The sequence below is a fragment of the Microbacterium sp. BH-3-3-3 genome (assembly GCF_001792815.1).
In the GTDB taxonomy this organism is placed as follows: domain Bacteria; phylum Actinomycetota; class Actinomycetes; order Actinomycetales; family Microbacteriaceae; genus Microbacterium.
Genome location: NZ_CP017674.1, coordinates 457,069 through 685,785, shown reverse-complemented (window position 1 = coordinate 685,785; position 228,717 = coordinate 457,069). Strand labels below are relative to the sequence as shown.

Below are 228,717 nucleotides of genomic sequence, written 5' to 3'. Positions count from 1 at the left end.
CTGGTGCCGGCGCTCGAGACGGCCCTGGAATCGTGGGACACCCGCATTCCGACCGGCAAGTTCAACGCGTTCCTGTCGGAGCTCGTGGCCGAGCACCCGCACCCGCTGCGCGGCGGCAAGCAGCCCCGCATCCTGTTCGGCACCCAGGCGGCGACGCGTCCGCCGACATTCGTGCTGTTCACGACCGGATTCCTCGACCCGGGCTACCGCCGCTTCATCCAGCGTCGCCTGCGCGAGATCTACGGCTTCGACGGCACCCCGATCGTGCTGAACATGCGCATCCGCGAGAAGCGCCAGCGCTGACGCGCGTGTCGAATGCCCCGGTCCCCGCGAGGGGATCGGGGCATTCGGCGTCTGCGGGCGTGGTCCTGGCGAAGGGGACCGGCATACAGCACACATGTGTCGTGTGCACAGCCAACACTCAGGTTCGATAAGGTTCATTCGCGGCGGTGCAATACCCGCCCGCACCGTCGTGATCGAAACTTCAGCCTGGGGGAACCATGAGCAATTCCACGATCGAGCCGCCTCTGGCTCAGCCGTACTACGGCGCGCCGATCGGCGCCGCCGTCAAGCGCTTCTTCAAGAAGTACGCCACCTTCTCGGGTCGCGCCAGCCGCAGCGAGTTCTGGTGGTGGGTGCTGGTCATGTTCATCGTCGGCGGCGTCCTGAACGTGCTCGCCGCAGCCACCGGCGGCGCCGGCACGGTCGACGAGTACGGAATGATGGCCACTCCCTCGGGCATCGGCCTCGTCTTCTACATCGTCTACATCATCTGGTCGCTCGCGACGATCGTGCCGTACCTGGCCCTGGTCGTGCGTCGCCTGCACGACTCCGACAAGAGCGGCTTCTGGATCTTCATCGGTCTGGTCCCGCTGGTTGGTGGCATCGTGCTCTTCGTGTTCATGCTCATGGGCCCGAAGCCCGAGGGTGCGCGCTTCGACCGCTGATCCTCGCTCTCATCGCGCCCCGGTTCCCTCGTGGAGCCGGGGCGCGTGGCGTTTGCGGAGGAACGCCGGCCGATGACGGCGCCGTATGACGACCGAGGGTCCACGCGCGGCCGGGGTGTGTCAGGCTGGGGAGGATGACGATCCAGCCTCCCGCCCCGGGCGAACCGCGGCGCCCGCATGGGCCCCGCGACCCCGGCGATGCCTGGGTGGTCGCCCCGACAGGCGAGAAGTACTGGGGTCGTTTCGGTGCGGCGGGTCTGCTCGCGCTCGATCCGCGGCGGGGCGTGCTGCTGCAGCACCGCGTTTCGTGGAGTCACTTCGGCGACACCTGGGCTCTGCCCGGGGGTGCGCGCCACGAGAACGAATCGGCCCTCGACGGCGCCCTGCGCGAGTCGGGCGAAGAGGCCGGAGTGCCGGCGGATGCCGTGCGGGCACGTTTCGAGAGCGTCCTCGAACTCGGGATCTGGTCGTACTCGACCCTCGTCGCCGACGTCACGGTGCCGTTCGAGCCCGTGATCAGCGACCCTGAGAGCGTGGCCCTCGAGTGGGTCGCCGTCGACCGGGTCGACTCTCTGCCCCTGCATCCGGGCTTCGCCTCGGCGTGGCCCGCGCTGCGCACAGCGCTGTCGACGCGCCCCGCGGTGGTCGTCGACGTCGCCAACGTCGTCGGGTCGGTGCCCGACGGCTGGTGGAAGGATCGCGCGGGAGCCGCGTCGCGACTGCTCGCGCGTGTCTCGGCGAGGGCTGTGGCGGGAATGGATGCCGACACCCTGGGCCTGTCAGCGACGCGTTGGTTCCCGCCGGTCACCGCGGTGCTGGAGGGCCAGGCGCGCTCCGCCACCGTCGACGAGGCGGGGGTCTCGGTGCGCATCGCGGAGGGTTCCGGAGACGATGAGATCGTCGCCGTCACGCGCGAGCTGGTCGCGCTGCACAGCCCGGTGATCGTCGTGACGAGCGATCGGGGCCTCGCCGCGCGGGTGCAGGAGCTCGGCGCTGTCGTGCAGGGCACGCGGTGGTTGCTGGAGCAGTTGGACTGAGCTCACGCGCGTGCGTCGGGCTCGTTCGCCGGCGCTGCGGGGTTGTCGCGGCTCGGCGCACGGTCATGATGCGCGCAACCTCCGTGCGATTCAGGCGTGGGTGGCGGAAGTTGTGCGCATCGCGGAGGTTGTGCGCGGGGTGCGACCGCCGGGTCGTGTGTGTGGCTGGTTCGGTGCGGCGCGGCGGTGGGGTCGTGGCGCGGCGCACGCTCAGCGATGCGCGCAACCTCTGTGCGATTCAGGCGTGGGTGGCTGAGGTTGTGCGCACCGCGGAGGTTGTGCGCGGGGTTGCGGCCGCCGGGTCGTGGCGGCTGATGCCTCACTCGCCGTCTCGGCCGCGCAGCTTCTCGATGTCGCGGCGATCACGCTTGGTCGGCCGACCGGCTCCCCGGTCGCGGACGGGAACGAACGGCACGCTCTCGCGCGGGGGCGGTGGGGGAGTGCGGTCATCGACCGACTCAGCGACGAGGGCTGCTCCTACGCGCTTGGCGATGGTCTTCTTCACCACCAGGATTCGGTCGAAGCCCTGAACGCGCACCCGCAACTCGTCGCCCGGACGCACCGGCTGAGCCGCCTTGGCCCGGTCGCCGTTGACGCGCACGTGACCCGCGCGGCATGCGGTCGTTGCGGCCGACCGGGTCTTGTAGACGCGCACCGCCCACAGCCACGCGTCGACGCGGGCGCTGGTGGGGGCGTCGGTCATGTCAGGTCTCTCGTCGGGGGAACTCCCATCGTAAGTGGGGTGCTGCGGGTGGGCGTCTCGGGCGCCGTTACCGACACGGGTCGGTGCTGCTGGCGTACGGCGCGGGGGCTCACGCGGGCACGGTCACGGGCGCTGGCGCTGGCGTGACCGCGGGCGCGCGCGGGTCAGTCCCGCAGGGTGAGCGAGACGAGCGCGCGGTCGGGCTTCGGCCGGTCGACGATGGTGAACCCCGCGTCTTCGAACACCGACACCGTGCCGCGGAAGAGCTGGTTCGACGAGCGCTTCGCCGCTTTCGGGTCGAGGGGATACCCCTCGACCACCCGGGCGCCGGCTTCTCGGGCGGTGAAGATCGCGGCATCCAGCAGCTTCGCCGCGAGGCCCCGCCCGCGGTGCTGCGTGCGCACGACGAAGCACGAGACCGCCCAGACATCATCGGCGTCGAGGCTCTCGGCGGGCGACGAGGTCACGTCGCGTGTGCGCAGCAGACGGGGCTGCGCGACACGGGGGCCGACGCGCACCCATCCCGCGGGCTCGCCGTCGACGTAGGCGATGAGGCCCGGCGGGCGCGGCCCGTCGAGCTCGGCGCGAAACAGCTCGGTGCGCTGATCGACGGACGCCTCTTTCCAGGGGCCGTTCGGCAGCAGCCACCACTGGCATTGGCACTCGGGGCCGTCACCGCTGTCGAGCGCCGTCTCGGCGTCGTCGAAGCGGTCGCCGGTCGCGGGGAGGATCTCGATGGTCATGACGCGACGGTAGCGAGGGGCTCCGACATCGACAATCCTCCGCGCGCAAGAACGGGCCGCCGAGCCCCACACGCCCGGGGCGTGCGCTGGTTCGCGGCGGGGTCGGGGAGGGGCTAATATAGGGGAGTTGCCCGCTCGCGGGTAACGGGATGTGGCGCAGCTTGGTAGCGCACTTGACTGGGGGTTAGGGGGTTTACCCCTCCCGGACGGCTCGAATAACTGAAAATTGAATGCCACGGGCTGTGGCGCAGCTTGGTAGCGCACCTGACTGGGGGTCAGGGGGTCGCAGGTTCAAATCCTGTCAGCCCGACAGAAAAACCCTGATGAGAAGTTATTTTCATCAGGGTTTTGTTGTTTTCGAAGAGCCGGATTTTTGGTCCCCTTCTGGTCCCCCTCGACCTTCGGGCGGGATGGGGCTGTGGATAACCGAACCTGCCGCGAGGCCCTCCCTGTGGATAAGGGGACCAAAAGGGGACCAGAACCGCCCCGGTCCCGATTGGCCGCGCTGGATGTCTCGTCACCTGGGTCACGGCACCTCGGACAGAATGAGGTCATGACCGGTGAACGCCTCGCGTACCTGAGCCTTCGTTTCGATGCCGTCTACTGCATCGCTTTGGGTCTGGTGGTGGCTATCATCGCTGACGGGGGACGCCGCTAGTTGGCCTTTGGGCTTTTCTACTTGGCCAACAGTCGATCGAGTTGGCCGGAGTTGGACAATGACCGCGTTCGGGGAGCTGCGGGTAGCACCAGGCGTACCCTGCATCTCCTCGATCGTGAATGTCGGTAGTCGAACATACGATGACTCGCAGAGATCAACTCCCGTCTGGGGCGGGACTCACTGAGAGGGGACTCAGATGGAGCACGTTTCGCACTTCAACACCTTCCTGATCGACGTCGTCAACTTGCCGGACTATAAGTTGACGCATCTCGACGAGCGAACTGGAAGACTTTTCGACGCGCTCAGGCGTGCCGATCTCGGGGTCCGGGTCAAGTTGATGAAGAAGCAGGGGTCGTGGGCGCAACGAACCATCATCCAGCCGGCCGAAGATGCAGAGTTCGACGCAGACTTCATGCTCGAACTCGAAGAGCGCGACGGGTGGACACCACTCGACTACCACACTGCGGTCTTTGACACGCTCAGCGCATACTGTGATGCACAGGGAATGAGCGTTCCCGCGGAGTCGAAGAACGGGCGTGAGGAACGAATCGGTGACAACTGATCGTTAGTGCCGGGAGGCGCTGACGGGAAGGATGTCATCATGCCCGGTCCCTATCCCAGAGAGTTCCGCGAGGACGTTGTCGCGGTCGCTCGTCGCCGTGAGAGCGGCGTCACCATCAAACAGATCGCCACCGATTTCGGTATCAGCGAAGCAACGCTGCAGAACTGGCTCCGCCAGGCCGATGTCGAGGAGGGAAACCGTCCCGGTCAGACCGCCGCCGACGCTTCTGAGGCGCGGGAGTTGAAGAAGCGGATCCGGTTGCTCGAGCAGGAGAACGAGGTGCTCCGGAAGGCCGCGGCGTATCTGTCGCAGGCGAATCTGCGCCTCGGTGGCTCCCCAAAATGACGTACCCGCTCGTTGCTGAGCTCGCCGACGCGGGGATCCCCGTGACGGTGTCGTGCCGGGTTCTCAAGCTCGCCCGCCAGCCCTACTACCGGTGGCGAAACGACCCGATCCGCGATGCGGACGTGCTTCGGGCGTATCGGATCAACGCGCTGCACGATGCGCACCACGAGGACCCAACGTTCGGATACCGATACCTCGCCGACGAGGCGCGTCGAGCCGGGTGGCGGATGAGCCGGCGGACGGCGTGGAAGCTGTGCTCGCAATCCGGAATCCTGTCGTCCGCGCAACGCCGGCGCCGCGGGAAGGGCAAGAAGGCCGGCCCGCCCGTGTTCGACGACCACGTGCAACGCGTGTTCCGCGCTGACGCCCCGAACCGGCTCTGGCTCACGGACATCACGGAGCACTGGACGAGCGAAGGCAAGCTCTACTGCTGCGCGATCAAGGACGTGTTCTCCAACCGCATCGTCGGCTACTCGATCTCGGATCGGATGACCGCGAAGCTCGCCGTCAACGCCGTCCGAAACGCCATCGCGCGCCGCGGTGAGGTCGCCGGGTGCATCCTGCACGCCGATAGGGGGAGCCAGTTTCGAAGCAGGGCGATGGCCCGCGAGCTGCGGCGCCACGACATGGTCGGATCGATGGGCCGCGTCGGCGCAGCCGGCGACAACGCGGCTATGGAGAGCTTCTGGTCACTGCTGCAAACGAACGTCCTCAACCAGCAACGGTGGGCCACCAGGCAGGAGCTGCGCCTCGCGATCGTCGTCTGGATCGAGCGAAAGTACCACCGACAGCGAGCCCAGGACACCCTCGGCGGCTTGACGCCCATCGAGTTCGAGGCCAAGCTAACCGAGCCGCTGACGCTCGCGGCCTAAACCCAACCTGTCACCAGTTCGTTCCTCACGCCCTCTTCTGCTAGATCGACGCTATCGATGCGCTCACTGTTCGGAGACTCGATGACGCTCCCTCGTCGGGTGGGAGCGGGGGAGGAGCAAGCATTCGAAACAACGTCGACGTTATCTAGGACCGGGAAAAGGTGGTCCGCAGCCGCTCCAGAAGGCGGCCACGAGAGCGACGAGCACACTCGAGGGTCAGGATGAGATGACCGAGATACTGGTTGACTTTTTGCAGGCGGGATCACCTACTGCTGGTCCCTCCTGCGGCCGCGGCAGCAGTGGCGTCCCTAGTGTCGAGCAACCCCTCCCACAGCCGCTGCAATGCCGCTCGCAATAGCTCTGCGTCCACCCCAGCCATGAACTGGAGGACGATTCCATCCAGAGCTGCGAAAGCGGATCTGGCGAGTGCGCCTGAAGGATCATCGACGCCGTGATGTTTCAGGCTCGCGGCGACGACCTCGTGATACCGGGTATAGAGGCGGCTGACGTAGGGCTGGTACCGAGGATTTCTTCGCGATTCGAGAATCATCTCGTATTGGAAGGCCTGTAGCTCTGGCCGTTTGGCGACGGAGTCGAGCAAGCCGTCAGCGAAGGCGCTGCTTGTGGCGAGATCGAGCAGGCCGGTGGTGTCGATCGAGCTCTCGACGCTCCACTCCAGTGCGGCTGCGAGCAACGATTCTCTGTTTCCGAAGTGGTGAGCGATCAGCGAGTTGTTGACGCCAGCCCGGTCGGCGACAGCGCGAAACGTCATCCCGCGGAGGCCTTTCTCCGCGACGATGCCCACTGTTGTCGCCACCAGAAGATCGCGGCCGCTGCCGTAGGGAACCTGTCGAGCCATACCTCCACTAAACCCTACAAATGCCCTCTTGCGTTGAACTAAGCAATTGCTTAGTCTGGGCCAGTGCGCAGAGAAGCGCGAGGCTCGTCGAGGAGGACACGAATGCCTGATCAGTTCATCACCGCCAGCACGCAGGACCACACGAAAAGAGAGCCCTTCGAAGTCGGCGAGGTGCAGTGGGTGCGTCGTCCAGGGGAGGGCGGACGCGAGGAGCTCGCCGCCGGTTACTGGTTCATCACACCGGCCCAGACGCCTGGACCGATGGTGGTGGAGGCGCACGCCGATGAGACCATCTACATCATCGAAGGCCGAGTGCGGATCGAGCCCGAGGGCTCGGAGGCGTTCGAGGTCGCGGCCGGTGGATCCGCTTCGATGAACAAGGGTGTATCGGCGACGTGGACCGTGCTCGAGCCGACCGTCGAGTTCTTCGTGTACTCGTGAGCGACACCGATATGGCACGGTCATACGACACCATCGTGGTGGGGGCGGGTTTTGCAGGGCTCACGGCGGCCCGCGAGTTGTCCCGCGCCGGACAATCGGTGCTGGTCCTGGAAGCGCGGGATCGCATCGGAGGTCGCACGTGGCTCGATCGCCGGCTCGGGATGGAGTTGGAACTTGGCGGAACGTGGGTGCACTGGACACAGCCTCACGTCTGGGCCGAACTGAGCCGCTACGGCATCGGCCTCGCCCCCAGCCCCGTGCCAGAGAACGCCTACTGGTGGGACGGCTCCAGTCTTGTCGCGGGCTCGGCAGACGAGCTGCTCGAGTTGCTCGATGAGCCCAACCGGGTCCTCACCGCCAGTTCACGAGAAGTCTTCCCCCAGCCCTTTCGCCCCTTGAGCACACAGGTCCGGGAAGTCGACTCCCGGTCCCTAGCCGACGAGATCGCTGCACTACCGATCAGCGCGGAGCGACGCGCGCTCATCGAGTCCTTTTGGACGCTCAACTTCAATGGGAATATCGCCGATGCCGCATTCACACAGGCGCTGCGATGGGTGTCACTGACCAACGGCGACTGGAAGGTCAACTTCGAAGCGTGCGCGACATACAAGATCGCGGGAGGCACGCGCGCTCTCGCTGAGGCGATCCTCCAGGACACTCCTGCGGACTTCGTTTTCGGCGCCGACGTTCGTGACATCACCCAGGAACAGTCATCCGCTGTCGTGACAACGGTCGACGGGACGGAGTACTCGGCGCGAGATGTGATCCTCACGGTGCCGCTGCAGACGCTGACGCGTATCCACTTCGAGCCGGCTCTCCCCCAACCGGTGAGCATGGCAGCCGACCACGGCCAGCTCGGCCTCGGAGTCAAGGCGTGGTTCACCGTCGAGGGTGAGCATCGTCCGTTCGTCGCACTCGGCGGCTCGGACTGGCCGCTGAACTTCTTCCAGTCCGAGTACGTGCGAGACGGGCTCACCTATGTCATCGGGTTCGGCCCCGATGCCTCGGCCCTCGACCCCAATGACCCAGAGGCCGTTCAGCGGGTGCTGAACCGCCTCGTACCGGACCTGCGCGTCACCGCCAGTGTCGGCCACGACTGGGTCGGAGACAAATTCTCCAAAGAAACGTGGCCGATGCACCGAACCGGTTACCTCTCGGATTCTCTGCCGGCGCTGCAACAGCCGCTCGGGCGGATTCGGCTCTCCGGATCAGACATCGCCGATGGATGGGGCGGGTTCATCGACGGAGCGATCGAGAGCGGCTTGAAGGTGGCTCACGCGGTTCTCACGGCATCCCGCCTGGTGTCCGCCTGATCGGCAACACCCAACCACAAGAGATCAAAGGTGATCATCATGTCCTCAAAAAACGAAACCACTACCATGACCTCCGCTGAGCGAGGTGATTCTGACGACCGCACATCACTTCGCAAGGGGGCCGTCGGGGTACTCGGGATTCTCTTCTTCGTCCTCTCTGCTCAAGCCCCGCTCACTGGCATCGCCGGTGCCTTGCCGCTGACGATCCTGCTCGGCAACGGGGCGGGCGCGCCCGGTGCGTACCTGCTCATCGGCATCATCATCGTCATCTTCGCCGTCGGCTTCATCGCCATGTCACGTCGGATCGACGGGAAGGGTGCCTTTTACGCATATGTGTCCGCCGGGCTGGGGCGCAGGACGGGCACAGGTTCCGCATGGCTGGCGATCGTCGCCTACGCGACCGTCCAGGCGGCAATGTACGGTCTGTACGGCGCGAGTTTCAGCGGGCTTCTCGCCACCTTCGGTGTCGTCGTGCCTTGGTGGGTTCCGGTGATCGTCACCATCGTTCTCGTGCAGGGCCTGGGCTCGCTCAACATCGAGCTGGGTGCGCGGGTCCTCGCTGTGCTGGTCGGCCTGGAGGTCGCGATACTGCTCGCCTTCGCGGTGGGCACGTTCGTCCTGGGCGGCGGCCCCGAGGGGGCGATCGATGTGGCCTCGAGCTTCTCGCCGGCGGCGGTGATGTCCGGAGCGCCGGGCGTGGCGCTCATGTTCGCCGTCGCCTCCATGTTCGGGTTCGAATCCACGGCCATCTACTCCGGCGAAGCCAAGGATCCTCGCCGCACCGTGGCGCGCGCGACCTACCTCTCCGTCGGCGTCATCGCGCTGTTCTTCTCTTTCGTATCGTGGATGTTCATCTCGTTCTATGGTGCGGACGCCGCGGTGGTCGCTGCAGAAGAAGCCGTCGTCTCCGGTGACTCGACTGTCTTCGTATTCAACGCACTCGTCGGCATACTCGGCGCCTGGTCCGGACCCGTGGCCGGTGTCCTCCTCGTCACTTCCCTCTTCGCAGGCATCCTGGCCTTCCATAACGGCATCAACCGATACATCCACGCGCTGGCGACGCAGCGTTCCCTGCCGCACGCCCTCGCTCGCACCAATCGCCAGAGCGCACCCCACGCGGCCGCATGGGTTCAGTCGATTCTCGCGGTGCTGATGATCCTGCCGTTCGTCGTGCTCGGTCTCGACCCCGTGCTCACCCTGTTCTCGTGGTTCAGCGGACTCGCCGTCGCTGCCCTGATCACGCTGTACGTTCTGTGCTCCATCGCCGTGATCACCTACTCGGTGAGCAACCCGGGAGGTGGAGCGTGGCAGACGCGAGTCGCACCTGCCGTTGCGGCAGTGCTGCTACTCGGGGTGCTCACCCTCGTGGTGACCAACTTCACCTCTCTCATCGGCGGTGAAGTGACGACCGCCGCCGTCCTTCTCGCTGTCGTGCCGGTCGCATTCGCGATCGGATTCGCCACCGAGCGAGGCCGCTCAGCCGACGCGACCTCATCCGCATTCGACAAGGAGACAACATGACCACCGCGACTGCTCTTCTCGACGCCATCACAGTCCGCGAGAGCCACGGGCGGGCGATCCCGGACGCAGCGACCCGGGAGACGATCGGCTACGCGCCCGTACACGGGCTGGCCGATCTCGATTCGGCCGTGACGGCGGCCCGGAGCGCTCAACCGGCGTGGGCTGCTCTCGGCCACGCTGAGCGCAGTCGAATCCTCCATCGAATCGCTGACGACATCGAAGCGCGCGCCGAGGAACTCGCGGTGATCCTCTCCCGCGAACAGGGCAAACCGCTCGACGGCCCCAACGCCCGTTTCGAGGTCGGCGCCGCAGCCGCCTGGACGAGGGGCGCCGCAGATACCGTTCTCGAACCCGAGGTCGTCTTCGAGAACGGCACCTCCCGTGCCGAGGTGCACTACGACCCGCTCGGGGTGGTCGGAGCGATCGGTCCGTGGAACTGGCCGATCATGATCTCGGTCTGGCAGGTCGCACCCTCGCTGCGGATGGGCAACACTGTGGTCGTGAAGCCGAGCGAGTACACGCCCCTGTCGGTTCTCGCTCTCTGCGAAGTGTTCAACGCGCATCTTCCCGAAGGGGTCCTGTCGGTGGTGGTCGGGGACCGCGAAGTCGGCGCGGCGATCGCGAAGCACCCCGGGCTCGACAAGATCATGTTCACGGGTTCCACCGCGACGGGCAGGAAGATCATCGAATCGTCGGCCCAGAACCTCGCCCGACTCACCTTGGAGCTCGGAGGCAACGATGCCGGCATCGTGCTACCGGGAACGGACGTGTCGAAGATCGCCCAGGACCTCTTCTGGGGCATCTTCATCAACACCGGGCAGACGTGCGCTGCGCTCAAGCGACTGTACGTGCACGATTCCGTCTACGACTCCGTCGTGGATGCCCTTTCTCGGCTCGCCTCGACGATGCCGATGGGGCCAGGACTCGAGGAGGGGAACGTCCTCGGACCTCTTCAGAATCAGAGGCAGTTCGACATCGTTAGCCGCCTCATCGAAGAGGCGCGGTCCGGAGGGGCCAAAGTCGTCACAGGCGGTGCACCCGCCGAAGAACTCGGTCCGCTCTTCTACCAGCCCACAGTCGTCGTCGACATCGCAGACGACGCTTCTCTCGTCGTCGAGGAGCAGTTCGGCCCGGTCATTCCCGTGCTGCGGTACTTCGACATCGACGACGCGGTCGCACGGGCGAACAGCTCGTCGCAGGGGCTCGGGGCGTCCGTCTGGTCGGCTGACATCGATGCAGCTCTCGACGTAGCCGCTCGTCTGCAGGCTGGGACTGTGTGGATCAATCAGCATGGCGCGCTCAATCCACAGGTTCCGTTCGGCGGCACCAAACAGTCCGGATACGGCCAGGAGTTCGGCGTAGCGGGGCTCAAAGCCGTCGCGGCTCCGAAAGTTATCTCGCGATGAGAAAAATCAGCTACGGCCACTCCTTTCCTTCTTGGGGAGGGTGTCGCGCGTCGGAGCCGACGACGATCCGGCGCGCGTGACGCCATCGAAAGCCACTAGGGTGCCCGTCCGACGCCCGCGTGTCCACCCTCGACCCGGCACTACCAATGATCGCCGTGATGTCGTCGCGACTCCACGCCGAGGGCCCTGGGGGGAGGCACCCGGCCTGCGACCCCATCGAGTTCGGTCTTCCCGCAGCGGACGAGCGAGGCGTGTCGGGAAGTGCTCGTGCGGTGTGCGGACTTACGGATCATGAACGACTGAATTGCATGTGAGATTCGGCACCGGAAATATGGGAGAAGCTGCGGAAAAGTAATTCAGTAGTTGACGAACTACGCCGCGTTCCGTAGTCTGACATTGACGCTGGTCAAGGCAGGGCGGCGGGTTGGTTGGTCGTCTCGAGTGACCAACAAGTCGGCAACGAAGGAGTGGCAGACGGTGAATCACGAGGATCTGGCGCGGCATCTGATCGCACTGGAGCGAAGGGTCGAGGATCTCGAGTCGATTCAGGCCATAGCCGCGCTTCATCACAAGTACATTCGCGACCTGGCGGCGCGCGATTGGCGAGCGGTGTCTTCCGCCTACACCGAGGACGCGCTTTGCGACATCCGTCATCATGGAGTGCACCGAGGTCGTGAGGCCATCGATGCCATGTTCACGAGGGACTTGGTTCCTGTCGTGCAGAGCAACGATGGGTACATTCTGTCGTCGCCGGACATCGTGGTCGATGGAGATGCAGCGCGCGGCACATGGACCTGGCATCGACTGCAGGCGGACTTCAAGACTTCGCTCGGCATGCTTCGCGTTTGGGGGCCGTGGTCGGAAGGCCGTTACGAGACTGAGTACGTCCGCGCGAACGGCGAATGGAAGATCTCCAAACTCTGGTTCCGCGTTCACGCGCCCGATCATGACGAAGAGATGGTCGAGGTCGGTGCTGCTGGTGGCGTCATCGGGGGCGGTCTGCGACGGCGTTGATGCTCAGTATTTGCCCCTCAGCGGGCGCGAACCGCGACGACTTCTGTCACTTTTCCGGTGTTCTCCCGCCCTTCCATAAAGATCGGATTGAAGACATGACACGCATGATGGTTCTCACGACGTTCGTGATGCCGCTTGGCTACCACCGCAACAGCTGGTGTCGTCAAGGGAGCCGCGCAGAGGAGGTGCCGGGACTCGACCTGCTCACCGATATCGCGCGAACGGCCGAGAACGCCAAGCTCGACGCGCTGTTCTTCGGTGACGTAGTTCACGCGACACCTACGTTGCGTGGCGACACGATGATGAACGGCTTCTATGAGCCGATGACGACGCTTTCAGCATTGGCCGCGCGAACTCGCCATATCGGTCTCATCGGGACCCTGTCTACGTCCCTCATGGATCCGTACAACGTTGCGAGGATGCTTGCGTCGCTGGACCACCTCTCGGCGGGGCGCGCAGGTTGGAACATCGTGACTTCGGGCGATGGCTATCAGAACTTCGGCTTCGCAGAGACCCCTGACCCAGCGCAGAGGTATCATCGGGCACAGGAGTTCGTCGAGGTCGTCAAGCAACTATGGGACAGTTGGTCCGATGACGCAGTGGTCGTGGATCGCTCCGAGCGTCGGTGGCTCGATACCGCAAAACTGCGCAGGATCGACTTCGCGGGCGACTACTTCACGGTGGAGGGGCCGCTGAATATGCCCCGGCCGCCGCAGGGTCACCCGGTGCTTGTGCAAGCCGGTTCCTCCGGTCCCGGCATGGCATTGGGGACGTCGGTGGCAGATGCCATCTACACCGCCCAGCCGGACTTCGACCAAGCGGTCTCGTTCTATGCCTCGAGCAAGTCCATGATCGCTGCGAATGGGCGCGACCCCGACGCCGTGAAGATCATCCCGGGGATCGTGCCCGTGGTCGCATCTACACAGCGTGAGGCTGACGAGATTGCGGCCGAGTTGAGCTCCTTCCTCGATGTCGAGCAGGGGCGACTGCAGATTGCAGGCGACCTCAAGGTGGATCTATCTGACCTCGACCTCGATGAACCCGTCCCTGCTGAGCGGTTTGATCAGGTTCCGCAGCGATCCAGCCGCCAGGAGATCTATCGTCGCAAGTCGGTCGAGCAGGAACTGTCTTTGCGCGATCTCATTCACGATCGAGCGCGGTCGACAGGGCATCAGTGGATTGCCGGCACGCCGGCAACGATCGCGGACCGGATGCAGAAGTGGTTCGAAACTCCCGCGTGTGACGGGTTCAATCTCAATTCTCCCTTTAACCCCGAGGGGTTTGAGCGGATCTGTTCCATGCTCGTCCCTGAACTGCAGAACCGGGGTCTGTTTCGGACGGAGTACGAGGGCACACAGCTGAGAGACCATCTCGGACTTGCGCGACCCGGTCTCCAGTTTTGATGTGGGAGCACTCATGATGTCATCGCCGTTGGACCCTCATGCGATTATCGATCGCCCGGGTGCGGATCCCGCCAGCGTGGTCGGAAAGCCGGCGCCCCCGCCCTTGCTTCACGAGACCGTCGATCTCGGTGGGCTTATCGTCGACAAGGATGCCGCAGTCCGACTTCGCGATGGAACTACGATCTACCTCGATATCTATCGGCCCACTTCTGAGGCGACAGACCTTCCGGTCCTGCTCGCGTGGGGCCCCTACGGGAAGCACTGGGTCACGAAGGCCACGTTCCCCGGGTCGGGAGTCGATCCGGAGTGGATCTCGCCACATACCGGCTTCGAGGCGCCGGATCCGGTCTACTGGACGCGACATGGTTATGCCGTCGCCTATGCCGACCCCCGGGGACTCTGGCATTCGGAAGGCGACTTCTCCCATAACGGCCCACAAGAGCGCGACGACCTCTACGACACGATCGAGTGGCTGGGAGCCAGTACGTGGTCGAACGGCCGGGTCGGGATGCTGGGAGTTTCGTACTTGGCGGGGAGTCAGTACCAGGCGGCGTCGGTGAAGCCTCCGTCGCTCAAGGCCATCAGCCCTTGGGAGTGCTTCGCCGACTGGTATCGGGAGTTCGCAACGCATGGGGGGATCCCTGAAACCGGCTTCCGGCCCCGAGTCTCGACGAACGTGTCATACGGCCTTTCCCGCACCGAAGACACTGCGGCGAATCTCGAGGCGCATCCCCTCGATGACTGGTACTACGCCGACAAGTACGGAGATCTCGCCACTATAGATGTGCCGGCATACGTCGTCGCATCGTGGAGCGACCATGGGCTGCACACCCGCGGCACGCTCAATGCGTTCGCAGCGATGGTTTCGCCGAACAAGTGGCTGGAGGTGCATGGGCAGAAGAAGTGGCAGTACTTCTATGAGCCGGCGAGCATCGAACGGCAGCGCGTGTTCTTCGACACCTTTCTCAAACAACGAGAATCCGGGATCCACGACTGGCCTCGTGTCCGAGCCGAGCTGCGTGACACGGGCGACTCCGCCGAATCCCGATGGGTGGAATTGCCTGACTGGCCCGTCGCGGAACGTTTCGAGACGCTCCATCTGGACGCCGCGACCAGGTCGTTGTCGGGTGCCCCGCCCGAGACCGGAGCCCATGCGACTTTCGATCCGCAGACCGAGTCGTTTGATGCTGCGTACCTGTTCACACAAGACCGGGACGTCATCGGACCTGTCTCGCTGTCGATCTGGTTGAGCGCGGACGAGAGCACGGACGCAGACGTGTTCGTCGTGGTACGAAAACTGCGCGCCGACGGAACCGAGGTGCTCTTTCCCATCAATTCGCTTTTCGCGGACGGGCCCGTCGCACTCGGATGGTTGCGAGCCAGCCACAGAGCGCTTGACCTCACGCGCTCCACCGCTTTGGTCCCTTATCATCCGCATGATGCGGAGCAGCCCCTCACACCAGGAGTGCCCGTCTGCCTGAATATCGAGGTCTGGGCATCCGGCACAACTTTTCATGCCGGCGAAAGCCTCGTGCTGACCATTCAAGGGCGAGATTGGATGAAGCGACCGTTGTCGGGCGGCGTGCCACCGCTTCAGATCCTCCACGAGGAGTCGCGAACCGTCGGCAGGTGGAGTATCTGCACGGGGAGCACCCATGAAAGCGTTCTTCGTCTGCCGGTCGTCGAATCGGATTGAACGCATACACACACAGCTTGGGAGTGCGCTCTGCCCGTTGCGAGCGGGTCTCGTTGAGAAGCGCATCCACGCACTGGAACCCGATCATTCTTGAATGAGGAGTAGTCATGTCGCAGTCAACAGATCCCGCCGCCGCCGGCGCGCTCGATCAAGGAGTCTTTCGGAACGTCGCGGGGCACTTCGCGTCGGGGGTGACCATCATCACGACCGAGTCCGATAGCCGCCTCTTCGGGACGACAGCTTCCGCGGTGGCATCGTTGTCGATGGATCCGCCGATGATGCTGGTGTGCTTGAACAAATCGAGTTCCACTCATGATGCCATTCGTGAGCGGGGACGATTCGCGGTCAACATCTTGGCGCTCGAACAGCGCGACTTCGCAACTCGGTTCGCTACGAAAGGCGCCGACAAGTTCCGCGATGTCCCATACGCTCAAAGCGAGCGAGGACTGCCGCTCATCGAGGGTGCGCTCGCAAGCATCGAATGTCGCGTGGCAGACACAGCTCCCGGCGGAACTCATACCGTCTTCATCGGAGAGGTTCTCGACGCGCGGTCTCGGCCTGGGGAGCCTCTCGCATACTTTCGAGGAAAATTCGGATCGCTTGAGCGGATACTCGAAGCCAGCAGCTACGAATCGGTTCGCGAGCTCGTCTTGCGGCGACGCACAGCCGTCGGCGAGGAAATTCATATCGACGATTTCGCCGGGGAACTCCAGATGGAGTCTGCACTGGTGTACAACTCACTGGTACGGCTTCTCGCTGAGGGACTCGTGTTGCGTTCGGAGGAAGGCGTGTTCACGCCGACGCCGATTACTGAGGAGTTCGTCGATGACTTCTATGGAGCGCGCCAGACGATCGAGGTCGGTGTGCTCGACGCGTACCTGCACGACGCCCCAGATCACCGAGTGCTCGACATCGTCCGGCGTGGGCATGCCCTGGCCAAGAGCGAAACCGGCACTCCCGATGCACTCGACGCGTTCCTGCGTGACAATCTCGACTTCCATGCTGCGATTGTCAGCCTTGCCGGATCTCGGCAGCTCGAGCTCCAGTTTCGGCAATTGAGTCTCGCCACTGTCTGGCGCGAGACGTATCAGTCTCCTCTATGGCGCGACCAGTCCGGTCACCCGTTGATCCACAGACTGGCCCTGGCCATCGAGAGTCGCGATGCCGAAACCGCGAGTGAACTCGTGCGCACTCAGGTTTCGTTCGTCACGGACGCCGCGAAGGAACTCATCAGGCTGGGCGGCGGCGCGTTGTGAATCACCTCCCGGCCGGTGCAGATTCTCGACATGTCCCGAGCCGTCGTGTGAGTGATGCGTATGACTGGCGAGGGCCTCGCGGATCCCGACGCCGCCATGTCGAGCGCCCTCAACGGCAGGATCTCGGTATTCACTGTGACGGCGACATTGACGAGGTCAAGATTCAGTGAAAGTGACAGGTCGATCTTCGTCTTCGCGGCCAGCGGCATCAGCGGTTCTCTCCCGGTGACCACAGTCAGACGCTCTTGGTCCGACAGGCCGAGAAGTTAACTTCTGAATCTGCCAACGGTCTACATTTGCCCTGATTGCGCCTCGATGCCTGTGAATACGGCCGACCTTGCATTTTCTGGAAGCCCAAGCTAATTCACTAGTTGACGATATGGCTATGGCTGGGTAGCCTGTACCCAACGCGGGAACTCTGGTCGTGAAGGCCAGCGAAAGCACTTCGAGTCGAACAGAAAAGGCGCGAGTTCCCTAGCCATGACACAGAGCGAGACCCACCCGTCGCACTACGGAGGAGTAGAGATGGTCAAGATTCGGAAGTCCAGAAGCACCGTCTTATGGGGGGCGTCGATTCTCGCAACCGCGTCGCTGGCCCTCACCGCATGTTCCGGAGAAGGGACCGGTGCTAGCCCGGCGCCGGCTGACCTGACAGAAGTCCACGTCGATCTGACCACGGCTGTGACGTCGATCGATCCGGCCACGGGCCCCTACCTGTCCGACTCGGTGATCGTCGGGCTGACCAGCGGTCGACTCGTACAGTTCGTTCGGGGCAGCGCGACCGAAACGGAGCCCGTACTCGCCGAGAGCGTGACCGCCTCCAGCGATGCCACGACCTACACCGTGGTCCTGAAGCCTGATCTGACGTTCTCCGACGGCTCGCCGTTGACGAGTGAAGACGTGGTGGCTTCGCTCACCAGATTGCGGGACATCCCCGGACCGAACCAGAGCTACGCGGAGATGATCGTCGATCTGGCAGCGCCCGATACGACGACGGTGACCATCGGGCTGAGCATGCCGTTCGCGGGTTTCGATCAGATGCTTGCCGTCCCGGCCATGGGCATCGTTCCCGCCGCCGCTGCGACGAACGAGGACTACTTCCAAGGCGAGCCCGTCTTCTCCGGTCCTTACGTCCCCGAAGGCAACGTCAAGGGGAGCTCGTTCTCACTCGTGCGGAATGAGACGTTCGCAGGGGCCGTCCCCTCCATCGACAAGCTCGATTTCAGTGTGGTGGCCGACACTCCCACCAGCGTCAAGCGCCTTCAGAGCGGCGATGTGGACTTCATTCCCGCGCTGCCGCACGAAGTGTCGGCACAGCTCTCGGGAGACGTGACGGCTCAGCAGGTCGACGGTCTCGCGAGTCTGTTCATCGTGCCGAACAATCGGCCGGGTGGACTGTTCGAAGACGTGCGCATCCGCCAGGCGATCGCGTGGGCCATCGACCGCGAGGCCCTGGCGACGTCCGCGTTCGGGCCGGACGTCATACTTCAGAGCGGGCCGTACCCTGCCGTGGCGGACTATCCGGTACCGGTGAAGGTCTATGCGAAGCAGGACATCGCCCAGGCAGAGAAGCTGCTCCAAGGCACCGCCTGCGAGAACGGTTGCTCGTTCACCGTCAGCTACTTCGCGAGCGCCTCAGACGAGGCGGGTCGAGTGGCCGCTGTGCTTCAGCAGCAGCTCGAGCCGCTGGGGCTGAACATGAACATCCAGCCCGTCGAGGACCAGCAGTTCATTCAGAACTCGGTGGACGGCGCGTTCGACCTCAACATCGTCACGTTCAGCAAGTTCAATGCTCCGAGTTCTGCGAAGGGCAACTTCGACCCGGCTGCCACGATGTGCATCTTCGCCGGTTGCGAGAACGAACAGATCGCGCCCGCGTTCAATGATCTGTTCGGAGCTCAGACGCCGCAGGACCAGGAAGCGGCATCTGCCCAGGTGTTGCAGGTGTTCGAAGAGTGGACGCCGATCATTCCCGTCTCCGGCGTGACGGGCAGTTACGGCGTTCGATCCAACCTCGTCGACGTGATCGGTCTGCAGCCGAACTCGGAGTTGTGGATTGCCGGCCAGTAGGCCGCGCGCCCTCGCCCGTCGCCCGAGCCTCTCGATTCACGCGCAAGGAAAAGACATGGACGGGTTCGTAGTCGCCTCTATCTCATCTCAGGGTGAGAGATCATGAGTGCCACTACGGAGGCCATCGCGGCAGGCTCCTCCCCTGCCCGGGGACGACGCCGATGGTCACGGTTGGTGCGGAGAGTCGGGCAGAGCATCCTGCAGCTCGTCATTGTGGTGGCGCTGATCGTGGTCGGGACGGCGGTGCTCGTCCGGCTCGTACCCGGCGATCCGGCGCAGGCCATTCTGGGTATGCAGGCGACGCCCGAGACGCTCGAGGCGTTGCGTGATCAGCTCGGTCTGGACCAACCGCTCTTCTCTCAGGTCCTGAATCAGCTCGCTGGGCTCCTGATCGGCGACTTCGGAACGTCGATGACTTCGGACCAGCCGGTCTTCTTCATCGTCGGTGAAGCCCTCCCCGTCACGCTTTCCTTGGTTGTCACGGGGATCCTCTTCACACTCGTCATCGCTGTTCCGCTTGGTCTCCTCCCCGCCTTCGGGGTACGCTCTCGAGGCGTTCGCGTCCTCCGGATGTCGATGGTCGTCCTCATCGCCATCCCGTCCTTCCTAATCGGTATCTACCTGCTCATCCTGTTCAGCGTTCAGCTTCACTGGGCGCCTGCGGGGGGTTGGTCGAGGGAATGGCCGAGCACGCTGCGATACGTCTGGCTTCCCAGCTTGGCCCTGGCGCTATTCATGACGCCGATCTTCGTCCGATCAATCGAGCGTGAGTCGACGAGATTGATGGGCGAGGAGTTCGTGGAGGCCGCGATCAGCCGTGGCGTCTCGCGGCTCTCGCTCGTCGTCCGCCACGTCCTGCCCAACGTGCTTCTCCCGATCATCACCCTTGTGGGATTCAGCATGGCGGTGCTCATCGGCGGCGCGGTGGTGATCGAGGCGCTCTACGGGATTCCGGGAATCGGCTCGGTGGTCGTGACGGCCGTCGGACAACGCGACTATCCCGTGATCGTCGGGGTGACCGTGTTCACAGGCATCTTCACGGTCGTGATCAGCCTCATCACCGACATGATCTACACGATCGCCGACCCAAGGGTGCGTGTTCAGTGACTACCATTCCGCGGACAACCGCTATTCCTCTCGCGGCGAAACGACGCCGTGCCGAACGTGGTCTCACCGAGATCATCGCCGGCGCGGTAGTGCTCCTGCTCTTCGTAATCATGAGCTTTCTCGCTCCCGTCCTCATCGGCTACGGCCCTAACGAGCTGGGCGGGCCGCCTCTGGCGCCACCGTCCCCCGAGCACCCATTCGGGACCGATGTGCTCGGGCGCGACGTTTTCGTCCGGACTTTCGTCGCCGTCCACGTCGACTACCTCGTTGCACTGGTAGGGGCGTTCGTGTCTCTGGCGATCGGGACACTCCTCGGCACTCTGGCCGGCATGGCGAGGCGGCGCACCTGGGGTACGGTCCTGATGAGGGTGACAGACGCACTCATCGCCGTCCCCTTTCCGCTGCTGATCCTTCTGATTCTGCTCACCGTCGGCAATCAGGTCAGTGTGCTGGGCACGCCGCCGGGAGTGTTTCAGATCCTCGTCGGGATCGTGGTCGTCGGCTGGTCGATCTATGCGCGTCTCGCGCGTGCCGAGGCCGCTGGCCTCCGATCACGCGACTACATCGTCGCCGCCGAGTTGATGGGATATGGGAAAGGTCGGATCACGTTCCGCCACATCATGCCTGCTGTGATTGCCGTGACCGGGACCTATGCGGTCGCCGACGCCGTGATCATCGTCGGATTCGTCGCCAGCCTCCCGTTCCTGGGAGCTGGTGTACCGCCGCCCACTCCGGAATGGGGATCGATGATGTACGAGGGGCGCTCCTCAATCGTCTTCGCCTGGTGGCAGGTCATCTTCCCTGCGCTCGCGTTGACCATCTCGGCGGTCGCAGCGTCGGTCATCGCCGACGGACTGCTCGATCGCACTTCGCGCAAACTGAGGAGACAGGAATGACTCTGGACACGGCGCCGGAAGCGCAGCTCAGCCTGCGAGTCCGAGACCTCGAGTTCTCAGTGGGAGACAGCGTCAGGCTTGGTCCGATCACGCTGGAAGCTGCTCCCGGAACGACCCTCGGCGTGGTCGGGGAGACAGGTTCTGGAAAGTCCCTGCTCTGCCGTGCCCTGGTGGGAATGTTGAGCCTCTCCGGTGGAACCATCGACGCGGGCTCGATCGAGTTCCAGGGCGAAGAGTTCGCGCGAGCCGATACCCGCCGCTGGGCTCAACTGCGGCGTCGACGCGTCGGGTATATGCCGCAAGCCTCCATGGCCGGCCTCAATCCCGTGCGCAGGGTGGGCAGTCAGCTCAACGACATCCTCGTCGGCACCCGGATAGTGAAGCGCGACAAATCACGCGTGCTGATGCAACAAGTGCAGATGCGCGACCCTGACCGGGTGCTTCGCAGTTATCCCCACGAGCTTTCCGGCGGGATGCGGCAGCGCGTGATGCTGGCCTTCGCGCTCGCGGGCGACCCCGACATCCTCGTTGCTGACGAACCGACGACAGCCCTGGACGCGACAGTCCAGAACGAGGTGCTCGGTTTGATTCAGCAGGTGCAGAAGGAACGAAACATGGCAATGGTCATCGTGTCGCATGACATGCGTGTGATCCGCCGAGTCTGCGATCAAGTTGCCGTGATGTACGGAGGTCGAATCGTCGAACTCGGCCCGACATCGACTGTCTTGTCCGCACCGTCCCACCCGTACACGAGAGCTCTACTCCAGGCAGATCCTACGCTCGCAGCGCGTAAGACGGTTCTGGGTGCGATACCGGGCGCCCCGCGACCACCTGTCGATTGGCGGGACGGTGGTTGTGTCTACCGCGAACGGTGCCCGTTCTCGACCGAAGTGTGCGCCCAGTCGGTGCCTGAACTCAGGAACGTGCGCGCGGGCGACGCGGCCGCGTGCCACCATGCAGAGAAGGTCGTGGCGGCATGAGCGACACCCCAGCGATCGAGCTACGTGACGTGCGTTATCGGTACACCGGAAACGGTCCAGAGGTCTTGAAAGGCATCAGCCTCGCGGTTCCGGCGGGTACGATCACAGGGCTCGTCGGGGAGAGCGGATCGGGGAAGTCCACCCTGGGCAGACTCGTCGTCGACGAGCGCCGACCGACGGACGGCGATATTCTCATCGAAGGCAGGCGCTGGGATCGCAGTTCGCGCAGGAACGGTATGCGCCGATCCGTGCAGATGGTGTTTCAGGATCCGTTCGCGGCGCTGAACCCGTACTTGTCACCGCTCGCCGCTGTGACCGAGGCGGTTGCTGTCGCAGATCGGCAGGGGCGCGTCAGGGCGCGCGACCGGGCGATCGAACTGCTCGCGCAGGTCGGTCTCAGCGGTGCCCTTGTAGAGAGGGCTCCCAGTTCCCTCAGCGGTGGCCAACGACAGCGCGTCGTGATCGCCCGCGCGTTGGCATGTCGACCTCGGGTGCTGGTAGCGGATGAAGCAACTTCCGCACTCGATGTATCCGTGCAGGCACAGATTCTGAATCTCTTGATGGGGCTGCAGCGGGAGCTGGGGTTGACGATCCTGTTTATCAGCCACGACATCTCGGTGATCAATCATTTGACGGACGATATGGCGGTCCTCAAGGGCGGTGTGATCGTCGAAAGCGGCGCGACCGACCAGATCATGAACGCGCCGCAACATGCCTACACGCGCACTCTGCTCTCAGCGTTCGGCCACACGCCGATCCCTCCCCGCGTTCTTCCCAGTTGAACCGTGTCCGACGGGCGCTGCACTCGCCACTCCGTTGCCGCTGCGGAACACCCACTGGCGACGATGGGGATGAGTGATCGTCCACTACTCAACCAATGACCAGGCAGTTAGAGAAAGGCATCCGGCATGATCAACGAGATTCCCGGTGCGACAGAATCTCCGTCGTACCTCCCCGAGCAGATCTCGCAGAACCTCGCGACCATTCGTGACGCAGGCTACGACGTCCGGGAATACACGATCTCGGCTCCGGCGCGCGTTTTCGCCGATGGCAACGGCGCTCTTCCCCATTCGGTGACCGCCACTTCCGAGTTCACGAGTCGTGTCGTCAGCGTCTTCCCTCTCAGTCCGGAGAAGTTTAGCGGGAACGTGCACTTCGAGCTCCTGAACCCTTCGGGCGGGATGGAGTCATCGATGTTCTGGCCTGATGCGGCGGGATACATCCTCCAGCGTGGTGATGCTTACGTGGGACTCACGTGCAAGAACGTGATCGTTGAGGCGCTGAAGGCAGGCTCCTCTACGAGGTACGCGCACTTGTCGATAGGGCACGACGGGCTGCTCTGGGACATGATCGCTGCTGTCGGACGCGCTCTCCGCGCATCCGAGGGCGGCGGTCTGCTCCCCGGGCTCAAGCCGGCGGAGCGGATCATTGCGAACGGATGGTCGCAGTCGGGTAGCTTCCTCCGTACTTACCTTTCGGAGCATCTCCACGAACTGCACAGTCTCGAGGCTGGTCACGACATCATCGACGGCTATGTGATCGGAGTCTCAAGCGGCGGGTTCGGGCCGATGGGGTATGTGAACATCAACCGGGATGGCGAACTGGACTTCGACGAAGACTTGAGGCCGATCGGCGAATTCGATCAGCTTGAGCTCGACGACCCGCGGCGCGTCGTCCGCGGGGCATCGGTTCCCGTCATGGAGTTCATGACTGAAGATGAGGTCATGCAGCACCAATGGCACAGTCGGGGCGACAGCGACACGCCAGGTGACCTCTACAGGTGCTATCAGATCCCCGGTCGCGGTCACATCAGTGGGGTTCGCAGAGTTCATTACGAGAAGCCCGTCGATGCGCGTCCGGTGCCAGAGGGTGATCTGGCTGATGAGCCGGAACATGTATCGACGATCTTCCTTCTCGCAGCGGCCCTCGACAACATCGTCCTCTGGACCAGGGGTGTGACACCGCCCCGCGCCGATCCGATCGTCGTGGATATTCCGGCGTCGTACGTCCGGGACATGGCGGGTGTGGACTACGCAGCGCTGCGCTCGGTGAAAGACCCCTCAGGGCACGCTCGAGGCGGGGTCCGTTATCTCGACGTCGACCTGCCTCGCACATTCATGGCTGCCGATGTCGATGGTCCCTTGACGATGAAGCACTGGGAGCATCGGGTCCTTTCCCCAGGTGAGATGCGAGGCCTCTACGGCTCAATCGAGGTCTACAGAGAACGCGTCGAAAGGCGGCTGGCGGAGCTCGTCGAGGCGCGTTGGTATCTGCCTGAGCACGTGCCGGCCGCGTTGCACCATGCCCTCGACGGCATCGACTTCTGAGTGTCCGAGCACGAGTCCTGAGAGGAACAAGAAATGGCTTCCAAGATCTTTGTAAACGGTTCGATCTACGTGACTGGGGTCGGCTCGCGGCCGGCTGCGGTCGGCGTCGTAGACGGTGTCATCGCTGCGATCGGGACCAGAGGCGAGGTGGGCGATCGAATCGGGCGGGCTGACGAGATCGACCTCGCCGGCGGCCTTCTCAGCCCGGGTTTCATCGACGCCCACCTGCATCCGATCATGGGAGGGGCGGAACGTGGTCAGTGCGATCTCAACCAAGCGGCGACCCGCGAGGAGGTTCTTCGAATCGTCGCTGAATTCGCAGCGGTGTTGCCGGAGGACGCGTGGGTGACCGGTGGGGGGTGGAGGCAGGACGTTTTTCCGAATGGTCTTCCCACGCGGCAGGAGCTCGACGCGGCGACAGGCGGTCGTCCGGCCATCTTGCGCAGCGGGGAGCGGCACAGTGCGTGGGCGAACACCGCGGCGTTCCGCGCAGCGGGCATCGGAGCGACCTCGCCTGATCCATCCGATGGGCGCATCGAGAGAGAAGCAGACGGATATCCATCCGGCACCCTGCATGAGGGAGCCATAATGCTCGTGCAATCCGTCGCACCCGAACCCGATTTCGATGCCATGTACCGCGGGTTGCTCGTCGCCCAGGATCACTGCTTCTCACACGGAATCACCGGGTGGCAGGACGCCATTCTGCGTGTGCACGACAACGGTATCGATGCGCTCGACGTATACCTTCAGGCACTGGAACGCGGCGACCTGCAGGCGAAAGTCCGGGGCGCCCTGTGGTGGGACAGGAACCGCGGACTGGACCAGGTCGGCGAATTGATCGAGCGCAGGAATCGTGCGCGCGAGTGGGCGCCGCGTTTTCGCGCCGACTCAATCAAGATCATGCTGGACGGGACTTGCGCGAACTTCACCGCGCTCCTCACCCAGCCCTACCACGACGGTCACGGTCATGTCACCGAGAACCATGGGATGAGACTCGTGCCTTTCGAGCAACTCGGGTCTGCCGCCAAGGAACTCGACGCAGCCGGCTTCCAGATGCACTTCCACGCGCTGGGCGATCAAGCGGTTCGGGACGCGCTCGACGCGATCTCGTCACTGCCGCGCCCTTCCTTGCAGCGACATCACCTTGCGCACCTGCAGATCGTGCAGCCGGACGACGCGGATCGTTTCTCGCTGCTCGGTGCGATCGCGAACCTCCAGCCGTTGTGGGCGCAGAGCGATGCGTACATGCATGACCTGACCATTCCGTTCCTCGATCCTCAGCTACGCGAGTTGCAGTACCCTTTTGCGACGCTGGAGCGGGCTGGCGCCCGAATCGCAGCAGGGAGTGACTGGCCCGTCTCTGACATCAGTCCGGTCGCGGGGATGCACGTCGCCGTGAATCGCAACGCGACGGGAGCGCCGAACCCGGGCCCGTTCCTGCCGGAAGAGGCCATGCAGTTGAGGTCGATCTGGGATGCGTACACGGCGGGTTCTGCCTATGTGAACGGCCTCGAGGACCGAGTCGGCAGAATCTCCGTGGGCTATGACGCCGACTTCGCCATCTTCGACACTGACCCGTTCACCGCACCTCCCGAGCAGATCGGGGAGGCCCGCGTGGTATCGACCTGGGTGGACGGACGAGAAGTCTACTCACACGATGCTCGCGTCTGAGCGCCGCAGGCAAGCGCTCCATCGTGTCAGATCCGGAGCGGGCAGTTGCGTCGCGACTTCCACAACCGCAGACCCAATAGGAATGAGGAACCCGCATGCGTGATCCAGGCCTGGAACTTCTCTTCGAAGCGACTGGTGATCTCTCAGCTGCTGTGACCATCGGGAGCACCCCGAATGGCCTGGAACGGGTGATTCCCATCCCCCCTGGTGGGCCTTTCGAGGGCCCGCACATCCGGGGCAAGATGGTCGGTGGATATGATTGGCAGCTGACGCGCCCGGATGGGGTCACTGTCATCGATGCGCTCTACCTTCTGGAAACGGACGACGGTGTGCACTTGCGGTGTCGCAACCGCGGTCTTCGTCATGGCGACCCCGCGGTGATGCAACGTCTTGCGGCAGGCGAGGAGGTCGACGCTGACGAGTATTACTTCCGATGCGTTCCCGAGTTCTCGGCCCCCGCAGGACGATACGGATGGATGAACGACAACATATTCGTGAGCACGGGCGCTCGTTTCTCTCAGTCGATCAAGGTCCGCTTCTACCGTTTGACGTAGTGGACGACATGAACGGTGATACCCGAATCACCTCGGGTATCACCAAGGGGGTAAGGCAATGACACAGTCAAGAGCGAGTCTTCCTGAAGACCGGTTTCTGGACTTCGTGAAGCTGGCTGGTGATCGCACCGCAGCCGAACTCGGGCATCTAGGAAGCGGACCCACCGTGCTATTGACGCTGCTCACGCGCCGCGTCACGCGACAGTTGGCGGACAGCGATAGCGTGGTGTTACCCGACGGCCTCACCTGGGCAGGCTTCCGAGTCTGTTTCGCGTTGTGGGTTGCCGGGCCACTTGAGCCCCACCGCCTTGCGTCTCTCACGTCCATGAGCCGGGCGGCCGTGTCCGCTGCCCGTAAGCCACTCGAATCCCACCAGCTGGTGACGTCGGTCGGCTCGTCCACCGATCAGCGATCCATTCTCTTGTCGCTGACACCGCAAGGCGCCGACCTCGTCCTGGAGATCCACGAACGTGCGATGCGGAACGCTACCGAAGCCCTAAATGCGCTGACGCTGCCCGAGCAACACATGCTCGTGGGGCTTCTCGGAAAGGTTGTAGGCGACGAGGAAGATGCTTCGCCCGCCGCCGACGGGTGAAGCCCGGGTTCCGCTCGCCGCAACGGACTAGGTGGGCCCGTGTCGCTAGGAGCTTGTCGTGGACGCGCACACCGCGCGCGTTCTTTGGGCGACTGGATCGCAAAGATGCGTGAGTTCCTCACCGGTGACGGGCCGGACGAGGTCCAAATGCGAGCCCGGTACGAGATCGCGGTCGCGACGCTCCGCGGAACCGGGGAGCTTCATGCAGCTGACCCTCTTGTTCGCGAGTTCTTCCAGGCGATCACCGACATCGAGGATGATCTGCCGCTTATTGAGGACGCGAGCGTCTTGCTCCAGTACGGATACGGTTCCCGACTCCGCGGAAACACCAGCATCACCATGACTGAGCTCGACAATTTCTACGAGACGTTGCGCGCGCACATTCGGACAGCGCTCGCCGCCGGCCCGTATCCAAACGCCAAGGCATTGCTGCTCGCCATCGATGTGCGCCTCGCTTTCTTCCAGGCATACCCGAACGATCTCCCTGAGCGGATCGAGGGGTTGCGTGACCCTCGTGACACTCTTCGGCTTGTCCTTGATGCCTATGACGCCGACGAGACCGTGCCCGCGCAGACATCCGCTTTTCCGCTTCGGGACCGCGACGGAGGCATGGCCACGCTTGCCTCACTCCTTGATGGGTTGTCATCCGCCTCGCTGTTCCCGATCGAGCACACAGCAGAATTGTTCGAGATGCTCACCCTCTCCCTCGCCGACCACCCGGAGTACGCGGAGCTCCGCGATGGTCTCGATGAAGCAGTCGCACGAGTCGGAGGTGATGCGACCAAGGCCGAACGCGCCCATGCACGAGCCATCACCTTCGCAGGCGCCGGCCAATTGCTCCGTGCCCTTGCCGACGTACACGAGGCAAAGATCGCGTGGCGCCACGGCGAGACCATCGAAGACAGCATCCCCATGATGCTGCTCGCCGCCTCGATCTACGAGCATCTCGGTCTATTCTTCGCGGCGAAACTGCACGCGTTCGCCGCCGCAGTTGCCGCCAACGGTGCTCAACAAACCGACATTCGTCGCTTCGTGCCACAGTCCGTTGCCGTCGCGGCGATCAACGACTTCAAGGCGGGCAACTGGTGCTCAGCATCACGGCTCGTGCGCGTCACGCTACTTGCCCAGAACATGTACGCCGAAGACCCCACGAACCTCGACCGCCACGCATACCTCTCAGAGGTGCTTCAGCGGGAAGCACTCGCCCTTCACGTCGCGCACAGTCTGGCGCCTGACTACGAACCCCTGATCCGAGCCACCGCCCACGATATGGGCACCGAGACGCTACTCGACGATATGGCCTCCCAGCTCGTCAACGACGATCACTGGACCATCGAGACCCTCGCTCGGGGACTCGATCGACAGGGATTCGGGCGCCCCTTCGCCGACGCTGGTGAGACGCGGGACATACGCTGGACCGCCTTCGGCGCAGCCTGGACTGTGCGGAGCCGAAACACACGACGCGACACGCTCGCCGCAGAGCGGCTCATTTCCGGCATACAAATCATCCAGGCCGAACTCGCGCTCACAGACGCTGTCTGGCTTCCCGCCGAAATTCACATCGAAGTGAAGACCGACCGAGACGATCGACCGATTGGTGCAGAGAATCTCGAGCGCATCCCAGACAACGACCTCAGCCGTTGGATCGTCCACCTCCAGCCAGGCAACAGCGTCCAGGAAGATCGTGCGCTCGTTGACATGGTCACTGATGCTTCACTGCTACTACTCGACAACTCTCTACTTGACCGAGAGAAATTCCTCGCCCTCATCAACGACGCGTTCGCACGAGGCCTCGGACACAAGCTCTCAGGAGGGCGACCCTACGATGAAGCAGCCGACTTCCTCCGGGATGAGGACTATGGACGCATGGCAGCTCTTCCGAACGGGCCACTCGGTGAAGGAATCGTCCGTGATGCGTCCCCCGAGCACGCGGAGCTTGCGCTCCGAACCGATCTTTCGGAGTGGTACGACCACGATGAGACAGTCGCGAACATCGAGCGACGCTATCAGCGCATGATGCCGATCGGACGCGTGACCATACCGCGGCTCGCCCGTACCGAGCGCACGGCCATCGTCCTCCACCAGCTCCGGGACGAGGGGTGGCGCGATTGGCAGCTGATGATGGCGATCACCAACATCATCGGCAACGCACGCCCGGGCTGGGAGGGATTGAAGGTTGCCGTCGACAGTCCGCCCGAAGTTCGTGAACGCGCCTCCGCGCTCCTACTGCGAGAGGAACTCGACACCGACCCCCAACTCGGTAGCGACGCATTCACACGCGACAAGCTCCTCGCCGCGTTGGAATTCACTGCCTTGCTTACACTGCCGTCCTACGGGCTGCATCGAAACACACCCACCCCGAACGCCGCCGCCGTCCTGACCGTCCTCCGGGATCGGTTCAACTTCGGGACGGACGACGCGAAGCACGATAATCTCCTTGCTGCAACGCCTGGTTAGGGGACCAAAAGGGGACCAGAATCATGCAAATCATGCATCGCGTGACGTGTCCTGCATCATGTGATCCGCGGAACGACGCGGGTTCTATCTCGATTCGAGCCGTTTGGGCGCCTGGGGGTCAAGGGGTCGCAGGTTCAAATCCTGTCATCCCGACAGAAAAGCCCCGGTGGATCGCAAGATTCGCCGGGGCTTTCGTCGTGCCTCCTGTCTACGGGCTCTGAAAGGGCTCCCGCGCCCATTCTCGAATTCACGCGTCCGGCCGAGCTTTCCACAGCGTGCTGAAGCCCGACGTCGTGGGCAGCATCCTTCGCAACGACGCCAACGCTGCTCTCCCGTCTGATGACACTGCCGAGAACGTCCTTCAAGAGCGGGGCGTACTACCGCGGTGATCATGCCCCGCTGCCTGCGTGTGGACACGGACCGAATCTTCATGGGGACGAAACGCGCTTTTCAATACCCCCGGGGGGTATGCTCGGCCACGCACCCCCGCTACAGGTATGGAGGACGAGAAGTGCAACACGACCATGAGCACCACGACCACACGTCCGACGCGGCATCGACGGCACTCGAGGGTGATCTCGCGGTGTGTCCGGTGATGCCGGGGAACGTGGTGGTGAAACGCGAGGCCGAAGCTGCGGGCTTCTTCCGAGATGTCGACGGTCACCGCTATTGGCTGTGCTGTGCTCGCTGCGGACCTCTTTTCGATGCCGATCCCTCGAGGTTCGTTGCTGCGGCGAAGACACTCCCCTCTCCGCGCGAAGTGCTCGCGGCGAACGCGCCCCCTCACGATCACGGCGGCCATGAGCATTCGCTGCACCAGCACCCTGTCCGCGGCGCGGACGCAAGCGCGGGTCATCCCGCCGGGGGACACGGAGGAATGGGGCACGGAGGAATGGGGCACGGAGGTCACGGCGATCACGTCGGGCAGTTCCGTCGACTTTTTTGGGTCATGCTCGCGTTCGCCGTGCCGGTGGTCGCCTTCTCGGGCATGTTCGCGATGCTCGTGGGATACGGGCTCCCGGATGCCGCGTGGGTGAGTGGAATCTCGCCGGTGTTCGGTACGGTCATGTTCGTCTGGGGCGGGTGGCCGTTTCTGACGGGTGCTGTCACGGAGATTCGGTCGCGCAAGCCCGGGATGATGCTTCTGATCGGGCTTGCCATCACGGTCGCGTTCGTCGCCTCTCTCGGCGCGAGCCTGGGACTGCTTGATCATCAGCTCGATTTCTGGTGGGAGCTCGCGCTGCTGATCGTGATCATGTTGCTCGGGCACTGGATCGAGATGCGTTCACTCGCGCAGACCACCTCGGCGCTCGACTCGCTCGCCGCGCTTCTGCCCGATGAGGCAGAGGTGGTCGACGGCGATACGACACGTACGGTTGCTCCGGGCGATCTGCGCGTCGCCGATGTCGTCGTGGTGCGTCCCGGCGGGCGGGTTCCTGCCGACGGTGTGATCGTCTCGGGTTCCGCGAGCATGGACGAGTCGATGATCACGGGTGAGTCCCGGACCGTTATGCGGGGTGAGGGAGCGACGGTGGTCGCGGGCACGATCGCGAGCGATTCGTCGATGCGTGTCCGAGTTGCGGCGGTCGGTGAGAATACCGCGCTCGCCGGCATTCAGCGCTTGGTGAGTGAGGCACAGAACTCGTCTTCTCGTGCGCAGCGCCTCGCCGACAGGGCCGCGGCGTGGCTGTTCTGGTTCGCCCTCGGCGCTGCTGCGCTCACGGCCATCGTGTGGAGCCTGGTCGGCCTTCCTGACGTGGCGGTCGTCCGCACGATCACCGTGCTCGTCATCGCCTGCCCGCACGCGCTCGGCCTCGCCATCCCGTTGGTCGTGTCGATCGCGACGGAGCGAGCGGCGCAGGGCGGTGTCCTGGTCAAGGATCGCCTCGCGCTGGAGAGCATGCGCACGGTGGACACCATCCTGTTCGACAAGACGGGCACGCTCACGAAGGGTGAGCCGACCGTAACCGCGGTCCAGGTCGCAGACGGCTACACCGAGGATCGTGTCGCGGCGCTGGCCGCTTCGGCCGAGTCGGATTCCGAACACCCCTTGGCCCGCGCGATCGTCGGGTTCGCCCGGGATCGTGGGCTGGCCGTGCCGAAAGCGAATGATTCCTCGTCTTCCCCGGCCGTCGGTGTCACCGCGCTCGTCGAGGGAGCAACGGTCCGCGTCGGTGGCCCGGGGCTGCTCGCTGAAGAGCGCGCGACGGAGATGCCGATCGCGGATGAGTGGCGCAAGGAAGGCGCGATCATCCTCCACGTCGTCTCTGACGGCGCGGTGATCGGTGCGATACGTCTCGCCGACGCGGTACGGGAAGAGTCCCGCCAGGCGGTGGATGCATTGCACGCGTGGGGACGGCAGGTCGTCATGATCACCGGTGACGCCGAGGCCGTCGCGTCGAGGGTCGCGGCGGAACTCGGCATCGACCGGGTCTTCGCGGGTGTCCGTCCCGAAGACAAGTCCGCGAAGGTCCACGAGCTCCAGGCCGAAGGCCGGACGGTGGCGATGGTCGGCGACGGTGTCAATGATGCTCCGGCGCTCGCGCAGGCGGACGTGGGAATCGCGATCGGCGCCGGAACGGACGTCGCGATCGCCTCCGCGGGGGTGATCTTGGCCAGCTCGGATCCGCGATCAGTGCTCTCGGTCATCCAGCTGTCGAAGGCCTCGTACCGGAAGATGAAGCAGAACCTGTGGTGGGCCGCTGGCTACAACCTGCTGTCGGTGCCGCTCGCCGCCGGGGTGCTCGCGCCCATCGGATTCGTCCTGCCGATGTCGGTGGGCGCAGTTCTGATGTCGCTCTCCACCGTCGTCGTCGCCCTCAATGCGCAGTGGCTCCGCCGACTGGACCTGCACCCCGAGGTCAGTACGAGATCGATTCTCGGTTCGACGGCCGAGCGCGAGCGGAGGGTGCGGTGATGTCGGGGACGAACGGACCGTTCCGAGCGACGCTGAGTCGGCGCGGCTTTCTCGGAGTGAGCATGGGGGCCGTTTCGGCCGTCGGTTTGGCTTCGTGCGCGCCACGTCCCGATTGGGTTCAGCCCGATGGTCGCGAGGTCATGGATGCCGAACATCGCCGTGGTGGTTCTGGCAGGGTGACGGACGTCGCCGTGACCGCGGCCCCGGCGGTGCTGGATCTTGCCGGGGTCAGTGCGCCCACGTGGGCCTTCGGATCGGTGCCGGCGCCGATCATTCGTCTCCGCGCGGGAGACACGTTGCGAGCGAACGTCCGCAATCAGCTGGACGCCGATCTCTCCGTTCACTGGCACGGTCTGGCACTGCGGAATGACATGGACGGCGTCCCTCCGCTCACCCAGCGGCCCATCGCCCCCGGCGGGGAATTCGAGTATCGGTTCATCGCGCCCGATCCCGGGACGTACTGGTTTCACTCTCACGTCGGTACCCAGCTGGATCGTGGCCTCTACGGAGCACTCATCATCGACGATCCGGCCGAACCCGGGAACTACGACGACGAGTGGGTCATCGTCTTGGACGACTGGCTCGACGGTGTCACGGCGACGCCGGACGACGTCTTCACCGATCTCTCGGCGGGGATGGGTGGCATGAGTGGCATGGGGGACATGTTCATGCGGATCGGAAACACCCTGATGGGCGCCACATCAGCTCTGCTGGCCGGGGACGCCGGCGACGTGTACTACCCGCTCTATCTCGTCAACGGAAAGCCCCCGGCCGACCCCACCCAGTTTGCGGCGCGACCGGGAAGCAGGGTTCGGCTGCGCATCATCAACGCCGGCGGAGACACCGCCTTCCGCTTCGCGATCGGTGGACACTCTCTCACGATCACCCACACCGACGGATTCCCCGTCGATCCGACCGCGGTCGACAGCATCCTGCTGGGAATGGGAGAACGATATGACGCGACGATCGTCCTGGGCGATGGCGTGTTCCCTCTCGTCGCTCAGGCCGAGGGAAAACGCGATCGCGCCTTTGCTGTGATCCGAACCGCTGACGGGGCACCTCCCGCTCCGGATGCCACCGTTGCTGAACTCAGCGGGGATCGCCTCGGAGTCGCCGACCGCCTCACGGCAGCTTCGGGTGTGGGTCTGATGACGCGCGCACCGGATCGCGCGATCGATATCGCTCTCACGGGAGGAATGGAGGCGTACGACTGGGGCATCGACGGCAATCGATTCGATATGAGTCAACCACTCGCTCGTGTTCGTGAGGTGCGGGAAGGGGAGCGCGTGCGGATGACGATCACCAATGACACCGACATGTGGCATCCATTCCATCTGCACGGTCACACCTACCAGCACGCGCAGGGCGGACCCCGAAAGGATACGTCGATCGTCCTGCCGCGACAGACGCTCACGGTCGACTTCGACGCCGACAATCCGGGCGTGTGGTTGGCCCACTGTCACAACGTGTACCATGCAGAATCGGGCATGGCGACGGTGATCGGCTACCGCCGGGCATAGGTCCGGCGCGGTGACCACGAAGATGCGACGACATTCACCGGACGACGACAGAACTCGGGGCGGCCATCCTGGCCACCCCGAGTTCTTCCCGCTCGCCGAGTGCGACTACATGCCGTCGGTCAGCATGGCCTGAACGAGCTTGACGTGGCGATCGAAAGCCTGCCCGCCGTACTCGCTGTTGTAGTTCAATCCGTAGGGCCACATGTGTCCGCCCCCGCAGTTGATGGTCGCGCCCGGGCCGTCCCAGGTCTGAAGCAGCGGCTGTGCGGAGGACCAGCCGCCGTACTGGCAGTTGTTCCAGAACGCGTTCGAGGTGCCCACACCGAAGGTGTGCGCCATCTCGTGGAGAGCGGTGCCCTCCTCCATGTAGGCGCGGTTCACGCCGAACCGGATGGAGCCGGACAGCGTGGCATCCGCCGTCTGCACGCCGGTGTTGTAGGAGACGGTGAGGTGGCGGTGAATGTTGTCCAGTCGGTTGTACCGAGCGACGGCGCGGTCCATCGCGTCAGTGATTCGGGCGTAGGCGTCCACTTCATCGGCAGAGGGGTTCGACGAACGCTCGAGGGTATATGTGATCTTCTGCCAGGTCGGGTCCGAGAACACCCACCGCTGGTTCTTCCCACCGTTGCAGGTCCACTGACTGACGGGGGATCCGTCTGTCTGAGCCCAGGCCGGGTTCTCGAGGCAGAGTTGGCTGTGACGGTTGATGACCGTGGCGCCCCCGCCGACATCGGAGATCTGCCACTGCTGGTTCGCATCGCCGGAGCACGTCCACAGTCCCACCGGTGATCCGGTGGCGGTGGCCGAGTCGAGGTTGTCGAGGCACAGACCACTGAGAACGTTCTTGATCTCGGCGTAGCCGTTGCCGAGGTCGCGAACCGCCCATCTCTGGACGTCGCCCTCACCGCAGCTGTACTGCCGTACCTCCGTGCCCGGAAGCGTGCCGGAGTCCCAATTGTCGAGACACATACTGCTGTGCTGGTTGCGGATCTCCTGAGCGGTTCCGGTCCCGATGGGCGCCGTGACGGCCTGCGCCGGCAGGCTCACGCCGAGCGCCGTCAGCGCGACGAGAAACGCCGCCACCATGATGCTGAGAAGTCGAGTTCGCCTGGGGGACGTCGTTGTCCTGGACATGACGGGCCTTTCATACACACCGGGCGCCCGTGTGGCGCTCGGAGTCGATGAACCGGCGGTTGCGTCCGCCAATCGGATCGGGGGCAGCGATGACGGCGCGGATTCACTCACGCGCTCCTTCTTCGACGAGGAGGGAAGCGGGTCCGAGACGTTCCTCGCCTCGCCCGCGGCAAGGGGAACGTGCGGCGAGCAGGCCCGCGGGGCGAGATCACCCCGCCGCGCCTCGTCGTCGAGGACCATGTGCTCCCTCACTCGTCATTCGCATCGTTGCTGCAGATCGGGTACAGACATCCTATGAATTTCACATCACCATTGCTACCCGGACGGGTGACATGCGGTCAGAGCGGACAGCGGCAATGATTCCCTGAAAGAGCCGCGGCCCGGGACGACCTCGGCGAGGGGGCTCGAGCATCGTCCACTCGTCGCTCTGTGAACAGCACGCTCATCCCATCTTTCCTCCCGGGCAGCGCCTCGCACGTCACAGTGCGTGATGCACATTCGCGGAAGCCCTGGTGGTGCCCCGTGTGCCGAGCGCCGCACGGGCACCCCGTCCGCCACGGTGGCGGTGGGTGCCCGCGCGTCTCAATCGTTGAGTGCTGCCTCGATGACCTCGTCGATCGTCACTCGACGCGAGAGCTCCGCCGACCGGGTGGCCGCCTCGACCATCGCGAGACTGAGGATGTTGGAGTGGACCTCGCCCGACGGCCACGCGCCGGTGCGCAGGGCCGAGACGAACTCCGCCAGAGCACCCGCGATCTCTTCGGGGCCGTCGTCGACCTGTACGGGCTCGAGCGCCACGCCGTCCGCGAACTCGACGGTCGGGTCGCCCTCACCCGACCACAGGGCAGTGCCCTGCGCGCCGCTGATGCGCCAGGCTCCGTTCCACGAGGTCTCGAATCCGTCGCTGCACCAGCTGCCGGTGTAGGTGTAAGTGGCGCCGCCCGACATCTCGAAGATGGCGGTCGCTGCCGCCCCGTCCGCAAACCAACTCCAGCCGGGATTGCTCTCGCGGCAGTAGACGGCCACGGGGTCCTGGTCGAGGACGAAACGGGCGGCATCGAAGGCGTGAATGGCCATGTCGACGAGGAGCACATGGTCCATCTCCTCGCGGAACCCTCCGAAGTGGGGGGCACGGAAGAACTGCGTGCTGGCAAAACCGATCTCGCCGAGCTGGTTCACGTGTTCGCGCAGTCGGCTGAGCCCGCCGAGATAGCGCCGAGATTGGCTCACCATCAGCAACTGTCCACTCTCGCGGGCGACCTCGGCGAGTTTCAGTGCATCGCGCACCGTCGGCGCGACGGGCTTCTCGGACAGGACCGCAAGACCCGCGTTCAGCGCCTCGGTTCCCACCGACAGGTGAGCGCCGGGCACGGTGACGTTGATCACAGCCTGGGCTTGCGTGCGAGCAGCGACCTCGGTGACGTTCGTTCCGATGACATACGCTGTGGCATCCAGACCAGCCAGGGTGAGGGATGTCGCGGCGAAATCGGTGTCGAGATCGACGACGCCCACGAGCTCCGCGTCGGGCGACGCGTCGATCGTCTGCATCCACATGCGTCCCATTGCGCCGGCGCCCACGAGCACGACGCGGAGGGGGCCCGTCTGGGCGGGCAGGGTGGCGAACGAGGTGGGTGCCGGAATCATCGCTCGAGCGCCCCTTCGTAACCGTGCCCGTTGTAGAAGTCCTCTTCGTCGTAGCGCAGCAGGATGGGGATCTCGCGAGCGGGTCGCACGGTGTGCGCCCAGCTCACGCCGTTCGCGATGACACGGCGCACGTGCTCATGGAAGTAGACCGGGTAGTCCTGGTCGCCGGGTGAGAAGTAAAAGATCTTGCCGAATCCGCGGCGGTAGGTCATGCCGGAGCGGAAGACCTCGCCGCCCGAGAAGGTGGAGAGGAAGATCAGCTCGTCGGGTGCGGGCACGTCGAAGTACTCGCCGTACATCTCTTGCTCGGGGATGATGAACGGGTGAGGCACGCCCTGAGCGATCGGGTGGGTCGGGTCGATAGTCCAGACGAGCTCGCGATCGTTCTTCGAACGCCAGCGCAGGGTGCAGGTCGTGCCCATGAGCTTCTGAAAGATCTTCGACCAGTGCCCGGAGTGCAGGACGACGAGTCCCATCCCTTCGAGCACGTGCCGGTGCACGCGCTCGACGATCTCGTCATCGACCTCGTCGTGAGCGGCGTGGCCCCACCACACGAGCACATCGGTCGCAGAGAGCACGGCCTCGCTCAGTCCGTGCTCCGCCTCGTCGAGGGTCGTGGTGCTGACCACCGCGCGGTCCCCGAGGTTTTCGGTGATGCCCTCGGCGATCGCACCGTGCATGCCGCGGGGGTAGCGGGCGGCGACGGTCGGTTCGATCTGTTCGTGACGGTTCTCGCCCCAGACGAGAACGCGCAGGGGGCTGGACGGGGGGTACGTCGGTAGAGACATGCGTGGTGGCCTTTCCTGAGCCGGTGAGATGGGGGAGTGGGGGAGGGGCTACTTGACCGCGCCACCCGTTGCGCCGGCCGCGATGTACTTCTGGGCGAGGACGAGCAGCAGGATGGCGGGAATCGACGAGAGGACGGCAGTGGCCATGACCGCGCTCCAGTTCGCGACCTGGGTGCCCAGGTAGGTGTAGATGCCGAGCGTGACCGGGCGGACGGCATCCGTCGTTGTCAGCGTCAGAGCGAAGAGGAAATCGCTCCACGAGAACAGGAAGGCGAAGACGGCTGCGGTGATGAGCGAGTTACGCGCGACCGGCAACGCGATCGACCAGAATGCGCGCCACTGACCCGCACCATCGACGCGCGCTGCTTCGATGATCGACGGCGGGATGCTGATCATGAAGGCTCGGAGGATCAGGATCGCGAACGGGATGGCGGCCGTGGAATCGGCGAGGACGAGACCGGGGATCGTGTTGAGCATTCCGAGGTCGTTGTACGCGGAATACAGCGCATTCGCGATCACGATGTTCGGAATCATCTGCGAGACGAGGACGATCAGCAGGGCGACGGTGATCCATCGATACCGGAATTGCGCCAGCGCGTACGCGGCGGGAGCGGCGATCGCCAGGCTGGTGACGACCGTGCTGAGCGAGACGATCAGGCTGGTCACCAGATTGGCGCCCTGCTCGGAGAGCGCTTTCTCGTAACCGGCGAAACTCGGGTTCCACGGGAAGAAGTCGGCCGTGAGGGTATTGCCAGACGGTTGGAGTGACGAGTTCACCATCCAGTACACGGGGAAGAGCATGATGGCGAGCAGGCCGATGCCGATGACCGTGTAGACCCACGAGTGCGTCTTGCGGGCGACACGGTTGGCCTTGTGGGACGGCAGGATCACGCTCACGGTCGCCTGATTCGACGACAGGGTGGACGGCAGCGCGGATGACGTGGACACGGAGGGCTCCTACTCGTCGACGGCGCGGCGGTTGGCGCGCAGATAGATGATGGCGAACAGCAGCGAGATGACGATCAGGATGTTGCTGAACGCCGCCCCCACCCCGAAGTCGAAGTTCACGAACGATTCCTGGTAGGAGCGCACGGCGATCGTCTGGGTGGCGTTGGCGGGGCCGCCGTTGGTCAACCCCAGGATGATGTCGAGCACCTTGACCGTGTAGACGACGCCCAGCACGAGCACCACACTCACGACGGGTCGGAGGTTCGGCCAGGTGATGTGACGGAACGCTTTCCAGCCCACGGCGCCGTCGAGAGCACCGGCTTCATAAAGCTCGGCGGGGATCTCCTTGATACCGCCGTAGAGGATCGTGACGTTGAACGGGATGCCGATCCAGACGTTCACCATGATCACCGCGATCAACGCGAACTGCGTGCTGGTGAGCCACGGGACCGCTCCGAGACCCAGCGAGACGAGCAGCCCGTTGAGGACGCCGCTGTCGTTGTCGAGGATCGAACGCCAGGTGGCGCTGGACACGATGAGTGGCAACAGCCACGGCAGCAGCAGCAGCGAACGCAGCAGGCCCGACAGGGCGAAGCGTCGTGCGAAGAACAGGGCGAGTGCCAAGCCGATCACGAATTGGCCGGCGATCGAGCCGACCGTGAACAGCATCGTGTTGAGCATGGCCGGCCCGAAGAGCTGGCTGGTGAAGACGGTGACGTAGTTCTCCAGTCCGACCCAGGGGGCCTGACCGGTGAAGAAGGTCTTCGAGGTGTAAGCCTGCAGGCTCATCATCACGTTCTTCACCACGGGGTAACCGAAGAAGAGGACGACGTAGAGCGCGGCGGGAACGATGAAGGACGCCTTCATCAAGCTTTCTCGGGTGATGCGGGTCCGGCGACGTGGGCGCCCGGTGCCGGGCCCGACGTGCGTCGGACCCGGCACCTCTGCGATGACGGCAGTCATGAACTGATCAACCCTGCGCGGCCTTCGCGAACGCGTCGCTCGCCGACGCCTGACCGGTCAACGCGAGTTGGATCGCGGTGTAGATCTGCGTGGCGGCCGTCGGCCACCCCGTGCCCAGCTCGCCCGTGCGCGACCGGGCGTTCTGCACCTGCTCGGTGAACGCGGCCATGTCCGGCACCTTGCTGGCGTACTCGGTGGCAAGGGCTTCCTTCGTCGGCACGGTGAAGCGCTCCGTCGCGAGCGTGAGCTGGTTGTCATCGCTGGACATGCACTCGACGAAGCGGGCGGCAGTGGCCTGCTTCGCGTCGTCTCCGGTCACCGGCACGGTCCAGACCTCGCCGCCAAGGGGAGCGACGGGGGTCTGCCCCGCTTCGTTCACCGGCACCTGGACCGACTTCCAGTTGATGCCCGAGGCGTTCAACGACGGGATCTGCCAGGGACCGTTGATCATCATCGCCGCCTTGCCGGCCTCGAACTGGTCCTCGACGTCTTGCTGTCCCCAGTTGACGACGCTCGACGATGCGGATCCACTCTGGACGAGATCGACCCACAGCTGCAGCGCTTGCGCCACTTTGGGGTTCGTGAGGTCGGCTTCGTCTCCGCCGTTCGTCCACATGAACGGCAGGAACTGCCAGCTGCCCTCGAACGTGGCGATCGCGGAGAAGGCGAGGCCGTAGGTGTCGCCGGTGGTGAGCTTCGCGGCGGCATCCTTCAGCTCCGCCCAGGTCGTGGGCGGAGCGATGCCCTGTGCGGCGAGCAGATCGGCGTTGTAGAACAGCCCGAGAGTGTTGGCCGTCGGGGCCAGCCCGTACACCTCGCCCTCGTAGGTGGCGGCATCCAGCATGCCCTTGGCGAAGCCCGACGTGTCGACGTCGTACGTGGAGAGCGGGGAGAGGCCTCCGGTGGCCGCGATCTCCTGCACGTCGGGGTTGTCGAGCATCAGCACGTCCGGGAGGGTGCGGCTGGATGCCTTCTGCAGCACCTTCTGCACGAGGTCCTTGCCGGGGACGGCCTCGCGCGTGACCGTCACATTCAGCTCCGCCGCGCATTTGTCGACGGCCGCCTGGATGAACCCGTTGTCGGGTTCGTTGCTGTAGTAGTCCAGCAGCGTGAGAGAGGAGGCGTCGCCGCTGGGCGACCCGCCACTCGATCCGCTGCATCCGGTGAGCAGGAGTGCGGTGCTCGAGGCGATCGCGATCGCGGCGAGCACTGTCGTGTGGGTTCTCATTGTGGCTCCCTTGCCGTGTGTCTTCGTGGTGAGGAGGGTCCTCGGTGGGTTAGATCTGGGTCCAAGCGGCGGAATCGGCGGCACTGTTCTGGACGGCGTCCAGCACTCGCTGCACCTCGAAGCCATCGGTGAAGGAGGGTTCGGGGTCGATCCCTTCGGCGATGGCTCGCGCGAAGTCGGCGGCTTGATGCACGAACAGGTGGTCATAGCCGAGGCCGTGACCGGCCGGCCACCATGCCCCCGCATAGGGGTGGTCGGGTTCGGTCACGAGAATCCGACGGAAGCCGTTCTCGGCCGCCGGCAGCGTGTGGTCGTGGAAGAGCAGTTCGTTGAGCGATTCGAAGTCGAAGGACAGGGACCCGAGTGATCCGTCGATCTCGAGCCGCATCGCGTTCTTCGATCCCGGAGCGAGTCGGGTGGCCTCGAAGCTCGCCAGCGCACCGCCGTCGGTGCGACCGATGAAGACGGTCGAGTCGTCGACGGTGACGGGGCCCCGCGCTGCGTTCTTCTCCGACCGATCGGCCGTCAAACCCGCGGACTCCGCGGCGAGCGGCCTGGTGCGGACGAAGGTTTCGGTCAGCGCGCTCACGCCCACCAGTCGATGACCGGTCACGAAGGTCGCGAGGTCGATGATGTGCGCACCGATGTCGCCGAGCGCGCCCGAGCCGGCAGCGTCCGCCTGAAGTCGCCAGACCAGAGGAAACTCCGGATCGACGATCCAGTCCTGCAGGTACCGGGCGCGAATGTGGCGGATCTGTCCGAGCCGACCGTTCCGCACGAGCTCGCGGGCGTATGCCAGGGCGGGAGTGCGTCGATAGCTGAAGCCCACCATCGATCGGATGCCGTCGAGTGCGGCGGAGGCTGCGGCATCCCTCATCTGTGCGGCGTCCTGGAGGGTGTTGGCCAGGGGCTTCTCGCAGAGAACGTGTTTGCCCGCCGCGAGTGCCGCGAGCGCGATCTCGGCGTGGGACGAACCGGGGGTGCAGATGTCGATGACCGTGATGTCGGGGTCGGCGACCGCCTCGCGCCAGTCGCCGAAGGTGCGGGGGATGCCGAAACGCCGAGCGAAAGTGCCCGTCGCTTCGGCGTCGCGACCGCAGACGGCCTCGAGGGAGACCGGCGCGCCGATGTCAAAGAAACGAGGGGCACTGGACCATGCCTGGGCATGGACGCGGCCCATGAACGAGTAGCCGATCAGGGCCACTCGGATCGCCGGCGGCGTGGGGTTCTGGGTCGTCACGCTCGGTCCTCCTCGTTGAGAGCGATGCAAGCCGGTAAAGCGCTTTACCGATGCGCATCATCATGCGCTCACGGACTGAATGTTGTCAAGTCCTCCGTCCACGGACTCTGCGCGAGTGGTCCTGTGCACCGTGAGACACTCGGACGCAGTGCGTTCGGAATCCGCGCGAGGAGGCGATGTCGACCATGGCGACGATGAGCGAAGTCGCCCGGCTTGCCGGGGTGTCTCTGGCGACGGTGTCCTTCGTGGTCAACGGCACCAAACCGGTCACCGCCGAGACGCGAGCGCGCGTCGAACAGGCGATGGTCGACGTGGGGTACCGGCCCAATGTGCTGGCGCGGGCTCTGGCATCGCGGCGGACGCGAGTGATCGCCCTGCTCTATCCGGTGCACGATCAGGCCGTCGCCGGTGCGATGTTCGGGTTCTTCTCCGGAGCGGGGGAGCGCGCTCACGAACTCGGCTACACGCTGGTGGTCTCGCCCGCCGGAAACGATCGAGAGGCACTGGCCGACCTCGTCGGCTCCGGGCTGGTCGAAGGCGTCATCGTGATGGAGGTCAGGCTCGACGACTATCGGGTCGACTATCTCGAGTCTGCCCGTGTGCCGTACGCGCTCATCGGCCGCACCGCCCGCCTCGAGGGCGTGCCCTATGTCGACGTCGACTTCGAGACGACGATCGGCGAAGCGGTCGACGCGCTGTACGAGCGAGGGCACCGCCGGATGCTCCTGCTGGAAGCGTCGCCGTGGCCCCCGACACCGAGCGGGTACGCACCCCCGCTGCGCATCATGCGCGCCCTCGAGGAACAGGCGGAGCGCCGTGGCTTCACGTTCGACTCGCTCGGCTGCGAACCCACGGCGGTCGGAGGCGCGCGCGCGGCGGCCCGACTGCTCGCTGAGTACCCGGACGTCACCGCGGTGATCACCCATAACGACGGGGCGACCGCGGGGTTCGTGACACACCTCAGGCGCCAGGGCATCACGGTGCCGGACGACATCTCGATCGTGATGATCGCGTCCAGCGCCGAGATGGCCGCAATGATCGATCCTCCCCTCGAGGTGTGGGAAGCACCCGCGGCGCAACTGGGCAGGATGGGGGTCGAGGTACTGGTGGGTGCCCTCGACGGAGCAGGTGCTCCCGTGCAGCAGAGCCTGGCGAGTTGTCGTCGCATCGCCGGCGCGTCGCTGGCCGACGCGCGAACCTGACGCCTGTCGCGCGACATCCAGCTGGAGCCGCTCTCGAACGCCGTGCAGGTCGCGTCACCGAGGTCGCGCCGCAGACCTGGACGGGCGCCCCCACCACAACGGTCGCGATGTCAAGTGCCCCGCGCCGCGGCGGGTGCCGACGCCCCGCCGGGTACCGTGAGGTGTACACGCGCAGAAGAGCCGCGAAACGAACTGAATCGATATGACGAACGAATCCTCCCCTGTCGTTGCCGCGCTGAACCGGTATCTCGTGGAACGAGCGCGCTGTCTCGCCGAGGCCCGCCGCATTCTGGGCTTGAACGAGGTCGACGTCGTCACCGTGCTGCACATCACCCGGAATCCCGGCATCCGCCCCTCGGAACTGCGACAGCACCTCGGGGTCACGTCGGCGGGAGTGACCACCATCGTCGACCGCCTCGTGCGCCGAGACATCCTGCGCCGCGAGGTCGACCTCGACGACCGGCGCGCGAACCACATCTTCGCCCAGGTCGATCTGAGCGTCGAACCGTGGGACTGCCTCACCCGCTTCGACGACGCCTTCTCGGCCGCCCTCTCGGGGATCGACGTGAAACAGCAAGAAGCGGTGGCATCGCTGCTGGACACCGCGACGGCGGCTGCGGCGCTCGACTAGAACGGGTGCCGCGGCGCCTTCGGCCTCACTGAGGTGCGCGGCCGCACCGCATCGCCCCCGGTCCCGGGGTTCAGGCGTGGAAGACGGCGCCCTTGACGATGCGGTCCACGGCGTTGCGTGGGCCGCGCACGGCGATGCCCACCAGATCGAGGTCGGCGGCGGCGACGGCGGCGACGGCGGCCCGATTGGCGGCGTCGTGCGAGGTCGTGAACAGCTCGCGCGTGTAGATCGCCAGGGCGATGTCGTCGCGCGCGGCTGCCTTCGCCCGCGCGCGGCCCAGGAGAGCCGCGTCGGAGGTGAGCACCATCACGGGCTGGCGGAGCATCGGCAGGTAGTCGGTGCCGTCGGCGTCGCGGTAGGGCTCGCCGACGAGGTCGGGTGCGCTGGTGGCGATGCCCGAGGCGAGGAACGCGGTGACGTTGAGCTCCTGCCAGGCCGAGAGGTCGTCGGCGAGCACCACGACCACCTTCGTGTCGAACAGCGGGGCGGGGGAGGCGGTGTCGTCGGTCATCCCTCCAGCATCGCTACGGGGCGCTGCGGCGTCTTGTACGTTTCTTGCATGGAGAACCGGGTGCGCGCGTGGCACCCGGACGTGCCGATGCTGCGCGAGGTCTACCACGCGAGCTTCGCGCACAGCTATCCGATGCACACGCACGAGGACTGGGCCGTCATGCTCGTCGACCGCGGCGCGGTGACGTACGCCCTCGACCGCGCGGAGCACCGGGCATCGCCCGCCGCGGTGACCCTGCTGCCCCCGGGCGTCGCCCACGACGGGCGCCCGGCCGTCACCGGGTCGGGGTACCGCAAGCAGGTGCTCTACCTTCGGCGCGACTGGCTCCCCGACGAGCTGACGGGCCGGATCGCGCACCGGCCCACCGTCACGGCGCCGCCCGCGCACGCGGCCGCGCGGAGGGTGCACGCGGCCCTGGCGCACCCGGGTGACGAGATGGCGGCCGAGCACTGGCTGCTGGCCGTGCGCGATGCCGTGTACCGCCACGCCGGAACGGCCCGCCCGGCGACGCGCGACGTGCCCCTCGCACGCCGGCTTCGCGCGCTGCTCGACTCCCGCTACACGGAGTCGTTCACGATCGCGGCGGCGGCCGCCGAACTGGGCGCCCACCCGAGCCACGCGGTGCGGGTGTTCTCCGACACGTACGGCATCGCCCCGCACCGGTACCTCGTGGGGCGACGGGTCGACGCCGCGCGGCGGCTGCTGGGGAACGGATGCCGTCCGGCCGACGCCGCCGCGCAGACGGGCTTCTACGATCAGGCGCACCTGACCCGGCACTTCCGCCGAGTGTGGGGTGTGACGCCCGGCGCGTTCGCGGCGCCGTCGTGAGGTCCGAGCCCGCTCAGCGGGTGGACAGCAGCGACGCGACGAAGTCGAGCTTGTCGAGCACGGGGTCGGGGAGGGCGAACGGGTAGAGGTCGTTCTTGCCCATGGAGCGGTTGACCATGTTGAGGGCCACGGCCAGCGGCATCCACACCTCGGTGACGAACTCGCGGAAGCGCGGCACCTCACTGGGGCTCGACACGCTCGTCAGCCCGAAGGTGGAGGCCGTCTCGATCGTGTCGGTGATGTGCAGCACGTGCGCCCACGTCTCGGCGAAGTCCTCATAGGGGTGCATGCTCGCGTAGGTCGAGATGTACCGCTCCGGCCAGTCGCTCGGCGGGCCCTCGGAGTAGTGGCGGTCGATCTCGGCCTGGTAGTCGGCGGTCTCGTCGCCGAACAAAGCGCGCGCCTCGGCGATGCGGTCGGTGCCCTCGACGAAGACCCACTCGACGTAGTGCCCGACCTCGTGGCGGAAGTGGCCGAGCATCGTGCGATAGGGCTCACCGAGCTGCCCCTGCACGCGCACGCGGTGGGCGTCGTCGCTCTCGGCCAGATCGATCGTGATCACGCCGTCGGCGTGACCGATGGTGACGTTCTCGGCCACGCTCGACAGCAGGTCGAAGCAGAGGCCGCGATCGGGGTCTTCGGCCTTGCTCGCGATCGGGATGCCGAGGCGGTCGAGGTCGACGAGCAGCCACCGCTTGGCACGTTCGGCGACCGGGTACTGCGACAGACCCCGGGCGTCGGCGTCGTTCGGCCGCACGCGGGTCAGCTCGCAGGCCGAGCACTGGCCGCCCTCGAAGCGGGAGAGCCACGTGCAGCCCGACAGGTTGAGGTTGCGGCAGACGTGCCAGACGAGTCCGGCGGCGTCGATGTACCGGCCCCGGGCATCGACCGGCACGATCTCGGCCTCTTCGCGCGAGTAACCGAGGCCGGTGCCGCACGAGAGGCAGACCGAGTTCTCGAAGAACAGGGGATTTCCGCAGACGCGGCAACGGAACGACTTCACTGCCCGAGCATGACAGACGATCAGTCCACCGCCGTCGGGGTTGCGCGCGGCGGCGCGGTGGTCGTAGCGAGATAGCCGCGCGCGAGCGGCGGGCCGGGGCATCGGCATGATCCGCCGCCGCCCCGGCCCGCCGCTCGGCGCACCGCCGTCACTCGTATCGCAGCGACTCCACGGGGTCGGCCCGCGCGGCGCGCGCCGCCGGGAGCGTCCCCGCGAGGAACGCGATCCCCATCACCGCGAGCACGGTCAGCAGAATCGACACCGGGTCGAAGGCGATCAGCTGCAGCCCGGGCAGATCGCTGAACAGGCTCGCCGCGAGTTGCGCGCTGACGGCGGTGCCGACACCGATCGCGATGACTGCGCCGAGAGCGCTGCCCAGCAGACCGATGAAGATCGCCTCGAGGCTGAACAGGGTGAAGACGCGACCGCTGCCCATTCCCATGGCCTTCATCAGACCGATCTCGCGGGTGCGCTCCTGCACCGACATCAGCAGGGTGTTGACGATTCCGAAGCTCGCCGCCAGGAGGGCGATGACCGCGAACGCGTTGAGCACCAGCACGATGCCGTCGATCACCGACTCGAACGTGCCGAGCTGATCGGCGACGGTGGTTCCCGTGTACCCCGCGTCGGTCAGCGCGGCCTTGACCTCGTCGATCTGCGCGGTCGTCGCCGACGACGACACCGTCGCGCTCGCCGAGGCGTAGCGGTCGAGCTGGTCGGCGGGCACGCCGGTGTTCTGCAGGGTGAACAGCGTCTTCTCGAGCGCCGAGTTGGTCGTGAGCGAGGTCGTCCCGCCGAAGGCCGCTTCGGTCACTCCGCTCACGGTCGCCTCGACGAGGTGCTGCGCGCGCACCGGGTCGGTGACGGCGATCGTCACGGTCGCGCCCACCGCGTCGCTCGCGTCGGCGAACCCCAGGGGTGCGACCAGCGCGTCGGGGAGCGCGACCTGCAGCGCGTCGGAGGCATCGTCGGGCGCCGCCCCGTCGGCGATCTGCGGCGTCTGCCCGGCCACGAGACTGCCCACCTGCGCCGTGTAGGGGTCCCCGCCGGGGGCCTCGACGTAGTCGATCGACACTGAGGTCACGGGAACGACCTTCTCCACGCCGGGGAGCTGCGAGACGGTCGCGATGTCCTGATCGGTGAGCGCCGTCACCTCACCCGTGGCGCCGGGGCGGCCGCCGGTCTGCTGCGCCGAGGCGACGGCATCCGGATCGTACTTCTGCGGCCCGGTCGAGGTCGCCGACGTCGTCTTGGTCACCGTGAGCACGTCGGAGGCCCCCATCGAGGCGACCGTCTTGTCGATGAACGCGTTGATGCCCGTACCGAGGCCGTTCGTGATGGTCAGGGTGAAGGCACCCACGAAGATCGCCAGCACGGTGAGGATCGTGCGCGTCTTGGAGCGGAAGGTGTTCGCGACGGCGGTCGAGACGAGATCGACGGTTCTCATGCGGCGTTCCGTTCGTCGGCGACGATGAGACCGTCGCGGATCTGCACGCGCCGGTCGCAGCGCGCGGCGAGGTCTTCGTCGTGGGTGACGACGATCAGGGTGATCCCGTGCTCGCGGTTGAGCCGGAACAGGATGTCTTCGACGACGGCCCCGGTGGCCGTGTCGAGGTTGCCGGTGGGCTCGTCGGCGAAGATCACCTGCGGGTCGTTCACCAGGGCCCGCGCGATCACCGCGCGCTGCTTCTGTCCCCCCGAGAGCGCGGTGGCCTTGTTGCGCGCCTTGTCGTCCATGTCGAGCTCCGCGAGCGCGGCCCGCCCCCGCCGGGTCCGCTCGGCGCGGCCGACGCCCGCGATCTTCAGCGGCAGCACGACGTTGTCGAACACCGAGGCGCTGGGCGTGAGGAAGAACTGCTGGAACACGAAGCCGAACGTCTGATTGCGGGTGCGGTTGAGCTGACGTCCGCGGAGGGTCGTGGCATCCACCCCGTCGAGGCGCACCGTGCCCCGGGTCGGGGCGTCCATCAGGGCGAGCAGGTGCATGAGCGTCGACTTGCCCGAGCCGCTCTTGCCGATGATCGCGACGCTCTCGCCGCGATGGATGTCGAGGTTCACCCCGCGCAGGGCGTCGAAGCGGGCGGAGCCGCGACCGTACGACTTGTGCAGATCGGTGATCGAGAACAGTGGGGGAGGAGGGTCGGATGCCATGACCTCAGCCTCGTTCGCGGCGGAGCCACGCGCGTCCCACCGTCGGGTCGGTCGTCTACCCCCGGTGGGGGATTCGCGAATGCCCCCGCCAGGCGATGGCCGGGGGCCGCAGGACGCGGGAGACTGGAGCCGTGAGGCCCGACGAGACGAACGAGCCGGCGCCGCGCTCGCCGTGGGCCGGTCGGCCCTGGCTGATCGACGTCGTGCTGGTCGTGCTCGTCGCGGTCCCGGCCCTCGCGCCCGTGCCCTTCGCCGAGATGCGGCCGTCGCACCCGTTCGTGCTCGTGCTCGTGCTGCTGCCCGCCCTGGCGCTGCCGTTCCGTCGCCGGGCGCCGCGGGTCGTGCTGGCCGTGAGCGTCGCCGTCTGGATCGCCGCCCTCGCCCTCGGCACGCTCTCGCCGGGCGGGGCGATCGCGATGGTCGTGGCCACCTACGGCATCGCCCACCGCGCGCAGCGGCGCACGTCGGTGCCGGCGACCCTGGCCGCCGTGGGGGCCGTGGTGTCGGCGGGGGTGATCGTCGCCCTCGTCACCGGCATGGACACGCGTGTGCTGCAGGTGGCCCTCTCGCTCGCGCTCGCGGGAGCCGTCGGCGACGCCGCCCGCTCGCGTCGCGCCTACCTCGAGGCGGTGGTCGAGCGCGCCCGTCGCGCCGAGCAGACGCGCGAGGCCGAGGCGAGCCGCCGCGTCACCGAGGAACGCCTGCGCATCGCGCGCGACCTGCACGATGCCGTCGCCCACCGCATCTCGGTCATCAGTTTGAACGCCGGGGTCGCGTCGTCGACGCTCGAGAACCGCCCCGACCGCGCGCGCGAGGCCCTCGCCACCATCCGCACCGCCTCGCGCGACGTGCTCGGCGAGATCGGCACCATGATGAGCCTGCTCCGCGCGCCCGACGACGCCGCCGTGCGTGTGCAGCCCGGGCTCGCGCGCGTGCCCGAGGTGGTCGAGTCGGTGCGGGTCGCCGGGTGGGACGTCGTGGTGCGCGACGAGATCGGAACGGATGCCGAAGCCGCCGGCATCCCGTGGGGGATCGACATCGTGGCCTATCGCGTCGTGCAGGAGGGGCTCACGAACGCCCTCAAGCACGGCACCACCCGCCGCGCCCACGTGCTGCTGCGTCGCGACGGCGATGACCTGGAGGTGGTCGTGACCAATCCGATCGAGCGCGTGCCCGAGGCCGCCGAGTCGGCATTGCCGTCGTCGGGCTTCGGTCTGGTGGGGCTGCGGGAGCGCGTCGACGCGGTGCGCGGCGACCTCGCGGCGGGTCTCGCCCCCGGCGGTTACCGCCTGGCCGCTCGCCTGCCCCTGCCCGCGCGTGCGGGGGAGTCGGGCTCATGACCACCGCGATCGTCGTCGACGACCAGTCGCTGATCCGCTCGGCCGTGCGCGACCTCCTCGACGCCGCCGACGGGATCTCGGTGGTGGGCGAGGCTGCCGACGGTGAGGCGGGTGTCGCGCTCGCGCGCAGGCTCCGCCCCGATGTCGTGGTGTCGGACATCCGCATGCCGCGCATGGACGGCATCGAGGCGACCGCGGCGATCTGCGCCGACCCCGCGCTGGCCGACACGCGCGTGCTGATCCTGACGACCTTCGAGGAAGACGATTACGTCGTCGCGGCCCTGCGCGCCGGGGCGAGCGGTTTCATCGGAAAGGGCGCCGAACCCGACGACATCGTGCGGGCCGTGCTGTCGGTGCACGAGGGCGGCGCGCTGCTCTCTCCCGCCGCGACCCGCGCGCTCATCGAGCGGTACGTGCGGGCCACGGGCGCCGCCGACGTGCCGGCGCCCGCCTCGCTCGACGCGCTCACCGATCGCGAGCGCGAGGTGCTGCTGCACGTGGCCCGTGGTCGCTCGAACGACGAGATCGCGGCGCTGTTGTACATCTCGCCGCACACGGCGAAGACGCACGTGAAGAACACGATGATCAAGCTCGGCGCGCACGATCGGGCGCAGCTGGTGATCGCGGCGTACGAGAGCGGCTTGCTGGCACCCGGGCGGTGAGGCGCGCCGTCGTCCGGTCAGGCCGGCGTGGGCGGCCGGGTCGATGCGCGGGGCGGATACTCGCGGAGCGAGAGCTCGCGGCTGTCGAACATCCCGCGTCGCGCTCGCACCATCGTCACCCCCTGGTGGCGCAGGTCGTCGGCGTGGTCGACGGTCAGCGGTTCGTGGTGGGCTCTGCGCCATCCGCCGTCGAGCGTGTAGGTGTGGGTCACGGTGCGTGGTCGAGTCATGCTCACCCCCTTGCGGGGAACGGTAGTCCTCTTTCTTCGGTACTACCGAGATGTTCCCTCTCCGTAACGTAAGGGTTCGCAATGAGGTCTTTTCGGGCGCTGTTCGTTCGGAAAACGAGCCTTGGAGGAGAAACTGGGACGCATGACCACCGCGCGTATCGTCGTTCTCTTCGCCCTCGCCGCGGTCGCCGAGATCGGCGGGGCCTGGCTCATCTGGCAGGCGGTGCGCGAGAATCGCGGGTGGTGGCTCGCGCTTCTCGGCATCCTGGCCCTCGGCGCCTACGGCTTCGTCGCGGCTCTGCAGCCCGACGCGCACTTCGGACGGGTGCTGGCCGCCTATGGCGGGGTGTTCGTGGCCGGCTCGCTCGCGTGGGGGATCGTCGTCGACGGGTTCCGCCCCACCTCGTGGGACTACATCGGTTCGGCGGTGGCGCTCGTGGGGGCGGGCATCATCATGCTCGGGCCGACGGCGACGGCGACGGCGGCGGACTGAGGCTGAATACTTGTTAGGCGAGTAGTTAGCTAGATGAAGTAAAGCTGAATGTCAACCGACGTCGATCTCGGGGTCCGGTCGGTCACACTCGGGGAATGCACAACGTGAACACGCCCCACGAGGGCCTTGCCGACGACTTCGCCACCACCGACGCCTCGCGCCCCTTCGGTGCCTACCTGTCGGTCATCAACGGCGGCAACTGAGGTCGTCCACGTGCGGGCCTCGGGCTCGTCGCGAGAGGGTCGGATGCCGTCAGGCTCCGGCCCTTCGTCGTGAGAATCGAGAAGAGGAAGACGCCATGAGCCCGCTCACCTTGCGCCTCGAGGGATCGCGCGTCGACGGCATCGCCTCGCTCTACCGCGAACTGGGTCGCGTGCTCATGCCCGACGAGCCGTGGACGCTGGGGGAGAGCCTCGACGCGCTCGACGACCTGCTGTACGGCGGGTTCGGTGTGCTCGACGGGGCGGCCCCGGCCTGCGTGACCTGGGTCGACCACGCCGCGTCACGCGCGGCGCTGGGGGTCGAGGCGACTCGGGCGTACTACCGCGCGAAGCTCGAGAGGCCCGAGGTGTACGCCGCGGGACCGGCGCAGAGAGCGCTCGACGCCCTCGACGCGGGAGCGGGCGAGACGTACTTCGACCTCGTGCTGCGCGTGTTCGCTGATCACGAGAACATCGAGCTCGTGCTGGCCTGACGCGGAGTCGTCGCCCCGGTGCCGGAGGCGTCATCGTGCTGCCGCACGCCCGAGAATCCGTGCGTGACCACCGGCTCCGCGTCGCCGCGTGGCGGTGAGCCCGGTCGAGCCGTCGGGTGCCGCCCGCTCAGTCGTTCGACTTCTCGATCCCGCGCGCGCGGATCTCGTCGAGATCGAGCCCGGCGAGGATCTTGCGCGCGACGAGGTCGTCGATCGTCCCCTCGCGGCGCAGCCGCAGCAGCACCTCGCGCTTGCGGTCGAGCACCGCCAGACGCAGTCGCACGGCCTCTTTGTGGCGCAGCAGCGGGGAACGCTGCGTCACGTCGATGTCGTCGCTGACGGCGATCATCTCGAGCGGGCCGGCGGCGAGCCGTGCGGCGGCGTCGCCGGTGTCCATTCCGGCGGCGTCGGCTCCGCCCGTGCCGCCGTGGGTGCCGTCGGGGGGCGCGGGAAGCCGGCGTCGCGGGCGGCCCTCGTCCGTAGCCTCGGGCGGGACGGGGCCCATCGTCGAGGACTCGCCGGCGTCGTCGTCGAGCGAAGCGTCGAGCTCGGCCAGGTCGCGTTCCTCGATCGCGCGTTGGCGGGCCACGGCGCGTGCGTTGGCGAGTTCGAGGCGCTCGTAGCCCTCGCGTCGGGCACGGTCGCGCACCCGGTCGCTGATGCCGTGTTCGACGGCGAGGTCGTCGAGTGCCGCCAGCGCGGCGCCCGAGATCGCGCGTTCGGCGAGTTCGTACTCTTCGATCGCGGCGTCGTCGTTGGGGAGCTTCGCCCAGCGGATGACGGCCGGCAGCAGCGGCCCCTGCACGAGCAGCGTGAGCACGATGACGCCCGCGGTGACGAAGACCACGGCGTCGCGGCCGGCGACGGGCTCGCCGCTCGCGGTCGTGATCGGCACCGACAGGGCGATGGCGAGCGAGACGGCGCCGCGGAACCCGGCGACCGTGCTCACCACCCGGGAGCGATGCCGGAGCGACCGCGACGACCCCGCGGGCGGCCGCGAGAACGGCGAGAAGAGCCACTGGAACAGGTAGCGCACGACGAACAGCACCACCCACGCGGCCACCGTGATCAGCAGCAGCATCCCGATCTCGGACGGCGAGATCTCGTGCAGTACGAGCTGCACCTCGAGACCGATGAGCACGAACAACGCCCCGTTGAGCAGGTACACGCCGAAGGGCCAGGTGGCGTCGGCTGCTCTTCGCGACATCGCGGTGGTGATGCGCGGCGAGACCCAGGCCACGATCAACCCCGCGAACACGACGGCGAGCACGCCCGACGCCTCGATCAGTTCGGCGATGAGGAAGGCGAGGAACGGCACGAGCAGCAGGGTGAGGTTGATCGTGAGCGTCGACTGCATGCGACGCAGGGCGACGTACGCGAGCGCGGCCACCGCGATGCCCGCGGCCGCACCTCCCACGTACGACAGCAGCACCATGCCCGTGATCGACCACGGCGTGACCTGCCCGCCGAGCAGCAGCGACACCGCGATGGCGTAGAGCACGAGCGCCGTGCCGTCGTTGGTGAGACTCTCGGCCTTGAGCTTCATGAAGGTCTTGGCGGGCAGCAGTCGACCGAGGGCGGCGACCGCGGTGGCGTCGGGCGGGGCGACGGCGGCTCCGATGACGAGGGCGGCCTCCCACGGCACGCCCATCCAGGTCGCGACGCCGGCGACGGCGAAGGCCGAGGCGGCGACGAGAAGCGTGCTCATGGGGATGATGTAGCGCAGCGACCGGCGGACCGAGCGCAGCGACGTGGTCCACGCCTCGCGGAAGAGCATGACCGGAAGGAACAGCAGCAGCACCGTCTCGGGCGGCAGCTCGATCGCGCGGAGCTCGGGGATGAAGCCCAGCGCCAGGCCGATCACCAGCAGCACGAGCGGCGTCGCCACCCGTAGCCGCGGCGCGAGCACCGTGCCCACCAGCATCGCGAGTCCGAGCAGAACCGTGACTTCGAGTCCCTGCATGCCAACCGCCTTCCCTGCGCCCTCACCACACAGCGTAGAGAGGGGTCCGGACATTCCCGAGGGTCACGCGGATCCGCGTCGCCCCAACGTCAGCGCGACGAGGCCGGCCACGAGATACAGCGCCCCCTGCACCTGCAGCGAGACGGTGAACGCCGGTCCCGTGCCGATGAACCCGCCGACCAGGGTGCCCACCGCCTGCAGGGCGGTCAGTGCGGCGAACAGCAGGCTGGTGACCCGCCCGCGGTGACCGGCGGGCGTCTCGCGGTCGACGATCGTCAGCATCGCGGTCATGGCGAGCAGGCCCGGGGCCCCGACCAGCGCGAACAGGGCGACGTACAGCGGGAACCACGTCGTCAGCGCCGGCAGGTTCCAGATCAGGAGCGACAGCACGCCGAATCCGAGTATCGAGGCGGCGGCCAGACGCGCGGGTGCGACGCGTCCGACGACGCTGAGCAGTCCGACGCCCGCCACGAGAGCCCCGATCGCCTGGATGCCGCGCAGCACGCCGATCTCGACGTCACCGCCGCCCAGCACCTGGGGGACGAACAGCACGAAGAGGATCGAGAACAGACCCTGCGCGAGCGACATGAGCACCGCCACGAGCATGAGACGTCGGAGCACGCGGTCGCCGGCCACGATCGCGAGTCCCGACCCGAGCTCGCCGAAGAACGTGGCGCGCGCGGGGGCGCCCGCGGCGTCGACCTCGAGGGTGCGCAGCGCCGCGGTGTCGTCGTTCGCCGGGGTGGCGGCATCCGGTCGCCGTTTCGCCCGCGCGAAGAGCACGACGGATGCCACGGCGTAGGCACCCGCGGTGGCGACGACGAGGGCGTCGACTCCGCCGAGCCCCAGCGCCAGACCGCCGAGCGGTGCCCCGACCAGGCGGGCGAGACCGGAGCCGATGCCGAGCAGCTGGTTCACGGGTGCGACGTGGTCCGAGGGCACGAGAGCGGCGGCCACGCTCGGCCGCGCGGGTTCGATGATCGCCCCCAGTACCGATTGCACGACCGCGACGAGGGACACGATCCACAGGTCGGCGGCCGAGTCGACGAACAGCAGGGGGAGCACGGCGATCACCTGCAGCGCCGCGGTGCCGCCCATCAGGTGCCAAGGGTCTGTGCGGTCGATGAGCAGGCCCGCGAGCGGGGCGGCCGCCACCGTGAGCACGGCCTGCAGGACGAAGACGATCGAGGTGATCAGCGGCGACCCGGTGACGCCGAGCACGAAGAGGGGCAGGGCGACCAGCAGCATCCAGTCGGCGGTCTCGGCGATCGCGCCGCCCGACATCAGGCGCACGACACCGGGGAACCGCCAGGTGCCGCCGCTCACGTCGCGCCGTCGGGGGAGGGGAGGTCGGGTGTGCGCGGGGGTCCTGTCTGCGGGTCGGCGGCGTCGGTGTCCCGGGCGCGCGGGCGCATCGCGTCCGCGTTCCGGGCGCGCCGGCCGCTCGAGCCCGCGTCGACGAAGCCCGGGTCGACGAAGCGCGGGTCGACGACACCGCGCACCGAGATCGAGGCGACGGCGCTGCCCGCGGGGGCGTCGGCCCGGGTCGCACGCACGTAGGGGCGCACGATCGCGTCGATGCGTGCGCCGACGTCGGCGAGTTCGTCGGCGGTGAGCAGCACGGCGTAGTCGCTGATCACCGCCGCTTCGCGCCAGGGTGCGGGGAGGTCGCTCTCGTGCCGCAGGTAGTCGTCGAACCGCGCGTCGGTGTCGGCGAACCAGGCCGAGCGCACCGCGGCGCGCGTGAGTTCGTCGGCGGGCCCGCCGCCGGCATCCAGGTCGATGCCCGTGATCGTCGCGCGCCAGGGTCGCTTGCGTGCGTCGCCGGAGTCGTCGTCGGATCGCTCGACGAGGCCGAGCCGGGCGAGTTCGCGCAGGTGCCACGAGCAGTTGGATGCCGTCGCCCCCACCACCTCGGCGCACTCGGTCGCCGTCCGGGGTCCGACCGACAGCAGCAGCGACAGGATCGCGAGGCGCGACGGCACCGCGAGGGCGGCGAGCATGGCCGAGGTGGGGACGACGCGGCGCTCCGGACGATGTGAAGGCACGACTTCATACTATGGGGCGCGACGACACCGCGCCGGCACCGCCCAGGGACCGCGCCGTGCCGCGTCGCGCTGAGCGGCTCCGGATCCGTGCCCGTTCAGCCCCTCCCGACGTATCCCCTCCACGCTTCGCCGAGACGCTGAATCCCGGCCTCGAGCACCGCGGGCGTCGAGGTGACGGGGATGCGGATGTGGTCGTCGGCATCCACGTCCGACATGAACTGCGCCGACCCGGCCACCGACACGCCCAGCCCCGCGGCGTAGCGCGCGAAGCCGGCCGCTGAGCCCGACGGCAGCTGCGCCCAGAGCCACAGCCCTCCGCGCGGCGGACGGAACCGCCAGTCGGGCAGGTGGACGGCGAGCAGCTTCGCCGCGGCGTCGGCCGCTTCGCGGTGCACGGTGGCCACGGTGCGGCGCAGAACCGGAGCCTGCGCGATCAGGTCGATCGCCAGCAGCTGCGAGGGGACGCTGGTCGACAGGTCGGTGGTCTGACGCAGTCCGCGCAGTCGCCGCACGAGCACCGGGTCCGCCCGCAACCACCCGACCCGCAGGCCTTCCCACGCCCACTTGGACAGCGACTCGACCACGACGATGGGCGCGTCGGGGCGCAGGCTCGCCAGTGAGGGAGGGGTCACGCCGTCGAACGACACGTGCGCGAGCACGCGATCCTCGATCACCGTCACGCCGTGCTCGGCGGCGAGATCCGCGATGCGCCGACGCACGGCGAGACTCGTCTGGACGCCGGTGGGGTTGTGATTGTGCGGGTTCAGCGCGATGAGAACGGGTCGGCGCACCACGATCGCCATCTCGAGGGCGTCGATGTCGACGCCGTCGGGGGTGAGCCGGATGCCGTGCACCTGGCCTCCGCGACGACGCACGGCATCGGTGAAGCCGGGCCAGGCCACCTCTTCGGTGAGCACGGTGTCGCCGGGGGAGACCAGTTCGTCGACGAGCAGGCTGAGTGCCTGCTGCGCACCGTGCGTGACCAGGATCTGCGCCGCCGTCGTGGCCGTGCCGTCGTCGGTCATCAGCTGCGCGATGAGGGAGCGCAAGGCCGGGAGGCCCGCGGGATCGCCCTCGACGGTGCTCGCGTCGAGCACGGGCCGGTGGCGTTGCACGATGTCGACGGCGAGCGGCGAGATCGGGGGGACCGCGCGCAGCAGATCGATGCTCGACGGCAGGGTGGCGTACAGCGCCTCCGCGCGACCGGCGCTCTGACGCGCGGCCGTCGGGGGCGTCCCCGCGACGCGCGTGCCACTGCCCTGACGGCGATCGAGGATGCCGTCGTCGTACAGCCGCGCGTAAGCGCTGACGACCGTGCCCCGCGACACCGAGACCGTCGCCGCAAGCGTGCGTTCCGAGGGCAGCCGGTCACCGCCGCGCAGTTCCCCCTCGCGCACGAGCCGGGCGATGCCGTCGGCGAGGCTCGCTGAGAGGGTGGCGTCGGTCGTCGCCCAGCGTCCCAGGCGCAACGCCAGCTGTTCCGCCGAGACGACAGCCGTGCGCTGGTCCACCAGGGCGGAAGTGGCTCTGTCGAGAAGGGTCATACCTGGTGATTCTGGTCCAATGACCCTCTCGACCGCTTCCTCAGATCGCATCCCCAGTCCATTCACTCCCCAGTGGACCATTGCCGCGGTGCTCGAGTGGATCGGTGTCGACGATGAGCGCTGCCACGACGAACGGCTGTTCAAGATCCTGGATGCCGTGGACCAGGCGCTCGTGGGCGGTTCGGTCGCCGGAGCCCGCACCGCTCCCGGGAGCCACGCGGTCGTCCCCTCGGCGCGGGTGGTCGCTCTCGTGCGCTCGGTCGCGTCGCGGGTCGTCGCCGACCCGGCGCAGGGTGTTCGGCGCCTGGGCGAGGTGTTGGGTGTCGTGGAGCAGACGGCGGTGTCGCGGGGTGTGCTCGTTACGGTGTGACGGGTTCGTGGGGAGTGGTGCAGCGGGTAGGGGTGGGCTTGTGGCTTGTGGCTTGTGGCTTGTGGCGACTGGCGGGTGTGGGTCGGTTCGCGGTGCGGGTCGGCTTGTGTGGGAGTAGTGCAGCGCGCGTCGGCTCGTGAGGAGTGTTGCACCGCGCGCGGGTCGGCTCGCGGGCGGCGAGGCGCGTGTGCGCAGCTCCCCGGAGCTCCGCTCTGCGCGAGCAGGCTCCGCCGGTGCCGCTCGCGGCAATGTCGTACCCCCTCGCTAGGTTGGGGGTATGGACACCATGGCACCTTCGAAAGGCCGGTCACAGCCGGTTTCTTCGGGGTGGGGCGTGCCGTGGCCCAGCGATGAAGACCTGTCCGCCGACGCCGCCACGGCGTGGGCGATCGACGTGGGTTTGGTCGACCCCCACCCGTTCGGTGACGGTTCGACCGACGCCGCCGACGAGGACGGCGCGTGGCTCCTCACCCCCACTCCCGCGCACCTTCTCGGCGAGCTCGAGCACCACGTGCGCGAACGCCACCGGGCCACGGCCGCGGAGTACCGCCTCCTGAGACTGCTGCTCCACGAGGCGGTGGCCGATCCCGAGCCGTGGGTGGGTCCCGACCCGACCCTCGACATCGCGTGGACCGACCCTAGGCGGCGCACCGTGGCGGCGGTGCGCCGCGACCGGCGTGACATGGCCGAACGGGCGGTGATCGCCGAGATCGCGACGCGCCTGCGGCTGTCGGAGCAGACGGTGCGCACGCGAGCCGCCCATGCCGAGACGTTGCGGAGCCGTTGCCCCGAGGTCTGGAACGCCTTCGTCGACGGCACGATCTCGGAGCGTCACGCCGTCGAGTCGGCGCGGCTGGCGACGTCTCTTCCCGACGAGCCCGAGTCGCCGCCGACCGACGAGCCCGAGTCACTGCCGACCGGACCGACCGGGGCCGATGGCCCGGCGTCTGGTTCTGGCGGGTCGACGCCGCTCCCCGACGTGCGGCTGGACGGCACTGAAACGCTGTCCGACGAACCGGCCCCGGCTTCGGGCGAGCAGGCCCCGGCCTCCAGCGAGCATGAATCCTGGCGGGCGTTCGACGAGGGTGCCCTCGACCGCGCTCTCCGTCTTCCACCCGCGCGGTTCTCCGTCTCGGCGCGCGCTCTTCGCGAGCGCGTGCACCGCGAGTCCCTTCAGACGCGGCACCGTCGGGCTGCTCGCGACCGCGGCATGTGGCTGGCGGCCGAACTCGACGGCATGGCCACGCTGACCGCCCTGCTCCCCGCGGATCGTGCCCACGACGCGCTCGCTCGCGTCGATCGCGCGGCCCGTCACCTGCGGGTGGCCCCCGATGAGGACCGAACGCTCGCGCAGCTGCGGGCCGATGCTTTCGCGGATTTGCTCACGCGGTCCACGGGCGGGGCCGGGTCCCGCGCGGGGACGGGTTCGATCCATCGCGCCGAGGAACGCCCGGCGAGTGCGGGTGATCGTACCGGCGACGGCGCTTCCTTCGCTGTGCCGAATACCGCCGTGCCGACTGCCGCCGTGCCGAATACCTCCGTGCCGACTGCCGCCGTGCCGGCTGCCGTGGTACCGGCTGCCGTGGTACAGGCCGCCGCCCCGCCAGCCGCTGCCCCGCCGACTGCCGCCGTGTCTACTGCCGCCACGCCGACTGCCACAACGCCGACCGCAGCCTCTCCGCCGACGCCCTCCGCGCCCCCGGATCGTCGCGCGTCGATCGTCATCACGGTCCCCGCACTCACGCTTCTCGGAGCAGGCGACGAGCCCGCTCGTCTTGACGGGTACGGCCCGATCGACCTCGACACGGCTCGGCGTCTCGCCGGCGAGGCCACCTCCTGGGTGCGGATTCTCACGCATCCCGTGACGGGCGTGCCCCTCGCGCTCGATCGGTCGACCTACCGTGTGCCGACCGCGTTGCGTCGATGGTTGGGCGTGACCTCGCCGACGTGCGTCTTCCCGGGATGCGGGCGACCCGCACGCGAGTGCGACCTCGATCACCTGGCCGCGTGGAGCGCCGGCGGTGTCACCGATGACGACAACCTCGCACCCGAGTGCCGACATCATCACCGCATCCGTCACGAGACTCGGTGGAATCCCTCGCGCGACCCCGACACCGGCGACCTGCGCTGGACGTCGCCGCTCGGTGCCGAGATCGCCGAGGATCCACCGCCGTTCTAGGCCGCATCTCTCACATCGCCACGACGGGTTGAGAGACTGTCGCGCGTGGCAGGATTTCATCATGTCGAGGTCTGGATCGCGGATCTTGCAGAGGCTCGGGCCGAATGGGGCTGGCTGCTTCGCGAACTCGGCTTTGAGCGCGAGGGCGAGTGGCCCGAGGGAGAGTCCTGGGCCGCGGGTGACGCGTATCTGACGCTCACGACCTCCCCGAATCTGTCCGCGGTGGCGCACGACCGGAGGGCGCCGGGTGTGAACCATCTCGCATTCAAAGCGGGTGCGCCCGGCCGGGTCGACGCGATCATGGTTCAGGCGCAGCAACACGGGTGGCGGCCGCTCTATCAGGAGCGATATCCGCACGCGGGAGGCCCGGATCACTACGCCGGTTGGCTGGAGAACTCCGCGGGCTTAAAAGCGGAGGTCGTTGCCGACGAGTCGTGATCATCCCTCCGTGGTGACCCTGAGCCAGAGCATGATCGCGCGGAGGACGACACCGCCCGATAGGTGAGCGCGAGCTTGTCGCATCGGGTGGCGAGCCCGCACCACCGCGTGGTCTCGTCACACCCTCGCTCGACCACGTTGCGGCCGTTGTCGTTGTCGTGGTCGTAGCCGAGAGGGCGGTCGCCTCGGGGATCGCAACGTGTGCGATGACCCTGCTGGCCGGCGGGTTCGGGAATCCCCGCCCCGCCGTCGGGCCGCGCGGCTACGACGCCCCGCAGCGCCCGCTCACCCGGACTACGACGCCCGCAGCGACGGCCCACCCGGCCCACCCAGCCCGCAGCGCCGCCTCACCCCTCCGCCGCGACCCCCACCTTCGCCTTCGCCCACGACCGTCCGCGCGTGTCCTTCAAGATGTCGTACTCGACGTCGACGTGCGGTTCGATCGCGCTGTACTTGTCGTTCGGGGCGCCGATCACGAGCTGGAAGCCGAGGCCGCGCCAGGCGCCGATCGCGCGCTTGGTGAAGTGCGCGTCGGCCTTGATCAGCGCCTCGTCGAGGAACACCGGGGCGTAGCGGGGGCGCTCGGCTCCGGCATCCCCGAGCTGGTACCGCAACGCCGCGCCGACGATGAACGCGATGAGCTCCTGCGACTCTCCGCCGGACTTCTCACCGATGTGGTCGTACAGGGCGACGTGCTCGCCGGTGTCGGCGCGGAAGCGCTCGGCGCTCACCCGCACGTGGTTGCGCACGTCGACGAGGTCGGCGAAGTCGGGGGCGGTCGAACGGATGCGGTTGATGAGGCGCGCCATGCGGGTGTACACCGCTTCGCGTTCCTCGTCGGACGAGGCCGCGTCGATCGCCGCACGCACGTCGCGCAGCTCGCGACGGAAACGGCGACGCACCTCGGACTGCCCCTCGCGCGGCACGATCTGCAGGCGGTGCTCGTCGTCGTAGAACGGCAGGTCCTGCATGATGTCGTTGATCGGCGCGATCCGCTCCCGGATGTCGCGCAGCGCCCGTGTCAGCGCCGAGTCGAGGCTCGTCAGGTCGTTGCCCGACAGGCGCAGCAGACTGTCGCGCCACTCCGCTTCGAGCTCGTGCAGGCCGCTCGCTTCGAGATCGGCGAGGATCCGCTCGAAGTCGCCGAGCGACTCGTCGGGGTCGGCGAGCAGGTTCGGACTCGGCCACCGGTCGGTGAACGCGATGAGCGTGCGCCGCAGGCTCTCGCGCTGGTCGCCCCAGGTCTCCTGCGCCGACCGCTGCTCTTCGAGCAACCGTCGGGAGGCGGATTCGAGGGCGGCATCGAAGCTCGCCAGGAGCTGCGACGGCGTCGCGTCCGACGCTCCCGGTGCCACGAACAGCGCGTCGAGGTAGTCGACCTCGTCGGGCGAGAGGGCGGTCTCGGAATCCTCCGCGCGTTCGATGAGCATCTGCGCCGCGTCGACGTCGTCGGTGATCTCGGCCCAGCGCGCGGCCATCGCCTGCTGTTCGGTCTTGGCCCCGCCGATCTCTTCGCGCAGGCGGCCGGCCCGGGCACGGGTGCCCGAGATCTGCTCCTGCAGTTCGGCGATGCGGGGATTGCCGGCGGTGATCTCGGCGATCGTCTCGTTCCAGCGGTCCAGATCGCGCTGGACGGATGCCACGTCCACCTGGTCCCATGACAGGTCGGCGATCTTCTCGAGGGCGCTGCGCCGCTCGTCGAACGCGTCGAGGGCGGTGGAGGCCTCGTCGACCGTGGCTTTGGCGGCCGTGAGGGCGCGGCGCGCGGTGACGATCTGCTCGCCGAGCTCGGTCAACCGCACGCGCGACGAGAACCCGAGCACGCTCTGACGGATCGACCCCCCGTGCGCGCCGCGTGCACCCTGGCTCGTCTGCCCCGAGATGGTGAGCGCCAGGCGGTGCCGAGACAACTCCGACGCGGCATCCACGCAGACGAACGCGAACTGCTGCTCGAGCCGGTCCTGCAGCCACCCGGTGAAGAGCGAGGCGCGGAATTCCAGACGCCCGGGAAGGGTCGCCGGATCCATCCCGCCGCGTTCGGGGAGCCCGGTCGACACGCCCTCGAACCGCAGGCGCTCCGACAGCCGGACGCCGTCGATCGCCGCGCGGAACGATGCCAGGTGCGCGGCATCCACGAGAAGGGTCGTCGCGAACCCCCCGAGGGCGAGGGTGAAGGCCCCGCGCCACGGCTCGTACTCGGTGCGCACGTCCACGAGCTCGGCGACGAAGGGCAGCTCGGCGGCGGTCAGACCGGCGGCCTCGGCCAGGGCCTCGCGGGCCTCGTGCAGGCGGGGCGGGATGTTGTCGTCGCGGGTCTGCGTGCGGCGGTGCTCGGCCTCGAGGGCGGCGAGCTGCTGGCGAAGGTCGGTGTGGGTGCTGCTGGCGGCGACGAACGCGTCGCGGACGGCCGTCTTGGCCTCCGCGTCACCGAGGGTGCGGCGCGCGTCGTCCACGAGGGCGGCGAACTGCTTCTCGGTCGACACCTCGGTCTGCAGCACCGCGAGCGCCGCCTCGAAGCGCTCCCGGTCGCGCTGCATGCCGGCCAGGCGCCGCTCGAGCGTGCGGAGCTCGCGCTGGGCGGCGTCGAGCCGATCACCGCCGGCCGCGCGCAGCACGTCGCCGAGGCCCTCGCGCTCGGCTTCGGCGGCGTCGGCGAGGGCCTGGCGTTCGCGCACGAGCGCGTCGGTGGCGTGCGTGCGGTCGCGCAGCTCGGCCTCGACCGCGCCGAGCAGATCGACCCGGCGCTGCGCCCGCCAGAGCGAGGCGCGCGAGTCGGGGTCGGTGAAGCGTCCGAGCGCGTCGATCAGCCGCAGACGTTCGGCGGCCTCGTCGATGCGCGTCTTAATCGCGCGGATGGGCTGCAGCGCCCGCACCTGTTGGCGCGCCTCGAGCATGCGCGTGCGCGTCGACTCGAGCCCGTCGAAGTGCGACACGACGGCGTCGGCGACGGTGAGGGTCTCGGGCTCTTCGAGCACCATGCGCTTGTAGAGGTCGTCGACGGTGGTGATCTGCTGCCCGGCTTGGATGCGCGCGAGCAGGCTCATCGCCTTCGTGCCCGCCCCCGCCGCGCCGATGCCGAGCACGCCGTGCAGCCGGGCCGAGAACTCGCGGTCGGTGGCGAGGGTGTCGAGTCCCGTCGCCCGCACCGCCGCGTCGGACAGGTGCTGCTGCGCCGCCCGCTCCAGGTCGCGCAGGTCGAACGCGCCGTGCACGGTGGCGCGCACCTTGACGGCGTCGTCGAGCGTGCGGGCGGCGGCGGGGATGTACCAGGCGCGCACCGCGGTGAAGCGGGCGCCGTCGTGGTCGGCCCAGGTCATCGCGATCGCGGTCCACGTGTCGACACCGTCGCCGCGCAGCACCCGGATCTTCGTGCCCTCGTCGGTGCGCGACTCATCGAGCTTGCCGCGGCCGTACGAGAGGATGTTGCGCTGCTCCTGCCCGCGCGGGCGCCCCACCACCGCACCGTTGGAGGCGCCGTTGAACGGGGTGGTGTGCGGCATCATGAGCGCGACGTACGCGTCCATCAGCGTCGACTTGCCCGAACCCGACCCGCCGCAGAGCAGCGTCGCGGTGGGGGCGAAGCGCACGCGATGCGTCCCGTCGTAGCCGCCCCAGTTGACGAGCTGCAGGTCTTCGGCCACCCACTGCTGTCCGCGCGAGGCGGCAGGAATGAGGCCGAACAGGGTCTCGAGCATGGTCATCGGGGGTCTCCCTCGAACGTTCCGGATGCCGCGACCTCGCGGTCACCGGCAGCCTCGGCATCCTGTGTCTGCTCGTCGAGAGCGGGTGCCACGACGCCGCCCTCGCGTGGGCTCCCGGCATCCTGGGTCTGCTCGTCCAACCAGAGCTGCAGTTCGCGAAGCGTCTCGGCGCTGAGCACGACCTCGATGAGCGGTCCGATGCGGTACCGCCCCTCGGACTCCTCCTCGATGATGCCCTCGCGGTCCAGTCGCGCGATCGCGGTGCGCACGGCCCGCTGCTGACTGGCGCGCGTGCCGTCGGTCTCGGCGAAATACGTCAGCACGGTCTGCTCGACCTCTTCGACGTCGACGCGCGCCGACGCGGTGCCGGCGGTCGTCTCGCGCTGGAACACCGTCCGCAGGTACACGAGCACGAGCGTCTCGGCGCGCGAGTACGCCTCGTCCTTCAGCAGGATGGGCACGTCGATCTCGTCGCTGCGCACCTGCTCCTTGTACGCGACGCCCCGCGCGTGGTCGACGACGAGCCGCACGAATAGATCGTTCAGACGCGACTCGATCATCTGCTGGTGCTCGAGCAGCAGCTTCCACTCGGCGGGGGAGTTCTCGGCGCTCAGGAACCGGCGCTGCAGGATGCGCACGAGCACGCGCCGCACCTCGGAGTCCAGGATGCCGCGATCTCCCGGGAACAGCGCGTCGGGGTCGTTCTCCATCGCGACCGGGGCGATGAAGGCGGAGGACTCCGTGCCGCCGGGGGAGACCTCGGCATCCGGCGATGGTGCCGTCGTCGAGGAAGCGGGGGCGTCGGCGCCGTGGCGCGCGCGGGAGGGTGCGAACACGTCCTCGTCAGTCATCGGCATCCCTTTCTCGCAAGCTGTTCGCTCTGACCGCCCCGAAGGCGAAGCGCCGGGTGGTGCCGTCGGGGCGTACGGCCTCGACGATCGAGACGTCGTCGGTCTCGGTGAGCCCCCCGCGATGCACGATCTCGAGCAGGCCGACCAGATCGACCGGGCGGCGGGTGTCGGCGGAGCCGCCCGAGAAGGCGGTCGCCAGATCGAAGCCGTCGCCGAGCGTGGCGACGTACGCCTCGAGCTCGGCGTAGTGCGGGCCGCCCCAGGCGCGGGTGTCGGCGTCGACGAACTCGGCCTCGACGTCTGCCGATGCCAACGGCGCCGGCGCCCCGGCCGGACGCACGTCGCTGAGCGACTGGCGCAGGTGCCCGATGTCGGCGAGCGGGAGCGTGCGCACGGGCTCGACGCGACCGGGCGTCTTGGTCTGGCTCCAGCGGTGGAGCCCCGCCATCACGCCGCGCAGCAGGTCGTCGACCTGGCGATCGCGGATGGGATCGTGCGTGCGCACCTGCGCGGTGATGACGTGCGAGGCCCGCCGCTGGGCGGTGAGCACCTCTTGCACGCCCGCTTCGACGCGCCGGGCGATGGCGTCGAGCTCGGCCCGCTGGTCGGGGGTCATCAGCCGCGAGAAGGGCTGGGCGAGCACGGCGTGCAGCTGGTCGGTGAGGTCGTCGATGTTCTCGGGGTCGCCGATCAGACGCAGCGCGCCCTGGAAGGCTCGACCCTCGGGGGTGGCCTGCATCACCTGACGCCCGCGCTCGAGATACTCGCGCAGCACCTCGCCGGTGGGACGCACGTCGCGGCGGAGCTCGGCGACGACGTCGCGCTGCATCGCGGCGATCGACTCCGCCACGCGCGAGAAGTCCGCGGGCAACTCGCGCGCGAGGTGGATGACGTTCTCGGCCTCTTCGAGCAGGTGGTCGTCGTCGAGGGGCTCGACGACGCCCTCCTCCAGCGCGGCGATCTCGGCATCGAGGGCCGCCCGCTCCTCGAGAAGTGCCTCGCGGCGTCGGGCGGGGTCGCTCTCGGCGTCGCGGGCGAGGCGCTCGACCGCGTCGAGAAGCGTGCGCACGCGCGAGCGGGAGACACGGGCGCGGCCGCCGCCGGCGCGACCGGCGATCTCGAGAGCGCCCACGGCGTGCGCCGAGAGGCGGTACACCTCGACGTCGTCCTCGATCTGCAGACCGAGCCAGCCCACGCGCACCCAGCCGCGACAGATCTCGCGCGCCGACCCCGCGGGGATGCGGCGGTCGTCGTCGGTGTCGTAGCCCGCCGCGCGCAGCTCGTCGATGGCCTCGGCGACCTCGACGTGCGCGTCGGCGACGGTGACCGCCGCGCGGTCGGGGGTGAAGACCACCGAGAGCACGGCCACGACGAAGGGGGCGAAGCGCCCGTGCAGCAGGTCGAGCGTGGGGTTCTTGAACGCCGTCACCGAGCGCAGGTACGCGGCTTCGGTTCGGGTGCTGCTCACTGGCTCGAGTCTACCGGCGCCCCGCCCGCGCCGCCTTAACGGCGAGGTCGCGCGCCACGACGGGTGATGTTCCGGGTGAGCCCTGCCGTCTCGGGCGCGCACCGTGCGTCGGGAACGGCAGCCGGATGCCGCGTCCGCGGGGCCGCTCACCCGCTCCGGCCCTCCCGGCCGCCCGCGGGAGCCGCCCGTCGCCCCGGGCATCGTCGCGAGAACGCCGTGTGCCACGGCGCCGGTCGCCCCGCGGCCGACGACGGGAAGGATGACCGGTGCGTCACAACCTCGACGGCCCCCGGGCTCGGATCGATCTGTCCGGTGCCGTCCCGAGTCGGCGCGCCGTGGTGGTGGCGGGCACGTGGGCGGTTCCCGCGATCGCGCTCGTGGTCACGAGCCCGGCCTTCGCGGTGTCGGGGGTGACGTTGTCGTTCTCGTCCGGCGCATACGCGGGAGTGCCGTGCGAGGACATCACCGACGCCGTCGTCCACGCGGCCACGGGCGGCGTCCCCCAGGCGGGGGTGAGCGTGGTGCTCCAGCTCTCCGACGGTTACACCTTCGATGCGGCCGCCGTCACGGCCACCGTCGTCACCGACGCCGACGGCACCGCCCCGTGCGGCACCATCCACGTTCCGGGCAGCGGCGCGACCGGCACCCTCGCCGCCTCGGCGAGTGGCGCGACGAGTGCTTCGGCCACCCTCACCGCGTTCAGCGGCCGGCTGCTGACGACGCCGGGGACGCTGTCGGCGGTCTCGCTCGTGCCCGCGGGGGCGGTACCCCTCGCCCACGACCTCTTCCTGCACGACGCCGCGCTCTACCGCGCCGGTGTCGGCGTCGTGCACGCCGAGGTGGCAGCCGCAGGCGCCCTCGCCGAGGCGCCCGCGAAGAACGGGGCCTTCCTGCTGCCCCTGCGCCTCGAAGACGGCTCCGCCGCGGTCTACGACACGCAGGCCGGAACGGTCGTCCCCGTCGTCGGCGTCCCCTCCGGGGCGACGCCCGTGGCGGCCGATCTGTTCCTGGCGGGCACGACCGTGTACCGCGCCGGTGTCGCGATCGCCACCGATGTCTCCGCCTACGGCCAGCTGCTCGAGCACGAGCAGGGCGCGGGCGGCACCGGACAGTTCGAGCTGCCCTACCGCGCCCTGGACGGGACGCCGCGACTGCTGCGCACCCCGCTCGACGAGACGCGCGCCGCCTTCGAGTTCGGCGGTCCCGCGGGACCACCGCCGGGCGCGACGCCGGTCGCCGGCGACCTGTTCGCCGCCGACGGCTCGATCTACCGGGTGAGTTGGGACGGCGACTGCCCCTACGGCGCCGGTGTCGTGGCCACGGGAATCGCGTCGTGGGGGACCCTCACCCCGAACCCGTCGTACATCGGCGAGCGCCTGCTGCCCGTCGTCACCGCGGCGGGGGCGCCGGCGCTGTTCATGGTGTCGGGCAACACCGTGCGCGAAGCCACGGCCGTCCCGAACGGTGCGACCCCGATCGGTGCCGACCTGTTCCTGCTCGGCGAGAGCATCCACCGCGACGGCGACGGCGTGGTCGCCACCGGCGTGGCCGCGGTCGGGTACCCCGCGCCTGCGGCGTCGGGGTCGTCCCAGATCGTCATCCCCCTCGCATCCGTGGCGCCCTCATGTTGAGCCGTCCGCACGAAGGAGAACCCGTGACCCCCACTCCTCGCCCGCCCGGGCGTCGCCCGTCCGGTGCTCGTCGCTGGTGGGCGGTCGGCATCGTCGGGGCCCTGCTGACCACCGCCGGCGTGGTCGGTGTGTGGCCCTCCGTCCCCCCGACACCGGAGGCCGCGGCCTCGCCGCCGCCGGCGCCCGCGGTCGCGGCGGCGACCCCGTCGTGGTCGGAGGCGATCGGCATCCCCGCGGACGCCACCGAAGAGGAGCGGCTGCGGATCGAGCTGTCGTACGACCTCGTCGCCGTGCCGACCGCGCGCTACGACCAGCTTCGCGCCCTGCCGGACGTCTCGGAGGTGAGCCCCGTCACGCGCGGCGACACGGTCTACGTCGCCGTGCCCGCCACCGAGGTGCCGGCGATCCTCGCGGTGATCCCCGAGGCCCGCTTCCTGCCCAACGAGATCGTCACGGCATCCGCGGATCAAACCCCCACCCCCTCGTGGGGTCTGGACGCCGTCGACAACACCGCCGCGCTCACCGACGACCACTACCTGTACGACTCCACGGGAGCCGGCGTCACGGCGTTCATCGTCGACAGCGGCGTGCAGTCCTCGCATCCCGACTTCGGGGGACGCGTCGACGCCGCCAACGGTCACAGCGAGGTCGACGACGGTCGGGGCACCGAGGACTGCAACGGTCACGGAACCCACGTGGCGGGCACGGTCGGCAGCACCACATACGGCGTCGCCAAAGACGTGCGAATCGTGCCCGTTCGCGTGCTCGGCTGTGGTCGAGAGGGCTCGGGCCTCGCCCTGCTGTACGCCATGTTCTGGATCTACGACAACCACGACGGGGCGAACGCGGTCATCAACATGAGCCTCGGTCTGCCGCGCAACGCCTTCGTCGACGACATCATCGACGACGGGATCGAGCTCGGCTTCGTGATCGTCGTCGCCGCCGGCAACGAGACGCAGGACGCGTGCAACGTCTCGCCCGCCGGCGCTCCCGATCTGCTGACCGTCGGGGCGATCGACTCGAGCCGCACCCTCGCGTGGTACAGCAACTACGGTCCGTGCGTCGACATCCTCGCCCCCGGCTCGGGGATCACCTCGACCTACCTCGACTCCTCGACTGCGGTGTTCGACGGGACGTCGATGGCCACGCCGCACGTCGCCGGCCTCGCGGCCCGTCTGCGTCAGCTGCACCCCGCGTGGGGCCCGGCCGAGGTGCAGGCCGCGCTGACGACGGCGGCGGCGACCGGCCACGTGGCCGATCTCCCGGCCGGGACGCCGAACCTGCTGGCCGCCCTCCCCGCTGTTCCCCGCATCACCGCGCTGACGGCCACCGCCGACCCCGCGGGTGTCGCCTTGGCCTGGACCACCAACGACATCGGCACGCCCACCGCCTTCTCGGTGACGGTGACCGACACCTCGACCGGTCGCGCCTATCCCGTGGTCGTCGCGGGTCTTCACGGATCGACCGTCTTCACCGAGGTGGCATCCGGTCGCACCTACAGCGTGAGCGTCACGGGCACGGTGCGGATGCCGGCGGGGACGGCGTCGACGACCGAGACGGTCACCACCGAGTACACCGCGCCGTAGCGCCCCTCACCACCGGGCGCGGGCGGGTGCCTCGGCATCCTGCCCCGCGAGGCGGCGGAGGCGCGCCAGCTCCGGAACAGGGTCGGTGTGGTCGTCGACGCGCAGATCGAGCAGGGTGTCTGTGCGGGAGGCCACCAGCAGTGCGGCGCTCTGGCGGCCCCGCGCATCGCCCCCGGCCCCGTCGCCCGCGGCGAGCGTCTCCAGCAGCCGGTCCGCCAGATCGATTCCGGCCGTCGCCGTCCAGGTCTCGGCCATCGCCTCGAGCACCTCGCCGCCGACGAGCAGGTTGCCGACGAAGACGGCATCCGGCCCCACCCGGTGGCCCGCCCAGGCGGTGATGTCGGCGCCGGAGCGCGCCGCACCGTCGCCGGCCCAGCCGAGCACGGCGACCTGCCGCAGGCGCGACCCGTCGTCCCAGTCGGGGACGCGCGCGACCGCCGCGGCCGCGTCGGATCCCGCCCGCATCTCGTCGAGCAGCAGCGCACGCAACGAGCGGTTGGTCCACGCCTGACTCGCCACGACGCCCACCGCCGGGGCGACCGCGAGCACCGAGGCGCCGACGGCGAGCGATCTGCTCGCGGTGGCGGCGCCGATCCGCCCGCGCAGAGGGTCGCGGCCGAGGACGGTGAAGGTCATGGATGCTCCCGAGGGGTCGGCGAGGGGCGCCCGGGGGGACGACGGCGGTTTGTGAAGATCGTGTTTCGGTGCCGGCCGGGGCTTGTGTCCGTCCCCATGCTTGCACATACTGATCGAAACATCATCTAAATGATGATTCGCTCACCCGATTGGCATCCACATGAACACGCGCATCACACTCGGCATCGCCGGCGCGCTCGCCGCGACCCTCGCCCTCGCCGGCTGCTCGGCCGGTCAGGGCGTGGACCTCGGCGACTCCGGCACCGCCTCCGGCCAGACCCTCGTCGCCGCGATCGGCGGTGAGCCCGACCAGCTCGACCCGCAGAAGACGACGTCGTACTTCGCGTTCGAGGTGCTCGAGAACGTCTACGACACCCTCGTCGCGCCCGACGCGGCGCTCGAGATGCAGCCCGCGCTCGCCGAGAGCTGGGAGACCAGCGACGACCAGCTCACGTGGACCTTCCACCTGCGGGACGGCGTCACGTTCCACGACGGTTCCGCCTTCACCAGCGAAGACGTCGTCTACTCCTACCGCCGCATCATCGACGAAGAGCTCTCCAACGCGTGGAAGTTCGCCACCGTCGCCGACGTCGCCGCCCCCGACGACGCCACCGTCGTCATCACCGTCACCCAGCCCACCCCGAACCTGCTGTCGAACCTCGGCGGCTTCAAGGGCATGGCGATCGTCGAGAAGGCCAACGTCGAATCGGGCGACATCACCACCGCGCCCGTCGGCACCGGCCCCTTCTCGCTCAGCGACTACACCGCCGGCGATCACATCACCCTCACCGCCAACCCCGACTACTGGGGTGGCGCACCGTCGCTGGGCGGCGTGGAGTACCGCTTCATCTCGGAACCGGCGACCGCCCTCGCCTCGCTCAAGGCCGGCGACATAGACTGGACCGACGTGGTGCCCGCCCAGCAGGTCGAGCAGCTCGGGAGCGACAGTGCGGTGACCCTCGGCCTCACCCCCTCCAGCGACTACTGGTACCTCGCGCTCAACGAGGCCAAGCAGCCGTGGAGCGACGTGCGCGTCCGCCAGGCGATCGCGTACGCCATCGATCGGGATGCCATCGTGCAGGCCGTCAGCTACGGCACCGCCGAGAAGAACCAGCTCGCCATCCCGACGCAGAGCGTCTGGTACACGGAGTACGACCAGTACTCCACCGATGTCGATAAGGCGAAGCAGCTGCTCGCCGAGGCCGGGTACACCGGCGGGACGCTCGACCTGCTCGCCACGAGCGACTACCCCGAGACCGTGACCGCGGCCCAGATCATCGCCGCCAACCTCGAACCCCTCGGCATCCAGGTGCAGATCCGTCAGCCCGACTTCTCCACCTGGCTCGACGAGCAGAACTCCGGCAACTTCGACATGTTGATGATGGGGTGGCTCGGCAACATCGACCCCGACGACTTCTACTACTCCCAGCACCACACCGACGGTGCGAGCAACGCGCAGAAGTTCTCGGACCCCGACGTCGACCGCCTGCTCGACGCCGGTCGGGTCGAGACCGACGCCGACGCCCGCAAGAAGCTGTACGCGGACGCTGCGACGATCATCGCCGACAAGGCCAGCTACATCTACCTCTACAACCCCTCGGTGACCCAGGTGTGGTCGCCGGCCGTGACGGGGTACGAGACCCGGGCCGACCGCGCGATCCGCTTCGCCGGCACCAGCCTCGACAAGTGATCCCCGCCGTGGGGGCGCCGGGTCGGCGCCCCCACGGCTCGAACAGAGGAGGGACCCATGAGGATCGCCCCCGCACAGGTGCTCCGATTCATCGGCACGCGCGTGCTGTCGTCGGCCGTGGTGCTGCTCGGTGTGCTGATCGTCGTGTTCGCCCTGGTGCACCTCGTCCCCGGTGACCCGGTGCGGCTGGCCCTGGGCACCCGGTACACCCCCGAGGCGTACGAGGCGCTGCGTACGGCGTCCGGTCTCGACCGCCCCCTGCCCGAGCAGTTCGTCTCGTACGTCCTGCACGCCGTCACCGGCGACTTCGGCGTCAGCTTCCGAAACGGTCAGCCGATCACCACGACCCTCCTCCAGCGCCTGCCCGCCACGGTGTCCCTCGCCGTCGTCGGGCTCGTCGTCGCCCTGCTCATCTCGCTCCCCGCCGGGGTGTACTCCGCCCTCCGCGAGGGACGCGTGAGTGACGTCATCGTGCGGGTGAGCAGCCAGTTCGGCGTCTCGATCCCCGACTTCTGGCTCGGGATGCTGCTGATCTCCCTCTTCTCCGTGACCCTCGGATGGCTCCCCGCCAGCGGGTACGTCGCCCTGACCGACGACCCGGCGGGGTGGCTGCGACAGGTCGCGCTGCCCGGACTCACCGTGGGCCTCGTCGCGGGCGCCATCATGACGCGCTACATCCGCGCGGCCGTCATCGACGTGGCGTCGGCCGGATACGTGCGCACCGCGGTGTCGAAGGGGCTGCCCCGCCGCATCGTCGTCTCGCGGCACATCGTGCGCGGAGCACTGGTGCCGGTGCTGACGATCGCCGGCATCCAGCTCGCCACCATCCTCGGCGGGGTGATCGTCGTCGAGGTGGTCTTCGCCTGGCCGGGCCTCGGCCGCCTGGTCTACGACGCGGTCGCGGCGCGCGACTACCCCCTCATCCAGGGGGCCGTGCTGCTGGTGGCCGTCATGTTCATCGTCGTCAACCTGATCGTCGACGTGCTGTACGCCGTCGTCGACCCGAGGATCCGAGCCGCATGAGCGCCACCGACCCCGCCCTCGTCCCCGCCGCGGCTGCGCCCGCGACCCCCGCCCGCGTGGCGTCGTGGCGCCTGCTCGCCGCGAACCCCCTCACCGTGGCCGCCGCCGTCGTGCTCGCGGTCATCGTGGTCGCCGCGCTGCTCGCCCCCTGGATCGCCCCGTACGGCGTGAACGAGATCGACGTCTCCCGAGCGCTCGCCGCGCCGAGCCCGGCCCACTGGTTCGGCACCGACGAGCTCGGCCGCGACGTGTTCTCGCGCGTGCTGCGGGCGGCATCCACGTCGCTCACGATCGCCGTGATCGCCGTCGCCCTCGCGCTGGTGCTGGGCCTGCTGCTGGGCGTGGTCGCCGGCTACGCGGGCGGCGCGGTCGATGCGACCCTCATGCGCGTGGTCGACGTGATGTTCGCCTTCCCCGTGCTGCTGCTGGCGCTCGCCATCATCGCGATCTTCGAGCCGGGCATGCTCACCACGACCATCGCCATCGGCGTCGTCTACACGCCGATCTTCGCCCGCGTCGCCCGGGCCAGCACGTTGTCGCTGCGGACGTCGCCGTTCGTGCAGGTCTCGCGCAGCATGGGCACGCCCGCCCCGATGATCCTCGTGCGCCACGTGCTGCCGAACATCGGCGGTCCGGTGGTGGTGCAGACCTCGCTCTCGCTCGCGTTCGCGATCCTCTCCGAGGCGGCGCTGTCGTTCCTCGGCCTCGGCATCCAGCCGCCCGCGCCGTCGTGGGGCGGGATGCTGTTCACCGCGCAGGGCTTCCTCGCCCAGGCGTGGTGGATGAGCGTGTTCCCGGGAGCGGCGATCTTCGTCACCGCCCTCGCATTCAACCTGCTGGGCGACGGTCTGCGCGACGGCCTCGACCCCCGCCAGCGCACCATCATCGAAGCGCGCCAGGGCCAGCGCCGGCGAGAACGCGTCGCCGCCGCCCTCTCGCGCCGATCGACTCCGACGCACCGTGACGGAAAGAGCACACGATGAACGTTCTCGAAGTGCGCGATCTGCGCGTCGCGATCGGCGAGACCGCGATCGTGCGGGGCCTGGACTTCTCGGTGGAGCGGGGCCAGACCCTCGGCATCGTGGGGGAGTCGGGTTCCGGTAAGTCGCTCACGGTGCTCGCCGCCACCGGGCTCATCGACGCGCCGGGGCGACGGGTGAGCGGCTCCAGCGTGCTGCGGACGAGCCCGGATGCCGCGGGCCTCGAACTCGTCGGAGCGTCGGAAGCCGCGCTCCGCTCGGTGCACGGCGGTTCGGTGGGCTTCGTCTTCCAGGACCCCTCCACCTCTCTCAACCCGTTCCTCACCGTGGGGCGGCAGATCGCGGAGTCCCTCGAGGTGCACCGGGGACTCTCCCGCCGGGCAGCGCACACCCGAGCCATCGAGTTGCTCGAGGCCGTCGGCATCCCGGACCCCCAGGAGCGCGTCGAGGCCTACCCGCACCAGTTCTCGGGCGGGCAGAAGCAGCGCGTGATGATCGCGATCGCCCTGGCGTGCGATCCGGCCCTGCTCGTGGCCGATGAGCCGACCACCGCCCTCGACGTGACGACCCAGGCGCAGATCCTCGACCTCGTGCGCGAGCTGCAGCGCGACCGCGGGACCGCGGTGGTGTGGATCAGCCATGACCTCGGCGTCATCGGGCAGGTCGCCGACGACGTGCTCGTGCTCCGCGGCGGCGAGGCCGTCGAGCAGCGCGCGCTCGCCGAGGTGTACGCCGACCCGCACCACGCCTACACGAAGGAGCTCCTCGCGGCGCGTCCCCGGGTCGTGGCCGGAGCCGGTCCCGCCCCCGCGCCCGCGGCGGCCCCGCTGCTGCGCGTGGCGGGGCTGGACGTGCGCTTCGCCGTGCAGACGCCCGCGGGGCGCCGCACGGTGCACGCCGTCGACGACGTCTCGTTCACGGTGCGCCGCGGAACGACCCTGGCCCTGGTGGGGGAGTCGGGGTCGGGCAAGTCGACCATCGCGAACGCCCTCACGGGGCTGATCGCCCCGCACGCGGGCACCGCGACCCTCGCCGATGCGCAGGGACCGGAGGTGCGCGACGTGCTGCGCGCGCGGCGGCGCGAGCGTCGACGCGTGGCGATGGTGTTCCAGGACCCCTTCGCCTCGATCGACCCCCGCCGCACCGTCGCGGATGCGATCGCCGAACCGCTCCGCGTGCACCGGCTCGGCGGGGCGACGGCCACCGCGCGCTCGGCCCGCGTCGCGGAGCTGCTCACCCTCGTCGACCTCGACCCGGCGTTCGCGCGCCGCTACCCGCACGAGCTGTCGGGCGGCCAGCGTCAGCGGGTCTCGATCGCCCGCGCCCTGGCCCTCGAGCCCGAACTGATGATCCTCGACGAGGCCACGGCCTCGCTCGACGTCTCGGTGCAGGCGCGGGTCCTGCAGTTGCTCCGGCGCCTGCAGCTCGAGCAGGGGCTGACGTACCTGTTCATCGCCCACGATCTCGCGATCGTGCAGCAGATGAGCCACGACGTCGTCGTGCTCCGGGGCGGCAGGGTGGTCGAGGCAGCGCCCGCGGCCGAGCTGTTCGCCCATCCCCGCGAGGACTACACGCGCGCCCTGCTGGCCGCGGTGCCGCCCGACGGTCCGCGCGTACGGGCATGACGGCGATACGCTGACACGGTCATGACTCGAGCCACGGATGCCGACGAGCAGCGCGCCGTCGAGACCCTCGGGGCCGCGGTGCGCGATGCCCGCAAGCGCCTCGGCCTCAGCGTGCACGCCCTGTCCGAGAAGGCCGGGGTGAGCTTCGGGCTGGTCAGCCAGCTCGAGCGCGGCCTCGGCAACCCCTCGCTGCAGTCCCTGCAGCGTCTGGCCGGGGCGCTCGGCATCCCGGTCGGACAGCTCTTGGACGAACCCGCCGTGCCGCTGGCCGTGGTGACCCGCGCCAAGCGTCACGTCATGCCCACCGCCGCCGACGCCCCGGCCCACCAGCGCGCCGTCCGCGAGCTGCTCACGCCGCGGGGCGAATCGATGCTGCAGCTCATCCGCTCGACCCTGCCGGCGGGGTTCACGAACGAGGCCAGCCCGTTCCGCCACATCGGCACCGAGACGGTGACGGTCGAGGCGGGCGTCCTCGTCGTCTGCCAGGCCGACCGGCGCGTCGAGCTGCACGCCGGCGACACCGTGACCTACGGCTGCTCGGCCCCGCACTGGTGGGCGAACGGCCACGACGGCGAGACCGTCGTGCTCGGGGCGGTCACCCCGTTCGAGCGCTGACACCGTTCGAGCGCTGACGCCGTTCGAGCGCTGACGCCGTCGGCGAAGCGTGCCGGACTCCGGATGAACCGGCCGTTCGAGCCGCTTTCCCGCTCATGGCCCGCGTGTGGCCGCGATGACTCAGGAGTTCGGCACGCTCCCCGGTCGGCGGCGGCACCGTCACGGCCGCGGCATCCCGGTACGGAGGGAGGCCGCGGCCGTGATGTCGGGACTCAGATCTCGGAGCGCGGACCGGAGACGGTCTTGTTCACGCCCGTCACCGGCTGGTTCTCGTCGAACGAGGCGATGGGACGCCGGAAGCCGCGGGTCAGGATCACGAGGTAGACCACCCCGAGCGCCGTCCAGATGAGACCGCCGATCAGGGCGTGCCCGTCGAGATTGACCCACAGCAGAGCGGTCAGCAGCAGGCCGATGGTGGGCATCACGATGTAGCGCACGATGTCGCCGGGGGTCTTGCGCAGTCCCCGGCGGATCGCGAACCAGGCGATGACCGAGATGTTGACGAACGAGAACGCCACGAGTGCGCCGTAGTTGATGTACGCGGCGATCTGCTCGAGGGTGAACTGGATCGCGAGCAGGCTCACGACGCCGACGATCACGATCGAGAACGTGGGGGTGTGCGTCTTCGGGTTGATGAAACCGAAGATGCGGCGCGGCAGCACGTTGTTGCGTCCCATCACCATGAGCATGCGCGACACCGAGGCGTGCGAGGCGAGCCACGACGCGAGGGTCGCGGCGAAGCCCGCCGCCGTCAGCACGGCCTGCAGCACCGGGCCGCCGACCTGCACACCGATCTCGGGAAGCGTGCTGTCCTCGATGGCCTCGGGAGGGAACGCGGTCGAGTCGGGGAAGCGCAGCTGCGTCACGTACGAGGCGACAAGGAAGATCAGGCCTCCGACGACGAGGGTGAGCAGGATCGCCCGCGGCATGACCTTGGGGGTCTTCGCCTCTTCGGAGTACATCGACACCGCGTCGAAGCCGATGAACGAGAAGCACACGACGGTGGCTCCGGCCAAGACGGCGCCGAACTGCACCTCGCTGTGGGCGAAGGGGGCGAGCGACACGGCGGTTCCCGCGCCCGCACCACCCACGAGCTGCACGACGACCATCACGACGAAGACGGTCATGACGAGGATCGAGAACACCAGCAGGATCATGTTGACGTTCGAGGTGCCCCGCATGGTCAGGTAGATCACGAGGGTCACGCCCGCGGTGAAGACGACGACCCAGATCCAGCCGGGGATGTCGGGGAAGAGCGCCTCCATGTAGCTGCGCAGGATGAGGGCGTTCACCATCGGCAGCAGCATGTAGTCGATCAGCGCGGTCCAGCCGACGACGAAGCCGACGCCCGGGTGGATGGCCTCGCGGGCGTACGTGTACGCGGAGCCCGCGCTCGGGATGACGCGGACCATCTTTCCGTAGCTGATGGCGGTGAACACGAGCACGACGAGGGCGACCGCGTAGGCGGCGGGCACGACGTTGTCGGTCTTCTCGGCGACGAGACCGAAGGTGTCGAAGACGACGGTGGGGGTCATGTACCCCAGGCCCAGGCCGACGATCGACCAGAGTCCCAGGGTGCGGGCCAGTTTCGCGCCCGAGTTCGTGTGCGCGGCCGTGGCGGCGCGGGTGTTGTCGTTCATGGCTCCTCCAAGAGGGTGCGGCCGCGCGCGCTCGGCGCGAAGCGGGATGGTGTCGGGTACAGCATCAGGAGCACCGCTCAGGGGTGGGAGCGGGAGAGGGATGCCGGCATCGGTCGGGCCGGCATCCCGGGGGTCAGAGGCGGGTCCAGGCCTCGGTGAGGACGGAACGCAGGATCTGCTCGATCTCGTCGAACTCGGCGGGACCGATGGTGAGGGGCGGCGCGAGTTGGATCACGGGGTCGCCCCGGTCGTCGGCACGGCAGTACAGGCCGGCGTCGAAGAGGGCCTTCGACAGGAAGCCGCGCAGCAGGCGCTCGGACTCGTCGTCGTCGAAGGTCTCTTTGGTCGCCTTGTCCTTGACGAGCTCGATGCCGAAGAAGTACCCGTCGCCGCGCACGTCGCCGACGATCGGCAGGTCGTTCAGCCGCTCGAGGGTCGAGCGGAAGATCGGCGAGTTCGTGCGCACGTTCTCGAGCAGGCCCTCCTCTTCGAACACGTCGAGGTTCTCGAGTGCGACCGCCGCCGAGACGGGGTGTCCGCCGAAGGTGTAGCCGTGCGGGAAGGTCGCGTCGCCGTGGGCGAACGGCTCGTAGATGCGGTCGCTGATGATCGTGCCGCCGAGGGGGGAGTAGCCGCTCGTGACCGCCTTGGCGAACGTGATCATGTCGGGCTGGTAGTCGTAGGCGGTCGCGCCGAAGTAGTGGCCGAGTCGGCCGAAGGCGCAGATCACCTCGTCGGAGACGAGGAGCACGTCGTACTTGTCGCAGATCTCCCGCACGCGCTGGAAGTACCCGGCCGGGGCGGGGAAGCAGCCGCCCGCGTTCTGAACCGGCTCCAGGAACACCGCGGCCACCGTCTCGGGGCCCTCGAACTGGATCATCTGCTCGATGCGGTCGGCGGCCCACAGGCCGAACTCCTCGGGCGTCCCGCCCCCGAAGCCCGACTCCTCGGCGCGGTAGTAGTTGGTGTTCGGCACCCGGAAGCCGCCGGGGGTGACGGGTTCGAACATGTGCTTCATGACCGGCAGGCCGGTGATCGCCAGGGCGCCCTGCGTCGTGCCGTGGTAGGCGATCGCGCGCGAGATGACCTTGTGCTTGGTGGACTTGCCCTGCGTCTTCCAGTACTGCTTGGCGAGCTTGAAGGCGGTTTCGACCGCCTCACCGCCGCCGGTGGAGAAGAAGACGTGGTTCAGGTCGCCGGGGGCGAGGTGCGCGAGGCGTTCGGCGAGCTGGATCGCGGCGGGGTGGGCGTAGGACCACAGGGGGAAGAACGCCAGTTCCTCGGCCTGCTTCGCCGCTGCCTGGGCGATGCGCCGACGGCCGTGACCGGCGTTGACGACGAAGAGACCGGCGAGGCCGTCGATGTACTTCTTGCCGGTGGCGTCGAAGATGTGGTGGCCTTCGCCCTTGACGATGATGGGAACACCCGGGCCGTCGGTCATCGTCGACTGGCGGGAGAAGTGCATCCACAGGTGGTCGCGGGCCTTGGCCTGGAGGTCGGTGTGCAGATCGGTGTCGAGAAGGGTCATCGCGTTCCCCAGTTGTAGAGCTGTCGGTGGAGCTTCAGATAGACGAACGTCTCGGTCGAGACGATGTCGGGCAGCGACCGGATGCGGTCGTTGAGCAGGTCGATCAGGTCGTCGTCGCTCTCGCAGACGACCTCGACGAGCAGGTCGAACGACCCGGCCGTGGAGACCACGTAGGTCACGCCGGGCAGCTCGGTCATCGCGGCGGCGGCGACCCGGGTGTCGCCCGAGACGCGCACGCCGATCATGGCCTGGCGCGCGAAGCCGAGCTGCAGCGGGTCGGTGACCGCCACGATCTGCAGGATGCCGGCATCCTGGAGCTTCTGCACGCGCTGGCGGGTGGCGGTCTCACTGAGACCGACGGCTTTGCCGATCTCGGAGTAGGAGCGCCGCCCGTCCTCCTGCAGCTGCTCGACGATCGCCTTCGACACTCGGTCGAGGGCGGCGGTGCGATCAGTGAGGGGAGCCATGATCGGCGACGGTATCAGCGCTGAGCGACCTTAATCAATGATGTTTTCGGCATTTACCAGGGCGTAACAGCGCGGAAACCGCCGAACGCGGAGCGCGGAACCCCGCGGTGGGCGTCTTCGGGAGGGGCCCGCGTATCCCGGGCGCGTCGCGCCCCGTTACGATGACCGCGGGGGTGCGCATGTCCGGGTGGCGAGAACGATGGCGGTCGACGCGTCGAGCGGTCGTGCGCGGGGCCGCGATCGCCGCGGCGGCGACGCTGCTGGCATCCGGTGTCGTGGCTGCTCCGGCGGCGTCTGCGGCGCCCTCGCTGCCGGGCTGGCTGTCGACCCGCGGCTCGACGATCATCACGGCGTCGGGGACTCCCTTCACCATCAAGGCGGTCGCCTGGTTCGGCATGGAGACCTCGAACTGCGCCCCGCACGGCCTGTGGTCGATCTCGCTCGATGCGGGACTCGACGCCATCGCCGGCATGGGGTTCAACGCCATCCGCCTCCCGTTCTCGAACGAGTGCCTCGCGGCCAAGACCTCCAACTCGATCAACGGTTCGGTCAACGCCGACCTCGTCGCCCTCTCGCCGCTGAGGCTGATGGACACCGTCATCGCCCGCGCGAAGGCCCGCGGCATCTCGGTGATCCTCGACCGGCACCGGCCCGACTCGGGCGCGCAGAGCGAGCTGTGGTACACCGCGCAGTACAGCGAGAAGCGCTGGATCGATGACTGGAAGATGCTCGCCGCCCGATACAAGAACGAGCCGGCGGTCATCGGCGTCGACCTGCACAACGAGCCCCACGGCCCCGCCTGCTGGAACTGCGGCGACCCCGCGCGCGACTGGCGCGCGGCGGCCACCCGCGCCGGCAACGCCGTGCTGTCGGTCAACCCGAAGCTGCTGATCGTGGTCGAGGGCGTCGAGCGTCAGAACGACGGCACGAACACGTGGTGGGGCGGCGGCTTGAAGGACGTGCGGTCGGCGCCCGTCACCCTCTCGGTGAAGAACCGCGTCGTGTACTCCCCGCACGAGTACCCCGCGACCGTCCACGCCCAGGAGTGGTTCTCGGCACCGAACTATCCGGCGAACCTCGAGGGGATCTGGGATGCCAACTGGGGCTACCTGGTGCGCCAGAACATCGCCCCCGTGCTGCTCGGCGAGTTCGGCACCAAGCTCGAGACCGACAGCGACCGGGCCTGGCTGAAGACGCTCGTCGCCTATCTCGCCAAGACGAAGACGAGCTACGCCTACTGGTCGTTCAACCCCAACAGCGGTGACACCGGCGGCCTCGTCGCCGACGACTGGAAGACCCTGCAGAAGGCGAAGCTCGCGGCCCTCGCGCCCATCCTCACGCCGGTGGCGACGCCCAAGCCCACGACGAGCCCGAAGCCGTCCTCGTCGCCGAAGCCCTCGGTGAGCGTCAAGCCGACGACGGTTCCGTTGCCGTCGTCGAGCCCCAAGCCCACGTCGAGCCCGAAGCCGACGTCGAGCCCGAAGCCCACGTCGAGCCCGAAGCCCACGTCGAGTCCGAAACCCACGTCGAGCCCGAAGCCCACGTCGAGCCCGTCGTCGTCGCCGAAGCCCTCCTCGTCGGCGGCGCTCCGCGCGGAGTGGATTCCGCAGAGCGCGTGGGGCGAGGGCTACGTCGCCGAGCTGGCGCTGACCGCCACCGGGTCGGTGAAAGCCTGGACCGTGACCTTCGACGCCCCCGGAACCACCGCCATCACCAGCGCCTGGGGCATGACGTGCAGCGTGACGGGCTCGAGAGTCACGTGTACCGGCGACGGGTACGGCGCGGTGCTCAGCGCCGGCCAGACCGTACGCGTGGGGCTGCAAGCGGCGGCCACGCGCGCGCCGACATCTCCGAAACTCACCGTCGCGGCATCCTGAGCCGACTGCGGCTCGACTTCGGCTCGACCGCGGCCCGACGGTGACTGCGGGGGCGTCAGACGTCGCGCGAGAGGAACTCCAGGCCCGCCTCGCGGAACGTCCGCGCGCCGGGGGCGTTCACGTGGTGGCGCCCGGGGATGTCGGCGAACTCGCCGCGGGGGAGGAGCCCCGCCAGGTGCTGCGACTGATCGTGGATGGGATCCTCGGTGCCCGTCGCGATGAGCACGGGTTGCTGCGGCGGCGACGCCGGGTCGGGGTCGGTCTCGCCCAGGCGCATCCCTTCGGCGATCGCGACCAGGGCCCGCAGATCGTTTCCGGGCACGCGCTCGGCGAGCGAGACGTAGCGCTGGGTGGTGGCGTCTTCGACCGGGGTGCCGTGATCGAGGAAAGCCCGCGCCTGATCCACCTGCAGTCGCGCGAGGGGGCGCCCGTCGGGGATGCCGCCGAGCACGGCGCGCTCGACGTGCTCGGGGGCGTCGACGGCGAGCTGCCATCCCACGCGTCCGCCGAGGGAGTACCCGAGGTAGCGCACCTGGTCGAGCAGGTAGGTGTCGAGCACGGCGACGAGGTCGCCCACGAGCGTCGGCATCGTGTACGCCGAGGCCTCGTGCGGCTTGTCGCTCGCCCCGTGGCCGCGCTGGTCGACGGCCACGACGCGGAAGCCCGCCCGCAGCAGGTCGCGCACCCACCCGGTGTTCACCCAGTTGTCGCGCGTGCTCGACCCGAACCCGTGCACGCACAGCACCGGATCGGCGTCGGGGTCGCCCCACGTGTAGGTCGCCAGGCGCACGTTGTCGCCGACGATGACGAACTGCGGCGTGGGTATCTCGGTGAGCGCGGGTACGGCATCCATTCCTCCGATCCTGGCAGACGCGCGGGGTGCGTCCGGGTAGTGGTCATAGTGGTCTCATGGGATACACGCGCGCCGAGCTCGAGTCGTACCGGGATGCCACGCGGCCCGACCTCGTCGAGACCGGTGTGCGATTGCTCTTCGTCGGCATCAACCCGGGGCTGTGGACGGCGGCGACCGGCACTCCCTTCGCCCGCCCCGGCAACCGCTTCTGGCCCGCGCTCGTGCAGGCGGGGATCCTCCCGCGGCTGCCCGCCCATGCGGCGCCCCTCGGCGACGAGGATCGCCGCATGATCTTCGACGCGGGGATCGGGGTCACCAACCTCGTCGCGCGGGCGACGGCGCGGGCCGACGAGCTCTCGCGCGACGAGCTGCGCGCCGGTGCGGCGGCGCTCGTCGAGCGCGTCGACGCGCTGCGGCCCCGCGCGATCGCGGTGGTGGGGCTCACCGCCTACCGCCAGGGCTTCGCGCGTCCGAGAGCCGCCGCGGGGCGGCAGGACGAGGCGATCGCCGGTGTTCCCACGTGGGTGCTCCCCAACCCCAGCGGTCTGAACGCCCACGACACCGTCGCGACTCTCGCCCGCGCCTACGCGGACCCCGCGCGGGCGGCGGGAGTGCTCGCGTGACCGCCGGTCGTCGTCGCGTGGCCGCACTGGGGGCGCTGATCGTCGTCGTGGGGGCCGGTCTCGTCGTCGCCCGCGGGCTGCCCGGCTCGGAGGCCACCGACGTCGCGGGCGACGCGCTGTACGCCGTCGCCGCGTACACCGGTCTCGTGATGCTCTTCCCGCGCGCGTCGCGCGCGCTGCTCGCGCTCGGCGCCGCGCTGTGGTGCGTGGGTGTCGAACTGCTGCAGCTCACGGGGATCCCGCTGGTGCTGGCCGAGGGGTTCCCCACGCTCGCGCTCGTGCTCGGCACCGGCTTCGACGCCCGTGACCTCGTCGTGTACGCGTCGGCGGTGGCGGTCGCCCTCGGCGTCGACGCCGTCGTGTCGGCACGGTTCCTCCCCAGGCGACGGGCGCGCACCGACGTCGGAGCCTCCGAGTAGGGTGACCGCGATGACAGGAGGACCCATGTTCGTACGGTTCGAGGGCGAGGTCTTCCGGTGGGAGGCCCGCAGCGACAGCGACTGGTATTTCGTGGCGGTCCCGGTCGAGCTCAGCACCGAGATCCGCGAGGTGCAGACGTATCGTCGCGGGTTCGGCGGCGTGCGCGTCGAGGCGACCATCGGCGGGTCGACCTGGCGCACGTCGATCTTCCCGCAGACCGGTGGCGTGTACGTGCTGCCGCTGAAGCGCGCGGTGCGCGACGCCGAGGGCATCGCCCCCGATGCGGTGGTGCTGGTCGACCTCGCCGTTCTCGACGCCTGAGGTTCCGGATGCCGTGGGCTCTCGCCCCCGCTCTGGCGGTGTTCGCGGTGCTCGGCCTCGTGCTGGTGGTCATCGACGTGCGAACGCACCGCCTCCCCGATGCGCTCGTGCTGCCGGGCGGGGCGATGATCCTGGTGCTGTTGGTCGGTTCGGCGCTGAACACCGGCGAGCCTGGACGCGTGGGCAGCGTCGTCGGGGGAGCGGCGTTGGCGTTCGTCGGCTGCCTCGCGGTGCATCTCGCCCGCCCCGCCGCGTTCGGCGGGGGCGATGTCAAGCTCGCCGCGGTCTGCGGTGCGGTCCTCGGATGGTGCGGCGTCGAGGCCGTGGCGTCGGGTCTGGCGGCCGGCTTCGTCGCCGGAGGGGTCGCGGCGGTGGGAACGATCGCGGCGGGGGAGCGCGGCGCCGCGCTCGCCTTCGGACCCTTCCTTCTCGCCGGAACCTGGTGGCGGGTGCTCTCCGGCCCGTGGTGAGATCAGCGGCCGGCGCCCCCGGAACGTCACGCCTCGGGTGCGAGAGCGTCGAGAGGCGCGCGGCCCGTTCGGCTGTCGCGCGCGGTCCGATCGGTCAACCCCGCTGGCCGGTCGTCTCGGCGTGGATACGCTGACCCCATGGCCGCCCTCATTCGTCGTGTCACCGCGTGGGCCCTGTCGCTCCGTGTCGTGCGCGCCTTCCTCGTCTACTCGGGGGCGCGTGGCCCCATGCTGGCCGACAGCGTGACCTACCGCACCCTGTTCAGCCTGTTCGCCGCGGTGCTGCTGGGCTTCTCGTTCGCCGCGCTCTGGCTCGCGGGGAACCCCGCCGGGTTGAGCGCCCTCACGAGCTCGGTGAACAGCGTGGTCCCCGGTCTCGTCGGCCCCAAGGGGCTGCTCGACGTGAGCAGCATCGATGCCCCGGCGGGCTTCACGCTGGGCGGCATCCTCGGAACCCTCGGTCTTCTGGGCGCCGCGATCGGCGCCATCGGCTCGCTGCGCTCCGCGCTCCGTCAGATCGCCGGGGTGACCACCGACGACACGCTGATCGTGTGGGTGCTGCTGCGCAACCTCGGCGTGGCCCTCGGCATCGGCGTCGCGCTCGTCGCCGCCGCGCTCGTGACGTTCGTCGCCACCGCCGGACTGACCTTCGTGCGCGAGCTCATCGGCGTGTCCGCTGACTCGTGGGTGACCGCGTTCTTCACGTGGCTCGTGTCGACCATCATCGTGCTGGCGCTCGACTCGGCCGCCATCGCGGTGGCGTTCGCGGCGTTGTCCGGGGTGCGCACCCGCCGCAGCACTCTCCTGCGCGGGGCCCTCCTCGGCGGCTTCGGCCTGGTGGTGCTCCAGCAGCTGTCGGGACTGTTCATCGGCGGCGCGAGCAACAACCCGCTGCTGGCGACGTTCGCCTCGCTGATCGCCCTTCTGCTCTGGCTCAACCTGTCGAGCCAGGTGATCCTGATCGCCGGGGCGTACATCACCGTGGCGACCGAAGAAGACCACGACCGCGTCCGCGCCAAGTTCGGCGCGTCGACGATGATCCAGTTCCGCGTCCGCCGCGCCGAGAAGGCCGTCCAGGCGGCGACCGGAGAATTGACTGCCGCGCGCGAGGCCGAAACGAAGGAACGCGAGACGCTCGCCACCGCCGATCCCACCGCCGCTGCACGCGAGAGCGATGCCGAGTCGAACGCCGGGGCGAAGGCCGGCTCCCGGACCGATGTCTGACCCGCGATCGGCCGTGCTGGCCACCGGTGAACGCGTCGCCGCCTACACGGCCGACGCGGTGCGGGCCGCCGAAGCCCCGCGGCTGGCCGAGGGCCACCCGCTCATGCGCTGGGCGGCGTTGGCCCTCGCCGAGATCGCCGCGGCCGAGTCGGCGCGGGCGCCCGGCCCCGTGCTCGTGCTCGTCGGCGCCGGCGACAACGGCGGCGATGCGCTCTACGCTGCGGCCGAGCTCGCCCGGGGATCCGAGCGCGTCGACGTCGTGCTGGTGCGCGACCGCGTGCATCGTGCCGCCCTCGACGCGGCCGTCGCCGCGGGCGCACGCGTGCTGCCGGCGTCGGAGGTCTGCGCGCGGGTCGGCGACTACGCGCTGGTGCTCGACGGCATCCTGGGGATCGGGCGCCTGACCGACCGGCGGTTGCGCGGGGGTTCCCGGGCGATCGTCGAGTGCATCCTCGCGCTCACCTCGCGTCGACCGCGGGTGATCGCCGTCGATGTACCGAGCGGGCTCGACCCCGACGAGGGCACCGCGGATGCCGCCGTCCTCCCCGCCGACCTCACTGTGACCTTCGGCGCGCTCAAGGCGGGACTCGTCCGCGGGCGCGGACCCGAGCTGGCCGGACGCGTGCACCTCGTCGATCTCGGCCTCGACCCGTTCCTGCGCCGCGCGCACCCGGCCGTCACCGCGGCGCTCGACGTCGTGCGGGTCACGCCGCCGCAGCACGCCTGAGCGGTCGCGGCGCCACGGTCTCGCTCCGGAGCGACAGTCGCGTACCCGGGCACGCCGAGCCCCTCGCGATTCGCACGAGGGCTCCGCAGCGACGCCGCGGGGGAGCGCTCGCGACGCGCACCGCCCCGAAAGGCGCGTGCGGCGTCAGCGCGCGTAGCGCTCGACGAACGTCCGCAGCAGGAGCGAGGGTGCCTCGACGGGCGCGCGTCGCACCGCGGCGAGCGTGAGGTCGAGCTCGTCGGCGGCGAAGTAGCCGAAGGCCGCATAGGCGTGGATCCGCGTGACGATCCCGTCGAGGTCGAGCTCCGGGTGGAACTGCGTCGCGTAGACGTTCTGCCCCAGCCGGAACATCTGCACCGGGCACGTGGAAGACGAGGCCAGCAGCACGGCGCTCGAGGGCAGCTCGCTGATCGCTTCTTTGTGGCCGACGAAGGCGGGGAAGGTTTGGGGAAGCCCCGCGGCGAGCGGGTCGTCGCGTCCCTCGGCGGTGAGGGTCACGTCGACGACGCTGATCGGCTCGGCGTACGTGCCGTCGATGGGTGCCCCCAGGTGCGTCCCCAGGGTGCCCACGCCGTAACAGGCGCCGAGGAACGGGGTGTCGCGCGCGACGACCGCCTCGACGAGTGCGGCGATCTCGGCCTCGACCCGCTGCTGCACCGCGGATTTGCGCTCGACCGGGTCGGAGGCGTTGAACGGACTTCCCCCGACCAGGATGCCGGAGATCTCGTCGAGGTCGAGATCGGGCATCGACTCGCGTTCCAGGCGCACACGTCGCAGGCGCTCGGGACGCAGACCCGTGAAACGGAGGAAGAGCGCGTACTCCTCGTCGGCCGGGCCGTCCTGCGCGCGCGTGGCGAGAAGGACGAACGGGCGATCACCGGGCAGGTCCGTCCATGTCACCCGAGCGATTCTAAGCCCGCCCTGTCAAGGCGCGGGGCGCGGTCGGCCCCGCGGTCTACGCTGGCGGCATGGCTATTGCACGACTGACCGGAGGCCCGCTCGACGGGCAGGTGCTCCCCCTCGAGAACGAGACCGACGACACGCTGATCATGCCCTACAGCGAGGGACAGCTCGTCTACCGTCGCGACGGCGGTCTCGAGAACACCGGAGACGCCGACGGCCCCACGCAGGCGGTCTTCGTCTTCTCGGAGGAGACCGAGGACATCAACCCGAACGCCGACGGACGCGACGATTGAGCGCAGACTCGCACGGCGCTTCCAGCGTTGAGATCGAGTCGAAATACGACGTCGACGACACCACACCCCTGCCCGACTGGTCGGCGCTGCCGGGTGTGGTGTCGGTCGGCGCGGCCGAACCGCGTGACCTCGACGCGCGCTACATCGACACGCCCGCGGCCGACCTCGCCCGCGCCGGCATCGCCGTGCGTCGACGCACCGGCGGCCCCGACGCGGGGTGGCACGTGAAGGGCCCGCTCGACGGCGCGGGTCGCACCGAGACCCACTGGCCGCTGGACGACGACCCGTCCACCGCCCCCGGTGCGAACCCGGTGGTGCCTCCGGCGGTTCAGGATGCCGTCGCCGCTCACGCGGCGCCACCGTTCATCCCGCTCGCGCGGCTGCGGAACGACCGCACCGCGTACGCCCTGCTCGACGCCGACGGTGAGCAGGTCGCCGAGTTCGTCGACGATCACGTGCGCGCGCACGATGAGCGCCGCGGCGTGGAATCGGCGTGGCGCGAGTGGGAGGTCGAGCTGGGCCCCGCCGGTCCCGCCGACGAGCAGGGGCGCGCGTCCTTCTTCGCCGCCGTCGACGCGGCGGTGTTCGCCGCGGGCGGTCGCCCCGCGGCATCCGGATCGAAGCTCGCTCGGGCGCTCGGCCACTGACGCGCCTCGACTCCACAGGCCTCACACCAACGACGAAGGCCCGCCCGGAACACCGGGCGGGCCTTCGTTCTCTGACGGGTCAGAGGTTGATCATGTGCCCCGCGAGGCCGTGGAAGGCCTCCTGCAGGCCCTCCGACAGCGTCGGGTGGGTGTGCACGTTGCGGGCTGCTTCGAGAGCGGTGAGGTCCCACTTCTGCGCCAGCGTGAGCTCGGGCAGAAGCTCCGAGACGTCGGGGCCGATGAGGTGGCCGCCGATGAGCTCGAGGGTCTCGGCGTCGGCGACGAGCTTGACGAAACCGACGGGCTCGCCGAGGCCGTTCGCCTTGCCGTTGGCCGAGAACGGGAACTTCGACACCTTGATGTCGTGGCCCGCGTCGCGTGCCTGCTGCTCGGTCAGGCCGAACGAGGCGACCTGCGGGTTGCAGAACGTCGCGCGCGGCATGTTGCGGTAGTCGCCGAGGGTCTGCGTCTCGGCATTGCCGATGGTCTCGGCCGCGACGACGCCCTGGGCCTCGGCCACGTGCGCGAGCTGCAGCTTCGCGGTGACGTCGCCGATGGAGTAGATGTGCGGCACGTTGGTGCGCATGTGGTCGTCGATCTCGATGGCACCGCGCTCGGTGAGCTTCACGCCCGTGTTCTCGAGACCGAAGCCGTCGACCTTCGGCGCGAAGCCGATCGACATGAGCACGCGGCCGGCGTCGATCGACCCCTGCGAGCCGTCCTTCGCCGTGTAGGCGACGGTGACCTTGTCGCCGTGGTCGGTGACCGAGTCGACCTTGGTCGAGGTGAGGATGTCGACGCCGTAGCCCTTGTACTGCTTCTGGATCTCTTTCGAGACCTCGGCGTCTTCGTTGGGCAGGGCGCGATCGAGGAACTCGATGATGGTGACCTTCACGCCGTAGTTCGTCATGACGTAGGCGAACTCCATGCCGATGGCACCGGCGCCGACGATGACGATCGACTCGGGGAGCTCGCGGGTGAGGATCTGCTCCTCATAGGTCACGACGTTCTCGCTCAGCGTGACGCCCGGGAGCAGACGCACGGTGGAGCCCGTGGCGATGATGACGTTGTCGAAGGTGACCTGCTCCTTCGAGCCGTCGGTCTTGGTCACGTCGAGCGTGTGGTCGTCGGCGAAGTACCCGCGACCCTCGTACTCGGTGACCTTGTTCTTCTTCATCAGGTAGTGGATGCCCTTGACGTGGCCGGCGGCCACCGACCGCGAACGGTCGAACGCCTTGCCGAAGTCGAAGTGCACGTCACCCGAGATGCCGAACATGTCGGCCTTCGCGTGGAAGGTGTGAGCGAGGTCGGCGTTGCGCAGAAGGGCCTTGGAGGGGATGCACCCGACGTTGAGGCACACACCGCCCCAGTACTTCTCTTCGACGATCGCGACCGAGAGTCCGAGCTGTGCGCCGCGGACGGCGGCCACATACCCGCCGGGACCCGCACCGAGAATGACCAGATCGTAATGAGGCATGCGCAAATCCTATCGCGCGGGTGTGCCGGTCGACCCGCCACCGGACGCACGACGACGGCCGCGCGACACGACGACGACGATGATCACCGCGGCGACCAGCACGAGCGCGACCACCAGCAGGATCCACGGCAGGGGAGAGGCCTCTGACGCGGTGTCCGCCGGGACGGCGGTGGCATCCGGAGTCGACGTGGGAGCGGCGCTCTCGGCCGTGGTCTGGCTCGCCGAGGGCGCGGGTGAGGAGGTGGGCGTGGCCGTCGCGGTCGGGGTGGGGGCGGCCGCGGGCACGGTGAACGAGAACGACCCGTCGATGGGGTGACCGTCGCTCGACACCACGCGCCAGAGCACCGAGACGGCGCCCGATGCGGGTCCGGCCAGCGGCTGCACGACGGTGCTGCCGTCGACGACCGGCGCGCCGGAGGTCAGCGACGCACCCGACGCGTCGGTGACCTGCACGACGGTGGCGCCGGGGTCGGTCAGCACATCGGCGCTGTAGGTGAAGGTGATCTCGGCGGGCAACGCCTCAAGCACGGCATCGGCCGACGGGTCGGTCGAGACCAGGTCGTCGTGCGCTGCGGCGGGAAGCGCCGGCACGAGCAGAGCGGCGGCGGCCAGCAGGGCGGTCGCGAGAAGGGCGGGGAGGGTGCGCCGACGCGGCGCCACGGGGGAAGTCACTCTCCGACCCTAACGAGGCCTCCCGACACGGGCCTGGGAGCGTCCGTGACGCGTCCGCGTCGGGTGAGAGAAGGAGTGCGCGCGGGTGACCCGGAGCGGGGCGGTGTCCGTCCCTCAGACCCGTCGCGGGCGGGGCGCGGCATGACAACGATGACGCCGCGCGGGCGCGGACTCGACAGGGCCGTCTCCGGGTCGGTAGGTTCGAGTGTCCCCGCCTGGCCTTCCGCGACCCGAAACGCGTTGCCCGGCGTCGACGAACGAAGACACATCACGCATCATCACGGCCCGCGCGAGGCCGGTTCCCCCTCCCCAGGCGAACCGGTCGGGTTATGGTGAACGAGAAGGAGAAGCCGTGGACGAGACCCGCCGATTCGATCGCGACGACATTCGGCGCGCGGCTGACGCCGTCGCGTCCGAGCGTTCGCACGACACGACCGAGACCTTCGGCCACGACGCCGACCTGTCGTTCGTCCCCTTCGGCGCCGACCTCACCGAGGCCGAGCTCGAAGCCATCGACGCGCTTCCCGGAGGAGCCGCCCTTCTGATCGTGCGCTCCGGCCCGACCACCGGCGCCCGGTATCTGCTCGACACCGACGTCACCACGGTCGGACGCCACCCCGAGGCCGACCTCTTCTTCGACGACGTGACCGTCTCGCGTCGCCACGCCGAGATCATCCGCACGGGCACGGCGTTCGAGATCGTCGACCAGCGCTCGCTCAACGGGAGCTACGTCAACGGCGAACGCGTCGACCGCTCCGCCCTCGTCAACGGCGCCGAGGTGCGCATCGGCAAGTTCCGGCTGAACTTCTTCGGGTCGCCGGTCGACCTGCCCGCGGCAGAGCACTGATGGCGGCAGCCCCCTCCCGTGGTCGTCAGACGGCTGCGGGGCTGCTCAGCATCGGTCAGGTGCTCGCGCGTCTGACCCCCGATTTCCCGGCCCTCACCTCCAGCAAGCTGCGCTTCCTCGAGGTGCAGGGAATCGTCTCGCCCACGCGCACCGAGTCGGGCTACCGAAAGTTCTCACCGGCCGACCTCGAGCGTCTGCGCATGGCGCTCACGCTCCAGCGCGACCACTACCTGCCGCTCGTCGTCATCCGCGACTACCTCGCCGAGCTCGACGCGGGCCGTAACCCCGCCCCGCCGACGTCGATCCCGTCGATGACCGCCGCCCCGCGCCGCTACCGGCGCGACGAGCTGCTGAGCACCGCGGGTGCCGGCCCCCAGCTGCTGAACGACGCCGTGAGCACCGGCGTGATCACGGCGGCCGAGACCTACCCGGAGCAGACCGTCGCGCTGCTGCGCGCCCTGGTCGCCCTCGACCGTCACGGGATCGAGCCCCGCCACGTGCGGGCGCTGCGACAGAGCGCGGAGCGCGAGGTTGCTCTCGTCGAGTCGGCGATGTCGGCCCTGCTGCGGCGTCCCGACGCGGCATCCCGAGCCCGTGCGAGCGAGCTCGCGCCCGAGCTCGCCACCCGTCTCGACGAGGTGCGGGGGATGTTCGTGCGCGAAGCGCTCGAGCGAATCCTGTCCTGATTGCGACACGCCGCAGCCCCCGACGCGGATGTCATTGCCGGGGGACCCTCGCTGATCTAGCGTGGAAGGAACGAACCGATGAGGAGGAACGCGAGCATGAACGCTGGCGACGCACTCGGTGAACCCCGGTTCGCTTCCGATCTCCTCTTCACCGACGGTCTGCCCGAGATGGACGACGACACCGGTTATCGCGGCGCTGTCGCCGCCCGTGCCGCCGGCATCACGTACCGACAGCTCGACTACTGGGCCCGCACCGAACTCGTCGTTCCGACCGTGCGCGGGGCGAGCGGCTCGGGTTCGCAGCGTCTGTACGGCTTCCGCGACATCCTCGTGCTCAAGCTCGTCAAGCGCCTGCTCGACACCGGCATCTCGCTGCAGCAGATCCGCACCGCCGTCGATCAGCTCCGCGCCGCGGGGATTCGCGACCTCGCAGGCACCACGCTGATGAGCGACGGGGCCTCGGTCTACCTGTGCACCTCGAACGACGAGGTCATCGACCTGGTCAGCCGGGGTCAGGGCGTCTTCGGCATCGCGGTCGGCAAGGTGCTGCGCGAGGTCGAGTCGACGCTGGTCGACTTCGAGTCGGCCACGTCCGACTCCGTCGACGAGCTGGCGGCCCGTCGTGCCGCCCGTACCGCCTGACCGCACCCCGCACCTCTCCGCCCCCCCGGATGCCACGGCATCCGGGTTTCGCTTTGTCCCGCGCGCGAGGGCCACGTTCTGTCGCTTCGCCCCGACCCGAGGCGACAATGCTCGGCGACTCACGCGGGGGTGACCAGGGGGAGCGAGACGAGAGACGCCGCCCGGCTGCGGGGCAGCGGGACGGCGTCTCGTCGGAAAAGCGGCGTCGGTCAGGCCTGCGGGGCCTCGTTCTCGACGGGGATGCGGCCGGTGCGCACGATCCGGTCGAGCAGGGCGTCGAAGTCGGCGGCGAGTTCCTGCGCGCTGTCGCCGGGCCAGACGTGCAGCGGCTTGGCCGCACCCTGCGCCTGCTGCAGCGACGTGCGCTCGGGCAGCTGCGGGTTGAGCACGAGGGGGCCGAACATGTCGCGGAGCTCCTTGATGCGGAACTGGTGCTCGATCGACTGCGGGCGCACGCGGTTCACCACGACGCCGAGGGGCTGCAGCCGCGGCGAGAGACCGCGGCGGATCTCCTCGATCGCGCGGAGCGCGCGGTCGGCGGCGGCCACCGAGAACAGACCCGGCTCGGTCACCACGACGACGCGGTCGCTCGCCGCCCACGCGGTGCGCGTGAGGGCGTTCAGCGACGGGGCGCAGTCGATGAGCACGAGGTCGTAGTCGGCCTCGATCGTCGCGAGCGCCTCTTCGAGCTTCCACACATCGCGGACGCTCGGGTGTGGACCGTCGAAGTTGATGGCCGAGGGGCTGCCGATGAGCACATCGATCGTGCCGGGGTGGACCTTCGCCCAGCCGCTCGAGGTGATCGCCTGACGGACGACCTTCTCTTTCGGGTTCGCGAGGACATCGGCGATGTTGAGACGGCCGGCGACCTGGATGTCCATACCGGTCGACACATCGGACTGGGGGTCGAGGTCGACGACGAGAGTGCGAACGCCACGTGCGAAGGCAGCGGATGCCAGCCCGAGCGTCACGGTCGTCTTGCCGACCCCGCCTTTCAAAGAGCTGACGGAGAGTACGTGCACGAGAGTCCACGTTACCGTCCCCTAGGCTGTGAGCACATTCAGCTCCGCCAGCTTGACGTGAGGTGCGCATGTTCTCGAAGATTCTGGTCGCCAATCGGGGAGAGATCGCCATCCGCGCGTTCCGAGCCGCCTACGAGGTCGGCGCGCGCACGGTCGCGGTCTACCCCTACGAGGACCGTGCGTCGCTGCACCGCCTGAAGGCCGACGAGGCCTACCAGATCGGCGAGCGCGGCCACCCGGTGCGCGCCTACCTCGACGTCGACGAGATCATCCGCGTCGCACGCAAATGCGGGGCGGATGCCATCTACCCGGGCTACGGGTTCCTCTCCGAGAACCCGGAGCTCGCCGAGAAGGCCGCCGCCCACGGCATCACCTTCATCGGCCCGCCCGCCGAGGTGCTGTCGATGGCGGGCAACAAGGTCACCGCCAAAGAGCACGCGGTCGCCGCCGGCGTTCCGGTGCTGCGCTCCACCCCGGCCTCCGACGACATCGACGCCCTGGTCGCGCAGGCCGACGACATCGGCTTCCCGCTCTTCGCCAAGGCCGTGGCCGGCGGCGGCGGGCGCGGCATGCGTCGCGTCGAGGCACTCGGCGAACTCGCCCCGGCGCTGGCCGAGGCGATGCGCGAAGCGCAGAGCGCCTTCGGCGACGCGCGCATGTTCCTCGAACAGGCCGTGCAGCGTCCCCGCCATATCGAGGTGCAGATCCTCGCGGATGCCACGGGCGAGACCATCCACCTGTTCGAGCGCGACTGCTCGGTGCAGCGCCGGCACCAGAAGGTCATCGAGATCGCCCCCGCGCCCAACCTCGACGAGACGGTGCGACAGGACCTGCACCGCTACGGGGTCGCGTTCGCCCGGTCGATCGGCTACCAGAACGCCGGAACCGTCGAGTTCCTGCTCGAGACCGCGGGGCCGCGCACCGGCGAGGTCGTCTTCATCGAGATGAACCCCCGCATCCAGGTCGAGCACACCGTGACCGAGGAGGTCACCGACGTCGACCTCGTGCAGTCGCAGATGCGCATCGCCGCCGGCGAGACCCTCGCCGACCTGCACCTCACGCAGGACGAGGTGCACCTGCGCGGTGCCGCCCTGCAGTGCCGCATCACCACCGAGGACCCCACGCAGGGCTTCCGCCCCGACACCGGCAAGATCACCACGTACCGTTCGCCGGGCGGCGCCGGCATCCGTCTCGACGGCGGCACGACCGCCGCGGGCTCGCAGGTGAGCCCGCACTTCGACTCGATGCTGTCGAAGCTCAGCTGCCGCGGCCGCGACTTCCCGGCGGCCGTCGCCCGCGCCCGCCGTGCCCTGGCGGAGTTCCGCATCCGCGGGGTGTCGACGAACATCTCGTTCCTGCGGGCGGTGCTCGACGATCCCGCCTTCGTGGCGGGCGACCTCAGCACCTCGTTCATCGATGAGCGCCCCGAGCTGCTGGCGGGCCGCGAGTCGAAGGACCGCGGCACCAAGGTGCTGTCGTGGCTCGTCGACACCACGGTGAACCGACCGAACGGCGAGAACCCGCTGTCGATCGACCCGGGTGCCAAGCTCCCCGCGCTCGACCTCGTGGAGCCCGCGCCCGCGGGCTCGCGCCAGCGCCTGCAGGAGCTCGGGCCCGCCGGCTTCGCCCGAGCACTGCGGGAGCAGACGGCTCTCGCGGTCACCGAGACGACGTTCCGCGACGCCCACCAGTCTCTGCTCGCCACCCGCGTGCGCACCCGCGACCTCGCCCGCGTCGCGCCGTACGTCGCGCGCATGACGCCCGGCCTGCTGTCCGTCGAGGCCTGGGGCGGGGCGACGTACGACGTCGCCCTGCGCTTCCTCGGCGAAGACCCGTGGGAGCGCCTCGACGCCCTCCGCGCCGCGCTCCCGAACGTCGCGATCCAGATGCTTCTGCGCGGGCGGAACACCGTGGGGTACACCCCGTACCCCACCGAGGTCACGCACGCATTCGTCGCCGAGGCAGCGGCATCCGGTGTCGACATCTTCCGCATCTTCGACGCCCTCAACGACGTCTCGCAGATGCGCCCGGCGATCGACGCGGTGCTGGCGACCGGAACCGCGGTGGCCGAGGTGGCCATCTGCTACACCGGCGACCTTCTCGACCCGGCCGAGACCCTGTACACGCTCGACTACTACCTGGGGCTCGCCGAACAGATCGTCGACGCGGGCGCGCACATCCTCGCCATCAAGGACATGGCGGGTCTGCTGCGCCCGGCCGCGGCATCGCGCCTGGTCACGGCGCTGCGCGAGAGGTTCGACCTGCCCGTGCACGTGCACACCCACGACACCGCCGGGGGACAGCTCGCCACCCTCCTGGCCGCGTCGGCGGCGGGGGCGGATGCCGTGGACGCGGCCGCCGCTCCCATGGCGGGCACCACGAGCCAGCCGTCGTTGTCGGCCCTCGTCGCCGCCCTCGCGCACACCGAGCGCGACACCGGGCTGGATCTCGAGGCCGTGAGCGACCTGGAGCCGTACTGGGAGGCCGTGCGCCACCTGTACCGTCCGTTCGAGTCGGGCCTCTCGGGCCCCACCGGACGCGTGTACCGTCACGAGATCCCGGGTGGCCAGCTGTCGAACCTGCGTCAGCAGGCCATCGCGCTGGGACTGTCCGACGACTTCGAACTCATCGAGGACATGTACGCCGCCGCCGATCGCATCCTGGGGCGCGTTCCCAAGGTGACGCCGTCGTCGAAGGTGGTGGGCGACCTCGCCCTGCACCTCGCCGCGGTCAAGGCGGACCCCGCCGACTTCGAGCAGAACCCCGACAAGTACGACGTCCCCGACTCGGTCGTGTCGTTCATGGCGGGCGAGCTCGGCGATCTGCCCGGTGGGTGGCCGGAGCCGTTCCGGTCGAAGGTGCTCGCCGGCCGCGACGTGAAGATCGGCGTCACGCCCCTCTCCGACGACGACACGGCCGCCCTCGCGGGAACCTCGGCCGAGCGCCGTGCGCGCCTGAACCATCTGCTGTTCCCCGGGCCGACGCGCATCTTCGAGGAGATGCGCGCGTCGTACGGCGATCTCAGCGTGCTCGACACGGCCGACTACCTGTACGGACTCCGCGCGGGCGGGGAGCACACCGTCGAGATCGAGCGCGGCGTGCAGCTGTTCGTGGGTCTCGAGGCCGTGGGCGACGCCGACGACAAGGGCATGCGCACCGTCATGACCACGCTCAACGGGCAGCTGCGCCCGGTGTTCGTGCGGGACCGCTCCGTCAATGTCGAGGCGCGTCAGGCCGAGAAGGCCGACACGTCCACGCCGGGGCAGGTCGCGGCTCCCTTCTCGGGTGTGGTCACCATCAAGGCCGCGGTCGGCGACCACGTCAGCGCGGGTCAGGCCGTCGCGTCGATCGAGGCGATGAAGATGGAGGCCGCGATCGCGGCATCCGTCGACGGCGTCGTCGAACGTGTCGCCATCGCTACCACACAGCAGGTGGAAGCGGGAGACCTTTTGCTGGTAATCCGCCACGCGCAGTAGCCTGGGAGGGGGCGCTTTCGCGCCCTCTTCCCGTTTGGAGACTGCAGTGACCCCCGACCGCACCGACGCGAACCCCGACGAGAACGCAGAACACGGCGTCCTCGACGAGAGCGGGAACCTCGACACCGCCAGCATCACGATCCTCGGAGGACACATCGCCCAGGTCAACGTCGACCTGCCGACCGTGTCCGACGACGACGACCTCGACGACGACGTCATCGAGGACGAGGTCGTGATCGACGACGCCGACCTGCGCCCCCTCGAGGCGCCCGAGTTCCGCGATTCCCCCCTCGAGCCTTCCACCGAGATCGTGCACGAGCCGCACGTCGAGCAGCTGCCGACCGGCGACATCATCCTCGAACCGCACCATGACGAGGCCTCTGTCGGCGACGCCGAAGACGGCGATCACGACATCCACGACGCCGAGATCGTGCACGACGACGACCAGGCCGGTCATGCGTCGGCGGGCGATGCGTGGGTCGACGTGGCCGTCGCTCACGCGACGGCGGACGACGAGGGGGATGCCGGAGACATCGACGCGCGGGAGGATTCCGCGCCGTCGCACGCGCACGAGTCTCCTGCCGCCGAGTCGGAGGTCGACGAGACCTCGGAGCCCGAGAGCACGGACGTGGACCGCGGCGAGGCGGAGCCCGGCCACGACGTGGGCGGCCAGGACTCGGAGGGCGACGTCGTCAAGAGCGACGGCGCCGGCGCGCACAGCGGCGATGCGCCCGCCGTCGACCCGCAGGACGACGCTGCGGACCACGACGACGACGCTCACGCCCCGGACACGCACGACGCGGAAGCTCGCGCGTTCGACGGAGTGACGTCGCCGGCCGACGACGAGGAGAGCGGCGTGAACGAGAGCTCCGCCGCCCTCGAAGACCTCCACGACGTCGAGATCGTCGACGACCCCGAACTGTTCGCCGCGGATGCCGCGGACGGAGACGTCGAGCAGACCGAGCTGGCCGCCGATCCGGCGCTGGCCGAGCCCGCCGATCCCCAGGGCGGTGCGCAGCGGGAGGCCGAGTCGACCGACGTCGCGCGCACCGAGATCGATGACGACGTCGCCGAGCCCGCAGGTTCCGACACCGCGGCCGAGACCGCCGGACTGCGCGCCGACGACGAGAGCGCGCGTGAGGCCGCCGTCGTTTCCGACGTCGACGCCTCGACGTCGCTCACGCGTGCTCCGTGGGTTCCCGCCCCCGCGGCGGGCGGACCCCGTGCCGAGGCCGAGGCGCCCGGCGAAGACGACGCGCACACCGACACCGACGCCGACACCGACGCGCACGCGGACATCGCCGCGGCCGTCGACACCGACGTTCCCGTCGAGGCAGGCGACACCGCCGCAGAGGCTTCCGCCAGCACGCCCGCGGAAGAGGCCGATGTGCCCGGCGCCGAGCAGCTCGACGCGCGCCCGGTCGTCCGCGAGTTCGAAACGTCCTCGACGTCGATCGTGATGGCGACCCCCACCGATGACGTCGCGGCGGCCGCGGCATCCACCGGTGCCCCGTCCGCCACCGGCGCCACCCCGATCGAGCCGAAGGCTCCGACCACCGCGTCGACCACAGTGACCCCCGAGCCCGCGTCCCCCGCGGACGAGGTCGCACAGGCCGAGGTCGCACCCCGGAAGGCCACCGCCCCGGCCACCGGGACGGTCCCGACCACCCGCGCCGAGCGCGCGGCGACCGGCGTGATCGGAACGGTGCCGCTCACCCGCCGCAGCGCCCAGCAGGCCGACGAGGCCGCGCGCGTCGGGCGCGCCCACGCGCTCGAACGCGTCAAGACGCCCGAGCCCGAGGTGTCGCTCACGAGCAAGCGTCTCGGTCAGGTGGGGGACACGCGTGAGAGCGCCGACCTACTCACCGCCGACCGGCTGCTCGATCCGCGGCAGATCGCCCGCCCCGAGCCCGAGGGCCTGTGGCGTCAGCTGGTGTACTCGGTGTCGGGTCACCGCATCAACCTCGGCGACGGCCGTCGTGCGCGCCAGCGCAAAGAGCTCGACCGCCGCATCTCGGCCCCGCTCGTCGGCGGTGCGCGATTCGTGCCGGTGCTCTCGCGCAAGGGCGGCGTCGGCAAGACGACCGTGACGTCGCTGCTGGGTATGGCCCTGGCCGACGCCCGCGAAGACCGCATCATCGCGGTCGACGCCAACCCCGACCGCGGAACCCTCGCCGATCGTGTCGGGAGCGCCAACGGCCGAACCGTGCGCGACCTCGTCCGCGCGCACGACGAGATGTCGGGATACAACGACGTCTCCTCGATCGTGGCCCGGGATGCCACGCGCCTGGACGTGCTGGCATCCGATACCGACCCGCGGGTGTCGGAGGCCTTCAGTGACGACGACTACCGTCAGGTCGCCGACGTCGCCGCGCACTACTACTCGATCGTGCTGACCGACACCGGCACGGGCATCGTCCACTCGGTGATGGGGGCCACCCTCGAGCTCGCCGACACGCTCGTCATCGTCGCCGGCCTCTCGGTCGACGAGGCCCGCCTGGCGTCGGAGACGCTGACGTGGCTCGAGACGAACGGGTACACGACGCAGGTGCGCGATGCCGTCGTCGTGCTCAACAACTCGCGGCCCGGTGCACCGCTCGTGCGCGAGAGCGAGCTCGAGGCGCACTTCCGTTCGCGCGTGCGCACCGTCATCCGTATGCCGTACGACGCGCGCATCGCCGCGGGCAGCGCGATCACGTTCCGCGAGCTGCAGCCTGCCACCCGCCAGGCGGCCCGTGAGCTGGCGGCGGCCGTGGTCGAAGGGCTTCGTGCTCCGGTGGCCGCGGCATGACCGTCCGTGCGATCCGGCTGTTCGGCGACCCCGTGCTCCGCGCCGTCAGCGCGCCCATCGAGACGATCGACGACGGCATCCGCTCGCTCGTGCGGGATCTGCTCGACACGGTCGCGCTCCCCGGCCGGGCTGGAGTCGCGGCCCCCCAGATCGGGGTGAACCTGCGCGCCTTCAGCTACAACATCGACGGTGACATCGGCTACGTGCTGAACCCCGTGCTGGTCGAGACCCGTGGCGAGCCGCAGCCGGTGGGAGAGGGCTGTCTCTCGGTTCCGGGCCTCTGGCACGACGCGCAGCGCTTCCCCTGGGCGCGGGTCGAGGGCATCGACCTCGACGGCGACCCGGTGGTGCTCGAGGGGGAGGGCTTGCTCGCCCAGGCGCTGCAGCACGAGACCGACCACCTCGACGGCATGCTGTACCTGTCGCGTCTTCCCGCCGACACGCGCCGCGAGGCCATGCGCCAGGTGCGCGAGAGCGACTGGTTCTGACCCGCACGCCGTCGCATCCGGTCGGGCGCATCGTCTGCGCTGCGCGCGGGGTGAGTCCGATCCGCTGCGGAGGGACCGAGGTCGCGCGCATCGCGGAGCTCATGCTCCGTCGCCGCGAAAGAGAACGGCCCGGCCCCCACGCGGGGGACCGGGCCGTTCGCGTCGCGCCCGTCAGGGCAGCGAGACGTTGGTGGTGTTGACCGGCACCGCGTAGATGTCCTCGATGTCGTCGGCGAAGTCGGCCACGATGACGTTGCGCTTGATGCTCATCTTCGGCGTGAGGTGCCCGCTGGCCTCGGTCCACTCCGTGGGCAGGATGGTGAACTTGCGGATCGACTCCGCGCGGGACACCCGCGCGTTGGCCCGGTCGATGGCGCCCTGCACCTCGGCGCGCACCTTCTCGTTCGCCGCGGCGGCGGTGAGCGTCATGTCGGAGGGCAGGCCGTTGTTGGCGAGCCACGTGGGGAGCATCTCGGAGTCCAGGGTCACGAGGGCCGAGATGAACGGCTTGTGGTCGCCGACGACGACGACCTGGCCGACGATCGGGTTCGCGCGGATGGGGTCTTCGAGAGCGGCGGGGGCGACGTTCTTGCCGCCGGCGGTGACGATGATCTCTTTCTTGCGACCGGTGATCGAGAGGAAGCCGTCGCTGTCGAAGGCGCCGATGTCACCCGTCTTGAACCACTCGCCGTCGAACGCCTCGGCGGTGGCCTCGGGGTTCTGCCAGTACTCGCGGAAGACGTTGATGCCCCGCACCTGGATCTCACCGTCCTCGGCCAGACGCACGCCCACGCCGGGCAGCACCGGACCGACCGAGCCGATCTTCGACTTCGTGGCGAGGTTGACCGTCGCCGGCGCCGTGGTCTCGGTGAGGCCGTAGCCCTCGAGGATGACCACGCCGAGGCTGCGGAAGAAGTGACCGAGCCGGGGGCCGAGCGGAGCCGACCCCGACACCGCGTACACGATCCGCCCGCCCATGGCATCCCGCAGCTTCGCGTACACGAGCTTGTCGAACAGTGCGAACTTGATTCTGAGGCCCAGCGGGATGGACCGGCCGTCCTGCAGACGCTCGGAGTGCTCGATGGCCGCGGCGGCGGCCGCGCGGAAGATCTTGCCCTTACCGCCGGCCTCGGCCTTCTGCTCGGCCGAGTTGTAGACCTTCTCGAACACGCGCGGCACGGCCAGCAGGAACGAGGGCCGGAACGAGCCGAGCGCGGGCAGCAGCTGCTTCGTGTCGGGCTGGTGGCCGGTCTTGACACCGGCGTGCACGTTCAGCAGCGAGATGAAGCGGGCGAAGACGTGCGCCGTCGTGATGAACAGCAGCGTCGAGGCGCCGGGCGTCTCGACGACCTCGTGCAGCGCCTTGGCGGAGTTGCGGGCGAGCTCGACGAAGTTGCTGTGCACGAGCACGCAGCCCTTCGGGCGCCCCGTCGACCCCGAGGTGTAGATGAGGGTCGCGACATCCGACGCCTTGGCCAGGTGGCGGCGGCGCTCGATCTCTTCGTCGGTGATGTGACCGCCCCCGGCCAAGAGCGTGTCGAGCGCGCCCGTGTGCATCTGCCACACGTCGCGGACGAGCGGTACGTCGCTGCGCACCTCGTCGAGGCGTCCGGCGTGCTCCGCCGACTCCAGGACGACGGCGATGGCGCCGGAATCCGAGAGGATCCACGAGATCTGCGCGGGGGAGCTCGTCTCGTACACCGGCACCATCACCGCGCCGGCGTAGAACAGTGCGAAATCGACGAGCGTCCAGTCGTAGGTCGTGCGCGCGATGAACGCCACCTTCTCGCCGGGCTGGATGCCCGCGGCGACGAATCCCTTCGCGAGCGCGATCACCTGCCGTTCGAACTCGGCGGCGGTGACGTCGCGCCATCCGTCGGCATCGGGCACCGCGAACAACGCGCGGTCGGGGGTCGCCCGCACACGGTCGGCCAGCAGGTCGGACGTGTTGGCGTCCGGGTCGGCGGCGACGAGGGGGGAGAGGTCGAACTGGATCACGGTAACTCCTTTGGCACCGGAAGAACGTCGAGCGGTTCGTCGAGTCTATCCGCACGTCTTTCCCTGCCCCGGGTGAAGTGCGTTCCTCGCGCGGGTGTCCCGGGTGGCTAGACTGCTCCGGGCCGGCCGAGCGGTGGGCCCGGAAGGGAACGCGGTGCAGAACGTCGGCATCGACATCGGGGGCACGAAGATCGCGGGCGGCGTCGTCGACGCCGACGGGACGATCATCGAGAAGCTCCGCGTCGACACCCCCATCGACCCGTCGGCCCTCGTGGATGCCGTGGTCGACATGGCCGACCACCTGCGTCGCGCCCACGAGGTGCACGCCATCGGCGTCGCGGCGGCGGGCTTCATCAGCCGCGACCGCAGCACCGTGATCTACGCGCCCAACATCGACTGGCGCGACGAGCCGCTGCGCGCGCGCCTCGAGCAGCGCCTCGATGCCCCCGTCACCATCGAGAACGACGCCAACGCCGCCGGCTGGGGCGAGTACCGCTTCGGCGCGGGCCAGGGCGTGCGCGACATGGTCATGCTCACGATGGGCACGGGAGTGGGCGGCGCCGTCGTCACCGACGGCGAGCTCTTCCGCGGCGGACACGGCATCGGAGCCGAGCTCGGGCACCTGCGTTTCGTGCGCGGGGGACACCCCTGCGGCTGCGGGCAGAACGGATGCCTCGAGCAGTACGCCTCGGGCCGCGCACTGCAGCGCGAGGCGAACGCCATCGCCGACGAGGGCGGGATCGGCGCGGCTCTCGCGGCGGTCCGCGACGAGAAGGGGGCCATCCCCGGTCCCGCCGTCTCGCGACTCGTGCTCGCGGGCGACCCGGGTGCGGTCGAGGCGCTGCGTCGGGTGGCCACGGCCCTCGGCGAGGCCTGCGGAGGCTTCCAGGCGGTGCTCGACCCCGAGGTGTTCGTCATCGGCGGGGGAGTCGCGCAGCTCGGTGCCGACCTGCTGGAACCGGTGAAACTCGCGTACGAGACGTCGCTGCCGGGATACGGTGAACGTCCGGTCGCGGAGTTCGCGATCGCACGCTTGGGCAACGACGCCGGTCTCATCGGGGTCGCCGACCTCGCCGGGAAGGAACGCTGACGATGTTCTACTGGCTCATGAAGTACGTGGTGATCGGACCGATCATCAAGGCGATCTTCCGCCCGTGGATGGTGGGCCGGCGAAACATCCCCGTCGAGGGCGCGGCGATCCTCGCCAGCAACCACCTGTCGTTCTCGGACTCGATCTTCCTGCCCCTGATGATCGACCGGCGCATGGCCTTCCTCGCCAAGAGCGACTACTTCACCGGGCGCGGTCTGAAGGGCTGGGCCACCCGTCTGTTCTTCACCGCCACGGGCCAGCTGCCCATCGACCGCTCCGGCGGCAAGGCGTCGGAGGCATCGCTCAACACCGGTCTCGGCGTGCTCGGCCGGGGCGAGCTGCTCGGCATCTACCCCGAGGGCACCCGCAGCCCCGACGGCACCCTGTACCGCGGTCGCACGGGCATCGCGCGCATGGCGCTCGAGGCGCGCGTCCCCGTCGTCCCGGTCGTCATGGTCGACACCGGCGCCGTCATGCCCATCGGTCAGCGCCTGCCGCGGGTGGGACGCGTCGGCATCGTCATCGGCGAGCCGCTCGACTTCTCGCGTTTCGAGGGCATGGAGGGCGATCGCTACGTGCTGCGGTCGGTCACCGACGAGATCATGGTGGCGCTGCAGCGCCTCGGCGAACAGCGGTACGAAGACGTGTACGCGTCGACCGTGAAGGACCGCCTGGCCACCGCGCAGGCGGCGAAGGCGCCCGCGGCGCGCCACTAGACTTCAGGGGTGAATCAGCAGCTCCACGACCTCGACCACTGGCGAACCCTGCCCATCAAGCAGCAGCCCCAGTGGTATGACGAGGCCGCGGTCGACGCGGCATCCGCAGAGCTGGCGACCCTCCCGCCGCTGGTCTTCGCCGGCGAGGTCGACAATCTGCGCGATCGCCTCGCGCGCGCCGCCGCCGGTCAAGCGTTCCTCCTGCAGGGCGGTGACTGCGCCGAGACCTTCGCCGGCGCGACCGCCGAGCAGATCCGCAACCGCATCAAGACGGTCCTGCAGATGGCCGTCGTGCTCACCTACGGGGCGTCGATGCCGGTGGTGAAGATGGGCCGCATGGCGGGCCAGTTCGCCAAGCCCCGTTCGAGCGACGTCGAGACGCGCGGTGACGTGACGCTGCCCGCCTACCGCGGCGACATCGTCAACGGGTACGACTTCACCGAGGAGTCCCGCAAGGCCGACCCGGCGCGGCTGCTCAAGGGCTACCACACGGCCGCCTCGACGCTGAACCTGATCCGCGCGTTCACGCAGGGCGGCTTCGCCGACCTGCGCGAGGTGCACAGCTGGAACAAGGGCTTCGCCAGCACCCCGGCCAACCAGGCCTACGAGAGCATGGCGACCGAGATCGACCGTGCGATCAAGTTCATGGAGGCCGCCGGCGCCAACTTCGACGAGCTCACGCGCGTCGAGTTCTACACCGGCCACGAGGGTCTGCTCATGGACTACGAGCGCCCCATGACGCGCATCGACTCGCGCACGGGCATGCCGTACAACACCTCGTCGCACTTCCAGTGGATCGGTGAGCGCACGCGCGAGCTCGACGGCGCGCACGTCGACTACTTCTCGAAGATCCGCAACCCCATCGGCGTCAAGCTCGGCCCCACCACGACGGCCGAGACGGCGCTCGCCCTCATCGACAAGCTCGACCCCGAGCGCGAGCCCGGCCGCCTGACGTTCATCACGCGCATGGGCGCCGGCAAGATCCGCGACGCCCTGCCGCCGCTGCTCGAGGCCGTCCGCGATTCGGGCGCCACGCCGCTCTGGGTGACCGACCCGATGCACGGCAACGGCATCACCACGCCCACCGGCTACAAGACGCGTCGCTTCGACGACGTCGTCGACGAGGTGCGCGGGTTCTTCGAGGCGCACCGCTCCGTGGGCACGCACCCGGGTGGCATCCACGTCGAGTTGACCGGCGACGACGTCACCGAGTGCCTGGGCGGCTCCGAGATGATCGACGAGGCCACCCTCGCGACCCGCTACGAGAGCCTGTGCGACCCGCGTCTGAACCACCGGCAGAGCCTCGAGCTGGCGTTCCTCGTCGCCGAGGAGCTCGAGAAGCGCTGAGCCGCGTCTCCGTCGCCTCGACGCCCCCGATCCGCTGTGGTCGGGGGCGTCGTGCGTGTGAGGGGAAAGGTCGGCCGGGCCGTCGGTGGATGCCTCGGTGGAATGTCGGCGTGATCGTGCTGCCGTGCCGCGCGGTCGAGCTCAGCCGGTGCTGAAGACGCGCACGGGGGTCCCCGGCCGGTGGCTGGTGCCTGGGGCCGGATCCGTGCGACTCACAGTGAAGATTCCCCACACCAACTCGGGAAGCGCTGTGCCGGGTTCGAAGCCCGCTTCGCGGAGCGTCGAGATCGCATCGGCGACGGACTGCCCGGCGACATCGGGCACGATGATCGGACGCGGCCCCTTAGAGACGAGCAGGGTAACTGTTTCACCCGGACGCCAGTTACCGTCCTCCGCGCGATCCAGGATGCCAAGGACGGCCCCATCATCGATCGAGTCGCTGAAGTCGGTGGGACGGTCTCCGGAGACTTGCAGCCCGGCGGCCTCGAGCTCGCGAATGGCACGGTCGACCCCGAGTCCGGTGACGTCGGGGACTGGACCGCTAGAGATCAGCATCGAGGCGGCATCGCCCTCGTAGACGGTGCAACCATCCGTGCAGTCAATCGCTTCGGCACCGGACCGCGGAGTCACGGTCGCTGACAAGACGGTTCCCTGATCGGAATCAGTGAACTCGAAACCGTCGTCTCCCACGCTGACGCGCGCCGCCTCGAGTGCGGCGCGTGCCTCTGTCTGCGAGCGGCCGGCGAGTGGTTCGATCTGATGGGTGGCGGGACCGAGCGACACGGTGACCGTCACAACGGTGTCCTTATCGACCCGCGTATTCGAGGGAGGATCCGAGGAGATCGTGGTGCCGGCGGCGATGTCGAAGTCGGTGACCTCTTGCGCCTGGGCACGCAACTGCTGCTGGGCGAGCAGCGCCTCGGCGTCGGCGAAGCTGCGCCCCGAGACGTCGGGCACGGCGACGAGCGATCCGGGGCCGGAACCGAAGTACCAGCCCGTGCCGGCGGCGCCCGTGGCGAGCAGCAGCACGAGCATGAGCATCCAGATGCCGCGGGCGGTGCGGCGGCGGGTCTTCGTGCGGAGCCGGGCGGCGTTGTCGGGCTCGTCGGCGGGCGCCGACGGCAGGGACGCGGTCTGGGGCAGCACCTTGGTGAGCTCTCGAGACTCCGCCGCGGTCGCTGGGCTCGTCGTGCCGACCGAGACGGCGCGGGCCACCTGCGGGGCGAGGCCCAGTTCCTTCTCGACGGCGCGCAGGCGCTCGAGCATCACCGCGGCGTCGAGCGGCCGGTCGTCGGGTTCGCGCTCGGTCGACCACAGCACGAGCTCGTCGAGCTGCTCGGGGACGGAGGGGTTCTTCGCGCTCGGGCGGGGCACGGAGTCGGTGGCGTGCTGGTAGGCGATCTGCATCGGCTGCTCGCCCTTGTAGGGCTGCTCGCCGGTGAGCATTTCGTACAGCATGATGCCGAGCGAGTAGATGTCGCTGCGGGCGTCGGCGGTGCCGCGCGTGACGAGCTCGGGAGCCAGGTAGGCGATCGTCCCCATCAGCTGGGCGCCGCTGGCGGTGTTCGCCGTGGTGGCTCGGGCGAGACCGAAGTCGCCGATCTTGATGCGGCCGTCCTCGGCCAGCAGCACGTTCTCGGGCTTCACGTCGCGGTGCACGATGCCGGCGCGGTGCGCGGCGGCCAGCCCCGAGAGGATGGCATCCATGATCGTCAGGGTCTGATCGACCGTGAGGCGCTTGTGCTCGCGCAGAAGCTCGCGCAGCGTGATGCCGGGCAGGTACTCCATGACCAGGTAGGCCATCTCGCCGTCCTGGCCCTGGTCGAAGACGTTCACCACGTGCGGGTCGCTCAGGCGCGCCGCCGAGCGGGCCTCCTGGATGAACCGGCTCTGGAACACGGTGTCGTCGCTGAGGTGCCCGTGCATGACCTTCAGCGCGACGCGGCGCTCGAGGCGCAGATCGGTCGCGACGTACACGGTCGCCATGCCGCCGCGCGCAATGCGCGCGCGGACCCGGTACCGGCCGTCGACGAGACGGCCGATCAGCGGGTCGGCCTGCTGACTCGTGCTCACGGGTCGAGTCTACGGAGCGCCCCCTGGGAGCCCGGGCAACGGCTCACCGCCACCTCAGCCGAGAACGGCGAGCCAGGTGGTCGCGGGCTGCTCCCATTGCGCGTAGCGATCGGGGTAGGCCGAGATCTGCACGGCCTGAGCCGCGTCGGCGTACGACAGCTGCTCCCAGCCCTCGATGTCGAGCAGTCCGCGCGTGTCGGAGCCGTTGGGGTCGGCGGATCCGCCGAAGAAGGCCCGGGTCGACCGGTCGGGGTTGAGGATCTGCTCGGGCGAGCCCCACCCCGTGCTGGGCTGCTGCTGGAAGAGACCGCGCGAGTCGCGGTCGCCCCCGTCGAGGTTGCGCAGCCACGACTCCTGCATCGCGGTGCCGAGGGCGATCCGGATGCCGTGATCCGACACGCCGAGCTCCCGCCCGATCCGGATGATGAGGCGCGCGTTCTCGGACTGCTCGGCGTCGAGTCCGGGAGCGGTCGCCGGGGGGAGCGCCGCCGGGGCGGGAGCCGACGGAGCGGAGCCGGAGGGGATCCGCAGCACCTCGCCGGGGTAGATGATCGACGAACGCGTGAGGTCGTTGGCGGCGAGGACGGCGTCGATCGAGACGCCATGGGTGGCGGCGATCGCCGAGACGGTGTCGCCCGGTCGCACCTCGTAGGTGGGCGTCGGGGCGTCAGCGGGAGCCGCCGGCGGCGCGGCCGCGGCGACGAGGGCGAGGACCTGCCCGGGGCGGATGACGGCGGAGGCGTCGAGCCCGTTGGCCGCGAGCACCGCCGCGGTGTCGAGGCCGTGGGCACGGGCGATGCCCCAGACGGTGTCGCCCGGCTGCACGGTGTAGGTGGCGGATGCCGCGAGCGCGGCCGTGGCGGGAACGTCGAGCGCGCGGGGCGCCGGCGGCAGCGCCGCGAGGGGCGGGGCGGGTGGTGCCGCGTGCGCGGCGTGCTCGCCCGTGAGGGCCAGGGCGATGGAACCGGCCACCGCGGCCGGCCAGATCGCGGCGACCCGCTTTGCCGTGGAGATCTTCGCGGTGGGCGGCGTCGATGCGGCCGGGGCCGGCGCGGCGAGAGAGGGGAGTCGTTGCATGGTGGGGGATGTCCGTTCTTCCGACTTCCTTCGACGCTCGCACGGGCTGTGAGAGATGGCAACGCGTGGGGCTCGTGTGACGCGTGTAACCCGCCCGGGCCTGGCGGCGCCGGCACCACTGCCCGCGCGGAGGGTGAGATAGTGGCATCGTGACCGACACTTCCCCCTATGAGACCGCCTGGCTGACCCTCCCCGATCTGGTGGAGATCCTGGACGAGCCCCTCGGCCGGGTGCGTCGTCTGCTCGACGAGAACTACCTGGTCGGCTCGCGTCGGCACGGTGCGCTGCGTGTTCCCGAGGTCTTCCTGGTCGACGGTCGTCCCCTCGCGTCGCTGCGCGGCACGATCATCGTGCTGCACGACGCCGGGTACGACGAGGACGAGACGATCGACTGGCTGCTGACGCCCGAGGACAGCATCGGCGTCGCCCCCATCGAGGCGCTGCGCGCCGGTCGCAAGAGCGAAGTGCGCCGCGTCGCGGCGTCGCTCGCCTGAGCCCACCGCCCGCTCGGGCGCCGGATGTCGCCGCGTCAGGCGGAGCGTTCGGTGGCCGCCCGCGCCAACGCACGCAGTTCGCCGACGGCCGAGGCGCCCAGGCGCGTGTCGGTCAGGGCGGCGTCGGCCCGACGGGCGTAGTCCGCGATGAGCTCCTCGGTGCGAGCCAACGCGCCGGTGTCGACGATCGTGCGCTGCAGGCCCGCGATCCGGTCGGCGTCGAGGGTGGCGTCGCCGAGCAACGCGTCGATCTCGCGGCGTTCGGCCTCGGGCAGCGATTCCCGGGCGTAGGCGACGAGCACGGTGCGCTTGCCCTCGCGCAGGTCGTCGCCGACGGGCTTGCCGGTGACGGCGCTGTCGCCGAACACGCCCAGCACGTCGTCGCGCAGCTGGAATGCCATTCCCACGTCGTGCCCGAAATGCCCGAGGGCCTCGAGCTGCGCGTCGTCGGCCCCGGCGAGTTCCGCGCCGATGAGCAGCGGCTGCTGGATGCTGTAGCGCGCCGACTTGTACGACGCGATGCGCAGTGCCCGCTCGGCGTGGGTGTCGTCGGGGTAGACGACGTGGGCCGACTCTTCGGCGACGTCGAGGAATTGCCCGATCGTGACGTCGCGGCGCATCCGCGCGTAAGCCCGCCGGGTGGCGCCGGCGGTCGCGGCTCCGTCGAGTCCTTCTTCGAGCAGGTCGTCGCTCCAGGCGACGAGGAGGTCGCCCAACAGGATGGCGCCCGAGCGTCCGAAGGTCTCGGGGTCGCCGGTCCACCCGGCTTCGCCGTGCGCGTTCTGCAGGGCGCGGTGCGCGGCGGGCTGACCCCGTCGCGTGTCGGAGTTGTCGACGAGGTCGTCGTGCACGAGGGCCGCGGCGTGGAACACCTCGAGCGATGACGCCACCGCGAGGGCGGCGTCGTCGAGGCCGTGCGCGTCGGGGTGGTCGAGCTCGTCGACCGCGCGCCAGCCGGTGAGGCAGAAGCGCGCGCGCAGGCGCTTTCCGCCGCGGAGAGCGGCTGCACCGGAGCGGGTGAGCGCCTCGGCCTCGGGGCCGAGCATGGCCGCGTACGATAGCTGATCAGAGAGGAACTTGTCGAGTCGCTGGGAAACAGCTTCGATCGGTTCCGGGGAGGCTGGCACGGGCCTAGCCTAGTGATCCACGCCGCGCGTAGAATCGTCCGCACCGAACAACAGAGGGGGATGCATGCCACTCTCCGAACAGGAGCAGCGTCTGCTGGATGAGATGGAGCGCCATCTCATGAGCAACGACACCGATGTCGTCACCGCCCCCAGTCGCGCCCTGAGCTATCGCAACATCGTCCTCGGCTCGATCCTCGTTCTCGCGGGGCTCGGAGCGCTGGTGGTCGGTGTGTCGATCGGCTTCAACACCGGGTTCCTCGGCATCGCCATCGGCGTCGTCGGGTTCCTCCTCATGGTGGGAGGCGTGGTCTTCGCGGTCACGCCGATGCGCGGTTCGGCTCCCACGGCGCCCGTCGCCTCCGCCTCGGGTGCACGCGCCCCTCGCGCGGCGAGCACGTCGTTCATGGACCGCATGAACGATCGGTGGGACCGCCGCCGCGAAGGGCACTGACCCTCCCGCATCCTGAATCAGCACCGGCTCTTCGGAGCCGGTGCTTTTTCGTGCGCCCGGGGAGCGGGTTGCGACGGAATGGGGCGAGTGGGGGAGTGCCCCTTTTTCGCCGTGCCCCCTCCCTTTTGCTCCACCGGCCGTCTTCCCACGGTGTTCGACCGTTCTCGAGCCGCGGAAACACGCGGATCTCGTCGCGCCGTCGAGGGAGGGCCAGCAACAGTACACGGCGGCATTCCTTCGCGGAAGATCGCAGGATTCGATAGCTAAGTGGAGGGCAGTGGAGTAAAGTGGGGGAAACTTCGCTGGCCGGACGAAGGGGGTGGACGCTCGAATGCTGCTCGGAACGCACAGCCCCAAGCTCGACGACAAAGGGCGCGTCATCCTGCCCGCGAAGTTCCGTGACGATCTCGGAGCCGGAGTGGTGATCACCCGGGGGCAGGACCGCTGCCTCTACGTGTTCAGCACCGAGGAGTTCGAGCGCGTGCACGAGCGGATCCGCGAGGCCCCGCTCAGCAACAAGCAGGCCCGCGACTTCCTGCGCATGTTCCTCTCGGGGGCCAGCGCCGAGAAGCCCGACAGCCAGAACCGCATCACCGTTCCCCCGGCGCTGCGCGCCTACGCCGGGCTCGGTCGCGAGCTGGTCGTCACGGGTGTCGGCGCCCACGCCGAGATCTGGGATGCCGAGGCCTGGAACGCCTACGCCGAGAGCAACGAAGACACGTACGCCGAGATGGAGCAGGAGGTGATCCCGGGACTGTTCTGACCCTCCGGCTGTGATGTCCAGCCGCACGCCCTGACGCACTTCCCCGGCGCCAGGTCCTGCGGATGGGCATCAGAGCCCGAGGATTCGGAGCCCGACATCATGGACATCCGCGACATCCACACCCCCGTCCTTCTCGAACGCTGCGCCGAGTTGCTGGCGCCCGCACTCCAGCGCCCCGGCTCCGTCTTCGTCGACGGCACGCTGGGCATGGGCGGGCACTCCGAGGCCTTCCTCGAGCGCTTCCCGACGACCCGCCTGATCGGCCTCGATCGCGACACCGACGCCCTGCGCATCGCGGGGGAGCGGCTGGCCCGTTTCGGCGACCGCGTCACCCTCGTGCACACCGTCTACGACGGCATCGCCGAGGCCGTGGCATCCGCGGGGGTGAAGAAGGTCGACGGCATCCTCTTCGATCTCGGAGTCTCGTCGCTGCAGCTCGACGAGGCCTCCCGCGGCTTCGCCTATGCGCAGGACGCCCCGCTCGACATGCGCATGGACCAGACCAGCGGCATCACCGCCGCGCACGTGGTGGCCACCTACGGCGAGGGCGATCTGCGTCGCATCTTCGAGCGGTACGGCGAAGAGAAGCTCGCCGGCCGCTACGCCCGGGCGATCATCGCCGCTCGCGCCGTCGCGCCCCTGGAGCGCTCGGGTCAGCTGGTCGACGTGCTGCAGGCCGCGACCCCCGCCGCCGTGCTGCGTGAGCGCCACCCCGCCAAGCGCGTCTTCCAGGCGCTGCGCATCGAGGTCAACGCCGAGCTGTCGGTCCTCGAACGCACGATTCCCGCGGCCCTCGGCACCCTCTCGGTCGGCGGGCGCATCGTCGTGCTGTCGTACCAGTCGCTCGAGGATCGCCTCGTCAAGCGCGTGTTCGCCGACGCCTCGACCTCGACCGCCCCCCGGGGGCTTCCCGTCGAGCTGCCCGAGCACGCGCCGAAGTTCCGCCTGCTCGTCCGTGGAGCCGAGCTCGCCGGAGACGACGAGCGGGCCGTCAACCCCCGTGCCACCCCCGTGCGTCTGCGCGCGGCCGAGCGAATCCAGGAGGACGCATGAGTGCCACCCAGACCGTCGATGCGGACTTCCTCCCGGATTTCCCGGCGCCGGTGCGCGAACCGCGCCGACTCCACGTCGTCGCCCCCGCGCGTCGCCGCGCTCCGCGCCGCCTGTTCGGCGTGATCGCCGTCACCGGTGCGCTGGCCATCGTGCTCGTGCAGATGGGGCTCGGCATCCTGACCACTCAGAGCTCGTTCGAGATCGCGTCGCTCACCCAGCAGCAGCGCGACCTGACGTACCAGAAGCAGATCCTCGCCGACGACAACGCCGGGCTCAGCTCGCCCCAGTACCTCGCGGCCAACGCCGCCGCCCTCGGCATGGTCATCGACGAGTCGCCGACCTACCTGCGCCTGAGCGACGGCGCCGTCATCGGTAGCGACAAGCCCGCCGACGCCGTCTCGTCGGTGGATGCCATGGGCCGAGGCTCGGTGCGCAACGCCCTGATCGCCGACAAGCCGCTCGTGACCAACCCGCAGGCGCCCGTCACCCCCGCGGCCGCGGCGCCGACGGACCCCGCGGCGGCGGCGCCGACGGACCCGGCGGCCCCCACCGACGCCACGCCCCCCGCCGAATCGGCGACACCCCCGTCGATCAGCGACGGTCTGCCGACTCCCGCGACACGATGAGACCCATGACGACGACTACCCACCGGTCCCCTCGGCGTCGCACCGTCGTCGCTCTCGCGATCGTCCTCACCGTCCTGCTCGCCTTCGTGGTGCGCCTCGTCGACATCCAGGTCGTCAACGCGAAGGAGCACGTCGACGACTCGCTCGCCATGGGGCTCCAGAACTCCCGCGTCGAGTACGCCTCGCGCGGCTCGATCGTCGACGAGAACGGCGTGATCCTGGCGTCGAGCGTGAACCGCTACGACGTGCAGGTCGACCCCATGCTCGCGATCAAGGGCGTGACCACCCGCGACGACGACGAGAACGAGACCACGACGGGATGGCCCGAGATCGCCGCGAAGATCGCGGCCGTCACGGGGCAGGATGCCGCCGACGTCGAGGCGAGCGTCACCGACGCCGTCGCCGAGAACCCCGACTCGCGCTACGCGATGATCACCAAGAACGTCTCGACCGAGCAGTACCGCGCGCTGGTCGCCCTCGGTCTGCCGTTCCTGAGCTTCCCGCCCCAGGCCGGCCGCGTGTACCCCGACGGCGCCGTCGGCGGAAACCTCATCGGCTTCGTCGGCAGCGACGGTCAGCCCCTCGCCGGGCTGGAGGCGGCCGACAACGACTGCCTCGCCTCCACCAACGGCAAGGTCGTCTTCCAGCAGAGCCGTGACGGCGTGGTGCTGCCGGGCACCGAGACCGTGGCCGAGCCCGCGGTCGACGGCGGCACGCTCAAGCTCACCGTCGATCGCGACCTGCAGTGGTACATGGGCCAGCTCATCGCCGAGCAGGTGCAGAACACGGGATCGCTGCGCGGCACGATCACCGTCGTCGAGGCCAAGACGGGCAAGATCCGCGCGCTGGCGGAGTACCCCACCGTCGACCCGAACAACCCCACCGCGACCCCGTCGGAAGACCGGGGGAGCCGGGCGTTCTCGAGCCCCTTCGAGCCGGGCTCCACGTTCAAGGCGCTCACCACCGCGATCGGTCTGGACAGCGGCTCGTACACGCCCGAGACAACCGTCACCGCGTCGTCGCGCGAGGTGCTCGGCGGCGACGCCCGCGTCTCCGACGCGTTCTCGCACGGCCCCAACGTCTACACGCCCGCGGGCGTGCTCATCGACTCCTCGAACGTCGGCATCTCGAAGTTCGGCGAGATGATCCCCAAAGAGACGCGCTACGACTACCTGCAGAAGTTCGGCATGGGCTCGCTCAGCGCGATCGACTTCCCGGGCGAATCCGGCGGCATCCTGCACCCGGCCCAGGACTGGGACACGCAGACCTTCTACAACACGACCTTCGGTCAGGGCCTGTCGGTCACCGTGCCGCAGCTCGTGGGCGCGTACCAGACCATCGCCAACGGCGGGCTCAAGATGCCGCTGTCGTTGGTCGAGGGGTGCACCGCCGCCGACGGCACCGTCACCGACGTCCCGTCGACCGAGGGCACGCAGGTGGTCTCCACCGACACCGCGCGGGCGGTGTCGCTCATGCTCGAGAACGTCGCCACCCAGGGCGAGCTGGCCTCGAAGATCGCCATCCCCGGCTACCGCATCGCGATCAAGACCGGAACCGGCGAGAAGGTCGACGAGAACACCGGGGCGTACAAGCCCGACGCGTATTTCACGACCATGATCGGCTTCGCCCCCGCCGACGACCCGCAGTACGTCGTCGCGGTCAACCTCGACGAACCGCGGACGGTAAAATCGTCGGCGGCCACCGCCCCCGCGTTCCAGAAGGCCCTCACGCAGGTTCTCAAGACCTACCGCGTGATCCCGTCCGGAACCACGACCCCCGAACTGCCCAAGTTCGGCTGAGACACCGCCGACGCCGGTCTCGTCTCGGTAACGAATGCGACACGGAAAGGGCGTCCGCACAGCAATGATCTCCACCAGCCTCTCCCACCTCGCCGACGTGCTCGGCGGGCGCCTCGTCGTCCGCGGCACCGACACCCCCGACACCACCGTCTCGGGCGACGTCGACACCGACTCGCGCCTGATCGAGCCCGGCGGCATCTTCGTCGCCAAGCCCGGCGAGGCCACCGACGGCCACCTGTTCGTCGCCGCCGCGGTCGAGCGCGGGGCGGCGCTGGCGATCGTGGAACGCGAGCTCGACGACGCGGTGAGCCAGATCGTCGTCGCCGACGCCGTGGCCGCGCTCAGCGACCTCGCCCGCGACGTCGTGGGTCGCGTGCGCGCCGGGGGAGACCTGCGGATCGTCGGCATCACCGGCTCCAACGGCAAGACGACGACCAAGAACCTGCTGGCCCGCATCCTCTCCGACGAGGGCGACACCGTCTCGCCCCGCGCCTCGTTCAACAACGAGGTCGGCGCTCCTCTCACGATGCTCCGCGTCACCGACGACACCCGCTACCTCGTGAGCGAGTTCGGCGCGAGCGGCCCCGGGGCCATCGCCCACCTCGCCGGCCTCGTCACCCCCGACATCGGCGTCGTGCTGATGGTCGGCATGGCGCACGCCGGGGGCTTCGGCGGCATCGAGTCGACCTTCCACGCCAAGAGCGAGCTCGTGCGGGCGACGCGTCCCGGCGGCCTCGCCGTGCTCAACGCCGACGACCCCCGGGTCGCCGCGATGGAGCCGATCGCGCGCGAGCGCGACCTCGAGGTGCGGTGGTTCGGCCGGGGCGAGCGCGCGCAGGTGCGGGCCGTCGACGTCGAGGTCTCGGCATCCGGCACCCGCGCCGATCTGCTGGTCGACGGCGAGCCCCACACCCTCACCCTGCACGTGCTCGGCGAGCACCACGTCATGAACGCCCTCGCGGCCCTCACGGCGGCCATCGCCCTGGGCGTGTCGGCGGCCGACGCGATCGCGCGACTCGAGACCGTCGAGATCGCCGAGCGGTGGCGCATGCAGCCGCTCGGCTCCGACCGGGTGCGCATCATCAACGACGCATACAACGCCAGCCCCGATTCCATGGCCGCAGCTCTTCGCACCCTCGCGCAGATCACCGGGCCCGACGAGCGCACGGTCGCGGTCCTCGGCGCGATGAGCGAGCTCGGCGAGTACGCCGACGAGGAGCACGATCGCGTGGGCCTGCTCGCGGTGCGCCTGCGCATCCAGCGCATCGTCATCGTGGGGCCCGAGGCGCGGCGCATGTTCCTCGAGGCCATCGCCCAGGGGTCCTGGGACGGCGAGGCGGTCTTCTTCGCCGACGCCGACGCCGCCTACGACTACCTCTCGACCGAACTGCGCGACGGTGACCGCGTGCTGGTGAAGTCGTCGAACTCGGCGGGGCTCCGGCATCTCGGCGACCGTCTGGGAGACTTGTTCGCGTGAGATCACTTCTGACGTCGGCGGCGATCTCGCTGGCCTTCACCCTCTTCCTCACCCCGGTGTTCCTCCGGTGGTTCCGGAAGTGGGGCTGGGGTCAGGTCATCCGCACGCCCGAGAACGTGCACAACCCCTCGCACGGGGCCAAGCGCGGCACGCCTACCATGGGCGGCACGATCTTCATCCTCGGCACGATGATCGGCTACTTCATCGGCTCGTACGCGGGCAACAACCCGCCCACGATCTCGGGCCTGCTCGTGCTGTGGCTCATGCTCGGTTTCGGCGTGGTCGGCTTCATCGACGACTACATGAAGATCCGCCAGCAGCGCAGTCTCGGCCTCTCGGGCTGGCGCAAGATCGCCGGCCAGGTCATCGTCGTCGTCCCCTTCGCGATCGTGGCGCTGAACGCCCGGAACGCCTTCGGCCAGGCCCCCGCGTCCGAGTACATCTCGGTCTTCCGTGATATCCAGGTGCTGTCGCTGTTCGCCCTCGGCCCGATCCTCGGGTGGCTGCTCTACCTCGCGTGGATCTCGCTCATCGGCACGGCGGCGTCGAACTCGGTCAACGTGGCCGACGGCCTGGACGGGTTGGCCGCGGGATCGGGCATCTTCGTCGTCGGCGCGTACAGCCTGATGGCCTTCTGGCAGAACAAGCAGATGTGCGCCGACGTGCTCGACGCGTCGGTGCAGGCCGGATGCTATGCCGTCCGCGACCCGTTCGACCTCGCCATCGTCTCGGCATCGTTCGTGGGCGCCCTGGTCGGATTCCTCTGGTGGAACGCCCCCAAGGCCAAGGTCTTCATGGGGGACTGCGGGTCGATGGCCATCGGCGGCGTCATCGCCGCGATGGCGATCTTCACCCGCACCGAACTGCTGCTCGTGCTCATCGCCGGCGTCTACGTCATCGCGTCGGGGTCGGTCATCCTTCAGCGCGCGTACTTCAAGATCACCCGCGGCAAGCGCCTGTTCCTCATGAGTCCGCTGCACCACCACCTCGAGATGAGGGGGTGGCCCGAGGTCACCATCGTGGTGCGCATGTGGATCATCGCGGGGCTCCTCGCCGTCTCCGGCATCGGTTTCTTCTACGTCGAATGGCTCGCACGCGTATGACCTCTCTCGCCTCCCTCACCAGCTGGCACGCCGACTGGAAGGGTCTGCGCGTCGTCGTCCTCGGCCTGTCGGTCACCGGGTTCTCGGCCGCCGACACGCTCAGCGAGCTCGGCGCCGACGTGCTCGTGGTGACCGAGCGGGCGGATGCCGAGTACTCGCGGTTGCTGCCCGTGCTCGGCGTGCGGCTGCACGAGGGCCCGCTCGACACCGTCCCGCACGAGCTCACCGCGTTCGCGCCCGACGTGGTCGTGGCCTCGCCCGGATTCGCGCCCCACCACCCCGTCATCCGGTGGACGCAGGAGCAGGGCATCGCGCTCTGGGGCGACGTCGAGCTCGCGTGGCGCGTGCGCGACAAGGTGGTGCGTCCCGACGGCCGCCCCGCCGACTGGGTGCTCATCACCGGCACCAACGGCAAGACCACCACGACCCGGCTCACCGCCGAGATGCTCGTGGCGGCGGGCCTGCGTGCCGCTCCCGTGGGCAACATCGGCACCCCGGTGCTCGATGCCGTGCGCGATCCGAACGGGTTCGACGTGCTCGTCGTCGAGTTGTCGAGCCACCAGCTCTGGTACCTCAACCTGCAGACCGGCGACGACGCGCTGTCGCCGCACGCGGCGGTGTGCCTCAACCTCGCCGACGACCACCTCGAGTGGCACGGCGGGGCCGACGCCTACCGCGACGCCAAGGCCGGTGTCTACGCCCGCACGCGTGTGGCGTGCGTCTACAACAAGGCCGACGACGCCACCCGCGAGATGGTCGAAGACGCCGAGGTCGTCGAGGGCGCCCGCGCCGTCGGCTTCGACCTGGGCGTTCCGGGGCCGAGCGACGTCGGTGTGGTCAACGGCATCCTGGTCGATCGCGCCTTCCTCGAGGAGCGCGCCACCTCGGCCCTCGAACTGACGACCGTCGCCGACCTGGCCGCCCGCGGCCTCGCCGCCCCCCACGTCGTCTCCAACATCCTCGCCGCGAGCGCCCTCGCGCGCTCGCTCGGCGCGACGCCGGCGCAGATCCACGACGCGCTCGAGCGGTTCCGTCTCGATCCGCACCGCATCCAGGTCGTCGGCGCCCACGCGGGCGTCACCTGGGTCGACGACTCGAAGGCGACCAACCCGCACGCGGCGGCTTCGTCGCTCGCCGCGTACCCGGGCTCGGTCTGGATCGTCGGGGGTCTGCTGAAGGGCGTCGACCTCGGCGAACTCGTCCGCGCCCGCGGTGGTGCGGTGCGCGCCGCGATCGTGATCGGCACGGTGCGGGACGATATCGTCGCGGCGTTCGCGCGACACGCCCCCGCGGTGCCGCTGTTCGAGGTCGACCACGCCGAGACTGAAGACGTCATGGCGCAGGTCGTGGAACTGGCGGCGGCCGTCGCCCGGGACGGAGACACGGTTCTCCTCGCCCCGGCAGCGGCGTCGTTCGATCAGTTCTCGTCCTACTCCGACCGCGGCGAACGCTTCGCCGACGCGGTGCGGACGTGGATCTCGCGGCACGACGACGGAGCATCTCGATCGCAGGACTGAGGGGACACGCGTGACCACGACGGCGCCTCGTTCCCGGCAGACCCCCGACGAGCCCGCCCGCGCGGGTCTCGCGGCGCGGGTGTCGCTCGGTCGGGCCTTCCGGCCGGTGCCGAGCGAGTTCCTGCTCATCACGTCGGCGGCGCTCCTGCTCACCGGCTTCGGCCTGGTGATGGTGCTGTCGGCCACCTCGGCTCTCGACGGTGCGCAGAGCCCGTTCGAGCACGTGCTCAAGCAGGGCGTGTTCGCCGTCATCGGCATCCCCCTGATGTTCGTGCTCAGCCGCGCCCCGCTCAAGTTCTGGAAGCGCATGGCGTGGCCGGCGTTGATCCTGGCCACGATGTTCCAGCTGCTGGTCTTCACTCCGCTGGGTATCTCGGCCAACGGAAACCGCAACTGGATCAACCTCGCGGGTATCCAGGCGCAGCCCGCCGAGTTCCTCAAGCTCGCGCTGGCGTTGTGGCTGGGCTACGTGCTCTTCCGCAAGCAGACGCTGCTCGGCAACTGGCGCCACGTGTTCATCCCGATCGTGCCGGTGGCGGCGCTGGTCATCGCCACCGTCATGGGGGGCAAAGACCTCGGCACCGCGATGATCCTCGTGCTCGTGCTGCTGGGGGCGCTGTTCTTCTCGGGGGTGCGGCTGCGCATCTTCCTGCTGCCGGCGATCGGTGCGATCGGGGCGGTGGCGCTGCTCGCCATCACCAGCGCCGACCGCATGCGGCGCATCATGAGCTTCCTCGACCAGGATTGCATCGCGAACTACCTCGGCGACTGCTACCAGCCGCTGCACGGCATCTGGGGTCTGGCCGCCGGGGGAGTGTTCGGGGTGGGCCTGGGCAACTCGGCCGAGAAGTACGACTGGCTCCCGGCCGCGGCCAACGACTACATCTTCGCCATCGTCGGCGAGGAGCTCGGTCTGATCGGCTGCATCGTCGTGCTCGCGCTGTTCGCCCTCTTCGCCGTGGGGGCGTTCCACATCATCCGCCGCACCGACGACCCGTTCGTGCGCATCGTGTGCGGCGCGATCACCATCTGGATCATCGGCCAGGCCCTGATCAACGTCGCGGTCGTGCTGCGCGTGTTCCCCGTGCTGGGTGTGCCGTTGCCGTTCATGTCGCAGGGCGGAACCTCGCTGCTGTCGGTGCTGATCGCCTGCGGCGTGCTGCTGTCGTGCGCGCGCACGCTGCCCGACCGGCGCGCCGTCGCCGAGCTTCCCGCGCGCGCCCCGCGGCGCCGTGCGGCGACCGCCCCGGCGACGAAGACCCGCACGCGCTGAGACGCGGGGAGCCGGCGCCGGGCTGCACCGGGTCGCCCGAAACGCGCTCCCGCGTCGCTGAGTAGGCGAACAGCGCACCCGGCGTCCGCCCCGCGCCGCCCGGAACGCGCTCCCGCGTCGCTGAGTCGGCGAACCAGCGCACCCGGCGTCCACCCGCGCGGAACGCTCCGCGGTTCTGGCTAGGGTCGTACGGTGACGACTTACCTCCTCGCCGGCGGCGGTACCGCCGGGCACGTGAACCCCCTCCTCGCCGTCGCCGACGGTCTGCGCGCGCGCGACGCGTCGGCCGACGTGCTGGTGCTGGGCACCCGCGAGGGTCTTGAGGCCCGCCTCGTGCCGCTGCGGGGCTACGAGCTGCTCACGGTGGCGAAGGTGCCGTTCCCGCGTCGACCCAACCGGGCAGCGGCCGTGTTCCCGGCCCAGTTCCTGCGGGCGGTCGCGGTGGTGCGCCGCCTGATCCGCGAGCGTGGTGTCGACGTCGTGGTGGGCTTCGGCGGCTATGCCGCAGCCCCCGCGTACGTCGCGGCGCGCCGCGAGCGGGTGCCCTTCGTGGTGCACGAGGCCAACGCCAAGCCGGGGCTGGCGAACGTGCTCGGAGCGCGGGGGGCGGCGGGGGTGGGTGTGGCCTTCGAGGGCACACCGCTGCGCGGCGCGCGTGTGGTGGGCATGCCGCTGCGGCGCGAGATCGTCGAGCTCGACCCCGCGGCCCTCCGCGACGAGGCCGCCACCCATTTCGGGTTGGATGCCGCCCGCCCCACGCTCCTCGTCTTCGGCGGCTCGCTCGGGGCGTTGCGACTGAACGCGGCGTTCGGCGAGGCATGGCGAGACGTGCTCGACGCCGGTTGGCAGCTGCTGCACGTCACCGGGCAGAACTCCGACCTGCCCGACCCCGGCGTCGACGGGTACGCCGTCGTGCGGTACGTCGACCGCATGGACCTCGCGTTCGCCTTCGCCGACTTCATCGTCTCTCGCTCGGGTGCGGCCACCGTGAGCGAGATCAGTGCTCTCGGCATCCCCGCCGTGTACGTGCCCTACGCCGTCGGCAACGGCGAGCAGCGGCTGAACGCCGCGGCGGCGGTCCGCGCGGGCGCCGCCCTGCTCGTCGACGACGCGGACCTCACCCCCGAGCGCGTGCGGAGCGAGGTGGTGCCGCTGCTGCGCGACGACGAGCGCCGCAACACCATGCGCTCCGCGGCCGCGCGCACCGGCATCCGGGCCGGGACCGAGAACGTCATCGCCCTCGTCGACGAGGCGCTCGCCCGCTGACACCGGGTGCGGGTGCTCCCGCGCGCGGCGCGCGGCGCGCGGCGCCCGCCCAGCGGCCGCGACCGACCGCTGAGGGGCCGCACGTCGACCGATCGCCGATGCCGCACGCTCCCGGGCGCGCCGAGGCCTGGGCCCCGGGTGGGCGACGTAAACTCGCATTCGCCATGATCAGACCCGACCTGAGTCTCCCCCTCCCCGAGTCCATCTCCTCCGCGCACTTCATCGGTGTCGGCGGCTCGGGCATGTCCGGACTCGCGCGCATGTTCCTCGACCGCGGCATCCGGGTCTCCGGGTCCGATCGCTCCGACAGCGCCGCGCTGCGCGACCTCGCCGCGCGCGGAGCCACGGTGCACGTCGGCCACGACGCGGCTCACCTCGGCGACGCCGACACGGTCGTGCACACGGGGGCGATCTGGCCCGAGAACCCCGAGTTCGTCACGGCGAAGCAGCGGGGGCTGCACGTCATCCACCGCTCGCAGGCGCTGCACTGGCTCATCGGCGGTCGCCGTCTCGTATCGGTCGCCGGCGCGCACGGCAAGACCACCTCGACCGGCATGATCGTCACGGCGCTGCGTGCCCTCGACGAGGACCCGACATTCGTCAACGGCGGAGTGATCGCCGACCTCGGCGCCTCCAGCGGCACGGGGGGCGACGAGCTGTTCGTGATCGAGGCCGACGAGTCCGACGGCACCTTCGAGCTGTACGACACCTCTGTGGCGCTCATCACCAACGTGGACCCCGACCACCTCGACCATTACGGCTCGCGCGATGCGTTCGACGCCGCCTTCGCCCGCTTCGCCGATGCCGCGCGCGAGGCCGTGGTCATCTCGTCCGACGACGCCGGCGCCCGCGCGGTGCGCGAGCGCATCACGCACGCCCACGTCGTCACCTTCGGCGAGGATCCCTCCGCCGACGTCCGGCTGACCGGCATCCGCACCGACGGCCCCGTCGCCTTCACGCTCACCGCCGACGGCGAGAGCGTCGAGGTGCAGCTGCGCGTCCCCGGCGCGCACAACGCGGTCAACGCCGCGGGTGCCGTCGCGGTGCTGCGCGTGCTCGGCCACCCGCTCGCCGCCGCCGCCCGTGCCGTCCAGGGCTTCGGCGGCACGGTGCGTCGCTTCGAGTTGCACGGGGTGTCGCAGGGCGTCAGCGTCTACGACGACTACGCGCACCACCCCACCGAGGTCGCCGCGGCCCTCTCCGCCGCGCGCACGGTCGTGGGCGAGGGGCGCATCATCGCGATCCAGCAGCCGCACACGTACTCGCGCACGCAGGAGATGTACCGCGAGTTCGCCGAGGTGCTCGAGACGCACGCCGACCACACCGTCATGCTCGACGTCTACGGCGCCCGGGAAGACCCGGTGCCGGGAGTGACGGGCGAGCTCGTCAGCGGCGCGTTCGCCGATCCGGCGCACGTGCACTACGTGCCCGACTGGCAGGCGGCCGCCGACTACACGGCCGACATCGCCCGCCCCGGCGACTACGTCATCACCCTCGGGTGCGGCAACGTCTACCAGATCATCCCGCAGGTGCTCGAGGCGCTCTCCCGCACCGAGGCCGCGGCGGTCTGAGCGTGCGCCGGCCGTCGCCCCTGCCCCCGCCCCCGGCGTCGGAGCAGCCCTCCCGCCGGCGGGTCGACGAGCCCGTCCCCGCACCGCCGACGCGGCATCCCGATCCCGCCGACGAGACCGCGCCCGTGGTGCCGCTCGTGCGGCCGAGCGTCTCGGATGCGAACGGTTCCGAGCCGACCGGCTCCGCGTCGTTCGTGGCGACTCCGGATGCCGAGGGCGCGAGCCTGCGCGACGTCTGGCGTGCCTCGCGCGCCCGTCGTCGTGCGCTCTCCGCCGAGGTGCGGCGCTTCACGGTGCGTCAGCGTCGGCGCCGGCGCGTGTGGATCGGGGTGGCGGCGGCGTTCCTCGTCATGGTGCTCGGCACGGCGGGCGCGGCGTACAGCCCCCTGTTCGCGGTCGAGCGCATCGAGGTCGTGGGCGCGTCGCAGCTCGACGTCGCCGCGGTCACCGACGCCCTCGACGGGCAGGTCGGTACGCCCCTGGCGCTGGTCGACGACAGCGCCGTGAAGGCGGCGCTGGTGCGCTTCCCGCTCGTGGAGTCGTACACGCTCGAGGCGCGGCCCCCGCACGACCTCGTCGTGCGGGTGGTGGAACGCACTCCCATCGGCGTGCTGCAGAGCACCGCCGGCTTCACGGTGGTGGATGCCGCGGGCGTCGCCCTGTCGACCACGCCCGACGCGCCCGCGGGCCAGCCGTTGCTCGAGATCGCCGGCGGCACCGATTCCGACGCGTTCCGCGCGGCGGGGCGCGTCATGCGGGCGTTGCCCGATGCCGTGCGCGCGCAGGTGACCGGGGTGTCGGCCTCGACCCCCGACGACGTCACGCTGACGCTCGGCGCGACCGGATCGCGTGTGGCGTGGGGCAGTTCCGACCGCTCGGCCGAGAAAGCCGTCGTGCTCGACCGACTGATGGCGAAGAGCCCGCCCGACCGCACGAAGGAGTACGACGTGACCTCGCCCGAGGCGGGCGTCGTCCGCTGATTCCGCCTCGGTCTCCGCGACCGTCTGCGCGCGACCGCCGCGCGCGCCGAAGGGATTTTCCCGATGATCGTCGGGCGTCCCGCGTGTCGCCCCGGTGGCATCGGGCTGGCCGCATACCTTCGAGCTAAGGAATTGCATACCGGGCAATTCTTTAACCCTCAACATGAGGTTTAAAGTTTCGGGTTCGGGGACAAACGGAGGCCGGCATGAGCCACAACCAGAACTACCTCGCTGTGATCAAGGTCGTCGGCGTCGGCGGTGGCGGCGTCAACGCCGTCAACCGCATGATCGAGCTCGGCCTGCGCGGCGTGGAGTTCATCGCGATCAACACCGACGCACAGGCGCTGCTGATGAGCGACGCCGACGTCAAGCTCGACGTCGGACGCGAGCTCACGCGCGGCCTCGGTGCCGGCGCCGACCCCGAGGTCGGCCGTCGTGCCGCCGAGGATCACGCGGAAGAGATCGAAGAGGCGCTGCGCGGCGCCGACATGGTCTTCGTCACCGCGGGCGAGGGCGGCGGCACGGGCACCGGCGGTGCGCCGGTGGTCGCCAAGATCGCCAAGTCGATCGGCGCCCTCACCATCGGTGTGGTCACCAAGCCGTTCTCCTTCGAGGGGCGTCGCCGACAGAGCCAGGCCGAGGCCGGCGTCGGACGCCTGAAGGAAGAGGTCGACACCCTCATCGTCGTCCCCAACGACCGTCTGCTCGAGATCAGCGACCGCGGCATCTCGATGATCGAGGCCTTCGCGACCGCCGACCAGGTTCTGCTCGCCGGTGTGCAGGGCATCACCGACCTCATCACGACCCCCGGTCTTATCAACCTCGACTTCGCCGACGTGAAGTCGGTCATGCAGGGCGCGGGATCGGCCCTCATGGGCATCGGCTCGGCGCGAGGAGCGGATCGTGCCATCAAGGCCGCCGAGCTCGCCGTCGAATCGCCCCTGCTCGAGGCCTCGATCGAGGGTGCGCACGGTGTGCTGCTGTCGATCCAGGGCGGATCGAACCTCGGCATCTTCGAGATCAACGACGCCGCCCAGCTGGTGAAGGAGGCCGCGCACCCCGAGGCCAACATCATCTTCGGAACGGTCATCGACGACACCCTCGGCGACGAGGTGCGTGTCACGGTCATCGCCGCCGGATTCGACGGGGGAGAGCCCTCGCTGCGCATCGACGCCGTCGGAGCGCAGCGTTCGGTCGCCGCCCCCGTGGTGCCCGTGATCCCGAGCGACGACGTCGCGCGCGACCTCGACGCCGCCGAGGAGCAGAAGGCCTCGACCGATCGCCCCGCCGAGCGCGCCCCCGAGCGTCGCCCGGAGCCGGCCCCGGTCGCCGCCCGCGTTCCCGAGACGTCGTACGACAGCGGTTACGCCGACGACGACCTCGACGTGCCGGACTTCCTCAAGTAAGCACGAGCGTTCGATGCAGCGGGTCCGGTGATCACCGGGCCCGCTGCGTCGTCGAAGGAGCACCATGGATGCCGCCCTGTCCGATCGCCTCGCCGCCGTCGACGCCCGCATCGCGGATGCCGCCCGCGCGGCGCATCGCGACCCGCACGACATCACGCGGATCGTCGTGACGAAGTTCCACCCCGTGTCGCTCGTCGCCGACCTGTACGCCCTCGGGGTACGCGACGTGGGGGAGAACCGCCAGCAGGAGCTCACCGCCAAGCGCGCCGAGACCGGCGGGCTCGACGGGCTCGTCTGGCACTTCATCGGGCAGGCGCAGACGAACAAGGCCCGCGCGGTGCGGGCGGCGTCGCACGCCGTGCACTCCGTCGACCGGACGCGGATCGCCGACGCCCTCGACGCGGCCGAGGGCGACGGCATCCTGGACGTCCTGTTGCAGGTCAACCTCACCGACGACGTCGGTCGCGGAGGGGTGGAGCCCGACGGGGTCGAGAAGCTCGCCGCCCATGTCGCGGGGCTCGAGACGGTGCGCCTGCGGGGTGTCATGGCCGTCGCGCCGCTCGACGAAGAGGCCGCTCACGCCTTCGAGCGTCTGCGCCGCTCGTCCGACGCCGTGCGTCGGGTGGTCGACGACGCGCACTGGATCTCGGCCGGAATGACCGGTGACTTCCCGGAAGCCGTGGCAATGGGCGCGACACACCTGAGGATCGGTTCCGCAATCACGGGCCCGAGGCCCCCGCGCGACTAGCCTCGGATCAGACGAGCGAACGGAGGATGCGATGTCGAACCCCCTCAAGAAGACGATGGTGTACCTGGGCCTCGCCGACGAGGAAGAGACCTATGAGGAGACTGCGCCGCAGCCCATTGCGCGGAAGCAGCCTCAGCAGACGGCCCCGGTCGAGAAGGCTGCTCCGGTGACCCCGCTGCACCGTCCCGCCGTGGTGCGTCAGCCCTCGGTGGGCCCCGTCAGCGAGATCCTCACCGTGCACCCCAAGCAGTACCGGGATGCGCAGACGATCGCCGAGAATTTCCGCGAGGGAATCCCGGTCATCATCAACCTGTCGCAGATGAGCGACGCCGACGCGCGTCGCCTGATCGACTTCGCGAGCGGCCTGTCGCTCGGGCTGTACGGCCGTATCGAGCGGGTGACGAGCAAGGTCTTCCTGCTCTCGCCCGAGAACATCGCCGTCTCCGGCGATGGAGCGATCGCGCAGGCCGACCCCGAGGGTGCGCCCTTCGCGCCCCAGTAACCCCTCGTGGCCGTACTGAGCCTGGTCGGCTCGATCCTCAGCGCGATCCTGTTCATCTACATCGTCCTGCTTCTCGCGCGCCTCGTGCTCGAGTACATCCCGATGTTCAACCGGGAATGGCGTCCGCGTGGCGCCACCCTGGTGGCCGCAGAGATCGTCTACACCGTGACGGATCCGCCGATCAAGCTGATCCGCCGCATCATTCCCCCCCTGCGCATCGGGGGTATCGCGTTCGATTTCGGTTTCGCGATCACCCTGTTCGTCTGCTTCATGCTTCTCAGCGTCACCCGGTCGCTCGCGGCCGCCTGACATCCATGGCCGTCGCCCTTCGACACCGACGAAGGGCGACGGCTATGCTGTTCCGAAGCGGTACGCCCCGGTGCGACACCCTTAACAGTTCCGACTCAGAGCTCTCGAAAGAGGAAACACCATGGCACTGACCCCCGATGACGTCGTCACCAAGCAGTTCCAGCACGTCCGCTTCAAGGAGGGCTTCGACCCCGACGAGGTCGACGACTTCCTCGACGAGATCGTCGTCGAGTGGCGCAAGACGATCGCTGAGAACGAAGAGCTGAAGACGAAGCTCGCCGCTCTCGAGTCCGGTGAGGCCGCGCCCGCCGCTGCCGCTCCGGTGGCCGAGACCGCCCAGGTCGAGGAGCCCGTCGTCTCCGAGGTGCCGGCTCCGGCTCCCGTCGCCGCCGCGCCCGCAGCGTCCACCGCCGACGACGCGGCCCCCGTGGCCCAGAGCGCCGGCATCATCGAGCTCGCTCAGCGTCTGCACGACGAGCACGTCGCCGAGGGCAAGGCCCAGCGCGACCAGCTCATCGGCGAGGCGCAGGCACAGGCGGCGTCCATCGTCGCCGAGGCCGAGCAGAAGGGCCGCGAGGAGCGCGCCCGTCTCGAGAAGGAGCGCACCACGCTCGAGGGACGCATCACCGAGCTCCGCAACTTCGAGCGCGACTACCGCTCGCAGCTGCGTTCCTACATCGAGGGTCAGCTCCGCGACCTCGACACCACGGCATCGTCCTCGGGCTCGACGCCGGTGTCGGCGATCGGTCTGTAGGACCACTCTTTGCGCAGTCGATCTCCTCTGCGTCCGGTGGCGGCCGGCATCGTCATCGCGATTCTCGCGGTGGTGGTGCTGGCCGCCGACCAGTTGGCGAAGACCGTCGCCATCGACAACCTCCCCCCGGAGCGCGTCGTCCCGGTGATCGGTGAAGCCCTGCAGTTCTACCTCGTCCGAAACCCCGGAGCCGCCTTCTCGCTCGGCGAGAGCGTGACCTGGGTGTTCACCATCGCTCTGGCCGTGGTCGCGGTGGTCATCGCGTACCTCGCGGTCCGACGGGTGCGCTCGCGCCTGTGGGCCGTCGTGCTCGGTCTGCTCCTCGGCGGTGTCCTCGGCAACCTCACCGACCGCCTGCTCCGCGAGCCCGGCTTCCCGGTCGGCCACGTCGTGGACTTCATCTCCACCCCGTGGATGATGCCGGCCATCTACAACGTCGCCGACATCTTCATCGTCTCGATGATGATCTCGGTGGCGATCCTCGTCCTCTCGGGTCTGCGACTCGACGGCACCCGTGAAACCCGCGCGTCGCGCGCCGCCGAGGCGGCTGCAGACGACGGCGTCGTCGATGCGTCGACCGACACGGGTGCGCGCTGACATGGAGTCGCGGAGCCTGCCCGTCCCCGACGGGCTCGACGGAACGCGCGTCGACCAGGCGCTCGCCAAGATGCTGGGGTTCTCCCGCACCTTCGCCGCCGAGGTGGCCGACGCCGGGGGAGTGAGCGTCGACGGTCGCCCCGCCGGCCGGTCCGACCGCCTGCGCGCGGGCACCTGGTTGAGCGTCGAATGGGAGCCCAAACGCGACCCCGAGATCATCCCGGTCGCCGTGCCCGATCTGGGGATCGTCCACGACGACGACGACATCGTCGTGGTCGACAAGCCGGCGGGTGTTGCCGCGCACCCCTCCGTCGGGTGGGACGGGCCCACGGTGCTCGGCGCCCTGGCCGCGGCGGGCTTCCGCATCGCCACCAGCGGCCCGGCCGAGCGCCGGGGCGTCGTTCATCGTCTGGACGCCGGTACGAGCGGGCTGATGGTCGTCGCCAAGACCGAGCGCGCGTACACACTCCTCAAGAGCGCCTTCAAAGAGCGCGAGGTCGAGAAGATCTACCACGCGGTGGTGCAGGGGCACCCCGACCCCCTCGCGGGAACGATCGACGCACCCATCGGGCGGCATCCGCACCACTCGTGGAAGTTCGCCGTGACCCCCGACGGAAAAGACTCGGTCACGCACTACGAGACCCTCGAGGCGTTCCCCCGCGCGTCGCTGCTCGAGATCCATCTCGAGACCGGACGCACGCATCAGATCCGTGTGCACATGGCCGCGCACCGGCATCCGTGCGCGGGAGACCCGCTCTACGGCGCCGACCCGACCCTGTCGGCGCGCCTGGGGCTGACACGGCAGTGGCTGCACGCGCATCGGCTGGCCTTCAGCCACCCCGGTACGGGGGAGTGGGTGTCGTTCGAGTCGCCGTACCCCGCCGATCTCGCTAGCGCGCTCGAGATCCTCTCCGACTCGATCTGATCTCGACGTCGGGCGCGAACAGGATGCCGGACCCCGGCGACGCGCCCGGGGACGACACGCGAACTGGGCGTCCGCCGCGAACTTCTGGAACCGATGTCGGAGGCCGAACGTACACTCGGTACGTGGCAGCAGACTCCTTCGTTCACCTTCATGTTCACAGTGAATATTCGATGCTCGACGGTGCGGCCCGCATCGGGCCGATGGTCCAAGAAGCGGCGAAGCAGGGCATGTCGGCCATCGCCGTCACCGACCACGGCAACACCTTCGCGGCCTACGAGTTCTACAAGACCGCGAAAGACGCCGGCATCAAGCCGATCATCGGCATCGAGGCGTACGTCACGCCGGGCACCCATCGTTCCGACAAGACCCGCGTGCGCTGGGGCACCCCCGAGCAGCAGGGCGACGACGTCTCGGGCTCCGGTGCGTACACGCACATGACGCTGCTGTCCGAGACCACCGAGGGCATGCACAACCTGTTCCGGTTGTCGTCCAAGGCGAGCATGGAGGGCTACTACTTCAAGCCCCGCATGGACCGCGAGCTGCTGCAGACCTACGGCAAGGGGCTCATCGCCACCACCGGATGCCCCTCGGGCGAGGTGCAGACGCGTCTTCGACTCGGGCAGTACGAGGCCGCGCGCGCCGCGGCGGCCGAGTTCCAGGACATCTTCGGCAAAGAGAACTACTTCGCCGAGATCATGGACCACGGACTCTCGATCGAGCGTCGCGTCATGAGCGATCTGCTCAAGATCTCCAAAGACCTCGACATCCCCCTGGTCGGCACCAATGACCTCCACTACACCCACCAGCACGACGCCACGAGTCACGCGGCGCTGCTGTGCGTGCAGTCGGGATCGACGCTCGACGATCCCAAGCGCTTCCGCTTCGACGGCGACGGGTACTACGTCAAGTCGCCCGCCGAGATGCGGCAGGTGTTCCGCGACAACCCCGAAGCCTGCGACAACACGCTGCTCATCGCCGAGCGGTGCGAGGTCGAGTTCAACACCTCGGCCAACTACATGCCGCGCTTCCCGGTCCCCGCGGGCGAGACCGAAGACAGCTGGATGATCAAAGAGGTCGAGAACGGCCTCCACGACCGCTACCCGGGCGGTATCCCCGACGCCGTGCGCAAGCAGGCCGAGTACGAGACCGGCGTCATCCTGCAGATGGGGTTCCCGGGCTACTTCCTCGTCGTCGCGGACTTCATCAACTGGGCCAAGGACCACGGCATCCGCGTCGGCCCCGGCCGTGGATCCGGCGCGGGCTCCATGGTCGCCTATGCGATGAAGATCACCGACCTGGACCCGCTGCAGCACGGCCTCATCTTCGAGCGCTTCCTCAACCCCGACCGCGTCTCGATGCCCGACTTCGACGTCGACTTCGACGACCGTCGTCGTGGCGAGGTGATCCAGTACGTCACCGAGAAGTACGGCGACGAGCGCGTCGCGCAGATCGTCACGTACGGCACGATCAAGGCCAAGCAGGCGCTGAAAGACGCCGGGCGCGTGCTCGGTTTCCCCTTCAGCATGGGCGACCGGCTCACCAAGGCCATGCCCCCCGCCGTGATGGGCAAAGACATGCCGCTCGACGGCATGTTCAACCCCGAGCACCCGCGATACAAAGAGGCGAGCGAGTTCCGCACGCTGATCGAGACCGACGCCGAGGCGAAGACGGTCTTCGACACCGCCCTGGGCCTCGAGAACCTGAAGCGCCAGTGGGGCGTGCACGCGGCCGGCGTCATCATGTCGAGCGAGCCGCTGATCGACATCATCCCGATCATGCGCCGCGAGCAGGACGGCCAGATCGTCACGCAGTTCGACTACCCCGCGTGCGAGTCGCTCGGCCTGATCAAGATGGACTTCCTGGGGCTGCGCAACCTCACCATCATCAACGACGCCCTCGACAACATCGAGGCCAACCGCGGGCACCCCCTCGTGCTCGAGGACCTCGAACTCGACGACGTGGCCTCGTACGAGCTGCTCGCCCGCGGCGACACGCTCGGCGTGTTCCAGCTCGACGGTGGTCCCATGCGCTCGCTCCTGCGGCTCATGCGCCCCGACAACTTCGAGGACATCTCGGCGGTGCTCGCGCTGTACCGCCCCGGCCCCATGGGCGTGAACTCGCACATCAACTACGCCCTGCGAAAGAACCGGCAGCAAGAGATCGAGCCGATCCACCCCGAACTCGAGGAGCCCCTCGCCGACATCCTCGACACGACGTACGGGCTGATCGTCTATCAGGAGCAGGTGATGGCCGTCGCGCAGCGCGTGGCCGGGTACACCCTGGGCCAGGCCGACCTGCTGCGTCGCGCGATGGGCAAGAAGAAGAAGAGCGAGCTCGACAAGCAGAAAGAGACGTTCTTCGGTGGCATGACCGAGCGCGGGTTCGGCGACGCCGCGCAGCAGACCCTGTGGAAGGTGCTCGAGTCGTTCGCCGACTACGCCTTCAACAAGGCGCACACCGCCGCCTACGGTCTCGTGTCGTACTGGACGGCCTACCTCAAGGCGCACTACCCGGCCGAGTACATGGCCGCGCTGCTGACGAGCGTCGGCGACTCGAAAGACAAGATGGCGGTGTACCTCAACGAGTGCCGTCGCATGGGCATCAAGGTTCTGCCGCCCGACGTCAACGAGTCGATCCGGTTCTTCGCGGCCGTCGGCGAAGACATCCGCTTCGGCCTGGGCGCGATCCGCAACGTCGGCACCAACGTCGTCGACGGCATCGTCTCGGCGCGCCAAGACGCCAAGTACACCTCGTTCCACGACTTCCTGTCCAAGGTGCCCGTGCACGTGGCGAACAAGCGCACCGTCGAGTCGCTCATCAAGGCCGGGGCCTTCGACACGCTCGGGTCGACGCGACGGTCGCTCATCGAGGTGCACGAGGACGCCTGCGAGGGCGCCGTGCTCGACAAGCGGCGAGAAGCCAACGGCGAGGTCGGCTTCGACTTCGACTCGCTCTGGGACGAACCGCAGCAGGTGCAGAAGGTTCCCGAGCGGCCGGAATGGACGAAGAAGGACAAGCTCGCCTTCGAGCGCGAGATGCTCGGCCTGTATGTGTCCGATCACCCGCTCGCCGGGCTCGAGGTGCCGTTGGCCAAGCACGCGTCGACCTCGATCCACGACCTGCTGGCCTCCGAAGACGTCCAGGACGGCGACCAGGTCACCGTCGCGGGTCTGCTCACGAGCGTGCAGCACCGCGTCGCGAAGCAGAGCGGCAACCCCTACGGCATGGTCACCATCGAGGACTTCAACGGTGAGGTGACCGTGATGTTCATGGGCAAGACGTACGCCGAGTTCTCGCCGGCGCTCGTGGCCGACGGCATCATGGTCATCCGAGGGCGCGTATCGCGACGCGACGACGGTCTCAACCTGCACGCCCAGAGCGCCTTCGCGCCCGATCTCGAAGGTCTCGACGAGACCGGCGGGCTCACGCTGATGGTGCCCGAGCAGCGGGCGAGCGAGGCGCTGGTCGGAGAACTGGCGCAGATGCTGCGTCGCCACTCAGGCAGTACAGAGGTCGTTCTCAAACTCCACAAGGGCAGCACCGCCAAGGTCTTCGAGGTGCCGATGCCGGTGCGGGTGACCGCCGACCTGTTCGGGGAGCTCAAGGGTCTGCTCGGCCCCAACTGCCTCGGCTGACGACCACTTCGCGCGCCGAAACGGGCGCGCCGCAATCCCCGGCGGTGCCGAACCCCCGCTGGTTACGATGACCGGGCGTTCCGCCGCCCTTCGGAAAGGACCACCGTGACCGATCACGCCCCCCACGACCGCGCGACGGCGCCGGGTACTCCCGGCACCGCCCGCGACGTCGACGAGATCTTCGCGCCGGACGCCCCGGCGTACGACGCGTCCGCCTCCGCCGACAGCGCTTCCTCCGACAGCGCCTCCGCTGCCGACGCCTCCTCCGAGAACGTCTCCCTCGACCACGCTTCCCCCGACGCCGCGGACCACGCGCGGGATGGGGCGGCGAACCCCTCATCCGACGGCGACGACCCGCACGGCGACGCCGGGCGTGCCTCCACCGGCGACCGCGTCGACGAGGGCGCGCCGCGCCACGCGTCCGCCGTCGGCGGCACCGCGCACCCGGGCGACGCACCGCAGTTCGGTGTCGGACCGTTCTCGGTCCGCGAAGTCGCACTGCTGGGCACGTGGGTCCTCGCCTTCTTCGTCTCGTTCTTCCGCACCAACATCCTCGATTCGCCGTCGGGAGTGCTCGTCGGTGGGGTCAACGTGTGGTCTTCGGGGCTGTGGTGGATCCCGGCGATGGCTCTGCCGACGGCGGCCGTCGGTCTGATCGCGCTGCGCCGCCTGTCGCCCCAGGGCATTCGTCGCGTCGGTTCGCTCGGGATCGACCAGTTCGCCTCGGTGGCGTTCTCGATCTCCGCTCTCGTGTGGGTCGCGTGGGTATGGGACACCGTCGCGGTGTTCGGCGACACGGGCATCTGGACGCGCTCCTGGGTGGTCTGGGTCGAGGCCGTGCTCCTTCTCGCGGGTGTGGTGCTCACCGTGGCGGGTCCGTGGATCCCGCCGTTCTCGCGCGACTTCCGCGGTCGTGACGAGGTCGCCGCGCACCGCAACGCCCGCCCGATCCGCCCGGTCGTGCCGCGCCCGCGCACCCCGCGGCCCGTGCACGTCGCCGCCGGTGCGCCCGCGACCGACGACCACGACGGGTCGCGCCCCGACTCCGCGTCGGCGCACGACGAGGCGCCCGTGCCCGGCAGCTACACCGGTTCGACCGACCTGACGCACGAGGGCGCCCCGGCCACCAGCGTGCTCCCCACGCACGCCGACGACCACAACGACACCGACGTCTTCGCTCCCCTCCGCGGCGACGACCACGATGGCCGTGGAGTCCGCGACGAAGATCCCCGGCACGATCACGCGTCCGACGCGCCGAGCCACGATGCTCAGGACGACCACCGGCACGCGCCCCACCACGCCCAGGCGTTCTGGGCGCTGGCCCCCGTCGAGCGCGAGGTCGTCGACGACTACGGCACGCCCATCTTCCGGGTCGGGCCGACCGCCTGGGCCCTGGTGGTCGAGGACCGCGGCGAGACGTTCGTCATCCGTCACGACGACGGTCGCATCGGCTACCTCCACGACGTCTCGGGCGTCACCCGCGGCTGACCCGCGCGGCTGAGGACCGCCTGCGAGCCGCCCGCCGCGCGCGGAGCGGCTCGCGGGCGGCCGGTAGCCTGGACTCATGCTTCGCACGATCGATCTCCGCGGCCGCGTGCTCTCGCCGGCCGAGCTCCTCGCTGTGGTTCCGCGCGCCGAGGCCGCCCGCGATGAGGCCCTCGCCACCGCCGCCCGTCTGGTCGACGATGTCGCACGACGCGGCGAAGAGGCGCTCCGCGAACAGGCCGCCCGTTTCGACCGCGTCAGCGACCACGTCATCCGCGTGCCCGCCGCGCACCTCGACGAGGCCCTGCGCGATCTCGACCCGGCGATCCGGGCCGCCCTCGATGAGGCGATCTCGCGTGTGCGCGCGGCATCCGCCGCTCAGATTCCGGCCCCCGTGGTCACCGAGCTGGGCGCGGGCGCGCGTGTCACGCAGCGGTGGCAACCCGTGCGCCGCGTCGGTCTCTACGTTCCGGGCGGGAAGGCCGTCTACCCGTCGAGCGTGGTGATGAACGTCGTTCCCGCGCAGGTCGCGGGCGTGCGCGAGGTGGCGCTGGCCTCTCCCGCGCAATCGGCCTTCGGGGGGCGTGTGCACCCCGTGATCCTGGCCGCCGCGCGTCTGCTCGGCGTCACCGAGGTGTACGCGATGGGCGGGGCCGGTGCCATCGGTGGCTTCGCGTACGGCGTGGCCGAGATCGGTCTCGACCCGGTCGATGTCGTCACCGGACCGGGCAACAACTTCGTGGCCTCGGCCAAGCGCGCGGTCGCCGGCCGGGTGGGAACCGACTCCGAGGCCGGTGCGACCGAGATCCTCGTCGTGGCCGATGCCTCGGCGCGCCCCGATCTGGTCGCCGCCGACCTCGTCAGCCAGGCCGAGCACGACGAGCAGGCCTCGGCCGTCCTCGTCACCGACTCCGTCGAGCTCGCCGATGCCGTGCGGGCGGCGCTGCCGGACCGGGTCGCCGCCACCCGTCACACCGACCGGGTCATCGCCGCGTTCGACGGTCCGCAGTCGGCCGTGGTGCTCGTCGACGACATCGCCCAGGCCACCGCGTTCAGCAACGCCTACGCGCCCGAGCACCTCGAGCTGCAGTTGTCCGACCCCCGCCCCGAGGACTTCGTCAACGCGGGTGCCGTCTTCGTCGGTCCCTACACGCCGGTGAGCCTCGGTGACTACCTGGCGGGCAGCAACCACGTGCTGCCGACCGGGGGACAGGCCCGGTACGGAGCCGGGCTGTCGGCGTCGACGTTCCTGCGACCTCAGCAGGTCATCGAGTACGACCGCGCGGCGCTCGCCCAGGTGCGCGACGCCATCGTCGTCCTCGCCGATGCCGAGGCGCTGCCCGCGCACGGCGAGGCCGTGACCGCGCGTTTCGACGCGTAGTCTGGCGCCGTCATGCACTGCCCGTTCTGCCGCCACCCCGACTCCCGCGTCATCGATTCGCGCACGAGCGACGACGGTCTCAGCATCCGTCGTCGTCGCCAGTGCCCCAACTGCGGAGGGCGCTTCTCGACGGTCGAGACGGCCGGCCTGAACGTCATCAAACGCTCGGGCGTGGTCGAACCCTTCAGCCGCGAGAAGGTCATGTCGGGTGCCCGAAAGGCCTGTCAGGGCCGTCCGGTCACCGACGCCGACCTCGCCGTGCTCGCTCAGAAGGTCGAAGAGGCCATCCGTCAGACGGGGTCGTCGCAGATCGAGGCCAACGAGATCGGCCTGTCGATCCTCGGGCCGCTCCGCGAGCTCGACGAGGTCGCCTACCTGCGCTTCGCCAGCGTCTACCAGGCGTTCGACTCGCTCGACGACTTCGACGCGGCCATCGCGCAGCTGCGCGCCGACCACGCGGCACGACCGACCGCGGCGCCCGACGACAGCGACGACGTCCAGTAACCTGGCGGGGATGTATCCCCTTCTCTTCCGCACGGTCCTGACCCGCCTCGACCCCGAGTTCGCCCACCACCTCGGTGCGCTCGTGATTCGTGTCGCGGGCGTCGAGCCGGTGGCATCCGTCGTCCGTCGTTTCACGGCGCCCCCCGCGGGCCACGGAGTGGATGCGCTCGGACTGCACTTCGATTCGCCGTTCGGAGTCGCGGCGGGCTTCGACAAGAACGTCACCATGGTGCGGGGACTCGGCGCGCTCGGGTTCGGACACGTCGAGGTCGGAACGGTCACGGCGCTGCCGCAGCCCGGCAACCCCCGTCCGCGTCTGTTCCGCCTCGTCGCCGACCGTGCGGTCATCAACCGCATGGGGTTCAACAACGACGGCGCGGCGGCGGCGGCGGCCAAGCTGCGGCGGCTGCGTCGTGCGCGGCGTCGTCCGATGATCGGCGTCAACATCGGCAAGAGCCGCGTGGTCGCCGTCGACGACGCCACCACCGACTACGTGCGCAGCGCCCGCCTGTTGGCGCCGCTGGCCGACTACCTCGTGGTGAACGTGTCGTCGCCGAACACCCCCGGCCTGCGCGGACTGCAAGCGGTCGAGACGCTCCGCCCCCTGCTGACGGAGGTTCGGGATGCCGCGGGCGACACCCCGCTGCTGGTGAAGATCGCTCCGGATCTCGACGACGCCGAGGTGCAGGACATCGCGCGCCTCGCGGTCGATGCCGGACTCGCCGGCATCATCGCCACCAACACCACCATCTCGCGTTCGGGGCTCTCCACCGATGCCGCGAAGGTCGAGGCAGCGGGAGCGGGTGGCCTGTCGGGGGCGCCCCTCAGAGCGCGTGCCGCCGAGGTGCTCCGACTCGTGCGGACCGCCGTTCCGGCCGAGTTCGTGGTCATCTCGGCCGGGGGAGTAGAGACCGCCGACGACGTGCGCGACCGCCTCGCCGCCGGCGCGACGCTGGTGCAGGGCTACACGGGCTTCCTGTATCGCGGTCCACTGTGGGCCCGGCAGATCAGCCGCGGTCTCGCCGCGCGACGCTGACCCGGAGCGCGCCGGCTCCGATTTGCCGACCCGGAGTGCGCGGGCTGCGATTCGCTGACCCGGAGCGCGCCGGTGGTGGCCCCGGAAACGACGAAGCGGCACGCCCGGAGGCGCGCCGCTTCCACGAGATCGGCCGTGTCAGACGGGGTACTGCCCGCGCTTGACCTGCGGCTTGGGCAGACGCATGAACCGCATCTGCACGGTACGCATCGCCGCGTACCAGCCGAGACCCTTCTCGAGCTTGCTCTCGCCGAACTTCTCTTTCGCGGCGCGCTTGACGCGGATCGAGGTGATGATCATGTCGCCGACGACGAACAGGATGAAGATCCACAGCGCCACGAACGACCAGTACTGGAAGAACGCGACGGGGATCAGTGTCGCCACGATCACCAGGACCATGAACGGCATGACGCCCTCACCGAGGTGCCAGCCCGCGTCGACGAAGTCGCGTCCGAAGCGGCGCTGCGGACCGCGGTCGCGCACCGGGAGGTAGCGCTCCTCGCCGGCGGCCATGCCGACGCGGGCCTTCTCGCGCTGGGCGGCGAGCTCGGCTCGGGCGCGGGCCTTGGCCTCTTTGGTGTCGGGGACGAGCGGGCGCTTGCGGGCGGCCTCTTGCTCGGCGCGCGACGGGGTCGCGCGACCCTTGCCCGATCCGAGGACCGTCGGCTCGACGGGGGTGTCGTTGGGGGCGGGGGCGGGGGACTTGGCCACGGGTTACCTCGGCAGTTCGCGGATCGGGAGATCTAAGATTACCCGCATGACCCCCGACCTGTCCCGGCACGAGGCTGTGCATCGCGCAGCCGACGCCGGCATCCCCGCCGCCCTGTCCGATCTCGGCTCCCTCGTACGCATCCCGTCGATCGCGTGGCCGTCGTTCGATCAGTCCGCCCTCGTCGAGAGCGCCGACGCCGTCGCCGCCCTGTTGAGGGGCACCGGCGTCTTCGATTCCGTCGAGGTCGCGCGCGCCGCGATCCCCGGCACCGACGAGATGGGAAAGCCCGCCGTGCTGGCGTCGCGCGCCGCTCGCAACGGTCGGCCCACCGTTCTTCTCTACGCGCACCACGACGTCCAGCCTCCCGGCGACGAAGCCCTGTGGGACTCACCGCCGTTCGAACCCACCGTGCGCGACGGCCGCCTCTACGGCCGTGGCGCCGCCGACGACAAGGCGGGGGTCATGGCCCACGTCGGTGCCATCCGCGCCGTCAGCGAAGTCCTCGGAGACGACCTCGACCTGGGCATCGCGGTGTTCATCGAGGGCGAAGAGGAGTACGGCTCGCGCTCGTTCGGGCAGTTCCTCTCCGACAACGCCGAGGTGCTGCGCTCCGACGTGATCGTCGTCGCCGACTCGGGCAACTGGGACGACCGCACCCCCGGTCTCACGGTGTCGCTCCGCGGGAACGCGCGCTTCACGCTCACCGTGCGCACCCTCGAGCACGCATCGCACTCCGGCATGATGGGCGGCGCCGTCCCGGATGCCATGCTCGCCACGGTGAAGCTGCTCGCGACGCTGTGGGACGACGACGGCGCCGTCGCCGTCGACGGTCTCCTCGAGCGCGACGCCCCCACGCCCGACTACAGCGAAGAGACCCTGCGCGCCGAGTCGGGACTGCTCGACGGGGTGCGGCCGATCGGCCGCGACGCCATCCTCAGCCGAATCTGGAACAAGCCGTCGGTCACGATCACCGGCTGGGACGCCACGCCCGTCGACTCGGCGTCGAACACCCTCGCCCCGCAGACCCGCGTGGTGATCAGCGCCCGCGTCGCCCCGGGGCAGGACGCCCATGAGGCCTACCGGGCGATCGAGGCGCACTTGCGCGCCCATGCGCCGTTCGGCGCGCAGCTGGAGTTCACCGACGTCGACTGCGGCGACGCGTTCCTCGTCGACACGAGCGGATGGGCCGTCGAAGACGCGCGCGCCTCGTTCGCCGACGGGTACGGCGTGGACTCGGTCGACGTCGGCGTCGGCGGATCGATCCCCTTCATCGCCGACCTCGTCCGCGAGTTCCCGAGCGCCCAGATCCTCGTGACCGGTGTCGAGGATCCGCACGCCCGCGCGCACAGCCCGAACGAGTCGCTGCACCTCGACACGTTCCGCAACGCCCTGGTGTCGGAGGCCCTCCTGCTGACGCGTTTGAACGAGCGCACCGTCTGAGCGGACCGCGGGGCCGTGGCGGGCGTAGACTCGTCACGTCCCCGCGACCGATCAACCGAAGGGCATCGCCATGACCGACACCACACTGTCGTCCTCCGCCGAGACCCGCGAGCACGGTGTCGGCCTCACCGCCGCCGCCTCCGACAAGGTGAAGAGCCTGCTCTCGCAGGAGGGTCGCGACGACCTTCGTCTGCGCGTGGCCGTTCAGCCCGGCGGATGCTCCGGACTCATCTACCAGCTCTACTTCGACGAGCGTTACCTCGACGGTGACAAGGTCGCCGATTTCGACGGCGTCGAGGTCATCGTCGACGACATGAGCGTTCCGTACCTCGACGGTGCGAACATCGACTTCAAGGACACGATCTCGGAGCAGGGCTTCACGATCGACAACCCCAACGCCGGCGGTTCCTGCGCCTGCGGCGACAGCTTCCACTGATCTCAGCCGCCGTTTCACGGCGCCCCATCGAGAACCCCCGGACCCCGGATCACACCGCGGAACCCGGGGGTTCTCGATGTCTCGGCACTGGACGAATGGCCTGAGAACGGTGAGAGGTTGCCGTAGACTGTCAAAGCTTCATCCACGACCCGGAAAGGTGCACTGTGCCCTCCAAACGTCGCCTTCGCTGGGCTGCGCTCCCCGTCGGGATCGCCTCGGTTGCGCTCCTGTCCGGCTGCACCACGACACAGCTCCACGGCTTCCTGCCCGGCTTCGTCGATGACGGTACGCCCGCCACCAACCACACCGACATGGTCGCCGGTCTGTGGGTCAACTCGTGGATCGTGCTCCTCGCCGTGGGTGTCGTCACCTGGGGCCTCATGCTGTGGTCGGTCATCGCGTACCGCCGGCGCAAGGGGCAGTCCGGTCTGCCGGTCCAGCTGCGCTACAACATGCCGGTCGAGATCTTCTACACGATCGTTCCTCTGATCCTGGTCGTCGGCTTCTTCGCCTTCACGGCGCGCGACCAGAACACGCTCGAGACGCAGTACGACGACCCCGACGTGTCGATCACGGCGTACGGCAAGCAGTGGGCGTGGGACTTCCAGTACAACGGCACGCAGGAAGACAACTCCGACGCCGTCTACTCGATGGGTGTCCAGGCCAAGGCCACGTCCGACGGCTACGACCTGCAGGACGTGCCCACCCTGTACCTGCCGGTGAACAAGACGGTCAAGATCGACCTCCGCTCGCGCGACGTCATCCACTCGTTCTGGATCATCGACTTCCTTTACAAGAAAGACATGTACCTCGGCCGTGACAATGAGTGGTCGTTCACGCCCACCCGTGAGGGCACGTACGAGGGCAAGTGCGCCGAGCTGTGCGGTGAATACCACTCCGCCATGCTCTTCAACGTCAAGGTCGTCAGCGACGCCGAGTACGAGGACTACCTCGACTCGCTGCGCTCGGCCGGCGACGTGGGCGACATCAGCGACCTGTCGCGCCTGCAGAACCTGAGCACGGCCGGCACCGAAGGGAACGAGTGATCATGGCCACGACGCTTCCGCTCCAGGAGAAGGGGGCCTCGCGCCCCACGACTCTCCCGCCGCGTCAAGCCGCTCTGCTGAGCACCACGCGTGTTGAGCAGAAGGGCAACCTGGTCGTCAAGTGGATCACCTCCACCGACCACAAGACCATCGGGTACATGTACCTGATCGCCTCCGTCATGTTCTTCATGCTCGGTGGCGTCATGGCGCTGATCATCCGCGCAGAGCTCTTCGAGCCCGGCATGCAGATCATCCCGACGAAAGAGCAGTACAACCAGCTCTTCACCATGCACGGCACGATCATGCTGCTTATGTTCGCGACGCCGCTGTTCGCGGGCTTCGCCAACGCGCTGCTGCCGCTGCAGATCGGTGCGCCCGACGTGGCGTTCCCGCGTCTGAACGCTTTCGCCTTCTGGCTGTTCCTGTTCGGATCCACGATCGCCGTCTCCGGCTTCCTCACCCCGCAGGGTGCGGCCGGCTTCGGATGGTTCGCCTATCAGCCGCTCGCCAATGCGAGCTTCTCGCCGGGCGTCGGTGGAAACCTCTGGATGCTGGGACTCGGCATCAGCGGTTTCGGCACGATCCTCGGCGCGGTGAACTTCATCACGACGATCCTCACGATGCGCGCGCCCGGCATGACCATGTGGCGCATGCCGATCTTCTCGTGGAACACGCTGATCACGAGCATCCTGATCCTGCTGGCGTTCCCCGTCCTCGCCGCGGCGATCTTCGCCGCCGCGTCGGACCGCGTGCTCGGCTCGCACATCTACAGCCCCGAGAACGGCGGCGTCCTGCTCTGGCAGCACCTGTTCTGGTTCTTCGGTCACCCCGAGGTGTACATCATCGCGCTGCCGTTCTTCGGCATCGTCTCCGAGATCTTCCCGGTCTTCAGCCGCAAGCCGATCTTCGGGTACAAGACCCTCGTCTACGCCACGATCGCGATCGCCGCGCTGTCGGTGGCCGTGTGGGCCCACCACATGTACGTCACGGGCGGCGTGCTGCTGCCGTTCTTCGCCCTGATGACGATGCTGATCGCTGTGCCGACGGGCGTGAAGATCTTCAACTGGATCGGTACCCTGTGGCGCGGCTCGGTGACCTTCGAGACCCCGATGGTCTTCGCCCTGGGCTTCCTGGTCTCGTTCGTCTTCGGCGGTCTGACCGGTGTCATCCTCGCGTCGCCCCCGCTCGACTTCCACCTGTCGGACTCGTACTTCGTCGTCGCGCACTTCCACTACGTCGTCTTCGGAACCGTCGTGTTCGCGATGTTCGCGGGCTTCTACTTCTGGTGGCCGAAGTGGACCGGCAAGATGCTCAACGAGCGTCTCGGCATGGTGCACTTCTGGATGCTGTTCGTCGGCTTCCACATGACCTTCCTCATCCAGCACTGGCTGGGCGTCGACGGCATGGTGCGTCGTTACGCCGACTACGCGGCTGCAGACGGATGGACGTGGGAGAACCAGCTGTCGACGGTGGGATCGATGATCCTCGGTGCGTCGATGATCCCGTTCCTGCTGAACGTCTGGATCACCGCGCGCAAGGCGCCGCGCGTGACGGTCGACGACCCGTGGGGCTACGGAGCGTCGCTCGAGTGGGCCACCTCGTGCCCGCCGCCGCGTCACAACTTCACCTCCATCCCGCGTATCCGTAGCGAGCGCCCCGCCTTCGACCTGAACCACCCCGAGGCCGGCATTCCGGTCGGTGTGGGTCCGGCCAAGGATGCCCCCGACGCGCCTGTCGTCGACGCCGCTGCCGGAGAGGTCAAGTAACGATGCGTACCAATGTCGGACTCTGGTGGCTCCTGGCCGTCTTCGCGTTCGTGATCGCCGGCGTCTACACCGTGTGGAGCCTGCTCCAGCACGGTGGCGTCGAGTGGGTCGGAACGGTCGCCCTGGCCTTCCTCGGCCTCATGTCGACCATGATCGCCTTCTACATCGGTCGCGTGCTCAAGGCACAGAACGGCGAGCTGCCCGAGGACACTCTGACGGCCGACATCGACGACGGTGACCCCGAGATGGGCGAGTTCAGCCCGTGGTCGTGGTGGCCCATCGTCCTGGCCGGTTCCGCCGCGATCGCCGTGATCGGTCTCGCTGTCGGTAGCTGGCTCGTCCCCGTCGGATTCCTGGTCTTCGTCATCGCCATCGTCGGATGGGTGTACGAGTACTACCGCGGGTACTTCGCACGCTGATCCTGTGCCCGTTCGGCTGATCGCGGCCGCCGTCTCCGACGCCGGCTCCCACCGTCCCACCAATCAGGACGCCGCCTTCGCGGCGTCCTGGGGTGCGGCGGTGGCAGACGGCGTCGGGGGAGGCCCGTCGGGAGACCTCGCCTCCGCGGCGCTCCTGCACCGACTTGTCGCGACTCGGGGCGGTGGCCTCGACGCCGATGGACTCCTGGTGCGCATTCGCGAGGCGAACTGGGACATCCGCGCCCATGTCGAGCGTGACCCCGCGCTCCAAGGGATGGCGACGACCTTCACCGGTCTGTTCCTCAGCACGGGCGGCGACCTGCTGCTGGCTCACACCGGCGACTCTCGCGCCTACCTGCTGCGCGACGGCGAGTTCACGCGCGAGACGCGTGACGACTCGTACGTGCAGGCTCTCGTCGATCACGGCATCATCCCGCCGGAGGCCGCCGCGGCCCACCCGCGTCGCAACATCATCACGGCCTCGCTCGGGGGCGCCGAGGGCGATGTCGTGTCCGTCGCGGAGCGTCCCCCGGTCGTCGGTGACCGATGGGTGCTGTGCAGCGATGGACTGACCGACTACGTCCCCGAAGCAGACGTCGCCCGGATCATCGCCGAGGCTTCGGATCCCCGCGCCGCCGCCGCCTCCGCCGTCGCGCTCGCTCTCGAGGCCGGAACGCGTGACAACGTGACGGTCGTCGTGTGCGACGTCGTCGACGACGACGAACCGATCGCGAGCGAGCCCGTCTTCTCGGGTTCTGCTGCGCGCTGGTTCGCTGAGGACGTCGAAACAGCCTGAGGCGTACGACGTCTGGCCGGGCCGGGCCTGGCGGGGACCCGTCGTGTTGATCGTTCGACGACGCCGACGGGTCACAGCTCACTTGTCTCGCCGCAGCACGTGGAAATCCCCTTCATCTCAGTGGTGCGGAACTGATGGGTTCCGCATCGCCTCTCATCCTGCAAAGCTGTCCCGGTGCGCGGGATCATCGGGGGGCTACTCACTGCGGCGATCGGACTGACCATGATTGCGCTGCTTGTCGTCTACGGCACGCAATACGGCACGTGGCTCGATGAGATTGGGTCGTCTCTCGACCTGGAAGACCAGGCGGCGGCACCGACTATCTTGCTGCCGGCCATAATTGGCCTGTTGGCCATCGGGCTGGTGGTTGGCGGTTTAGCGGTGGGGCTGACAATCCCGCGTGGTGGACGCTCTCACGACGCTGCGCTGTTGTCTCGTGATGAGACTCACGGGATGCAAAGCGGTCGGCGAGGCCAGTCGCTGTGAGCCCGGAACGGAAGTCATGAGCTCCCTCGCGGGGAACGCTCGCACGCGGTCGGTCTTGAGATTCGTGGTCGCAGCCGCAGGAGTCCTGTGGTCGGTGGGTGCGGCTGCGGGTCTCTGGTGGGCGGGTGTGCTGGTGTGGCGCGAGGTGGCACAGTGCAGCCTGCTCGACCCGGTGACGCTCGGAGGCTCCGCGATCGGCGTGACTCTTCTTGCTGTGTGTGCGGGCGCGCTGTCGATGTTGGCCGCCCGCGTCAGTGGGGCGGCGTGGCTCCTCTGGCTCGCCCTTGTCTGCTCGGTCATCGTCCTCGGGCTCTACGGAGTGGTCATCGCTGCTTCGTTGTCCTTCGGACTCAGCGGCGGCTCGTCACGGGGGGCGGAGATGATGTCGGGCGCAATCGTCTCGATTGCACCGTCGCTCGCGCTGGTGGGTGCGAACGTGGTTGCGCTTCTGACGGCGCGGTCCTTGCGGCGCATGGTCGTCTCTTCGCTGGCGTGGACCCTCATTCTGTCGACCATCATCGTCCTGGCAGGTGGAGTTGCCCAGTCGACGTGCTGAGGTAGCTCGGTCAGTACTGCTCATCGCGTCCGCGCGGCTCTTGCGCCACGTGTGGCGCCCTATCTGATAAGACGCGGCCAGCGGGTCGGCCCGTCCTGGCGCGTTGCGAGGAAGGGGGCCCCGGTCTCCTAGGAGCCGCCGGTGAGTGTCAGCGGCGCACCACCATCACGGTCGGATCGAACACCCGCTCGCACGGACCCTCGTCGTTCTCGAACGGCTGCCCCTCGCGCACCCAGTACTCGTACCCGCCGATCATCTCGCGGACCGCGTAGCCCAGCCGCGAGAACTCGAGTGCACCCTTCTGTCCGGCATTGCACCCGGGGCTCCAGCAATAGACCACGACGGGCATGTCGGCCGGGATCTCGGTGGCGGCCCGCTCGGCGATGTCCCGGTACGGCATGTGAACGGCGCCCGAGACGCGGCCCTGAAGCCACGCGTCGTCTCCTCGCACGTCGACGAGAACGAAACGTTCTCCCGCCTTCTGCGCCGCGTAGACATCGGAGGGATCCGTCTCGAAGGCGAGGCGGGTCGAGAAGTACTCGTGTGCGAGGGTCATGCTCCCACGCTATGGTCGGACGCCGAGTCGGGGGAGGGGCAGACACGCCAGCCCTCCGCAGCATCCTGCCACGTCGGTCTCGCCCGCCGCCGTGGGTGCGACCTGGTGGATGCCGACGGGCGTACTTTGCGATGGCGGGTGGGGTGCACGTGCGCCTCGGTGCGCACCGGCGGAAACGACGAAACCCCGGTGCCGAAGCACCGGGGTTTCGTATCGAGGGTTACTCGCTCTTGTCGTCGTGAGGGCGGTTGCGCTCCTCGAGGCCCTTCGGAGCGGGAAGCTCGACCTCGGTGCGCTCACCGATCGCCATGGGCGGGCGGCCGTCTTCATCGGCACGGGCGTTCGCGCCGGCGATCTCGTCGGCTTCCTCGTGCGCGATGTGGTCGAGCTCGTGGTGCTGGTGAGCGACAGCCGCGTCGAGCTCGGCCTGCGTCAGCGGCGCGAGGCGGTCCTCGAAGAACCAGCGCGACACCGACGCACGAAGGTTCTCGTGCCAGGGGATCTGCCCGTTCGCGTTCGGGCGGACGACGAGGGGAGCGTACTCCTCGTTGTCGACCAGCTTCCAGCGCTCGAACTCGTCGACGGGCTGGTGCACCTCGATGTACTCGCCACCGGGGAGGCGCACGATGCGTCCGGACTCGTAGCCGTGCAGTGCGATCTCGCGGTCCTTCTTCTGCAGCGCGATGCAGATGCGCTTGGTGACGAAGTAGGCGAGGATCGGGCCCACGATCAGCAGGGCCTGCAGGACGTGGATGACACCTTCCATCGTGAGGTGGAAGTGCGTGGCGATGATGTCCGACGACGCCGCCGCCCACATGACCGCGTAGAACGTCACACCCGCCGCACCGATGGCGGTGCGGGTCGCCGCGTTGCGCGGACGCTGTGCGATGTGGTGCTCACGCTTGTCGCCGGTGACCCACGCCTCGATGAAGGGGTAGATCAGCACGAGGACGATGAACAGGCCCAGCACGCCGACGGGGATGATGATGTTCCACGAGAACGTGTGATCGAACAGCACGAACTCGAGGTGCGGCGGGATGAGGCGAAGCATGCCGTCAGCGAAGCCGATGTACCAGTCGGGCTGGGTTCCGGCCGACACCGGCGACGGGTCGTACGGTCCGTAGTTCCAGATCGGGTTGATCGTCACGAGCGCGGCGATCAAGACGATCACACCGAACGTGATGAAGAAGAAGCCACCCATCTTGGACGCGTAGACGGGGAGGATCGGGTAGCCGACAACGTTGCTGTTCGTGCGGGCGGGGCCGGCGAACTGCGTGTGCTTGTTGATGATCATCAACATGAGGTGCACGGCCAGCAGCGCGACCAGGATGGCCGGCAGCAGCAGGATGTGCAGCGTGTACAGACGGCCCACGATCGCGGTGCCGGGGAACTCCCCGCCGAACAGCAGGAACGAGGTCCACGTGCCGATGATCGGCAGTCCCTTGATCATGCCGTCGATGATGCGGAGGCCGTTGCCCGAGAGCAGGTCGTCAGGGAGCGAGTAGCCGGTGAAGCCCTCGGCCATCGCCAGGATGAAGAGGATGAAGCCGACGACCCAGTTGAGCTCGCGCGGCTTGCGGAACGCACCGGTGAAGAACACGCGCAGCATGTGCACGCCGATACCGGCCACGAACACCAGGGCGGCCCAGTGGTGGATCTGACGGACGAGCAGTCCACCGCGGAGGTCGAACGAGATGTGCAGCGCCGATTCCATGGCCGCCGACATCGCGATGCCGCGCATGGGCTCGTAGGCGCCGTTGTAGTGCGTCTCGACCATCGACGCCTGGAAGAAGAACGTCAGGAACGTGCCGGACAGCAGCACGACCACGAAGCTCCACAGCGCGATCTCACCCAGCATGAACGACCAGTGGTCGGGGAAGATCTTGCGACCCATCTCTTTGACGATGCCCGAGATGCTCGTGCGCTCGTCGAGATAGTTCGCGGCGGCACCGACGAAGCGTCCGCCCAGGGGCTTGCCGTCGCGGCCGGCGGTCGCCGGGGCACCTGCGTGCACCGCGGGCGCGGAGGTGACGTTCTCGGTGGGATGGGTACCGGTGCTCATGAGCGCTCCCAGAAGCTGGGGCCGACGGGCTCGTGGAAGTCACTCTGCGCGACGAGGTAGCCCTCGGCGTCGACGGAGATGGGGAGCTGCGGCAGGGGACGGGCGGCCGGGCCGAAGATGACGGCCGCGCCATTGGCGACGTCGAACTGCGACTGGTGGCAGGGGCACAGGAGGTGGTGGGTCTGCTGCTCGTACAGCGCCACGGGGCAGCCGACGTGCGTGCAGACCTTGGAGTACGCGACGATGCCGTCGTACGACCAGTCCATGTTGTTGCTGTCGGGGTTCAGCTGCTCGGGCTGCAGACGCATCAGCAGCACGATCGCCTTGGCCTTCTCTTCGAGGTAGCCCTCGTCGTGGCCGAGGCTGGCGAGCTCTTCCGGGATGACGTGGAAGGCGGAGCCGATGGTGACGTCGGCCGCACGGATCGGACGACCGGACGGGTCGTGCGACAGGCGGGAGCCCTCTTTCCACATGGTGTGGCTGAGGAGCTTCACGGGGTCCTGATCCTGGGGAGCAAGGCCGCGGAACAGCGTGATGCCGGGAATGACGGAGGCGGCGAGAGCGGCGAACAGCGAGTTGCGGATGATCTCGCGACGGCCGAAGCCGGACTCCTTGTCGCCCTCGACGAACACGTTGATGGCGGCTTCGCGCACCTCGTCGCGCCCACGGGTGGCGTGGCGGTCCTCGATGTACTCCTTGTCGGACATGACCGACTTGGACCAGTGGATGGCGCCGATACCGATCGAGAGCAGCGCGAAGGCGATGCCCAGACCGATGAAGAGATTGTTGTAGCGGATGTCGATCAACGCGCCCGACTCGATCGGGAAGATCATGTAGGCGATGCTCGCCCAGATGCTCGCCGCGACCGAGAAGTAGAACAGGGTGTAGACCGTGCGAACCGCACGCTTCATCGCCTGCGGGTCCTGATCGGTCATGCGCTGACGGTGCCCCGGGAGGCCGGGGTTCTGAACGGCGTCGGGAACCGCGACGGCGAGCCCCGAGCCGGGCTTCCAGGAATCCCTCTCGTGCTCGAGTGCGTCGTCCTCGTGTGCCATGGTGCTCCTCGTGCGTTTACGTAATGTCGAGAACGACGGTCAGTTGGACTTCGCCGTGATCCACACGGTGAGGGCGATCAACGCCCCGATACCGAAGATCCAGATGAACAGACCCTCCGAGACCGGACCCAACGACCCGAGGGCGTAACCGCCGGGGGATTCGGACTTCTGGAGGTACATCAGGTACGAGATGACGTCGCGCTTGTCTTCGGGGGTGAGGTTCAGGTCGTTGAAGACCGGCATGTTCTGCGGGCCGGTGACCATCGCGGCGTACATGTTGACCGGGCTGACGGTGTGCAGGTCGGGGGCCCACTTGCCCTCGGTGAGCGCGCCACCGGCGCCGGCGACGTTGTGGCACATCGCGCAGTTGATGCGGAACAGCTCGGCACCGTGCGACAGGTCGCCCTCACCGTCGACCAGCTCGTCGGTGGGGTACGTCGGGCCGGGGGCCGACGACTGCACGTACGCGGCGATCGCGTTGATCTGCTCGTCGGTGAACTGCACCGGCTTCACGGGAGCCTGGGGACCCTGCGCCTGCAGGGGCATGCGGCCGGTGGACACCTGGAAGTGCACCGACAGCTCACCGACGCCGAACAGCGACGGGCCCTGCTGGCTGCCCTGCAGGTCGAGGCCGTGGCAGGTGGCGCAGTTGGCCTGGAAGAGCTTCTGGCCCTCTTCGACCGCCGTCGCCGAGTTCGCTTCGCTCGTGGGGGTGGCGTTGGTCGCCGCCATCGCGGCCGATGCGCCGGCGTAGACGCCTCCGGTGAGGAGGAGTCCGATGCCGATCAGTGCAGCGGCGGCCAGGGGACTACGGCGTCCGGACGCCCGACGAGTCTTCTTCTCGCGTGCCATGTGAAGTGCAGCTCTCTTACTTGAGGAAGTAGATGACGAAGAACAGGGCGATCCAGACGACGTCGACGAAGTGCCAGTAGTACGACACGACGATCGAGGTGGTCATCTCTTTGCGGCCGAAGTTCTTCACGGCGTAGGCGCGACCGATCACGAGCAGGAAGGCGATGAGGCCACCCGTCACGTGCAGGGCGTGGAAGCCGGTGGTGAAGTAGAAGGCCGAGGCGTAGGGGTTGGCGCTGATGGGCATGCCCTCGGCGACCAGCGTCGCGTACTCCCACACCTGACCCGACACGAATACCGCGCCGAGGATGAAGGTGAGGTAGAACCACTCCACCATTCCCCACTTCAGGATGCCGGTGGCCTTGCCGGTGCGGTACGGCTGGTACCGCTCCGCGGCGAAGACGCCCATCTGGCACGTGACCGAGGACAACACGAGGATGATCGTGTTGACGGTCGCGAAGGGGACGTTGAGCAGCTGCGTCTCTTCGGCCCACAGGGGCGCGGAGGTGCTGCGCAGGGTGAAGTAGATCGCGAACAGGCCGGCGAAGAACATGACCTCGCTGCCCAGCCACACGATGGTGCCCACCGCGACCGGGTCGGGCCGCTTCACGGCACGCACGGCCTGGGAATACGTCGCTGAGGTCGTCACCGTTCCATTATGCGCGATGACGGAGCCCGATATTCCCATCCTCAACTTGAGATATTCCATCGTCGAGACTTAGGGAAGCCTCAGAATCTGCAAGGAATCCCCGGTACGGCGTGGGTTCCATCAGACGCGCGGACCGCGCGGATCGGCGACACGCGTGTGGAAGGATCATGGCATGGCGGAACGTTTCACCTGGCCCGATCTGCTCTCGGCGCTGCTGGCCGGTAACGACCTCAGCGTGTCCGAGTCGACGTGGGCCATGCGCAAGGTCATGGCGGGCGAGGCGACGCCCTCGCAGCTGGGCGGATTCCTGATGGCCCTGCGGGCCAAGGGCGAGACGGTCGAAGAGATCGTCGGCTTCCGCGACGCGATCCTCGAGGCGGCCGTGCCGCTTCCCGTGCGCGCCGAGGTGCTCGACATCGTGGGCACCGGTGGCGACAGGTACGGCACCGTGAACGTGTCGACCATGGCGGCGGTGGTGGCGGCGGCGTCGGGAGTCCCCGTGGTCAAGCACGGCAACCGGGCGGCGAGCTCGGCATCCGGATCCTCCGACGTGCTCTCGTCGCTGGGCGTCGCGCTGACGCTGACTCCGGAGCAGGTCGCCGAGACGCTCGAGCGCACCGGCATCACCTTCGCCTTCGCCTCGGCGTTCCACCCGGGGTTCCGCCACGCGGCTTCGACGCGCGCGGAGCTGGGCGTTCCCACCGTCTTCAACTTCCTCGGGCCGCTGTGCAACCCGGCGCGCGCCGAGGCGAACGCCGTCGGTGTCGCGCACCTCGATCGCGTTCCCCTCATCACCGGCGTGTTCCGTACCCGCGGCGCGACGGCGCTCGTGTTCCGCGGCGACGACGGCCTCGACGAACTGACCACGACCGGCCACAGTCGCGTCTGGGAGATCAGTCGCGGCGACGTGCACGAGCACGATCTCGATCCCCGGGATCTCGGCATCCCCCTCGCCGAGATCGACGACCTTCTCGGTGGTTCCCCCGATCACAACGCCGAGGTGGTGCGGCGCGTGCTGGGAGGCGAGACCGGTCCGGTGCGCGACATCGTGCTGCTCAACGCCGCCGCGGGTCTGGTGTCGTACCGACTGTTCCAGGATGCCGCCGAGGTGCAGCGTCCGATCATCGAACGCCTCGCCGAGGCGATGGCCGACGCCGCCGCCGCCGTCGACGACGGCCGTGCCGCAGCCAAGCTCACCGACTGGGTGGACACCACGAAGGCTCTGGCGGAGTAGGCCATCGTGCACCCGCTCGACGCGCTCACCGAGATCGCCTATCTGCTCGAGCGGGAACGGTCGTCGCGATACAAGTCGAAGGCGTTCCGCACCGCCGCGGCCGCGATCGAGGGGCTGAGCGACGACGAGTTGCGCGACCCGGGTCTTCGGCGACGCGCGGGGATCGGCGAGTCGACCTTCGCGGTGATCCAGCAGGCGCTGGCGGGCGGTGTCCCGGAACGACTGGCGGCCCTGCGGGCCGAGAACGCGCCGGTGGGCGGTGCGGACGTGCGGGCGAAGCTGCGCGGCGACCTGCACAGCCACAGCGAATGGTCGGACGGGCTCACCCCGATCGAGGCGATGGTCGAGGCCGCGCGGGGGCTGGGTCACGAGTACCTGGCTCTCACCGACCATTCGCCGCGCCTCACCGTGGCCAATGGCCTCTCGCCCGAGCGTCTGCGGGCGCAGATGGAGATCGTCCGGGGGCACCGCGGTGACGGTTTCACGCTGCTCACCGGGATCGAAGTCGACATCCTCGACGAGGGCGACCTCGACCAGGAAGACGCGTTGCTGCACGAGCTCGACGTGGTGGTGGCATCCGCTCATTCGAAGCTGCGCATGGAACGCGCTCCGATGACACGACGGTTGGTCGCCGCGGCGGGGGACCCGCGGGTCGACGTGCTGGGGCACGTCACCGGGCGGCTCGTCGAGGGGGCGCGGGGGACGCGTCCGCCGTCGGACTTCGATGCCGAGGCGGTCTTCGCGGCATGCGCGGCCTCGGGGGTGGCGGTCGAGATCAATTCCCGTCCGGAGCGTCAGGACCCGCCCGACGAGCTGCTGGCCCTGGCGATCGAGGCGGGGTGCCTCTTCTCGATCGACTCCGACGCGCACGCGCCCGGGCAGCTGTCGCTGCTGGACTACGGAGCCGCACGAGCGGAGGCGGCGAAGGTGCCCGTCGATCGCATCGTCACGACGTGGCCCCTCGATCGCCTGCGGGAGTGGCTGGAACGCTCCCGTTGAGACTCAGCGGTCGAGCGCGGTCAGCGCGCGGGTCATCGAGGATCCCAGGTTCCACCTCTCGGCCAGTGCGTGAGCGGCGGGCTCGTCCGCGGCGCCCAGGTGATCGTCGAACGGCGCGAAGGTGAGGTCACGGGCGACGCGGACCACGGCGGGCGCGACGTCGAGGTAGTCGGCGGCGGCGGCGATCTTCGCGCGCTGGCTCGGGGTACCCGCGGAACCGTCGGCGACCGCCGCCCGGATGCCGTCGAGCGAGCCGTGGGCGGTGAGCAGCGACGCCGCCGACTTCTCGCCGATGCCCGAGACACCGGGCAGGCCGTCGGAGGGATCGCCGCGCAGCACCGCGAAGTCGGCGTACTGCGCGGCGTGCACGCCGTACCTGCCGAGCACGGCCGCGTCGTCGACGATCTCGAGGTTGCTCATGCCGCGGGCCGTGTAGACGATACGCACGCCGCGCTCATCGTCGATCAGCTGGAACAGGTCACGGTCGCCCGTGACGATGTCGACGGGGACGTCGGCGTGGGTCGCGAGGGCGCCGATCACGTCGTCGGCCTCGTGTTCGGCCGCGCCGACGACGGGGATGCCGAGCACGGCGAGAGCCTTACGGATGAGCGGGATCTGGGCCTCGAGCGGATCGGGGACCTCTTCGACGTCGGCGCCGACGGGAACGGCCTCGACGACGCGGTGGGCCTTGTAGCTCGGGATCAGGTCGACGCGCCACGCCGGGCGCCAATCGTCGTCCCAGCAGGCGACGAGACGCGTGGGTTCGTAGGTGGAGACGAGCTTCGCGATCATGTCGAGCAGGCCCCGCACGGCGTTCACCGAGGTGCCGTCGGCCGCCGTGACCTTGTCGGGAACGCCGTAGAAGGCGCGGAAGTACAGCGACGCGGTGTCGAGGAGCATAATGCGGTCGGTCACGGGAGTCATCCTGGCACGGGGGCACGGCCTCCGTCCTAGGCTGTCGGGATGTCCTTCGGCTCGGCATCCCGTCGTCCTCCTGCGGCGGCACCCTGCCCGTGCGGCGGTGGGATCTTCGCCACGTGCTGCGCGCCGATCCTCGACGGGGGAGCGGCGCCGAGCGCGGAGCGGCTCATGCGTTCGCGCTACACCGCCTTCGCCGTGGGTGACACGACGCACCTGGTGCGGTCGTGGCATCCGCGGACCCGCCCCGACGAGGTCGTCGCCGACGACGGCACCGAGTGGACGGCCCTCGAGGTGGTGGAGGCGAGGGAAGACGGGGATGCCGCGATCGTGGAGTTCCGTGCCCGGTACAGCTACGGCGGGCGGGCGGGCGAGCTGCACGAACGCAGCCGCTTCGTCCGCCGCGGGGGCCGCTGGGTCTACGTGGACGGAGACGTCGAGTAAGGGCGTCAACCCCGCCCGCGGCTGTCGGTGGTGCGGCGTACGGTCGATCACGAACGACGATCGACAACGCGGGAGGACAACGACATGGAACGCATCGTGATCATCGGGGGCCACGGAAAGGTGGCCCTGCATCTCGCTCGGCTGCTGGCCGAGCGCGGAGACGAGGCCACCTCGGTCATCCGCAACCCCGACCAGGCGGCAGACATCGAGCAGGCCGGCGCGACGCCGCTCGTGCTCGACGTCGAGAACGCCGACACCGATGAGATGGCCGAGGCCTTCTCGGGCGCCGACGCCGTGATCTGGTCCGCGGGAGCGGGCGGAGGCAGCGCGGAGCGCACCTACGCCGTCGACCGCGACGCTGCGCAGCGCGCCGTCGACGCCGCATCTCGCGCGGGCGTGCGCCGGTTCGTCATGGTGTCGTGGATCGGATCGACCCCCGACCACGGCATCGACCCCGACGACGCGTTCTACGCGTACGCCGACGCCAAGCTCGCCGCCGACGACCACCTGCGCGCGAGCGACCTCGACTGGACGATCCTGGGCCCCGGCACCCTGACCGACGACCCCGCCTCGGGACGCATCACGACCGCGCCGCAGGGCAAGGCCGAGGTCGGCCGCGCCGATGTCGCCGCCGTCGCCGCGGCGGCGCTCGTGCAGCCCGCCACCATCGGCCGCTTCATCCGGTTCGGCGGGGGAGAAACCCTCATCGCCGAAGCCCTGGCCGACGGATCGAACAACGAAGGGGGCGTGCACGCATGAGCGCTCTCAGCGACAAGGCACAGTCGTTCGCGCGGTTGCACACCGCCCCCGAGATCTTGCGGGTCGTGAACATCTGGGACGTGGTCTCGGCCCGGGCGATCGCCGCCCTGCCCGAGACGAAGGCCCTCGCGACGGCCGGTCACTCGATCGCCGCGACCTTCGGCTACGAAGACGGCGAGAACATCCCCGTCGAGCTCATGCTCGACATGGTCGGTCGCATCGTCGCCGCCGTCGATGTGCCGGTCACGGCCGACCTCGACTCCGGCTTCGGCAACCCCGGTGAGACGACCCGCCGCGCCATCGGCGTGGGTGTGGTCGGCGCCAACGTCGAAGACAAGGTGAAGCCGCTGGCCGACGCGGTCGCCGCGGTCGAGGCCGTCATCGCTGCGGGTGAGGCCGAGGGCGTGCCGTTCGTGCTCAACGCCCGCACCGACGTGTTCCTCAAGGGCGCCGACCGTCCGCTCGACGAAAAGGTGGCGGATGCCATCGAGCGTGGCCGCGCCTTCCTCGCTGCCGGGGCGACCTCGGTGTTCGTGCCCGGACTGCTGGATGCCGAGACCACCCGGCGCCTGGTCGAGGGTCTGGGGGAGCGCACGCTCAGCGTCATCGGCGTGCCGGGCGCGCTCACCGCGGCCGAATACGAGGCGCTCGGCGTCGCCCGCATCTCGTACGGTCCGCAGACCCAGCGCGTCGCCCTGACCGCCCTGCAGGATCTGGCGATCGACCTCTACGGCGACGGCGTCATCCCCTCCTCGGTGCGCGCACTGAACTGACGACGCATCCGTACGGCGAGGTCGGTCCCGAACCCGGGGCCGGCCTCGCCGTCGTCATGGGGGTCGCGGTGCCGCGGAGGACGGAGCCCGTCGCGCCGGGGGTCAGAGGCTGTCGTCGTCCTCGTCCTCGTCGTCGACGACGATCACGCCATCGGGCACGGGATCGGCCAGCAGGGGCTCCGCGGCGAGGGTGAGGTCGATCGTGGCGCGCAGCAGACCGCCGAGGGTCGCCGAGCGCAGCAGCTCCATCTGGTCCAGCTCGCCGATCGGCGCGATCGCGGCAATCTGCCAGGCCCGGGGCAGGGGCTCCTCCGACAGTTCGACTTCGGCATCCCACCGGGTGCCGCCGAACTGCTGAGCACGCCCCAGCACCCGCCGCACGATGCGCTCGGCCTCCTCGAGCAGAGGGGCGAGTGCGTCGTTCCATTCGAGGTCGGGGAGGGCCCGCACATCGGCCCGGGGGTACGGTGCGTCGTCGAGCCACCCCGTGACCTCGAACCGCTCCGTGCCGCGTGCGACGATCTGCATCTGGCCGGCCTGCGGCACGACGTGGCTCAGCTGCGCCATCGTGCCGACGGCGAAGCGCTGGTCGCCCCCACCGGTCTCGCTGCCGCGCTCGATGAGGACCACGCCGAACGAGGGGTCGGTCTCATCGAGCAGTCGACCGAGCATGACGAGGTAGCGCTCCTCGAAGATGCGCAGCGCCAGCGGCGTGTGCGGGAAGAGGACGGCGCCCAGGGGGAACATCGCGGTACCCATGGTTCCAGTCAACCAGCGTGCGTGCGCGTCGGGGCCGCGGCTGCGGCATCCGGGCGGCGAACAGTCCGCGCGAGCGGGGTCATGCGTCGTCGTCGCGCAGGGTCTCGTGGATGCGGTGCAGATCCATGAGCAGCGACCCCACGAGCACCCAGTGCGCCGTCGAGGGGGTGCGGATCTGCAGCGGACGGGTGAGCGCGGGCTCCTCGACGACCACCCGCTCGGGACCCGCGTCGAGCGCGAACGCGAGGCGGACGTCGTGGGCAGCCCGGTGCAGCTGCTCGGCGATGGCGCGTACGGCGGGTTCGTCGACGATCGTCTTCTCGTACCCGTCGTACACCGCTCGGGTCATGCCGATCGTCTGCGTGACGACGGGGGTGAACCGCTCGAGCAGGTCGCCCATGGTGGCCAGATCGCTGCGGTGACGGCCGCTGCGGGGATTCAGCGCCAAGGAATCCGCCGCGTCGCGGATCGCATCGGCGGCGCCGTCACGCACGGGGCGCAGCAGGCGGGCCTCGAGCAGCAGGCCCTCGAGCGAGCCGGGGGTCTGCGGTGCCTCGAGCGCGTCGGCCAGGCGTTCGAGCGCTTCGGCTAGTTCCCGCCCCAGCACGTCGACCTTCTCGCGCGCGGCGGGGACGAGCACGGGAGGCACGAGCGCGGCGTTGACGACGATGCCGATCGCCGCGCCGATGAGGGTCTCGAGCACGCGGTCGAGGGCGTAGTTGGGGGTCGCCGTCCCGAGGGCGAGCACCAGCAGGGCGCTGATCGCGATCTGGTTGGTGGCTCCGGGCGACATGCGCGCGGCCCACGCGACGACGAGGGCGACGCCCGCCGACAGCAGCGCCACCCACGGCTGGGAACCGAACACGAGCCCGAGCAGTGCGGCGATCACGACGCCGACGATCACGCCGACGCTGCGCTCGACCGCGCGGGTGAACGACTGGTTGATGCTCGGCTGCACCACGAGCAGGGCCGCGATGGCGGCGAAGATCGGCGGCGGGCCCTGCACGAGCCACCCGGCGATCAGCCAGGCGGCCACGACCGCGACGGCCGATTTCGCGACCTGCAGGAGAGGGATGCGCCGGGCGGAGCGGAACGTCAGGCTGTCGCGCATGAATCGAGCCTAGGCGGCGCGCATGTCTCAGCCCCGGCGCGAGACGATGTCATCGGCGTGCGTGGCGACCCATTGCATGAGCGGGATCACCCGTTCCATCAGATCGCGCCCCCGGTCGGTGAGGCGGTACTCGACGCGCGGGGGCACCTCGGGGTAGGCGGTGCGGTCGACGAGACCGTCGGCCTCGAGGGTCTTCAGCGTGCTGGCGAGCATCTTCTCGCTGATCCCCGAAACGTTGCGCCGCAGCACGCCCCACCGCTGGGTGCCGTCGGACAGGGCCATCAGCACGAGCACGCCCCACTTGCCCATGACGTGGTCGAGCACCGTGCGGGTGGGGCACCCGTCTTGGAAGACACCCGGTTGTTCAGCGCGGAGATCCGCAAGACTGACGTTCATGTGAGTACCTAACCAGAAAGTGGGTACCTGCATTCCGGAATGCGCTGAACGGATCGACGTTGGCTTCGTCGTACCGATCGAAAGGACACCCCATGACCCTCCTCGTCACCGCCGCCTCCGGACACCTCGGCCGTCTCGTCATCGACGCCCTGCTCGAACGCGGGGTCTCGGCATCCGACATCGTCGCGGGCGTGCGCACCCTCGCCAAAGCCGACGACCTGGCCGCTCGCGGCGTGGGCGTCGTCGAGCTCGACTACTCCCGCCCCGAGACGCTCGCCCCGGCCTTCGCGTCGGTGACCCGCGTGCTGCTCATCTCGGGAACCGACGCGGATCGCGTCGCGGGGCACCGCAACGTCATCGACGCCGCGCGCGCGGCCGGCGTCGAGCGCCTCGTCTACACCAGCGCCCCGCGCGTCGACGAGGTCGACTACGCCCTCGGCGCCGACCACAAGGCGACCGAGGCCGCGATCGCCGCGTCGGGGGTGGAGGCCACGATCCTGCGCCACAACTGGTACACCGAGAACTACCTCGACGCCGTCGCCCGGGCGACCGAGACGGGCGAGATCGTCGCCGCCGTCGGCCAGGCCCTCGTGGCCAGCGCCAGCCGGCGCGACTACGCCGAGGCCGACGCCGTGGCGCTGATCGGCGACGAGTTCCGCGGTCAGACGCTCGAGCTCGGCGGCGACGTCGCCTGGGACTACGACGAGCTGGCGCGGGCGGCATCCGAGGTCGTGGGTCGCCCCGTGACCTACACGTCGGTGTCGGTGGAGCAGCTCACCGCGGGGCTGCAGGCGGCGGGACTGGATGCCGGTACGGCGGCGTTCGTCGCCGGTATCGACGACGCGATCGCCCGGGGCGCGCTGTCGCGCATCGACGGCACGCTCGCGCGCATCATCGGTCGGCCCACGACTCCGCTGGTCGAGGGCCTGCGCGCCGGTCTCGCCGCCCGCTGAGCGCGCTGACCACCGCGTGAGGAGCCGGAATTCGTCGCTTCGTGCCCCCTCGAAGCGACGATTCTCGGCTCCTCACGCCGTCCTGCGGTCGGGGTGCGCCGTCAGGTGACGCTGGCGCATCGCCAGGAAGAGCGGAAACGTGAACGCGAACGCCGTCACCCCCGACAGCACGACATACAGCCAGCCGAAGCGCATTCCGATACGACGTGCCTCGACGATGACGAAGATGCTCCCCGCCACGGCGACGACCAGCAGGTCGACGGTGATCGACGACACGGCCGGTCCGCTCGAGACGAGGTCGCCGACGAAGTCGCGCATCTGCACGATCGCGAAGACGTTGAAGGTCCACGTGCCCACGAGGCCGGCGACGGCCAACGCGAGGAAGACGACGGCGGTCGGGGTCCAGTGACGGCGGAGCTCTCTCATGACCCGATCCTCGCGCACCCCGGGTGTCGGAGGTGGGGGCTAGCGTCGGGGGATGGATGCCGAACGAGCCGCCCGCATGCTCGACGAGCGCCAGCGCGAGGTCGACCACCGGCTGTCGCGGCTGCGCGAAGACGAAGCGAGCCTGCGTCACGACCGCGCCGACGCCACGGCCGACGACGAGCACGACCCCGAGGGGTCGACCCTGTCGGGTGAGTGGGCGCAGGTCGATGCGCTGCGGCGCGGCGCCGAGGCCGAGCGTGACGAGATCCTCGCGGCGCGGGAACGCGTGGCCGCCGCGACGTTCGGCGTCTGCGAGAACTGCGGCCGCCCGATCGCCGAGGCCCGGCTCGAGGCCCGCCCCTTCGCTCGCCGCTGCATCGACTGCGCGAGCGGGCGACGCCCGTAGGCTCGACGCATGGAACCCGTGCTCATCACGCTGCTGTTCGCCAATGCCGTCTTCAACGCGGTCGTCTGGCCGCGCTTCTACGTGCGCGTGGCGAAAGACCCCCGTGCCAAGAACGCCGCGGGCAAGGCCACGCCGTTCCTCATCGTGCACACCGTGCTGATCGCCCTGGCATTGACCCTCGCGCTCGCCTCCCTGATCGCCGGCATCGCCGCCCTCGTCGGCTGACCGGGGCGGTCGTGCACACCCCACGGTAGAATCGGGTCGCGGGTTCGCCCGCCGCACATTGTGCAACTACCTACCTCACCGGCAAGGCGGCACGTTCCATCGCCCCCACCGGAGAACGCTCCATGACCACGCCCGTCGCCGCCCATCGCCCGCTGATCCACCACACCGGGTTCTGGTACTTCCCCGTCGCGTTCGTCGCACGACTGCCGTTCGCAATGATGACGGTGGGCGTGCTCGCCCTGGTCGTCGCGATGCGCGGCTCGGTCGCTCTCGGTGGTCTCACCTCGGCGGCCGTGGGCCTGGGCGTGGTGGTCGCCGGTCCCGTGCTCGGGGACCTCGCCGACCGCTTCGGGCAGCGGCGCGTGCTCGTGCCGGTCGGTGTGGCCAACGGCATCCTGCTCGCGATATTCCCCCTGGTCGTGGCGAACGCCGGCGCCGACGCGCTCCTGCTGTCGGCGGCCGCCGCCATCGGCCTGACCGGACCGCAGACGGCGGCGATGTCGCGCAGTCGTGTGATGGCCCTCATCGGCGACCGGGTGGACCCCGCGCGTCGCGAACGCACCTTCTCGCGGGCCATGGCCTACGAGTCCGCCGCCGATGAGACGGCCTTCGTCATCGGACCGTTCGTCGTCGGTGTGCTCGCCGCCCTCATCGCCCCGTGGGCGCCCATCGCCGGTGCCGCGGTGCTGAGTTTCGTCTTCGTCACCGCCTTCGCGCTGCACCCGACCGGGCGGGCCGTGCCCGAACGCTCGGCGCGGGCGGCGATGGCCCCCTTCCGCGAGCTGGTGCATCCGCGCATGCTCGTGCTGGTGGCCGCGGTCTTCGGCGTCGGGCTGTTCTTCGGTTCGACGCTCACCTCGCTCACCGCGTTCATGGAGGCGCAGGGGGCACCCGAGGCGGGGGCACTGCTGTACGGCGTGATGGGGGTGGGGTCGGCCGTGCTCGCGCTGGCCGTCGCCGCGCTCCCCGTGCGGTTCTCACTCCGGTGGCGCCTGGTGGCGTTCTCGATCGTCCTCACGGCTTCGGCCGGGGCGTACACGGTCGGCGGCTCGGTCGCGACCGTGACCACCGTGCTGTGCCTGATGGGGATCGGCGTCGGCCCCTCGCTCGTGACGCTCTTCAGCCTCGCCGGAAACCGCGCACCACGCGGGCGCACGGCGTCGACCATGACGATCCTCGCCTCGGCCCTCACCCTCGCGCAGGCGCTGTCGTCGGCGGTGACGGGCGCCGTCGCCGAGAGCGTCTCGGTGCAGACCGCGATGCTGTTCCCCGCGGTCGCGGCCCTGCTGGTGCTGGCGATGGCCGCGCTGAACGCCTCCGCCGCCCCACGATGGGATGCCGTCACGACGGCAGCGGATACCGGCGTCGCAGCAGCACACGCTGCACCAGGGTCCACACCGTCGTCACGGTGAGATAGAGCCCGGCCGCGAGCGGCACGAACAGGGCGACGACGGCGGTGGTGAACTGCAGCGCGCCCACCATGCCCGTCGTCCACGCGGGGGCCGAGGGGTCGACGGGAGGCCGCAGGAGCCGCCGCGTGAGCTCGGCCACGCCCGCGATCACCACGACGAGCGCTCCGATCAGGGCGAGGGTCGCGGCATCCACCGTTCCCGAGCCGAGCGCGCCGATGAGGCTGCGTCCGAGCGGCACGCCCAGCAGATCGTGCGAGAGCAGGGCGTTGGATTGACCGCCGACGTTCGGATGCAGGAACACGGCGTAGAGCAGTCCCACGATCGGAGCCTGCGCGAGCATCGGCAGGCATCCCGCCGCGGGAGAGGTTCCCTCGTCGCGGTACAGCTGCAGGGTCTCGCGCTGCAGGCGCTCGGGATTCTTCCCCCAGCGTTCGCGCAGCGTCCTCAGGCGCGGAGCGAGACGCGCGCGGGTCTGCTCGGCCCGAGCCTGCGAGACGCCGACGGGAATGAGCAGGAGGCGCACGGCGAGTGTCACGACGACGACCGCGAGAGCGGCCGCGGCGGTGCCGGCGACGGGATCGAGGGCGGCGGTGAGGGCGAGCATCGCTCGCGTGGTGAGGTCGAGGAGCAGGGCGAGGGGAGGAAGGGCGAAGAGGTCCACGGGTGTCCGTTCGGTGCGGCGATCACGGGTCGATCGGTCGCGGGGCGCGGGCACGACGGCACGCATCCGGGGCGGGCGTGCGGCGCGCGTGAGCGCGGGCGACCGGCATCGCGGGTCCCGGGATGCCGAGGACACCGTCGTGAGAGACGGCTCGGCGCGCGGGACTACGCGGTGCGGACCGCGTGCCCCGGCGCGCGGGGACGAGGATGACCGGCCGCGTCGGGGTCGCTCTGCGCGACGGGCGCCGACGGATCGATCGGCCGCGACGACGGCGGTGAGACGGACGCCAGCAGTGCGGGGAGGACCACGAGCACCACGACCGCGGTGACCACGACCGCCGCGGCGAGCACGATCGCCAGCAGCGGTGCACCGTCGCCGGGGGTGAGGGCGAGCTCGGCCGAGGCGAGCAGCACGGTGAGCATGCTGATCAGCGATGCGAACACGTGGCCACCCCCTCTGCGGTCGGGCTCCACGCTAGCAGGGCCCGCTCGCTACGCTGGGGCGATGACCACCCTCGTGCTCACCGTCGTCGGCGACGATCGCGCCGGACTCGTCTCGGCGGTCGCCGACATCGTCGACGCCCACGGCGGCAACTGGGAGAACAGCGAACTGGCCGAACTGGCCGGGGCGTTCGCCGGGATCGTCGAGGTGTCGGTGGCGCCCGACCGCGCCGATGGCCTGCGCGCCGCCCTCGAGGGCCTGGCCGGAACCCTCACCGTCACCGTGCATGCCCGCACGCCCGCGCCGGCGGCATCCGTTCCCCGCACCGTCACTCTCGACGTGGTCGGCAACGACCGGCCGGGGATCGTGCGCGAGATCTCGACCGCGCTGAGTGCGCGGGGCGCCAGCATCGAACGCATGTCGACGCAGACGACGGATGCCGCGATGGCCGGCGGTCGCCTGTTCGAGGCCGTGATCACCGCCACGCTCGGCCCCGACGTCGTCGTCGACGACCTGGTGGCCGACCTCGAGCACCTCGCGGCGGAGATCCAGGTCGACGTCTCGCTGCTGGAGTAGTTCGGACGCGGAGCCGGCGGGGACTCCTCCCCACGCGGCGAGGAGCCTCGGGGCGCCGCTCAGCGTCGGCGCGACCGCGCGACCAGTCGGGCGATGCCGCGCCATCCGATGAGCAGGAGCGCCAGGGTGATCGCGGCGACGATGACGAACGCCACGGCGACGCCCTGACCGCTCACCACGCGCAGCACCATGCCGAGCGCGACCGTGATGGCCCACAGCGGCAGGCCCGCGCGCACGACCGCCAGCGGGTCACGCCAGGCGCGCGTGACGAGCCAGCCGATGGCCAACGCGGCGAGGAACGGCCAGGCGGTGATCGCGAGCTGCGAGCCGAACGGTCCGAACACGTCGCCGTCGTGCGTGGAGCGACCGATGCCGGCGAAGACGACCACGAGCACGGCGTCGAGGACGAACGGCAGGACGGGGGAGCGGCGAGGAGTCGGCACCCCACCATTGTCCTCGCCCCGCAGGGCGACCGCGCGCACGCACCCGCGCGCACTCACCGAGCGCACGGGCTCGCGGGGGAGAACGCGCGCGCGGGATATCGCGGATGTATCGCCGGGCGCAGACGTTCCGGCAACGCCGCGGGCGATGGACTGAGGTTCCCGTTCTGCTGGAGGTTCCCGTGTCCGATCGCTCTGCGCCCTCTCCGACCACCGCGCGCATCCTGCTCGCCACCGCCGTGCTCACCGTCGTGGCGGGGCTGACGCTCGCTCCGCGGGCCGTCGCCTGGCCCGCGCGCACGCTCGTCCTCGATGCGCTCGACCACCTCCCGCCGCGGTGGAACGACCTGCTGCTCGGCGGCAACGCCGACACCGCGCTCAACATCGCGTTCTTCGTGCCGCTCGGCGCCGCGCTCGCGCTCCTGCTGCCGCTGCGATGGTCTCCGGCATCCGTCCTCGTGGCGGCCGCGGTGTCGCTCACGGTGGAGGTCGCGCAGACGGTGCTGCCCGGTCGCGTGTCGGATCCGGGCGACGTGGTGGCGAACGCCGCCGGCGCCCTGGTCGGCACGGTCGTCGTGGTCTTCGCGCGGGTGATGTTCCGCGGGGATCGCGGGTCGGCTCAGCGTGGCAGCCGCAGACGGGCGTGAAGCCCGCCGTCCGCCCTCGGCCACAGCTCGAGCCGGCCCCGGTGCGCCCGGGCGACCGAGGCGACGATGGCGAGTCCGAGACCCGTTCCGTCGGACCGGCCACGGGTGCGACCCGCTCCCCGCACGAAGGGCTCGGCGAGCGTGGCGACGAGTTCGCGTGCGAGCGGGGCTCCGGAGTTCGCGACGTCGACGATGACGTCGGTCTCGTCGCCGCCCACCGCGATCCGCACCCAACCGCCGGCGACGTTGTGCACGACGGCGTTGCAGACGAGATTCCCCACCGCCTGGCGGACCAGGGTCGCATCGACGCGCGCCACGACGCCCGTCGCGGCAGGGACGGCGAGATCGATGCCGGCGGCGGCGGCCGCGTCGCGTTCGTCGTCGACCGCCGCGGTGACCAGGGCTCCGACATCGGTCGTGTGCCGCGGCCGTTCACCGGCTCGTCCGGCGACCGCGAGGTCGACCCGCGCGAGATCGAGGAGCGCCTCGGTGAGGTCGATGGCGCGTTCGTTGGTGACCTCGAGGCGGTGCAGAAGTGTCGGCAGATCGACGCCCGCGGGATCGGCGTGCGCCACTTCGAGCAGCGTGCGCATCGTGGCGTGCGGGGTGCGCAGCTCGTGCGACGCGTTGGCCGCGAAGCGCTTCTCCTCGTCGAGGGTCTCGCCCACGCGGGTGAGCATCGCGTCGAAGGTGTCGGCGAGATCGGTGAGTTCGTCGCGGCGCCCGGGCAGCGCCGCGCGGTGTTGCAGGTCTCCGTCGCGCACGGCACGGGCAGCGTCCGTGATGCGCGTCAGCGGGCGCAGCATGAGACCGGCCACGAACCATCCGCCGCCGAGGCCGAGGGCCGCGAGCCCGATCACGGTGTACCAGGCGTATCGCACGAACGCCTCGACCAGATCGCGCCGGCCGGGGGTGAAGGCCCCGCTCTCGGACGAGAGGTTGCCCTCGGGCAGGAACCGCAGCACGAGGAAGCCCAGCACGAACACCGCCACGCCCACGACCACGACGAAGGCCGCGTAGCTGAGAGTGAGCTTGAGCCGGACCGAGAGTCCCGCCGGGCGCTCACTCATCGGCGGACCCGACGCGGTAGCCCACCCCGGCGACCGTCTGGATCAGCCACGGCTCGCCGAGCCGTTTGCGCAACGTCGAGATCGTGATGCGGACGGCGTTGGTGAAGGGATCGGCGTTCTCGTCCCACGCGCGTTCGAGCAGCGTCTCGGTGCTCACGACCCCGCCGGCCGCGGCCAGCAGCACCTCGAGCACCGCGAACTGCTTGCGGGTGAGAGACACGTAGCGTCCGTCGCGGTAGACCTCGCGCCGGAAGGGGTCCAGGCGGATGCCGTCGCGCTCGAGCACCGGGGGAGTCCCGGCCGCGGGGCGCCGGGCGAGGGCGCGCAGGCGCAGCACGAGCTCCTTGAGCACGAAGGGCTTGGTGAGGTAGTCGTCGGCGCCGCTCTCGAACCCGCGGGCCTTGTCGTCGAGTCGGTCGGCGGCGGTGAGCATGAGCACGCGCGGGGCCGCCGGCCGAGCCGAGAGCTCGCGCGCGATCTCGTCGCCGTTCGGGCCGGGGATGTCGCGGTCCAGCACGACGACGTCGTAGGCGGTGTACCCGAGCAGTTCCAGGGCGGTGTCGCCGTCGCCGGCGATGTCGGCCGCGATCGCCTCGAGCCGCAGACCATCGCGGATCGCTTCGGCGAGGTAGGGCTCGTCCTCGACGATCAGCACACGCATACCGCGATCGTAGGCCGACCGGTGTATCGCGGGCGTATGTAGCGTGGGGGCATGGCGACGCGACTCCTCCTGCTGGCCGACACCCACGTGCCGAAGCGGGCGCGCGTGCTTCCGGATGCCGTGCGGCGGGCGGCATCCGGAGTCGACCTCATCGTGCACGCGGGCGACTGGGTCGAGGCGGCGGTCCTCGACGAGCTGAGCGCCCTCGGACCGGTCCTCGGCGTGTGGGGCAACAACGACGGCGACGACCTGCGGGCGCGTCTGCCCGAGGTCGCCCGCGCCGACGTCGAGGGCGTGCGCGTCGCCGTGGTGCACGAGACGGGCGCGGCGGCGGGGCGCGAGCGGCGAATGGACGCGGCGTTCCCCGACACCGATCTGCTGGTGTTCGGGCACAGCCACATCCCCTGGGACACCGTGACTCCGCGAGGCCTACGACTGCTCAACCCCGGGTCGCCCACCGACCGGCGGCGTCAGCCGGCGTGCACGGTGATGACGCTGACCCTCGCCGACTCCGGGGTGCACGACGTCGAGCTGCACGAGGTGTCGCGCGACTGAACGCGGTATCGGCGGCGTATGCGTCGTCGCATACGATCCTGCAACGCGGCGGACGCTCGACTGGGTGCATGGCACCTCCGACCTCTGCTCCCGCTTCTTCTCGACACCGACGCCGTCTGGCGCTGCTCACCATCGGCGGTGGCCTCGTCGTCGTTCTTACGGCGGCGATCACCCTGGCCGCCTCGACGACGGCCATCTCGTTCACCTCGGGCGTGCTCGCGGCGACGGGATCCGCCCCCACGATCGACGACGGCGTCGTCGACGCGGCACTCCCGCTGAGCGTCGACGAAGACGAACATCCCGCGATGGTGCGCCTCGACGACGGTCTGCGTGAGGCCCTGCGCGCGGCGCAGGTCGCCGCCCTCGACGACGGCGTCACCTTCGACATCACGAGCGGGTGGCGCAGCGCCGATTATCAACGGTGGCTGTTGGCCGACGCGATCGCCACCTCCGGCAGTGAAGAGACGGTGCGTGAGCTCGTGGCCACGCCCGAGCGGTCGAGTCATGTGACGGGCCGGGCCGTGGACATCGGCTCGCTCGACGCGCAGCTGTGGCTCATCGAGCACGGTCGCGCGTGGGGGCTCTGCCAGACGTATGCGAACGAGCGGTGGCATTTCGAACGCGCGACCCGCGACGGGGAGGACTGCCCCGAGCCGCGCATCGACGCCCGCGGGTGAGAGCCCGCGGGTGACGGCACGCGGGTGATACAGCGACGGCGCCGTCCCCCGGAGGGGGCGGCGCCGTCGTGGTGCTGCGTGCTGCTACTTGACCGCGAGGTGACGCGACGAGCCGGTCAGCGGGCAGTCGAACGGGTCGCGGGCCGCGAGTCCGACTTCGTTGAGGTAGCGGATGACGATTCCGTAGGACTGCAGCAGGGTCGTCTCGACGTAGGGCACACCGAGGGTCTGGCAGTGCTCGCGCACGATGGCGCGGGCGCGGCTGAGCTGCGGGCGGGCCATGTTCGGGAACAGGTGGTGCTCGATCTGGTAGTTCAGACCGCCCATGAGCCAGGTGGCCCACCAGCCGCCGGAGATGTTGCGCGAGGTGCGCACCTGCTTGCTGAAGAAGTCCAGCTTCGCTCCGGGTTCGATGACGGCCATGCCCTTGTGGTTGGGTGCGAAGGACGCTCCCATGTACACGCCGAAGACGGCGAGCTGCACACCCAGGAAGGCGAACGCCATGCCGAGGGGCAGGAACACGAAGATGGGCGTCAGCACCAGCGCGTGGCGCACGGCCAGCAGAGCCAACTCGCGCCAGCGGCCCTTGACCTCTTGACGAGAGAACAGGTGGCGGAAGGCGAGGGCGTGCAGGTTCAGGCCCTCGAGCGTGAGCAGGGGGAAGAACAGCCATCCCTGTCGCCGGGTGATCCAGCGCTGGATGCCGCGGGCCTTGGCGGCGTCTTCGTCGAGGAACGAGATCGTGTCGATCTCGATGTCGGGGTCTTTGCCGACGCGGTTCGGGTTGGCGTGGTGCCGCGTGTGCTTGGACGCCCACCACGACTGGCTCATGCCGACGATGCCGTTGCCGATCCACAGTGCCAACCGGTCGTTCGCGGGACCGGATGCCAGGATCTGGCGGTGGTTCGCCTCGTGGGCGAGGAATGCGACCTGGGTGAACAGGATGCCGAGTGCCGCGGCGATCAGAAGCTGGAACCAGCTGTCACCCAGAAGAATGGAACCGGTGATGGTGGCGGCGAACCCGAGGGTGATCGCAATGCCCACCACGAGGTAGAACCGGGGGGTGCGGGCCAGGAGGCCGCTCTCGCGGACGACCGACGACAACTCTGTGTAGGCCTTCGCGATCGGGGGGAATTCGGTGGTGCCGGAGTACGTCTGACGAACGGGGCCGAGGCGGGACTCGACGATGGTGGAGGCGATGGACTGCTCCTCTAATCGGGTTGACCGTGGTCGGGAGCCGAGGTGGATACCCCGGTCTGAGGATCACACTACGGGGGACCGTATGGGCCGTTCGGAATACATCCACATGTGCAGGAGGCTCACGGGAAATGCGAAGAGAGGGAGTCGACGCCGGCGCGGCCGCGAAGGTCGCCGACGTCCGCCCGGGAACGACGAAAGCCGGGTCCGTCGCGAGGCGACGGGTCCCGGCTTCCGAGGTAAGCGGAGCTTAGAGGGGCTGGATGTTCGCAGCCTGCATGCCCTTGGGGCCCTGCTCGGCGTCGAATTCGACCTTCTGCGCTTCCTGCAGCTCCTTGAAGCCGTTGCCCTGGATCGCGCTGAAGTGCGCGAACAGGTCGGCGGAGCCGTCATCGGGAGCGATGAAGCCGTAGCCCTTTTCGGAGTTGAACCATTTCACGGTGCCAGTGGCCATCGTGTTCTTCCTTTATTCATGTTGGGCCGCAGTCGCGGCCGTGGGCGCCGCTCCGGCGCGTGCGGAGCGGACGGGTTACGCCGAGTCACCGTACTGGTGGCTCGTACGCGATGCCTGTTGACGGCGGCCTGAGCCGCGTCGACGGACGTGTGGACACCGAGATTCTCGCCGAGCGGACCCTGGGCTTCGAAGCCCGAGGTGCCCGCGCCGACGAAACCGGCGTAGTCGGATCCGGCCATCGCGACGAAGACGTCGAGATCGGCCTGGCGCCACGATAGTGGCGAAAGGTGAAGCAAGGACACAGAAACTTTCCGCGAGTGCGAGGCGAGGACCGAAGCCGTCGAGCGAGGCACGCGATGGTAGGGGGAGGGAATGCTGTCACTCACGGCTCGGCGCTGTGCGCCCGGCATCTCTGCGATGAGGCGGTCGTCCATGAAGCAAGTCCCAGAATTAATGCCTCCACGTTATCACGGATACCGGTTCTGTGCCCAAGAGGATGCTGACGGCGTCGAACGTGTGCACTGGAGTCATGGCATCCGGCGATCCTTCCCCCTCCGACGACGAACGGTGGCTCGTGATCGACGGCCGTCGCTGGCGGCGTACCGACCCCGCCCTGCCCGACGACCTCGCCGCACGTCTGCGTTCGCATCTAGGCCGGGCGCGCTCCGCCGTGCGCACCGGAAAGCGCGCGGGCGACGACGCCGCGGTCGCCTCGGCGCGCCGTCGGGTGGGCCTGGCGAAGACGGGCCTCGGAGAGCGCGGCCCGCGCTGGTGGGACGAGGAGGTCGGCGCGCGCATCGGTCGCGCGACCGACGCCGTCGAGGAGCTCGACGGGCTCGCACCGCCCGCCTCGGGAGCAGATGCCGGCGGCGAGGTCAATCCGTAGCGTGCCGCGCGCCGTCGGGGTCTGCTGAGAGTTCCGAAGAAAGGAACCGTCATGTCCTCCACTCCGTCCGAGCTCGAGAAGCTCAACGATCTGCTCAAGAAGTTCCGTTTCGCGATGGTCACCACGCGGGCCGAGGGTGGCGACCTGCATGCCCACCCGCTCACGGTGCAGGAGACCGAGTCCGACGGTGACCTGTGGTTCATCGTGGGGACGCACGCGTCGGCCGTCGAGCACGTGCGGCGCGACCCGAAGGTGGGCCTGTCGTTCAGCTCCGACGGTCTCTGGCTCTCGCTCGCCGGTGAGGGCGAGGTGGTGGACGACCTGGCCAAGCTCAAGGAGCTGTGGTCGACCAGCGTCGAGGCGTGGTTCCCGGAGGGGCCCGAGTCGCCCGGTGTGACGCTGCTGAAGGTGTCGGCGTTGACCGGCGAGTACTGGGGGAGTGCGGGCGGTCGCATCGCCACGGCGGTGGCCCTGGTGACGTCGAAGGTCACCGGCGAACGTCCTCGGGGCGGCGAGAACGAGACGTTCGACCTGACCGACTGAGAGCACCCCCACAGCGGCTCGCCGGGCGAGGGCGCCGGCTCAGCCGCCCGAGGGGTTGTCGACCGGCGCGTCGTCGCCGTCGGTGGTGTCGGGGATCTCGGGGGCGTCCGCCGTCTCGAGTTCGTCGGGCTGATCGGCGGTGTCGTCGTGGCTGTGGTCGGGTGTCGAGTTCATGCCGACACCCGACCACGGCCCGTCGTCATCGCGCGCGGGGATTGCGCGGACCGTGCCCGTGTGCAGGCGCAAGCCCCCGGGGTGAACCGTCGGGTCTTGCGACGATGTCGGCATGTCACGACCCGAGGTGCGCTCCAAGCCCTGCGCGTTCTGCGGCCGACCCTTCACCGACCGCAAGCGCTGGAGCGGACGCGATCAGTGGGATCAGGTGCTCTACTGCTCGCGCGGATGCCGAGCCAAGGCCGCCGCCGCTCGGAGGAGCGCGTGAGTGCGTCGACGAATATCACCGCGGCGCTCATCCTGGCGACGCAGCAGTTCGAGGAGCACCCCGCCTACGCCGACGATGACGTCGACGAGTTCTTCTTCATCGAATCCGCCCCGAGGTTCCGGAAGCTCCCTTATCACCGGCACAAGATCGTGCTGCTCGTGTCGGCTATGCGGCACACCGCCGCACGGCTCGAGTCCGAGGGGCGCACCGTGCGCCGGATCACGCTGCGCGACGATCTCGGGTTCGCGGCCGGCCTGACGCGGCTGCTCGACGATCACGGCGTCGGGACGCTGCGGTGGATGAGCGACCCGAACCGCCCGGTCGACGATCGCATCGCCCGTCTGTGCGAGAAGCGGGGAGTCGACACCGACATCCTCTCGGATGGGCTGTTCCTCACCCCCGAAGACGAGCTCGACCAGTGGTTCGCCGAGCACCCGACGCCGCTCATGGAGGACTTCTACCACTGGCAGCGCCGGCGCACCGGCATCCTGATGGACGGGGGGAAGCCCGCGGGGCGCCGCTGGAACTTCGACGCCGACAACCGCAAGCCGCTGCCCAAGAAGGGGGTCGAGATCCCGGCACTGCCGCAGCCCGAGCATGATGACATCACCCGGGAGGTCATCGCCGAGGTCGACGAGCTCTTCCCCGACCAGCCCGGCGCGGCGGGGGAGTTCTGGCTGCCGGTCACGCCGGAGCAGTCGAGGCAGTGGCTCGACGTGTTCGTCGCCGAGCGCCTGAACGACTTCGGCCGGTACGAGGACGCCATGAGGGCCGACGAGCCCTTCCTCTTCCACGCGATCATCTCGCCGATGCTGAACATTGGCCTGCTCACCGTCGAGGAGGTGGTCGCCGCAGCGACGCGGACCGATGCCCCGCTGGCATCCGTCGAGGGGTTCATCCGCCAGGTGATCGGATGGCGCGAGTACATGCGCGGCATGTACCGGGCGCACCCGAAGCTGGAGCACGTCAACGCGCTGCACCTCGAGCAGCGCATCGAGAAGTACTGGTACACCGCGCAACGGATGCCGAGCACCCTGCCGATCCCGGTGCGCACGGTGCTCGAACGCGTGCACCGGTGGGGCTACGCGCACCACATCGAGCGGCTGATGGTGCTCGGCAACTGGTTCCTGCTGCAGGGCTACGCCCCGCGACAGGTGAACGACTGGTTCCTGGCCCTGTTCGTCGACGCGTACGACTGGGTCATGGTGCCCAACGTCATGGGGATGAGCCAGTTCGCCGACGGCGGTTTCGTCGCGACCAAGCCGTACGTGTCGGGCGGGGCGTACCTGCAGAAGATGGGCTCGTGGTGGCCGTCGGCGGCGGATGCCAAGGACTCCGTGTTCACCGAGGCGTACTGGGCGTTCCTCGAACGCCACGAGGACGTGCTGGCCGGCAACCACCGGTTGAGCCTCGCACTGGCCCAGATGCGAAAGCGGCGCGACGCGAAGGGGTAGGGCGGTCCCTCGGGCGCCGCGCTCTCGTCGGCGGTCGGCGAAGCCGTCGGCGCCGCGCGCCGAACTCCTGAGTTTTCGCGCGTCCGCGCCGCGTTGCGGTGATCCCCGCGCCCGGCCGCCCGAAACTCAGGAGTTCGGCACCTAAGCCCGGTCAGCCCTTGAGCTTGTTCAGCGTCGAACCCTTGTGTGCGGCCTTCGCGCCCGACTTCTCGGACTTCACGATGTAGGCCGGTTCGTCATCGGATGCCGTGAACTTCTGGCCGTCGTGCTCGAAGTCCTTCGTCTTCTTCTCGACGACCTCGCCCTGCGTGCGCCCCTGCGGGGTGCCCCAGCTGACCCGGTCGCCCTTCGACAGATCCTTCGACATGGTGCGTCCTTCCGTTCGTGTGCGCTCATGCTCTCGGCAGCGCGAGGGCGCGCTCGGGGGATTGACACCGGCTGCACCCACTACGTGGTCGGGCGCGCAACCGCAATGCCCGAGTGATGTCGGAGCCCCTGCGTAGCGTCGAGGTGGGCCTTCGTTTCGCGGCCCACGACGTCAGGAGAGCCATGACCGAGCCGACCACCCCGCAGAGCCCGACCACCGCCAACAACGGCGCCCCGGTCGCCAGTGACGAACACTCGCAGAGCGTCGGAGCCGACGGCTCCGTCGCCCTCACCGACCACTACCTCATCGAGAAGCTCGCGCAGTTCAACCGCGAGCGGGTGCCGGAGCGCGTGGTGCACGCCAAGGGCGGCGGAGCGTTCGGCACGTTCCGCACCACCGGCGACGTGTCGGCCTACACGCGCGCCGCTCTGTTCCAGCCCGGCGTCGAGACCGAGATGCTCGCCCGTTTCTCGTCGGTCGCCGGCGAGCAGGGCAGCCCCGACACCTGGCGCGATCCGCGCGGCTTCTCGCTGAAGTTCTACACGACCGAGGGCAACTACGACCTCGTCGGCAACAACACCCCGGTCTTCTTCGTGAAGGACGGCATCAAGTTCCCCGACTTCATCCGCTCGCAGAAGCGCCTGCCGGGCAGCCACCTGCGCGACAACACGATGCAGTGGGACTTCTGGACGCTGTCTCCCGAGAGCGCCCACCAGGTGACCTGGCTGATGGGCGACCGCGGCATCCCGGCATCGTGGCGTCACATGAACGGCTACGGCTCGCACACGTACCAGTGGATCAACGCCGAGGGGGAGCGGTTCTGGGTCAAGTACCACTTCCACACCGACCTGGGCCACAAGACGCTCACGCAAGACGAGGCCGACCAGATCGCCGGTCAAGACGCCGACTTCCACATTCGCGATCTCTACGCCGCGATCGAGCGGGCCGAGTTCCCGACGTGGACGCTCAAGGTGCAGATCATGCCGTACGACGATGCCAAGACGTACCGATTCAACCCCTTCGACCTGACCAAGGTGTGGCCGCACAGCGACTACCCCGAGATCGAGGTCGGCACGATGGAGCTGAACCGCAATCCGGGCAATTACTTCGCCGAGATCGAGCAGGCGGCCTTCGAGCCGTCGAACTTCGTGCCCGGCATCGACGGCAGCCCCGACAAGATGCTGCAGGCCCGCATCTTCAGCTACGCCGACGCGCACCGCTACCGCGTGGGAACCAACTACCAGCAGCTGCCGGTCAACCGGCCGCACACCGAGGTGCACTCGTACTCGAAGGAAGGCGCGATGCGCTACGAGTACAACCCGCCCGAGGTGCCCGTGTACGCGCCCAACTCGGTCGGAGGCCCCGCGGCCGACCCGCGCCGCGCGGGCGACGGCGGCTGGCAGAGCGACGGCGACCTCGTCCGCTCGGCGGCCACCCTGCACCCCGAAGACGACGACTGGGGTCAGGCCGGCACATTGGTGCGCGATGTCATGTCGGCCGAGCAGCGCGACCGTCTCGTCGAGACGATCACCGGGCACGTCGGGGGAGTGACCCGCGCCGAGGTGCGCGAGCGCGCCGTGCAGTACTGGAAGAACGTGGATGCCGAGATCGGCTCCCGCGTCGAGGCCGCGCTGCCCCCGCTCGAGGGTTCGACCGCGCCCGGCGAGCAGTTGAGTGAGCCGAACCCCGACGGCGACCTCGTCGGAACGGACGTGGCGGGGAAGATCTGAGGTCGGCGACCGGCGGCGCCCCGCGGGGTGTCGCCGGTTCGTCGCTCAGAGCGGCGCGCGCTCGTCGCGCGTCAGCCGGAACCGGGATGCCAGCACCCCGGCGATGAGCGCTCCCGCCCCGCCCGCGATCATGTCGCCGATGGTGTCGTCGTAGGTGACGAAGATCGCGTCGGTGATGAAGCGGTAGCCGAACCACTCGATCATCTCCCACCCGGCGCTGAGCGCGAGGCCCGCGAGGGTGGCGACGACGATCGGCGTGCGGCGACGCCCGGTCGGCGCGACGACTCCGGCGTCGTCGAGCAGCACGAGGGCGACGGCGGCGAGCAGACCGGTGCAGGCGAGGTGAACGACGAGATCCCACCCCGTCCATGCCCGATACAGCTCGAGCACGTTGCTGCCGGCGGCGACGAACACGGTGACGCAGGTGACGAGGTCGAGGCCCGAACGCAGGCCGATCATGCGCGAGAGCATCACCGCGGGCAGCGACATCGACAGCACGGCGAAGTCCGTGAACGGCAGGGTGAACAGCGAGACGATCACGAGCACGATGGCGAGCGCACGGACGGCATCGGTCACCCAATCCGTGACGCTTCGCGGCGGGCGCTTCAGGTTGGCGTACATGGCCCGGATCACGGGTGCCCCTCCCTCGTGTCGACAGCTCGTCCGTGCGCCATCACGCCGCCCCGGTGGGAATGCGCACGACGGCCTGCACGGCCAGGTGGTCGCTCGGCCATTGCGTCCCCGTCGGCCGGGGGTCGATGCCCACGGCGCGCACCCCGACGTCGGGGGTCGCGAGCACGGCGTCGATGCGCCGAGCGCCGAGCTTCGGGCGCGCGTAGTTGTTGAAGGTGCCCCACTCGGCGGTCCGTCGTGTGGGGGCGTACGACCAGGTGTCGACGAGCAGACCCGCGGCGAACATGGCGGCGAGTTCGTCGGAGCGGATGGGCGCGTTGACATCGGCGGTGAACAGCAGCGGTCGCGTGCGGTCGGCGACCAGGTCGTGCAGCCACGTGGCCGAGCGCTTGCGGGCTCGTCGTGAGAACGCGTCGAAGTGGGTGTTGACGAAGGTGAAGCGCGCGTCGGTCGCGCGGTCGCGCAGCTGCGCGATCACCGCGACGCGGGGGATGGTGTTGCCCCACCCCGTCGAACCCGGCACGGTCGGGGTGTCGGAGAGCATGACCTGCTCCCAGTCCTCCAGCTCGATGCGGTCGCGATCGTAGAACAGCGGCGTGCCCTCGCCGCCGCGGTCCTTGCCGCGACCGAGGCCCACCCGTCCGTAGCGCGTGCCCAGCGAGTCCTGCACCCAGCGCGCCTGGTCGGGCATCGCCTCCTGGGAGCCGAGCAGATGCGGGCGGTTCGCGCCGAGGAAGGTGCGCAGGCGTTGCTTGCGCAGGGGCCACCGGTCGGCGGGCGGCCACGTGAGGCGTTCGAAGCGGCGTCGCACGTTGAAGCTCATGACGTGCAGGTCGGGTGCGTCGACGTTCGGGAACAGGATGCCGGCCATCAGCGAGCAGCCCCGCTGCGCGAGCCGCGCGACTCACCCGGCGCGCCGACCTCGCGGGCGCGGCCGGCGTGGGTCGCACGTCGACGCACGAGCCGCGCCCACCGTGCGGGCGGGAGGTCGCCCGGCCAGTGCGCGAACACCGTCCCCGCCCCGCGGCGGAAGCAGCGGACGAAGCGGCGCGGCTCGACCGTGCGCGACGACACCCGCATGTGCCGGCCGGGGACGAAGCGGATACGGTGACGCCGGCCGAGGTGGTACGCGAGATCGAGGTCGTCGTGAAGCTCGGGATCCACGTGCACCTCACTGCGGACCGCGTTCCACGCGCGTCGCCGGAACGCCATGTTCGACCCCCAGAGCGGCGTGTGGCCCAGCGCGGGGAAAGCGAAGGCGGCGTATGTGCCCAGGAAGGCGCGCGACAGGGCCACCCGTCCGGCGACGGGGCCGTCGTGGAAGACGGCGCCGCCGGTCACGGCATCCACCGCCGGGTCGCTCAGAGCATCGACCATGCTCGCCACCCACGTGGGCTCGGGGATGCTGTCGGCATCGAGACGCAGGATCAGGTCACCGTGGGCGGCGTCGTATCCGGCAGCGGCGGCGGCGGGAATGCCGCGCTCGCCGCAGAACACCACGCGGGCACCCGCGGCGCGGGCGATGTCGGCGCTGTCGTCGGTCGAGGCGTTGTCGACGACGACGATCTCGTCGGCGACGGTGGTCTGGGCCGCGAGGGCGCGCAGACACCGCCGCAGGTGCGGTCCGTCGTCGAGAACGGGGATGACGACCGACACGGTGGTGAGCTGCACGATGTCGGGCGTCGCAGCGGATCTTTCGGGCACGGCAAGCTCCAGACGGGGTCGTCCTGCCACGCTAAGCGATGCGTCGAGGGGCGTTCGCCGGGTTGACGCTTTCGTACGCTGGAGACATGGCATCCGTCCTCAACGTCTCGGCGTACCTCTTCACGCGCATCGACGATCCCGCGGTCGTGCGCGAGACGCTCCGCGATCGGGCCGGGGCGGCGGGACTGCGGGGAACGATCCTGCTGGCCGAGGAGGGCATCAACCTCTTCCTCGCCGGATCGCCGGAGGCCGTGCGTGCCTTCGTCGACCAGCTGCGCGCCGATGAGCGGTTCGCCGCCCTCGAGACGAAGGACAGCTGGTCGGACACCGTGCCGTTCGGGCGGCTCCTGGTGAAGGTCAAGCGCGAGATCATCCGCATGGACCGCCCCGAGGTGCGCCCGCAGGACGGCCGGGCTCCCGCTGTGTCGCCCGAGACCCTGCGCCGGTGGCTGGACCGGGGCAGCGACGACGACGGCCGCGAGGTCGTGCTCGTCGACACCCGCAACGCGTTCGAGGTCGACTACGGCACCTTCGCGGGCGCGAAGGACTGGCGCATCGAGCGCTTCACCCAGTTCCCGGATGCGGCGGACTCCCACCGCGACGAACTCGCCGGCAAAACGGTGGTGAGCTTCTGCACCGGGGGATCCGCTGCGAGAAGGCGGCGCTGTACCTGCGCGACGAGGGGTTGGACGCCTATCAGCTCGACGGGGGCATCCTCGGGTGGTTCGCCGCCCAAGGAGGTGCGCACTGGAACGGCGAGTGCTTCGTCTTCGACGAGCGCGAGGCCGTCGACCCGGCGCTCGCCCCGGCGGGCGCGGCCATCGCTCCCGCGGGCGTGTCTCGGGCGGGCGACTGAGATGCTCTGGGACCAGCACGCCTGCGTCGAGCTCGTCGACACGGCCGACATCGGCGAACTGCTCCGCTACCGCGGCGGCGGCGGGGGATACGTCTCTCTCAACGTCGGTTTCGCTCCCCATCCGCCCGCGCTCACGGCATCCCTGCTCCGCTCCTTCCGGGCGCAGGTGACCGCGATCGACGGGCTCGAGCTGGCCGCCACGGTCGCCGACATCGACCGCGTCGCCGCGCGAGGCGACACCGCCGTGGCCTTCGACCTCGAGGACTGCGCGCCGCTCGGCGGAGACCTCGACGCGGTGGAGGGACTCGTCGCGCAGGGCGTGCGCACGCTGGCGCCGACCTACAACCACGCCAACCGCGCCGGCGGTGGCTGCTTAGACGCGGTCGACGACGGTCTCACCGGGTGGGGACGCGACCTCGTCGCCGAGATGAACGCGCGCGGAATGGTGCCCGACGGCTCGCACGTCGGTGCGCGGACGACGTTCGACCTGTGCGCGGTCTCGACCCGACCGGTCGTCTTCAGCCACTCCAACATGCGTGCGGTGTGGGAGCACCCGCGCAACATCACCGACGACCAGGCGCGAGCCGTCGCCGACACCGGGGGAGTGGTGGGCATCACGGGGGTGGGGATCTTCCTCGGCCCCAACACCCCGACCCTCGAGGCGATGGTGCGCCACCTCGATCACGCCGTCGAGGTCGTCGGCATCCGGCACGTCGGGGTGAGCACCGACTTCTCGTTCGACTGGCAGACCTTCCGCGCCACGATCACCGGGACCCCCGAGCTGTACGACGAGAGCTACACCCGGTGGGGGCCGATGCAGTGGATGCCGCCCGAGACGTTCGTCGACCTGGGCGCAGCGCTGCAGGCGCGAGGATGGAGCGACACCGACGTCGCTGCGGTGCTCGGCGGCAACTTCCGCCGGGTCGCAGCCGAGAGCTGGGAGCCCCGCCCATGACCGACCTTCGAAACGGCGCCGTGCTGCGCGCCGCGCGTGCCGGCGACGAGAACGGAATCCTGGCGTGCATCCAGGCGCTGGCCGACTACGAGAAGGAGCCGGATGCCGTCGACAACACGGCCGGAATGATCGCCGAGACCCTGTTCGGCGACGATCCCCGCGCCTTCGCCTTCGTCGTGGAGGGGCCCGACGGCATCCGCGCCATCGCGATCTGGTTCCTCACCTACTCCACGTGGACCGGCCGCCACGGCATCTGGCTCGAAGACCTGTACGTGCACGAGCAGTACCGCTCGCACGGCTACGGCGTCGCCCTGCTGTCGGCGCTCGCCGCGGAGTGCCTCGAGAAGCAGTACACGCGTCTGGAGTGGACCGTGCTCGATTGGAACGAGCCCGCCATCGGCTTCTACCGCGCGCTCGGGGCCGAGGCGATGGAGGAGTGGACGACGCGTCGCGTGACCGGCGAGGCGCTGACGGCGCTGGCGGCGCGCGGCGAGGTCGCCGGAGCGGTCTGAGACGGCATTCCGCCGACCGCCCGGGTGCCCGTTCAGCCGGCGAGGTCTGCGAGCACGGCTTCGGCGGCCCGCTGCCCCGACACCAGCGCGCCCTGGATCGACGCGGTGTCGCGGTGGTCGCCCGCGATGTACCGTCCGTCGTCGAGCCTGACGGGTCGACGTAGCCGCAGCGGCGGGTCCTGCGCGGGGAGCGCGCCGACGACATCGTCGCGGCGGAGCAGGCGCCAGGGTCGGGTGTCGGCATCCCAGATCTCGGCGAGCTGGCGACGGATGCCGTCCTCCGACGCCTCCGACGGCATCACGCACGTCGCCTGCACGAGGTGCTGCCCGCGCGGCGCGTACGTGGGGGCGGTGTTCGTCATGATCGCGGTGTTGACGATCGGGCCGCGACGGCGTCCGTCGACGCGCAGGGCGGCGTCGGTGCTGGGCGCCCGGTCGGCGGCGAACCACCACGTCTGCAGGCCCCGCGGGCGGGGGAGCGGGACGTCGAGGTCGGGCGAGAGCCCGGTGGCGACGACGACGGCGCGCGCCGTCACGGCCTCGTGGCCCTCGACGCCCACGTGCCAGCCGTGCGCGCGGCGGCGGGTGGAGACGACCCGGTGCGACAGCCGGATGCCGGCCCCGGCACGCCGGGCGGTGTCGGCGAGCTGCGCGGGAAGCGCGCCGATGCCCGCGGCGGGGACGCCCGGGCGGCCGAGGGCGAAGCTGCGGATGAGAAGACGTACGAAGGCGTCGGAGGTCTCCTGCCGATCGTCGGCGAGAACGCCGGCGAGGAACGGCTCGAGCACGCTCTCGCGCAGCGCGCCGCGGAGCCCGGTGCGATCCCACGCCTCGGCGAGCGCGCGGTCGGGGCCGGTCTTCGCGGCTCGGGCGGAGGCGAGGGTCGGGGCCGCCCAGCGTGCCAGGGCGACGAGGTCGGCGGGTCGCACGAGTCCACTCGACAGCGTCGCGGGGAGCGACAGCGGGTGGCGCAGCGGATGAGCGAGCCGTGCGAGGCGGTCGTCGAGCCGCACGCCGACGGCGACGGGGAAGCGCCGGAGGGCGAGGGCCTCGACGTCGACCCACCGTCGCACGGCCGGGTACGCCGGGTTCAGCACGTGGAATCCGAGGTCGAGGCGGAACCCGTCGACGACGTCGGTGCGTTCTCGTCCGCCGACGGTGTCGCCGGCCTCGAGCACGACGACGTCGCGGCCGGACTCGGCCAGGTGGGTCGCGCAGCGGAGCCCGGCCAGACCCGCGCCCACCACGATGACGTCGTATGCGCTCATCCGGCGAGCCTATGCAGCGCGTTACCGGGGGGAGCGGGGGTTGCCGTGCGCGATGATAAGGGCATGGAATCCGTCACCGTCCTCTTCGTCTGCGTCCACAACGCCGGACGCTCCCAGATGGCCGCCGGTTACGCGCGCGCGCTCGGCGGCGACCGCGTCACCGTCCTGTCCGGAGGCAGCGCCCCGGGCGCGACGCTCAACCCGATGGCGGTCGCGGCGATGGCCGAGGAGGGCATCGACATCAGCGCCGAGGTGCCGCAGCTGCTGCTGACCGACGACGTGCGCGCCTCCGACGCGGTGATCACGATGGGCTGCGGCGACGCGTGCCCGATCTTCCCCGGCAAGCGCTACGAGGACTGGCAGCTCACCGACCCGGCGGGAAAGGGCCTCGACGAGGTGCGGCCGATCCGCGACGACATCAAGACCCGGGTGCAGCGCCTGCTCGACGAACTGCTCGCCTGACACGACGAAGGCCCGGATGCCGTGGCATCCGGGCCCTCGTCAGTCGACTTACGCGGAGGCTTCCTCGCGCTTCGGGAGCACCCAACCGGGGCGCACGAAGTGGCACGTGTAGCCGTGGGGGATGCGCACGAGATAGTCCTGGTGCTCGGGCTCGGCCTCCCAGAACGCGGCCTCGGCCTCGATCGTCGTGACGGCCTTCGCGGGCCAGATGCCCGAGGCGTCGACGTCGGCGATCGTGTCGCGCGCGACCTTCTCCTGCTCGGGGGAGAGCGGGAAGATCGCCGAGCGGTAGCTCGTGCCCACGTCGTTGCCCTGTCGGTTCAGCGTCGACGGGTCGTGGATCTGGAAGAAGAACGCCAGGATGTCGCGGTAGCTCGTCTGCGTGGGATCGAAGACGATCTCGACGGCCTCGGCGTGCCCCGGGTGATTGCGGTAGGTGGCGTGCTCGTTCTGCCCGCCGGTGTAGCCGACGCGCGTGTCGAGCACGCCGGGCTGACGACGGATGAGGTCTTCGACACCCCAGAAGCAGCCGCCCGCGAGGACGGCGGTCTCGGTGCCGGGGCGGCGGGTGATCTCGCCGGTGTCGGAAGGTCCGCTGGTCATGATGGTGCTCCTTTTGCGGTTGCGGAACGGGAAGAGGTTCACGAGGCGGGGCTCTCGCGGAACAGGGGGAGGTACGCGCCGTACCCCTGGGCGTCGAGCTCGTTGACCGGCACGAAACGCATCGCCGCCGAGTTCATGCAGTATCTCAGCCCGCCGGCATCGCGGGGGCCGTCGTCGAACAGGTGCCCGAGGTGGCTGTCCGCTCCGGCGGAGCGCACCTCGGTGCGCGTCATCCACAGGGTGCGGTCCTTCTTCTCGACGACGGCGGCGTCGTCGAGGGGGCGGGTGAAGCTCGGCCAGCCCGAACCGCTCTCGAATTTGTCCCTCGACGAGAACAGGGGCTGCCCCGACACGACGTCGACGTAGATCCCGTCCTCGTGGTTGTCCCAGTACTCGTTGCGGAACGGCGGCTCGGTGGCGTCGTCCTGCGTGACGGCGAACTGGCGGTCGGTGAGACGGCTCAACGCCTCCGACGTCTTCCGGTACTCCGTGCTCACGGGTGTGTCCTCTCGTTCAGACGCCCGGAATCGGGCGATACGGGGAAGAACGTCGTCGCCGCCGGTTTTGGTCCCGTGGGGCTGGGAGCGGGCTGTGAGTTGTCGGGGAGGGAGGATGCCGAGGGCAAGCCCCGCAGTTGTCACCGGTGCCCGCACTAGCGTGACGACATCGACCAGGAGGTTCGCATGACCCGCACCATCGTCATCACCGGCGCCAGCGACGGCATCGGCGCCGCGTCCGCGAAACAACTCGCCCAGCTCGGCGAGGAAGTGGTGGTGGTCGGGCGCAACCCCGAGAAGACCGCCCGGGTGGCGCGCACGCTCGGGGTGGAGTCGTTCGTCGCCGACTTCAGCGAGCTGTCGCAGGTGCGCGAGCTCGCGGCCTCCCTTCTGGAGCGCTACCCCCGCATCGACGTGCTCGCCAACAACGCCGGGGGCGTGTTCGGCGAGCGCACCCTGACGGCCGACGGCTACGAGACCACGTTCCAGGTGAACCATCTCGCGCCCTTCCTGCTCACGAACCTGCTGCGCGAGCGGCTCATCGAGTCGCAGGCGTCGGTGATCCAGACCTCGAGCGCCGCGGCCAGGCTCTTCCCCCGCTTCGACATCGACGATCTGCAGGGAGAGCACCGCTACTCGTCGACCGCGGCGTACGGCAACGCGAAGCTGGCGAACGTGCTGTTCACCAAGGAGCTGAACCGTCGCTTCGGCGATGCAGGTCTCTCGGCGGTGGCCTTCCACCCGGGCGTGATCGCCTCGAACTTCGGATCGACCAGCGACGGACCGTGGAAGTTCCTCTACGGCGGACCCCTCGCCCAACGCCTCATGACGTCGACGTCGGTCGGCGGCGCGCGCCTGACCTGGCTCGCCCTCGGCAAGCCCGGCGTCGACTGGGTGCCCGGCGGCTTCTACTCGAACAACAAGGCGGCCAAGACCAACCGGCTGGCCGACGACCCCGTGGTGGCGCGACAGCTCTGGGAGCGCAGCGCCGTGCTCGCGGACCTGCCGCTCTGAGCCGAGCCGTCGCGGGTCGCCGCCGCGCGGACGGCTCCCGCGCGTGCGGTCAGCGCACTCCCGCGCGCGGCGGCCCGACGTTCCATCCGAGGCGCTCAAGGCCGTCGTGCAAGCGGCGCGCCTGCGCCCAGGCGATCTCACCCGACACGTCGGAGTAGACGTCGATCGCGAACGGCGGCGGATCGGCGAACTTCGGGATCTCGACCTCGGCCCAGGCGTGCGGGGCCAACCAGACCCGGGGGCGCGCCGTTCCGGCGTCGTCGACCCCTCCGTCGGCAGCGAGCGCGATGACATCCAACGCGTCGATCTTGGTGATGGGCATGTCGACGACCAGCGTCACCGCGTGCAGCGTCTCGGACATCGCCCACCTCCTGTCGGTTCATCTTCACACGCGGATTCCGCGCGCGGGTCGTGGGCGACGATCGCGGGGCGGCGGATCGCATAGCTCGCGCACAGGATCGGTCAAGTCTCGGACAGGGTGCGTCGCGCACAGTCGACCCATCGACATCACCCGACACCCGGAGGCGGCCATGACCAGGATCCCCGACACCCAGATGACCCCCGACGGCCCCGCGTACGAGGGCCGTCTGCTCGACCGGGCCGACGAGCCGGTCGTCGACCAGGGGGCACCGTTCGACATCCGAACGCTCGTGTCGCGCCGCGGCATCCTGGGTCTCGTCACCCTCAGTGCCGGTGCGGTCGCGCTCGCCGCCTGCACCCCGGCCGCGACCGGAACGGCCGCGCCCACAACGGCCGCGCCCACAACGACGCCCACCGCCACCCCGACCGTCTCGGCGACACCCACCGCCTCGGCCGCGAGCGCGGCCGCCGCCCTGCCCGCCGGTGAGATCCCCGATGAGACCGCGGGGCCCTACCCGGGTGACGGGTCGAACGGCCCCGACGTCCTCGAGCGGTCCGGCATCGTGCGCAGCGACCTGCGCACGAGCCTCGACGGAAGCGCCACGGCCACGGGCGTGCCGATGACCCTGAACCTCACGATTCTCGACACCGCCGGCGGCGACGTGCCCTTCGCCGGTGCCGCCGTGTACGTGTGGCACTGCGACACCCAGGGGCGTTACTCGATGTACTCCTCGGGCATCGAGGACCAGACGTACCTCCGGGGCGTGCAGGTCGTCGGATCAGACGGCGTCGTGTCGTTCACCTCGATCTTCCCCGGCTGCTACGACGGCCGCTGGCCGCACATCCACTTCGAGGTGTATCCGAACGTGGATGCCATCACCGACGCCTTCCAGGCGATCGCGACCTCGCAGGTGGCCCTGCCGCAGGCCGCGTGCGACGTCGTCTACGCGGACGCGGCGTATCCCTCGTCGGCATCCAATCTCTCCCGCGTCTCGCTCGACAGCGACAACGTGTTCGGCGACGACGGGGGAGCGCTCGAGCTCGCCACCGCCTCGGGCGACAACACCGCAGGCTGGACGGTCGCCCTGGGCGTCCGCGTCGACACCACCACCACCCCGACCGCGGGCGCCGCTCCCGGCGGACGCGGCTGACCGACGAGGACCCCACCCCACCCTCACCGTCCTGAACGCCACCGCCTCACGGTGAGATCTCGCCGCGAGTAGCCTCGGTGAGTGACCGGACTTCAGAACGATGCGACGCCGGGGCGGCGTGTTCTCGTCGGCGGTCTCTCCCACGAGGAGCTTCTCGCGCGACTCGATGAAGCACGCGTCCTACTCAACGTGCACGCCGAAACGCTCCTGGCCGCGGCGGCGGTCGAGGGTCCTTCCGAAGCCGAGACGCTCGTGATCGTGGAGCGATCGGTGCGCGAGCTCGGTCTTCCCGAAGGGGGGACCCTGCCTGAGATCTACGAACGCGCGCTGGCCGACGGGCTCCGACTCTGCCCCCCGGCCACCGCGGCGTACCTCCGACTGGCTCTGCACGACCAGGCGTCCGCCCCCGACAGCGTCCTGAGCGCCGGTCGCGCGCCGTCGGGATCCCTCACCGTCGCCGCTCCGCGCCTTCGAGACGACCCCGACTTCCCGGCGGGCCTTTACCTCAGGGTGATCGACGACCGACCCTGGCTGCGGGGATACCGCTGCGACGACCAGCACGAGTGGTCGGCTGATGACATGTTCGTTTTTTCGGGCGGCGGGCTGATCGCGCCGAGACCGACCGACCCGCACGACCGCGACGGCGACGGCTGGGCCTGCAACGGCTGAGCGAGCGGCGGGCGCGGTGATCTAATCGATCCATGCCCTCGCCCCGCGCACAACTGCAAGACCTCGTCCGTCGGCCGCGGACCGGACCGGCACCCGCCGACGCCTTCACCGCCCTGCAGGCGCTGCCGGTCGAGGGCGAGGCGCGCGCGGCGGCGGTGCTCATCCTGTTCGGCGTGCTCGACGGCATCCCGAGTCGGCGACGGGCGACCCATGTCCCCAGCGACCTCGACGTCCTGCTTCTGGCTCGGGCGAGCACGCTGCGCGCCCACCCCGGCCAGGTGGCCTTCCCCGGCGGGCGGGTCGACCCGGACGATGCGGATGCCGTGGCGGCGGCGCTGCGGGAGGCACGAGAGGAGACGGGGCTCGATCCGGCCGGGGTCGAGGTGCTGGGCGCGCTCGACGCCGTCCCCCTGGCGTTCTCCCGGCACGAGGTCACCCCGGTGATCGGCTGGTGGGCGCGCCCGACGCCCGTGCGCGCCGTGGACCGGGCCGAGTCGGCCGAGGTGTTCCGCGCGCCCGTCGCGGATCTGCTCGACCCGGCGCGTCGCGGGTCGACGGTGATCCGCCGCGACGGACGGGAGTGGAGGGGGCCTGCGTTCTCGCTCGAGACGGCCGGGGGTCCGCAGACGGTCTGGGGGTTCACCGCGATCGTGCTCGACGGGCTGTTCGACCGCCTGGGCTGGACGGAGCCGTGGGATGCCGAACGCGAGATCGCGCTCCCCGACCCGGGCTCGACCCCTTCTCCCCACACCGCTGATCATTAGCGTGTTCCCCCGGCTTCGTCATCCGCGATGTGCGCTGCCGTCCGGATCGCTAGCGTGGAGTTCGTGACTGCGCCTATCGACCCCACCACCACCGCCGCCTGGTCCCGACTGACCGCCCTGCGCGACGCCTTCGATCCCGACCTGCGCGGCTGGTTCGCCGCGGATGCCGACCGCACGAGCACCCTGACGCGCAGCGTCGGCGACCTCCACGTCGACCTGTCCAAGAACCTCGTGACCGCCGAGGTGCTCGACGCCCTCGTCGCTCTCGCGGGCGAGACGGGCGTGCGCGAGCGCTTCGCCGACATGCTGCGGGGCGCACACCTCAACACCAGCGAAGACCGCGCGGTGCTGCACACGGCCCTGCGTCGCCCGGCGGGCGCCGCGCCTGCCCTCGTGGTCGACGGCCAGCAGATCGATCACGACGTGCACGAGGTGCTCAACCGCCTGAGTGCCTTCGCCGATCGCGTGCGGGCGGGCGAGTGGCGCGGGGTGACCGGCAAGAAGGTCACCACCGTCGTCAACATCGGCATCGGCGGCAGCGACCTCGGTCCGGTCATGGTCTACGAGGCCCTTCTTCCGTACGCCGACGCCGGCATCCACGCGCGCTTCGTCTCCAACATCGACCCCACCGACATCGCGCAGAAGACCGCTGATCTCGACCCCGAGACCACGCTGTTCATCGTCGCGTCCAAGACCTTCACCACGCTCGAGACCCTGACCAACGCCCGCCTCGCTCGCGACTGGCTGTGGCAGAAGCTCGCCGCAGCGGGGGCGATCGACGACACCGACGCCGCGCGCACCGACGCCGTCGCCCACCACTTCGTCGCCGTGTCGACGGCGCTCGACAAGGTCGCCGCCTTCGGCATCGACCCGACCAACGCGTTCGGTTTCTGGGACTGGGTGGGCGGCCGCTACTCCGTCGACTCGGCGATCGGTCTGTCGCTGGCGATCACCCTCGGCCCCGACGCGTTCCGCGAGCTGCTCGCCGGCTTCCACGTCGTCGACGAGCACGTCGCCTCCACGCCCGTCGAGCAGAACGTGCCCGTGCTGATGGGCCTTCTGAACGTCTGGTACACCAACTTCCTCGGCGCGCAGTCGCACGCCGTCCTGCCGTACGCCCAGCAGCTGCACCGCTTCGCGGCGTACCTGCAGCAGCTCACGATGGAGTCCAACGGCAAGTCGGTCCGCTGGGACGGCACTCCCGTCACCACCGACACCGGTGAGGTCTTCTGGGGCGAGCCCGGCACCAACGGTCAGCACGCGTTCTACCAGCTGATCCACCAGGGCACGCGGCTCATCCCGGCCGACTTCATCGCCTTCGCGAACCCGGCCTACCCGCTCGCCGACGACGGACGCGACGTGCACGGGCTGTTCCTGGCGAACTTCCTCGCCCAGACCAAGGCCCTGGCCTTCGGCAAGACCGCCGAAGAGGTGGAGGCCGAAGGAACGACCGGCGCCCTCGTCGCCGCACGCACCTTCCCGGGCAACCGCCCGACCACGTCGATCTTCGCGCCGTCGCTGACGCCGTCGGTGCTGGGCCAGCTCATCGCCCTCTACGAGCACATCACCTTCACGCAGGGCACCATCTGGGGCATCAACTCCTTCGATCAGTGGGGTGTCGAGCTGGGCAAGCAATTGGCCCTCCAGATCGCTCCGGCGATCGAGGGCGACGACGAGGCCCTCGCCGCCCAAGACGCCTCCACCGCCGCCCTGCTCGAGTACTACCGCGCGCACCGAGCCTGACGGTCGATTCCGCCGACCGCGGCCGAACGGGCCGATCCGCCGAGAATTTTCGCTCGCGGATCGGCCCGTTTCGCGTGGGAGCGCTGGCGATGCCCGCGCAGCAGGCTGGTGACTCGAGACCGCGCGCGCGAAAGAGAAGAGAAAATCCTGGTCAGGGGCTTATCGGTCTCCCCGTTCCGCCGTGTCCGATGCGAACGGCCGTGCCCCGCTCCGCCTCCGCCCACGGGGATCCCGTGACACTGCGCTCTCACGCCCCTCCCAGGTAACGAAGAGATAACGCTCAGAAGCGCCACCCACACTCGGGGACTTGTGCCGACCCGACGGCACGATTTCGCGCTCGATCCCGACGAGTCGCGCCCCCGACGAAAGATTCCTCCTTGCTGCGTTCCGACCTGAAGCTCGCCCACGTCCACCGCGCCCGTCGCACCCTCGTCACTGCCGCCACGTGCGCCGGACTCGCCTTCGGGCTCGTGGCGACCACGGGGCTCGCGATCGCCGCGCCCACGTCGCTGCCCGATGCCTCGGCATCCTCCTTCTCTGCTCCCGGCACCGCCGCACCGGTGTCGACGGCGCCGACCCTCGACGCCATCAGCACCGGCGCCGCCACCGCGACCTCGGCGGCGCAGGCCGCGCTGTCGAGCGCAACGGCCGTCGAGGCCGATGTCGCGACGACCGGCCTTCCGCTGTCGATCGGCGATGCCTCCATCGACACGAGCGCGCTCCAAGACGCGGTGGAGCGCCTCGACTCGACCGACCTGCTGCCGGTCCTGCTCGTGCCCGCACTGAGCCAGAACGCGCAGGCCGAGACCGAGCGCGTCACCGCGCGCGTGGCGCAGGTGCAGGGGAGCCTCGACGAGGCGAAGGCCGCCAAGGCGGCCGCCGATGCCGCCGCCGAAGCGCAGCGACAGGCCGAGGCCGCAGCCGCCGCCGAGGCGCAGCGACAGGCGGACGCCGCCGCGATGCTCGCCCGCGTGAACACCCCCGACGGTGCGCGCGACTACGCGGCGCAGCTCTCGGCCCAGAAGTACGGCTGGGGAAGCGACCAGTTCTCGTGCCTGTCGTCGCTGTGGCAGAAGGAGTCGGGCTGGAACTACCAGGCGTACAACTCCAGCGGTGCGACCGGGATCCCGCAGTCGCTGCCCGGCAGCAAGATGGCGTCGTTCGGCGACGACTGGCAGACCAACGCCGCCACCCAGATCGCGTGGGGCCTCGACTACATCTCGCGCGGATACGGCACGCCGTGCAGCGCCTGGGGGCACTCGCAGTCGGTGAACTGGTACTGAGAATTCGCCCGCGAGCGACCTTCGACGACCGATAGCGATATATCGTTATGTATCGCTGACCCAGATCGGGTCCGCGCGAAGGAGGTCGTCATGAGTGGTTCATTCCTGGGAGACGCGTTCGGCGGACGCGGTGGCAACAACACCCCCGGCTGGCCGATGTCCAACATCCTCGACGCGATGGAGCAGTTGCGCACGCAGTTCGAGCAGAAGACCAACGCCGCCCCGCGTATGAACAAGGGCGACGTGCGTTCGGCCGTCCTCTCGCTCCTGATCGAGCAGCCCATGCACGGCTACCAGATCATCCGCGAGATCGAGGACCGCAGCGGCGGATCGTGGAAGCCGAGCCCCGGCTCGGTGTACCCCACCCTGCAGCTGCTGACCGACGAAGGACTCGTGCAGTCCGAGGAGTCCAACGGCCGCAAGACCTACTCGCTCACCGCCGAGGGTCGCGCGGCAGCGGGAGACGAGACCACCGAGCGCACCGCGCCGTGGGAGTCCGCGACCTCGCGTGACAGCGGCAGGATGACGGCACTGCCCAAGGCCGGCGTCGAACTGGCCCAGGCGGCGGCGCAGGTCGCGCGCACGGGCGACAAGGAGCAGGTCGCGCAGGCCGTCGAGATCCTCGACGAGGCGCGTCGCAAGCTCTACTCCATCCTCGCCCAGGGCTGAGATTGCCCGAGCTCGACGCGTGCGGAGCGCTCGTCGGCATCCAGGAGATTCGATGACCGACGACGCCCTCATGAAGGCCCGCTACCGACGGATCACGCGGTTCGCCGCGAGATACCTCGTGCAGGCCTGGTGGTATGAGCTGTTCCTGCCGCGGTTCGGTCTCGGGTGGATCTCCGCCCGGGGCCGCACCCGGCGGCTTGAGCGCATCGCCCAGGCGCTTCCACGTGCTGGCCGTCGACCTGGGCGGTCTCATGATCAAGGTCGGGCAGTTCATGTCGTCGCGCCTCGACGTGCTGCCCCCCTCGATCACCAAGCAGCTCGAGGGCCTGCAGGACGAGGTGCCGGCGGTGCCGTTCGCCCAGATGCGCGCCCGCGCCGAGGCCGAGCTGGGGATGCCGTTGGAACGGGCCTTCGCCCGGGTCGACGAGCGTCCGCTCGCCGCGGCGTCGCTGGGCCAGGCGCACCGCGCGACTCTCACCGACGAGCTGGCCGCCGAGACGGGCCTGAGCGCGGTGGTGCTGAAGATCCAGCGCCCCGGAATCGACCGGATCGTCGACGTCGACCTGCGGGCGCTCCGCAAGGTGGGCGTCTGGCTGAGCAAAGTCGCGCTCGTCCGCGACCGCGTCGACATGCCCTCGCTCGTCGAGGAGTTCGCGATCACCAGCCTCGAAGAGATCGACTACCTGCACGAGGCCGCGAACTCCGAGCGCTTCGCCGCCGACTTCGGCGGCGAGGGGGGAGTCGCGGTGCCCGAGGTCGTGTGGGAGCGCACCACCCGTCGCGTGCTGACCCTGCAAGACGTCACGGCCATCAAGATCAACGACGTCGACGCGCTCCGTGCGGCGGGCATCGACCCGTCCGAGGTGGCGGCGCGTTTCGCGGCCGTCATGTTCGACCAGCTCTTTGACGACGGGTTCTTCCACGCCGACCCGCACCCCGGCAACGTCTTCGTCACGCCCGTCTCGACCCCGGATGCCGCCACCCCGGCCTGGCGGTTCACGTTCATCGACTTCGGGATGATGGGCGAGGTGCCTCCCAGCCTCCGTCGGGGGCTTCGACGCGTGTTGATCGCCGCGGCCTCGCGTGACGGCAAGGGCCTGGTCGACGGCATCCGCGATGTCGGAGTGCTGCTGCCCTCCGCCGACACCATCCAGCTCGAACGCGCGATGACCCAGCTGTTCTCGCGCTTCGGCGGAATGGGTTTCGCCGAACTCCAAGAGGTCGATCCGCGCGAGTTCCGGTCGTTCGCGATCGAGTTCGGCGACGTGGTGCGCGCCCTCCCGTTCCAGTTGCCCGAGAACTTCCTCCTCATCGTGCGTGCCATGTCGCTGACCAGCGGAATGTGCAGCGCGCTCGACCCGTCCTTCAACATCTGGGATGCCGTCGAGCCCTACGCCCAGCGCCTGATCCGCGAAGAGAGCGGCAACACCGCTCAGGCCTTCGTGCGCGAGGTGGGAGCGGTTGCCGCGGTCACCGCGCGCCTGCCGCGCCGGGCCGACAACCTCATCTCGCGCCTGGAAGAGGGCTCGCTCTCGGTCGAGACGCCGCGCATCGAGCGTCGTCTGCGCGATCTCGAGCGCATGATCCGTCGAGTCGTGTCGTCGGTGCTGTTCACGGGCCTGCTCGTCGGCGGCGTGCTGCTGCAGGTCGAGCAGTCCGTGCTCGGCACGATCCTGATGATCGTGTCGGTGGTTCCGCTGTCGCACGCCCTGCTCGCCGGCTTCATCGCGCGCCGCAACGGAGCCTGACGCCTCGGACGCCCCTGTGCGGCGCGGTCTCAGCGCCCGTCGACGATCGACATGAACCCGGCGAACGCGAAGATCGCCGGGAAGACGTACAGGCCCGTGCGGAAGACCACCCAGGCGACTCGGCCGACGAGGGGCCACCACCCCGTCTGCGGGGTGCGCGCGTCCAGGCGTCGCCCGCTCGGTCCGATGATCGGGTGGGGCGGTCGCCATGCGGCCGTGTCCCGCGATGCCCGTGACACCTGCACGGCGTCCTGCCCGTCGACGCGCTCGTCCACGTAGCGGTGCGACAACGCGAGGATCTTCGGCGCCACGTGGGTGAGCACGGCGTCGACGCTCGTCCAATCCTCGGCGCGGGTGTAGTCGGCGTCGACCGAGCGGAAGAAGACGACCCGGGCGTCCTTGACCTCGACGTCGAAGCCCGACGCGTGGTCGACGAGCCCCGCCATCACGTCGGGGGTCAGCACGTACAGCGCGTCGCCGGCGTAGCCGCGCGGGGAGTAGGTGCGGAACGTCCGGTCGAAGTCGCCCTCGAGCGAGATCCGTTGGTGACGGGCGATGGATGCCGGAAGGGCGGCGCCCCATCCGTCGTTGCCCCGTGCATCGAGAACGAGGTGGGGGAGCGGCGAGGCGAGCGTGACGGTGACGTATTGTCGTGGTCGCGAGCGCGCGGTGCGGGGGCGCACGGTGCCGAACTCGACCCGCCCCGCGGTGAACCGCGGATACTCGCGCACCCCGAGGCGGTGATCGGTGACGAGTGACGAGAACGTCGCCGCGGAGCTGGGCGACGGCTCGTACCCGTTGGCCAGCGCAGTGAGGTCGCGGCGACCGTGACGCACACGGGTGCGCGAGGCCATCGGCTGCCGCGACCACCACCACAGCGCGGCCGTCCCGGCGAGCCACAGCGCGGCGATCACCGACGACACGACGAAGGCCGTGGCATCCGCCTCGCGCACCACGCCGTCCTGCACACCGTCGACCCGGATGCCGATCGACAGGAACGCGAAGAAGAGGAACCACAGGAAGAACCCGTTGTTGACGTGCAGCGCGATCTGCCGCCGGGTGGGCACCCAGGGTGGCCGTGGTCGAGGGGCCGCGGCGGCGAGAGCGGCGGCCACGTCGTCGGCGGGGGCGTCCAACCAGCGCAGATCCACGCCGACTCCTGTTCCGCGGGGCTCGCGCCCGCTCCCGCCCGCTCGTGGGCGCGTACCTAGACTGGCCCGGTGACGCCCGAAACCCCGCGCCCTCTCTCGGCGTGGCGCTTCGACGGCACGCTGCGCGCGTATCAGGCCGATGCGCTCGCCCGGGTGGACGTCGACGCCGGTTCGCCCGTGCACCTGGTCGCGCCTCCCGGCTCGGGCAAGACGCTTCTCGGGCTGCTGCTCGCCGCGCGCCGCGGCCGGCGCACCGTCGTCTTCGCCCCGACCACCGCCATCCGTGCGCAGTGGGTCGATGCGGCGAGGGGCCTCGCGTCATCCGACGCGGCGGTGTCCGATGCGGCGGTGTCCGACGATCCCTCCGCGCCCGCCGACCTCACGGCGCTGACGTATCAGGCGATCAGCGTGCAGGATGCGACCTCGCCCTTCGCCGCGCTGGCGCATCGCCGGTGGGAGACCCAGCTCGAAGCCGACGACCGCACGCCGGAGGCCGCGGCTGAGTGGCTCCGCGCCCTCGCCGAGAGCAATCCCGCGGCCTACCGGCGCGGCATCCGCTCGCGTTCGCGGTCGATCCGCCGGTCCCTCGCCCGCGAGGACGCCGATGTTCTGGCCTCCGCGCTCCACCCGAACGCCCGCGCCCTGCTCGACCGGCTCGTCGAGGCCGGGGTCGAGACGGTCGTGCTCGACGAATGCCACCACCTGCTCGACCACTGGGCGCTCGTCGTCGCCGCGCTGCTCGCCCGTATCCGCGCGGGGGGACGCGAGCCGCTGGTCGTCGGACTGACGGCGACGCTCCCGTCTCCCGACGACGCCGACGAATACGACAACTACGTGTCGCTGCTCGGCGAGGTCGATCTCGAGGTGCCGGTGCCGGCGGTCGTGCGGGAGGGGGATCTCGCGCCCTACCGCGATCTCGTGCACGTCGTCGAGCCGACACCCGAGGAGCAGCTCTTCCTCTCCGCGCACGCCGAGGCGTTGCAGGTGTCGCTGCGCACCACCTTCGCGGGGGACCCGGCCGCGCCTTCCTGCTCGACGTGCTCCAGCCGCCCCTCGCTGCGCCGGCCCCGACCGATCCGCTCGCCCCGCCCGCGCCGGGCGCCGTCCCCGATGCGCTCGATCGCCGCCTCGCGGCCGCGTTCGCGGACGATTTCCCCGCCGCCGAGGCCGCGGCGGCCATGCTTTCGCTCGTCGCTCCCGACGACCCGGTGATCGCCCGCCTCCCGGCCGTCGCGCGGCGCCCACCGACCACCGACGAGACCCTGCGTCTTCTCGGGCGGTACGCGCTCGATCGGGTGCTGCCCGATCCCGAGCGCGCCGACGAGTGGCGGCGGATCCGCCGCGTCCTGGCCGACTTCGGATACGCCCTCACCGATCGCGGCATCCGCCGCACGCGTGACCCGATCGACACGGTCCTGGCATCGTCGTCGGCGAAGGACCGCGGGGCGTGCGACATCCTCGCGATCGAGCGGCGGGAGGTGGGCGACGATCGACTGCGCGCCCTCGTCGTCACCGATTTCGTGCGGCACGGGAACGTCCACGGCGGTCTCCTGGGCGGAGCCGGCGCCGTGCGGACGTTCTCGGTCCTGGTGACGGATGCCGCGACCTCCGGCCTCCGTGCCCTCCTCGTCACCTCCTCGACCGTGCGCATCGCGGCGCGCGACGCGTCGATGCTGCTGCCCGCGCTGTCGGCGGAACTCGGGGTCGAGGTCTCGGCCGAGGCGAGCGACGACGACGCACAGGTCGCCGTCGTGCGGGGGATCGGGGGGAGCGGGATCGTGGGCGCGGCCTCCCGCCTGCTGGACCGCGGGATGATCCACGTCGTCGTGGGGACCCGTGGCCTGTTCGGCGAAGGATGGGACTGCCCGGCGGTCAACACGCTGATCGATCTGAGCATGGTCGCCACCGCGGCGGCCACGCAGCAGCTGCGCGGACGCACCCTGCGCCTCGACCCCGACTGGCCCGAGAAGGTCGCGCACAACTGGACCGTGACGGCGGTCCTCCCTCCTTCGGTGGGCTTGGAGGCGCAACCGGATGCCGCCCGCCTCCGCCGCAAACACGCACGGCTGTGGGGGCTCGACGCCGACGACACCACGCAGATCGTCCGCGGGCTCGGTGCCGCCCTCGATGTCGCCCGCCGCCGCGCCCTGAGCGACGTCATCGCGAAGGTCCCGGGGGTGGCCCTCGCCGACGTCGACGGATTGCGCAGCGTTCCGCCCCGCGCGCAGACGCGTCTCGAGTGGCGGATCGGCGAGCCGTACGACGATCGGGAAGAGGTGTCGACGGTTCTGGAGCGGGATCGGGCGACGCCCGTGTTCCGCACGACCGTCGGCGCGGCACGGTCTCTCGGCGCGGTCTTCGCGGGCACCCTGGCTGTTCCGGCGCTGCTCGTGGCGGCGGCGTTCCTTCTGCCGTCCGCGGTGGGCACGGTGATCGCCCTCGCGGCCACGGCGACCGGCGTGTGGCTCGCGGTTCCTCTCGGACGGGCGTGGGCGAACGTCCGCCGACAGGCGGTCGACGCCGTCGAATCGCACCGCCGCATGGCGGAGGTGGTCTGGGAGTCGCTCGTGACGACCGACCGTGTCGCCTCGGTATCGGGCACCCCGGTCGTGACGGGCACCGGCGTCGACGCCCGACGCGTGCGACTCGACGTGCGGATCCCGCAGGCGGCCCCGGAGGATCAACGCACCTTCGCGGCGGCCCTCGACGAGCTGTACGGCCCGATCCGCTCACCGCGCTTCGTGCTCGAGATCGACCGCGGCGGCCCCTGGATCGTCCGCGCGGTGCTCGATCGCGCCTCGCCGACGACCGCGCGCGAGTTCCTCCCCGTGCCGTCGCGCATCGCGCGCCGTCGGGAAGACGCCGTCCGATTCGCGGGGGAGTGGCGGCGCAGGGTCGGACCCGTCGTGCTCCATGAGCTGACGTCGGCCGAGAATCTTCCGCTGCTCAGCGAAGCGCGCCGCCGCGGAAGATCCTCCGCGGCGGCGCGCTCGATGGTGCGGTGGCGCTGACCGGTCGAGGCCGGTCAGCGCACCGGGGTCAGTACCAGCCGACCGACTGCGAGTGCGACCAGGCGCCGCACGGGCTGCCGTAGCGGCCCGAGATGTAGCCGAGGCCCCACGCGACCTGGGTGGCGGCGTTGGTCTGCCAGTCGCCGCCGGCCGACGACATCTTGCTGCCGGGCAGGGCCTGCGGAATGCCGTAGGCACCGCTGCCGCCGTTATAAGCCTGGTAGTTCCAGCCCGATTCCTTGTTCCACAGCGACACGAGGCAGCCGAACTGGTCGTCGCCCCACCCGTAGTTGCCGAGCATGGCGCGGGCGCTGGCCTGCGCTCCGGACACGCTGTTGTCGCCGGTGCCTCCGCCCGACGGGGCGGGGACGTACGCACCGCCGCCACCGCCGGTGTTGCCGCCGCCGCTTCCGCTGCCCGACGACGACGACTCGCGCGCCTCGGCCGCGGCCTTCTCCGCGGCGGCCGCGGCGGCCTCCGCCTCCTGGCGGGCCTTCTCGGCAGCTTCTTCTTCGGCCTTCTTCGCGATCGCGGCGTCGAGACCGCCGCGCAGTTCCGCGACGCGCTGGTCGACGGTCGTCGTCAGAGCCGAGACGCTGTCGGAGATCTCGGGCAGGAAGGCGGGCGGGAGCACCGCGGCGTCCTCGAGCCGATCGGTCGCCTGCTCGAGAGCGGTGGTGTCGACGACGGCCGGCTGGCCGATGTCGAGACCCGATGCCGCGATGTCGTTCTGCACGGCCGTCGCCGCGGCGAGGGTCTGAGTGGCGGTGGCGGTGGCGGCACGTGCCTCGTAGGCCTCGGGGCCGGCCGAGACCGAGAGGGCCGTCGGAGTGGTGGTCGAGGCGAGAGTGAACGTCGCGGTCGACAGGTCGGCGGGCGAGGCCGTCGCGGCCGGAGCGGTGCCGGTCAGGGTGGCGGCGGCCAAGACGCCGACGACGAGCGCCCCGACCGTCAGCACGGGGCGACGACGCGAGCGGCGGGAGGCGATACGGCGGGCACGGCGGTTGGACAGGGGTGTCGAATCAGAGCGCATAGAACCGGTTTCACGTAGAGGGGACGGCGCGGGTGTCGCGCGTCCGGCCCGCGTCCAGCGGGCACAAAACCGGGAGCCTGGCATGCCAGTCTGGATGCCACCTGGGCAGACGGCGGGTCACAGCACGGGCAAAACTGCCGATCCGAGGCGGAATCCGAATGCCGTGGCCCGCATTCCGCACGGGGCGCGAGCGGACCACCGTGCCGAGTGGATGGGTGCGCTAGGCTGGAGTGTCACTCCTGGGGCTTCGACCGTTCTCGTTCGACCCCGTGGCACCGCATCACACAATCCGCTCTGCTTCGACTCATGGCATCCGTTCGCCCTCGGGCGGCCGAGTGCCGACGGCCCGGGTCTCCCTGATCTCTGGGCGCAGGAGTCGGAGCCCGATACCAAACCCACTAGGACAACCCACTACATGACTACCGCAACGACCGCCCCCGCTATCAAGCAGGTCGCGATCAACGACATCGGCTCGGCCGAAGACTTCCTGGCCGCGGTCGAGAAGACGCTCAAGTTCTTCAACGACGGAGACCTCATCGAGGGCACCGTCGTGAAGATCGACCGCGACGAGGTCCTCCTCGACGTCGGTTACAAGACCGAGGGTGTCATCCCCTCCCGCGAGCTCTCGATCAAGCACGACGTCGACCCCAACGAGGTCGTCAACGTCGGCGACCACGTCGAGGCCCTCGTTCTCCAGAAGGAGGACAAGGAAGGCCGCCTGATCCTGTCCAAGAAGCGCGCACAGTACGAGCGTGCGTGGGGCGACGTCGAGAAGATCAAGGAGAACGACGGTGTTGTCACCGGTTCCGTGATCGAGGTCGTCAAGGGTGGTCTCATCGTCGACATCGGCCTCCGTGGCTTCCTCCCGGCATCGCTCATCGAGCTGCGCCGTGTCCGCGACCTCACGCCGTACCTCGGCCAGGAGATCGAGGCGAAGATCCTCGAGCTCGACAAGAACCGCAACAACGTCGTGCTCTCGCGCCGCGCCCTGCTCGAGCAGACGCAGTCCGAGTCGCGCACCACGTTCCTCAACAACCTGCACAAGGGCCAGGTCCGCAAGGGCACGGTCTCGTCGATCGTCAACTTCGGTGCGTTCGTCGACCTGGGCGGCGTGGACGGCCTCGTGCACGTCTCCGAGCTCTCGTGGAAGCACATCGAGCACGCCTCCGAGGTCGTCGAGGTGGGCCAGGAAGTCACCGTCGAGATCCTCGAGGTCGACCTCGATCGCGAGCGCGTGTCGCTCTCGCTCAAGGCGACGCAGGAAGACCCGTGGCAGGTGTTCGCCCGTACCCACGCGATCGGTCAGATCGCTCCGGGCAAGGTCACCAAGCTCGTTCCGTTCGGTGCGTTCGTCCGCGTGGCCGACGGCATCGAGGGCCTCGTGCACATCTCCGAGCTGTCGGGCAAGCACGTCGAGCTCGCCGAGCAGGTCGTGTCGGTCGGCGAAGAGGTCTTCGTCAAGATCATCGACATCGATCTCGAGCGTCGTCGCATCTCGCTGTCGCTCAAGCAGGCCAACGAGTCGGTCGACCCCAACGGCACCGAGTTCGACCCGGCGCTGTACGGCATGGCCACCGAGTACGACGAGCGCGGCGAGTACAAGTACCCCGAGGGCTTCGACCCCGAGTCGGGTGCATGGCTCGAGGGCTTCGACACCCAGCGCGAGCAGTGGGAGCAGGAGTACGCCGCTGCCCAGGGTCGTTGGGAGGCCCACAAGGCCGCCGTTGCCAAGGCTCTCGAGGCCGAGGCTGCGAACCCGACCGACGCCGGTACGTTCGGTGGCTCGTTCTCGTCGGAGTCGCCCGCCCAGGGCACGCTGGCCGATGACGAGTCGCTGGCTGCGCTTCGCGAGAAGCTCTCCGGTCGCTGATCACCGCTTCACATCGAAGGCCGGCACCTCTTCGGAGGTGTCGGCCTTCGGTCGTTGGTGGGGACAACCCCTGGTTTCCCGCGAGCGGGACAAGGCAAGATGGATGCATGGCTTCTCGACTTCCTCTTCTGATCACCCTCGCCGGCGTCGCCGTGCTGTTCCTGTCGATCGCGTTCGTGTTCGCCCTCGTCATCGGCGCGATGTTCTTCGGCGGGATCGAGTTCACCGGTGGACACACCGAGGCTGCCCTGCAGTTTTCGAGCGCTGCTCTCCGCGTCTGACCGATCCGGCAGCACGGGCCCGGCGACGTTCCACGTCGTGCGGGCCTTCGTCGTTTCCCGCGTGTTTCCGCGGGTGTGGGGGTGCGACACGCCCGGGATGTGGCTGGATTGGCTGAGGGGGCGGGTGGCACGTAATCTTTTACTTGTTCGCCCCACAGGGGAGAGCGGAGCGGCCGAAAGGCCCCGCAGCCCCTCATGTAGCGAACCACTTCCTGATCTGTGGTCTTGAGAGTTTCGGTTCTCTGGTCTAGGGTTGGGATCCTGCCACTCGGCGTTTACATCCTTCACTGGTCGTCTTCGGGCGTGGTGTTGTGGTTGTGTCGGTGGTGTTAGGCGTATTGCCTCACGGGTAGGTCGAGAGATTGTTTCTGTGGGTGCGTCCGTTCCTTGAGAACTCAACAGCGTGCACTTGTCAAATGCCAATTTATTCCTCGTTGGTCTTCGGATCGCGAGAATTCCTTTGGATCAAAGTCCAATCCTCTTTTTGGGGGTTGGCATCTGGATAGTCAGTTTTGACTTCCTGTTTGGTCAGATTGAACTCGCTTGCCTTGACCTTATTCCGGTTGGGTGGGCATTTTTCTTTTACGGAGAGTTTGATCCTGGCTCAGGATGAACGCTGGCGGCGTGCTTAACACATGCAAGTCGAACGGTGAAGCCAAGCTTGCTTGGTGGATCAGTGGCGAACGGGTGAGTAACACGTGAGCAACCTGCCCTGGACTCTGGGATAAGCGCTGGAAACGGCGTCTAATACTGGATATGAGACGTGATCGCATGGTCGTGTTTGGAAAGATTTTTCGGTCTGGGATGGGCTCGCGGCCTATCAGCTTGTTGGTGAGGTAATGGCTCACCAAGGCGTCGACGGGTAGCCGGCCTGAGAGGGTGACCGGCCACACTGGGACTGAGACACGGCCCAGACTCCTACGGGAGGCAGCAGTGGGGAATATTGCACAATGGGCGGAAGCCTGATGCAGCAACGCCGCGTGAGGGATGACGGCCTTCGGGTTGTAAACCTCTTTTAGCAGGGAAGAAGCGAAAGTGACGGTACCTGCAGAAAAAGCGCCGGCTAACTACGTGCCAGCAGCCGCGGTAATACGTAGGGCGCAAGCGTTATCCGGAATTATTGGGCGTAAAGAGCTCGTAGGCGGTTTGTCGCGTCTGCTGTGAAATCCCGAGGCTCAACCTCGGGTCTGCAGTGGGTACGGGCAGACTAGAGTGCGGTAGGGGAGATTGGAATTCCTGGTGTAGCGGTGGAATGCGCAGATATCAGGAGGAACACCGATGGCGAAGGCAGATCTCTGGGCCGTAACTGACGCTGAGGAGCGAAAGGGTGGGGAGCAAACAGGCTTAGATACCCTGGTAGTCCACCCCGTAAACGTTGGGAACTAGTTGTGGGGACCATTCCACGGTTTCCGTGACGCAGCTAACGCATTAAGTTCCCCGCCTGGGGAGTACGGCCGCAAGGCTAAAACTCAAAGGAATTGACGGGGACCCGCACAAGCGGCGGAGCATGCGGATTAATTCGATGCAACGCGAAGAACCTTACCAAGGCTTGACATATACGAGAACGGGCCAGAAATGGTCAACTCTTTGGACACTCGTAAACAGGTGGTGCATGGTTGTCGTCAGCTCGTGTCGTGAGATGTTGGGTTAAGTCCCGCAACGAGCGCAACCCTCGTTCTATGTTGCCAGCACGTAATGGTGGGAACTCATGGGATACTGCCGGGGTCAACTCGGAGGAAGGTGGGGATGACGTCAAATCATCATGCCCCTTATGTCTTGGGCTTCACGCATGCTACAATGGCCGGTACAAAGGGCTGCAATACCGTGAGGTGGAGCGAATCCCAAAAAGCCGGTCCCAGTTCGGATTGAGGTCTGCAACTCGACCTCATGAAGTCGGAGTCGCTAGTAATCGCAGATCAGCAACGCTGCGGTGAATACGTTCCCGGGTCTTGTACACACCGCCCGTCAAGTCATGAAAGTCGGTAACACCTGAAGCCGGTGGCCCAACCCTTGTGGAGGGAGCCGTCGAAGGTGGGATCGGTAATTAGGACTAAGTCGTAACAAGGTAGCCGTACCGGAAGGTGCGGCTGGATCACCTCCTTTCTAAGGAGCATCTGGCATCACGTGTTCTTTGGAGCGTGTGGTGTCCAGGCGCCGGATCAGACCGAATGTGTCTGCCGGTAGCTCATGGGTGGAACATTTGATGAGGTGTGAGGGACGATGTTTCCGGGTCTAGTACGTAGCTTGCTATTGGAATGATCTGGGTCGGAGTTTTTTGCACATGCACGCTGTTGGGTCCTGAGGGACCGGGCGCTGATTGCGTCAGTCTTCGGGCTGGGGTGGTTGGTGGCTGTTTCCTTGTGGGCCTCGTCTCGGCGCCGGTGTTCCGGTGGTTGGGGTGGGGTACCGCCCGTACTTTGAGAACTACACAGTGGACGCGAGCATCTTCGACATTGTCCTTCGGGATGGTGTCGTGAAGATGATCTTAAAGATCATTAGTCAATTTTTTGACGATTCAACTCATGTGATTTCAAGTCTTTAAGAGCAAACGGTGAATGCCTTGGCATCTGGAGCCGAAGAAGGACGTAGCAATCTGCGATAAGCCTCGGGGAACTGATAAGCGAGTTTTGATCCGAGGGTGTCCGAATGGGGAAACCCCGCTGGGCGGCGTGCCGACCTGGTGACTCCCGCCTGAATATATAGGGCGGGTAGAGGGAACGTGGGGAAGTGAAACATCTCAGTACCCACAGGAAGAGAAAGCAAAAGCGATTCCGTAAGTAGTGGCGAGCGAAACCGGAAGAGGCTAAACCTAGCGTGTGTGATAGCCGGCAGGTGTTGCACGTTGGGGGTTGCGGGACTTTTCTGATTGTTCTGCCGAGCAGTCGACGTTACAAGTAGGTATAGACGAACGGTTTTGAATGGCCGGTCATAGAGGGTGCGAACCCCGTAGTCGAAATGCCTGTTCTTGGCGTGAGAAGTATCCCAAGTAGCACGGGGCCCGAGAAATCCCGTGTGAATCTGTCAGGACCACCTGATAAGCCTAAATACTCCCAGATGACCGATAGCGGACAAGTACCGTGAGGGAAAGGTGAAAAGTACCCCGGGAGGGGAGTGAAATAGTACCTGAAACCGTTTGCTTACAAACCGTTGGAGCCTCCTTAGTAGGGGTGACAGCGTGCCTTTTGAAGAATGAGCCTGCGAGTTAGTGATACGTGGCGAGGTTAACCCGTGTGGGGTAGCCGTAGCGAAAGCGAGTCTGAATAGGGCGTTTGAGTCGCGTGTTCTAGACCCGAAGCGAAGTGATCTATCCATGGCCAGGTTGAAGCGACGGTAAGACGTCGTGGAGGACCGAACCCACTTAGGTTGAAAACTGAGGGGATGAGCTGTGGATAGGGGTGAAAGGCCAATCAAACTTCGTGATAGCTGGTTCTCTCCGAAATGCATTTAGGTGCAGCGTTGCGTGTTTCTTGCCGGAGGTAGAGCTACTGGATGGCCGATGGGCCCTACAAGGTTACTGACGTCAGCCAAACTCCGAATGCCGGTAAGTGAGAGCGCAGCAGTGAGACTGTGGGGGATAAGCTTCATAGTCGAGAGGGAAACAACCCAGACCACCAACTAAGGTCCCTAAGCGCGTGCTAAGTGGGAAAGGATGTGGAGTTGCTTTGACAACCAGGAGGTTGGCTTAGAAGCAGCCACCCTTGAAAGAGTGCGTAATAGCTCACTGGTCAAGTGATTCCGCGCCGACAATGTAACGGGGCTCAAGCACGCCACCGAAGTTGTGGCATTAGCATTTTTGGTAGGCCTTCGTGGTCCAGCCGTGTTGATGGGTAGGAGAGCGTCGTGTGGCGAGTGAAGCGGCGGGGTGACCCAGCCGTGGACGCCACACGAGTGAGAATGCAGGCATGAGTAGCGAAAGACGTGTGAGAAACACGTCCTCCGAAAGACCAAGGGTTCCAGGGTCAAGCTAATCTTCCCTGGGTAAGTCGGGACCTAAGGCGAGGCCGACAGGCGTAGTCGATGGACAACGGGTTGATATTCCCGTACCGGCGAAGAACCGCCCAAGTTAATCCAGTGGTGCTAAGAGTCCTAGCTCAGAATTGTTTGGATCCCTTCGGGGTGATGGACGTCTGTGTGAACGCTCGACCCCATGCTGGTGCGGCTAGCGTATTAACAGGTGTGACGCAGGAAGGTAGCCCAAGCCAGGCGATGGTAGTCCTGGTGCAAGTGCGTAGGCCGAGTGATAGGCAAATCCGTCACTCATTGAGGCTGAGACACGATGCGGATAAAAAGTGGGTGATCCTATGCTGCCAAGAAAAGCATCGACGCGAGGTTCAAGCCGCCCGTACCCCAAACCGACTCAGGTGGTCAGGTAGAGAATACCAAGGAGATCGAGAGAATCGTGGTTAAGGAACTCGGCAAAATGCCCCCGTAACTTCGGGAGAAGGGGGGCCATCCACTTATTAGGACTTGCTCCGAAAGGGTGTGGTGGCCGCAGAGACTAGTGGGTAGCGACTGTTTACTAAAAACACAGGTCCGTGCCAAGTCGCAAGACGATGTATACGGACTGACGCCTGCCCGGTGCTGGAAGGTTAAGAGGACCGGTTAGCCGTAAGGCGAAGCTGAGAATTTAAGCCCCAGTAAACGGCGGTGGTAACTATAACCATCCTAAGGTAGCGAAATTCCTTGTCGGGTAAGTTCCGACCTGCACGAATGGCGTAACGACTTCCCAACTGTCTCAACCGCGAACTCGGCGAAATTGCATTACGAGTAAAGATGCTCGTTACGCGCAGCAGGACGGAAAGACCCCGTGACCTTTACTACAGCTTGGTATTGGTGTTCGGTGTGGCTTGTGTAGGATAGGTGGGAGACTGTGAAGCATTCACGCCAGTGAGTGTGGAGTCATTGTTGAAATACCACTCTGGTCACTCTGGATATCTAACTTAGGACCGTGATCCGGTTCAGGGACAGTGCCTGGTGGGTAGTTTAACTGGGGCGGTTGCCTCCCAAAATGTAACGGAGGCGCCCAAAGGTTCCCTCAACCTGGTTGGCAATCAGGTGGCGAGTGTAAGTGCACAAGGGAGCTTGACTGTGAGACTGACAGGTCGAGCAGGGACGAAAGTCGGGACTAGTGATCCGGCAGTGGCTTGTGGAAGCGCTGTCGCTCAACGGATAAAAGGTACCTCGGGGATAACAGGCTGATCTTGCCCAAGAGTCCATATCGACGGCATGGTTTGGCACCTCGATGTCGGCTCGTCGCATCCTGGGGCTGGAGTAGGTCCCAAGGGTTGGGCTGTTCGCCCATTAAAGCGGTACGCGAGCTGGGTTTAGAACGTCGTGAGACAGTTCGGTCCCTATCCGCTGCGCGCGTAGGAAGTTTGAGAGGATCTGACCCTAGTACGAGAGGACCGGGTTGGACGAACCTCTGGTGTGTCAGTTGTTCCGCCAGGAGCACCGCTGATTAGCTACGTTCGGGATGGATAACCGCTGAAAGCATCTAAGCGGGAAGCCGGCCTCAAGATGAGACTTCCATGCCCTTCGGGGCGAGAGGCTCCCAGCCAGACTACTGGGTTGATAGGCCGGATGTGGAAGCGTAGCAATACGTGAAGCTGACCGGTACTAATAAGCCGATGACTTGATAACACACCGTTTTTGGTGCTTGCGTCCACTGAGTGGTTCTCGATGTACGGTCGGGAACTCAACAATGATGATGTCGTTGTTGGTTTTTGAAACATCAATAGTGTTTCGGCGGCCATAGCGAGAGGGAAACGCCCGGTTACATTCCGAACCCGGAAGCTAAGCCTCTCAGCGCCGATGGTACTGCAGGGGGGACCCTGTGGGAGAGTAGGACACCGCCGGACTTCTTTTAGTCGGAATGGCCACCCAATGTTGGGTGGCCATTCCGCATTTACGGGCACATTTTGTGTTCGTGGTCAGCGCCGGGTGGCGTTCCCTGTTGTGGGGGACGCCGCCCGGCGCTTCGTCGTACCCCGACGACTGGCTAGAGTCGAGGGGTGAGCGCGTTCTCGGGGCACGTACCCGGGAGTCGCGACTACCGGATGCTGCTGATCGGTCTGTTCTTCGGCGGCGTCGCGACGTTCGCGCAGCTGTACGCCACCCAAGCGGTCCTTCCTCAGATCGCCGACGACATCGGGTCGGGACCGGCCTCGGCAGCCCTCACGGTTTCTGCGTCGACGCTAGGGCTGGCGGCCGCGGTGCTTCCCTGGTCCTTGGTCGCCGACCGTATCGGTCGGGTGCCCGCGATGGCATCCGGTCTCGTCCTGGCGACCGTGCTCGGGGCGGCGACCCTGCTCGCCGACGACCTCGTCGTGCTGCTGACGCTGCGGCTGCTCGAGGGGGCGGCGCTCGGTGCGGTTCCTGCCGTGGCCCTGGCCTACCTGAGCGAAGAGGTGCATCCTCGACACGTGGCGGCGGCGGCCGGCTCGTACATCGCGGGAACCACCGTGGGCGGCCTGTCGGGCCGGGTGGTCTCGGGTTGGGTCGGCGAGCTCGCCGGATGGCGGTGGGGAGTGGCATCCGTCATTCTTGTCTGCGTCGTGGCGGCGGTGATCTTCCTGGTTCTCATTCCCCGTGCGCGGGGTTTCGTGTCGGGGCGCGATCGCGAAGAGCGCGGACCCACGGTGCGCAGGAGGATCGGCGTCAATCTGCGATCCCCGGTGCAGCGGGCGCTGTACGCGCAGGGCTTCCTGCTCATGGGTGCGTTCGTGGCGGTCTACAACTACCTGGGGTTCCACCTCGCCGCTCCACCCTTCTCGCTCGCGCCCGCCCTGGTCACCCTGCTCTTCCTCGCCTATCTCGCGGGCACGGCGTCATCCCCACGCGCGGGGGCCCTGGCCGTGCGGTACGGGCGGTTCCCCGTGCTGGCGCTCTCGATCGGCGTGATGGCGACGGGGGTCGCGCTGATGGCGGTCCCGGCTCTGGTCGTCGTGGTGGTGGGGTTGATCCTCTTCACCGCGGGCTTCTTCGGCGCGCACGCGGTGGCATCCGGGTGGACGCCCGTCGCGGCCGCGCCGGAGGCCCGCGCGCAGGCGTCGTCTCTGTATTACCTCGGTTACTACGCCGGGTCGAGCGTGTTCGGATGGCTGCTCGGCGTGGTGTTCGGCTCGGTGGGGTGGTTCTGGTTCCTCGTCGTGGTCTTGGCGATGTGCGCCGCGGCTCTCGGCGCCGCCCTCGTGTCGCTGCGCGCGGTTCGCCCCTCGCCGTGACCGTCTGAGCCCTTCTCCTATCCGACCCGCCGAGGTCAATGGCCCGGGGCGATGTCGCCGGAACCGGGTAGCGTCGGAGGTCAGACGTGAGGAGGTCGGGAGTGGACGACGCCGACGAGCGGACGATGGATCAGGGTACCGATGGCCAGACGGTGGGAGAGGTGACTGCAGACGACGTGGCCGAGACCGCGTCGGAGATCAGTTACGACGAGCAGAGGTACCCGGCTCGACCCCGCAGGCTCCGCCCGCGGGATCAGTTCCGAGGGGGAACTCTGCGACGGTTCCTGACGGATCCGCGCAACGCGAACGGAATGAACCCCTCGTACGTCGAGTGGCTCGTGCGCCAGTCGATGCTCAAAGACGCCGACGTCCTCAGCCGACAGCTGTCGGGACAGCCGTCGATGTGGCGGAACCCCTACGCTCGGCCCGACGCGCGACGCGCCATCGATTCGACGGACGTGTGGTTCACCGCCTATCCCATCTCGCTGATCACGCGACCGGGGGAATCCTTCCTCGAATCCCTCGGCAACGAGGCGCTCTGGGAGGCCTTCGAGTGGGTGGGCATCAACGGCATCCACACGGGTCCGGTGAAGCGGGCCGGCGGGATCACCGGATGGCAGGAGACCCCCAGCGTCGACGGCCACTTCGACCGCATCAGCACCCAGATCGACCCGGACTTCGGCGATGAGAACGCTTTCCGCCGCGTCGCCGACGTGGCCGACGCACACGGTGGCAGCGTCATCGACGACATCGTGCCCGGCCACACCGGCAAGGGCGCCGACTTCCGGCTCGCCGAGATGGCGTACAAGGACTACCCCGGCATCTACCACATGGTCGAGATTCCCCGGGAGGACTGGGGACTCCTGCCGGAGGTGCCCGCGGGACGGGACTCGGTCAACCTCGACTCCGACACCGAGCGCGAGCTCAGTGCGCGCGGATACATCATCGGCGAACTGCAGCGGGTCATCTTCTACACGCCGGGCGTGAAAGAGACCAACTGGAGCGCGACCGCCCCGGTGGTCGGCACCGACGGCATGGAGCGCCGGTGGGTCTACCTGCACTACTTCAAGGAGGGCCAGCCGTCGATCAACTGGCTCGACCCCACCTTCGCGGGGATGCGTCTGGTGATCGGCGACGCGCTGCACTCGCTCGGTGACCTGGGCACCAGCGCTCTGCGCCTCGACGCCAACGGCTTCCTCGGCGTCGAGAAGAGCGCGGAGGGTCTTCCGGCCTGGTCGGAGGGGCACCCCCTGTCGCACGCGGCGAACCACATCATCGCCGGCATGGTGCGCAAGGTCGGGGGGTTCACCTTCCAGGAGCTGAACCTCACGATGGAGGACATCCGCGACACCGGTGCGGTGGGTGCCGACCTCTCGTACGACTTCGTCACGCGTCCGGGATACCACCACGCTCTGGCGACGGCGAACACGGAGTTCCTGCGCCTCGCGTTGACCACCGCGCTCGAGACCGGTCTCGAACCGGCGCAGCTCGTGCACGGCATGCAGAACCACGACGAGCTGACGTATGAGCTGGTGCACTGGGCGACCACGCATCGCGACACCCTGTATCCGTTCCGTCACGGCGAGCACACCGGTGGCGAGATCGCCGAGATGGTGCGATCCGAGTTGACCGAGAAGCTGACCGTCGAGGCCGACTACAACCTCGTCTTCACGCAGAACGGCATCGCGTGCACGATGACGTCGCTCATCGCGGCGACGCAGGGCAAGGCGACTCTCGCCGAGATCTCCGAGAGCGACGTGCCGGCGATCCGCGACGCCCACCTGCTGCTGGTGAAGTACAACTCATGGCAGCCCGGGGTGTTCGCGCTGTCGGGATGGGATCTGACCGGATCCCTGACCCTCCCCGCCGACGATGTGAGACACCTCATCTCGTCGGGCGACACGCGATGGATCGAGCGCGGGGCGCACGACCTGCTCGACGTGGCCCCGGAGGCCTCGTCATCGGCATCCGGGATGCCGCGGGCCCGGTCGCTCTACGGCTCGCTGGGCAGCCAGCAGGACGACCCCGATTCGTTCCTCTCGGGGCTCCGCGACGTGCTGCGGATCCGTCGCGAGAACGGCATCGCCGTCGCCTCGCAGGTCGACATCCCGCAGGTCGGACACCCGAGCATGCTCGTGATGGTGCACCGGCTCGACGGTGGCGACAAGCACCTCGACGAGGCCCCGCTGCAGATCACGGTGCTGAACTTCTCGGGCGAGACGATCGAGGGAACGGTGCGCTCCGAGTGGTTGGTCCCGCAGAGCACCGCCGTCGACGCCGAGACGGGCGACGCGGTGGGTCGCGTCGACGAACTGCAGAGCTTCTCGCTCGAGCTGGGGCCGTACGCCGGGCTCTTCCTGACGCTGGAGGCCCCGGTCGCGGGGGAGTGAGCCCCGATGTCGGGGGCCGGACGTAGCGTGGAGCCGTGTCCGCCCCCGACTGTCTCGCCGATCGCTGCCTCGGGCCCGCCGTCGCCGACGCCCCCGTCTCGCTCTGCGCGTGGCATCTAGCCGTCAGCGCCGAGTGGGCGGCATCCGCCGACGGGGTGACCGATCTGCTCCCGACCCCCTGCATCCTCTGCGGATCGCGTCTGGGGGTGCGGTGGCCGAGTGGGTGGCTGTGCGCCGTGTGCGAATGGCGGCACGGGGATCCGATCGACGGTGAGCTCCCGCCGCCGCGGGTCGACGTCGTCTACTACCTGCGATTCGGCGACCGCATCAAGATCGGCACCTCGGCCCGCCCTCGCAGGCGTCTGGCCGCGATCTGGCACGACGAGCTGCTGGCGCTCGAACTCGGCGACCGTCTGGTCGAACGGCGCCGGCACGCCCAGTTCGCCGACGACCGGTTCGACCGGACGGAATGGTTCCGCCGCAGCCCGGCGCTGTCGGCACACGTGGCGGCTCTGGCCGAGGGGGTCGACGCCCCCTGGGCGCGATACGCGCGGTGGACGAGCGAGGCTCTCGCCCGACGGGGATGACACCCGGGGAGCCGGCGGGGAGCCGGGGCGCACGGCACAAGCCCCAGCCCGCTCCAAGCCGCGCCTTCTACCGTGAGCGGACACCACCCGGGAAAGGGATCTGATGGGCTTCCTCGATCGGCCGGTTGACTCCCGCACAGCGCCAACAGGTGCTGCAGGAGATGTCCGCCGGCCTGCCGGCGTCGGAGCGACCGACCGGCGACGATCCGTCGTCGTTGGCGCGCGCGGCGACCCGCGCCGAGTACACGCAGCCGGGTTTCATGGAGCGCACCTTCGGCGGGCGGTCGTTCGGGGGTGGACCCGGGTTCGGATCGATGCTCGGGGCCTCGATGCTCGGCACCATCGGCGGCTACGTGGTGGGGTCGGCGCTCGTGGGCGCGCTCTTCGATCCCGGCTACGACGCCGGATTCGCCGACGGGGCGTCCGCGGATTCGGCCGTCGCCGACTCCACCGGGGGAGAGGGCGACGCCGGTGCAGCAGACGTCGGCGGGGGTGATTTCGGAGGCGGTGACTTCGGCGGTGACTTCGGCGGCGACTTCGGCGGTGATTTCGGGGGAGACTTCGGCTTCTGATCCGAGCGCTGCGCGACGGGCGCCATTTCTGCGCGCCACGGGTGCCCGCGCCCCCACCGAGCCAATGAAAAGGCTATGGTCGAGGCCATGGCGCACCATGAACAGTGAGCGTCTCGGCCTCCGTCGCAGCATCCTGTCGAACCAGTTGCTTCTGTCGGCAGCGACCCTGATCGTTGTCGTGGTGTCGATCGCGCTCGGTCAGGTCGTCTCGGGCCCCTTCTTCGTCGCGGGTGCGGCAGTGATCTTCATCGTCGCCATCGTCAGCGTCCTGGCGCCGTGGCAGCGGATTCCGTGGTGGACGGTCGGTCTCGTGCCCATCGTCGACGTGCTCGCGGTCGCCATGCTGCGTGTGGGCGCTCCCCTCGCCGGAGTGGGTCTGCTCTGGGCCTTCCCCGCGATCTGGGTGGGCATGATCCTCGGTCTGCGCGGCGTGATCGCGTTCACCGCGGTGATCTGCGCGGTCATGTTGCAGCAGTTGGCGACCGACCCCCTGCAACGCTTCAGCGCCTCCACGCTGATCCTTCCCTTCACCCTCGCCGCTCTGGCATCCATGGCGCACTTGACCTCCCGCCGGACCCGCGCCCAACGTGCTCTGCTGGAGAAGCAGTCCACCGAGCTCCGGCGCGCCGTCGACCGGTCGCGCCGACAGGAGGATCTGGTCACCGAGGTGCTGGATGCCGTCGACTTCGGCGTCACGAGCGTGACGCCGACGGGGGAGCTCGTGGTCACGAACACCGCGCACGCGCGCCTGCTCGACCCCGTCGACGCCCTGGGACGCGACCTGGCCGTCTTCGCCGCGGACGGCGCGACGCCCATCGCGCCGCGGGACGCCCCGCTGGCCCGCGCGCGCGCCGGCGAAGCCTTCGAGGGCGAGCTCGTCTGGTACGGACAGCCCGGCGAGGGCCGCCGCGCGCTGAGCGTCACCGCGCGGCGTCTCCCCGCTCGGGCGGGCGAGGATGCCGGCGGCATCATCGTGTCGCGCGACGTCACCGTGGAGGAGCAGGCGCGTCGCATCCGGGAGGACTTCGTCGCGAGCGTCTCGCACGAGCTGCGCACCCCGCTGACCTCGATCCTCGGGTACCTCGATCTGGCCCTCGACGACGACACGATCACCGAGGCCACCCGGGAGCGGCTCGAGGTGGCCGAGCGCAATGCGGCACGTCTGTCGGAACTGGTCGCCGACATCCTCGCCCTGTCCACGGCGTCGGGAGAGGGCTTCGGGGTCGACCTGGAACGTGTGCCGGCCGATGTCTCGGCCCTGGTCCGCACCGCCATCCACTCGATCATGCCGCGCGCCGTCGAACAGCAGATCCGCCTCGACGGAACGGGGATCGACGACGGAGTCATCGCCGTCGTCGACGCGCACCGGGTGCGGCAGGTGATCGACAACCTGCTCTCCAACGCGGTCAAGTACAACCCGCGCGGCGGAGCGGTGGCCGTCACCGTGACGGCGGATGCCCGATCCGTGACCGTCGTGGTCGCCGACGACGGCCCGGGCATCAGCGTCAGCGAGCAGGCGCGTCTGTTCGAGCGCTTCTTCCGCGGTGACGCCGTGCGCAAGTCCTCGACGCACGGGAGCGGGCTGGGGCTGGCCATCAGCCGCGACATCGTGCGAGCCCACGGCGGCGAGATCACGGTGCGCACCGCACCCGGTGACGGCGCCGCCTTCGCCGTGCGGCTTCCCCGGACCGGAGAAGAGGGGTGAACCTCGACGTGCTGACGCTGCAGGCGGCGGCGTCGCTCGTCATCGTCGTGTCCACCGTCATGTTCCTGCTCGACACCCTCATGTCGCAGGATTCCCCGCCGGGACGGTTGTGGGCGGGCGCCTACCTGTCGGGCACGCTGTCGGCCGTCTGCTATCTGGCGTGGATGCTCCTCCCCGACGCCTGGATGGCCGTCGCGCTCGGCAACGGCGCCTTCGTCGCCGCCACCGGTTTCATCTGGCTGGGGTGCGTGTCGTACAACCGGCACGCCATGAGGGCGCCCGCCGTCGTGATGGCGGTGACGGTTTTCATCGTCATCTCGGCCGCGCTCATCGCCGGCCCCGAGGGCGGCGAATGGGCCGGTGCCGTGCCGTACTTCCTCGGCAACGCCCTGTTCGCGATCGCCGGCGCCGTCGAGACGCGGCGCGCCGCCATCGGCCGACGCTGGAGTTCGGGCGGGCTCACCCTGGTGCTGAGCGTGGAAGCGGTCTGGTTCCTCGCCCGCAGCGTGGTCTTCGTCACCGTCGGCCCCGACAGCGACCTGTTCCGCACCGTCTTCGACACCCGCGTGTCCGCACTGCTCACCATGACCCTGGTGATCGCCGCGGTCATCGTCACCTCGGCGCTGCGCGCGAACGAGTCGGCGCTGCGCGGACTGCCCGACATCCGCCGACTCTCCGTCGATCGCGACGGCGTGCTGTTGCGCGAATCGTTCGAAGCCGCTCTGGCCATCACCTGTGCGCGGGCGGAACGGGCGGGCGAGGGCGTGTGCGTCATCGGCATCCGCATCGACGACCTGCGTCGCGTGGTGACCGCCTTCGGACCCGACGAAGGCGAGGGAATCGCCCGCGAGCTCTGGGCGTCGGTCCGCCGCCACGCGCCCACGATGGCGCTGGTGGGGGAGATGGATGCCACGGGGCTGAACGTGGCGTTCACGACCACGCCGACGACCGACGTACGCCGCGCCGCGCGTGTGCTGCACGCGCGGGTGATCGCCGACCTGGCGGGGGTGGGGGCGTCGGTCGTCCCGGTCGTCGGGGTCGGGATGGCGCTCTCGGACGAGCACGGGCACGACGCCGCGGTCCTGTCCGAGCGGGCCGACGCCGCGGCGGCGCAGGCGGCGCTCACGGGCGATCAGCCGTTCGGCCTCACCGGGCACTGAACGCGGGCGGGCCCGCCCGGGCGTCGCCCGGCGTCGCTCAGCTCGACGCCACGAGCTTCTGGACGAGCTCGCGCAACTCTCGCGGGCGGAAGGGTTTCGTGAGGTAGTCGTCGGCGCCGGCATCGCGGCCCGAGAGCTGCTCGAGTTCGTCGACGCGGGCACTCACCATCAGGATTTTCGTGGAGCTGAACTCGCGGATCCGCCGGGCCGTCTCGAACCCGTCGATGCCGGGCATGCTCACATCGAGCGTGGTCACGGCCGGATCGTAACGTTGGACGAGATCGATCCCGTCGAAGCCGTTCGGGGCCGTGTGCACGACGAAGCCCGCGCTCTCGAGCACCGCGGCGATCAGCGTGCGGATGTCGAGGTCGTCCTCGATCACCACCGTGATGTTCGGGTCGGTCATCGTCGTGCTTCCTCGGTGGGGGCCGGAGAAGATCCCGCCTCTGGACGAATGCTAGACCACGCTCCGCCCGCGGGACGTCTCCGGGCGCGAGGGCCGAGGTATGGCATCCTCGGATCGTGCCTCTTCTCGCGTTGACGGGCGGAATCGCCTCGGGCAAGTCCACCATCTCCGGTTTTCTCGCCGCCAAGGGCGCCGTCGTCGTCGACGCCGACGCGATCGTGCGCGAAGTGCAGGCGCCGGGGACCCCGGTCCTCGACGGCATCGCCGCGGAGTTCGGCCCCGAGGTGCTCCGCGCCGACGGATCGCTGGACCGCGCGGCGCTGGGTGCTCGCGTGTTCGGGCACCCCGATCGACTGGCCGCGTTGAACGCGATCGTGCATCCCGCGGTGCGGGCGGAGTCGGTCCGGCGCTTCCGGGCGGCGCTCGACGCCGACCCCGAGGCCGTCGTCGTCTACGACGTCCCCCTGCTCGCCGAGGCGCGGGCGGGCGACGAGTGGGATCTCGTCGTCGTCGCCCACGCCCCGGCGGCGGTGCGCGTGCGGCGTCTGGTCGAGACCCGGGGGATGAGCGAGGACGACGCGCGTGCGCGGATCGCATCGCAGGTCAGCGACGACGAACGCCTCGCCCTGGCCGATGTGGTCATCGACACCGCCGCCGACCTCGATGCCACGCGCCGCCAGGTCGACGAGCTCTGGGCGTGCGTGGCCGAGGCCGGCTGAGGGCGATCGCGCCGGCGCGCTCGCCCAGGGCGAACGCAACCCGCCCCCGATGTCGGAGGCCCCGCCTACGCTGGAAGCATGCAGGCCACCCGATCCGTTCGCCCCTTCGAGGTCATCAGCGAATACACCCCCTCCGGCGATCAGCCACACGCGATCGCCGACCTCGCCGCGCGCATCAACGCCGGCGAGACCGACGTGGTCCTGCTGGGCGCGACCGGAACCGGCAAGTCGGCCACGACGGCGTGGCTGGTCGAACAGGTGCAGCGCCCCACCCTGGTGCTGGCGCACAACAAGACCCTGGCCGCGCAGCTGGCGAACGAGTTCCGAGAGCTCATGCCCAACAACGCCGTCGAGTACTTCGTGTCTTACTACGACTACTACCAGCCCGAGGCGTACGTCCCGCAGACCGATACGTTCATCGAGAAGGACAGCTCGATCAACGCCGAGGTCGAGCGTCTGCGGCACTCAACCACCAACTCCCTCCTGTCCCGCCGCGACGTCATCGTGGTGTCGACGGTGTCCTGCATCTATGGCCTCGGTGCGCCCGAGGAGTATCTGCGCGCCATGGTCGCGTTGCAGGTGGGGGAGCGCTACGACCGCGACGCGCTGATCCGCAAGTTCATCTCGATGCAGTACAACCGCAACGACGTCGACTTCTCGCGCGGGAACTTCCGCGTGCGCGGCGACACGATCGAGATCATCCCGGTGTACGAGGAGTACGCCATCCGCATCGAGATGTTCGGCGACGAGATCGAGGCGCTGTACACGCTGCACCCGCTCACGGGCGACGTCATCGAGAAGATGGACTCCGTGCCGATCTTCCCGGCCTCGCACTACGTGGCCGGTACCGAGACGGTCCAGCGCGCCATCGGCACCATCGAGCACGAGCTCGAGGAGCGACTCAAAGAGTTCGAGTCCCAGGGCAAGCTGCTCGAGGCGCAGCGGCTACGCATGCGCACGACGTTCGACCTCGAGATGCTGCAGCAGCTGGGCTTCTGCTCCGGGATCGAGAACTACTCGCGTCACATGGACGGCCGCATGCCCGGCGACCCGCCGCACACCCTGCTCGACTTCTTCCCCGACGACTTCCTGCTGGTGATCGACGAGTCGCACGTGACGGTTCCGCAGATCGGGGCCATGTACGAGGGCGACGCCTCGCGCAAGCGCACGCTCGTCGAGCACGGCTTCCGTCTCCCCAGCGCCATGGACAACCGACCGCTCCGCTGGGACGAGTTCAAGGAGCGCATCGGGCAGGCGGTGTATCTCTCGGCCACGCCGGGGCGGTACGAGATGGGGATCGCCGACGGTGTCGTGGAGCAGATCATCCGCCCCACGGGGCTGGTGGATCCCGAGATCATCGTGAAGCCCTCGAAGGGGCAGATCGACGATCTGCTCGAAGAGATCCGGGTGCGTGTCGAACGCGATGAGCGCGTGCTCGTGACGACCCTGACCAAGAAGATGGCAGAGGAGCTCACCGACTTCCTCGGCGAGCACGGGGTGCGCGTGCGCTACCTGCACTCCGACGTCGACACCCTGCGCCGCGTCGAACTGCTGACCGAGCTGCGAGCCGGCGTCTACGACGTGCTGGTGGGCATCAACCTCCTGCGCGAGGGGCTCGACCTTCCCGAGGTCTCCCTGGTGGCGATTCTGGATGCCGACAAAGAGGGGTTCCTGCGCAGTGGCACCTCGCTCATCCAGACGATCGGCCGCGCGGCGCGAAACGTGTCGGGCGAGGTGCACATGTACGCCGACCGCATGACCGACTCGATGCAGAAGGCCATCGAAGAGACCGAGCGCCGCCGAGAGAAGCAGGTCGCCTACAACCTGGAGCACGGGATCGACCCGCAGCCGCTGCGCAAGAAGATCGCCGACATCACCGACGTGCTCAACCGTGAGGCCTCCGACACCAAGAAGCTGCTCGCCCGCACCGACAAGGGGGGCAAGGGCAAGTCGCCGACTCCGTCGCTGCGGCGGACCGGTATCGCCGCCGAGGGTGCCGACCAGCTCGAGTCGACCATCGCCGATCTGACGCAGCAGATGCTCGCGGCCGCGGCGGAGCTGAAGTTCGAGCTCGCCGGCCGACTGCGCGACGAGGTGCAGGACATGAAGAAGGAGCTGCGGGCGATGGAGCGGGCCGGTCACGCCTGACCCGGTCGCAGAATCGTCGCGCAGTCGGGGGAGTCACGAGATGCGGCAGGCGATGACGTTGCAGGCAATGACGTCGCAGGGGATGACGCAGGAGGGCTCATGCAGCAGAGGGTGTCGCTGATCACGCTGGGCGTGCGCGACCTGGCTCGGTCGCTGGAGTTCTACGAGGGCCTCGGGTGGAGACGCCACGCGGATTCCGTCGAGGGTGAGGTGGCGTTCTTCGACACCGGGGGCATGGTGGTGGCGCTCTGGGCCCGCGCGTCGCTCGCCGAGGACTCCGCCGTGGACGACGCCGGGGGATGGGGTGGCATCACACTCGCCCACAACGTCCGGCGGCCCGACGAGGTCGATGCGATCCTGCACGCCGCCGTTGCCGCCGGCGCACGCCTCGGTCGTGGCGGTGCGCCGACGCCGTGGGGCGGGTACTCGGGTGTGTTCGTCGACCCCGACGGGCATCCGTGGGAGGTCGCGGTCAATCCGGGATGGCCCCTCGACGAGAACGGGCGTCCGCGCCTCGGCTGACGGCGCGGCCGGGGTGCGCTGCGCCTCGGCTGCACGCCCGGCTGTCATGCGCTGTGTCTCGGATCAACGCGCGGCTGATGAGCGCTGCGCCGCGGCTGGCGTGCGCACGAACCGCGGGCATCGATCGCGCGCGTGCGTGCGCACGACCGGGACGTGGTCAGGGGCAGTGCAGCAGGGGCTTCGGGCCGGTGCGGTCGACCGAGTGCTCCGTCATCGCGTGCCCGCAGAGCGGGCACGGCCGACCGGTTCGAACCGGCTCGGGGGTCGTCTCGTACGGGCCGACCGATGCCGGGCCGGCCACCTTGATGAGGCGCGTGTTGAGGTACTGGTACCAGCCACCGGCTTCGCGCACGCGCTCGCGGAGCGGTGGGCGATCGGCATCCTTTCGTGTCATGATCTTTAGTGTACTAACGAATAGGAAGGTGCGGTGGTGGACGATCCCCTGAAGCTCGAGAACCAGGTGTGCTTCGCGCTCGTGACGGCCGCGCGCAACGTGGTGTCGATCTATCGCCCCGTGCTCGAGCCGCTCGGGCTGACGCACCCGCAGTACCTGGTCATGCTCGCGCTGTGGCAGCGCGCACCGCGATCGCTCGGCGACCTCGCTGCCGAACTCGCCATGGAGCCGGCCACGCTCTCGCCGCTCGTCAAGAGACTCGAGGCGCAGGGGCGCGTCGCGCGTACCCGGCGGGCCACCGACGAGCGCGTGCTCGACATCGACCTGACGGACGAGGGTCGGGCACTGCGCGAACGCGCGCTCGCGGTGCCCGCGCAGATCATGGCGCGCGTCGGCATCGACGAGCGTCAGCTCGTCGCCCTGCGCGATGATCTCGCGCCCTTCGCCGCCTCGCCGCGCGACTGAAAAAGACCGGGCGCGGGCATGCACATCCGTGCGCCGGGTGCGAACCCGGGGCCGATGTCGGAGGCCCGACCTAGACTTAACACGTGCCCATCGTTCCCGTTTCCTCTCCCTCGTCGTCAGCGAACTCCGGCACCAGCGGAAAGCTGAGCGTTCGGGGTGCCCGTGTCCACAACCTGAAGAACGTCGACCTCGACATTCCGCGCGACTCGCTCGTCGTGTTCACGGGGCTGTCCGGTTCGGGAAAGTCGAGCCTCGCGTTCGACACGATCTTCGCCGAGGGCCAGCGACGCTACGTCGAGTCCCTGAGCGCCTACGCACGTCAGTTCCTCGGCCAGGTCGACCGGCCCGACGTCGACTTCATCGAGGGACTCAGCCCGGCGGTCTCGATCGACCAGAAGTCGACCAACCGCAATCCGCGATCCACGGTGGGCACGATCACCGAGATCCACGACTACATGCGTCTGCTGTGGGCGCGCATCGGCGTCCCTCACTGCCCCGACTGTGGCGCGCGCATCCAGCGTCAGACCGTGCAGCAGATCGCCGATCAGCTCATGGAGCTGCCCGAGCGCACGCGGTACCAGATCGTCGCCCCCGTGGTCACGCAGAAGAAGGGCGAGTTCGTCGACCTCTTCAAGGAGCTCAGTGCGAAGGGCTACGCCCGCGCCGTCGTCGACGGTGACCTCGTGCAGCTCGCCGAGCCGCCGACGCTGAAGAAGAGCTACAAGCACGACATCGCCGTCGTCGTCGACCGACTCGTGGCATCCGGAGACAACCTGAGCCGCGTCACCGACTCGGTCGAGACGGCCATGGGCCTGGCCGGTGGCATCATGCAGGTGAACTTCGTCGACGAAGAGGGCGACGACGCCTGGCAGTCGTTCTCCGAGAAGCTCGCGTGCCCGAACGGCCACCCGCTGCAGCTGACCGAGATCGAGCCGCGCACCTTCTCGTTCAACGCCCCGTTCGGCGCCTGCCCGGTGTGCTCCGGCCTCGGCACGCGCATGTCTGTCGACGTCGACCTCATGCTCGGCGACGAAGATCTGTCGATCCGCGAAGGGGCGATCCTCCCGTGGACCACGCAGGGCAAGGGGCTTTTCCAGTACTACGAGCGCCTGCTCGAGGGACTCGCGCGCGACCTCGACTTCTCGCTCGACACCCCGTGGCGCAAGCTCTCGCACGACGTGCAGCAGGCCGTGCTGCGCGGCGAGAACTACAAGGTCACGGTCAAGTGGAAGAACCGTTACGGCCGTGAGATGCGGTACGCGTCGGGCTTCGAGGGCGTCGTGCCCTACATCGAGCGGCAGTACCTGCAGGCCGAATCCGACACGCAGCGTCAGCGGTGGTCGGAGTACCTGCGCGAGGTCCCCTGCGCCGTCTGCGACGGCGACCGTCTCAAGCCCGAGGTGCTGGCGGTGCTCGTCGACGACACGTCGATCGCCGCGGCCTCGCGCATGAGCCTCGCCGACGCCCGGGAGTTCTTCTCGAAGCTGAAGCTCACGGCCCGTGAGGCCACCATCGCCGCCGCCGTGCTGCGCGAGATCCGCGCCCGCCTCGACTTCCTGCTGCAGGTCGGCCTCAACTACCTCAGTCTCGGTCGGGCGGCCGGAACGCTGTCAGGCGGCGAGGCGCAGCGCATTCGACTGGCCACGCAGATCGGATCCGGCCTCACCGGCGTGCTCTACGTGCTCGACGAGCCCTCGATCGGTCTGCACCAGCGCGACAACCGCCGCCTGATCCAGACGCTCGAGACGCTGCGCGACCTCGGCAACACCCTCATCGTCGTCGAGCACGACGAAGAGACCATCCACGCGGCCGACTGGGTCGTCGACATCGGTCCCCGGGCCGGCGTCGACGGCGGCAATGTCGTGCACTCCGGCCCCCTCGCCGGGCTCCTGACCGACGAGAACTCTCTCACCGGCGCGTACCTCTCGGGACGCCGCGCGATCGAGGCGCCCAAGAAGCGCCGCAAGATCGACAAGAAGCGTCAGGTGACGGTCGTCGGTGCACGCGAGAACAACCTGCAGAACGTCACGGTCGACTTCCCGCTCGGGGTGCTGACGGCCGTCACCGGCGTCAGCGGCTCCGGCAAGTCGACGCTGGTCAACGGCATCCTGTACGAAGTGCTCGCCTCGAAGCTCAACGGTGCCCGCCGCGTTCCCGGCAAGCACACGCGCGTCACCGGGCTCGACAACCTCGACAAGGTCGTGCACGTCGATCAGGCGCCCATCGGCCGCACCCCGCGCTCGAACCCGGCGACCTACACCGGCGTGTTCGACCGCGTGCGCAGCCTGTTCAGCGAGACGCCCGAGGCGAAGGTGCGCGGCTACCAGGCCGGGCGCTTCAGCTTCAACGTCAAGGGCGGACGCTGCGAGGCCTGCTCGGGCGACGGCACGCTGAAGATCGAGATGAACTTCCTGCCCGACGTGTACGTCGACTGCGAGGTCTGCCACGGCAAGCGGTACAACCGCGACACCCTGTCGGTGCACTACAAGGGCAAGAACATCGCCGAGGTGCTCGAGATGCCGATCGCCGAGGCCGCCGAGTTCTTCGAGCCCATCCAGGCCATCCACCGCTACCTCAAGACGCTCGTCGACGTGGGCCTCGGCTACGTGCGCCTCGGGCAGTCGGCCACGACCCTGTCGGGTGGAGAGGCGCAGCGCGTGAAGCTCGCGACCGAGCTGCAGCGCCGGAGCAACGGTCGGTCGATCTACGTGCTCGACGAGCCGACCACGGGCCTGCACTTCGAAGACGTCTCGCTGCTGCTCAAGGTGCTCAACGGCCTCGTCGACAAGGGCAACACCGTGATCGTCATCGAGCACAACCTCGACGTGATCAAGAGCTCCGACTGGGTGATCGACCTCGGTCCCGAGGGCGGCTCCGGCGGCGGCATGGTCGTCGCGACCGGAACCCCCGAGCAGGTGTCGAAGGTCGAGGCGAGCCACACGGGTGCGTTCCTGGCCGAGCTGCTGGAGTCCGGACGCACGGGGACGCAGCGCAACGCCGCCGCGCTCGACGCCGCACGCGCCGAGCCGGAGCTCGTGAGCGCGGCGGGCTGAGCCGTGGCATCCCGAGAACGGATGTCGCACCTGCCCTATCGTCCGAAAGCCGGCGAGATCCCCACCAACCCGGGGGTTTACCGGTTCCGCGATGCCGAGGGCCGTGTGCTGTACGTCGGCAAGGCCAAGAATCTGCGCGCCCGGTTGTCGAATTACTTCGCGCCCCTGCACTCGCTGCACGAACGCACCCGCCGCATGGTCACGACCGCGGCGAGCGTGGAGTGGACGGTCGTGCCCAGCGACATCGACTCGCTGCAGCTCGAGTTCATGTGGATCAAAGAGTTCGATCCGCCCTTCAACGTGCGCTACCGCGACGACAAGTCGTACCCCTTCATGGCGATCACCCTCGCCGACGAGGCGCCGCGCGTGATCGTGACCCGCAACCCCAAGATCCGCGGGGCGAAGTACTTCGGGCCGTACCCCAAGGTGTGGGCGGTGCACGACACGATCGACCTGATGATCAAGGTCTTCCCGATCCGCACCTGCAGCGATTCGTCGTACAAGAAGGCCATGGCCTCGGGGCGGCCGTGCTTCCCCGGGCAGATCGGCCGCTGCGGCGGACCCTGCTCGATGAAGGTCACCATCGCCGAGCACCGTGCGATGGTCGACGATTTCGTCGCCTTCATGTCGGGCGGCGACCAGCGTTTCGCGCGCGAGCTCACCGCCCGCATGAAAGAGGCGTCGGCGGCGATGGACTACGAGGCCGCCGCCCTCTACCGGGACCGTCTGCAGGCCATCGACGCCGTGCTGGGCAAGAGCGCCCTGGTGCTGGCGCCCGACACCGATGCCGATCTCTTCGGCATCGCCGAAGACGAACTCGCCGCCACCGTGCAGCACTTCGTCGTGCGGGGCGGGCGCGTGCGCGGTGTGCGCGCCACGACGATCGAGAAAGAGATCGACATCTCGGGCGCCGACCTCGTCGACCAGGTGCTGCAGCGCACCTACGGCGATGCGGATGCCGCCGACATCCCGCGCCAGGTGATGGTTCCCGAGCTGCCCGACGACGCCCCGCAGCTCGAGGACTGGCTGCGCGAGCGGCGCGGCCGCCCGGTGACGCTGCAGGTCGCCCAGCGCGGGCGCAAGGCCGACCTGCTCAAGACCGCCACCCTCAACGCGCAGCAGGCGCTGATGCTGCACAAGACGCGGCGCACGAGTGACTACGTCGCCCGGTCGCAGGCTCTCACCGACCTGCAGGAGGCGCTCGGCATGACCGAGGCGCCGTTGCGCATCGAGTGCTTCGACATCTCGCACCTGTCGGGGACCAACGTCGTGGCCTCGATGGTGGTCTTCGAAGACGGGCTTCCCCGCAAAGACCAGTACCGCTCGTTCGGGGTCGCCGAGACGACCGACGACACCGACTCGATGTACCAGGTGCTCACGCGACGCGTGGCGTACCTGGACCGACCCGACGAGATCGAGCCCGAGACGATTGACGGCGCGATCGTGACGTCGCCCGACTCCGAAGAGGCCACGGCCGACGGCGACGTCGTGACGGCGCGGAAGCGCCCCCGCTTCGCGTATCGCCCGCAGCTGCTCGTCGTCGACGGCGGTCAGCCCCAGGTCGCGGCCGCCGCACGGGCGCTGGCCGACGCGGGGCACGAGGAGATCGCGCTCTGCGGGATCGCCAAGCGTCTCGAGGAGGTGTGGCTGCCGGGGGAGGAGTACCCGGTGATCCTGCCGCGCACCTCCGAGGCCCTGTACCTGCTGCAGCGCCTGCGCGACGAGGCCCATCGGTTCGCGATCGTGCATCAACGCAAGCGCCGCAAGCGCGACATCACGAGCGTGCTCACCGAGGTGCCGGGACTCGGTGACACCCGCATCAAGGCGCTGCTGCGCCACTTCGGGTCGGTCTCGGCGTTGAAGAACGCCACGCCCGACGAGATCACGGAGCTGCCGGGTATCGGGCCGACACTGGCCGAGGCCATCCACACGCACCTGTCTCGGTAGGCTGGACACGACAACGGGAGGCGATCGCCCATGGAACCGGCACGCGACGAGCCAGGCGAGGTGCTGATCGTCACGGGAATGTCCGGCGCGGGGCGGTCGACCGTGGCCAATGCCCTCGAAGACCTCGACTGGTACGTCGTCGACAACCTCCCGCCGCAGATGCTGCGTCCGCTGCTCGAGCTCACCGAGCTCGCCGGTGGGGCGGTTCCTCGCGTCGCGGTGGTCGTCGACGTCCGCGGTCGCAGCCTGTTCAGCGATCTGCCCGAGGCCATGCGCAGTCTGCAGGCGGGTCGCCAGGTGCGCGTGGTGTTCCTCAACGCCAGCGACGCGGTGCTGGTGCGTCGGTTCGAAGCCGTGCGGCGTCCGCACCCGCTGCAGGGCGAGGGCACCATCCTCGACGGCATCCGCCGGGAGCGTGAACGTCTCGCACCCGTGCGGGAGGCCGCCGACGTCGTGATCGACACCTCGTCGCTGAACGTGCACCAGCTGTCGCTGCGCACGGTCGCCCTCTTCGGCGATGAGGGCGCTGCACGCCACACGGTGACGCTCATGAGCTTCGGGTTCAAGTACGGGCTGCCCCCCGACGTCGACCTCGTCGCCGACATGCGCTTCCTGCCGAACCCGTTCTGGAACGAAGACCTGCGCGCTCTCACGGGCGAAGACCCGCGCGTGCGGGAGTACGTGCTCGGGCAGGAGGGGGCGGCGGAGTTCCTCGGCGCGTACGCCGCGGCGTTGAACCCCGTGCTCGAGGGCTACCAGCGCGAGAACAAGCGTCACTCGGTGGTGGCGATCGGCTGCACGGGCGGCAAGCACCGGTCGGTCGTCATGGCCCGTGAACTCGCTGCACGTCTTTCCGATGTGCCCGGGGTGGCCGTGCGTGTGGCTCACCGCGACCTCGGTCGCGAGTAGGCTGTACCGTCGTCCCCGCTGCCCCCACCCGAGGAGAACCGTGCCCCTGACCGCCGACGTGAAGGCCGAGCTCATCACCGTCCGCGACCCGCGCCCGACCGCGCGGATCGCCGAGCTCACCGCCCTCCTGCGCTTCTCCGGTGGTCTGCACTCCATCGCCAACCGCGTCGCCGTCGAGGCCGAACTCGACTCCGACATCCTGGCCCGCCGGGTGGCCCGCGACCTCATGGAGCTGTACGGCGTGCGCCCCGAACTGCACCACGTGCAGGGGTCGGGCGGACGCACCGGCGGCCACTACGCGGTGCGCGTCATCGAGGCGGGCGAGACCCTCGCTCGTCAGACCGGCCTGCTCGACCAGCGCCGTCGCCCCGTGCGCGGCCTTCCCAACAAGCTCACGACGGGATCGCGTCCCGACCTCAGCGCCATCTGGCGCGGTGCGTTCCTGGCGAGCGGCACCCTGAGCGACCCCGGCCGCTCGGCGGCGCTCGAGATCTCGTGCCCGTCGTCGGAGGCCGCGATGGCTCTCGTCGGCGCGGGGCACCGCATCGGCATTCCCGCGAAGGCGCGAGAGGTGCGCGGTGTGCCGCGCGTCGTGGTGCGCGACGGAGAAGCCATTCGGGGCGCCCTGTACGAGATGGGCGCGCGCCGCACCGCGGGGGAGTGGGACCAGATGCGTCAGCGCCGCGAGGTGCGCGCGGGCGTGAACCGTCTCGTCAACTTCGACGACGCCAACCTGCGTCGCTCCGCCCAGGCGGCCGTCGCCGCGTGCGCGCGCGTCGAGCGCGCGCTCGAGATCCTCGGCGACGAGGTTCCCGACCACCTGCAGCAGGCCGGCGCTCTGCGCCTGGCCCACCGCGACGCGAGCCTCGACGAGCTGGGTCACCACGCCGACCCGCCCCTGACCAAAGACGCCGTGGCCGGTCGCATCCGCCGTCTGCTGGCGATGGCCGACAAGAAGGCCGAGGTCGAGGGCATCCCCGGCACCGAGGCCGCGGTTCCGGTCGGCGCCGAGGACTGATTCCCCGACTCCGGATGCCGCGCGGTCGACGCGTCGGTTGAGTGGTGGGGCCCGCGGACCGTTCGTGCTCCTCGGGTGCGGCTCGCGTCGGCGTGCCCCGAGCCCGCGTCTGCGCCGCCCCGTTCTCGCCGTGCGGGTCCGGCATCCGGGGCCTTCTCGTCACGCTGAGCGACGCGCCCGGGCGATCTATCCTCCGTCATGCGGGGAAGCAACCCCGTGGCTCGTGCGTTACCCGTCACTAGGATGAAAACGTCACCCTCGCTGCTCGGTTCCTCGGCACGCCTTCCCGGTGAAGAGGCCTCGGCGGCGACCGATCGGAAGTAGAGAACATGGCGACCTACACGCTGCCCGAACTGCCCTACGACTACTCGGCGCTGGAGCCGCACATCAGTGCGACCATCATGGAGCTGCACCACAGCAAGCACCACCAGACCTATGTCAACGGCGCGAACACCACCCTCGAGCTCCTCGCCGACGCGCGCGAGAAGGGCGATTTCGCCAACATCAACCGCCTGCAGAAGGACCTCGCGTTCAACCTCGGCGGCCACACCAACCACTCGATCTTCTGGACGAACCTCTCGCCCCACGGCGGAGACAAGCCCACCGGTGATCTCGAGTCGGCCATCGACGACCAGTTCGGTTCGTTCGACGCGTTCCGCGCGCAGTTCACCGCCGCCGCTCTCGGCGTGCAGGGCTCGGGCTGGGCGGGTCTGTTCTGGGACTCGATCGGTCAGAACCTGCTGATCCAGCAGTTCTTCGACCAGCAGGGACAGATCGTCGCCGGCACCGTTCCGCTGCTGCTGCTCGACGTGTGGGAGCACGCCTACTACCTCGACTACAAGAACGTCCGCGCCGACTACGTGAAGGCGTTCTGGAACATCGCGAACTGGGCCGACGCCCAGGACCGCTTCGCCGCGGCCCGAGAGAAGACCACGGGTCTGCTGGTACTGTCGTAAACGGTGCGGCGTCCCGGTGGGACACCTCACCGGGACGCCGTTGTCCGCCAGCGAACACCGCAATCACGCGCTTCTCGCGCACAACTGATTCAGGAGATATTCCGTGACCGTCAAGATCGGAATCAACGGCTTCGGCCGTATCGGACGCAACTACCTCCGCGCGGCTCTCGCGCAGGGTGCCGACCTCGAAATCGTGGCGGTGAACGACCTCACCGACAACAAGTCGCTGGCGCACCTCCTCAAGTACGACTCCGTCGGCGGCGTTCTCGCCGAGGACGTCTCGTACACCGCAGACTCCATCACCGTCGGCGACAAGACCATCAAGGTCTTCGAAGAGCGCGACCCGGCGAACCTCCCCTGGGGCGAGCTCGGCGTCGACATCGTCATCGAGTCCACCGGCCGCTTCACCAAGGCCGAAGACGCCAAGAAGCACATCACCGGCGGTGCCAAGAAGGTCCTCATCTCGGCTCCCGCCACGGGTGACGACGCGACCATCGTGATGGGCGTCAACGAAGAGACGTACAACCCCGAGACCGACGTCATCATCTCGAACGCGTCGTGCACCACGAACTGCCTCGCTCCTCTCGCCCAGGTCTTCAACGAGGCCTTCGGTATCGAGCGCGGCTTCATGATGACGGCTCACGCCTACACGGCCGACCAGAACCTGCAGGACGGCCCGCACAGCGACCTGCGTCGTGCCCGCGGTGCAGCGATCAACATCGTTCCCGCCTCGACCGGTGCCGCCAAGGCCATCGGCCTGGTGCTGCCCGAGCTCAACGGCAAGCTCAGCGGCTCGTCGTACCGCGTTCCGGTTCCCACCGGCTCGATCGTCGACCTCACGATCGTCACGCCCACCGAGGGCCTGACCGTCGACCAGGTCAACGAGGTCTACAAGAAGGCCGCTGCCGAGGGTCGCCTCAACGGCATCCTGCAGTACACCGAAGACCCGATCGTCTCGAGCGACATCCAGGGCAACCCGCACTCGTCGATCTTCGACGCCGAGCTGACCAACGTCAGCGGCAACCTCGTCAAGGTCTCGTCGTGGTACGACAACGAGTGGGGCTACTCGAACCGTCTCGTCGACCTCACCGAGTACGTCGCCGAGCGCCTGTAAACCTTCATGGCTCTGCGCACCCTCGATTCGCTGGGGTCGCTCGCCGGCACGCGCGTCATCGTCCGTTGTGATCTCAACGTTCCTCTCAAGGACGGGATCATCACGGACGATGGCCGCGTGCGGGCGTCGCTTCCGACTCTCAACGCACTGATCAACGCCGGCGCGCGTGTGGTCGTGTGCTCGCACCTGGGCCGCCCCGACGGCGCGCCCGACCCGAAGTACTCGCTCGAGCCGGTCGCGCAGCGGCTGTCCGAGCTGCTCGGCCAGCCGGTCGCGTTCGCGCGCGACACGGTCGGCGAGTCGGCTCAGGATGCTGTGGCCTCGCTCGAGAACGGCGAGGTCGCCGTCATCGAGAACCTCCGCTTCAACGCGGGCGAGACCTCGAAGGACGAAGCCGAGCGCCAGGCCTTCGCACGGGAACTCGCCGGACTCGGCGACGCGCTCGTGTCGGACGGCTTCGGCGTCGTGCACCGCAAGCAGGCGAGCGTCTACGACCTCGCCCAGCTGGTGCCCTCGGCCGCGGGTCTGCTCATCCAGAAGGAGCTCGAGGTCCTCGACCGCCTGACCGAGAACCCGGAGCGTCCGTACACGGTCGTGCTCGGCGGATCCAAGGTCAGCGACAAGCTCGGCGTCATCGAGCACCTGCTGCCCCGCGTCGACAAGCTCCTCGTCGGTGGCGGCATGATGTTCACCTTCCTCGTCGCCGAAGGGCACAAGGTCGGCTCGAGCCTGCTCGAGAAGGACCAGATCGACACCGTGAAGGGCTACCTCGCCACGGCGAAGGAGCGCGGCGTCGAGATCGTCCTCCCGGTCGACGCGGTCGTCGCGGCCTCGTTCTCGGCGGACGCCGAGCACGTGATCGCCGACGCGGACGCACTCGAGGACACCGACTTCGGCGCCTCGGGTCTCGGTCTCGACATCGGCCCGCGCACGGCGGAGATCTTCGCCGACGCGATCCGCGCCTCGCGCACCGTCTTCTGGAACGGCCCCATGGGCGTGTTCGAGATGGCGGCGTTCGAAGCCGGCACCAAGACGGTCGCTGCCGCTCTCACCGAGGTCGACGGCCTCAGCGTGGTCGGTGGCGGCGACTCGGCCGCGGCCGTGCGTCAACTCGGATTCTCGGATGACGAGTTCGGCCACATCTCCACGGGTGGCGGCGCGAGCCTGGAGTTCCTCGAAGGCAAGAAGCTCCCCGGACTGGAGGTCCTCGGATGGTCGTAATCGACACGGAATCGTCTGCTGCGCAGAACAGGCGAACCCCCCTCATCGCAGGCAACTGGAAGATGAACCTCGACCACCTGCAGGCGGTCGCGTTCGTCCAGAAGCTGCACTGGACGTTGAAAGACGCCCAGCACGACGACAGCAGCGTCGAGGTGGCGGTCTTCCCGCCGTTCACCGACCTGCGTACCGTCCAGACGCTGCTCGACGCCGACAAGATCCCGTTCGCCCTCGGCGGCCAGGATCTGTCGGCACACGACTCCGGTGCGTACACGGGTGAGATCTCGGGCCAGTTCCTGGCCAAGCTCAACGCGCGGTACGTCATCATCGGTCACTCCGAGCGTCGTCAGTTCCACGCCGAGACCGACGAGGTCGTCGCGGCCAAGACGCAGGCGGCTCTGCGCCACGGCGTCGTGCCGGTCATCTGCGTCGGCGAGACCTCGGAGGACCTCGAGAAGTTCGGCGCCAGCGCCGTGCCCGTGGGTCAGCTCGAGGTCGCGCTCGAGGGCGTGGCATCCGATGCCGACATCGTCGTGGCGTACGAGCCGGTCTGGGCCATCGGCTCCGGCCAGGCGGCGACGCCCGACCAGGCGCAGGAGGTCTGCGCGAAGCTCCGCGCCGTCGTCGCCGACAAGCTCGGTGCCGACGCCGCCGCACGCACCCGTGTGCTGTACGGCGGATCGGTGAAGTCGGGCAACATCGCCGGCTTCATGCGCGAGCCCGATGTGGACGGCGCCCTGGTGGGTGGCGCGAGCCTCGTCGTCGACGAGTTCGCCGCGATCATCCGCTTCCAGAAGCACGTCGGGGTCTGACCCCCTCACCGATGCCCGCGGCGCTTCGCCGCGGGCATCCGTGCGCCCGGCACGCCTCCCCGTATACTTGACGCTTGTGCGGTCGACTGGGCCGCTCGCGAAAGGCTTTCGACAGTGCAGATTCTCGAGTTCGTCCTGCAGGTGCTCCTGGGAGTCACCAGCCTCCTGCTGACCCTGCTCATCCTGCTCCACAAGGGGCGCGGCGGCGGTCTGTCCGACATGTTCGGCGGCGGTATGAGCTCCGCGCTCGGCTCGTCGGGCCTGGCGGAACGCAACCTCAACCGATTCACGATCGTGCTCGCGCTGGTGTGGTTCGTCACCATCGTCGGCCTCGGTCTGCTGACCAAGTTCGCGGAGATCTGACATGGCGACAGGCGGAAACGCGATCCGGGGTTCGCGCGTAGGCGCGGGCCCGATGGGCGAGCAGGACCACGGCTTCCACGCCGACCGCGTGGCCGTGTCGTACTGGGATGCCCTCGGCAACGAGACCGTGCGGTACTTCGCGGCGGGCATCGCCGATGCCGAGATCCCCGAGACCATCGACTCCCCGCACTCCGGCCTTCCCGCCGGTCGCGACAAGAGCAACCCGCCGGCCCTCGCGAAGGCCGAGCCCTACAAGACGCACCTCGCGTATGTGAAAGAGCGTCGCACCGAAGAAGAAGCGGCGTCGCTTCTCGACGACGCGCTGCAGCAGCTGCGCGATCGCCGCGGCCAGTAATCGCGAGGGGAAGGGCCGGATGCCGAGGCATCCGGCCCTTTCGTCTGCGTGCCCGTGGTCACCGCACGGGACTCGCGGTGATGAGCGTGGTCCACGGACCGGCCGGGACGTCGGCGTCATCGACGAACGCCCAGTCCACCCGGTCGTCGTCGCCGTTCAGCTCGGCGAATCCCAGGCACCCGTTGAGGGCGGGCGACACGTCGAGGCCGGCGCCGTTGTAGCGAGCGTTCGCCGGACGGCGGTCGTCGGAACCGAAGACATAGGCGGCGTCGTGGTACTCACCGGGGCCGGCGTCCTGGATCTGCCCGTAACATACGCGCCCGTCGCGATGGAGGACGACCCAGCGGTTCTTCATCAGGCTGACGGTGCGATCGTGGACCGCGTCCGCGTACGGCGCCGTCGAGGCCCAGGGCACGACATCGCCGCGGGCGTCGAAAGCCTCGGGGTCGTTCACGTCGTCGAACGGCAGGTCGAGGTAGAACGGGTTCTCGAGCGGCGTCATCGTGGTGGGGAAGTAGCCGTTCTCCCCGGTGCGCCGCTCGGTCGCGCACGCGCCCCCGTGAGCGACGCCGTCGCATCCCCCGTACGACCCGAGCCAATCGGCGTCGTAGGTCGAGAGCCGCTGGCTCCCGTCCGTGGCGTCGGGGTCGAACACCTCGCCCACCCAGAAGGTCGTCGCCACGATGTTCGTGTGCCACGGGTAGCCCGTGTCGCGATCGGGCGGTTGACGGGAAGCGGTGCTGCATCCGCCGCCGAGGACGACGGTGAGGAGCAGGAGCACCGCCGCCGTCGTCCTCTCGCCGCGCCTCACCCGGCGACGTCGCTCTCGGTCGGAGTGAAGACCTCGATGGAGCCGTCCACGGGCGGAGGCGCGTGACGGGAGAGAGGCGTCTCGGCCTGTGCCGCTCCGAT

At 69.0% G+C, this 228,717-nt stretch carries 214 protein-coding genes, 1 tRNA gene, 3 rRNA genes and 1 pseudogene (2 of these 219 cut by a window edge); 150 read left to right on the top strand and 69 right to left on the bottom strand.

Annotated features, from left to right (window positions below):
* From der to BJP65_RS03235, 3 genes are all read left to right on the top strand, one after another.
* Window positions 1-303 carry the final stretch of a ribosome biogenesis GTPase Der gene (gene der, locus BJP65_RS03245; RefSeq protein ID WP_055835296.1) on the top strand. It extends 1,221 nt beyond the left edge of the window, so 303 of the gene's 1,524 nt are visible here — the last part of the coding sequence; its start codon lies beyond the left edge, outside the window; it ends in the stop codon at window positions 301-303.
* A 197-nt stretch (window positions 304-500) separates the two neighbouring features.
* Window positions 501-947, top strand: coding sequence for a DUF805 domain-containing protein (locus tag BJP65_RS03240; protein WP_070408199.1), 447 nt, complete (start codon window positions 501-503; stop codon window positions 945-947).
* Window positions 948-1,081: 134 nt separating this feature from the next.
* Window positions 1,082-1,984 (top strand): NUDIX domain-containing protein, encoded by a 903-nt coding sequence (locus BJP65_RS03235; RefSeq protein WP_070408198.1) that lies wholly within the window; start codon window positions 1,082-1,084, stop codon window positions 1,982-1,984.
* 319 nt (window positions 1,985-2,303) lie between these two features.
* Here BJP65_RS03235 and BJP65_RS03230 read toward each other — a convergent pair whose 3' ends face one another.
* Together BJP65_RS03230 and BJP65_RS03225 are read right to left on the bottom strand one after the other, a co-directional pair.
* The gene (locus BJP65_RS03230; protein WP_070408197.1) at window positions 2,304-2,687 is read right to left on the bottom strand and encodes an RNA-binding S4 domain-containing protein; all 384 of its coding nucleotides are present in this window, start codon (window positions 2,685-2,687) and stop codon (window positions 2,304-2,306) included.
* Window positions 2,688-2,851: 164 nt separating this feature from the next.
* On the bottom strand, window positions 2,852-3,430 hold the full coding sequence (locus BJP65_RS03225; RefSeq protein ID WP_070408196.1) for a GNAT family N-acetyltransferase: 579 nt from the start codon (window positions 3,428-3,430) through the stop codon (window positions 2,852-2,854).
* A 236-nt stretch (window positions 3,431-3,666) separates the two neighbouring features.
* On the opposite strand from BJP65_RS03225, the gene BJP65_RS03220 reads away from it, so the two are divergent.
* The 3 genes from BJP65_RS03220 (at window position 3,667) to BJP65_RS03205 (ending at window position 5,867) form a co-directional block, all read left to right on the top strand.
* A tRNA-Pro gene (locus tag BJP65_RS03220) sits at window positions 3,667-3,740 on the top strand.
* 544 nt (window positions 3,741-4,284) lie between these two features.
* The gene (locus BJP65_RS03215; protein ID WP_070408195.1) at window positions 4,285-4,650 is read left to right on the top strand and encodes a cyclic GMP-AMP synthase DncV-like nucleotidyltransferase; all 366 of its coding nucleotides are present in this window, start codon (window positions 4,285-4,287) and stop codon (window positions 4,648-4,650) included.
* A gap of 39 nt (window positions 4,651-4,689) precedes the next feature.
* Window positions 4,690-5,867 (top strand): IS3 family transposase gene (locus tag BJP65_RS03205; RefSeq protein WP_374754258.1). Its coding sequence is split into 2 segments (ribosomal slippage): window positions 4,690-4,956 and window positions 4,959-5,867, totalling 1,176 coding nucleotides; the frame shifts between segments, so codons are not numbered across the junction.
* 262 nt (window positions 5,868-6,129) lie between these two features.
* Here the strand turns inward: BJP65_RS03205 and BJP65_RS03200 are convergent.
* The gene (locus tag BJP65_RS03200; RefSeq protein WP_070408192.1) at window positions 6,130-6,726 is read right to left on the bottom strand and encodes a TetR/AcrR family transcriptional regulator; all 597 of its coding nucleotides are present in this window, start codon (window positions 6,724-6,726) and stop codon (window positions 6,130-6,132) included.
* Window positions 6,727-6,828: 102 nt separating this feature from the next.
* Between BJP65_RS03200 and BJP65_RS03195 the strand changes: the two genes are divergently transcribed.
* The 20 genes from BJP65_RS03195 (at window position 6,829) to BJP65_RS03100 (ending at window position 33,870) form a co-directional block, all read left to right on the top strand.
* Window positions 6,829-7,167 carry a cupin domain-containing protein gene (locus BJP65_RS03195; protein ID WP_070408191.1) on the top strand — a complete coding sequence of 113 codons (339 nt, stop codon included), beginning with the start codon at window positions 6,829-6,831 and terminating at the stop codon, window positions 7,165-7,167.
* On the top strand, window positions 7,164-8,480 hold the full coding sequence (locus BJP65_RS03190; RefSeq protein ID WP_083285687.1) for an NAD(P)/FAD-dependent oxidoreductase: 1,317 nt from the start codon (window positions 7,164-7,166) through the stop codon (window positions 8,478-8,480). Before BJP65_RS03195 ends, BJP65_RS03190 begins: the two co-directional genes overlap by 4 nt.
* 39 nt (window positions 8,481-8,519) lie before the next feature.
* Complete coding sequence (locus tag BJP65_RS03185; protein ID WP_083285922.1) at window positions 8,520-10,001, top strand: APC family permease; 1,482 nt, start codon at window positions 8,520-8,522, stop codon at window positions 9,999-10,001.
* Window positions 9,998-11,407: an aldehyde dehydrogenase family protein gene (locus BJP65_RS03180; protein WP_070408189.1), complete on the top strand. Its 1,410-nt coding sequence runs from the start codon at window positions 9,998-10,000 to the stop codon at window positions 11,405-11,407. Before BJP65_RS03185 ends, BJP65_RS03180 begins: the two co-directional genes overlap by 4 nt.
* A 363-nt stretch (window positions 11,408-11,770) precedes the next feature.
* Window positions 11,771-12,421, top strand: a complete 651-nt coding sequence (locus BJP65_RS03175) for a nuclear transport factor 2 family protein (RefSeq protein WP_083285686.1) — start codon at window positions 11,771-11,773, stop codon at window positions 12,419-12,421.
* 104 nt (window positions 12,422-12,525) lie between these two features.
* Entirely contained in the window at window positions 12,526-13,824 is a 1,299-nt protein-coding gene (locus BJP65_RS03170) for an LLM class flavin-dependent oxidoreductase (protein ID WP_181015970.1), read from the top strand.
* A complete protein-coding gene (locus BJP65_RS03165; RefSeq protein WP_156784796.1) occupies window positions 13,799-15,520 on the top strand; it encodes a CocE/NonD family hydrolase in 1,722 nt (573 codons plus the stop codon). The genes BJP65_RS03170 and BJP65_RS03165 overlap by 26 nt, the downstream gene beginning before the upstream one ends.
* 107 nt (window positions 15,521-15,627) lie before the next feature.
* A complete protein-coding gene (locus tag BJP65_RS03160) occupies window positions 15,628-16,776 on the top strand; it encodes a flavin reductase (RefSeq protein ID WP_070408186.1) in 1,149 nt (382 codons plus the stop codon).
* A 525-nt stretch (window positions 16,777-17,301) separates the two neighbouring features.
* Window positions 17,302-18,846 carry an ABC transporter substrate-binding protein gene (locus tag BJP65_RS03155; protein WP_181015969.1) on the top strand — a complete coding sequence of 515 codons (1,545 nt, stop codon included), beginning with the start codon at window positions 17,302-17,304 and terminating at the stop codon, window positions 18,844-18,846.
* A 102-nt stretch (window positions 18,847-18,948) separates the two neighbouring features.
* Entirely contained in the window at window positions 18,949-19,953 is a 1,005-nt protein-coding gene (locus tag BJP65_RS03150; RefSeq protein ID WP_083285682.1) for an ABC transporter permease, read from the top strand.
* Entirely contained in the window at window positions 19,950-20,849 is a 900-nt protein-coding gene (locus BJP65_RS03145) for an ABC transporter permease (protein WP_156784795.1), read from the top strand. Before BJP65_RS03150 ends, BJP65_RS03145 begins: the two co-directional genes overlap by 4 nt.
* The gene (locus BJP65_RS03140) at window positions 20,846-21,829 is read left to right on the top strand and encodes an ABC transporter ATP-binding protein (protein WP_056279352.1); all 984 of its coding nucleotides are present in this window, start codon (window positions 20,846-20,848) and stop codon (window positions 21,827-21,829) included. The genes BJP65_RS03145 and BJP65_RS03140 overlap by 4 nt, the downstream gene beginning before the upstream one ends.
* Window positions 21,826-22,611: an ABC transporter ATP-binding protein gene (locus BJP65_RS03135; RefSeq protein ID WP_070408183.1), complete on the top strand. Its 786-nt coding sequence runs from the start codon at window positions 21,826-21,828 to the stop codon at window positions 22,609-22,611. The genes BJP65_RS03140 and BJP65_RS03135 overlap by 4 nt, the downstream gene beginning before the upstream one ends.
* Before the next feature lie 126 nt (window positions 22,612-22,737).
* Window positions 22,738-24,156 carry an alpha/beta hydrolase domain-containing protein gene (locus BJP65_RS03130; RefSeq protein ID WP_070408182.1) on the top strand — a complete coding sequence of 473 codons (1,419 nt, stop codon included), beginning with the start codon at window positions 22,738-22,740 and terminating at the stop codon, window positions 24,154-24,156.
* 33 nt (window positions 24,157-24,189) lie between these two features.
* Window positions 24,190-25,827 (top strand): amidohydrolase, encoded by a 1,638-nt coding sequence (locus BJP65_RS03125; protein WP_070408181.1) that lies wholly within the window; start codon window positions 24,190-24,192, stop codon window positions 25,825-25,827.
* Between the two features lie 95 nt (window positions 25,828-25,922).
* Window positions 25,923-26,381 (top strand): DUF3237 domain-containing protein, encoded by a 459-nt coding sequence (locus tag BJP65_RS03120; RefSeq protein ID WP_056279360.1) that lies wholly within the window; start codon window positions 25,923-25,925, stop codon window positions 26,379-26,381.
* A 58-nt stretch (window positions 26,382-26,439) separates the two neighbouring features.
* Window positions 26,440-26,976, top strand: coding sequence for a MarR family winged helix-turn-helix transcriptional regulator (locus BJP65_RS03115; RefSeq protein WP_070408180.1), 537 nt, complete (start codon window positions 26,440-26,442; stop codon window positions 26,974-26,976).
* Window positions 26,977-27,081: 105 nt separating this feature from the next.
* Window positions 27,082-29,433, top strand: coding sequence for a hypothetical protein (locus BJP65_RS03110; RefSeq protein ID WP_070408179.1), 2,352 nt, complete (start codon window positions 27,082-27,084; stop codon window positions 29,431-29,433).
* Between the two features lie 892 nt (window positions 29,434-30,325).
* A complete protein-coding gene (locus BJP65_RS03105; RefSeq protein ID WP_374754281.1) occupies window positions 30,326-32,350 on the top strand; it encodes a heavy metal translocating P-type ATPase in 2,025 nt (674 codons plus the stop codon).
* On the top strand, window positions 32,350-33,870 hold the full coding sequence (locus BJP65_RS03100) for a multicopper oxidase family protein (protein ID WP_070408177.1): 1,521 nt from the start codon (window positions 32,350-32,352) through the stop codon (window positions 33,868-33,870). The genes BJP65_RS03105 and BJP65_RS03100 overlap by 1 nt, the downstream gene beginning before the upstream one ends.
* 105 nt (window positions 33,871-33,975) lie before the next feature.
* Here the strand turns inward: BJP65_RS03100 and BJP65_RS03095 are convergent, their stop codons facing one another.
* The 7 genes from BJP65_RS03095 to BJP65_RS03065 form a co-directional block, all read right to left on the bottom strand.
* Window positions 33,976-34,956 (bottom strand): RICIN domain-containing protein, encoded by a 981-nt coding sequence (locus BJP65_RS03095; RefSeq protein WP_070408176.1) that lies wholly within the window; start codon window positions 34,954-34,956, stop codon window positions 33,976-33,978.
* A 630-nt stretch (window positions 34,957-35,586) separates the two neighbouring features.
* Window positions 35,587-36,648: a Gfo/Idh/MocA family protein gene (locus BJP65_RS03090; protein ID WP_070408175.1), complete on the bottom strand. Its 1,062-nt coding sequence runs from the start codon at window positions 36,646-36,648 to the stop codon at window positions 35,587-35,589.
* Window positions 36,645-37,436, bottom strand: a complete 792-nt coding sequence (locus tag BJP65_RS03085) for a ThuA domain-containing protein (protein WP_070408174.1) — start codon at window positions 37,434-37,436, stop codon at window positions 36,645-36,647. The genes BJP65_RS03090 and BJP65_RS03085 overlap by 4 nt, the downstream gene beginning before the upstream one ends.
* Window positions 37,437-37,484: 48 nt before the next feature.
* Window positions 37,485-38,237, bottom strand: a complete 753-nt coding sequence (locus BJP65_RS03080) for a carbohydrate ABC transporter permease (protein ID WP_156784933.1) — start codon at window positions 38,235-38,237, stop codon at window positions 37,485-37,487.
* Between the two features lie 156 nt (window positions 38,238-38,393).
* Window positions 38,394-39,347 carry a carbohydrate ABC transporter permease gene (locus BJP65_RS03075; RefSeq protein ID WP_070408173.1) on the bottom strand — a complete coding sequence of 318 codons (954 nt, stop codon included), beginning with the start codon at window positions 39,345-39,347 and terminating at the stop codon, window positions 38,394-38,396.
* Window positions 39,348-39,354: 7 nt separating this feature from the next.
* The gene (locus BJP65_RS03070) at window positions 39,355-40,575 is read right to left on the bottom strand and encodes an extracellular solute-binding protein (RefSeq protein WP_070408172.1); all 1,221 of its coding nucleotides are present in this window, start codon (window positions 40,573-40,575) and stop codon (window positions 39,355-39,357) included.
* Between the two features lie 49 nt (window positions 40,576-40,624).
* Window positions 40,625-41,815, bottom strand: a complete 1,191-nt coding sequence (locus tag BJP65_RS03065; protein ID WP_083285679.1) for a Gfo/Idh/MocA family protein — start codon at window positions 41,813-41,815, stop codon at window positions 40,625-40,627.
* Between the two features lie 194 nt (window positions 41,816-42,009).
* Between BJP65_RS03065 and BJP65_RS03060 the strand changes: the two genes are divergently transcribed.
* Together BJP65_RS03060 and BJP65_RS03055 are read left to right on the top strand one after the other, a co-directional pair.
* Window positions 42,010-43,017, top strand: coding sequence for a LacI family DNA-binding transcriptional regulator (locus BJP65_RS03060; protein WP_181015968.1), 1,008 nt, complete (start codon window positions 42,010-42,012; stop codon window positions 43,015-43,017).
* 202 nt (window positions 43,018-43,219) lie between these two features.
* Window positions 43,220-43,648, top strand: a complete 429-nt coding sequence (locus tag BJP65_RS03055; RefSeq protein WP_070408170.1) for a MarR family winged helix-turn-helix transcriptional regulator — start codon at window positions 43,220-43,222, stop codon at window positions 43,646-43,648.
* A 70-nt stretch (window positions 43,649-43,718) separates the two neighbouring features.
* Here the strand turns inward: BJP65_RS03055 and BJP65_RS03050 are convergent, their stop codons facing one another.
* Window positions 43,719-44,159, bottom strand: a complete 441-nt coding sequence (locus BJP65_RS03050; protein ID WP_070408169.1) for a DUF2000 domain-containing protein — start codon at window positions 44,157-44,159, stop codon at window positions 43,719-43,721.
* A 48-nt stretch (window positions 44,160-44,207) separates the two neighbouring features.
* Here BJP65_RS03050 and BJP65_RS03045 point away from each other — a divergent pair, with 48 nt between their 5' ends.
* Window positions 44,208-44,987, top strand: a complete 780-nt coding sequence (locus tag BJP65_RS03045) for an AraC family transcriptional regulator (RefSeq protein ID WP_070408168.1) — start codon at window positions 44,208-44,210, stop codon at window positions 44,985-44,987.
* A 13-nt stretch (window positions 44,988-45,000) separates the two neighbouring features.
* Here the strand turns inward: BJP65_RS03045 and BJP65_RS03040 are convergent, their stop codons facing one another.
* The 3 genes from BJP65_RS03040 to BJP65_RS03030 form a co-directional block, all read right to left on the bottom strand.
* Window positions 45,001-45,990, bottom strand: a complete 990-nt coding sequence (locus BJP65_RS03040; RefSeq protein WP_070408167.1) for a putative zinc-binding metallopeptidase — start codon at window positions 45,988-45,990, stop codon at window positions 45,001-45,003.
* 148 nt (window positions 45,991-46,138) lie between these two features.
* Window positions 46,139-47,437, bottom strand: coding sequence for an ABC transporter permease (locus BJP65_RS03035; protein WP_070408166.1), 1,299 nt, complete (start codon window positions 47,435-47,437; stop codon window positions 46,139-46,141).
* Complete coding sequence (locus tag BJP65_RS03030) at window positions 47,434-48,141, bottom strand: ABC transporter ATP-binding protein (RefSeq protein ID WP_070408165.1); 708 nt, start codon at window positions 48,139-48,141, stop codon at window positions 47,434-47,436. Before BJP65_RS03030 ends, BJP65_RS03035 begins: the two co-directional genes overlap by 4 nt.
* A 131-nt stretch (window positions 48,142-48,272) precedes the next feature.
* Between BJP65_RS03030 and BJP65_RS03025 the strand changes: the two genes are divergently transcribed.
* Both BJP65_RS03025 and BJP65_RS03020 read left to right on the top strand, forming a co-directional pair.
* A complete protein-coding gene (locus BJP65_RS03025) occupies window positions 48,273-49,481 on the top strand; it encodes a sensor histidine kinase (RefSeq protein WP_070408164.1) in 1,209 nt (402 codons plus the stop codon).
* Window positions 49,478-50,143 (top strand): response regulator transcription factor, encoded by a 666-nt coding sequence (locus BJP65_RS03020; RefSeq protein WP_070408163.1) that lies wholly within the window; start codon window positions 49,478-49,480, stop codon window positions 50,141-50,143. The genes BJP65_RS03025 and BJP65_RS03020 overlap by 4 nt, the downstream gene beginning before the upstream one ends.
* 17 nt (window positions 50,144-50,160) lie before the next feature.
* Here the strand turns inward: BJP65_RS03020 and BJP65_RS03015 are convergent, their stop codons facing one another.
* Window positions 50,161-50,373, bottom strand: coding sequence for a hypothetical protein (locus BJP65_RS03015; RefSeq protein WP_083285677.1), 213 nt, complete (start codon window positions 50,371-50,373; stop codon window positions 50,161-50,163).
* 142 nt (window positions 50,374-50,515) lie between these two features.
* Here BJP65_RS03015 and BJP65_RS03010 point away from each other — a divergent pair, with 142 nt between their 5' ends.
* Window positions 50,516-50,866, top strand: coding sequence for a YnfA family protein (locus tag BJP65_RS03010; protein WP_070408161.1), 351 nt, complete (start codon window positions 50,516-50,518; stop codon window positions 50,864-50,866).
* Between the two features lie 298 nt (window positions 50,867-51,164).
* The gene (locus BJP65_RS03005) at window positions 51,165-51,560 is read left to right on the top strand and encodes a ribonuclease inhibitor (protein WP_070408160.1); all 396 of its coding nucleotides are present in this window, start codon (window positions 51,165-51,167) and stop codon (window positions 51,558-51,560) included.
* 127 nt (window positions 51,561-51,687) lie between these two features.
* Here the strand turns inward: BJP65_RS03005 and BJP65_RS03000 are convergent, their stop codons facing one another.
* From BJP65_RS03000 to BJP65_RS02985, 4 genes are all read right to left on the bottom strand, one after another.
* Window positions 51,688-53,523 carry a Na+/H+ antiporter gene (locus BJP65_RS03000; RefSeq protein WP_070408159.1) on the bottom strand — a complete coding sequence of 612 codons (1,836 nt, stop codon included), beginning with the start codon at window positions 53,521-53,523 and terminating at the stop codon, window positions 51,688-51,690.
* Window positions 53,524-53,586: 63 nt separating this feature from the next.
* Window positions 53,587-54,849 (bottom strand): MFS transporter, encoded by a 1,263-nt coding sequence (locus BJP65_RS02995; RefSeq protein WP_070408158.1) that lies wholly within the window; start codon window positions 54,847-54,849, stop codon window positions 53,587-53,589.
* Complete coding sequence (locus BJP65_RS02990) at window positions 54,846-55,571, bottom strand: helix-turn-helix transcriptional regulator (RefSeq protein ID WP_156784793.1); 726 nt, start codon at window positions 55,569-55,571, stop codon at window positions 54,846-54,848. The genes BJP65_RS02995 and BJP65_RS02990 overlap by 4 nt, the downstream gene beginning before the upstream one ends.
* 95 nt (window positions 55,572-55,666) lie before the next feature.
* Window positions 55,667-57,115 (bottom strand): PLP-dependent aminotransferase family protein, encoded by a 1,449-nt coding sequence (locus BJP65_RS02985; RefSeq protein WP_070408156.1) that lies wholly within the window; start codon window positions 57,113-57,115, stop codon window positions 55,667-55,669.
* 19 nt (window positions 57,116-57,134) lie between these two features.
* Between BJP65_RS02985 and BJP65_RS02980 the strand changes: the two genes are divergently transcribed.
* From BJP65_RS02980 to BJP65_RS02970, 3 genes are all read left to right on the top strand, one after another.
* Entirely contained in the window at window positions 57,135-57,485 is a 351-nt protein-coding gene (locus BJP65_RS02980) for a hypothetical protein (RefSeq protein ID WP_156784792.1), read from the top strand.
* Window positions 57,486-57,819: 334 nt separating this feature from the next.
* Window positions 57,820-59,664: an HNH endonuclease signature motif containing protein gene (locus tag BJP65_RS02975; RefSeq protein ID WP_070408154.1), complete on the top strand. Its 1,845-nt coding sequence runs from the start codon at window positions 57,820-57,822 to the stop codon at window positions 59,662-59,664.
* A gap of 45 nt (window positions 59,665-59,709) precedes the next feature.
* Window positions 59,710-60,102: a VOC family protein gene (locus BJP65_RS02970; protein WP_070408153.1), complete on the top strand. Its 393-nt coding sequence runs from the start codon at window positions 59,710-59,712 to the stop codon at window positions 60,100-60,102.
* Between the two features lie 347 nt (window positions 60,103-60,449).
* Here the strand turns inward: BJP65_RS02970 and BJP65_RS02965 are convergent, their stop codons facing one another.
* Genes BJP65_RS02965 through BJP65_RS02955 form a run of 3 tightly spaced genes read right to left on the bottom strand, consistent with a single transcriptional unit; the run spans window position 60,450 to window position 66,122 of the window.
* On the bottom strand, window positions 60,450-63,803 hold the full coding sequence (locus BJP65_RS02965) for an ATP-binding protein (RefSeq protein ID WP_070408152.1): 3,354 nt from the start codon (window positions 63,801-63,803) through the stop codon (window positions 60,450-60,452).
* On the bottom strand, window positions 63,800-64,654 hold the full coding sequence (locus BJP65_RS02960) for a DUF4194 domain-containing protein (RefSeq protein ID WP_374754262.1): 855 nt from the start codon (window positions 64,652-64,654) through the stop codon (window positions 63,800-63,802). The genes BJP65_RS02965 and BJP65_RS02960 overlap by 4 nt, the downstream gene beginning before the upstream one ends.
* Window positions 64,647-66,122 carry a DUF3375 domain-containing protein gene (locus tag BJP65_RS02955; RefSeq protein WP_070408151.1) on the bottom strand — a complete coding sequence of 492 codons (1,476 nt, stop codon included), beginning with the start codon at window positions 66,120-66,122 and terminating at the stop codon, window positions 64,647-64,649. The genes BJP65_RS02960 and BJP65_RS02955 overlap by 8 nt, the downstream gene beginning before the upstream one ends.
* Before the next feature lie 266 nt (window positions 66,123-66,388).
* On the opposite strand from BJP65_RS02955, the gene BJP65_RS16745 reads away from it, so the two are divergent.
* Together BJP65_RS16745 and BJP65_RS16740 are read left to right on the top strand one after the other, a co-directional pair.
* Window positions 66,389-67,753: a hypothetical protein gene (locus BJP65_RS16745; RefSeq protein WP_070408150.1), complete on the top strand. Its 1,365-nt coding sequence runs from the start codon at window positions 66,389-66,391 to the stop codon at window positions 67,751-67,753.
* A gap of 23 nt (window positions 67,754-67,776) precedes the next feature.
* Window positions 67,777-69,339, top strand: a complete 1,563-nt coding sequence (locus BJP65_RS16740) for a S8 family peptidase (RefSeq protein ID WP_070408149.1) — start codon at window positions 67,777-67,779, stop codon at window positions 69,337-69,339.
* Window positions 69,340-69,345: 6 nt separating this feature from the next.
* Here BJP65_RS16740 and BJP65_RS02940 read toward each other — a convergent pair whose 3' ends face one another.
* The gene (locus BJP65_RS02940; RefSeq protein ID WP_070408148.1) at window positions 69,346-69,975 is read right to left on the bottom strand and encodes a DUF1028 domain-containing protein; all 630 of its coding nucleotides are present in this window, start codon (window positions 69,973-69,975) and stop codon (window positions 69,346-69,348) included.
* A gap of 160 nt (window positions 69,976-70,135) precedes the next feature.
* Between BJP65_RS02940 and BJP65_RS02935 the strand changes: the two genes are divergently transcribed.
* From BJP65_RS02935 to BJP65_RS02915, 5 genes are read left to right on the top strand one after another with little or no spacing between them, the layout of a single operon-like run.
* Entirely contained in the window at window positions 70,136-71,665 is a 1,530-nt protein-coding gene (locus BJP65_RS02935; RefSeq protein ID WP_055937300.1) for an ABC transporter substrate-binding protein, read from the top strand.
* A gap of 57 nt (window positions 71,666-71,722) precedes the next feature.
* Entirely contained in the window at window positions 71,723-72,688 is a 966-nt protein-coding gene (locus BJP65_RS02930) for an ABC transporter permease (RefSeq protein WP_055835414.1), read from the top strand.
* A complete protein-coding gene (locus tag BJP65_RS02925; RefSeq protein ID WP_083285675.1) occupies window positions 72,685-73,671 on the top strand; it encodes an ABC transporter permease in 987 nt (328 codons plus the stop codon). The genes BJP65_RS02930 and BJP65_RS02925 overlap by 4 nt, the downstream gene beginning before the upstream one ends.
* On the top strand, window positions 73,668-75,293 hold the full coding sequence (locus BJP65_RS02920) for an ABC transporter ATP-binding protein (protein ID WP_070408147.1): 1,626 nt from the start codon (window positions 73,668-73,670) through the stop codon (window positions 75,291-75,293). Before BJP65_RS02925 ends, BJP65_RS02920 begins: the two co-directional genes overlap by 4 nt.
* A gap of 21 nt (window positions 75,294-75,314) precedes the next feature.
* Window positions 75,315-75,908: a helix-turn-helix domain-containing protein gene (locus BJP65_RS02915; RefSeq protein WP_055835421.1), complete on the top strand. Its 594-nt coding sequence runs from the start codon at window positions 75,315-75,317 to the stop codon at window positions 75,906-75,908.
* Window positions 75,909-76,120: 212 nt separating this feature from the next.
* On the opposite strand, the gene BJP65_RS02910 is transcribed toward BJP65_RS02915, so the two are convergent.
* From BJP65_RS02910 to BJP65_RS02900, 3 genes are all read right to left on the bottom strand, one after another.
* The gene (locus tag BJP65_RS02910; RefSeq protein ID WP_070409819.1) at window positions 76,121-77,443 is read right to left on the bottom strand and encodes an APC family permease; all 1,323 of its coding nucleotides are present in this window, start codon (window positions 77,441-77,443) and stop codon (window positions 76,121-76,123) included.
* 238 nt (window positions 77,444-77,681) lie between these two features.
* The gene (locus BJP65_RS02905) at window positions 77,682-79,076 is read right to left on the bottom strand and encodes an aspartate aminotransferase family protein (protein WP_070408146.1); all 1,395 of its coding nucleotides are present in this window, start codon (window positions 79,074-79,076) and stop codon (window positions 77,682-77,684) included.
* Complete coding sequence (locus BJP65_RS02900; RefSeq protein WP_070408145.1) at window positions 79,073-79,543, bottom strand: Lrp/AsnC family transcriptional regulator; 471 nt, start codon at window positions 79,541-79,543, stop codon at window positions 79,073-79,075. The genes BJP65_RS02905 and BJP65_RS02900 overlap by 4 nt, the downstream gene beginning before the upstream one ends.
* A 179-nt stretch (window positions 79,544-79,722) precedes the next feature.
* On the opposite strand from BJP65_RS02900, the gene BJP65_RS02895 reads away from it, so the two are divergent.
* Window positions 79,723-81,420: a cellulase family glycosylhydrolase gene (locus tag BJP65_RS02895; RefSeq protein ID WP_083285918.1), complete on the top strand. Its 1,698-nt coding sequence runs from the start codon at window positions 79,723-79,725 to the stop codon at window positions 81,418-81,420.
* Between the two features lie 55 nt (window positions 81,421-81,475).
* On the opposite strand, the gene BJP65_RS02890 is transcribed toward BJP65_RS02895, so the two are convergent.
* Entirely contained in the window at window positions 81,476-82,273 is a 798-nt protein-coding gene (locus BJP65_RS02890; protein WP_055937312.1) for an alpha/beta fold hydrolase, read from the bottom strand.
* Window positions 82,274-82,329: 56 nt separating this feature from the next.
* Between BJP65_RS02890 and BJP65_RS02885 the strand changes: the two genes are divergently transcribed.
* The 6 genes from BJP65_RS02885 to BJP65_RS02860 all read left to right on the top strand — a co-directional run bounded on the left by BJP65_RS02885 (window position 82,330) and on the right by BJP65_RS02860 (window position 86,058).
* On the top strand, window positions 82,330-82,896 hold the full coding sequence (locus tag BJP65_RS02885) for a mismatch-specific DNA-glycosylase (protein ID WP_070408143.1): 567 nt from the start codon (window positions 82,330-82,332) through the stop codon (window positions 82,894-82,896).
* A complete protein-coding gene (locus BJP65_RS02880; protein WP_070408142.1) occupies window positions 82,893-83,315 on the top strand; it encodes a DUF2809 domain-containing protein in 423 nt (140 codons plus the stop codon). Before BJP65_RS02885 ends, BJP65_RS02880 begins: the two co-directional genes overlap by 4 nt.
* A 25-nt stretch (window positions 83,316-83,340) precedes the next feature.
* A complete protein-coding gene (locus BJP65_RS02875) occupies window positions 83,341-83,637 on the top strand; it encodes a DUF1905 domain-containing protein (RefSeq protein ID WP_055937323.1) in 297 nt (98 codons plus the stop codon).
* Window positions 83,638-83,645: 8 nt separating this feature from the next.
* Entirely contained in the window at window positions 83,646-84,107 is a 462-nt protein-coding gene (locus BJP65_RS02870; protein WP_070408141.1) for an A24 family peptidase, read from the top strand.
* Between the two features lie 138 nt (window positions 84,108-84,245).
* A complete protein-coding gene (locus tag BJP65_RS02865) occupies window positions 84,246-85,331 on the top strand; it encodes a YhjD/YihY/BrkB family envelope integrity protein (protein ID WP_070408140.1) in 1,086 nt (361 codons plus the stop codon).
* Window positions 85,324-86,058 (top strand): NAD(P)H-hydrate epimerase, encoded by a 735-nt coding sequence (locus BJP65_RS02860; RefSeq protein ID WP_070408139.1) that lies wholly within the window; start codon window positions 85,324-85,326, stop codon window positions 86,056-86,058. The genes BJP65_RS02865 and BJP65_RS02860 overlap by 8 nt, the downstream gene beginning before the upstream one ends.
* Before the next feature lie 144 nt (window positions 86,059-86,202).
* Here the strand turns inward: BJP65_RS02860 and BJP65_RS02855 are convergent, their stop codons facing one another.
* Window positions 86,203-86,958: a glutamine amidotransferase gene (locus BJP65_RS02855; protein ID WP_083285673.1), complete on the bottom strand. Its 756-nt coding sequence runs from the start codon at window positions 86,956-86,958 to the stop codon at window positions 86,203-86,205.
* Window positions 86,959-87,026: 68 nt separating this feature from the next.
* On the opposite strand from BJP65_RS02855, the gene BJP65_RS02850 reads away from it, so the two are divergent.
* Both BJP65_RS02850 and BJP65_RS02845 read left to right on the top strand, forming a co-directional pair.
* Entirely contained in the window at window positions 87,027-87,254 is a 228-nt protein-coding gene (locus BJP65_RS02850; protein WP_055835457.1) for a hypothetical protein, read from the top strand.
* Complete coding sequence (locus tag BJP65_RS02845; protein WP_070408138.1) at window positions 87,251-87,901, top strand: CYTH domain-containing protein; 651 nt, start codon at window positions 87,251-87,253, stop codon at window positions 87,899-87,901. The genes BJP65_RS02850 and BJP65_RS02845 overlap by 4 nt, the downstream gene beginning before the upstream one ends.
* Window positions 87,902-87,980: 79 nt before the next feature.
* On the opposite strand, the gene lpdA is transcribed toward BJP65_RS02845, so the two are convergent.
* On the bottom strand, window positions 87,981-89,378 hold the full coding sequence (lpdA, locus tag BJP65_RS02840) for a dihydrolipoyl dehydrogenase (protein WP_055835463.1): 1,398 nt from the start codon (window positions 89,376-89,378) through the stop codon (window positions 87,981-87,983).
* 9 nt (window positions 89,379-89,387) lie between these two features.
* The gene (locus tag BJP65_RS02835; RefSeq protein WP_156784791.1) at window positions 89,388-90,050 is read right to left on the bottom strand and encodes a copper resistance CopC family protein; all 663 of its coding nucleotides are present in this window, start codon (window positions 90,048-90,050) and stop codon (window positions 89,388-89,390) included.
* A gap of 352 nt (window positions 90,051-90,402) precedes the next feature.
* Here BJP65_RS02835 and BJP65_RS02830 point away from each other — a divergent pair, with 352 nt between their 5' ends.
* From BJP65_RS02830 to BJP65_RS02820, 3 genes are all read left to right on the top strand, one after another.
* Window positions 90,403-90,897, top strand: a complete 495-nt coding sequence (locus BJP65_RS02830) for an FHA domain-containing protein (protein WP_055835469.1) — start codon at window positions 90,403-90,405, stop codon at window positions 90,895-90,897.
* Window positions 90,897-91,583 carry a MerR family transcriptional regulator gene (locus tag BJP65_RS02825; protein ID WP_055835472.1) on the top strand — a complete coding sequence of 229 codons (687 nt, stop codon included), beginning with the start codon at window positions 90,897-90,899 and terminating at the stop codon, window positions 91,581-91,583. The genes BJP65_RS02830 and BJP65_RS02825 overlap by 1 nt, the downstream gene beginning before the upstream one ends.
* Window positions 91,584-91,679: 96 nt before the next feature.
* On the top strand, window positions 91,680-92,225 hold the full coding sequence (locus tag BJP65_RS02820; RefSeq protein WP_055835475.1) for a MerR family transcriptional regulator: 546 nt from the start codon (window positions 91,680-91,682) through the stop codon (window positions 92,223-92,225).
* Window positions 92,226-92,434: 209 nt separating this feature from the next.
* Here the strand turns inward: BJP65_RS02820 and BJP65_RS02815 are convergent, their stop codons facing one another.
* A complete protein-coding gene (locus BJP65_RS02815) occupies window positions 92,435-93,247 on the bottom strand; it encodes a ParA family protein (RefSeq protein ID WP_055835478.1) in 813 nt (270 codons plus the stop codon).
* A gap of 68 nt (window positions 93,248-93,315) precedes the next feature.
* Here BJP65_RS02815 and BJP65_RS02810 point away from each other — a divergent pair, with 68 nt between their 5' ends.
* The 3 genes from BJP65_RS02810 to BJP65_RS02800 are packed head-to-tail and all read left to right on the top strand — an operon-like array spanning window position 93,316 to window position 100,002.
* Window positions 93,316-96,723, top strand: a complete 3,408-nt coding sequence (locus BJP65_RS02810) for a pyruvate carboxylase (RefSeq protein ID WP_070409817.1) — start codon at window positions 93,316-93,318, stop codon at window positions 96,721-96,723.
* Window positions 96,724-96,769: 46 nt separating this feature from the next.
* Window positions 96,770-99,514 carry a hypothetical protein gene (locus tag BJP65_RS17075; RefSeq protein WP_308447292.1) on the top strand — a complete coding sequence of 915 codons (2,745 nt, stop codon included), beginning with the start codon at window positions 96,770-96,772 and terminating at the stop codon, window positions 99,512-99,514.
* The gene (locus tag BJP65_RS02800) at window positions 99,511-100,002 is read left to right on the top strand and encodes a peptide deformylase (RefSeq protein WP_070408136.1); all 492 of its coding nucleotides are present in this window, start codon (window positions 99,511-99,513) and stop codon (window positions 100,000-100,002) included. Before BJP65_RS17075 ends, BJP65_RS02800 begins: the two co-directional genes overlap by 4 nt.
* 171 nt (window positions 100,003-100,173) lie before the next feature.
* Here the strand turns inward: BJP65_RS02800 and BJP65_RS02795 are convergent, their stop codons facing one another.
* Window positions 100,174-102,000, bottom strand: coding sequence for a long-chain fatty acid--CoA ligase (locus BJP65_RS02795; RefSeq protein ID WP_070408135.1), 1,827 nt, complete (start codon window positions 101,998-102,000; stop codon window positions 100,174-100,176).
* A gap of 154 nt (window positions 102,001-102,154) precedes the next feature.
* On the opposite strand from BJP65_RS02795, the gene BJP65_RS02790 reads away from it, so the two are divergent.
* From BJP65_RS02790 to BJP65_RS02780, 3 genes are read left to right on the top strand one after another with little or no spacing between them, the layout of a single operon-like run.
* A complete protein-coding gene (locus tag BJP65_RS02790) occupies window positions 102,155-103,090 on the top strand; it encodes an ROK family glucokinase (protein WP_055835486.1) in 936 nt (311 codons plus the stop codon).
* Window positions 103,091-103,092: 2 nt separating this feature from the next.
* The gene (locus BJP65_RS02785) at window positions 103,093-103,806 is read left to right on the top strand and encodes a 1-acyl-sn-glycerol-3-phosphate acyltransferase (protein WP_070408134.1); all 714 of its coding nucleotides are present in this window, start codon (window positions 103,093-103,095) and stop codon (window positions 103,804-103,806) included.
* 9 nt (window positions 103,807-103,815) lie between these two features.
* Entirely contained in the window at window positions 103,816-105,153 is a 1,338-nt protein-coding gene (locus tag BJP65_RS02780; protein ID WP_055835493.1) for a class II 3-deoxy-7-phosphoheptulonate synthase, read from the top strand.
* Window positions 105,154-105,294: 141 nt separating this feature from the next.
* On the opposite strand, the gene pknB is transcribed toward BJP65_RS02780, so the two are convergent.
* Together pknB and BJP65_RS02770 are read right to left on the bottom strand one after the other, a co-directional pair.
* Window positions 105,295-107,226, bottom strand: coding sequence for a Stk1 family PASTA domain-containing Ser/Thr kinase (gene pknB, locus BJP65_RS02775; protein ID WP_070408133.1), 1,932 nt, complete (start codon window positions 107,224-107,226; stop codon window positions 105,295-105,297).
* Window positions 107,227-107,280: 54 nt separating this feature from the next.
* A complete protein-coding gene (locus tag BJP65_RS02770) occupies window positions 107,281-108,303 on the bottom strand; it encodes a LysM domain-containing protein (RefSeq protein WP_070408132.1) in 1,023 nt (340 codons plus the stop codon).
* 149 nt (window positions 108,304-108,452) lie between these two features.
* Between BJP65_RS02770 and BJP65_RS02765 the strand changes: the two genes are divergently transcribed.
* Window positions 108,453-108,797, top strand: a complete 345-nt coding sequence (locus BJP65_RS02765) for an Rv2175c family DNA-binding protein (RefSeq protein ID WP_055835502.1) — start codon at window positions 108,453-108,455, stop codon at window positions 108,795-108,797.
* Between the two features lie 35 nt (window positions 108,798-108,832).
* On the opposite strand, the gene BJP65_RS02760 is transcribed toward BJP65_RS02765, so the two are convergent.
* The gene (locus tag BJP65_RS02760) at window positions 108,833-109,924 is read right to left on the bottom strand and encodes a polyprenyl synthetase family protein (RefSeq protein ID WP_070408131.1); all 1,092 of its coding nucleotides are present in this window, start codon (window positions 109,922-109,924) and stop codon (window positions 108,833-108,835) included.
* A 64-nt stretch (window positions 109,925-109,988) separates the two neighbouring features.
* Here BJP65_RS02760 and BJP65_RS02755 point away from each other — a divergent pair, with 64 nt between their 5' ends.
* The 24 genes from BJP65_RS02755 (at window position 109,989) to BJP65_RS02640 (ending at window position 137,085) form a co-directional block, all read left to right on the top strand.
* Window positions 109,989-110,375 carry a DUF3040 domain-containing protein gene (locus tag BJP65_RS02755; RefSeq protein WP_055835507.1) on the top strand — a complete coding sequence of 129 codons (387 nt, stop codon included), beginning with the start codon at window positions 109,989-109,991 and terminating at the stop codon, window positions 110,373-110,375.
* 331 nt (window positions 110,376-110,706) lie between these two features.
* Window positions 110,707-111,138: a division/cell wall cluster transcriptional repressor MraZ gene (mraZ, locus tag BJP65_RS02750; protein WP_055835511.1), complete on the top strand. Its 432-nt coding sequence runs from the start codon at window positions 110,707-110,709 to the stop codon at window positions 111,136-111,138.
* A 99-nt stretch (window positions 111,139-111,237) separates the two neighbouring features.
* Window positions 111,238-112,191, top strand: a complete 954-nt coding sequence (gene rsmH, locus BJP65_RS02745) for a 16S rRNA (cytosine(1402)-N(4))-methyltransferase RsmH (RefSeq protein ID WP_055835514.1) — start codon at window positions 111,238-111,240, stop codon at window positions 112,189-112,191.
* Window positions 112,188-112,817 (top strand): hypothetical protein, encoded by a 630-nt coding sequence (locus BJP65_RS02740; RefSeq protein ID WP_070408130.1) that lies wholly within the window; start codon window positions 112,188-112,190, stop codon window positions 112,815-112,817. Before rsmH ends, BJP65_RS02740 begins: the two co-directional genes overlap by 4 nt.
* 5 nt (window positions 112,818-112,822) lie before the next feature.
* The gene (locus tag BJP65_RS02735; protein ID WP_070408129.1) at window positions 112,823-114,616 is read left to right on the top strand and encodes a penicillin-binding protein 2; all 1,794 of its coding nucleotides are present in this window, start codon (window positions 112,823-112,825) and stop codon (window positions 114,614-114,616) included.
* 64 nt (window positions 114,617-114,680) lie between these two features.
* Window positions 114,681-116,093 (top strand): UDP-N-acetylmuramoyl-tripeptide--D-alanyl-D-alanine ligase, encoded by a 1,413-nt coding sequence (murF, locus tag BJP65_RS02730; RefSeq protein WP_055835523.1) that lies wholly within the window; start codon window positions 114,681-114,683, stop codon window positions 116,091-116,093.
* Complete coding sequence (gene mraY / locus BJP65_RS02725) at window positions 116,090-117,196, top strand: phospho-N-acetylmuramoyl-pentapeptide-transferase (protein ID WP_055835525.1); 1,107 nt, start codon at window positions 116,090-116,092, stop codon at window positions 117,194-117,196. The genes murF and mraY overlap by 4 nt, the downstream gene beginning before the upstream one ends.
* Complete coding sequence (murD, locus tag BJP65_RS02720; protein WP_055835528.1) at window positions 117,193-118,713, top strand: UDP-N-acetylmuramoyl-L-alanine--D-glutamate ligase; 1,521 nt, start codon at window positions 117,193-117,195, stop codon at window positions 118,711-118,713. The genes mraY and murD overlap by 4 nt, the downstream gene beginning before the upstream one ends.
* Before the next feature lie 10 nt (window positions 118,714-118,723).
* Window positions 118,724-119,986, top strand: a complete 1,263-nt coding sequence (ftsW, locus tag BJP65_RS02715; RefSeq protein ID WP_070408128.1) for a putative lipid II flippase FtsW — start codon at window positions 118,724-118,726, stop codon at window positions 119,984-119,986.
* Between the two features lie 192 nt (window positions 119,987-120,178).
* The gene (locus BJP65_RS02710) at window positions 120,179-121,252 is read left to right on the top strand and encodes a glycosyltransferase (RefSeq protein ID WP_070408127.1); all 1,074 of its coding nucleotides are present in this window, start codon (window positions 120,179-120,181) and stop codon (window positions 121,250-121,252) included.
* A 164-nt stretch (window positions 121,253-121,416) separates the two neighbouring features.
* Entirely contained in the window at window positions 121,417-122,823 is a 1,407-nt protein-coding gene (gene murC, locus BJP65_RS02705) for a UDP-N-acetylmuramate--L-alanine ligase (protein ID WP_070409815.1), read from the top strand.
* Window positions 122,824-122,825: 2 nt separating this feature from the next.
* Window positions 122,826-123,803 carry an FtsQ-type POTRA domain-containing protein gene (locus tag BJP65_RS02700; protein ID WP_070408126.1) on the top strand — a complete coding sequence of 326 codons (978 nt, stop codon included), beginning with the start codon at window positions 122,826-122,828 and terminating at the stop codon, window positions 123,801-123,803.
* A 206-nt stretch (window positions 123,804-124,009) separates the two neighbouring features.
* Window positions 124,010-125,209: a cell division protein FtsZ gene (gene ftsZ, locus BJP65_RS02695; protein ID WP_055835541.1), complete on the top strand. Its 1,200-nt coding sequence runs from the start codon at window positions 124,010-124,012 to the stop codon at window positions 125,207-125,209.
* A 64-nt stretch (window positions 125,210-125,273) separates the two neighbouring features.
* Window positions 125,274-125,957, top strand: a complete 684-nt coding sequence (locus BJP65_RS02690; RefSeq protein ID WP_070408125.1) for a YggS family pyridoxal phosphate-dependent enzyme — start codon at window positions 125,274-125,276, stop codon at window positions 125,955-125,957.
* Window positions 125,958-125,988: 31 nt separating this feature from the next.
* Window positions 125,989-126,459 carry a cell division protein SepF gene (locus BJP65_RS02685; RefSeq protein WP_055835547.1) on the top strand — a complete coding sequence of 157 codons (471 nt, stop codon included), beginning with the start codon at window positions 125,989-125,991 and terminating at the stop codon, window positions 126,457-126,459.
* Between the two features lie 6 nt (window positions 126,460-126,465).
* Entirely contained in the window at window positions 126,466-126,768 is a 303-nt protein-coding gene (locus BJP65_RS02680; protein ID WP_055835550.1) for a YggT family protein, read from the top strand.
* A 121-nt stretch (window positions 126,769-126,889) separates the two neighbouring features.
* Window positions 126,890-127,522, top strand: a complete 633-nt coding sequence (locus tag BJP65_RS02675; RefSeq protein ID WP_055937393.1) for a DivIVA domain-containing protein — start codon at window positions 126,890-126,892, stop codon at window positions 127,520-127,522.
* Window positions 127,523-127,531: 9 nt separating this feature from the next.
* Entirely contained in the window at window positions 127,532-128,119 is a 588-nt protein-coding gene (gene lspA / locus BJP65_RS02670) for a signal peptidase II (RefSeq protein WP_070408124.1), read from the top strand.
* Window position 128,120: 1 nt separating this feature from the next.
* Window positions 128,121-129,044 carry an RluA family pseudouridine synthase gene (locus BJP65_RS02665; protein ID WP_055937398.1) on the top strand — a complete coding sequence of 308 codons (924 nt, stop codon included), beginning with the start codon at window positions 128,121-128,123 and terminating at the stop codon, window positions 129,042-129,044.
* A gap of 170 nt (window positions 129,045-129,214) precedes the next feature.
* Window positions 129,215-132,679: a DNA polymerase III subunit alpha gene (gene dnaE / locus BJP65_RS02660; RefSeq protein WP_070408123.1), complete on the top strand. Its 3,465-nt coding sequence runs from the start codon at window positions 129,215-129,217 to the stop codon at window positions 132,677-132,679.
* A gap of 105 nt (window positions 132,680-132,784) precedes the next feature.
* Entirely contained in the window at window positions 132,785-134,167 is a 1,383-nt protein-coding gene (locus BJP65_RS16925) for a hypothetical protein (RefSeq protein ID WP_258027519.1), read from the top strand.
* A gap of 76 nt (window positions 134,168-134,243) precedes the next feature.
* Window positions 134,244-135,545 (top strand): histidinol dehydrogenase, encoded by a 1,302-nt coding sequence (gene hisD / locus BJP65_RS02650; RefSeq protein ID WP_070408122.1) that lies wholly within the window; start codon window positions 134,244-134,246, stop codon window positions 135,543-135,545.
* A 12-nt stretch (window positions 135,546-135,557) separates the two neighbouring features.
* Window positions 135,558-136,049 carry a transcriptional regulator NrdR gene (gene nrdR, locus BJP65_RS02645; RefSeq protein ID WP_055835570.1) on the top strand — a complete coding sequence of 164 codons (492 nt, stop codon included), beginning with the start codon at window positions 135,558-135,560 and terminating at the stop codon, window positions 136,047-136,049.
* 10 nt (window positions 136,050-136,059) lie between these two features.
* Window positions 136,060-137,085 carry a quinone-dependent dihydroorotate dehydrogenase gene (locus BJP65_RS02640; RefSeq protein WP_070408121.1) on the top strand — a complete coding sequence of 342 codons (1,026 nt, stop codon included), beginning with the start codon at window positions 136,060-136,062 and terminating at the stop codon, window positions 137,083-137,085.
* Window positions 137,086-137,223: 138 nt separating this feature from the next.
* Here BJP65_RS02640 and BJP65_RS02635 read toward each other — a convergent pair whose 3' ends face one another.
* Window positions 137,224-137,796 (bottom strand): DUF3043 domain-containing protein, encoded by a 573-nt coding sequence (locus BJP65_RS02635; protein WP_055835576.1) that lies wholly within the window; start codon window positions 137,794-137,796, stop codon window positions 137,224-137,226.
* Window positions 137,797-137,842: 46 nt separating this feature from the next.
* Here BJP65_RS02635 and BJP65_RS02630 point away from each other — a divergent pair, with 46 nt between their 5' ends.
* From BJP65_RS02630 to BJP65_RS02595, 8 genes are all read left to right on the top strand, one after another.
* Window positions 137,843-139,237, top strand: coding sequence for a dipeptidase (locus BJP65_RS02630; protein WP_070408120.1), 1,395 nt, complete (start codon window positions 137,843-137,845; stop codon window positions 139,235-139,237).
* Window positions 139,238-139,307: 70 nt separating this feature from the next.
* Window positions 139,308-139,673, top strand: coding sequence for an iron-sulfur cluster assembly accessory protein (locus BJP65_RS02625; protein ID WP_055835582.1), 366 nt, complete (start codon window positions 139,308-139,310; stop codon window positions 139,671-139,673).
* Window positions 139,674-139,837: 164 nt separating this feature from the next.
* Window positions 139,838-140,719 (top strand): cytochrome c oxidase subunit II, encoded by an 882-nt coding sequence (gene coxB / locus BJP65_RS02620; protein WP_082509361.1) that lies wholly within the window; start codon window positions 139,838-139,840, stop codon window positions 140,717-140,719.
* A gap of 2 nt (window positions 140,720-140,721) precedes the next feature.
* Complete coding sequence (ctaD, locus tag BJP65_RS02615; RefSeq protein ID WP_055835588.1) at window positions 140,722-142,485, top strand: cytochrome c oxidase subunit I; 1,764 nt, start codon at window positions 140,722-140,724, stop codon at window positions 142,483-142,485.
* A 2-nt stretch (window positions 142,486-142,487) separates the two neighbouring features.
* Entirely contained in the window at window positions 142,488-142,904 is a 417-nt protein-coding gene (locus BJP65_RS02610; RefSeq protein WP_055835591.1) for a cytochrome c oxidase subunit 4, read from the top strand.
* 4 nt (window positions 142,905-142,908) lie between these two features.
* Entirely contained in the window at window positions 142,909-143,700 is a 792-nt protein-coding gene (locus BJP65_RS02605) for a PP2C family serine/threonine-protein phosphatase (RefSeq protein WP_070408119.1), read from the top strand.
* A 174-nt stretch (window positions 143,701-143,874) separates the two neighbouring features.
* A complete protein-coding gene (locus tag BJP65_RS02600; RefSeq protein ID WP_156784790.1) occupies window positions 143,875-144,186 on the top strand; it encodes a hypothetical protein in 312 nt (103 codons plus the stop codon).
* A gap of 127 nt (window positions 144,187-144,313) precedes the next feature.
* Entirely contained in the window at window positions 144,314-144,742 is a 429-nt protein-coding gene (locus BJP65_RS02595) for a hypothetical protein (RefSeq protein WP_181015967.1), read from the top strand.
* A gap of 148 nt (window positions 144,743-144,890) precedes the next feature.
* Here the strand turns inward: BJP65_RS02595 and BJP65_RS02590 are convergent, their stop codons facing one another.
* The 5 genes from BJP65_RS02590 to BJP65_RS02570 all read right to left on the bottom strand — a co-directional run bounded on the left by BJP65_RS02590 (window position 144,891) and on the right by BJP65_RS02570 (window position 149,955).
* Window positions 144,891-145,298: a rhodanese-like domain-containing protein gene (locus tag BJP65_RS02590; protein WP_070408116.1), complete on the bottom strand. Its 408-nt coding sequence runs from the start codon at window positions 145,296-145,298 to the stop codon at window positions 144,891-144,893.
* 220 nt (window positions 145,299-145,518) lie between these two features.
* The gene (locus BJP65_RS02585; RefSeq protein ID WP_070408115.1) at window positions 145,519-147,360 is read right to left on the bottom strand and encodes a cytochrome bc complex cytochrome b subunit; all 1,842 of its coding nucleotides are present in this window, start codon (window positions 147,358-147,360) and stop codon (window positions 145,519-145,521) included.
* A complete protein-coding gene (locus tag BJP65_RS02580) occupies window positions 147,357-148,415 on the bottom strand; it encodes a ubiquinol-cytochrome c reductase iron-sulfur subunit (RefSeq protein ID WP_070408114.1) in 1,059 nt (352 codons plus the stop codon). The genes BJP65_RS02585 and BJP65_RS02580 overlap by 4 nt, the downstream gene beginning before the upstream one ends.
* Window positions 148,416-148,454: 39 nt before the next feature.
* Window positions 148,455-149,267 carry a c-type cytochrome gene (locus BJP65_RS02575; RefSeq protein ID WP_055835609.1) on the bottom strand — a complete coding sequence of 271 codons (813 nt, stop codon included), beginning with the start codon at window positions 149,265-149,267 and terminating at the stop codon, window positions 148,455-148,457.
* 16 nt (window positions 149,268-149,283) lie between these two features.
* Complete coding sequence (locus BJP65_RS02570) at window positions 149,284-149,955, bottom strand: heme-copper oxidase subunit III (RefSeq protein WP_070408113.1); 672 nt, start codon at window positions 149,953-149,955, stop codon at window positions 149,284-149,286.
* 133 nt (window positions 149,956-150,088) lie between these two features.
* On the opposite strand from BJP65_RS02570, the gene trpD reads away from it, so the two are divergent.
* The gene (gene trpD, locus BJP65_RS02565) at window positions 150,089-151,150 is read left to right on the top strand and encodes an anthranilate phosphoribosyltransferase (protein ID WP_055835617.1); all 1,062 of its coding nucleotides are present in this window, start codon (window positions 150,089-150,091) and stop codon (window positions 151,148-151,150) included.
* Between the two features lie 6 nt (window positions 151,151-151,156).
* The gene (locus tag BJP65_RS02560) at window positions 151,157-152,149 is read left to right on the top strand and encodes a PHP domain-containing protein (protein WP_070408112.1); all 993 of its coding nucleotides are present in this window, start codon (window positions 151,157-151,159) and stop codon (window positions 152,147-152,149) included.
* A 3-nt stretch (window positions 152,150-152,152) separates the two neighbouring features.
* On the opposite strand, the gene BJP65_RS02555 is transcribed toward BJP65_RS02560, so the two are convergent.
* Together BJP65_RS02555 and BJP65_RS16920 are read right to left on the bottom strand one after the other, a co-directional pair.
* Window positions 152,153-153,064, bottom strand: a complete 912-nt coding sequence (locus BJP65_RS02555) for a 5'-3' exonuclease (protein ID WP_070408111.1) — start codon at window positions 153,062-153,064, stop codon at window positions 152,153-152,155.
* Between the two features lie 35 nt (window positions 153,065-153,099).
* Entirely contained in the window at window positions 153,100-153,240 is a 141-nt protein-coding gene (locus tag BJP65_RS16920) for a hypothetical protein (RefSeq protein ID WP_258027555.1), read from the bottom strand.
* Here BJP65_RS16920 and BJP65_RS02550 point away from each other — a divergent pair.
* The 3 genes from BJP65_RS02550 to BJP65_RS02540 all read left to right on the top strand — a co-directional run bounded on the left by BJP65_RS02550 (window position 153,239) and on the right by BJP65_RS02540 (window position 155,043).
* Complete coding sequence (locus BJP65_RS02550) at window positions 153,239-153,511, top strand: YchJ family metal-binding protein (RefSeq protein WP_308447290.1); 273 nt, start codon at window positions 153,239-153,241, stop codon at window positions 153,509-153,511. The genes BJP65_RS16920 and BJP65_RS02550 overlap by 2 nt on opposite strands.
* Before the next feature lie 84 nt (window positions 153,512-153,595).
* Window positions 153,596-154,270, top strand: coding sequence for an SDR family oxidoreductase (locus BJP65_RS02545; RefSeq protein ID WP_070408109.1), 675 nt, complete (start codon window positions 153,596-153,598; stop codon window positions 154,268-154,270).
* Entirely contained in the window at window positions 154,267-155,043 is a 777-nt protein-coding gene (locus tag BJP65_RS02540) for an isocitrate lyase/phosphoenolpyruvate mutase family protein (protein ID WP_070408108.1), read from the top strand. The genes BJP65_RS02545 and BJP65_RS02540 overlap by 4 nt, the downstream gene beginning before the upstream one ends.
* A 102-nt stretch (window positions 155,044-155,145) precedes the next feature.
* Here BJP65_RS02540 and BJP65_RS02535 read toward each other — a convergent pair whose 3' ends face one another.
* The 3 genes from BJP65_RS02535 to BJP65_RS02525 form a co-directional block, all read right to left on the bottom strand.
* Window positions 155,146-155,802 (bottom strand): LON peptidase substrate-binding domain-containing protein, encoded by a 657-nt coding sequence (locus BJP65_RS02535; protein WP_070408107.1) that lies wholly within the window; start codon window positions 155,800-155,802, stop codon window positions 155,146-155,148.
* A gap of 79 nt (window positions 155,803-155,881) precedes the next feature.
* On the bottom strand, window positions 155,882-156,913 hold the full coding sequence (locus tag BJP65_RS02530) for an aromatic acid exporter family protein (protein WP_070408106.1): 1,032 nt from the start codon (window positions 156,911-156,913) through the stop codon (window positions 155,882-155,884).
* 27 nt (window positions 156,914-156,940) lie between these two features.
* A complete protein-coding gene (locus tag BJP65_RS02525; RefSeq protein ID WP_070408105.1) occupies window positions 156,941-157,309 on the bottom strand; it encodes a helix-turn-helix domain-containing protein in 369 nt (122 codons plus the stop codon).
* Between the two features lie 92 nt (window positions 157,310-157,401).
* On the opposite strand from BJP65_RS02525, the gene BJP65_RS02520 reads away from it, so the two are divergent.
* On the top strand, window positions 157,402-158,262 hold the full coding sequence (locus BJP65_RS02520; RefSeq protein ID WP_070408104.1) for an SDR family oxidoreductase: 861 nt from the start codon (window positions 157,402-157,404) through the stop codon (window positions 158,260-158,262).
* A 72-nt stretch (window positions 158,263-158,334) separates the two neighbouring features.
* On the opposite strand, the gene BJP65_RS02515 is transcribed toward BJP65_RS02520, so the two are convergent.
* A complete protein-coding gene (locus BJP65_RS02515; RefSeq protein WP_055835647.1) occupies window positions 158,335-158,688 on the bottom strand; it encodes a DUF2834 domain-containing protein in 354 nt (117 codons plus the stop codon).
* A 52-nt stretch (window positions 158,689-158,740) separates the two neighbouring features.
* Here BJP65_RS02515 and BJP65_RS02510 point away from each other — a divergent pair, with 52 nt between their 5' ends.
* From BJP65_RS02510 to BJP65_RS02500, 3 genes are all read left to right on the top strand, one after another.
* Window positions 158,741-159,094: a TraR/DksA C4-type zinc finger protein gene (locus tag BJP65_RS02510; RefSeq protein WP_082509365.1), complete on the top strand. Its 354-nt coding sequence runs from the start codon at window positions 158,741-158,743 to the stop codon at window positions 159,092-159,094.
* A 9-nt stretch (window positions 159,095-159,103) separates the two neighbouring features.
* On the top strand, window positions 159,104-159,319 hold the full coding sequence (locus tag BJP65_RS02505; protein WP_055835654.1) for an SCO4848 family membrane protein: 216 nt from the start codon (window positions 159,104-159,106) through the stop codon (window positions 159,317-159,319).
* A gap of 122 nt (window positions 159,320-159,441) precedes the next feature.
* A complete protein-coding gene (locus tag BJP65_RS02500; protein WP_070408103.1) occupies window positions 159,442-160,731 on the top strand; it encodes an MFS transporter in 1,290 nt (429 codons plus the stop codon).
* On the opposite strand, the gene BJP65_RS02495 is transcribed toward BJP65_RS02500, so the two are convergent.
* Both BJP65_RS02495 and BJP65_RS02490 read right to left on the bottom strand, forming a co-directional pair.
* On the bottom strand, window positions 160,661-161,392 hold the full coding sequence (locus BJP65_RS02495; RefSeq protein ID WP_070408102.1) for a membrane protein insertase YidC: 732 nt from the start codon (window positions 161,390-161,392) through the stop codon (window positions 160,661-160,663). The two genes, BJP65_RS02500 and BJP65_RS02495, sit on opposite strands and share 71 nt — an antisense overlap.
* A 164-nt stretch (window positions 161,393-161,556) precedes the next feature.
* Complete coding sequence (locus tag BJP65_RS02490) at window positions 161,557-161,835, bottom strand: DUF6412 domain-containing protein (RefSeq protein WP_070408101.1); 279 nt, start codon at window positions 161,833-161,835, stop codon at window positions 161,557-161,559.
* Between the two features lie 61 nt (window positions 161,836-161,896).
* Here BJP65_RS02490 and BJP65_RS02485 point away from each other — a divergent pair, with 61 nt between their 5' ends.
* Window positions 161,897-162,409, top strand: coding sequence for a glycine cleavage system protein R (locus BJP65_RS02485; protein ID WP_055835664.1), 513 nt, complete (start codon window positions 161,897-161,899; stop codon window positions 162,407-162,409).
* Between the two features lie 59 nt (window positions 162,410-162,468).
* Here the strand turns inward: BJP65_RS02485 and BJP65_RS02480 are convergent, their stop codons facing one another.
* Window positions 162,469-162,852, bottom strand: coding sequence for a DUF3054 domain-containing protein (locus BJP65_RS02480; protein WP_070408100.1), 384 nt, complete (start codon window positions 162,850-162,852; stop codon window positions 162,469-162,471).
* Between the two features lie 179 nt (window positions 162,853-163,031).
* Between BJP65_RS02480 and BJP65_RS02475 the strand changes: the two genes are divergently transcribed.
* Window positions 163,032-163,496: a VanZ family protein gene (locus BJP65_RS02475; RefSeq protein WP_055835668.1), complete on the top strand. Its 465-nt coding sequence runs from the start codon at window positions 163,032-163,034 to the stop codon at window positions 163,494-163,496.
* On the opposite strand, the gene BJP65_RS02470 is transcribed toward BJP65_RS02475, so the two are convergent.
* Together BJP65_RS02470 and BJP65_RS02465 are read right to left on the bottom strand one after the other, a co-directional pair.
* Complete coding sequence (locus BJP65_RS02470; RefSeq protein ID WP_070408099.1) at window positions 163,469-164,566, bottom strand: HAMP domain-containing sensor histidine kinase; 1,098 nt, start codon at window positions 164,564-164,566, stop codon at window positions 163,469-163,471. The two genes, BJP65_RS02475 and BJP65_RS02470, sit on opposite strands and share 28 nt — an antisense overlap.
* A complete protein-coding gene (locus BJP65_RS02465; protein ID WP_070408098.1) occupies window positions 164,559-165,227 on the bottom strand; it encodes a response regulator transcription factor in 669 nt (222 codons plus the stop codon). The genes BJP65_RS02470 and BJP65_RS02465 overlap by 8 nt, the downstream gene beginning before the upstream one ends.
* A gap of 51 nt (window positions 165,228-165,278) precedes the next feature.
* Between BJP65_RS02465 and BJP65_RS02460 the strand changes: the two genes are divergently transcribed.
* Together BJP65_RS02460 and BJP65_RS02455 are read left to right on the top strand one after the other, a co-directional pair.
* Window positions 165,279-165,782: a metallophosphoesterase gene (locus BJP65_RS02460; RefSeq protein WP_070408097.1), complete on the top strand. Its 504-nt coding sequence runs from the start codon at window positions 165,279-165,281 to the stop codon at window positions 165,780-165,782.
* 68 nt (window positions 165,783-165,850) lie between these two features.
* Window positions 165,851-166,459, top strand: a complete 609-nt coding sequence (locus BJP65_RS02455) for a M15 family metallopeptidase (RefSeq protein ID WP_083285670.1) — start codon at window positions 165,851-165,853, stop codon at window positions 166,457-166,459.
* Window positions 166,460-166,543: 84 nt separating this feature from the next.
* Here the strand turns inward: BJP65_RS02455 and BJP65_RS02450 are convergent, their stop codons facing one another.
* Both BJP65_RS02450 and BJP65_RS02445 read right to left on the bottom strand, forming a co-directional pair.
* Window positions 166,544-167,659, bottom strand: coding sequence for an acyl-CoA desaturase (locus tag BJP65_RS02450; protein ID WP_082509371.1), 1,116 nt, complete (start codon window positions 167,657-167,659; stop codon window positions 166,544-166,546).
* Window positions 167,660-167,906: 247 nt separating this feature from the next.
* On the bottom strand, window positions 167,907-168,110 hold the full coding sequence (locus tag BJP65_RS02445; protein ID WP_055835690.1) for a cold-shock protein: 204 nt from the start codon (window positions 168,108-168,110) through the stop codon (window positions 167,907-167,909).
* A gap of 529 nt (window positions 168,111-168,639) precedes the next feature.
* On the opposite strand from BJP65_RS02445, the gene BJP65_RS02440 reads away from it, so the two are divergent.
* Together BJP65_RS02440 and BJP65_RS02435 are read left to right on the top strand one after the other, a co-directional pair.
* Window positions 168,640-168,996 (top strand): biopolymer transporter Tol, encoded by a 357-nt coding sequence (locus tag BJP65_RS02440; RefSeq protein WP_070408095.1) that lies wholly within the window; start codon window positions 168,640-168,642, stop codon window positions 168,994-168,996.
* Between the two features lie 51 nt (window positions 168,997-169,047).
* Window positions 169,048-169,539 carry a pyridoxamine 5'-phosphate oxidase family protein gene (locus BJP65_RS02435; RefSeq protein ID WP_055835696.1) on the top strand — a complete coding sequence of 164 codons (492 nt, stop codon included), beginning with the start codon at window positions 169,048-169,050 and terminating at the stop codon, window positions 169,537-169,539.
* 39 nt (window positions 169,540-169,578) lie between these two features.
* Here the strand turns inward: BJP65_RS02435 and BJP65_RS02430 are convergent, their stop codons facing one another.
* A complete protein-coding gene (locus tag BJP65_RS02430; RefSeq protein WP_083285669.1) occupies window positions 169,579-169,827 on the bottom strand; it encodes a hypothetical protein in 249 nt (82 codons plus the stop codon).
* On the opposite strand from BJP65_RS02430, the gene BJP65_RS16205 reads away from it, so the two are divergent.
* Together BJP65_RS16205 and BJP65_RS02425 are read left to right on the top strand one after the other, a co-directional pair.
* Entirely contained in the window at window positions 169,826-169,981 is a 156-nt protein-coding gene (locus BJP65_RS16205; protein WP_082509373.1) for a DUF2256 domain-containing protein, read from the top strand. The genes BJP65_RS02430 and BJP65_RS16205 overlap by 2 nt on opposite strands.
* Window positions 169,978-171,435, top strand: a complete 1,458-nt coding sequence (locus BJP65_RS02425; protein WP_070408093.1) for a cryptochrome/photolyase family protein — start codon at window positions 169,978-169,980, stop codon at window positions 171,433-171,435. Before BJP65_RS16205 ends, BJP65_RS02425 begins: the two co-directional genes overlap by 4 nt.
* 151 nt (window positions 171,436-171,586) lie before the next feature.
* Here BJP65_RS02425 and BJP65_RS02420 read toward each other — a convergent pair whose 3' ends face one another.
* Window positions 171,587-171,802: a DUF2945 domain-containing protein gene (locus tag BJP65_RS02420; protein WP_070408092.1), complete on the bottom strand. Its 216-nt coding sequence runs from the start codon at window positions 171,800-171,802 to the stop codon at window positions 171,587-171,589.
* Window positions 171,803-171,984: 182 nt separating this feature from the next.
* Between BJP65_RS02420 and BJP65_RS02415 the strand changes: the two genes are divergently transcribed.
* The gene (locus BJP65_RS02415; protein WP_070408091.1) at window positions 171,985-173,532 is read left to right on the top strand and encodes a catalase; all 1,548 of its coding nucleotides are present in this window, start codon (window positions 171,985-171,987) and stop codon (window positions 173,530-173,532) included.
* 45 nt (window positions 173,533-173,577) lie between these two features.
* Here the strand turns inward: BJP65_RS02415 and BJP65_RS02410 are convergent, their stop codons facing one another.
* The 3 genes from BJP65_RS02410 to BJP65_RS02400 form a co-directional block, all read right to left on the bottom strand.
* The gene (locus BJP65_RS02410; protein ID WP_258027518.1) at window positions 173,578-174,108 is read right to left on the bottom strand and encodes a hypothetical protein; all 531 of its coding nucleotides are present in this window, start codon (window positions 174,106-174,108) and stop codon (window positions 173,578-173,580) included.
* A gap of 97 nt (window positions 174,109-174,205) precedes the next feature.
* On the bottom strand, window positions 174,206-175,036 hold the full coding sequence (locus tag BJP65_RS02405) for an endonuclease/exonuclease/phosphatase family protein (protein WP_083285666.1): 831 nt from the start codon (window positions 175,034-175,036) through the stop codon (window positions 174,206-174,208).
* Window positions 175,036-175,869, bottom strand: a complete 834-nt coding sequence (locus BJP65_RS02400; RefSeq protein WP_258027517.1) for a glycosyltransferase family 2 protein — start codon at window positions 175,867-175,869, stop codon at window positions 175,036-175,038. The genes BJP65_RS02405 and BJP65_RS02400 overlap by 1 nt, the downstream gene beginning before the upstream one ends.
* Before the next feature lie 86 nt (window positions 175,870-175,955).
* On the opposite strand from BJP65_RS02400, the gene BJP65_RS16915 reads away from it, so the two are divergent.
* Both BJP65_RS16915 and BJP65_RS02390 read left to right on the top strand, forming a co-directional pair.
* A complete protein-coding gene (locus BJP65_RS16915) occupies window positions 175,956-177,680 on the top strand; it encodes a membrane dipeptidase (RefSeq protein WP_258027516.1) in 1,725 nt (574 codons plus the stop codon).
* On the top strand, window positions 177,677-178,192 hold the full coding sequence (locus BJP65_RS02390) for a GNAT family N-acetyltransferase (protein WP_181015966.1): 516 nt from the start codon (window positions 177,677-177,679) through the stop codon (window positions 178,190-178,192). The genes BJP65_RS16915 and BJP65_RS02390 overlap by 4 nt, the downstream gene beginning before the upstream one ends.
* 32 nt (window positions 178,193-178,224) lie before the next feature.
* Here the strand turns inward: BJP65_RS02390 and BJP65_RS02385 are convergent, their stop codons facing one another.
* On the bottom strand, window positions 178,225-179,460 hold the full coding sequence (locus BJP65_RS02385) for an NAD(P)/FAD-dependent oxidoreductase (protein ID WP_070408089.1): 1,236 nt from the start codon (window positions 179,458-179,460) through the stop codon (window positions 178,225-178,227).
* A gap of 63 nt (window positions 179,461-179,523) precedes the next feature.
* On the opposite strand from BJP65_RS02385, the gene BJP65_RS02380 reads away from it, so the two are divergent.
* Entirely contained in the window at window positions 179,524-179,922 is a 399-nt protein-coding gene (locus BJP65_RS02380) for an arsenate reductase ArsC (protein ID WP_070408088.1), read from the top strand.
* 48 nt (window positions 179,923-179,970) lie between these two features.
* Here the strand turns inward: BJP65_RS02380 and msrA are convergent, their stop codons facing one another.
* Both msrA and msrB read right to left on the bottom strand, forming a co-directional pair.
* A complete protein-coding gene (gene msrA, locus BJP65_RS02375; protein ID WP_070408087.1) occupies window positions 179,971-180,525 on the bottom strand; it encodes a peptide-methionine (S)-S-oxide reductase MsrA in 555 nt (184 codons plus the stop codon).
* Window positions 180,526-180,563: 38 nt separating this feature from the next.
* Entirely contained in the window at window positions 180,564-181,022 is a 459-nt protein-coding gene (msrB, locus tag BJP65_RS02370) for a peptide-methionine (R)-S-oxide reductase MsrB (RefSeq protein ID WP_070408086.1), read from the bottom strand.
* Between the two features lie 186 nt (window positions 181,023-181,208).
* Between msrB and BJP65_RS02365 the strand changes: the two genes are divergently transcribed.
* The gene (locus BJP65_RS02365; RefSeq protein WP_055835731.1) at window positions 181,209-182,036 is read left to right on the top strand and encodes an SDR family NAD(P)-dependent oxidoreductase; all 828 of its coding nucleotides are present in this window, start codon (window positions 181,209-181,211) and stop codon (window positions 182,034-182,036) included.
* Window positions 182,037-182,085: 49 nt separating this feature from the next.
* On the opposite strand, the gene BJP65_RS02360 is transcribed toward BJP65_RS02365, so the two are convergent.
* Window positions 182,086-182,397, bottom strand: coding sequence for a hypothetical protein (locus BJP65_RS02360; RefSeq protein WP_055835734.1), 312 nt, complete (start codon window positions 182,395-182,397; stop codon window positions 182,086-182,088).
* A gap of 169 nt (window positions 182,398-182,566) precedes the next feature.
* Here BJP65_RS02360 and BJP65_RS02355 point away from each other — a divergent pair, with 169 nt between their 5' ends.
* The 7 genes and pseudogenes from BJP65_RS02355 (at window position 182,567) to BJP65_RS02325 (ending at window position 190,423) form a co-directional block, all read left to right on the top strand.
* Window positions 182,567-183,547: a 3,4-dioxygenase subunit beta gene (locus BJP65_RS02355; protein ID WP_070408085.1), complete on the top strand. Its 981-nt coding sequence runs from the start codon at window positions 182,567-182,569 to the stop codon at window positions 183,545-183,547.
* 81 nt (window positions 183,548-183,628) lie between these two features.
* Window positions 183,629-184,216: a hypothetical protein gene (locus BJP65_RS02350; protein WP_070408084.1), complete on the top strand. Its 588-nt coding sequence runs from the start codon at window positions 183,629-183,631 to the stop codon at window positions 184,214-184,216.
* Between the two features lie 32 nt (window positions 184,217-184,248).
* Entirely contained in the window at window positions 184,249-184,980 is a 732-nt protein-coding gene (locus BJP65_RS02345) for a CoA pyrophosphatase (protein WP_070408083.1), read from the top strand.
* A 27-nt stretch (window positions 184,981-185,007) separates the two neighbouring features.
* Window positions 185,008-186,723, top strand: a complete 1,716-nt coding sequence (gene pgi / locus BJP65_RS02340; protein WP_070408082.1) for a glucose-6-phosphate isomerase — start codon at window positions 185,008-185,010, stop codon at window positions 186,721-186,723.
* Window positions 186,724-187,100: 377 nt separating this feature from the next.
* Window positions 187,101-188,006, top strand: coding sequence for a hypothetical protein (locus BJP65_RS02335; RefSeq protein ID WP_055937498.1), 906 nt, complete (start codon window positions 187,101-187,103; stop codon window positions 188,004-188,006).
* 90 nt (window positions 188,007-188,096) lie between these two features.
* Window positions 188,097-188,675 carry a PadR family transcriptional regulator gene (locus BJP65_RS02330; protein WP_055835753.1) on the top strand — a complete coding sequence of 193 codons (579 nt, stop codon included), beginning with the start codon at window positions 188,097-188,099 and terminating at the stop codon, window positions 188,673-188,675.
* Between the two features lie 52 nt (window positions 188,676-188,727).
* Window positions 188,728-190,423: pseudogene (locus BJP65_RS02325) on the top strand (ABC1 kinase family protein).
* A 29-nt stretch (window positions 190,424-190,452) separates the two neighbouring features.
* Here the strand turns inward: BJP65_RS02325 and BJP65_RS02320 are convergent.
* The gene (locus BJP65_RS02320) at window positions 190,453-191,574 is read right to left on the bottom strand and encodes a hypothetical protein (RefSeq protein ID WP_055835760.1); all 1,122 of its coding nucleotides are present in this window, start codon (window positions 191,572-191,574) and stop codon (window positions 190,453-190,455) included.
* Between the two features lie 69 nt (window positions 191,575-191,643).
* On the opposite strand from BJP65_RS02320, the gene BJP65_RS16195 reads away from it, so the two are divergent.
* Complete coding sequence (locus BJP65_RS16195) at window positions 191,644-192,786, top strand: DEAD/DEAH box helicase (RefSeq protein ID WP_083285664.1); 1,143 nt, start codon at window positions 191,644-191,646, stop codon at window positions 192,784-192,786.
* Window positions 192,753-194,585 (top strand): hypothetical protein, encoded by a 1,833-nt coding sequence (locus BJP65_RS16450; RefSeq protein ID WP_156784788.1) that lies wholly within the window; start codon window positions 192,753-192,755, stop codon window positions 194,583-194,585. The genes BJP65_RS16195 and BJP65_RS16450 overlap by 34 nt, the downstream gene beginning before the upstream one ends.
* A 28-nt stretch (window positions 194,586-194,613) precedes the next feature.
* Here the strand turns inward: BJP65_RS16450 and BJP65_RS02310 are convergent, their stop codons facing one another.
* Entirely contained in the window at window positions 194,614-195,618 is a 1,005-nt protein-coding gene (locus tag BJP65_RS02310) for a lytic transglycosylase domain-containing protein (RefSeq protein ID WP_055835766.1), read from the bottom strand.
* A gap of 415 nt (window positions 195,619-196,033) precedes the next feature.
* Here BJP65_RS02310 and rpsA point away from each other — a divergent pair, with 415 nt between their 5' ends.
* The 11 genes from rpsA to BJP65_RS02260 all read left to right on the top strand — a co-directional run bounded on the left by rpsA (window position 196,034) and on the right by BJP65_RS02260 (window position 211,406).
* Window positions 196,034-197,488, top strand: a complete 1,455-nt coding sequence (gene rpsA / locus BJP65_RS02305) for a 30S ribosomal protein S1 (protein ID WP_055835770.1) — start codon at window positions 196,034-196,036, stop codon at window positions 197,486-197,488.
* Between the two features lie 107 nt (window positions 197,489-197,595).
* The gene (locus BJP65_RS16445) at window positions 197,596-197,769 is read left to right on the top strand and encodes a hypothetical protein (RefSeq protein WP_156458758.1); all 174 of its coding nucleotides are present in this window, start codon (window positions 197,596-197,598) and stop codon (window positions 197,767-197,769) included.
* Window positions 197,770-198,350: 581 nt separating this feature from the next.
* A 16S ribosomal RNA gene (locus BJP65_RS02300) occupies window positions 198,351-199,872 on the top strand.
* Between the two features lie 425 nt (window positions 199,873-200,297).
* Window positions 200,298-203,409 (top strand): 23S ribosomal RNA (locus BJP65_RS02295).
* Window positions 203,410-203,510: 101 nt separating this feature from the next.
* A 5S ribosomal RNA gene (gene rrf, locus BJP65_RS02290) occupies window positions 203,511-203,627 on the top strand.
* Together the 16S, 23S and 5S rRNA genes form the textbook arrangement of a ribosomal RNA operon.
* 153 nt (window positions 203,628-203,780) lie before the next feature.
* Window positions 203,781-204,992 carry an MFS transporter gene (locus BJP65_RS02285; protein ID WP_258027515.1) on the top strand — a complete coding sequence of 404 codons (1,212 nt, stop codon included), beginning with the start codon at window positions 203,781-203,783 and terminating at the stop codon, window positions 204,990-204,992.
* 125 nt (window positions 204,993-205,117) lie between these two features.
* A complete protein-coding gene (gene treS / locus BJP65_RS02280) occupies window positions 205,118-207,382 on the top strand; it encodes a maltose alpha-D-glucosyltransferase (protein ID WP_258027542.1) in 2,265 nt (754 codons plus the stop codon).
* Window positions 207,383-207,417: 35 nt separating this feature from the next.
* On the top strand, window positions 207,418-207,969 hold the full coding sequence (locus BJP65_RS02275; RefSeq protein WP_070408079.1) for a GIY-YIG nuclease family protein: 552 nt from the start codon (window positions 207,418-207,420) through the stop codon (window positions 207,967-207,969).
* Window positions 207,970-208,094: 125 nt separating this feature from the next.
* Window positions 208,095-208,541, top strand: a complete 447-nt coding sequence (locus BJP65_RS02270; protein ID WP_156784787.1) for a hypothetical protein — start codon at window positions 208,095-208,097, stop codon at window positions 208,539-208,541.
* A gap of 97 nt (window positions 208,542-208,638) precedes the next feature.
* Window positions 208,639-210,246: a cell wall metabolism sensor histidine kinase WalK gene (locus BJP65_RS02265; protein ID WP_181015965.1), complete on the top strand. Its 1,608-nt coding sequence runs from the start codon at window positions 208,639-208,641 to the stop codon at window positions 210,244-210,246.
* Window positions 210,243-211,406, top strand: a complete 1,164-nt coding sequence (locus BJP65_RS02260; protein WP_055837775.1) for a diguanylate cyclase domain-containing protein — start codon at window positions 210,243-210,245, stop codon at window positions 211,404-211,406. Before BJP65_RS02265 ends, BJP65_RS02260 begins: the two co-directional genes overlap by 4 nt.
* Before the next feature lie 37 nt (window positions 211,407-211,443).
* On the opposite strand, the gene BJP65_RS02255 is transcribed toward BJP65_RS02260, so the two are convergent.
* Window positions 211,444-211,812, bottom strand: a complete 369-nt coding sequence (locus BJP65_RS02255) for a response regulator transcription factor (RefSeq protein ID WP_055837772.1) — start codon at window positions 211,810-211,812, stop codon at window positions 211,444-211,446.
* 116 nt (window positions 211,813-211,928) lie between these two features.
* Here BJP65_RS02255 and coaE point away from each other — a divergent pair, with 116 nt between their 5' ends.
* From coaE to BJP65_RS02240, 3 genes are all read left to right on the top strand, one after another.
* Window positions 211,929-212,531: a dephospho-CoA kinase gene (gene coaE / locus BJP65_RS02250; RefSeq protein ID WP_070408076.1), complete on the top strand. Its 603-nt coding sequence runs from the start codon at window positions 211,929-211,931 to the stop codon at window positions 212,529-212,531.
* Between the two features lie 78 nt (window positions 212,532-212,609).
* Entirely contained in the window at window positions 212,610-214,679 is a 2,070-nt protein-coding gene (uvrB, locus tag BJP65_RS02245) for an excinuclease ABC subunit UvrB (protein WP_055837767.1), read from the top strand.
* A 99-nt stretch (window positions 214,680-214,778) separates the two neighbouring features.
* Window positions 214,779-215,201 (top strand): VOC family protein, encoded by a 423-nt coding sequence (locus BJP65_RS02240; protein WP_070408075.1) that lies wholly within the window; start codon window positions 214,779-214,781, stop codon window positions 215,199-215,201.
* A 157-nt stretch (window positions 215,202-215,358) separates the two neighbouring features.
* On the opposite strand, the gene BJP65_RS02235 is transcribed toward BJP65_RS02240, so the two are convergent.
* Window positions 215,359-215,595 (bottom strand): hypothetical protein, encoded by a 237-nt coding sequence (locus tag BJP65_RS02235; RefSeq protein WP_055837761.1) that lies wholly within the window; start codon window positions 215,593-215,595, stop codon window positions 215,359-215,361.
* Between the two features lie 33 nt (window positions 215,596-215,628).
* Between BJP65_RS02235 and BJP65_RS02230 the strand changes: the two genes are divergently transcribed.
* The 11 genes from BJP65_RS02230 to BJP65_RS02180 all read left to right on the top strand — a co-directional run bounded on the left by BJP65_RS02230 (window position 215,629) and on the right by BJP65_RS02180 (window position 227,805).
* Window positions 215,629-216,060 carry a MarR family winged helix-turn-helix transcriptional regulator gene (locus BJP65_RS02230; protein WP_070408074.1) on the top strand — a complete coding sequence of 144 codons (432 nt, stop codon included), beginning with the start codon at window positions 215,629-215,631 and terminating at the stop codon, window positions 216,058-216,060.
* Window positions 216,061-216,143: 83 nt separating this feature from the next.
* Entirely contained in the window at window positions 216,144-219,113 is a 2,970-nt protein-coding gene (uvrA, locus tag BJP65_RS02225) for an excinuclease ABC subunit UvrA (RefSeq protein WP_070408073.1), read from the top strand.
* A gap of 21 nt (window positions 219,114-219,134) precedes the next feature.
* Window positions 219,135-221,060: an excinuclease ABC subunit UvrC gene (uvrC, locus tag BJP65_RS02220; protein WP_055837751.1), complete on the top strand. Its 1,926-nt coding sequence runs from the start codon at window positions 219,135-219,137 to the stop codon at window positions 221,058-221,060.
* A 30-nt stretch (window positions 221,061-221,090) separates the two neighbouring features.
* Complete coding sequence (gene rapZ, locus BJP65_RS02215; protein WP_055940070.1) at window positions 221,091-221,969, top strand: RNase adapter RapZ; 879 nt, start codon at window positions 221,091-221,093, stop codon at window positions 221,967-221,969.
* A 40-nt stretch (window positions 221,970-222,009) separates the two neighbouring features.
* Complete coding sequence (gene whiA / locus BJP65_RS02210; protein ID WP_055837743.1) at window positions 222,010-222,987, top strand: DNA-binding protein WhiA; 978 nt, start codon at window positions 222,010-222,012, stop codon at window positions 222,985-222,987.
* Between the two features lie 329 nt (window positions 222,988-223,316).
* A complete protein-coding gene (locus BJP65_RS02205) occupies window positions 223,317-223,943 on the top strand; it encodes a superoxide dismutase (RefSeq protein ID WP_055837740.1) in 627 nt (208 codons plus the stop codon).
* Window positions 223,944-224,046: 103 nt separating this feature from the next.
* The gene (gene gap, locus BJP65_RS02200) at window positions 224,047-225,057 is read left to right on the top strand and encodes a type I glyceraldehyde-3-phosphate dehydrogenase (protein WP_055837737.1); all 1,011 of its coding nucleotides are present in this window, start codon (window positions 224,047-224,049) and stop codon (window positions 225,055-225,057) included.
* Between the two features lie 6 nt (window positions 225,058-225,063).
* Window positions 225,064-226,278 (top strand): phosphoglycerate kinase, encoded by a 1,215-nt coding sequence (pgk, locus tag BJP65_RS02195; protein WP_055837734.1) that lies wholly within the window; start codon window positions 225,064-225,066, stop codon window positions 226,276-226,278.
* Window positions 226,269-227,087 (top strand): triose-phosphate isomerase, encoded by an 819-nt coding sequence (tpiA, locus tag BJP65_RS02190; RefSeq protein WP_055837733.1) that lies wholly within the window; start codon window positions 226,269-226,271, stop codon window positions 227,085-227,087. Before pgk ends, tpiA begins: the two co-directional genes overlap by 10 nt.
* A 114-nt stretch (window positions 227,088-227,201) precedes the next feature.
* Complete coding sequence (gene secG, locus BJP65_RS02185; RefSeq protein ID WP_013586744.1) at window positions 227,202-227,450, top strand: preprotein translocase subunit SecG; 249 nt, start codon at window positions 227,202-227,204, stop codon at window positions 227,448-227,450.
* Window position 227,451: 1 nt separating this feature from the next.
* Complete coding sequence (locus BJP65_RS02180) at window positions 227,452-227,805, top strand: RNA polymerase-binding protein RbpA (RefSeq protein ID WP_055837729.1); 354 nt, start codon at window positions 227,452-227,454, stop codon at window positions 227,803-227,805.
* A 58-nt stretch (window positions 227,806-227,863) separates the two neighbouring features.
* Here BJP65_RS02180 and BJP65_RS02175 read toward each other — a convergent pair whose 3' ends face one another.
* On the bottom strand, window positions 227,864-228,586 hold the full coding sequence (locus BJP65_RS02175; RefSeq protein WP_070408072.1) for a hypothetical protein: 723 nt from the start codon (window positions 228,584-228,586) through the stop codon (window positions 227,864-227,866).
* Window positions 228,587-228,612: 26 nt separating this feature from the next.
* Window positions 228,613-228,717 carry the final stretch of a polysaccharide deacetylase family protein gene (locus BJP65_RS02170; RefSeq protein WP_070408071.1) on the bottom strand. 1,356 nt of this gene lie beyond the right edge of the window, so the window shows 105 of its 1,461 coding nt (coding positions 1,357-1,461); its start codon lies beyond the right edge, outside the window; it ends in the stop codon at window positions 228,613-228,615.

Coding starts and splice junctions, on each gene's coding strand:
- BJP65_RS03240 (WP_070408199.1), top strand. CDS start 501: ATGAGCAATTCCACGATCGAGCCGCCTCTGGCTCAGCCGTACTACGGC.
- BJP65_RS03235 (WP_070408198.1), top strand. CDS start 1,082: ATGACGATCCAGCCTCCCGCCCCGGGCGAACCGCGGCGCCCGCATGGG.
- BJP65_RS03230 (WP_070408197.1), bottom strand. CDS start 2,687: ATGACCGACGCCCCCACCAGCGCCCGCGTCGACGCGTGGCTGTGGGCG.
- BJP65_RS03225 (WP_070408196.1), bottom strand. CDS start 3,430: ATGACCATCGAGATCCTCCCCGCGACCGGCGACCGCTTCGACGACGCC.
- BJP65_RS03215 (WP_070408195.1), top strand. CDS start 4,285: ATGGAGCACGTTTCGCACTTCAACACCTTCCTGATCGACGTCGTCAAC.
- BJP65_RS03200 (WP_070408192.1), bottom strand. CDS start 6,726: ATGGCTCGACAGGTTCCCTACGGCAGCGGCCGCGATCTTCTGGTGGCG.
- BJP65_RS03195 (WP_070408191.1), top strand. CDS start 6,829: ATGCCTGATCAGTTCATCACCGCCAGCACGCAGGACCACACGAAAAGA.
- BJP65_RS03185 (WP_083285922.1), top strand. CDS start 8,520: ATGTCCTCAAAAAACGAAACCACTACCATGACCTCCGCTGAGCGAGGT.
- BJP65_RS03180 (WP_070408189.1), top strand. CDS start 9,998: ATGACCACCGCGACTGCTCTTCTCGACGCCATCACAGTCCGCGAGAGC.
- BJP65_RS03170 (WP_181015970.1), top strand. CDS start 12,526: ATGATGGTTCTCACGACGTTCGTGATGCCGCTTGGCTACCACCGCAAC.
- BJP65_RS03160 (WP_070408186.1), top strand. CDS start 15,628: ATGTCGCAGTCAACAGATCCCGCCGCCGCCGGCGCGCTCGATCAAGGA.
- BJP65_RS03155 (WP_181015969.1), top strand. CDS start 17,302: ATGGTCAAGATTCGGAAGTCCAGAAGCACCGTCTTATGGGGGGCGTCG.
- BJP65_RS03150 (WP_083285682.1), top strand. CDS start 18,949: ATGAGTGCCACTACGGAGGCCATCGCGGCAGGCTCCTCCCCTGCCCGG.
- BJP65_RS03140 (WP_056279352.1), top strand. CDS start 20,846: ATGACTCTGGACACGGCGCCGGAAGCGCAGCTCAGCCTGCGAGTCCGA.
- BJP65_RS03135 (WP_070408183.1), top strand. CDS start 21,826: ATGAGCGACACCCCAGCGATCGAGCTACGTGACGTGCGTTATCGGTAC.
- BJP65_RS03130 (WP_070408182.1), top strand. CDS start 22,738: ATGATCAACGAGATTCCCGGTGCGACAGAATCTCCGTCGTACCTCCCC.
- BJP65_RS03125 (WP_070408181.1), top strand. CDS start 24,190: ATGGCTTCCAAGATCTTTGTAAACGGTTCGATCTACGTGACTGGGGTC.
- BJP65_RS03120 (WP_056279360.1), top strand. CDS start 25,923: ATGCGTGATCCAGGCCTGGAACTTCTCTTCGAAGCGACTGGTGATCTC.
- BJP65_RS03115 (WP_070408180.1), top strand. CDS start 26,440: ATGACACAGTCAAGAGCGAGTCTTCCTGAAGACCGGTTTCTGGACTTC.
- BJP65_RS03110 (WP_070408179.1), top strand. CDS start 27,082: ATGCGTGAGTTCCTCACCGGTGACGGGCCGGACGAGGTCCAAATGCGA.
- BJP65_RS03105 (WP_374754281.1), top strand. CDS start 30,326: ATGGGGCACGGAGGTCACGGCGATCACGTCGGGCAGTTCCGTCGACTT.
- BJP65_RS03100 (WP_070408177.1), top strand. CDS start 32,350: ATGTCGGGGACGAACGGACCGTTCCGAGCGACGCTGAGTCGGCGCGGC.
- BJP65_RS03095 (WP_070408176.1), bottom strand. CDS start 34,956: ATGGTGGCGGCGTTTCTCGTCGCGCTGACGGCGCTCGGCGTGAGCCTG.
- BJP65_RS03090 (WP_070408175.1), bottom strand. CDS start 36,648: ATGATTCCGGCACCCACCTCGTTCGCCACCCTGCCCGCCCAGACGGGC.
- BJP65_RS03085 (WP_070408174.1), bottom strand. CDS start 37,436: ATGTCTCTACCGACGTACCCCCCGTCCAGCCCCCTGCGCGTTCTCGTC.
- BJP65_RS03080 (WP_156784933.1), bottom strand. CDS start 38,237: ATGCTCTTCCCCGTGTACTGGATGGTGAACTCGTCACTCCAACCGTCT.
- BJP65_RS03075 (WP_070408173.1), bottom strand. CDS start 39,347: ATGACTGCCGTCATCGCAGAGGTGCCGGGTCCGACGCACGTCGGGCCC.
- BJP65_RS03070 (WP_070408172.1), bottom strand. CDS start 40,575: ATGAGAACCCACACGACAGTGCTCGCCGCGATCGCGATCGCCTCGAGC.
- BJP65_RS03060 (WP_181015968.1), top strand. CDS start 42,010: ATGAGCGAAGTCGCCCGGCTTGCCGGGGTGTCTCTGGCGACGGTGTCC.
- BJP65_RS03055 (WP_070408170.1), top strand. CDS start 43,220: ATGACGAACGAATCCTCCCCTGTCGTTGCCGCGCTGAACCGGTATCTC.
- BJP65_RS03050 (WP_070408169.1), bottom strand. CDS start 44,159: ATGACCGACGACACCGCCTCCCCCGCCCCGCTGTTCGACACGAAGGTG.
- BJP65_RS03045 (WP_070408168.1), top strand. CDS start 44,208: ATGGAGAACCGGGTGCGCGCGTGGCACCCGGACGTGCCGATGCTGCGC.
- BJP65_RS03035 (WP_070408166.1), bottom strand. CDS start 47,437: ATGAGAACCGTCGATCTCGTCTCGACCGCCGTCGCGAACACCTTCCGC.
- BJP65_RS03030 (WP_070408165.1), bottom strand. CDS start 48,141: ATGGCATCCGACCCTCCTCCCCCACTGTTCTCGATCACCGATCTGCAC.
- BJP65_RS03020 (WP_070408163.1), top strand. CDS start 49,478: ATGACCACCGCGATCGTCGTCGACGACCAGTCGCTGATCCGCTCGGCC.
- BJP65_RS03015 (WP_083285677.1), bottom strand. CDS start 50,373: ATGACTCGACCACGCACCGTGACCCACACCTACACGCTCGACGGCGGA.
- BJP65_RS03010 (WP_070408161.1), top strand. CDS start 50,516: ATGACCACCGCGCGTATCGTCGTTCTCTTCGCCCTCGCCGCGGTCGCC.
- BJP65_RS03005 (WP_070408160.1), top strand. CDS start 51,165: ATGAGCCCGCTCACCTTGCGCCTCGAGGGATCGCGCGTCGACGGCATC.
- BJP65_RS03000 (WP_070408159.1), bottom strand. CDS start 53,523: ATGCAGGGACTCGAAGTCACGGTTCTGCTCGGACTCGCGATGCTGGTG.
- BJP65_RS02985 (WP_070408156.1), bottom strand. CDS start 57,115: ATGACCCTTCTCGACAGAGCCACTTCCGCCCTGGTGGACCAGCGCACG.
- BJP65_RS02980 (WP_156784792.1), top strand. CDS start 57,135: ATGACCCTCTCGACCGCTTCCTCAGATCGCATCCCCAGTCCATTCACT.
- BJP65_RS02965 (WP_070408152.1), bottom strand. CDS start 63,803: ATGACCATGCTCGAGACCCTGTTCGGCCTCATTCCTGCCGCCTCGCGC.
- BJP65_RS02960 (WP_374754262.1), bottom strand. CDS start 64,654: ATGACTGACGAGGACGTGTTCGCACCCTCCCGCGCGCGCCACGGCGCC.
- BJP65_RS02940 (WP_070408148.1), bottom strand. CDS start 69,975: ATGACCTTCACCGTCCTCGGCCGCGACCCTCTGCGCGGGCGGATCGGC.
- BJP65_RS02935 (WP_055937300.1), top strand. CDS start 70,136: ATGAACACGCGCATCACACTCGGCATCGCCGGCGCGCTCGCCGCGACC.
- BJP65_RS02930 (WP_055835414.1), top strand. CDS start 71,723: ATGAGGATCGCCCCCGCACAGGTGCTCCGATTCATCGGCACGCGCGTG.
- BJP65_RS02925 (WP_083285675.1), top strand. CDS start 72,685: ATGAGCGCCACCGACCCCGCCCTCGTCCCCGCCGCGGCTGCGCCCGCG.
- BJP65_RS02920 (WP_070408147.1), top strand. CDS start 73,668: ATGAACGTTCTCGAAGTGCGCGATCTGCGCGTCGCGATCGGCGAGACC.
- BJP65_RS02915 (WP_055835421.1), top strand. CDS start 75,315: ATGACTCGAGCCACGGATGCCGACGAGCAGCGCGCCGTCGAGACCCTC.
- BJP65_RS02910 (WP_070409819.1), bottom strand. CDS start 77,443: ATGACCCCCACCGTCGTCTTCGACACCTTCGGTCTCGTCGCCGAGAAG.
- BJP65_RS02905 (WP_070408146.1), bottom strand. CDS start 79,076: ATGACCCTTCTCGACACCGATCTGCACACCGACCTCCAGGCCAAGGCC.
- BJP65_RS02900 (WP_070408145.1), bottom strand. CDS start 79,543: ATGGCTCCCCTCACTGATCGCACCGCCGCCCTCGACCGAGTGTCGAAG.
- BJP65_RS02895 (WP_083285918.1), top strand. CDS start 79,723: ATGTCCGGGTGGCGAGAACGATGGCGGTCGACGCGTCGAGCGGTCGTG.
- BJP65_RS02890 (WP_055937312.1), bottom strand. CDS start 82,273: ATGGATGCCGTACCCGCGCTCACCGAGATACCCACGCCGCAGTTCGTC.
- BJP65_RS02885 (WP_070408143.1), top strand. CDS start 82,330: ATGGGATACACGCGCGCCGAGCTCGAGTCGTACCGGGATGCCACGCGG.
- BJP65_RS02875 (WP_055937323.1), top strand. CDS start 83,341: ATGTTCGTACGGTTCGAGGGCGAGGTCTTCCGGTGGGAGGCCCGCAGC.
- BJP65_RS02870 (WP_070408141.1), top strand. CDS start 83,646: ATGCCGTGGGCTCTCGCCCCCGCTCTGGCGGTGTTCGCGGTGCTCGGC.
- BJP65_RS02865 (WP_070408140.1), top strand. CDS start 84,246: ATGGCCGCCCTCATTCGTCGTGTCACCGCGTGGGCCCTGTCGCTCCGT.
- BJP65_RS02860 (WP_070408139.1), top strand. CDS start 85,324: ATGTCTGACCCGCGATCGGCCGTGCTGGCCACCGGTGAACGCGTCGCC.
- BJP65_RS02850 (WP_055835457.1), top strand. CDS start 87,027: ATGGCTATTGCACGACTGACCGGAGGCCCGCTCGACGGGCAGGTGCTC.
- lpdA (WP_055835463.1), bottom strand. CDS start 89,378: ATGCCTCATTACGATCTGGTCATTCTCGGTGCGGGTCCCGGCGGGTAT.
- BJP65_RS02825 (WP_055835472.1), top strand. CDS start 90,897: ATGGCGGCAGCCCCCTCCCGTGGTCGTCAGACGGCTGCGGGGCTGCTC.
- BJP65_RS02820 (WP_055835475.1), top strand. CDS start 91,680: ATGAACGCTGGCGACGCACTCGGTGAACCCCGGTTCGCTTCCGATCTC.
- BJP65_RS02810 (WP_070409817.1), top strand. CDS start 93,316: ATGTTCTCGAAGATTCTGGTCGCCAATCGGGGAGAGATCGCCATCCGC.
- BJP65_RS02800 (WP_070408136.1), top strand. CDS start 99,511: ATGACCGTCCGTGCGATCCGGCTGTTCGGCGACCCCGTGCTCCGCGCC.
- BJP65_RS02785 (WP_070408134.1), top strand. CDS start 103,093: ATGTTCTACTGGCTCATGAAGTACGTGGTGATCGGACCGATCATCAAG.
- BJP65_RS02770 (WP_070408132.1), bottom strand. CDS start 108,303: ATGCAACGACTCCCCTCTCTCGCCGCGCCGGCCCCGGCCGCATCGACG.
- BJP65_RS02755 (WP_055835507.1), top strand. CDS start 109,989: ATGCCACTCTCCGAACAGGAGCAGCGTCTGCTGGATGAGATGGAGCGC.
- mraZ (WP_055835511.1), top strand. CDS start 110,707: ATGCTGCTCGGAACGCACAGCCCCAAGCTCGACGACAAAGGGCGCGTC.
- rsmH (WP_055835514.1), top strand. CDS start 111,238: ATGGACATCCGCGACATCCACACCCCCGTCCTTCTCGAACGCTGCGCC.
- BJP65_RS02740 (WP_070408130.1), top strand. CDS start 112,188: ATGAGTGCCACCCAGACCGTCGATGCGGACTTCCTCCCGGATTTCCCG.
- BJP65_RS02735 (WP_070408129.1), top strand. CDS start 112,823: ATGACGACGACTACCCACCGGTCCCCTCGGCGTCGCACCGTCGTCGCT.
- murF (WP_055835523.1), top strand. CDS start 114,681: ATGATCTCCACCAGCCTCTCCCACCTCGCCGACGTGCTCGGCGGGCGC.
- murD (WP_055835528.1), top strand. CDS start 117,193: ATGACCTCTCTCGCCTCCCTCACCAGCTGGCACGCCGACTGGAAGGGT.
- murC (WP_070409815.1), top strand. CDS start 121,417: ATGATCAGACCCGACCTGAGTCTCCCCCTCCCCGAGTCCATCTCCTCC.
- ftsZ (WP_055835541.1), top strand. CDS start 124,010: ATGAGCCACAACCAGAACTACCTCGCTGTGATCAAGGTCGTCGGCGTC.
- BJP65_RS02690 (WP_070408125.1), top strand. CDS start 125,274: ATGGATGCCGCCCTGTCCGATCGCCTCGCCGCCGTCGACGCCCGCATC.
- BJP65_RS02685 (WP_055835547.1), top strand. CDS start 125,989: ATGTCGAACCCCCTCAAGAAGACGATGGTGTACCTGGGCCTCGCCGAC.
- BJP65_RS02675 (WP_055937393.1), top strand. CDS start 126,890: ATGGCACTGACCCCCGATGACGTCGTCACCAAGCAGTTCCAGCACGTC.
- BJP65_RS02665 (WP_055937398.1), top strand. CDS start 128,121: ATGGAGTCGCGGAGCCTGCCCGTCCCCGACGGGCTCGACGGAACGCGC.
- dnaE (WP_070408123.1), top strand. CDS start 129,215: ATGCTCGACGGTGCGGCCCGCATCGGGCCGATGGTCCAAGAAGCGGCG.
- hisD (WP_070408122.1), top strand. CDS start 134,244: ATGCTTCGCACGATCGATCTCCGCGGCCGCGTGCTCTCGCCGGCCGAG.
- nrdR (WP_055835570.1), top strand. CDS start 135,558: ATGCACTGCCCGTTCTGCCGCCACCCCGACTCCCGCGTCATCGATTCG.
- BJP65_RS02640 (WP_070408121.1), top strand. CDS start 136,060: ATGTATCCCCTTCTCTTCCGCACGGTCCTGACCCGCCTCGACCCCGAG.
- BJP65_RS02630 (WP_070408120.1), top strand. CDS start 137,843: ATGACCCCCGACCTGTCCCGGCACGAGGCTGTGCATCGCGCAGCCGAC.
- BJP65_RS02625 (WP_055835582.1), top strand. CDS start 139,308: ATGACCGACACCACACTGTCGTCCTCCGCCGAGACCCGCGAGCACGGT.
- ctaD (WP_055835588.1), top strand. CDS start 140,722: ATGGCCACGACGCTTCCGCTCCAGGAGAAGGGGGCCTCGCGCCCCACG.
- BJP65_RS02610 (WP_055835591.1), top strand. CDS start 142,488: ATGCGTACCAATGTCGGACTCTGGTGGCTCCTGGCCGTCTTCGCGTTC.
- BJP65_RS02590 (WP_070408116.1), bottom strand. CDS start 145,298: ATGACCCTCGCACACGAGTACTTCTCGACCCGCCTCGCCTTCGAGACG.
- BJP65_RS02585 (WP_070408115.1), bottom strand. CDS start 147,360: ATGAGCACCGGTACCCATCCCACCGAGAACGTCACCTCCGCGCCCGCG.
- BJP65_RS02580 (WP_070408114.1), bottom strand. CDS start 148,415: ATGGCACACGAGGACGACGCACTCGAGCACGAGAGGGATTCCTGGAAG.
- BJP65_RS02575 (WP_055835609.1), bottom strand. CDS start 149,267: ATGGCACGCGAGAAGAAGACTCGTCGGGCGTCCGGACGCCGTAGTCCC.
- BJP65_RS02570 (WP_070408113.1), bottom strand. CDS start 149,955: ATGGGAATATCGGGCTCCGTCATCGCGCATAATGGAACGGTGACGACC.
- trpD (WP_055835617.1), top strand. CDS start 150,089: ATGGCGGAACGTTTCACCTGGCCCGATCTGCTCTCGGCGCTGCTGGCC.
- BJP65_RS02550 (WP_308447290.1), top strand. CDS start 153,239: ATGCGTTCGCGCTACACCGCCTTCGCCGTGGGTGACACGACGCACCTG.
- BJP65_RS16920 (WP_258027555.1), bottom strand. CDS start 153,240: ATGAGCCGCTCCGCGCTCGGCGCCGCTCCCCCGTCGAGGATCGGCGCG.
- BJP65_RS02545 (WP_070408109.1), top strand. CDS start 153,596: ATGGAACGCATCGTGATCATCGGGGGCCACGGAAAGGTGGCCCTGCAT.
- BJP65_RS02540 (WP_070408108.1), top strand. CDS start 154,267: ATGAGCGCTCTCAGCGACAAGGCACAGTCGTTCGCGCGGTTGCACACC.
- BJP65_RS02535 (WP_070408107.1), bottom strand. CDS start 155,802: ATGGGTACCGCGATGTTCCCCCTGGGCGCCGTCCTCTTCCCGCACACG.
- BJP65_RS02530 (WP_070408106.1), bottom strand. CDS start 156,913: ATGCGCGACAGCCTGACGTTCCGCTCCGCCCGGCGCATCCCTCTCCTG.
- BJP65_RS02525 (WP_070408105.1), bottom strand. CDS start 157,309: ATGAACGTCAGTCTTGCGGATCTCCGCGCTGAACAACCGGGTGTCTTC.
- BJP65_RS02520 (WP_070408104.1), top strand. CDS start 157,402: ATGACCCTCCTCGTCACCGCCGCCTCCGGACACCTCGGCCGTCTCGTC.
- BJP65_RS02515 (WP_055835647.1), bottom strand. CDS start 158,688: ATGAGAGAGCTCCGCCGTCACTGGACCCCGACCGCCGTCGTCTTCCTC.
- BJP65_RS02510 (WP_082509365.1), top strand. CDS start 158,741: ATGGATGCCGAACGAGCCGCCCGCATGCTCGACGAGCGCCAGCGCGAG.
- BJP65_RS02505 (WP_055835654.1), top strand. CDS start 159,104: ATGGAACCCGTGCTCATCACGCTGCTGTTCGCCAATGCCGTCTTCAAC.
- BJP65_RS02500 (WP_070408103.1), top strand. CDS start 159,442: ATGACCACGCCCGTCGCCGCCCATCGCCCGCTGATCCACCACACCGGG.
- BJP65_RS02485 (WP_055835664.1), top strand. CDS start 161,897: ATGACCACCCTCGTGCTCACCGTCGTCGGCGACGATCGCGCCGGACTC.
- BJP65_RS02470 (WP_070408099.1), bottom strand. CDS start 164,566: ATGAGTGAGCGCCCGGCGGGACTCTCGGTCCGGCTCAAGCTCACTCTC.
- BJP65_RS02465 (WP_070408098.1), bottom strand. CDS start 165,227: ATGCGTGTGCTGATCGTCGAGGACGAGCCCTACCTCGCCGAAGCGATC.
- BJP65_RS02460 (WP_070408097.1), top strand. CDS start 165,279: ATGGCGACGCGACTCCTCCTGCTGGCCGACACCCACGTGCCGAAGCGG.
- BJP65_RS02455 (WP_083285670.1), top strand. CDS start 165,851: ATGGCACCTCCGACCTCTGCTCCCGCTTCTTCTCGACACCGACGCCGT.
- BJP65_RS02445 (WP_055835690.1), bottom strand. CDS start 168,110: ATGGCCACTGGCACCGTGAAATGGTTCAACTCCGAAAAGGGCTACGGC.
- BJP65_RS02440 (WP_070408095.1), top strand. CDS start 168,640: ATGGCATCCGGCGATCCTTCCCCCTCCGACGACGAACGGTGGCTCGTG.
- BJP65_RS02435 (WP_055835696.1), top strand. CDS start 169,048: ATGTCCTCCACTCCGTCCGAGCTCGAGAAGCTCAACGATCTGCTCAAG.
- BJP65_RS16205 (WP_082509373.1), top strand. CDS start 169,826: ATGTCACGACCCGAGGTGCGCTCCAAGCCCTGCGCGTTCTGCGGCCGA.
- BJP65_RS02430 (WP_083285669.1), bottom strand. CDS start 169,827: ATGCCGACATCGTCGCAAGACCCGACGGTTCACCCCGGGGGCTTGCGC.
- BJP65_RS02420 (WP_070408092.1), bottom strand. CDS start 171,802: ATGTCGAAGGATCTGTCGAAGGGCGACCGGGTCAGCTGGGGCACCCCG.
- BJP65_RS02415 (WP_070408091.1), top strand. CDS start 171,985: ATGACCGAGCCGACCACCCCGCAGAGCCCGACCACCGCCAACAACGGC.
- BJP65_RS02405 (WP_083285666.1), bottom strand. CDS start 175,036: ATGGCCGGCATCCTGTTCCCGAACGTCGACGCACCCGACCTGCACGTC.
- BJP65_RS16915 (WP_258027516.1), top strand. CDS start 175,956: ATGGCATCCGTCCTCAACGTCTCGGCGTACCTCTTCACGCGCATCGAC.
- BJP65_RS02390 (WP_181015966.1), top strand. CDS start 177,677: ATGACCGACCTTCGAAACGGCGCCGTGCTGCGCGCCGCGCGTGCCGGC.
- BJP65_RS02385 (WP_070408089.1), bottom strand. CDS start 179,460: ATGAGCGCATACGACGTCATCGTGGTGGGCGCGGGTCTGGCCGGGCTC.
- BJP65_RS02380 (WP_070408088.1), top strand. CDS start 179,524: ATGGAATCCGTCACCGTCCTCTTCGTCTGCGTCCACAACGCCGGACGC.
- msrA (WP_070408087.1), bottom strand. CDS start 180,525: ATGACCAGCGGACCTTCCGACACCGGCGAGATCACCCGCCGCCCCGGC.
- BJP65_RS02365 (WP_055835731.1), top strand. CDS start 181,209: ATGACCCGCACCATCGTCATCACCGGCGCCAGCGACGGCATCGGCGCC.
- BJP65_RS02360 (WP_055835734.1), bottom strand. CDS start 182,397: ATGTCCGAGACGCTGCACGCGGTGACGCTGGTCGTCGACATGCCCATC.
- BJP65_RS02355 (WP_070408085.1), top strand. CDS start 182,567: ATGACCAGGATCCCCGACACCCAGATGACCCCCGACGGCCCCGCGTAC.
- BJP65_RS02345 (WP_070408083.1), top strand. CDS start 184,249: ATGCCCTCGCCCCGCGCACAACTGCAAGACCTCGTCCGTCGGCCGCGG.
- pgi (WP_070408082.1), top strand. CDS start 185,008: ATGTGCGCTGCCGTCCGGATCGCTAGCGTGGAGTTCGTGACTGCGCCT.
- BJP65_RS02330 (WP_055835753.1), top strand. CDS start 188,097: ATGAGTGGTTCATTCCTGGGAGACGCGTTCGGCGGACGCGGTGGCAAC.
- BJP65_RS16450 (WP_156784788.1), top strand. CDS start 192,753: ATGCTTTCGCTCGTCGCTCCCGACGACCCGGTGATCGCCCGCCTCCCG.
- BJP65_RS02310 (WP_055835766.1), bottom strand. CDS start 195,618: ATGCGCTCTGATTCGACACCCCTGTCCAACCGCCGTGCCCGCCGTATC.
- rpsA (WP_055835770.1), top strand. CDS start 196,034: ATGACTACCGCAACGACCGCCCCCGCTATCAAGCAGGTCGCGATCAAC.
- BJP65_RS16445 (WP_156458758.1), top strand. CDS start 197,596: ATGGCTTCTCGACTTCCTCTTCTGATCACCCTCGCCGGCGTCGCCGTG.
- treS (WP_258027542.1), top strand. CDS start 205,118: ATGGATCAGGGTACCGATGGCCAGACGGTGGGAGAGGTGACTGCAGAC.
- BJP65_RS02265 (WP_181015965.1), top strand. CDS start 208,639: ATGAACAGTGAGCGTCTCGGCCTCCGTCGCAGCATCCTGTCGAACCAG.
- BJP65_RS02255 (WP_055837772.1), bottom strand. CDS start 211,812: ATGACCGACCCGAACATCACGGTGGTGATCGAGGACGACCTCGACATC.
- uvrB (WP_055837767.1), top strand. CDS start 212,610: ATGCAGGCCACCCGATCCGTTCGCCCCTTCGAGGTCATCAGCGAATAC.
- BJP65_RS02240 (WP_070408075.1), top strand. CDS start 214,779: ATGCAGCAGAGGGTGTCGCTGATCACGCTGGGCGTGCGCGACCTGGCT.
- BJP65_RS02235 (WP_055837761.1), bottom strand. CDS start 215,595: ATGACACGAAAGGATGCCGATCGCCCACCGCTCCGCGAGCGCGTGCGC.
- uvrC (WP_055837751.1), top strand. CDS start 219,135: ATGTCGCACCTGCCCTATCGTCCGAAAGCCGGCGAGATCCCCACCAAC.
- rapZ (WP_055940070.1), top strand. CDS start 221,091: ATGGAACCGGCACGCGACGAGCCAGGCGAGGTGCTGATCGTCACGGGA.
- BJP65_RS02205 (WP_055837740.1), top strand. CDS start 223,317: ATGGCGACCTACACGCTGCCCGAACTGCCCTACGACTACTCGGCGCTG.
- pgk (WP_055837734.1), top strand. CDS start 225,064: ATGGCTCTGCGCACCCTCGATTCGCTGGGGTCGCTCGCCGGCACGCGC.
- tpiA (WP_055837733.1), top strand. CDS start 226,269: ATGGTCGTAATCGACACGGAATCGTCTGCTGCGCAGAACAGGCGAACC.
- BJP65_RS02180 (WP_055837729.1), top strand. CDS start 227,452: ATGGCGACAGGCGGAAACGCGATCCGGGGTTCGCGCGTAGGCGCGGGC.